Raw genomic sequence first — 216,128 nt, forward strand, 5'->3', positions numbered from 1 at the left:
CGCGCCCCAATGTCCGACAAAACACCCTCCACAACCCCCCGAACCGCACGGTCCGCGTCCAACCGCACATCAACCCCAGATCCTCGCTTCAGCCATTCGGGCATGTCGTTCGTTCCTTAGTTTCGTTATTGAAGTTAATTTGGGGATAGAGGGGGATTCGCAATTTTCAAGGCCAAAATTCCTCACTCACAGGCGAAAGTCCGGTCGCGACCTTTCGGCACATGGGCTTCATGGCTCGCTATTTTATTCACACACTCGATAGTGAATATTGACTCCAGTGAGAACATGACGGATAACCGGCTTCGGATCGGCGGCATACGACCGCCGACGGGAGGGAGAGTTTGTATGAAGGCTCAGCTTTTCGCGTCCGCCTCCGCGGCCGCCCTGTTCGCATTGCCCGCCACCGCCATGGCCCAGTCGAGCGAGACCGCCGCGCCGGCCGACGCGACCGCGCAGGGCAGTGCCCGCGATGGCGCGCGCGACGACCATGACATCATCGTGACCGCGACGCGCCGTACCGCGCGACTGCAGGATGTGCCGCTCAGCGTCACCGCCTTCGGGCAGGAACAGCTCGATGACCTCGGCATCGTCGGCTATGAGGGCATCGCGCAGAACACGCCGGGTATCGTCGTCAACCGGCCGACGCAGAATTTCAACAATTTCACGGCGCGCGGCATCAACACCAACGGCTATAGTGCCGGCCTCCAGAGCGCGGTCGCCATCTATGTCGACGAGCTGCCGATCTCCGCCAACGGCAATTCGACGATTCTCGATCCCAACCTCTACGACGTCGAGCGCGTCGAATTCCTGCGCGGTCCGCAGGGCACGCTGTTCGGGTCGAATTCGCTCGCCGGCGCGATGCGGATCATCACCAAAAGTCCCGACCTCGACGATTTCGAGGCGTCGGCCAGCGCCGACCTCGGCCTGACCGGCTCGCATGCACTACGCCAGCGTTACAATGCGATGCTCAACGTGCCGATCATGACCGACGAGATGGGGCTGCGCGTCACCGGCTATTACCGCAACGAGGATGGCTGGGTCGACAATATCGGCACGGGCATCAAGGATTCGAACAGCATGGAGGCCTATGGCGGCCGCGCGATCCTGCTGATGCAGCCCACCGACCGCATGAAGGTGAAGCTGCTCGCCTCCTATGAAAACAGCAAGCCCGCCGATTCGGCGCTGACCAACCCCGCGCTCGGCAAATTCGTGCGCAATTCGGATCGCCCCGACCTGTTCCAGGGCAAGCTCACCAATTACAATGTGACGATCAATTACGAGTTCGACTTCGCCGAGCTCATCAGCTCGACGACGCTGTCGGACTATGACGCGTCCTTCTATGTCGACCTTGCGGGAACCTTCGCGCAGACCATTCCCTTCGCACTGGACGCCTATGGCTATGACGACCTGTTCGTTCAGGAGACGCGCCTCGTCTCGCGCACCTCGGGCCCGATCGACTGGGTCGCGGGCTTCTTTTACTACGACAAGCGGCGCACGGTCGATTTCGCCTATCGCTCCACACAGGAATTTCTCGACGCGCGCGGGCTGACAGGGTTGCCCGACGAATATTATCAGCGCTTCAACAGCTATACCGACCAGACGGAGATCGCCGGCTTCGGTGAAGTGACCGCGCATCTCAGCGACAATTTCTGGATCACCGGCGGGCTGCGCTATGGCAGCACCCAGGTGCAGAGCTTCACGCGCGGCGGCGGCTATAACAGCAATTATCTGGCGCTCGCGCTCTCGGGCTTTCGGAATTTCCCGCTCACCGTGGCCGAGATTCCCTATGCCGAGGGGCTGAAGGTCAAGGACGACCGCCTGTCGTGGAAGACCAGCGTGTCGTGGAAGCCGGTGCCCGAGCTCACCACCTATGCAACGGTGTCGACGGGGTTCCGCACCCCGGTCGTCAATGCGCGCGCCGGGCTGGTCAGCGCGATCGACGAGAATGACATCGTCATTCCCGACGGCGCCAAGTCCGACAGTGTGACCAATTACGAGCTGGGCCTGAAGGGCCGCTGGCTGAACGGCGACCTGACCGCCAATCTCGCCGCCTATTATATCGACTGGAAGAATATCCAGGTGCAGGCGAACCGGGTGTCGGATTCGATCCAGTTCGCGACCAATATCGGCGCGGCGGAAAGCTATGGCCTCGAATTCGAGTTCGTCGCGCGGCCGGTCGCCGGGCTCAGCCTGTCGCTCAACGGGTCGTTCAACCGCGCCAAGGTGACCGATCTGACCGACAGCGAGGCGGCGATTTCCGGCGCCGAGCTCGGCACGCGGCTCGCCTCGCCGCATTTCCAGGGGTCGGGGACGTTGCGCTATGATTTCCCGATCGGCGACGGCAAGACCGCTTTCGCTTCGGTCAACGTCTCGCACGCCGGTTCTTTCCCGAACCAGTTCCCGAACGTGCCGGGCGATCCCGATACGATCAGCCCGACCTATGATTATACGCAGGCCTGGACCAACACGAACCTCTATGCCGGGACGAAACTGGGGGCGCTGAACCTCACCGCCTATGTCGAAAATCTGTTCGATTCCAGCAAGATCACCTATGTCCATCCCGAAGCCTTCCTCGACGGTCGCTATGCGCGGATGCGGCCGCGGACGATCGGCCTGCGCGCCGACTATCGTTTCTGATGGATCGCAGGGCCCGATGATCGCTCGCTCCTCGCTCTTCGCCCTCCTGCTCGCGGCGTTGCTCCCGGCGTCCGCCGCCGCCGAGCCGGTGGTCGCGGCGCCGGCGGGCGCGGTGCGCGGCGAGGCGGCGGACGGCATCCGCATCTTCAAGGGCATTCCCTATGCCGCCCCGCCGGTCGGCGCCGCGCGCTGGACCCCGCCGCGGCCGGCGCCCGACTGGCAGGGCGTGCGCGACGCGAGCGAATTCGGCCCGGCGTGCATGCAGCCGAAACCGCGCGCGGCGAGCATCTATAGCTGGGACCTGCCGGCGATGAGCGAGGATTGCCTGTCGCTCAACATCTGGGCGCCCGAAGGGGCGAAGGATGCGCCGGTCTTCGTCTGGATTCATGGCGGCTCGCTGGTCACGGGGTCAGGCGGCGATCCGCTCTACGACGGCAGCGCGCTGGCGAAGCGCGGGATGATCGTCGTGTCGATCAACTACCGGCTCGGCATGTTCGGCTGGTTCGCGCATCCGGCGCTCAGCGCGGAATCGCCGGACCATCTGTCGGGCAATTACGGGCTGCTCGACCAGATCGCGGCGCTCGAATGGGTGAAGCGCAACATCGGCGCTTTCGGCGGCGATGCGACGAATGTGACGATTGCGGGCGAGTCCGCGGGCGCGCTCAGCGTGATGTATCTGATGGCGGCGCCGCAGGCGCGCGGGCTGTTCGCCAAGGCGATTGCCGAGAGCGCCTATATGGTCTCCGCCCCCGGCCTTCGCGAACCGCTCAACGGCATGGTGCCCGCCGAGCAGCAGGGGGTGGCGCTCGCCGAAAAGCTCGGCGCGACCGATCTCGCGGCGCTGCGCGCGCTGTCGGCCGAGGATATCGCGAGCAAGCCGCCGACCTTCGGTTATTTCCCGTTCCCGGCGGTCGACGGCACGGTCGTGCCGCGCCAACTCGTCGAGACGTTCGACCGCGGCGAGCAGGCGCCGGTGCCGATCCTCGCCGGCTTCAACAGCGGCGAGATCCGTTCGCTGCGCTTCCTGCTGCCCAAGCCGCCCGCCGACGCGGCTGCCTATGAAACGGCGATCCGCGCCGGTTACGGCGAATTCGCCGATGCCTTTCTCGCGCGCTATCCGGCGAAGACGATCGAGGATTCGATGCTCGCGGCGACCCGCGACGCGATGTACGGCTGGACCGCCGAGCGGCTGGTGTCGAACCAGGCGGCGCTCGGCCAGCCCGCCTATTTCTATATCTTCGATCACGGCTATCCGGCGATGGAGCAATGGGGGCTGCATGCCTTCCATGCGTCCGAGCTGCCCTATGTGTTCGGCACCGCGGGCAAGACGCCGAAGCTGTGGCCGAAGATCCCCGACACGCTGGCCGAGCGCAAGCTGACCCGCGCGATGGGCGATTATTGGGCGAGCTTTGCGCGCAGCGCGAAGCCGCGGGCGGCGGGTGCCCCCGACTGGCCCGACTATGCCGATGATCGCGGTTTCGTCCATTTCGCGGACGAGCCGCGCGTCGCGCACAATCTCTTCCCAGGCACCGCCGCGCTCCACGAAGCGGTCGTGTGCCGCCGTCGCGCCGCGGGGAACATTCCGTGGAACTGGAACGTCGGCCTCGCCTCGCCGCCGCTGCCGCCCAAGGCCGAGGGGTGCCAATGATCGACGGATCGATGCAATCCTACGGACTGACGCTCGACAAATTCCTCTCCCACGCCGCCAAATGGCACCCCGACGCCGAAGTGGTGTCGGGCGCGGCGGACGGAGGCATCCGGCGCATCTCCTATGCGGCACTCCACGATCGGGCGCGCGGCGTCTCGGGCGCGCTCGCCGCGCTCGGCATCGGGCCGGGCGACCGCGTTGCGACGCTCGCCTGGAACACGCAGGGGCATGTGGAGGCATGGTACGGCATCATGGGGATGGGCGCGGTGTGCCACACCCTCAACCCGCGCCTGACTCCCGCGCAGCTCGCCTCGATGCTGGCGCAGTCGGAGGCGCGGGTGTTGCTCGTCAGCCCCGACCTGCTGCCGCTCGCGCGCGACGCTGGGGCGAACCTGCCCGCGTTGCGGCATATCCTGCTGCTCGACAGCGAAGCGGGGCAGGGGGATGCCGAGGCGTTCGACCCGCTGATCGCCGCCGCGCCGCGCGATAGCCGGTGGGGCGATTTCGACGAGATCACGCCCTCGGGCCTCTGTTTCACCTCGGGCAGCACCGGGGCGCCGAAGGGCGTCACCTACACCCATCGCGGTTGCTATCTGCATACCATGCGCCAGCTTCAGGCCGACGTGCTCGGGCCGACGGCGCGCGACGCGATCCTCGCGGTCGTGCCGATGTTCCACGCCAACGCCTGGGGCCTGCCCTTCGCGGCGCCGGCGGTGGGCGCGAAGCTGGTGCTGCCCGGCCGCCACAGCGACGGCGCGCATCTCGCGCGGCTGATCCGGTCGGAGGGCGTGACCGCGGCGGCAGGCGTGCCGACGGTATGGCTCGGCCTCGTCGAGCATCTGGAGGCCGAAGGCGGCGAGGTACCGACGCTCGAACGCATCCTCGTCGGCGGATCGGCGATGCCGCCGGCGCTGATGGAGCGGATCGAGCGACGGCTGGGCGCCGAGGTGCAGACGAGCTGGGGCATGACCGAGCTGTCGCCGCTGGGTACTGCGGCGCTGCCGGGTGACCCGGCGCGCCGGGCATCGCTGTCGGGCCGGCCGGCGGTCGGTATCGACCTGCTCATCACCGATGCCGACGGGGTGCCGCTGCTCGAACAGCGCGAGGCCGAGGGCCATCTGCGAGTGCGCGGCGGCACCGTCGTCGAGCGTTATTTCGGCCAACGCGAGCCCGCGACCGACGCCGCGGGCTGGTTCGACACCGGCGACCTCGCGCGCATCGACCGGGCGGGCAATCTGACGATCACCGGCCGCGCCAAGGATCTGATCAAGTCGGGCGGCGAATGGATCAATCCTGCCGAGATCGAAGCGCTGGTCGCGGCGCTGCCTCAGGTGTCGCTCGCCGCCGTCATCGGCCGCGCCGACCCGAAATGGGGCGAGCGGCCGATCCTGCTGATCGCGTGCGACCCGTCGGTCAGCGACGACGACCTGCTCGCGCCGCTGAAGGGCCGCGTCGCGCCCTGGTGGATTCCCGACGCGATCGTCCGCGTCGATCCGATGCCGCTCGCCCCGACCGGCAAGATCGACAAAATGCAATTGCGGGCGGAATATGGTCAGGTGTAGGCGCGAAGATGCTGCCGCGCCCGTCCCAAGGGCCTCGAAAGGGAAAGTGAATTTGGCGTCCAAGGCAAAACCCCAGACGAAACGGCCGTCCAAGGCCGAGCAGCGCGCCGAAACGATGGAGCAGATACTCGATACCGCCGAACATCTGTTTTCGAAGCACGGATTCTACGGCGTCACGCTGAAGGACGTCGCCAAGCGCGTCGGCGTCCATCACACGCTGGTCAATTATTATTTCGACGACAAGCAGACGCTGTTCGACGCCGTCTTCGCACGGCGCGCGGTCGTCACCATCGAAAAGCGGATGAAGGCGCTCGACGATTATGACCGCGCCGCAAAGGGGAAGCCCACCGTCGAGGGCGCGCTCCACGCCTTCCTCGACACCGACCTCGACCTCTATATTCAGGGCGGCGAGGGGTGGAAGAATTACGGGGCCTTCGGCGCGCAGGCGTCGAACAGCCCCGAGGGCGCCGAGTTCATGGACAAATATTTCGATCCCGTCGTCTTGCGCCTGATCGACATCCTCAAGAAGGCGCTGCCCGACGCGGCGGAAGAGGATATCTTCTGGGGCTATCATTTCGTGACCGGCGCGCTGATGCTCACCCTCGCGCGGACGGGGCGCATCGACAAATTGTCGCAGGGGCTGTGCCACTCGGACGATTATGCCGCGGTCAAGGCGCGCATGGCGCGCTTCATGGCGGCAGGCTTCCGGGAAATCTGCGAGCAGCGGAAACAGGACAGGGGCTGACGCGGAACGCGGGCGGCGCGGCATCCCCGCATGTCGCACGCCGCATCTTTCATTCACTCACAAGTGAGTTATAATCATTTCGGGAGAGGGCAGCGATGACAGGCGAATTGCAGGACCGGGTGGCGATCGTGACCGGCGCGGGCGGGGGACTCGGCCGCTCGCACGCGCTGCTGCTGGCGCGGCACGGCGCGCGGGTCGTGGTCAACGATGCCGATGCCGCCGCGGCCGAGCGCGTCGCGGCCGAGATCGAGGCGGACGGCGGCCGCGCGCTGGCCGCGCCGGCGTCGGTCACCGACGAGGCACAGGTCGCCGCGATGGTCCATTCGGCGACGCTCGCCTGGGGCGGCGTCGACATATTGGTCAACAATGCGGGCATTCTGCGCGATCGCAGTTTCGCCAAGATGGACCTCGCCGACTTCCGCCTCGTCGTCGAGGTGCATCTGATGGGCGCCGTCCTTTGCGCGAAGGCGGTGTGGGACCAGATGCGCGAGCGCTGTTTCGGCCGCATCGTGATGACGACCTCCTCGTCGGGACTCTACGGCAATTTCGGCCAGGCCAATTACGGCGCCGCCAAGATGGCGCTCGTCGGGTTGATGCAGACGCTCGCGCTCGAGGGCGAGAAATACAATGTCCGCGTCAACTGCCTCGCCCCCACCGCGGCGACGGGAATGACCGAGGGCGTGCTGGCGCCCGACGCGCTGGCCCGGCTGGCGCCCGAGGCCGTCAGCCCCGGTCTGCTCGCGCTGGTCGGCGAGGACGCGCCGACCCGCGCGATCCTCTGCGCGGGCGCCGGCCATTTCGCGAGCGCGCATGTCACGCTGACCGATGGAGCCTTCATCGGCAACGGTGGCGATGCCGGCGAGCGGCTGGTCGCCGCCTGGGACCGCGTCGTGGACCGCGAAGGGGAGGTGGTTCCCGCCTATGGCTTCACGCAGGCCGAACGCGAACTGGCGAGCGCCGGTTTCGACGCGCCGACCATGGCGGTCGCGCGCTGACGATTTTTTCGGGGTGAGACGGGCCGCCAACAGAGCCCACCACCGCCGGATCGAACGGGAGAGAGACTGATGGCTACCGAGAGCGAAGCGCCGCCGGCCGGCGCCCCGAAGGCGCGCAGCGAGACGCTGGTGATCGCCGCGTCGTCGCTGGGCACGGTGTTCGAATGGTATGATTTCTACCTCTACGGCTTGCTCGCCAGCGCGATCTCGGTCCACTTCTTCGCCGGGGTCAACGAGACGACGGGCTTCATCCTCGCGCTGATGGCCTTTGCCGCGGGTTTCGCCATCCGTCCCTTCGGCGCGCTGGTGTTCGGCCGCGTCGGCGATATCGTCGGGCGCAAGAACACCTTTCTCGTCACCATGGCGATCATGGGGCTGTCGACCTTCGCGGTCGGCTTCCTGCCCGGCTACGACAGCATCGGCATCGCGGCCCCGATCATCCTGATGCTGCTGCGGCTGCTTCAGGGGCTTGCGATCGGCGGCGAATATGGCGGTGCGGCGGTCTATATCGCCGAACATGCGCCGCCCGGAAAGCGCGGCTTCTATACCAGCTTCATCCAGACCACCGCGATGATCGGGCTGATCCTCGCCTCGACCTTCGTCGTGTCGCTGCGCCTGTTCATGGATGCCGAGACCTTCAATGCGTGGGGCTGGCGACTTCCCTTCATCTTCTCGATCCTATTGCTCTCTGTCGCGCTCTGGATCCGGCTGCAGCTGGAGGAAAGCCCGGTGTTCCAGCGGATGAAGCAGGCGGGCGCAACGTCGAATGCGCCGCTCAAGGAAGCGTTCGGCGAATGGCGCAACCTGAAGCTTGTCCTGCTCGCGCTGTTCGGCGCGGTCGCGGGGCAGGCGGTGATCGGTTTCGCCGCGCATCTCTATCCGCTCTTCTATCTCGAACGCATCGCGCGGGTCGACGGCGCCACCGCCAATTTCCTCGTCGCCACCGCGCTGACCATCATCATCCCCAGCTTCGTCTTCTTCGGCTGGCTCAGCGACAAGATCGGGCGCAAGCCGATCATGATGACCGCCTGCGTCATCGCGGTCTTCACCTATTTCCCGCTCTACAAGGCGCTGGTGGTGGCGGCCAATCCGGCGATGGCGGCGGCGGTCGATCAGGCGCCGGTCGCGGTCGTCGCCGACGCGGGCGAATGCTCGTTCCAGTTCGACCCGATCGGCCGCAACAGGTTCGACGGCACGAGCTGCGATATCGTCAAGGCCTATCTGGCGCGCAGCGGGGTCAATTACACGAACGTCGAAGCCGCCCCCGGCACGGTCGCGGTCGCGCGCATCGGCGACGAGGTCCACCGGGCACCCGACCCCCGCGCGCTGACCGGCGCGGCGCGGGAGAGCGCCATCGCCGCCTTTCAGCAGGATCTCCACGCCGGGCTGACCCGCGCCGGCTATCCCGCCGCCGCCGACCCGGCCCAGGTCGACAAGGTGAAGGTGATCGGCATCCTCTGCATCTTCGGCCTGCTCGCGACGATGGTCTATGGACCGCTCGCCGCGCTGCTCGTCGAGCTGTTCCCGGCGCGTATCCGCTACAGCTCGCTGTCGCTGCCCTATCATATCGGCAACGGCTGGATCGGGGGTTTCATGCCGACGATCGGCTTCGCGATGGTCGCCGCGACGGGCAATATCTATCAGGGACTCTGGTATGCGGTCGTCTTCGCCGCGATCACCGCGGTCGTCGGCATCCTCTTCCTGCCCGAAACCTACAAGCGCGACATCGAGGCATAGGAGGCGCTCAGGCTCGCGCCGCCTCCGCCAGCAGCGTCGCGAACGCCGCCGTGGTCGCCGCGACGCTCGCCGCGTCGATGCAGCGGGCGTCGTCGCCCGCGACATGGTGAAAGCGGTGCAGCCCGAACACGCCGGCGACAGAGGCATAGCCCGCGGCGATGATCGCGCTTAGTTCGCCCGCCGACAAAGCGTCGCTCGAATAGGGACTCTCGAGCCCCGCCAGCCCCGCGAACAGCCGCCGCGCGGTGGGCAGCAGTGGCGGGCTGACGACCAGATAGCGCTGCGAATCGGTCCCGGCGAGCGGGGAAAGCCCGAACAGCCCTTCGTGCCAGTCGCGGGCGGCGAGATTGGCGCCCAGGTGGAGCCAGAAATGCGTCTCCGCCGGTTTCGGCGCCGCGGCTTTCAGGGCTTCCTCGGCGCCCAGATTCTCATATTCATGGCCGCTGTTGCACAGGAAGGCGAGGTCGTGATCGGGCAGCATCGCCGGCGCGCGCCGCGCGAGGTCGAGCCACGCCGCGATGCCGCCGCCCCGCTCGCCCGCGCAGCCGTACCAGCCCGATCGCGGGGTCGATACCACGACCCAGCGTCCCTTGCCGCGATCGAGCCGCCCGATGACGTTGAACGCGGGTCGCCGCCCGCCGCGCCCGGTCAGCGTCATCGTCACCCGCTCGTGCCGCATCGCCGCGGCGAGGAACGGCGCGGCATCGGCGGGGGCGAGCAGGCCGACCGGCCCCGCGAACATCGGCGCGCGGCCGTCGGCGTTGAGCGCGATGACCTGCCCGGTCGGCCCGTTGGTGACGACGGCCGCCGCCCGCGCGCCGCCCGCGAACGCGGCTTCGATGGGTGCGCGGACCGGCTTGGCGAGCGCCGACGACCAGCGGCCATAGGGCAGGTCGACCAGCGCCACCGCGCCGGACAGCGGCGCGTCGGCCTGCCCATGCGGATCGACGCGCACCAGCGGCCCCGTCACGCCGCCCGCGGAGGTCGGCACGACGATCGGCTGCGGCTCCAGCGCCGCCCGCGCGCCGCCGACCGTGACCTCGCATCGTCCAGCCTCGAACCAGGGCACGTCGATCGGCGGCGTCTCGACCGCGAAGCCCGCACGGCTCAGTTCGCCCGCGAGCCAATGCCCGCAGGCGGTATCGCCGCCGCCGCCCGACCGCTTGCTGCCGAAGCCGATATAGGCCGACAGGTCGGCGGCGATGCGATCCTGCGTCCCTGCCGCCGGGCCCGTCGTCGCGGCGAGGGGCACCGTCGTCGCTCCGGCCAGAAAGCTGCGCCTTGTCGGTCCCCACATATCCTCGTCTCCCTTTTGAGCATTGTCGGAACTCGGTCCGGAGTCCCTCTTCATCGAAGCCGGCGGTGATGCAGTCTGGCTTTGGAAGGCGCCGTTCCCTGTCTCGTCACCCCGGACTTGATCCGGGGTGACGAAGAAGGTGAAATCACGCGCCCGCTTTCAAACCGAGTCACCACCCCAAAGCCGGACCACTTGATATTCACTCACGAGTGAGCGTAAATCGCGGGATGGACGATGGCAAGCATCGCCGCCGGGAAGGGGAATGCCGATGAAGCGTCTGTTATCGCTCTTTACCTTGGCGCTTGCGGGGCTCGGCGTCCCGGCAATCGCCGCGGACCCGCCGACCGCGACGACCGCGCAGGGCCGCGTCGCAGGGCTGTGGGACGAGGGACTGCACGTCTTCAAGGGCATCCCCTATGCGCAGCCGCCGGTCGGCGAACGGCGCTGGCGTCCGCCCGCACCGGCCGTGTCCTGGCCGGGCGTGCGCGCGGCGCACGCCTTCGGCCCCGATTGCGTCCAGCCGCCCTATCCCGCCGACAGCGTCTATTTCGAGCCGGCGCGGCCGATGAGCGAGGATTGCCTGACCCTCAATATCTGGGCGCCGAAGGCGGCGAAGGACGCACCGGTCATCGTCTGGATTCACGGCGGCGCCCTGCAATATGGCGGCAGCGCGGGCCCGATGTACGACGGCCGCGAATATGCGAAGCGCGGCATCGTCTTCGTGTCGATCAACTATCGCCTCGGCGTTCTCGGCTGGCTCGCGCACCCGGCGCTCAGCGCCGAATCGCCGGACGGCGTTTCGGGCAATTACGGCCTGCTCGACCAGATCGCGGCGCTGCAATGGGTGCGGGGCAATATCGCGGCCTTCGGCGGCGATCCGGCCCGCGTCACCGCGATGGGGGAATCGGCGGGCGCGCTCAGCATCGCCTATCTGCTCGCCAGCCCGCGCGCCCGCGGCCTGTTCGGCCGGGCGATCGTCCAGAGCGCCAATATGCGCGCCGTGCCCGCGTTGCGCGTCGCCGCTTACGGCATGCTTTCCGCCGAGGCGACCGGAACCGCGCTGGCCGACAGCGTCGGCGCAGAAGACCTCGCGGCGCTGCGCCGCATCGACGCGAAGGCGCTGGTTGCGGCCGGCCTGCGCGCCCGCTTCGTCGCCCAGCCGACCGTCGACGGCGCGATCCTGCCCGACCAGCTCGTCGCCGTTTTCGACCGCGGCGAGCAGATGAAGATCCCGGTGCTCGCGGGCTTCAACAGCGGTGAGGTCCGCAGCCAGCGCCGGCTCGTGCCTCCCGTTCCCGTGGATGCCGCGGCCTATGAGGCCGGCATCCGGCGGCGCTACGGCGACCTCGCGCCCGCCTTCCTGCGCCTCTATCCCGCCTCGGCGATGGAGGAGGGCCTGATCGCGGCGACGCGCGACGCGATCTATGGTTGGGCGGTCGAGCGACTGGTGCGGCAACAGAGCGCGGCCGGGCAGCCCTCCTACCTCTATGTCTTCGATCATTGCTACGACGCGGCGCGGGTGCGAAAGCTGTGCGCCTTCCATGCCAGCGAACTGCCTTTCGTCTTCGGCATGGCGGGGCGAGTGATGGACGGCGCTCCCAACTGGCCCGCGGCGCTGGGGGCGGAGGATCGCCGGCTGGCGTATCAGATGACCGACTATTGGACGAGCTTTGCGGCGCAGGGAATCCCGTCGGCCGCCGGAGCGCCGGCGTGGGCACCTTATGGCGCGGCGGAAAATTTCATGCGCTTCGGCGCCGTTCCGGCCCTTCGGCAGGACGCCTTTCCCGGCATGTTCGAATTTCGCGAAGAGGTGGTGAAGCGTCGTCGCGCGAAGGGCCGGCAATGGTTCGGCGATATCGGCCCGGTGCCCGCCGACGCCCGATAATCCGCATAAGCGCAAACCCTCTTGCCAGCCATACATCTTCGCATATGATAGCGCTATCAAAATCGGAGGGAGAGGCGATATGCGCGCGGTGGTGGGGGCTGCCCTTTTGGGGCTCGCAAGCGGCGCTGGTGCGCCTGCGTCCGCGACGGTGCAGCCGGACGCTACCGCGCAGCCCGCGCAGGCGCATCCCGATATCTGGCCGCGCTACCGCTATCCCGCGACGCTGACCGACGCACAGGACGCGCGCGTCGCCGAACTGCTCGCGCGCATGACGGTGGAGGAAAAGATCGGCCAGCTCGTCCAGGGCGACCTCTGTTGCGTGACCCCGGCCGACGTGCGCCGCTATCATCTCGGCTCGATCCTCGTCGGCGGCAACAGCGGGCCGCACGGCGACGACCTCGCGCCGCCCGCCGACTGGCTGAAGGCCGCGGACGATTTTTACGCGGCGTCGGTCGACAAGAGCGGCGGCGGCGGCGTCGCGATCCCCGTCATCTGGGGCATCGACGCGGTCCACGGCCATTCGAACATCGTCGGCGCGACGCTCTTTCCACACAATATCGGCCTCGGCGCCGCGAACGATCCGGCGCTGATCGAGCGGATCGGCGCCGCGACCGCGACCGAGATCCGCGCGACGGGGCAGGAATGGACCTTCGCGCCGACTGTCGCGGTGCCGCAGGATTTCCGCTGGGGCCGCGCCTATGAAGGCTATTCGTCCGACCCGCACCGCGTTGCCGCGGCGGCCGGGGCGATGATCCGCGGGCTGCAGGGACCGCCGGGCGGCACGAACCTGCTTGCCGCGGGCAAGGTAATCGCCTCGGCCAAGCATTTCCTTGCCGACGGCGGGACGAAGGACGGCGTCGACCAGGGCAATGCCGACATCGGCGAGCAGGAACTGCGCGACATCCACGGCTTGCCCTATGGCGCGGTGCTCGAAAACGGCGTCGCGACGGTGATGCTCAGCTTCTCGAGCTGGCAGAGACGCAAGATCACTGGCAACCGCAGCCTCGTCACCGATGTGCTCAAGGATCGCATGGGCTTCGGCGGTTTCACCGTTTCCGACTGGAACGCGCACGGGCAGGTCGAAGGCTGCACCAACGCAAGCTGCCCGCAGGCGCTTCTCGCCGGGCTCGACATGTACATGGCGCCCGATAGCTGGAAGCCGATCTACGAAGACCTGCTGGCACGCGCGAAGGCTGGCACCGTCCCGATGGCACGGATCGACGATGCGGTGCGGCGTATCCTGCGCGTCAAGTTGCGCCTCGGCCTGTTCGAGGCGGGCAAGCCGTCGAGCCGTCCGCTTTCGGGCCGTTTCGACCTGCTCGGGTCGCCCGATCACCGCGCGATCGCGCGCGAGGCGGTGCGCAAGTCGCTCGTGCTGCTCAAGAATCGGGACGTGCTGCCCCTGAAGCCCGGCGGACGCCTGCTCGTCGCGGGTGAGGGCGCCGACGATATCGCCCGCCAGTCGGGCGGCTGGACGCTGAGCTGGCAGGGCACCGGCCTGACCAACGCCAATTTCCCCGGCGCGACCAGCCTGTGGGGCGGCCTCAAGCAGGCGGTCGAGGCGGCGGGTGGCCGCGCCGAACTTGTCCCCGACGGCGGCTGGACGCAGCGGCCCGACGCGGCGATCGTCGTCTTCGGCGAAAAGCCTTATGCCGAATTTCAGGGCGACCGCGCGACCCTCGCGCTCGATGCCGAGCTGACCGGACCCTATGCGACGATGCGCAAGCTGAAGGCGCAGGGCATTCCCGTCGTCGCGGTGATGCTCAGCGGCCGGCCGCTCTATGTGAACCCGGCGCTCAACACCGCCGACGCCTTCGTCGCCGCCTGGCTGCCGGGATCGGAGGGGGAGGGGGTCGCCGACGTGCTGATCGGCGATGCGGCGGGACGGCCGCGCTTCGACTTCGCCGGCACGCTCCCCGCCGCCTGGCCGCGCACCCCCGACATGGCCGACGGCGCGCTCTTCCCGCTCGGCTACGGCCTGACCTACGCCTCGCCCGCAACGCCGTGGGCTCCCTTGCCGGAAGTCGCCGTCGACGCCGCGGCCGACCGACATAGCTGGTTCGCGAAAGGCGTACCGGCCGCAAGCTGGTCGCTCGTCGTCGCGGGGCCGGGCGGCGATCGGCAGACGCGCGTCACCGCCGTTCCCGCGCAGGCGCTTGGCGGGCGTGTCATCGTCACCGCGACCGACCATCGGGTCCAGGAAGGCGCGCGGCGCTTCGCGATTGCGGGCGGCGATGCCGCGATCCGCCTCCAGCGCTTCGAGCCGCTCGACCTGTCGCGCGAGGCCAATGGCGACGTGCTGCTGCTCGCGACGCTCAAGGTCGCGAAGGCGCCCGCGCGCGCCGAGATCGCGGTGGCCGCGGGCGAGCGCATCGCCGCCGTGCCGGTGTCGCTGCCCGCCGGCGGCGCCTATGTCCGCTACGGCCTGCCGCTCAAATGCCTGCAGGCGAAGGGTGCCGACGTCGCGCATCTGACCGCGCCCTTCATCCTGCGCACGTCGGGCGCCGCCGATATTTCGCTCGCCGAGGTCCGCATCGGCACCGACGCGGAGCAGGTGCTGCGCTGCCCGTGACCGAGCTCGACAGCCTCGACGCCGCCGAGCGCGACTGCTTCGAGCGCGACTATCGCGCTGCGGGGCGCCCGGCGGTGATCCGGGGCCTTGTCCGCGACTGGCCGATCGTCGAGCTGGGCCGGCGCGACTGGCGCGCCGCGCTCGCCGCCATCGCGGCGCGCGACAGCGGCGCCCCCGCCGACATCATGATCGCGCCGGCCAGCGCAAAGGGCCGCTTCTTCTATGGCCCCGATCTGCGCGGCTTCAATTTCCAGCGCGACCGCGGCCCCCTCGCGCGTCTCGCGCAGCATCTCGTCGAGATCGCGGATCGGGCCGAGCCGGTCGCCATCTATGCCGGCGCGGCCGCTCTCGACGTCCACCTGCCCGGCTTCGCCGCCGAGCACCCCTTTTCGCTGGTGGAAAGCGCGACCGCGCGCGTCTGGCTCGGCAACGCGACCGAGGTCGCGACCCATTTCGACCTGTCGGACAATTTCGCCGTCGTAGCGCTCGGCCGCCGTCGCTTTACCCTGTTTCCGCCCGGCGCGACCGCCGACCTCTATGTCGGCCCGCTCAACCATACGCTTGCCGGCCAGCCGGTGAGCATGGTCGACCCGCTCGCGCCCGATCGCCAGCGTTACCCGCGCTACGCGAGGGCCGAGGCGCAGGCGCAGACCGCCGACCTCGAACCCGGCGACGCCATCTATATCCCCGCGCTCTGGTGGCACCATGTCCAGGCGACCGGGCCCGCGAACATGCTGGTCAATTACTGGCACAACGACGCCGCGCACGGCGGCGGCTTCACCGCGCTCGTCCACGCATTGCTCGCGATCCGCGACCTGCCGCCCGCGCAGCGTGAGGGCTGGCGCGCGTGGTTCGACCATTTCGTTTTCGGCGCCGAGGCGGCGGATGCCGCCGCGCACCTGCCGCCGCCCGCGCGCGGCGTCGCCGGCCCGGCTGGCCCCGAACGCGACGAGATGATCCGCCGCTATCTGCTCACCGTCCTGTCCAGTTGAAAGGGTCCCTCATGCTTCGTATCCCGTTCCTGCTCTCCGCGGCGCTCCTCCTCGCCGTCCCGGCCGCGGCCGAAGAGGCGAAGGGACTCCCCGTCGGTGCTTGCATCAACATGGGCAACAGCCTGGAAACGATGGTCGAAAGCCAGGACGGCAAGCGCATCGACGCCGCCGATTTCGCGCGCATCCGCGCCGCGGGCTTCACCACCGTCCGCATCCCGGTGCGCTGGATGCACCGCAGTCGCGAGACGGCACCCCACACGATCGACCCTGCCTTCCTGGACCGGGTCGAGGCGGTGGTCGACCAGGCGCTCGCCGCCGACCTCAACGTCATCCTCAACAGCCATCATTTCGACGCGCTCGACAAGGACCCCGCCGCGACCGCGCCCTGGCTCGCCGCCGTGTGGAAACAGGTCGCGGCACGCTTCGCCGCCAGGCCCGAGGCCAGACTGTGGTTCGAGATCAGCAACGAACCGCACGACAAGCTGACCAACGCCAATCTGCTCGCCACGCTCGCCCCCGCGCTTGCGGCGATCCGCGCGACCAACCCCACGCGCGCGGTGGTGATCGGCGGCGAGAATTGGAGCGGCATCGACTCGCTCGTGACGCTCGACCTTCCCGACGATCCGAACGTCTATCCCACCTTCCATTATTACGAGCCGTTCGACTTCACCCATCAGGGCGCGACCTGGGTCGATCCGTCGCCGCCGCTCGGCCGCCTCTACGGGACGCAGGCCGATGCCGACCGGCTCGCCGCCGACGTCGAAAAGATCCGCCGCTATATCGCGCGCACGGGCAGGAAGCCCTTCATCGGCGAAACCGGCGCCTATGAGGCGATCCCGCTCGCCGGTCGCGTGCAATATCACCGCGCGGTCCACGATGCCTTCGCACCGCTCGATCTCGGCATCTGCGCCTGGGCCTATACCAATACCTTCCCCTTCTGGGACCGGAAGGCACGGCAGTGGCTGCCGGGCTTGCGCGCGGCCTTCGGCTTGCCCGAAAATGAGGGGGCGAGCGAATGACGAGCTTCTCGAAGCATCGTCCTTTCCTTCGCGAGCACGAAGGACGGCCCTTCGACAAGCTCCGGGCGAGCGGGTTCGAGAAAGAAGAGGCTAATCCCCCGCGACCGCATAAGGTCCGACCACCAGCCCGGTGAACAGCCCGGCGTGGACCGACGCCAGCGGCTCGACATTCACGGCCGGCGCCAGCGTCCGCCATGCCTCGCTGGTGCGCCACGCGAGCGCCGCCTTGCCGCCGTTGATCGTCAGCCGCAACGAAACCGCGCCTTCGCCCAGCGGCTGCGACGCCAGCATCTCGCCGCGCTCGCTCTCCGCAGCGACCACCCGCCGCCGCGCGACGATCCGCCGTTCGCCCGCCACGCGCTCGACCCCAAAGGCCAGGAAATGCGCCTCGTCCATATAGGCGAGCAGCCCCGCAAAATCGCCGTCGCGCGCGGGCGCGAAGCGCAACCGGGTTTCGTAAACGGCGTCATGGTGCCGCAGCCGCCGCCCGACGAACGCCGGTTGGCCCAGGCGCCCCGCGGGGTCGGGCCGCGCGCGCAGCACCAGTTCGCCCGAGTTCAGCGCCGACCAGCCGTGGCGGTTGCTCCCGCGCAGCCATATCCACTCGGGGGACAGCGCGGGCGCGTCGAAATCGTCGCTCCAGGCGCTGCGGTCGATCGCCGTATCGGTGGGCAGGTCGGGCCGCCGCACCAGCGGCGGCATCGCCTCGCCGGGGTCCAGGAAGCGCGGCCAGCCCGCCTCCCATCGCACCGGCAACAGAAAGGTCTCGCGCCCCATCAGCGTCGATTGCCCGGCGAACGGCCGCGTCGCGAGGAACACGCCCCACCAGCGCCCATCGGAAAGCGCGACCAGATCGGCGTGTCCCGCCGCCTCGATCCGGTCGGCGCGGCCGGGCGGCAGGTCGCGCTGGGTCAGGATCGGATTGGTCGGCCCGGGCACATAGGGGCCGTCGGGGCGCGCGGCGCGATAGATGGTCTGCGAATGGCGCTCCGCGGTGCCGCCCTCGGCCGCGGTCAGATAATAGGCGCCGTCGACCTTGTAGATATGCGGCCCTTCAGCCCACACCGGCTTGTCCTGCGGGCGGACGCCGCCGTCGACGATGACCTTGCGCGGCCCGACGAGCGCACCGGCCTTCAGGTCGAAGCGCTGAATCCAGATCGCGCGATGCCCCTCATAGCGCGGCGCGCCTTCGGGCGGCCCGTTGTTGACCAGCCACGCGCTGCCGTCCGCATCGACGAACAGCGACGGGTCGATCCCGTCGAAATCGAGCCAGTGCGGCGCGGACCACGGCCCGGCCGGGTCGCGCGCGGTGACATAGAAATTGCCGCCGCACGCGATGCAGGTGGTGAAGATGTAAAAGCGCCCGTCATGATATTGGATCGCCGGCGCAAAGATGCCGCGATCGGTGCCGATCCCGGTGAAGTCGACCAGGCCGGGGCGGTCGATCGCATGGCCGATCAGCCGCCAGTTCACCAGGTCGCGGCTGTGAAAGATCGGGATGCCGGGAAACCAGGCGAAGGTCGAATTGACCAGATAGAAATCCGCGCCGACGCGGACGATCGACGGGTCGGGGTGAAAGCCCGGCAATACCGGGTTGCGCATCATGTCCCGTGGCGCGGGGGCGGGCGGGGCCGTCGCGCGATAGCTGACCTCCTCGAAATGGGCGACCGGCTGCGCCGCGGCGGGTGCTGCGATCAGAGCTGCCGCGAGCAGCGTTTCGCGAATCGATGCCACCTTCATTTGTCCCTCCCGCTTGCTTTCGACCTTGCCTCGTTCGGAACAGCTTACTATGGTAGCGCTATCAAGAGAAGGGCTTCGGGAACCGGAATGCAGCAGAGCTTGACGGAGAGTTTGCCGGCCGACCAGCAAGGGGGGCAATTCCTCGGGCGCGCGCTCGCGCCCGAAGGGCCCGTGGTCTTGCGGATCGCGGACGACACGCTCTTCGACCTCACCGACGAGGTCGCCACTGTCGCCGGCGCGGTCGCGCGGCGCCATTTCTCGGGCGGCCGGGTCATCGGCCCCGTTTCCGCGGGCCTGCCCGCCGGCTGGACCCTGCTGTCGCCGATCGACCTGCAATGCGTGAAGGCCTGCGGCGTCACCTTCGCCCTCTCGGCGATCGAGCGGGTGATCGAGGAGCGCGCGCGCGGCGATGCGGCGCGCGCGGGCGCGATCCGCGCGACGCTGGAGGAAAAGGTCGGCTCGGCGATCCGCGCCGTCGTTCCGGGCAGCGAGGCGGCGGCGGCGCTCAAGCAGGCGCTGATCGCCGAAGGCATGTGGTCGCAATATCTGGAGGTCGCCATCGGCCCCGATGCCGAGGTCTTCTCCAAATCCCCCGTGCTCTCGACCGTCGGCACCGGCGCGCCGATCGGCGTGCGGTCGGATTCGACCTGGAACAATCCCGAGCCGGAGGTGGTGCTGATCGTCGATCCGCGGGGCGAAATCGCCGGCGCGACCCTCGGCAATGACGTCAATCTGCGCGATTTCGAGGGGCGCTCGGCGCTGCTGCTGTCGAAGGCGAAGGACAATAACGCCTCCTGCGCGATCGGCCCCTTCATCCGCCTGTTCGACGACGGCTTCACCCTCGACGACATACGGAAAACCACCGTCGAACTGTTGGTCGAAGGGCCCGAGGGCTATCGCCTCGAAGGCACCAACGCGATGGCGGAAATCAGCCGCGACCCCGCCGACCTCGTCCGCCAGACGATGAGCGAGCATCATTTCCCCGATGGCTTCGCGCTGTTCTGCGGCACGCTGTTCGCGCCGACGCAGGATCGCGATCAGCCCGGCAAGGGCTTCACCCACAAGGTCGGCGACCGCGTGAGCATCAGCGCCCCGCGCCTCGGCCGCCTGACCAACGGCGTGACCACCTCGCGCGACGCCCCGCCGTGGGAAATAGGCATCGCCGCCTTCATTCGCAATCTCGCCTCGCGCGGACTGATCGACAGGATTTGAACAGCTTATGACTCGGACTTTAGGACATTATATCGGCGGCGAATGGGTGATGGCCGACACCCCGCTCGACAGCCTCAACCCTTCGGACACCGGTGACATCGTCGCCCGTTTCCCCGACGGCGGCGCGGCCGAGGTCGACCGGGCCGTTGCGGCGGCCTCGGACGCCTTCGCGGGCTGGGCCGCCGCCTCGCCCGAGGTGCGCGCCGACCTCCTGCATCGCATCGGCGAGGCGCTGTTCGCCCGGTCGGCCGAGATCGGCGAACTTCTGGCCCGCGAGGAGGGCAAGACCCGCGTCGAAGGCGTCGGCGAAACCCTGCGCGCCGCGCGCATCTTCCGCTATTTCGCGGGCGAGGCGCTGCGCCGCCACGGGATGACGCTCGAATCGACGCGGCCCGGGCTCGACGTGGCGACGTATCGCGAGCCGCTCGGCGTCGTCGGGCTTATCACTCCGTGGAATTTTCCCATCGCGATCCCGGCGTGGAAGGCGGCGCCCGCGCTCGCCTTCGGCAATACGGTGGTGCTCAAGCCCGCGAACATCACTCCGGCCATCGCGACCGCGTTCGCCGAAATCGTCGCAGAGGCCGGCGCGCCGGCGGGCGTGTTCAACCTCGTGCTCGGGCGCGGCGACGTCGGCCGCGCGCTCGTCGACCATGACGATGTCGCCGCGATCAGCTTCACCGGCTCGCAGGCGGTCGGCGCGCAGGTCGGCATGGCGGCGATGGCGAAGCAAAAGCGCGTGCAGATGGAGATGGGGGGCAAGAACCCGCTCGTCGTCCTCGCCGACGCCGATCTCGACAAGGCGGTGGCGATCGCCGCCGACGGCGGATTCTTCCAGACCGGCCAGCGCTGCACCGCGTCGAGCCGCGTGATCGTCGAGGATGCGATCCACGACCGCTTCGTTGCCGCGCTCGCCGAACGTGCCGGGGCGCTCAGGGTCGGCCCGGCGCTCGCCGACGACACGCAGGTCGGCCCCGCGAGCAGCGAGGCGCAACTCGAACAGAATCTTCGCTATGTCGGCATTGCGCGCGACGAGGGCGGCCGCCTCGCGGTCGGCGGTGACCGCGCGTCTGCCTCGACCCCCGGCTATTACATGCAGCCCACCGTCGTCGCCGACACCGCGCCCGACATGCGGATCAACAATGAGGAAGTGTTCGGTCCCGTCGTCTCGACGATCCGCGTCAAGGGTTATGACGAGGCACTCGCCGTCGCCAATCGCGGCGATTTCGGCCTGTCCGCCGGCATCGTCAGCAACAGCGCCAAGCATATCCGCGATTTCCGCAAAAGGGTGCGCGCCGGCATGGTGATGGTCAATCTGCCGACCGCAGGGGTCGATTATCACGTCCCCTTCGGCGGCACCCGTTCGTCGAGCTACGGCCCGCGCGAACAGGGGTTCGCGGCGGTCGAATATTACACCCAGATCAAAACCGTCTATCAGGGGGATTGAGCGGCATGACGGATTTGATGGTCGATGCGCCGCCGTCCGGCGCCCGCTACCCCAGCCTTGCGGGCAAGCGCGTCATCGTCAGCGGCGGCGGCTCCGGGATCGGCGAAGGGATCGTCGAGGGCTTCGCACGGCAGGGCGCCGCGGTCGCTTTCGTCGACATCCAGACCGCGCCGAGCGAGGCGCTCGTCGCGCGGCTCGCCGATGCGTCCATCCCGCCGCGTTTCGCGCCGTGCGACATCACCGACCTGGGCGCCTATGCCGCCTGCCTCGACGCGTTGATCGCGCAGCTCGGCGGCTGCGACATACTCGTCAACAACGCCGGCAACGACGACCGCCACGCCTTCGATGCGGTCACGCCCGCCTATTGGGACGATCGGATGGCGGTCAATCTGCGCCATCAATTCTTCGCGGCGCGGGCGGTGGTGCCGCACATGAAAGCGGCGGGCGGCGGCTCGATCCTCAATCTGGGCTCGATAAGCTGGCACCTCGGGCTCGGCGACCTGATCGTCTATCAGACCGCCAAGGCCGCGATCGAGGGGCTGACGCGCAGCCTCGCGCGCGAGCTGGGGCGCGACAATATCCGCGTCAACGCGATCGTGCCCGGCAATGTCCAGACCGAGCGGCAGCAGCAATGGTATTCGCCGGAGGGCGAGGCGGAAATCGTCGCCGCCCAATGCCTGAACGGCCGCATCCAGCCCGCCGACATCGCCGCGATGGCGCTGTTCCTCGCCTCCGACGAGGGACGCTTCTGCACCGCGCACAATTATTGGGTCGACGCGGGATGGCGGTGATCGAGCCCCCGGTCCGCCGGCTCCTCGACGCCGAATGCCTGCTCGGCGAAGGCCCATGCTGGGATGCGGCGCGCGGCGTCCTCTGGTTCGTGGACATCAAACGCCACCGTCTCTGGCACTACGACCCCGCCACGGGCAGCAACGCCGCGGTGGAGGCGCCCGACCAGATCGGCTGGGCGCTTCCCGCCGAGGACGGGCGCCTGCTCTGCGGCTTGAAGGACGGCCTCCATCTCTTTGATCCCGAAGCGCGAAGCTTCGAAAAGCTCGCGGCCGTCCCCGGCGAGCCAGCCCACAACCGGCTCAACGACGGCTGCACCGACCCCTGGGGTCGCGTCTGGTTCGGTTCGATGGACGACGCGGAAAGCGCGGCGAGCGGGCGTTTTTATCTTTTCGACCGCGGCCGCATCGCGCCCGCCGGTCCCGCAGAGATCGCGATCACCAACGGTCCCGCGGTGAACGGCGACGGCACGAAAATCTATTTCACCGACACGCTCGGCCAGCGGATCATGGTTGCCGATCTCGGCCCCGAAGGCGTCGGTGCGGCGCGACCCTTCGCCGATGTGAAGGCGCATTTCCCGGACGCCTGGCCCGACGGCCCTGTCGTCGACGCCGAAGGCCATGTCTGGACCGGCCTCTACAACGGATGGCATCTCGCGCGCTTCTCGCCCGACGGTGCGCTCGTCCTGACCGTCAGGCTGCCGACACAGAATCTCACAAAGCCCTGTTTCGGCGGGCCGGACCTGCGTACCCTTTTCGTGACGACCGCGCAAAAGGGGCTGACCCCCGATCGGCTTGCCGCCCAGCCCTGGGCGGGCAGCCTGCTCGCCTTCGACGCGCCCGTCGCCGGCGTCGCGACCACCGCGGTGAAGCTTGCATGAGCCGCGCGCTGCTTCTCGCCGTCGCGCTCGTCTCCACCCCGGCCTTTGCCATCCCGGCGCTCGCGCCGATCTGGACCGACCATGCCGTGATCCAGCGCGACCGGCCGATCGTGATCGAGGGCAGCGCGGCGCCGAACGAAACGCTCGCCGTCACCCTCGGCACCGCCAGGCAGACGATCCGCGCCGACGCCGACGGCCGCTTCCGCGCGACCTTTCCGGCCCGCAAGGCAAGCGCCGATCCGGTCGCGCTCCGCGTCGCCGATGACGCGGGCGCGGGCGCGGCGGCGTCCGACCTTCTCGTCGGCGACGTCTGGCTCTGCTCGGGCCAGTCGAACATGGAATTCAGCGTCGACCGCGGTCTCGACGCCTGGAATCGCATCCAGTCGTCGGCCGACCCGCAGCTCCGCCTCGTCACCATCCCCAAATCGACCGCGGCGATCCCGGCGGCCGATTTCGCCGAGCCTGTCGCCTGGGCAGCCGCGGGGCCAAAGACGGTCGGCGCCTTCTCGGCCGCCTGCTTCTATATGGCGCAGGGCCTGCGCCGCGACCTCGGCATTCCGATCGGCGCTATCGCCTCGGACTGGGGCGGGTCGCAGGCGCGTGCCTGGCTTGCGCCCGGTCCGGCGCGGCGGCTCTACGGCGATGCGGACATGGATCTGCTCGCCCTTCATGGCCGCGATCCGGTCGCCGCGGTGACGCGCTTCGCGCCGACGTGGCAGGACTGGTGGCGAAAGGGCAGCGGCGGCCAGGAACCCTGGCGCGACCCCGATGCGCTCGACTGGCACGACGTTCCGCGGATTTCGCCCTGGACCGAATGGACCGGTACCCCGCTTGCCGCCGACGGCATCGGCAATATCTGGCTCCGCCGCACCATCGACCTGACCGCCGAACAGGCGGCAAAGGGCGGCACGCTTTCCATCGGTGTCATCGACGACCTCGACATGAGCTTCGTCAACGGCCACCCGGTCGGCAACAGCTTCGGATGGAGCGAGGAACGCCATTATGGGGTCCCCGCCGCCCTTCTGCGCGCCGGTCGCAACGAAATCCTCGTCGTCGCCAGCAACAGTTGGGGCGCCGGCGGCTTTTCGAGCCCCGCCGACCGCCTGTCCTTCGCGGTGACCGGCGGCGAGACCATTCCGCTCGCGACGGGCTGGCGCTATGCGATCGGCGGCATCCGCGCGATGCCGCCGCGCGCCCCGTGGGACGCCAATGCCGGCATCGGCGTGATGCACAACCGCATGATCGCGCCGATCGGTCCCTTCGCGCTCGCCGGCGCCGCCTGGTATCAGGGTGAGAGCGACGTCGGCATCCCCGGCTATCGCGATCGCCTCGCCGCGCTGTTCGCCGGCTGGCGCGCGCAGTTCGGCGCCGACATGCGGATGCTGATCGTCCAGCTCGCCAATTTCGGCGCTCCCGCCGACAAGCCCGTGGCCTCGGGCTGGGCCGAACTGCGCGAGGATCAGCGGCAGGCCGCGCTTGCCGACCGCGCCGCGGCGCTCGTCACCGCGATCGACCTCGGCGAGCGGATCGACGTCCATCCCGCGAACAAGATCGAGCTCGGCGCGCGCCTCGCGCTCGCCGCCCAGGGCAAGGCGCTGCCGATGCCCGCCGCGGCGCGGCGCGAGGGCGGGGCGGTACGCGTGACCTTCACCGGCATCGAGGGCGGCCTCCACGCATGGAGCGGTGCGCCGCTCGCGCTCGAACTCTGCGCGGAACCGCAGGAAAGCTGCCGCTATGCCGCCGCGACGATCGACGGCGACAGCCTGCTGCTCGCCGGCGACGGCCGCCCGGCGACGCGGGTGCGCTACGCCTGGGCCGACAGCCCGGTCGTCAACCTCTACGATGCGCGGTCGCAGGCGCTGCCCGGCTTCGAACTGGCGATCGCCCCGTGACGCCCGACCGGCGCCACACGCTGGCGCTGCTCGGCGCTGCCGCCGCCGGCCTGATGCTTGGCGGAGCAGGGGAACCGCCCGCTCCCTTCGTCCGCCGCGACGGCCTGGCGCTGCGGCGCGGCGACGCGCCCTACCGCATCGTTGGCGCGAATCTATGGTATGCCGCCTGGCTTGGCGCCGACGCCGACTATGGCGACCGCGCGCGCCTCGGCCGTGAGCTCGACCGGCTACGGGCGCTCGGCGTCGGCAATCTGCGCATCATGGCCTCGGCCGAGGAAGGCCCGCTGAAGCATTCGATCAGGCCCGGCTTCTCGCGCGCCGACGGCAGCGCGAACGAGACCCTGCTCGCCGGGCTTGATTTCGCCATGGCCGAGATCGCGAAGCGCGGCATGACCGCCGTGCTCGTCCTCGGCAATTTCTGGGAATGGTCGGGCGGCTTCTCGACCTGGCTTTACCGTGCCACCGGCCGCTATGTCGACGCGAACGACCCGGCGCACCCCTGGCCCGCCTTCGCCGATTCCTCGGCGGGCTTCTATGCGAATGCTGGCGCGGTGGCGCTCTATCATGCCCATGTCCGGCGCGTCGTCGCACGCCGGAACGGCGTCACCGGCCGCCTTTATGCCGACGACCCCGCGATCCTGAGCTGGCAGCTCGCCAACGAGCCGCGTCCCGGCGGCAGCGACGCGATGATCGCGCGCACCGCCGATGCCTATTACGACTGGATCGAAGCCACCGCGAAGCTGATCCGCGGCCTCGATCCGGGCCATCTCGTCTCGCTGGGGCAGGAGGGGACACAGGCGACGAACGGTGGCGAGGCGATGGTGCTGCGCGCCCACCGCGACGTCGATTATCTGACCGCACACGTCTGGCCGCTCAACTGGGGCTGGGTCGACGGCGGGGATCTCGCCGGAACATGGGATCGCGGCAGCGCGCTGTCCGCGGCCTATGTCGACGCCCACGCTCGCCTCGCCGAAACGCTTGGCAAGCCGCTGGTGATCGAGGAGTTCGGCTTCCCCCGCGACGGCGAGACCTATGCCCCCGGCACGTCGACGACCTGGCGCGACCGCTTCTACGCGATGATCCAGAACCGGGTCGAGGCGTCGTGGCGGGCCGGCGGACCGATCGCGGGCAGCAATTTCTGGGCCTGGAACGGCGAGGCGCGCGCGGCGCATGGCGACCATCGCTTCCGGGATGGCGATCGCGCCTATATGGGCGATCCGCCGCACGAGCCGCAGGGCTGGTACGGATTGTTCGACAGCGACGCGAGCAGTCTCGCCCAGCTCCGCCGCCACGCCGCGCGCGCTGGCGCACGCCATCCGCCTCAATGATTGTGCCGCGGCAGCTTCCTTGACGTCCCGCGATATTTGAGCGCGAAATCCATCACGGCGCCGTCGCCGAGCTGGCCGGTCTTTTCGCGGAACAACTCCTCCCACGGCGTCGCGCTTTCGGGGATCGGCGGCGTGGGTGTCTCGGCCAGCCGCCGTGCGATCTCGCCGGGCTCGACCAGCGCGTCGCACGTCCCGGCGTTCAGGTCGACGCGAATGATATCGCCGGTGCGCAGCCAGGCGAGCCCGCCGCCCGCCGCGCTCTCGGGCGAGACGTTCAGGATCGAGGGGCTGTCCGACGTTCCCGACTGGCGCCCGTCGCCCAGCGTCGGCAGCCACATCTGTCCCTTGCGGATCATCGCGTCGGGCGGCTGCATATTGACGACCTCGGCCGATCCGGGCCAGCCGATCACCCCGGCACCACGGATGACGAGGATGCAGTCGTCGTCGATGGCGAGCGACGGGTCGTTGATCCGGTGGTGATAATCGTCCGATCCGTCGAAGACGATCGCGCGCGCCTCGAACATGCCTTCCTGTCCCGGCCGCGACAGATAGCGCGCGCGAAAGGCGTCGGAGATGACCGAGGTCTTGAGGATCGCGAAATCGAACAGATTGCCCTTCAGCACCAGAAACCCCGCGCGCTCCATCAGCGGGTCGGCGAAGCGGCGGATCATCTCGCGGTCGTGGCTTTCGCACTCCGCCAGATTTTCGGCCATGCTGCGCCCGGTGCAGGTCGGCGCGCCGCCTTCCAGCTTGCCCGCCTGCATCAGCTCCCACATCGCCGCGGGCACGCCGCCGGCGCGGTGGAAGCGCTCGCCCAGATATTTCCCCGCCGGCTGCATGTTGACGAGCAGGGGCAGGTCGTACCCATGCTCTTGCCAGACGTCAGGCTCCAGCTCGACCCCCGCGTGCCGCGCCATGGCGACGATATGCGGCTGCGCGTTCGACGAGCCGCCGATCACGCTGACCGTCGCGATCGCGTTCAGGAACGCCGCGCGGGTCAATATGTGCGACGGGCGCAGATCCTCATGCACCATCTCGACGATCCGGCGCCCGGTGCGATAGGCATATTGGCCGCGTTCGCGATAGGGCGCCGGGATCGCCGCGCAGCCGGTCAGCGACATCCCCAGCGCTTCGGCGACCGCGTTCATCGTCGACGCTGTGCCCATCGAATTGCAATGCCCCGCCGACGGCGCGCTGCTGCACGCGCGGTCGAGGAATTCCTCCTCGTCGATCTCTCCCGCCGCGAGCAGCCGGCGGCTGCGCCAGATCACCGTGCCCGACCCGACCAGTTCGCCCTCGTGCCAGCCGTCGAGCATCGGCCCGCCCGACAGAACGATCGCCGGGATATCGACCGTGCTCGCCGCCATGATCTGGCTCGGCGTCGTCTTGTCGCAACCGGTGGTCAGCACCACGCCGTCGATCGGATAGCCGTTGAGCAGTTCGACGAGCCCCAGATAGAGCAGGTTGCGGTCGATCGCCGCGGTCGGGCGGCGGCAATTTTCGAAGATCGGGTGGACCGGAAATTCGATCGGAATGCCGCCCGCGTCGCGGATGCCGTCGCGCGTGCGCTTCGCCAGGTCAAGGTGGATGCGGTTGCAGGGCGACAGGTCGCTGCCCGACTGTGCGATGCCGATGATCGGCTTGCCCGACCGCAGCTCCTCGGGCGTGATGCCGTAATTCATGAAGCGCTCGAGGTAGAGCGCGGTCATGTCCATCCGCTCCGCATTGTCGAACCAGTCGCGCGATCGCAGCCGGCGCGGCGGTGGAGCTTCGTCGGTCATGCCTCGTCCCGGCCCTCGCGCGTCACCAGGCTCGGCGCCGAATCGGATTCGCGGCGCACCAGCGTGTAGGGCAGGGTCTTCTGCTCATATTTGAAGCGCTCGCCCGCGCGCTTCTTGCGGATGATCGTCGCGATCGTCGACACCGCCCAGGCGGTCATCTCGCGGATCGGCTGGCGCACCGTCGTCAGCTCGGGCCAGATGGTGCTCGCCATCGCCGTATCGTCGAAGCCGCATACGGTGATGTCGTTTGGCACGTCGAGGTGGCGGCGGTGCGCGACCGCGACGGTCGCCGCCGCCATATCGTCGTTCGACGCGAAGATCGCGGTCGGCCGCGGCTTCACGGACAATAGTTTCTCGGCGCCGTCGAGCCCGGAGCGATAGGTGAAGCGCCCCTGCACGATCAGCGCGTCGGGCACCTCGAGCCCGGCATCCTCCATCGCGGCGCGATAGCCGTTCAGGCGGCGCAGGCTCGCGACCTGCTCGGGATTGCCGATGATGAAACCGATGCGCTTGTGTCCCAGGTCGACGATATGCTTCGTCATGTCATAGGCGGCCTGGAAATCGTCGATTGTGACCGACGCCTGCGTTCCCGTCGCCTTGCCGGGACCGACCGCGATCGCGACCGCGCCCAGTTCCGCCACCAGGTCGAGGATGCTCTGGTCGTCGCACAGCGGCGGCGGCAGGATGAAACCCTTGATCCCGCCCTCGGCCAGGTTGCGCATGATCGGCGGCGCGTCGGCCAGGGTCGGACAGCTCTGCACGACCAGATGCACGTCGCCGCGCGTTGCCTCAGTCAGCGCACCCATCAGGAATTCGCTGAGGTAAGAGGCGGACGGGTTGTCGAACAGCAGCGCGACGCGCAACTGCTCGCCGCCCGCCAAGCTCCGCGCGGCGCGGTTCGGCGTATAGTTCAGTTCGGCGATCGCCGCGAGCACCTGCCGCCGCGTTTCCTCGCGCACGCTTTCCTTGTTGTTGATGACCCGGCTCACCGTCATCGGCGAGCAATTGGCGAGCCGTGCGACATCGTTGATCGTCGGCTGGCCCTGATGACGCACGCGGGTCCGGCGCCCGCTGTCCTTGGCATCGCTGTTCATGCCCGGCTCCTAGGCCACGGGCGAAGGTCCCGCAAGCGCCGGGTTATCGCTCCCATCGTTCAGATTCCGGGCGCTTCGGGAAAGGCGAGGGCGCGATAATGGGCGAGGTTGTGCGCGGGCGGCGCCGCGCCTTCGGGCAGCGGCAGGCCGTTCACCGACTGCCAATAGGCGACCGACGCATCGCGCCACCAGCGCGCCTCGCGCTGCTGCACGCGCAGGTCACCGGCGACATCGGCGAAGCGCTCGGCATCGACATGGGCGCGCTGCGCGTCCCACGTCGCCGCCATCGTGTCGACCGCCGCGACCCCGCGGTCGTAGCGGTGGACCAGCTCGGCCCACAGGCTGCGCCCCGATCGCGTCCGCCAGTCCCAGGGCAGATGGTGGAACCACAGCAGAACATCCTCGTCCATCGTCTTGGGATCGCGCCATTTCGCGGCGACCGACGGCACATATTGGGCGAGCGCGTCGCTGCCGCTCGCCGTCCGGTCGAAGCCGATGCCGCCCGCGTCGGCGCGGTGATAATAGCAGGGGTTCCATTCGGGCCGCGGCAAGTCGCACACCCATGGCGCCGGGCCATAATGATGGTTCGTCCCCATCAGATGCGCCAGGCCGAGCGGGGTCATATAGTCGACCACCGCCTGCCGGCTTCCCAGCATCATCGGCACGACGGCTTTCAGGAAAGCGGCATCGCGGCCGAACGTCTGCGCCGCCCATTCGCGCGCGATGTCCGCACTCGTCAGCCCCGGATTCCACGCGAGCCGGCCAAAGGCGTACCAGTTGGCCTGGTCGAAATGCCCGCCGGTCCAGTTGCGGTCCGATCCGATATTGGCGACCCCCGCCATGCCGCCGCCGCGCACCGCATCGGCGACCGTCCCGCCGCGCCCGGTGCCGGCATCGAGCGCCTCCTTCCACAGCGGCGCAAGGAAGGCGAGATGGGTCGAAAAGCCCAGATACTCCTTGGTGATCTGCCCTTCGAACATCAGCCGCGTCTTCGGCATCGCTCCGAACATCGGATGGAAGGGCTCGCGCGGCTGGAAATCCACCGGGCCGTTCTTGACCTGGACGATCACCGTGTCGGCGAAGCGCCCGTCGAGCGGAACGAATTCGGCATAGGCCTGTTTCGCGCGGTCGCTGTCGTCGTCGGCCGAATAGACGAAGGCGCGCCAGATCACGGTACCGCGCGGCCCGAGCGCCGCCGCGAGCATGTTCGCCCCGTCGGCGTGGCTGCGTCCATAGTCCTGCGGCCCCGGTTGGCCTTCCGAATTGGCCTTGACCAGAAAGCCGCCGAAATCGGGGATCGCGGCGTAAATCTCGTCGGCCTTCGCCTTCCACCAGCGCCGCACCCCTGGATCGAGCGGGTCGGCGGTGGCGAGCCCGCCGATGTCGCGCGGCGCGCTGAACCGCGCCGACAGGAAGACGCGGATGCCATAGGGCCGCCACGCGTCGGCGATGCGCTTCAGTCTGGCGATGAAACGCGGCTCCAGGAAGATCGCGGGCGCGTTGACATTGTTCACCGCCACCGCGTCGATCCCGATCGCGGCGTTGGCGCGCGCATAGTCGATCAGCCGCCGGTCGAGATGGTCGGGCAGGCGCCACCAGTCGAAGATCGAGCGCCCGGCATAGCCGCGCTCGACGCTGCCGTCGGCATTGTCCCAATGATCCAGCATCCGCAGCGGCATCGCCGGATGCTCGTCGAGCGCCACCGCCAGCGGATCGCGCCCGAGCGCCAACTCGCGCAGCAGCGCGAAGGCGCCGTAAAGGCAGGCGCGATGGTCGGCGCCCGCGATCACCAGCCTGCGCTTGCCATCGGCATGGATGCGAAACGCCCCGTCACCCCCGCCCCCGGCGCGCGGGCAGTCGAGCCGGATCGCGCCTTTGGTCTGCGCGGGAGCCCCGAGCGACGCCAGCCCGCGCTTGAGTTCCGCCTCGGCCACGGCCAGCATCGGTCCTTCGACCGTGCCCGGCGCTGCCTCGACGCGCGGCGCAAAGGTGCGCAGCCGGGCCAGCGCCTCGCCTTTCAGCGGCGCATAGCGCAGCCACAGCGCATAGCCGTCCTCGGCGCGCGCTGCCTGCACCGGCGACAGCGCCAGCAGCAACAGCATCGCCGCGAGGCGATTGACAACCTCTCTCCCACGCATCATGGTAGCGCTATCAAAAACAGCGGCGCAGTCAAGTCCGCATACATTGGGGAGAGGCGATGACGGGGCGTTTCAAGGCCGTTCTGCTGGCGGCAGCCATGGGTTCGATGCTCGCGGCCGGCGTGTTTGCCGCGCCCGGATTCGCGCAGGACGAAGCGGTCGCGCGTCCGATGGCCGACGCACCCTATTGGGACGCGGCGCTGCCCGTCGAGCAACGCGTCGCCGACCTGCTCGCGCGCATGACGCTCGAAGAAAAGGTCGCGCAGATCGTCACCATCTGGGACGGCAAGAAAAAGGTCCAGGCGGCCGATTTCACCTTCGATCCCGTAAAGGCGTCGGCGGCGTTCCCGAACGGCATCGGCCAGATCGCGCGGCCCTCCGACACCAGCGGCCCGGTCAGCCCGCGGGTCGTCCCCCGCCGCTCGATCGCGGCCAGCGTCGCCTATGTGAACGCCGCGCAGAAATGGGCGCGCGAGCACACCCGCCTCGGCATCCCCATCCTCTTTCACGAGGAATCGCTCCACGGTTTCGCCGCGAAGAACGCGACCGCCTTCCCGCAGGCCATCGGGCTCGCCTCGACCTGGGACCCCGATCTCGTCCGCGACGTCAACGCGCTGATCGCGGGCGAGGTGCGCGCACGCGGCGTGCACCTCACTCTCTCGCCCGTCGTCGACGTCGCGCGCGACCCGCGCTGGGGCCGCATCGAGGAGACGTTCGGCGAGGACCCCTTCCTCGTCGGCGAACTCGGCGTTGCGGCGGTGGAGGGGCTGCAGGGGAAGGGGAGGTCGGCAAAGATCGGCCCCGGCCATGTTCTCGCGACGCTCAAGCACATGACCGGTCACGGTCAGCCCGAAAGCGGCACCAATGTCGGCCCCGCGCCGATCGCCGAGCGCACGCTGCGCGAAATCTTCTTCCCGCCCTTCGAACAGGTGGTGAAGCGCACCGGCATCGACGCGGTGATGGCGAGCTATAACGAGATCGACGGGGTGCCGAGCCACGCGAACCACTGGCTGCTCACCGACGTGCTGCGCGGCGAATGGGGGTATCGGGGCGCGGTGGTCAGCGATTATTATGCGATCGAGGACCTCGCCCGCCTCCACCATATCGCCGCCGACAATGCCAGCGCGGCGCGGATCGCGCTCGAAGCGGGCGTCGACGTCGATCTGCCCGAGGGCGGCGGCTTCGACCATCTGCTCGCGCTGGCGAAGGGCGGCCGGGTGCCGGTGGAGGCGGTCGACGCCGCCGTCGCGCGCCTGCTGACGATGAAGTTCAACGCCGGCCTGTTTGAAAATCCGTGGGCCGACCTTGCCGAGGCGCAGAAATCGAACGGGGCCGAGGGTGTCGCGCTCGCGCGCAAGGCCGCCGAAAAATCGCTCGTCCTGCTCCAGAACGACGGCGTTCTCCCGCTCGCGCTGCCCACGTCGGGAAAGAAGCCGACCATCGCGGTGATCGGCCCTAACGCGGACGTCGCCCGCCTCGGCGGCTATTATGGCGAACCGCGCGCCAGCGTCAGCCCGCTCGCCGGCATCCGCGCGCTCGTCGGCGACCGGGCGACGGTCGTCCACTCGCAGGGCGTCGTCATCACCGAGGATGACGACTGGTGGGCGGACGAGGTGAAGCTCGCCGACCCGGCTGGGAACCGCCGCCGCATCGCCGCCGCGGTCGAGGCCGCGAAAGGCGCCGACACCATCCTCCTCTTCATCGGCGATACCGAACAGACGAGCCGCGAGGGCTGGGCCGACATCCACCTCGGCGATCGTACCGCGCTCGACCTCGTCGGACAGCAGCTCGACCTGTTCCAGGCGCTGAAGGCGCTCGGCAAGCCGGTCGTCGCGGTGCTGGTGAACGGCCGCCCGCCGAGCTATCCGGCGATCGCCGCACAGGCCGACGCGATCCTCGAAACATGGTACGCCGGCGAGCAGCAGGGCAATGCCATCGCCGACGCGCTGTTCGGGCGCATCAATCCCGGCGGCAAGCTGCCCGTCACCGTCGCGCGCAACGTCGGCCAGCTCCCGATCTTCTACAATTACAAGCCGAGCGCGCATCGCGGCTATCTGTTCGACGAAGCGACCCCGCTCTGGCCCTTCGGCTTCGGGCTCAGCTACACGCAGTTCGACCTCGGCGCGCCGGTCCTGTCGCAATCGACGATCCGGCCGGGGGAGGGCGTCACCGTCACCGTCCCGGTCACCAATCGCGGCGGCATGGCCGGCGACGAGGTGGTGCAAATCTATCTGCGCGACGACGTCAGCTCGGTCACCCGCCCGGTCAAGGAGCTCGTCGGCTTCCGGCGCGTGACGCTGAAACCCGGCGAGACGCGGCAGGTCGCGATCCTCATCCGCCCCGACGCCTTCGCGCTGTGGAACGCGGACATGAAGCGCGTCGTCGAACCCGGCAGCTTCACGATCATGGCGGGCGCCAGTTCGGCCGAGGTCAAGGACGCGAAGCTGACGGTGGCGCCGTGAGGCGCCGCGCCGCCCTGCGTCTGCTCGCGGGCGGCAGCCTCGCCGCGCTCGCCCTCGCGCGCGCGCCGGTCGCCGCCGCGCTCGCCCCGCCGCGCTATCGGGATGCCGCCGCGCCCATACCCGCGCGTGTCGCCGACCTGATGGCGCGGATGACCCTGCCCGAAAAGATCGCGCAGATCCGCACCGCCTGGGCCGCGAAGGGCGACATGATCGACGGCCTCGCCTTCGATCGGGCGAAAGCCAGCGCGGCCTTTCCCGACGGCATCGGCCATGTCACCCGCCCGTCGGACAAGCGCGGCGTGCCCGGCATCACCGGCGCCGCGGGCGGCACCGCGGCGCGCTGGCGCACGCCAGACCAGACGATCGATTTCATCAACGCGCTTCAGCGCTGGGCGGTGGAGGACACGCGGCTCGGCATCCCGGTGCTGCTCCACGAGGAATCGCTCCACGGCTATATGGCGACCGAGGCGACGATGTTTCCGCAGGCGATCGCGCTCGCCGGGACGTTCGACACCGACCTGATGCGCCGCGTCCAGTCGGTGATCGCGCGCGAGGTGCGCGCACGCGGCGTCCCGCTCGTCCTCTCGCCCGTCGTCGACATCGTCCGCGACCCGCGCTGGGGCCGGATCGAGGAGTGCTGGGGCGAGGATACGTTCCTCTGCGCCGAAATGGGTGTCGCCGCGGTCGAGGGACTGCAGGGACCGGGCAGGCTCGAGCGGCTCGCCGAGGGCAAGGTTTTCGCGACGCTCAAGCATATGACCGGCCACGGCCAGCCGCAGGGCGGCAACAATGTCGCCCCCGCGCCGATCTCGGAGCGCGAGCTGCGCGAGAATTTCTTCCCGCCCTTCCGCGAGGTCGTCCGCCGCACCTCGGTCGGCGCGGTGATGCCGAGCTATAACGAGATCGACGGGGTGCCGAGCCACGCGAACCGCTGGTTGCTCGGCGACGTGCTGCGCGGCGAATGGGGCTTCGACGGGCTGGTCGTCAGCGACTATGGCGGCGTCCACGAACTCGCGACCCTGCACCATGTCGCCGCCGACGAGGCCGAGGCGGCGCGCCTCGCGCTCGAAGCCGGCGTCGACAGCGAACTGCCCGAGGGCCGCGCCTTCGCGACGCTGGCGGACAGCGTCGCCGCGGGCCGCGTGCCCATCGTGCTGATCGACCGCGCCTGCGCGCGCATCCTGACCTTCAAGTTCCGTGCAGGGCTGTTCGAAAATCCCTATGGCGACAAGGCGAAGGCGCGTGCGATCACCGGCAATGCCGAAGCGCGCGCGCTCGCGCTGGAGGCGGCGCGCAAGTCGCTGTGCCTGCTCGTCAACAGGGACGGCGCGCTGCCGCTCGACCGCCGCACCATGGGCCGCGTCGCGGTCATCGGCCCCAACCACGCCATCGCGCGTCTCGGTGGCTATTCGAGCGTGCCGAAGCAGGCGGTCAGCCTGATCGGGGGCCTGCGCGCCATCGCGCCCGATGCCGATTTCGTCACCGCGCAGGGCGTCTTCATCACCACCAGCGAGGATCGCGCGGCCGATGCGGTCGAACTCGCGCCGCGCGCCCGCAACCTCGAACTGATCGCCGAAGCGGTCGAGGTCGCGCGCGGCGCCGACCGCATCATCCTCGCCATCGGCGACACCGAGCAGACGAGCCGCGAAGGCTTCGCCGCCGATCATCTCGGCGACCGCACCGACATCGACATCGTCGGCGATCAGAACGATCTCGTCGACGCGCTCGCCGCGCTCGGCAAGCCGCTGATCGTCTGCGCGATCAACGGCCGCCCGCCGAGCTGGCCGAACGTCGTCGCGAAAGCCGACGCGCTTCTCGAATGCTGGTATCCGGGGCAGGAGGGCGGCACCGCGATCGCTGAGGCGCTGCTCGGCGACATCAACCCCGGCGCGAGGCTGCCGGTCAGCGTCGTGCGCGATGCCGGCCAGATCCCGCTTTTCTACAACCGCAAGCCAAGCGCGCGCCGCGGCTATCTGTTCGACGACACCGCGCCGCTCTTCCCTTTCGGTCACGGCCTCAGCTACACCCGCTTCTCCATCTCCCAGCCGCATCTGTCGGCCGGCCGCATCGCTCCCGACGGCCAGGTGACCGTCACCGTCGACGTCGCCAATATCGGCGACCGCGCGGGCGACGAGGTCGTCCAGCTCTATGTCGGCCGCACCCAGGCGTCGGTCACCCAGCCGCTGCTCGCGCTCAAGGGTTTCCGCCGCGTGGCGCTCCGCCCCGGTGAGCGGCGGCGCCTGACTTTCACCCTCGGCCCGCGCGAGCTCGCGATCCGGGACGCCGCGATGCGCGAGACGGTCGTGCCCGGCCCGATCGCGGTCGGCGTTGGCGCCAGTTCGGCCGATCTTCGCCGCGCCGGCTTCACCATCGGATAGCGCGATGCCCGCGCCCGCCGCCTCCGATCCCGCGATTCCGGCTCCGCCGCCCGGCCGCTTCCGCTGGGCGATCTGCGCGCTGCTCTTCTTCGTCATCACGATCAACTATGTCGACCGTCAGGTGATCGGCGTGCTCAAGCCGGTGATCGAAACCGACATGGGGTGGAGCGAGGTAGATTACGGCAATATCGTCACCGCCTTTCAGGCGAGCTACGGCATCGGACTCTTCCTCGTCGGGCGCTGGCTCGACCGCGTCGGGACGCGGCGCGGGCTGGCGATCGCCATCGCCCTGTGGAGCCTCGCCGCTGCCTTTCACGCCGGCGCGCGCAGCGTGCTCCAATTCGTCCTCGCGCGCGCCGCGCTCGGCTTCGCCGAAAGCGCCGCCTATCCGGGCGCGGTCAAGTCGGTCGCCGAATGGTTCCCGCGCCGCGAGCGCGCGCTCGGGGTCGGCATCCTCAACGCCGGCGCCAATGTCGGGGTGCTGCTCACCCCTCTGGTCGGCATCGCGGTTGCGGGCGCCTTCGGCTGGCGCGCCGCCTTTCTCGTCACCGGGCTGCTCGGCCTCGTCCTGCTCGCCGCCTGGCTCCGCCTCTATCGCGCGCCCGCCGACCATCCGCGCCTGACCGCGGCCGAGCGCGTCTATATCGAACAGGATGGCGAGGACCCCGCGGGGCCGCCGCTCGGCTGGGGGCAGGCGCTGCGCCAGCGCCAGGCCTGGTATTTCGTCGCCGCCAAATTCTTCACCGACCCCGTCTGGTATCTTTTCCTGTTCTGGCTCCCCGATTTCTTCGCGCGGACGCAGGGGCTCGAACTCTTCCCGACGGGCGACACCGGTCTCCTCGCGACGATCGGTCCGGCGCTGATCGCCGTCTACCTGCTCGCCGACATCGGCTCGGTTGCGGGCGGCTGGCTGTCGTCGCACCTGATCCGGCGCGGCTGGAGCGTCAACCGTGCGCGCAAGACGACCCTGCTTGTCGCGGCGCTCTGCGCGCTGCCGCTTGTCGGGGTGGTCCATGCCCCGAACGCCGCCGTCGCGGTCGCGCTGATCGGCCTCGGCACCGCGGGGCATCAGGCCTTCTCGTCCAACATCTTCGCGATGATCGGCGATCTCTATCCACGCCGCGCCGTCGCCACGGTCGCCGGCATGGGCGGCATGGCGGGCGCGCTCGGCGGCATAGCGATCGCGCAGGCGACCGGCTGGACGCTTCAGCTCACCGGTTCCTATCTGCCGATCCTGCTCTACGCCGGACTTGCCTATCTCATCGCCCTCGGCGCGATCCAGCTCCTCGTTCCACACATGGAGCCCATATTCGCGCCCAGTCCGGAGCCGACCGTATGACGCGTTTCACCCGCCGCCAGGCGCTCGCCGGCCTTGCCGCGCTCCCCGTCGCTGCCCGCGCCGGAACGGCCGCCGATCCGTCGCTCGACGCGCTGGCAAGGGCAGGGGGACGCCGCTTCGGCAGCGCGATCGCCTGGAATCCGCGCAGCCGGGACTCGGGCTCGGTCCAGAATCCCGCCTATGCGGCGCTGGTCCGGCGCGAATGCGGCATCGTCGTTCCGGAAAATGAGATGAAGTGGCAGTGGCTGCGCAAATCGCCCGACGCCTTCGACTTTCGCGGCATGGACGGCATCGTCCGCTGGGCGAGGCAGGGCGGCCTCGCGGTGCGCGGCCACACCCTGCTCTGGCACCGTCCGAAATGGTTTCCAGACTGGCTCAATACTTATGATTTCGGTGCGAATCCCGCCGCCGAGGCCGAACGGCTGCTCACCACGCATATCCGCACCGTCGTCGCGCGCTACGGCGGCACGATCGCAAGCTGGGACGTCGTCAACGAGGCGATCGACCACGACCGCAATGCACCGATCGAAACCAGCCTGTCGCGCGCGATGGGCAACGCGGAGGCAGTGCTCGATCTCGCCTTTCACACCGCGCGCGATGCCGCGCCGCATGCCGAGCTCGTCTATAACGACTATATGAGCTGGGAGCCGCAGCATGCGAAACATTGCGCCGACGTGCTGCGCCTGCTCGAAGGTTTCCGCAAACGCGGCGTTCCGGTCGACGCGCTCGGCGTCCAGTCGCATATCGAGATGTTCGCGCTCGACCCTGCGACCGGCGTCGGCCCCTATCGCGAGCGCGAATGGCGCGCCTTCCTCGATGAGGTCGTCGGCATGGGGTATCGGCTGCTCGTCACCGAATCCGACGTCAAGGACAGGGCGCTTCCCGGCGATATCGCGCTACGCGACGCGAAGATCGCCGATTACACGCGCCGTTATTTCGACCTGATGCTCGATTATCGCCAGCTCGGCGACATTCTCGCCTGGGGGATGGTCGACCGCTATAGCTGGCTCCAGGGCTTCGCCCCGCGCGACGACGGGCTTGCGGTGCGTGCCTGTCCCTATGACGATGGCTATCGCGCCAAGCCGATGCGCGCCGCGCTCGCGCAAAGCCTCGCCGCGGCGGGCTGATTCTCCATTCGAAGGCGGCATTTGCCCGACTGGCGGTAATCGATGTCATGCCCGCCCTTGCGCGACTGGCGGCCGCTCGTTACGGGATTCGGCGTTACCGGGAGCGAGTGGGCTCTGGCGCGCTCCTCCTGTGGACCAAAGGAGAAAATTGATGCGATCCCCTCTTGTGGCGCCGCTCGGCGTCCTGTTCCTGCTCGCGGCCTGTTCGGGCCAGGCCCAGACCGAAGACAAGCCGGCCCAGGCCGAAACCACCACCGAAACCGCCAAGGATGACAGCAAGCTCCCCGACACCGGCGGCGACGCGCCGATCGAGCTGACCGCGATCGAAAAGAGCGAATTGCTGCGCCTCGACGGCGATCATGAATGCCGTTTCATCATCAAGGGCCAGCCTGGTCCCGCGCTTGTCGCCAAGGCCAGCATCGGCGACGACGAACTCGCCTCCGGCGCCTACAAGATCAGCGGCAAGGTGCTGCGCGTCGCGGGCTCGGGCGGCTTCAAGGCGCTCGACAAGGGCATGACCCTGTCCGGCCCCGGCATGAAGCTGGAGGTCGCGCGCGTCGCCGATGGGGCAAAGAATGCCGCGACGCTGACCGCCGCGCGCACCTATGGCGGCGAGCGCAGCTTCGACGGCCAATGGAGCTGCGACGCCTGACGCGGCACTCGCGTCCGCGCTACGCTGCTTGCTGCGGATCGCGGACGCGGATCAGGCCCGTCGAGCGCATCGTCATCACCCGCTCGTCATGCTGGTTGAGGACGGTGAGTTTCGATTCGAACAGACCCATCTCGGGCCGGCTCGCCGAGCGCCGCTTGCTCAGCACCTCGCTCTCGCAGCGCAGCGTGTCGCCGGGATAGACGGGCTTCAGCCAGCGTAGCTCGTCGATCCCCGGCGAACCGAGCCCTGCCTGCTCGTGCGCCTTCATGTCGTCGACGATCATCCGCATCGCCATCGCCGCGGTGTGCCATCCGCTCGCCGACAATCGCCCGAAATAGGTTGCCGCCGCCGCCGCATCGTCGAGGTGGAAGGGTTGGGGGTCGTATTTGCCGGCGAAGTCGATCGCTTCCTCGCGCGTCACCAGCTTGTCCCCGAAACGCTGAACCGCGCCGACCTCGATATCTTCATAGTATAGCATGGCGCCAGCCTATGGCTTGGCCGATGCGCCGAAGGCAAGCCGTCTATTTCGCCAGACGCTGCAACAGCACCCCCGCCGCGTCGCTTGGCAGCGGCGCGACGCCGATCAGCGTCATCAGCAGCGGATAGACCTCGATATTGTCGACCGTGCCGACATCGCCCGTCAGGCCGGCATTCGACGCCACGAACAGCGCCAGCATCTCGGGGTCATGGTTGTCGTATCCGTGCGCCCCGCCCGCGACCGGCCATTGCGGCTCGCCCGCGATGATCGACCAGCCCGGCTCGGCGATGCAGATGATCGCCGCGACGCGCGGGTTGTGCCCATAATGAAGCCGCGCGGGCAACGCCTCGCGCCGGTGGCAGTCCATATGCTCATGCGGTTTCAGCAGCGCCTCGAACACGCGCTCGTCGGTCGCGGCGGCGGGTTCGATCGCGGCATAGGGGCCGGTTTCGACCGCGATGATGCTGGGAAGGTCGATCAGGTCGGCAAGCTGGATCACCCGCGACGCATCGACCGCGCGCATCCCGTGATCGGCGACGATCAGCAGGTGCGCGGGCTGCCGCATCGCCGCGAGTCCCGCGACGAGGTCGCCGATCCGCGCGTCGACCTCGCCGATCGCTGTATTCACCTCGGCGCTGTCGGGGCCGAAGCGGTGCCCGGCGGTATCGACGATGTCGAAATAGAGGGTGACGAATGCGGGCCGGATATCGGCCGGGCGCCGCAGCCAGTCGAGCACGGCGTTGACGCGCTGCGCGCCCGACACATGCTGGTCGAAGCGCTGCCAGTCCATCGGCCGCGCGTCGTGGATCGCGACCTCGCTGCCCGGCCAGAACATCGTCGCGCTGCGCACCCCGGCCTTGTCCGCCGTCACCCACGCCGGCTCGGCCTCGTCCCACCAGAAGGGATCGAGCGACTGTTTCGCGTCGCCCAGGCTGAAGATCTGGCCGGGGCGGCGCGGGTCGATCATCCGGTTGCCGACGATGCCGTTGCTGTCGGGGCGCTTGCCGGTGACGATCGCATAATGATTGGGAAAGGTCTTGGTCGGAAAGGACGGGCGCAGCCTGCCGTGCGCACCCTCGGCCGCGAGCCGCGCGATATGCGGCGTCAGGCCGCGGTCCAGATAATCGGCGCGAAAGCCGTCGATCGAGACCAGGATGGTGACCGGCTTGCGCGCGTCCGCCTCTTCGGCGCGGAGCGGCTGGGCGGCGATGCAGAAAAGCGCGAGGATCAGCGAGACGATTCGGGTCATGGTCATCGCGCTACGATGGGCGGATGACGGCAAGGCGACAAGTCGTGCGTCGTTGCCCATGGGATGTCGGTCGGAAATTTCCTTGCATTTCTTCGGCCTGGATGGTGCATCCGGTTTCGATCGCAACAAGGGGAAGCCGAAAATGAAAAAGACTTTGGTCGCCATGATGATGGCGGGGGCGGCGCTTGTCGCCGTGCCGGCTGCGGGGCAGAAGGCCGACGACACCAACCGCCTGATCGACCAGGGCATGAACCACAGCCAGGTCATGACGATCGCGCAGGAGATGACCGACGGGCTCGGTCCGCGCCTCACCAACTCGCCGGGCATGCGCCGCGCCGAGCAATGGGCGATCGACAAGTTCAACGGCTGGGGTCTGGCCGACGTCCACCGCGACGGCTTCGAATTCGGCCGCGGGTGGGAGATCGTTTCGGTCTCCGCGCGCATGATGAGCCCGCGCCCGCTCGCGCTCACCGCGATTCCGGTCGCCTGGACGCCGCCGACGAACGGCGCGGTCTCCGCTCCGGTCATCGTCGCGCCGATGACCAAGGAAGAGCATTTCGCCGAATGGAAGGGCAAGCTCGCGGGCAAGATCGTGCTCGTCACGCTTCCCGGCGACGGCAGCGAAGCCGACAAACCCGGCTTTCACCGTCTCGACAGCAGCGATTTCGAAAAGCTCGATTCGTTCCGTCAGCCCAAATACGATCCCGATTCGCTCAATCGCCGCCTCGAGCGCGTCGCTTTCCCCGAAAAGCTCGACGCCTTCCTGAAGGCCGAGGGCGCGGTCGCCTGGGTCCGCGAATCGAAACGCGATGGCAAGCTCGTGCACGGAGAAGGCTATAATTACCGCGCCGGCCACACGCTGACGCTGCCCGGCATCGAGCTCGCGGCCGAGGATTATCGCCGCCTTGCGCGCCTCGCCAAGTCGGGCCCGGCGCCCGAGCTCGAAATCGACAGCAACGTCCGCTTCGACGACAGCGACACCAAAGCCTACAACATCATCGCCGACATTCCCGGCAGCGATCCCAAGGCGGGCTATGTGATGGCCGGCGCGCATTTCGACAGTTGGGTCGCCGCCGACGGAGCGACCGACAATGCCGCGGGCAGCGCTGTGGTGATGGAGGCGGCGCGGATCATCAAGGCGCTCGGCGTCCGCCCGAAACGCACGATCCGCTTCGTGTTGTGGAGCGGGGAAGAGCAGGGGCTGCTCGGCTCGCTGTCCTATATCGACAAATATCTCGCCTCGCGGCCCGGCCCGGCGGAGGGCGAGGACGGCAACCTCCTCTATTACGGCTGGCCGAACCGCTATCCGATCACGCCGAAGCCCGGCTATTACGACCTCAAGGCCTATTTCAACATGGACAATGGCTCGGGCAAGCTGCGCGGCATCTATGCCGAGGGCAATGTCGCCGCGGTGCCGCTGCTCAAGGAATGGCTGACCCCCTACGCCAGCCTCGGCGCGGGCCGCGTCGTCGCCGCGACCACCGGCGGCACCGATCATGTCTTCATGCAGTCGGTCGGCGTCCCCGGCTATCAGTTCATCCAGGACCCGCTCGACTACGGCTCGCGCACCCACCACAGCAGCGCCGACACCTACGACCATCTGAAGGCAGAGGATCTGCGCCAGGCTTCGGTGGTGATGGCGGGCATGCTGCTCGCCTCGGCGAACAGCGACAAGACCCTGCCGCGCTTCCCGGTGCCGAGCCAGCCCTCGGCCTATGATCCGTTCAAATACAAGGATCCGAACGAGTGAGAGCGATAGCGTTGATTTGAATCGTCATTGCGAGCGAAGCGAAGCAATCCAGAGCGGTGACAAGCTGTCCTGGATTGCTTCGTCGCTACGCTCCTCGCAATGACGATTGTCGTTAGACTCGGAGATATCTACGCCGACATCCTGATCCCCGCGACGCCATTCTCCACAACCCCCGTCGCGCGCTTCGACAGGCTGTTCACCGGCGTCGTCACCTTGTCGACGACCATGAAATGCGTCTGCCACGCCTCGCGGTTCACGTCGCAGACCAGATAGCCGCGCTGGTCGTTCGCGAATTTCAGCTCGGGGTTGCGCGCCAGCCATTCGTCGGTGCCCTTGCGCTTGTCGCTGCCGTCGCCGCCGCTCGAAATCGAGGTGCCGACGAACTCGCCGGCGACCACCTTGTCTTGCCGGATCAGGTCGCCGCAGAAATTCTGATGCTCGTCGCCGGTCAGCACGACGGCGTTCTTCACCCCGCCCAGCCGCGCCAGCATCCGCTCGCGCGCCACCTCATAGCCCGCCCAGCTATCGAGGTTCAGGATCTTCTGCGTCTCGTCGGGATAGCGCCGCCGGTCGAGCGACATCATCGTCACCTGCTGCGCGATCGCGTTCCACGCCGCGCCGCCTTCGCCCAGAGTCTTCGCGAGCCACTCCTCCTGCGCCTTGCCCAGCACCTGCGCATTTTTGTCGAACACCCCAGGGCAGGCGGGCTTGAAACCGTCGCCGCACGGCTGGTCGCTGCGATACTGCCGCGTGTCGAGCAATTGCATCGACATCAGATCGCCATATCGCAGCTCGCGGTTCAGCGCGACCATGCCCCCGCGCGGCAGCAGCGCGCGGCGCACCGGCATATGCTCGTACCATGCCTGCATCGCCGCCTGTTTCTTCAGCATGAAGACTTCGGGCGGCGGCGCGTCGGGGTCCTCGGCGTCGAGCCCCAGCTTCCAATTGTCGCGGTCCGACACCCAGTCGTTGCGGATTTCGTGATCGTCGAAACTCGACAGGAAGGCGTGGCTGCAGCGCGCCGCCTGCAAATCCACATCGCCCAGTTGCTGGCTGTATGCGGTGCGGAAATCGGACAGGTCGATCAGGTTGCGGAACGCATTCCGGCGCACCGGCCGGCTCGGCAGTCCGTCGCTGAACAGATAATCCTGGCTATATTCATAGATGAAGTCGCCATAGTGATAGACGAATGCCAGCTCCTCGCGCGCCAGATGCCGATAGGCGCCGAAATAGCCCGATTCGAAATGCTGGCAGCCGCAGACGCCGAACTTCAGCGCGTCGATGCTGGCGCCGACCACGGGCAAGGTGCGCGCGCGGCCGCGCAGGCTGCGTTCGCCGGCGGCGGTGAAGCGGTAATAATAGGGCCGGTCGGCTTTGAGGCCCGCGACCTCGACATGGACGCTGTGGCCCAGTTCGGGATGCGCGAGTTCGGTGCCCTTGGCCACGACGTCGCGAAAGCCCCCGTCGCTCGCGACCTCCCAGTCGACCGGCACCGGCGCCAGCGGCATGCCGCCGTGCGGCGCCATCGGCTCGGGCGCCAGCCGCGTCCAGATGACGAAGCCGTCGCTCGACGGGTCGCCCGCCGCGACGCCGAGGCTGAACGGGAAATCGCGGAACAGTCCGCCCTCGGCGCGCAGGATCGCGGGGGCGGCGACCCCGGCCAGCGTGGCGGAGGCGATGAAGTGGCGGCGGTTCAGCATGGGCGCTCCGAAGGCAGGACGACTCGACGGCAGCGGCATAGCCCAGCCCCTATCCGCTCGCTACAGGGCCGTCGCCGCCATCCACACCGCCATCGCGATCATCATCAGATTCTCGGTCAGCGAGACGAAGCCCAGCGGCACCCTGCTGCTGCCGCCGACGCAGGCGCATTTGATGTCGCGCTTGTCGATATAGACCGCCTTGAACACCGACACCGCGCCGATTCCGCCGATGAACAGCGCGACCGGGATCGACAGCCACGGCAGCGCGTGCGCGGTCATCAGCACGCCCGCGAATCCCTCGGCAAAGGGGTAGATGCTCGCATAGGGCACCCAGCGCCGCGCGAGCAGGTCGTAATTCAGGAACATCGTCGCGAACTTGTCGACGTCCTGCAATTTCAGCAGCGCCAGCACGATCATGCTGAACGAGATGAACCATTCGGCGGCGCGCAGGGTGAAGGCGTCGCCGTCGACGGCAAAGCCCGCGGCGAGCGCCGTCAGCGCGGTCATCGCGAACAGCGCGATCACCGGCGTATAGCTGGTCGCATCGGGGTCGGCGACCTTCAGCCCGAAATGGCGGCGCAGATCGTCATAACCGCCGATGCGAACCCCGTCGATGAAGGTCTGCGGCGTCGTCTTGACGCCATGCTCGGCCTTGAACGCATCGGTTTCCGCGCGCGTCGTCAGCCAGCGGTCGTCGACCGCGAAGCCCCGGCTTTTCAGCAGATGCTTCGCCTTCAGCCCATAGGGGCAGATATGGTCCTTCATGACCATGCGATGGAGGATTGCCTGTTTCGTCATGCCGTCCCATATAGCATCCGTACCATGGTACGGAGTCAAGCGATGCAATTCACCATCGGCAAATTGGCCGCCGCGGGCGGGGTCGGGGTCGAGACGATCCGCTATTACCAGCGCCGCGGCCTGCTCGGCACGCCGGTGCGCAGCGGCGGTGACGGCTGGGGCGGCGGCATCCGCCGCTATGGCGACAAGGATCTCAGGCGCCTGACGTTCATCCGTGCGGCGCAGGCGGCGGGCTTCACGCTCGACGAGATATCGGAACTGCTCGCGCTCGAGGAAAGCGACGACCGTGTCCGCGTCCGCAATCTCGCGCGGCAGCGAATCGCGGCGCTCGACGAAAAGATCGCCCAGATGACCGAAGCCCGCGCCGCGCTCGCGCGCCTGGCAGATCAATGCGCGGCGAGCGACAAGGGGCCGTGCCCGATCTTGGCGGCGTTCGAGCCTTGAGATTTCGACAGCCGGCTTTTCGACCGGTTACGGACAGTGCCGAACCTGGTCCCCGGCGGCTATCATCCACCGACGTGCGCTTCTCTTTCATCGTCACCCCGGACTTGATCCGGGGTCCCGCTGGATACCGAAACCAGTCGAAGCCTTGAAAAAGCGGGATCCCGGATCAAGTCCGGGGTGACGAAAGAGAGGAGCCTCCGCTCCCCACCTCAAAGCCTCCCACCGGCTTTACGAAATCGGCTCAGCTATGCAGAAAGTGCATGACATCCCCGTCCTGCACGACATAGCCCTTGCCCTCGGCGCGCAGCTTGCCCGCCTCGCGTGCCTTGGCCTCGCCGCCCAGCGCGACATAATCGGCAAAAGCGATGGTTTCGGCGCGGATGAAGCCCTTCTGGAAATCGCTGTGGATCTCGCCCGCCGCCTCGGGCGCGGTCGCGCCGGTGTGGACGGTCCACGCGCGCGCCTCCTTCGGCCCGACGGTAAAGAAGGTCAGCAGGTGGAGCAGCTCGTATCCGGCGCGGATCACGCGCGCCAGCCCGGTTTCGTGCAGCCCCATCTCCTCCAGGAACAGCATCCGCTCGTCGGGCTCCATGGCCACCAGCTCGCTCTCGATCGCGGCCGAAACGATGACCGCCTGCGCGCCCTCGGCCTCGGCCCGTGCGAACACCGCCGCGCTGTGGGCGTTGCCCGTCGCGGCATGGGCTTCCTCGACGTTGCAGACATAGAGGACCGGCTTGACGGTCAGCAGTTGCGCCTGTTTCAGGATGCGCTCTTCCTCGATATCCTTGGGTTCGGTCAGCCGCGCGGGCTTGCCGGCGCGCAGCAGGTCGAGCGCCTGGCCGAGCACCGAGGCCGCGGCCTTGGCCTCCTTGTCGCCGCCGGTCGCCTTCTTCTGAAAGGCGGGGACGCGCTTTTCCAGGCTTTCGAGGTCGGCGAGCAGCAATTCGGTCTCGACCGTCTCCGCATCGGCGACGGGGTCGACCTTGTTCTCGACATGCTGGATGTCGTCGTCCTCGAAACAGCGCAGGACGTGGACGATCGCGTCGACCTCGCGGATATTGCCGAGGAACTGGTTGCCCAGTCCTTCGCCCTTCGACGCGCCGCGCACCAGTCCCGCGATATCGACGAAGGCGAGCTGGGTCGGGATGATCTTCTGGCTGCCCGCGATCGCGGCGAGCTTGTCGAGCCGGTCGTCGGGGACCGCGACATTGCCGATGTTCGGCTCGATCGTGCAGAAGGGATAATTGGCCGCCTGCGCCGCCTGCGTCTCGGTCAGCGCGTTGAACAGGGTGGACTTGCCCACATTGGGCAGCCCGACGATCCCGCATTTGAAACCCATGAAAACATCCGATCGATCTGGAAACAGGCCAGCCCCTTAGCGAGCGGGGCTGGCCTTTTCCAGTGCGATGGATCAGTTGCCGATCGGCGCCTTGTCGCTGCGCTGGACGACGACGGTCGAGGAGCGCGGCGCCTCGCCCGCCACCGGCCAGTCGCCGGTCGGATGCTGGATGTTCACGAAGAAGGTCGTGAGGTCCGGCGTATAGGCCAGCCCGGTGATCTCGCAGCCGGTCGGGCCGACCAGGAAGCGCTTCGATTCCTTCGTGACCTGATCGATATAGAACATCGCATTGTGGCCGAAGGCATCCTCGATCGTCGTGCCGGCCACCCCCGAATTGCCCGGAATGCTGTGGTCGGTCTGCACCCACAGCCGGCCCTGCGGGTCGATGCGGATGCCGTCGGGGCTGGAGAAGGTGTCGCCGTCGATATTGCCGACGACATGGCTGCCGCCCGCCGCGAGCGACGGGTCGCCGGCGAGCAGGAAGATATCCCATGCAAAGCCCGTCGCCAGCGGATCGTCGCCCGTTTCGCTGAACCTGATGATGTGGCCGTGCAGGTTGGTGACGCGCGGGTTGGCGGCGTCGGTGACCTTGCGGCCGCTGTTGTTGGTCAGCGTGACGAAGATCGCGCTGTTGTCGGGCGCCACCGTGATCCATTCGGGACGGTCCATCACCGTGCCGCCCGCGACGCGCGCCGCCGACTGGCATTCGATCAGCACATCGGCCTGATTGTTGAAATCGACCGTCGCCGGCGTCGGGGGCGTCGTGCTCTGGCTGACGTTGCCGGGGTCCTGCGCGCCGGCGGTCAGACCGTTCTGCCCGACGACCAGCGCGCGCCATTCGCCGGTGCCGTCGCCGTTGAAGCGCGCGACATACAGGGTGCCGTAATCGAGCAGGTCGGTGTTCGCGGCGCGGTTCGACGGGTTGAAGGCGCGGTCGGGAACGAACTTGTAGATGCACCCCGGTGTCGAATCGTCGCCCATGTAAAAGGCGACGCGGTTGTCGTCGTTCGCCATGAAAGCCACATTCTCGTGGTTGAAACGCCCCATCGCGGTGCGCTTCGTCGGCGTCGCCAGCTCGCGCAGCGGGTCGATCTCGACGACCCAGCCGTAATGGCGCTCGGGCTGCGTCGGGTCGAGATAATTGTCGGTCGTCTCCTCGCAGGTCAGATAGGTGTCCCACGGCGTCCGCCCGCTCGAGCAATTGTTGAGCATGCCCTTGATCGTGCCCGACAGCACGCCCGCCGCGGGGCCGCCGGCGCGATAGCTGCTGTTGCCGGTATAGCGCCTGTTGTACGTCGATCCGCTCTTGACCGCCCAGGCGCCGTCCTCGCCCTTGGCGACCTCGACCACCCCGATGCCGACCGCCGACAGCGCGAGCGCCTTCTGGTCGGCCGACGCGGTCGCGGCGTCATAGCTGCCCGGCATCAGGATGTGGAAGTCCGGCAGCTCGTAATTCATCGCCAGCAGACCGCCGGTGTTGGGATCGACCTCGGGCAGGGCGAAATACTCCATGCCGTCATGATTGCCGCCGGCCCACTTCTCGGCGTCGGCGGGGGTCGGATAGCTGCCCGACCAGGGCGCGCCCGCCTCGACGGAATCGCCGGCCTTCAGCAGCACCGCGACCGAATAGCCCTCGGGCACGGTGACCTTGTCCTCCTCGTTCGCCGCGACCGGCGTGAAATTCACGTCATAGCTGACCGGGGTCGGCGTCGGCGTCGGGGTGGGGGAGGGCGTCGGGGTGGGCGGCAGCGTGACGACCGGATTGTCGTCGTCGCACCCGGCCAGCACCACGGCGGGAATCACCGACAGGCCGAGCAGTCCCTTGCCCAAGATCGAGCGGCGCGACGGATTGTCGGCAACGATGGCTTCCAGGCTGTCCGGCCCGTTCAAATCGTCGGTCGCGCGGCGATACGGCGCGCGCGCCTCGTCGGTCAGATATGACATGCAGTGCCCCTTTTGGCTGTGGGTTTCGCCGCGATGGGCAGAACGCCCCCGCAGTCGCGAAGCCTGTTCGCAGAGGCAGGTTGCACGTCGATTGCGCGATTGCGTCGGGACGATGAAGGGAGCGAGTGGCTTTTGTGACGGCCGCGCTCGGTTCAGCCGTTCAGGCGCAGCGCCAGGTCGCTGACGAAGCGCGCATCGTCGCCCTCGGCCAGCCATGGCACCTCGGCGGCGATCGCGCCGAGCAGGTCGGTCAGCGGTTCGATCTCGCTCTTGTGATAGGAACCCAGCACATGCCCCGTCACCCGGTCCTTGTGCCCCGGATGGCCGATGCCGATCCGCACGCGGCGGAAATCGTCGCCGATATGGGCGATCATGCTGCGGATGCCGTTATGCCCCGCCGCGCCGCCGCCGCGCTTCACCTTGACCTTCATCGGCGCCAGGTCGAGTTCGTCGTAAAAGGCGGTGACGTCCTGCGGCGCCAGCTTGTAGAAATCCATTGCCGCGCGCACGCTGCGGCCGCTTTCGTTCATATAGGTCGCGGGCTTGAGCAGCAGCACGCGCTCGCGGCCGATGCGGCCATCCTGTATCCAGCCCTGGAATTTCTTCGCGGGCGCCGAAAAGCCATGCGTGTCGGCGATGACGTCGGCGGCCATGAAGCCGACATTGTGCCGGTGCATCGCATATTGGGGTCCGGGATTGCCGAGACCGACCCAGAGCTGCATGTCGAAAACCCCTCTATATTCAGGGGATCAAGCCGCTTTCGACGACTACCCTTTCTGTCTCGTCACCCTGAACTGGTTTCGGGGTCCATGGCCAGCCCTCGAATGCAGCGCAACGTAGAATGAGAAGCGGGGCCATGGATGCTGAAACAAGTTCAGCATGACGAAGCGGGAGGAGGCGGCGTTTCGTCCGAAGCGCCGCCTCTTCGCCTATAATCCCTGTCCCTCGACGGGCCAGAGGGCTTCGAATCAGGCTTCGGCTTCGCCGCCCTCGGCTTCGCCTTCATCCTTGGTCGTGTCGCCGTCGCTCGACTTGAGCGCCGACGGTGCGACGATCGTTGCGATGGTGAAATCGCGGTCGGTGATCGCGCTTTCCACGCCCTTCGGCAGGGTGACGTGGCTGATGTGGATCGAATCGCCGACGTCGAAACCGGTGACGTCGATCGTGATGTCGTCGGGAATCTTGTCCGCTTCGCAGACCAGTTCCAGCTCGTGGCGCACGACGTTCAGCACGCCGCCGCGCTTCAGGCCGGGCGCCAGTTCCTCGTTCACGAACAGGACGGGGACGCCGACCTGGACCTTGGTATCCTTCGACACGCGCAGGAAGTCGGCGTGGATCGGGCGATCCTTGACCGGGTGGAAAGCGACGTCCTTGGGCAGGGTGCGGATGGTCTTGCCGCCGACTTCGATCATCACGACCGAGTTCATGAAAATGCCGGTCATCAACTGCTTCATCAGCAGCTTTTCTTCGACGTGGATCATCAGGGGGTCTTCCTTGCCGCCATAGACGACGGCGGGGACGCGGCCATTGCGACGCAGCTCGCGCGAGGCTCCCTTGCCTCCGCGTTCGCGCGTCTCGGCCGTCAGCGTCAACTGATCGCTCATATCATTTCTCCGAGAAACGGTTGCACAGTCCGCCACGCCTCCAGGGATGACCATGACGGAAGCGCGGGCGCATAGCGGGAAGACGGCGGAATTGCAAGGGGCGGGACAGCAGGGTGGGACTTCATCCCGCCTCCTCCGTCACCCCGGGCCTGACCCGGGGTCCCGCTTCGACCCAGGCGCCGCTCTATCGCTACCCGGCGTTGCCGGGTCAAGCTTGACCAAAAGTCCGCCATTGCGAATGGAAAAAAAGCGTCCCTATTGCACCCGCCGCACCGTCACGCCCTGCGCTTCCAGCAACGCCGGCACCCCGTCCGCGCCGACCAGATGCCCGGCGCCGACCGCGACCAGCAGCGTCCCCGGCCGCTCCATCCGTTTTGCGATCCATGCCGCCCAGGCGCGGTTGCGGCCGGTGATGATCGCCGCGCGCGCCGCGGGAACGGCGTCGACATCCTCGTTGATCTCGCGCTCCAGCGCCGCGACGTCGCCGCGCGACCAGGCGTCGGCCAGCACATGCACCTCGGCGACCGCGTCGCCCGCGCGCTCGGCGGCGCGGGTCAGCAGCGCGCGCTGGGTCCTGGGGTCGAGCGTTTCGAACAGCATCAACTGGCTGCGCGCGGTCTCCAGCCCCGCGATCGGCTTGCCCGCCTCGGCGAAGCGCTGCATCAGCACCGCCTCGACGCCATTGTCGGGCGACAGCGCCGCGTTGCGGGCGACGCGCTGGCCTATCAGCACCATCACCGCCCAGTCGTCGAGCGCGTCGGCGGGAAAGGCCGACCCGCTCGCCTCCAGCGCGCGATAGCCGGCCAGCGCGGCGGGCGGCAGGCGCCGGTCGATCGCCAACGGCGCCTCGCGCGGGGCGAGGCGCTGGAACTCCTCGCTCGCCGCCGACAATTCGGCGGGCGACAATTCCATCACCAGCTCGTCCGACGCCGCGGCGGCGGCCGCGATCCTGCCCCGGTTCCAGTCGGTGTTTTCGGGCAGCGCGTGCATGGTGCCCAGCAGATAGATGCGCGTATCGCCATCCTCGGCCAGCCACATCGCCGGGGTGGCGTCGAACGTGACCGCAGGCGGGGAACAGGCGGCGAGCAGGCACGCAAGCAGGGCCGCCGCGACGCGGCGACCCCGGTTGCGCAAGGGGGACGCCCCCGCGATCAATACGCGACCCGCGTCACGGTCAGCCCGCGCTCCTTCAGATAATCCTGCACGCTGTGGGCGCCCGCGAGATGGCCCGCGCCGACCGCGACGAACACGGTGCCGGGTTCGTCCATCCGCGCCTTGAGCTGGTCGGCCCAGTTGGCGTTGCGGTCGAACAGCAGCCGCTTGGCCAGGTCGGGCGTCGACTCCAGGCTTTCGTTCATCGTCTGCGCGAGCGCGTCGGGATCGCCCTTGCTCCACTGGTCGACCAGCGTGTCGAGCGTCGACCCCAGCGTGTCGATGTCCTTGACCACCGCGTTCAGGAAGGCGATCTGCGAAAATTCGGGCAGCGTATCGAAATAGCCGATCTGCTGGTCGATCGTCTCCAGGCCGGAAATCGGCTTGCCTTCCGCCTTGGCGGCGTTCGTGAGCTGCTTTTCGGCACCCTGCTCGGGATCATAGCCGAACTTGATCAGCGGCGCGACCGACAGCGTCATCGCGGCGAACCAGGGTTCGAACATGTCGAACTGCGCGGCCGGCAGGTCGAGTTTCGCCATCGCGGCCTGATAGGCCTTCAGGTCGTCGGGCGCCAGCTTCGACGATAGCGTCTTGCCGCTCTGGTCGATCGCGAGCGGCAGCATCGCCTTCGCCATCGCGGCCTGGTCCTCGGGCAGCACGATCTCGAGCATCAGCTCGTCGGACTTGTCGAACGCATCCTTCACCGCCTCGTCGAACCAGCTCAGGCCGGGCTTCAGCACATGGACGCTGCCGAACAGATAGATGGTCGTGTCGTCGTCCTTCATCATCCACAGCGCCGGATCGGCGTCGACGGTCGCCACGACGGCCGGCGCCGGAGCGGGCGGAGCGACCGGCGCGGTCTGCGCCGCCGGCTCGGCCGCCGCGGCGCTGTTATAGCCTGGCAGGACCGTGCATTGGGCAAAGGGGATGACCGCGCAGGTGATGATCAGGGTACGAAGCATTTTTTTCATGGGAGAGGTCTTTCTGGTAAGCCGTCCGGCGGTTGGAAAAGGAGAGGGAAGGGGGCTGGTCATCGACGGAACTTCATCCACAGATATATGACGGCATTCACGACGAGCGACAGCAGAAAGAGCGCCATCGCATCGACCGGCGGAGCGAGGTCCGCGCGATGGAGCATCCACCAGACCGGCGCCGGAAAGACGAAACTGTACCAGCCCGCCAGGCTCGCCCATAGCCAGGCGCGTTCTTCATGGTCGTCGATGGCGCGATGATAAAGGATCATGGAAACCGCCAGGCCCAGCAGCCACAGCAGCGACGCGCCGATGGCAAAGCCGGGGCTGACCGGGCCGTCCGCGATCATGGCGACTTCGGCGACGGGCGTGTCGCTATCGGCCATCGACCAGACGCCGATCAGGGCGCCCACCAGGGCGGCGACTCCCAGCGCCAGCCAATAGCGGCGCTTGCGCGGCGACCTTTGCCGCCACACGGCGCCATAGGCGCGCAGATAGAAGGCGCCGGCGATGGCGCAGAAGCCGATCCCGACAAGCGGGCCCAGCCACGCGGGCAGCGGCTCGCCGCCATTTTCGACGGCCGCCTGATTATAACCGGCAAAGATGCCGGCCAGCATTGCGGCGGCGAGGGCGATGGCGATCGGCCATCCCACCGCTCCGCCGATTCCCTTCGGGGACGGATCACGCGTCATCGGCCGGTCCTTCGAAACCATCATCGAAAATCTCCTCGATCGGCATGGCGAACAGGCGGGCGAGCTTGAAGGCGAGCGGCAGCGACGGGTCGTATTTCCCCGTCTCGATCGCGTTCACCGCCTGCCGCGACACGTCGAGCCGGTCGGCCAGTTCCGCCTGGCTCCAGCTTCGCATCGCACGCAACACTTTCAGCTTGTTGTTCACCCGCCGAATCCGTCATGCTCGCCTGACCTTATGTCAGGTGTTATTGACTAAATGACAGGATCGCCTGACCATGTCAAGGCGCCGTGTCGTCACGATGCGCGGCACTTTCGGCAACTTCCACGCTTTGCCCTCCCTTGACCGCTGCGCCCCGCTGCGCCAAGGGCAGCGCGATTGTTGCACCTGCGAAAGACGGGATCAGGGACCGACGTGGCGGAGACGAAACCCCTCAGCTTTCAGGACATGATCCTGACCCTCCACGCCTATTGGGGCGCGCGCGGCTGCGCGATCCTCCAGCCCTATGACATGCGCGTCGGGGCGGGGACCTTTCATCCCGCGACCACCCTGCGCAGCCTCGGGCCCGAGCCGTGGAACGTCGCCTATGTCCAGCCCAGCCGCCGCCCGACCGATGGCCGCTATGGCGAGAACCCCAACCGGCTCCAGCATTATTACCAGTATCAGGTGATCCTGAAACCGTCGCCCGCCGACATTCAGGACCAGTATCTCGGCAGCCTCGCCGCGATCGGCATCGACCCGCTGCTCCACGACATCCGCTTCGTCGAGGACGATTGGGAATCGCCGACGCTCGGCGCCTGGGGGCTGGGCTGGGAGGTGTGGTGCGACGGGATGGAGGTGACGCAGTTCACCTATTTCCAGCAGATGGGCGGCTATGACTGCAAGCCCGTCGCGGGCGAACTGACCTACGGGCTCGAACGCCTCGCCATGTATATCCAGAATGTTGACAATGTGTACGACCTGCGCTTCTCCGACCCGGTCGGCGACGTGCCGGGGGTCTGTTACGGCGACGTCTTCCTCGAGAATGAGCGCCAATTCTCGAAATGGAATTTCGAGGTCGCCGACACCGACAGCCTGTTCGCGGGCTTCAAGGCGGCCGAGGCCGAATGCCGGCGCGCCATCGCGGCGAACGTCCCGCTCGCCGCCTATGACCAGGCGATCGAGGCGAGCCACCTCTTCAACCTACTCCAGGCGCGCGGCGTCATCAGCGTCCAGGAACGCGCCAATTACATGGCCCGCGTCCGCGACCTCGCCAAGGGAAGCTGCAAGGCGTGGATAGACAGCCAGTCGGATCGCTGGATCGCGCAATATCCCGGGTGGACGCTGTGATGGCGGTCGCAAATCCTGCCGCGACCTCCCTTTCCGTTCGTGTCGAGCATCGTCGAGACACCCATCGGAATGGCGCTGTCCTTCGCGGCATCTCGACTTCGCTCGATGCGAACGAGGTTCGGGGTTCGGAGGATTTGCAATGACCGATTTCCTTCTCGAACTCCGCAGCGAGGAAATCCCGGCGCGGATGCAGGCCGGCGCGCGCGCCGAGCTCGACAAGCTGTTTCGCGCGCAGCTCGCGGCTGCGGGCCTCGAAGCGGGCGACCTCACCATCTGGTCGACCCCGCGCCGCCTCGCGCTGATCGCCAAGGAGCTTCCCGACGCGACCGCCGCGATCAGCGAAGAGCTCAAGGGCCCGCGCACCAGCGCGCCGCCGCAGGCGCTCGAAGGCTTCCTGCGCAAGACAGGTCTGACCCAGGACCGGCTCGAAGACCGCGACGGCGTGTATTTCGCGGTGATCGAGCGTGCCGGCCGCGCGACCCGCGATGTGCTGGCCGAAGCGATCCCCGCGATCGTCCGCGCCTTCGCTTGGCCCAAGTCGATGCGCTGGGGCCGCGAAAGCACGAGCAGCGAAAGCCTGCGCTGGGTGCGCCCGTTGTCGGGCATCGTCGCGATCCTCGGCGATGAACTGATCGCCTGTGAAGTCGGCGGGATTTCTACGGGGTTCGCGACGCGCGGCCACCGCTTCCACTGCCCCGGCGAGATCACCATCGGCTCGGCGGCGGACTATGCCGACAAGCTGCGCGCCTGCCACGTCATCGTCGACCATGCGGAGCGCGCCGCGATCGTTCGCGACGGCGCCGCGAAGGCCGCGGCCGACGCCGGGCTGACTCTGGTCGAGGACGAAGGGCTGGTGATCGAGAATGCCGGCCTCACCGAATGGCCGGTGCCCTTGCTCGGTCGCTTCGACGAAGCGTTCCTCGCGGTGCCGCCCGAGGTCATCCAGCTCACCGCGCGGGTGAACCAGAAATATTTCGTCGTGAACGGCGCCGACGGCAAGCTCGCCAACGGTTTCGTTTGCACCGCGAATATCGTCGCGAGCGACAGCGGTGCAGAGATCGTCGCCGGCAACCGCAAGGTCCTCGCCGCGCGCCTGTCCGACGCGCGCTTCTTCTGGGAACAGGATCAGAAGAAGACGCTGGCCGAGCACGCCGAAAAACTCGCGAACATCACATTCCACGAAAAGCTCGGCACCGTCGCCGACAAGGTCGAGCGCGTCGCGAAGCTCGCCGAATGGCTGGCAAGCGAAGGCATCGTCCCCAACTGCGACCCCGCGCTCGCGCGGCAGGCGGCGGAACTGGCGAAGGCCGACCTCGTCACCGAAATGGTCGGCGAATTCCCCGAACTGCAGGGTCTGATGGGTGGCTATTACGCCCGCGCCGAAGGCCTGCCCGACGCCGTCGCCGACGCGATCCGCGACCATTACAAGCCGGTCGGGCAGGGCGATGATGTGCCGACCGCACCGGTGACGGTGACCGTGGCGTTGGCGGACAAGCTGGATACGCTTGTTGGCTTCTTCGTCATCAAGGAGCGACCCACTGGTTCGCGAGACCCCTTTGCATTGCGTCGCGCAGCGCTCGGCATTATCGAACTTGTTCTTCGCAATGGTTTGCGACTTGAGTTGGACTATGCGGCTTCCCGGGTCGGGCATCTCATAGGCTTGCAGCAGGAAAAGAGCACGAGCACTGCTGTTCACGAAATCTGGCTGGCCGAGTTTATGGGAGCGGAGTTGTTTCGCGCCGTCCCTGACTTTTTCGTCGACCGGCTCAAGGTGCAGCAGCGCGAAGCTGGTGTTCGACACGACCTGATCGATGCGGTTTTCGGCCTCGAAAAGCGCAAAGATGAGATCGTCGGAAATTTGGCCCGCGTGAAGGCGCTCCAAGCCTTCATGGCGACCGACGACGGCGCGAACCTGCTCGCGGGCTACAAGCGCGCGGCGAATATCCTGAAGCAGGCGGGGGATATGTCCGCTTCCCGCTTGCGGGAGGGGCTAGGGGAGGGCAGGTCATCCGCCACCCCTTCGCCCGAAACAGCCCCTCCCCCGACCCCTCCCGCAAGCGGGAGGGGAGAATTGGAGCCAGCGGAAACAGCCTTGCTCGCCGCGCTCGACACCGCCGAACCCGCGGCAGCGGCCGCCGTCGCCGACGAACGCTTCACCGACGCCATGTCCGCGCTTGCGTCACTGCGAGTGCCCATCGACGCCTTTTTCGAGGACGTGATGGTCAACGATCCCGATCCTGCGGTGCGCGCCTTCCGGCTCGGGCTGCTCGCGCGTTTCCGTGATGCCGTTCACAGCGTCGCCGATTTTTCGAAGATAGAGGGTTAGGTCTGCCAATCGTCAAGGAAGGGGGAATGGCACCATGAACGATACCCATCTGATCTGGATCTTCGCGCTCGGTTTCCCGCTGCTTTTCATTCTCATGTGGCTGGGCATCATCCGTCTTTTGTCGTGGTTCGGCTGGTCGCGCTATCTGCCCGAATTCGCGTGCGACCGGCCGGTCCCGCCCGATGCGCAGCGCTATTCGATGGCGTCGATGGTCATCGGCCGCTTTCCCGGCGGAATCAGCTATCGCAGCGCGATGAATATATGGATCGACACCGGCGGCCTCTATCTGCGGCCGCTTGCGATCTTCCGCCTCTTTCACCCGCTGCTGCATATTCGCTGGGACGCGATCGCGTCGATCGAACCGCGCAAGACGCTGTGGGTCAAGGCGCACCAGCTCACATTCCGCCGCGACGTGCCGATGATGACCTTCGGCCAGCCGGCGGGGCAGGCGATCTTCGACCGATGGCAGGCGCATCATGGCGGCAGACCCGCCTGATGCCGCTGAAAGCAAAACTGAGTCGACCTCGACCGGGGCCGGCTCTATTCCCCCGCCACCTTCTCCCCAGGGGCAGCAGGAGTAAGACATGACGACGATGGTGCATTTGTTCGGCGCAGCGGCGACAACGGCCGAGCGATCGAAGGAATTGCTGGGCGGCAAGGGGGCGAACCTGGCCGAAATGGCTTCGATCGGCCTTCCGGTGCCGCCGGGCTTTACGATCACCACCGACGTCTGCACCGCCTATTATGCGAACGACGAGCAATTTCCCGCCGGCCTGACCGAAGAGGTCGAAGGCGGCATCGCGCATATCGAGGGCATCACCGGGCGGAGCTTCGGCGACCCCGCGAACCCGCTGCTCGTTTCGGTCCGCTCGGGCGCGCGCGTGTCGATGCCGGGCATGATGGACACCGTCCTCAACCTCGGCCTCAACGACGCGACCGTGGTCGGCTTGGCCCAGGCCTCGGGCGACCCCCGCTTCGCCTGGGACAGCTATCGCCGCTTCATCCAGATGTATGCCGACGTCGTCATGGGGCTCGACCATGCGGCGTTCGAGGAGGCGCTCGAAATCGCCAAGGAGGACAAGGGCTTCTATCTCGACACCGAGATGGCGGCCGAGGACTGGCAGGCGCTCGTCGCCGAATATCAGGCGATCGTTCAGCGCGAAACCGGCGCGCCTTTCCCGCAGGAGCCGAAGGATCAGCTCTGGGGCGCGATCGGTGCTGTCTTCGCGAGTTGGGAAAGCGACCGCGCGAAAGTCTATCGCCGCCTGAATACCATCCCCGGCGAATGGGGCACCGCTGTCAATGTCCAGGCGATGGTGTTCGGCAATATGGGCGACACTTCGGCCACCGGCGTCGCCTTTACCCGCGACCCCGCGACCGGCGCGCGCGCCTGGTATGGCGAATGGCTGATCAATGCCCAGGGCGAGGATGTCGTCGCCGGCATCCGCACCCCGCAATATCTGACCAAAGCCGCGCGCGAGACGGCGTGCGCCAAGCCGCTGTCGATGGAAGAGGCGATGCCAGAAACCTTCGGCGAACTGGGCCGCGTCTTCGACACGCTCGAAACCCATTATCGCGACATGCAGGACATCGAATTCACCGTCGAGCGCGGCAAGCTGTGGATGCTCCAGACGCGTTCGGGCAAGCGCACCGCGAAGGCGGCGCTGAAGATCGCGGTCGACATGGCCGCCGAAGGCCTGATTTCCGAAGAGGAAGCCGTTCAGCGCGTCGACCCGGGCGCGCTCGACCAGCTTCTCCACCCGACGCTCGACCCCGATGCGCCGCGCGACGTGCTGACCAAGGGGCTTCCGGCAAGCCCCGGCGCCGCGTCGGGCAAGATCATGTTCGACGCCGACAGCGCCGAAAAGGCGGCGGGCCGGGGCGAAGCGGTGATCCTCGTCCGCGTCGAGACGAGCCCCGAGGATATCCACGGCATGCACGCCGCCAGGGGTATCCTCACGGCGCGCGGCGGCATGACCAGCCACGCGGCGGTCGTCGCGCGCGGCATGGGGCGCCCCTGCGTCTCGGGCGCCGGCGGGCTGGCCATCGACGGCGCGGCGCGGGTGCTGCGCGTTGCCGGCCGCGAACTGCACGAAGGCGATATCCTCACGCTCGATGGCTCGACCGGCGAGGTGATGGCGGGCGAGGTTCCGACGCTGCAACCCGAATTGGTCGGCGATTTCGGCACGCTGATGGGCTGGGCCGACAAGGTGCGCCGGATGAAGGTGCGCACCAACGCCGAAACCCCCGCCGATGCGCAGGTCGCGCGCGATTTCGGTGCCGAGGGCATCGGGCTGTGCCGTACCGAGCATATGTTCTTCGACGCCGCGCGCATCGCCGCGGTGCGCGAGATGATCCTCGCCGACAGCGAGGACGGGCGCCGCGCCGCGCTTGCGAAACTGCTCCCCGAGCAGCGCCGCGATTTCGCCGAGATTTTCCGCGTGATGGCGGGCCTGCCGGTCACCATCCGCCTGCTCGACCCGCCGCTGCATGAATTCCTGCCGACGCGCGAGGAGGATTTCGCCGAGGTCGCGGCCGCGGCCGGCGTCGGTATCGAGACGCTGAAGGCGCGTGCGAACGAATTGCATGAATTCAATCCGATGCTCGGCCATCGCGGTTGCCGCCTCGGCGTCACTTATCCCGAAATCTACGAGATGCAGGCGCGGGCGATCTTCGAGGCGGCGTGCGACGTCGCCGCCGAAACCGGAGCGGCGCCGATTCCCGAGGTGATGATCCCGCTGGTGGCGACGCGCCGCGAGTTCGACCTGATGAAGGCGGTGGTCGACACGGCGGCGAAGGCGGTGTTCGCCGAAAAGGGGCGCGAGATCGCCTATCTGGTCGGCACGATGATCGAACTGCCGCGCGCCGCGTTGATGGCGGGCGAGATCGCGCGGTCGGCTGAATTCTTCAGCTTCGGCACCAACGACCTGACCCAGACGACGATCGGCGTCAGTCGCGACGATGCGGGCCGTTTCCTGACCCAATATGTCGACAAGGGCATCTTCGTCACCGATCCCTTCGTCAGCCTCGACGTCGAGGGTGTCGGCCAGCTCATCGAAATCGCCGCCGAGCGCGGTCGCGGGACGCGCGCGGGCATCAAGCTCGGCATCTGCGGCGAGCATGGCGGCGACGCCCCAAGCATCCATTTCTGCGAGAAAACCGGGCTCGATTACGTCAGCGCCTCGCCCTACCGCGTCCCCATCGCACGCCTCGCGGCGGCGCAGGCGGCGCTGAGGGCGAAATAGGGGAGGGCGCAACGGGATGGGACGTGCCGAATGGGGCCGCAGAACGAGTAATCTGCTGAACCGAAAGAGCCTGTTCGGGGTTCAATAGACACGTCGGGGGCCGCTGAGGCCAGTCGGGTAGGTGGAACTCAATATCGTCGGGTTCGTTGACGGTGACATCATGAAATATCGCAACGTCAAGATTAAACGACGCGACCTGCTGGCCTCCGCTGGCGCGTTGGCTGTATCAGACTCGGTAAGCCATCTTGCGACCGATGGGTGCGGCAATGCGCCTCAGGTTGACAACCTGCCTGCCTTCGACACCTTCGATAATGCGTCGTCGGCGACAATCCCGACAGAGATCGCTGCGGTGCAGACGAAGGGCTATTCGATCGCGGGGGTTGGCGCGGCGGAATATCGTTACGACGCGTCAGTTGACGAGGCCTATGTCAATGAGAATCCGCGTTCAGCTTTTATCTCATCCAATGGCCGCGGGTTCAAGCTGGGCGAGCGCGAGCCGGACGCGGCGATGTTCGGCGCGCTGGCCGATGACGGCAGCAGTAGCCCCCCAGATGCAACGGCCGCATTGAATGCGCTCGCTCGATATTATCGGGACCATGGGCTGGACGGTGAGGCGAACAGCTTTGGAAGCGGTCTGTTCAAATTGCCTCCGGGCCTGGCCTTTCGGATTTCGGGCAGCCTGCACCTTCCTTGGTTCATGTGGGGCGCGCTGAATGGCGCCCGGCTTATCCCCATGGCCGGAACGCCGCTCCGCGCTTTCGACAACCAAGCCATGATCTGCCTGAACGTCGACGCCTCGGATCGGCAGATCAAATATGGTGGCGCCACCACGGTCATGCCGCGCCTGGAGAACTTCACCCTCTGGAACAATGACAATCCGCTCGGCATCATCAACGGCAATACCCTCGTCGAGGGGCTGCGGGGCATCTATTCCAAGAGCCGGCATGGCCTTCGTAACGTTACAACCAACAGATTGTGGGGGAGCTACGTCAAGTCGGGGACGGGTGGAAGCGGCGGAGGCCAGTATACCGATGGCATCCTGCTGGAGGATATCATTGTTTACGCGCATCAAGACCCCGACAATTATGCCATCCAGATCAACGCGTTCGGCGACAATCTGACGATTCGGAATGTACATTTTTCGGTCGAGCCGATCGGTCAGAAGGGCCTCCATGTAAAGAATTGCAATGGCGGCACTATCAGCGCCGTCATCAACGGCGCGCATCTGTTCGAGCGGTGCATCGGTCTCGATCTGACGGGGTTCCACTGCGAGAATGGCGGGCCGGTGAAATTCAGGGGTGTGGGCGGCTCGTTGCGCAATAGCCTGATTTACAATCGCTCCAATGTCCCGATGGTCGAGGTCGGCGCTTATGGGGATTATTACGTTCCGCCGCCGCTCACGATCGAAGAATGTCACTTCGGCTATAATGTCCCGGTCCCGCATACCTTTGTTCCCGCGGGTTACGAGCCTGACAATTCCGACATAAACATCACGACGAAGGCGGGGACCATCAACATACGGAATTGCTCGCGGACTCTCGTTTCCCGGGGGGAAGCGGCGCAGACGACTTATACGGCGGCCAAGGTTGCCCGAGACGGCGAATTGCTTGGTGCCTGGGAGAATAATGCGGCTTGGAATGCGCGCAATGCTTCTATCGTCGGTTACACGGTTCACTCCCAGATGCGGGCGCAACCGGGCCCTTTGGCGCTCAACGCCGCAATTTTGGGCGCCACCGCCAACGTGCGGTGGAACGCGCCGAACGGCACCTATTATTGGCGCCTTTTTGGGTTGGTCGGGCCTATAGATCGAATGTGCGGTCGAATCTTTCCGGGCGGGGAGTTGAGTGCCGCTAAGATCCGGGGCGGCAATGCCGCCAATTTCGACGCGCCCATAGGATCGCCCGAAACCACCAATCCGGCCATGTCGGCAATGACCATGTATCTGATTCGCGGCGAACGTCCCGGGTCCTATAGCCATCAGGTGTTTGCCGGATTGATGGGGATAAAGCAGTTCTACGATGCCGGCTATTGTCTTGGTAACGGCGAACAGTGGCAGGCGATTCCAGGCGGGCCGATTTCAGTCCCAAGCGTCAACAACGTCTCCGAAATCCGGTTGATCGGCAATGACAATGTTGAAATCGTCGCTCCTGCGCCGCCTGCCTATGGGACATGGAAGGTTGGCGACCGCGTAGAGAACAGCGCGTTGGGTCAGGCGAGTGATCAGAAGGACAAGCATATCGTCGCGAGCTGGCGCTGTGCTACCGCCGGGACGCCGGGGACGTGGCTGCCCGAGCGCGTGCTAGAGGTATAGCCTCGCGCGCGCGACCTGTCCGGCTGGGGATGCTCTGTTGCGATGCTGCTGAACGCGGCCGATCTGCGGCGAGTTCATCGTCGCCCTGACGAGACGCCGCCCGATAGGCGATGAATGATTTTCTCTCGGGACGCTTGCAATCGATCGAACCTGTCTCTAGAGCGCCCTGCGTCGAGTCGTTGGAATTTCAACGGAATGGTTGGCTCATTCAACGAAGCGACAATATAAGTTGCTGAAAAGCAACACCGCACCCGTAGCTCAGCTGGATAGAGCACCAGACTACGAATCTGGGGGTCGGACGTTCGAATCGTTCCGGGTGCGCCATTCTCCCTCAGGACCCGAATAATCCCCCGGTGCCGACCGGCTGGAGAGCCGCAACGCGCGCGCTCAGGCAGGGCGGTAGGTAAGCCTGACGACATCCTCGCCGATCCGGTCATGGGTCATGAGGTGAAGCCGGGGCCGTGGGCCCGCGAAATAGGGCGTGCCGCGGCCGAGCGCGACGGGATGCAGATAGATACGATACTCATCGATCAGACCAAGCTCGGTGAGGCTGTGGGCCAAATCGGGGCCGGCAACCTCGATCTCTCCCTCGCGCTCGGCCTTCAACGCACGAACCGCGCGCTCGAGATCGTCGCCGATCAGCGTGGCATTGGGACCGATCAACGGCTGCGATCGCGAGACGACCCATTTCGGCTGATTCCGCCATGCCGTAGCGAACGCCCGCTCATCGGCATCCCATTCGGGATGTTCGTCGTCCCAATAGCGCATGATCTCATAGATTTTGCGGCCGTAGAGGCTGCCCGCCTGCTCTTGAGCCTCCTTGATGAAGTGGCGGAAGAGCGTGGGGTCGGGCGCAAATTCCATATGGTCGACGTATCCGTCGAGGGATTGGTTCATTCCGAACACCAGCTTGGCCATGCCTGTTTCCTTTCTGCGCTCTGCCCCTTCGTTCACCCCTGCAGGGCCTCCGACCGCCGCGCGTCGGCGTCGTCGATCGCGAGCAGCGACGCGCCGCGCGTTTCGCGCATGATCAGCGCGGCGATCAGGCTGACGGCGCCGGCGAACAGGATGTAGATCGCAATCGGCGTCCAGCTATCATATTCGCGCAGCAAGGCGGTGCCGATCAGCGGCGCCCACGACCCCGCGACGATCGCGGTCGCCTGATAGCCGAGCGAGACGCCCGAATAGCGCATCCGGGTCGGGAACATCTCCGTCATGATTGCGGGCTGCGGCGCATACATGAAGGCGTGGATCGCGAGGCCGAGCATGATCGCGGCGAGGATCATCACGGTGTCCCCGGTGTCGAACATCGGAAAGGCGGCGAAGGGCCACGCCATGGTGAGCGCGGCACCTGCAATATAAACGGGCCGTCGTCCCACGCGGTCGGCGAGCGCCCCGACCAGCGGAATGGCGATCACATGCAGGATATGCGCGGCAAAGAGCAGCGTCAGGATGCGCGTCGCGTCGATGTCGCGATGGTGGAGATAGGTGATCGAGAAGGTGACGATCATGTAATAGACGATATTCTCGCCGAAGCGCAGCGCCATCGCGGTGAACACCCCGCGCGGGTAGCGTTTGAACACCTCAACGAGGCCGTAGCCGGCTTCGGCTGTGCGTTCGACCTTCGCCTTTGCCGCCTCGAAGATCGGGGAATCGCTGACCTGGGTGCGGATGTAATAGCCGATCGCGACGATGACCACCGACAGCCAGAAACCGACGCGCCAGCCCCAGGCCAGGAAGGCGTCTTCGGACAGAGTCACGGAAAGGACCAGCAGCACGACCGTCGCAAGCAGATTGCCGAGCGGCACGCCCGCCTGCGGGAAACTGCCCCAGAAGGCGCGGCTTTTGTTCGGGCTATGCTCGGTTACCAGCAGCACCGCGCCGCCCCATTCGCCGCCGAGCGCGAAGCCCTGGACGAAGCGCAGCAGCACGAGCAGCGCCGGCGCCCAATAGCCGATGCTGTGAAAGCTGGGCAGGCAGCCCATCAGGAAGGTCGATGCGCCGATCAGGACCAGGCTGAACTGAAGCAGCGACTTGCGCCCGATGCGGTCGCCGACATGCCCGAACACCACGCCGCCCAGCGGCCGCGCGATGAAGCCGACCGCATAGGTCGCGAAAGCGGCGATGATGCCGTCGAGGTCGTTGCCGGTCTCGGGAAAGAAGAGCTGGCCGAACACCAGCGTCGCGGCTGTGCCATAGAGGAAGAATTCATACCATTCGACGACCGTGCCCGCCATCGAGGCGCCCACGACCTTCTTCAGATAGGGCAGGTCGGCCTGCTGCTCATGCTCCATATGTCCCGCTCCCGCATGTCTTTTCCGGAACCTCTATGGAGCGGGCGCGTGGGGATTTGAAGAGCGCGCCTTGCCCGGGGCCGACCGGCGCGCATAGCTATGCCCTGTTGCGCCGTCGCGGCAACCGCGACAATCTGGACCGAAGGCGGCGGCCTCGCCGCACAAGGGAGAGTCATGAGCCAATCCATCGTCACGGTTGATATCGGCGGCACCCATGCGCGCTTCGCGATTGCGGAGGTCGAGGGCGGACGCTGCATCGCGCTCGGCGAGCCGACGACGCTGCACACCGAGGATCATGCGAGCTTCCAGACCGCATGGCAGGATTTCGAGCGCCGGCAGGGCAGGAGCCTGCCGCGCAGCGTCGCGATCGCCATAGCTGGGCCGACGAAGGGCGAGATCATCCGCTTCACCAACAATCCATGGATCATCCGCCCGGCGCTGATTCGCGAAAAGCTGAACGTCGACGATTATGTGCTGGTCAATGATTTCGAGGCGGTCGGCCATGCCGTCGCTCAGGCCGACGCGCGCTATTTCGAGCGGCTGTGCGGCCCCGACGAACCGCTGCCAGCGACCGGTACGATCAGCGTCCTTGGCCCCGGCACCGGGCTGGGCGTCGCGCATGTCTGGCGCGACGGTGATGCCTACCGCGTTCAGGCGACCGAGGGCGGTCATGTCGATTTCGCGCCGCTCGACAGCATCGAGGACGCGATCCTCGCGCGGTTGCGCAAGCGCCACCGCCGCGTGTCGGCCGAACGCATCGTTTCCGGTCCCGGCATCGTCGATATCTTCGAGACGCTGGCGGCGATGGAGGGACGCGCGGTGACGCCCGAAGAGGATGTGGCGATCTGGACCCGCGGCATGGAGCAGGAGGACAGTTTGGCCGCGGCTGCGGTCGACCGCTTCTGCCTGTCGCTCGGCAGCATCGCGGGCGACCTCGCACTGGCGCAGGGAGCAAGCGGCGTGGTGATCGCGGGCGGGCTCGGTCTTCGGATCCGCGACCATCTGGTGCGGTCGGGCTTTCCCGAACGCTTCGTCTCCAAGGGGCGCTTCGAGAATTTCATGGCCGCCATCCCGGTCAAGCTGATTACCCATCCGCAGCCGGGCCTGTTCGGCGCCGCCGCGGCCTTCGCGCGCCAGCATGGGTAGGATAGCGGCCCCTTCGTCATTCCGACGAAGGCCGGACCCTCGCCACTGGCAAGGCGTCCCAGTGAGATTCCGGCTTTCGCCGGAATGACGATGTGGGCAAGGTCTGCCGGCGTTCCCGGCGTGATTCTCTGACTCCAGATCGAAAGCCCAAACCCATATGCCTTCCGGCCTTTTCGCCCTCCTCGACGATGTTGCGACCATCGCCAAGGTCGCTGCCGCGAGCATCGACGACGTTGGCGCGGCTGCCTCGAGGGCCGGGGTGAAGGCGGCGGGCGTGGTCGTCGATGATACGGCGGTCACACCGCGCTATGTCACCGGCTTCACCCCGGATCGCGAACTGCCGATCATCTGGCGCATCACCAAGGGATCGCTGTTCAACAAGCTGATCCTGATCCTGCCGGCGCTGCTGCTGCTCTCGGCGCTTGCGCAGTGGGCAATCACGCCGCTGCTGATGGTCGGCGGCGCCTATCTCTGCTTCGAAGGGGCGGAAAAGGCGCTGCACGCGCTCCGCAAGGACACCACCAGCCTCGCGGAGGAGGCCGAGATCGTCGCCGACAAGACGCATGAGGAGGCGATGGTGACGGGCGCGGTGCGCACCGACTTCATTCTTTCGGCCGAAATCATGGTCATCGCGCTCAACGAGGTGCTGGACGAGCATCTCCTGCTGCGCGGCGCGACGCTTGCGGTCGTGGCGGTCGCGATCACGATTGCGGTCTATGGTGTCGTCGGGCTGATCGTGAAGATGGATGATATCGGCCTTCACATGGCGAAGCGCGGGTCGCGCGCGCGGCAGGCGGTCGGGCGGGGGCTCGTTGCCCTCATGCCCAGGTTGCTTGGCGCGCTCGCGACGATCGGCACCGCGGCGATGCTGTGGGTCGGCGGGCAGATTTTCCTCCATGGCCTCGACGAATTCCATATCGGCGGGATTGGCCACGCTCTCCACGATTTCGCCCATCGCGTCGCGGGCGGCTTGCCCGGTGCTGGCGCATGGGAATGGCTGATAAACGCCGCGGGAGCGGGCGTGTTCGGGCTGGCGCTCGGCGCTGTGATCGTCGGCGTGCTGCACCTGCTGCCAGGCCGGAAGACGGCGCATTGATCGGGGGGGGGGCGAATGAAGGGCGAAAATGATCCGCTGGCGTCCTTCTGGATGCCCTTCACCGCCAACCGCGCCTACAAGGCGCACCCGCGCCAGCTCGTGTCGGCGAGCGGCATGCACTACCGCAGTGCCGACGGCCGCGAGATTCTGGACGGCACCGCCGGGCTCTGGTGCTGCAATGCCGGCCATTGCCGGCCCGAGATCACCGAGGCCATCGCGAAGACCGCCGCGACGCTCGATTTCGCGCCGACCTTCCAGCTCGGCCACCCGCTCGCCTTTGAACTGGCGCAGCGCGTTGCGGCGCTGATGCCCGAGGGGCTCGACCGCGTCTTCTTCACGAACAGCGGGTCCGAATCGGTCGATACCGCGCTCAAGATCGCGCTCGCGGTTCAGCGGGCGCGGGCGCAGGGCGCGCGCACCCGATTGATCGGGCGCGAGCGCGGCTATCATGGCGTCGGTTTCGGCGGGATCAGCGTCGGTGGCATCGTCGGCAATCGCCGTACCTTCGGCATCGGCCTGCCTGGCACCGATCATCTGCGCCACACGCACGATCTGACGCGCAACGCCTTTTCGCGCGGATTTCCGCAGCATGGCGCCGAACTCGCCGACGATCTCCAGCGGCTCGTCGATCTGCATGGGGCAGAGACGATCGCGGCGGTGATCGTCGAGCCGATGGCGGGATCGACCGGCGTGCTGCTGCCGCCGGTCGGCTATCTTCAGCGGCTGCGCGACATCTGCGACCGGCATGGCATCTTGCTGATCTTCGACGAGGTCATCACCGCCTTCGGCCGCGTCGGCGGCGCGACGGCCGCCGAAAGCTGGGGCGTGACCCCCGACATCCTAACCATGGCGAAAGGATTGACCAACGCGGCGGTGCCGATGGGCGCGGTGGCGGTGAAGCGCGAACTGCACGATGCGGTGGTCGACCATGCGCCGGCCGGAATCGAGTTCTTCCACGGCTACACCTACTCAGGACATCCGTTGGCGAGCGCGGCAGGGCTGGCGGCGCTCGATATTTATTCCGCGGAAGGCTTGTTCGACCGGGCGAAGCAACTGGGCGGTTATTGGGAGGATGCGGCGCACGACCTGAAGGGGCGTCGCTCCGTCATCGACATCCGCACCACCGGGCTTGTCGCCGGGATCGAACTCGAACCGCGCCCGGATGCCCCCGGAGCGCGAGCGACCGAGCTGTTCCATGCCTGCTTCGATAATGGCCTGCTGATCCGCGCGACGGGCGATATCATCGCGCTGTCGCCGCCGCTGATCGTCGGGAAAGCCGAGATCGACGAGATGTTCAGCCTGCTTGGCGACTTGCTCGACGTGATCGACTGAGCGTACCGCCGTTCAGGTGCCGTCTGGCCCTGCCAGCGGAAAGGTGACCGATACCCGCGTGCCTTTGCCGGGCTCGCTGGCGATATCGAGCTGGCCCTGGTGGCGCTCGCTGATGTGCTTGACGATCGCAAGGCCGAGGCCGGTGCCGCCGACTGATCGGCTGCGTGCTTCGTCGACGCGGTAGAAGCGTTCCGTCAGGCGCGGAATATGCTCGGCCGGGATGCCGTCGCCCTGGTCGCTGACCGACAGCCGGACGCGGTCGCCCTCGCGGGTCAGTTCGACGGTTACCGGCGTGCCCGCGCGCCCGTATTTCATCGCGTTCGAGACGATATTGTGCGCCAGTTGGCCGAGCTGCGCCGCGTCACCCAGCATCGGCTGCACGCCATCGTCCAGCTTCGCCATGATATCTTTGGCCCGCGCCTGTTCGCTGTCGCGAAGCTGCGCGATGGTAGTGCGGACGATCGCCGCCAGGTCGGCTGGAGCGGTCGGGCGCCGGAAACGGTCGGCCTCGACCCGGGAGATCGAGAGGAGGTCGATGACGAGCTGCTGCATCCGCCGCGCCTCGCGCTCGATGATCGACAGGAAGCGATGGCGCGTTTCGGCGTCGGCCTCGTCGTTCATGTCCTGAAGCGTCTCGACATAGCCGAGGATGGCGGCGAGCGGCGTGCGCAGCTCGTGGCTCGCATTGGCGACGAAGTCCGACCGCATGCGGTCGGCAGCGTCGATCGCCGACCGGTCGGACAGGATGATGATCCGGTCGCTGCCCGAAAGCGCCGCGATCCGCATCGTCCAGCGTTGGCCGGGTCGCGGAAAGTCGACGAGGCTGATTTCCTGCGGTATCTCGGCGCCTGCCGCCTGGGCGAGCCATTCGGTCGCCGCCGGATGACGGATTGCGGTGCGGATGTCGGCGCCGACGATGTGGCGGCCGAGCAGCCGGACCGCGGCGTCGTTGGCAACCGTGACGATATTGTCGGTGGTACCGAGCAGCGGGTCGGTTTCCTGGTCGGCCCGGCGCGCGAAATCGGGATGGCGGAGCAGCGAAGGGATCGGGGCGGGCGGCGGCGGCGCTGCTTCCGCGTGCGCTTCGGTCACGGGGGCCGGCGCGGCGGCGTGGACGATGGCGGTGGCGGCGAAGCCGGCGACGACGAGGATCGCGATCGTCAGCGGGTCGCCCCCCGCCAGCGCGGCAAGGATCGCCGCAATGACGATCAATGTCAGCGCGATGACCAGACTGGACAGGCGATCGAACATGCGCCTTCGCGCCTCGCACGCCGCACGATCCCGCGCAAGGCCTGTTGCACCGTTCAGACAAGGCACTGCGCTTGTCCCAAAGCGGGAAAGCGGCGGGTGCCGGGCGGCTTTTCCTTTCCCCCCGCGCGCCAATTGGCTATGCGCCGGTCATGGAAAACAGCGAAAATCCGGCGACAGGCGAGGGCGTGGCTGCGGACGAGACGGTTCCGTCGCGGCGCCGGATGCTCGCGCTCGGCGCGGTCGGTGTCTCGGCGGCGCTGACGATTCGTCCGGCCTTCGCGCAAACCGCGGTTTCGGTGATGAATTGCGAGATTCCGGTCCCCGACGTCACCGCTGCCGGTCAGTATATCGACGCCAGCGGCAAGATCGTCCCGCCAGGAACGAAGGGCGCCTTTCCCGGCGCCCCGCGGCCCTTCACCGGCGAGGAAGTGAAACGTGCCTTTCGCGGCCGTTCGCTGCCAGGCACGACCTACGATCAGTCGCAGGCCTATCTGCAATATATCCGGCGCTTGCAGGCGGGGCAGAGCGGCTTTACCTGTTTCGCCTCCATCCAGATGCCGCGCTGACTCATCGCTTCATTCCTTTCGCGATGACGCCTCGGCGGCGTCGCAGACAAAGGAAGTTTCGTGAAGCTAGCCTCGCTCAAAGCCGGCCGCGACGGCCGCCTGGTCGTCGTTTCGGACGATCTTGCCTGGTATGCCGACGCGGCCGCGATCGCGCCGACGCTGCAGGCGGCGCTCGACGACTGGGCCGAGGTCGCGCCGCGGCTGGCGGCGTTGTCCGAAGATCTGAATCACGAAGTCATCCCACGCGAACGATTTCACGAGCGCGATACTGCCTCGCCTTTGCCGCGCGCCTTTCAGTGGGCCGACGGGAGCGCCTATGTGAATCATGTCGCGCTCGTCCGGCAGGCGCGCGGCGCCGAGATGCCCGAGAGTTTCTGGCGCGATCCGTTGATGTACCAGGGCGGCAGCGATTCCTTTCTTGGCCCGCGCGACCCGATTCCGCTCGCTGATCCCGCCTGGGGCTGCGACATGGAGGCCGAGATCGTCGTCGTGACCGGCGACGTGCCCGCGGGCATCGACCCGGTGGCGGCGCGCGAGACGATCCTGCTCGTCGGACTGACCAACGACGTGTCGCTGCGCGGGCTGATCCCCGGCGAACTGGCCAAGGGATTCGGCTTTTTTCAGTCGAAGCCAGCGAGCGCGATGTCGCCCGTTTTCGTGGCCCCGGAATCGCTAGGCGAGCGCTGGCGCGACGGGAAGTTGCATGGCACGCTTTGCGTCGACCTCAACGGCCAGCCGCTCGGCCGCGCCGATGCCGGTGTCGACATGACCTTCGACTTCGGCCAGCTCATCGCCCATGCGGCGAAGACACGGAATCTGTGTGCGGGAACGATCATCGGATCGGGCACCGTGTCGAACCGCGATGCGGACGGCGGCCCGGGCAAGCCGATCGCCGAGGGCGGGCTCGGCTACAGTTGCCTTGCCGAGGTGCGCACGGTCGAGACGATCCTGCAGGGCGAGGCGAAAACGCCGTTCATGAAAAAGGGCGATTCGGTTCGCATCTGGATGGACGATGAACGCCATCACAGCATCTTTGGCGCGATCGAGCAGCAGGTCGCCTGAGGGAGATCGTCGGCCCTAAAGCGACGAAGGCGATCGCCGTGCGGCGGCAAACTGCCTCCTTTGTCGCTTTAGCGCGCTTCTCCGAGCCGTTCTTCCGCGATGAACATCGACGCGATGCAAAGAGCCGAGGCGGGGAGGCTTGTACTGCGGGACAGTCCAGGAAAGATTTGTCATCCCCGTCCGTCTATCCGGCGAAACAGTTTCAAAATGGGAAGCAAGGACGAGCCTTGGGCGCTACCCACGCCTAATGGCACATGATAGCCCGTGCCGATGAACGGGATTGCCAGCAAGCTCAATCGGTTGTGGAAAGAGCGCATGCACCGGGTGGCTGCGCGCGCGGTACTGGATACCCCGCCCATAGCGCCGGCCGATGATGGGCTGATCCTGTTCTCGATGATCGGAACGCGTGTGCTGCTGCCCTATCTGGTCGCGGTCAAGTCGCTTTTCGGGCGACTGGGGCGCGGACGGATCGCGATCCTTGACGACGGTACATTGACCGCCGCCGATCGGGCCGTGCTCGCGGCACATCTCGGTCATCCGGTGATTGTTTCGATCGATGATGTCGATACCGGCCCGTGTCCGCGTGGGGGATGCTGGGAACGGCTGCTGACGCTTCTCGACATGCGCGCCGATGCCTATGTCATCCAGCTCGATTCCGACACGATAACCTTGGGCGACATTCCCGAAGTCGTGGAGGCGATTGCGTCGAACCGCAGCTTCACTCTGCTGGGCGACCCCGATTCCGAATTTCTGTCATTTTCCGAAATGGCCAGCCTGCTGGACGACGACGGTTATCTCCATAATCCGGCCGCGCATGTGCAGGGCGCGATCGAATCCGGTCTCGATCGGGTCTCGTTGCCGATGTTGACGAACCCGCGCTATGTGCGCGGCTGTGCCGGCTTCGCGGGATTTGCGCGGGGCGGCGATGCGCGGATGCTGGCGGAAACCTTCTCGCAAGAGGCGACGCGCTTGCTGGGGGCAGAGCGGTGGGCGCGGTGGGGAAGTGAGCAGGTGGCGTCCAATATGATTGTCGCCAACGACCCCAATGCCTTGCTGCTGCCCTATGACCACTATTTCAACTTCTGGGATGAGGGGATGCCGGAGGATGCCCGCTTCGTCCATTTCATCGGAAGCTGCCGCCATAGCGGGAGCGCTTATATCGATGCGACACGTGCGGCGATTTCCGCGCTACGCGCGGCTGGGTAGGGGATTCGGGGCCGCCCCGAACCCGCTCAACCTTCAACAGGTGAGCGGTGCCAGCGTCCTGATTGCGCCTAGCTGTTGCCGCCCAGCGCGCCACTGAGTGCATCGCTGAGCGAGCAGGCGGCGGGGCCGAGGATGACGACGAACAGGGTCGGCAGAATGAAGAGGATCAGCGGTACCGTCATGATCGCGGGCAGGCGCGCCGCTTTTTCCTCGGCACGCATCATGCGTTCGTTGCGGAATTCGGCCGAAAGCACGCGCAGTGCGCTGGCCAGCGGCGTGCCGTATTTCTCGGTCTGGATCATCGTCGTGACGACGCCCTTCACCGAATCGAGATTGACGCGATAGGACAGATTCTCGAACGCTTGGCGGCGTTCGGTCAGAAAGCCGAGCTCGATCGAGGTCAGCGCGAATTCCTCGCCCAGTTCGGGATAGGCGCGGCCAAGCTCCTTGGAAACACGGGAGAAGGCCGAGTCCACCGTCAAGCCGGCTTCGGCGCAGATGACCAGCAGGTCGAGCGCGTCGGGCAGCCCCTTGCGGATCGCGTCGGTGCGCTTTTGCCGCTTGTTCTGCACGAACAGGTCGGGAGCCTTGTAGCCGAGGATCAGCGCAATCATCGTGCCGGCGGCCCGCTTGAACGGTGTCAGACTGGGCCACATGTCGACGCCATAGATCAGGAAGACGGCGAGGCCGCCGAGCAGGATCGGCAGGATGAGGCGGCCGAAGATGACCGCGACCGCCAGATCCTTCGACCGGATGCCAGCCTGGGCCAGCTTCTGCTGCACATCCTTGATCTGTTCTTCCTGCAGAACCTGCAGCTTGCCCAGGACGGTGCGCATCCGGTCGGCGGTTTCATTCTTGCGGACCAGCCTCGCGCGGCGCTTCGCGGTCGAGGCGGTGATGCCGGCCTTGAGCTGTTCGCGGCGGTCGTTGAGCGCTTTGACGCGCTTCGCCATCGGATCGCGCACCGTCAGTGCGCCATAGACGGCGATCAGCACCGCGACGACGCCCACGGCCGCGAGCATCGTTGCCACCCAGACGATATCGATGCCGAGCAGCTTCGGACCCGAGGTGGCGCCGCTGAAGGCCGTGAGGAGGAGATTGCTGGTCATCGTTGCTCCGCCCCCATCAGATTTCGAACGAGATCATGCGCGACATGATGAAGGCGCCGATGCTCATCCAGATCAGCCCGCCGACGCCGGCGATCATCAGGCGGGGCTCGCTGAAAAAGCCCGCCAGATATTCGGGGTTCATCATCCACACGATGGTGAAGACGAAGAAGGGCAAGGACCCGACGATATAGGCCGACGCTTTCGCCTCCGACGACATGGCGCGGATCTTGAGCTTCATCTGCGCGCGCTTGCGCAGCACATCCGACAGGTTCGCAAGTGTTTCGGCCAGGTTGCCGCCGGTTTCGCGCTGAATCGCGATCGAGATGCAAAAGAACTGGAATTCGGAGGTTCCCAGCGTCTCGGCCGATTCCTGAAGCGCGGCTTCCATCGTGTTGCCGATGCGGATGCGCTCGACCACTGCCTTGAACTCCTCGCCCACCGGGCCGGGCAGCTCCTGGCTCACTACCTGGAAGGTTTCGGTCACCGGAAGACCCGATTTCAGGCCGCGCACGAGCAGATCGATCGCGTCAGGAAAGCGGGTGTTGAACTTTGCAACGCGCCTTTTGATCAGTCGGCCGACGACCAGATAAGGCAGCCCGATCATTGCGAACAGGCCGACCAGCGTCGCGAGCAGGAACGGCGTGCGCAGTACGAGCAGCGCACCGGTGAAGATGACGAACACCCCCATCGAGGCCAGCATATACTGGGTGACGGTCCAGCCCTTGCCGGTCCGCAGCAGACGCTTTTCCATTTCCTCGCGGCGCGGCATCAGGCTCGATAGTTTCGAATCGCGGCCGCTGGCCGCCTGAATCGTCTTGCGCATCTGCGCCGCCACCACCGCTTCGGTCGAAGCGGCGTGCCGGTCCTTGACCGTCGACAAGCGGCGCGACTTGGCCTTGCCCACCGACGGGCCACCGAACAGGACGACCGTCACGGCAAAGATCAGGAAGCAGGCGGTGATGATCAGGGTCGGCAAGGTCATGGTCGGGTCGTCCGATTGGGTTGAGATTGGGAGAGGGAGGCCGCGGATCGCCGCGACCGCCTTCACGCCTGTTTCGCGGTTTTCTTCGTTACCAGATTGCCGATGCCGCCCAGCTTGCCGAGCAGCGAGCCGCCGTTCTTGGCCTTGGCGGTCGCAGCGGCGTCTTCGGCATCGTCGGCACCGTCGAGAACCAGCCGCATCAACTGCGACCAGACTTGGCCCGCCTTGGCGCCCTTGCCTATCTCGGCATAGGATTTGCCGAGTTTGGCTGCCTGGCTGACCAGCTTGGGATCGAAATTTATGGTCACGTCGATCGCGCGTTCGACCGACGATTCGAACTCCTTGCGTGACAGTTCGCCAATGCCGTTCTGCAGCTTGTTCGCAACCAGAACGACGCGCGCGCCGGGCACATTCTGTTTGAACCACGACAGCAGGCGGATCGTATCCCGCGCGGAGGCGAGCGTCACATCGCTGACCAGCAGGATCGTTCCGGCCTCCGACACCAGATGCGGGAAGGGGATCAGCACATGCCGCGGGATGTCGACGATCGTCATCTCGAAGGCGTTGCGCATCTCTTCCTCGAGCTGGAAGAAGGCCGAGCCGTCGGTCATCACCGGCTGATGGATCGGCGCCTCGGCCGACAGCAGGCTGAGCTTGTCCGACGCGCGCACCATCGCCCGTTCGATGAAGAGGCCGTCGATACGGCTGGGATTGTCGATCGCGTCGATCAGCCCGCGGCCGGGCTCGAGGTCGAGCGTCAGCGCGCCGGTGCCGAAATGGACGTCGAGGTCGAGCAGTCCCGTCTGGCGGCCGGCCTGCTCGCTGATCGTCCAGGCGAGCGAGGTCGAGACGAGCGACGCCCCGACGCCGCCACGGACGCCGACGACGGCGGTCAAGTGATGCGGCTTGTCGTCGAGCATGTCGGCATGTTTCGGCGCCGAAAGCATCGCCTGGGCCATCGTCAACGATTCGCGCACCTGATCGAGCGACAAGGGCTTGAGCAGATAGTCCTGGATGCCGCTCGACAAGAGGTCGCGATAAAGACGGACGTCGTTCACCTGCCCGGCCGCGATGACGACCGTGCCGGGTTCGCAAACCTCGGCCAGCGCGTTGATGTCGTTGATCGGGTCACCCGATTCCGACATGTCGACGAACAGGATGTTGGGGCTTGCCGAAACCGACAGCGACTGCACGGCATTGCGTAGGCCGCCCTTGTTGCACTTCTCGATCGGCCAGCCCATCTCGCCCGCGGCGACACGGATCAGCTCCAGCGTGTCGTCGTCGCACACGAAGGCGTTGAAGGGTTCACGCAGCCCGGCTGCTTTGAAAGGAGCGTTCATTGGCCGCCTCCGCTGGTTGTATCCGCCGCCTTGAGCGTGCCGGACGCGCCGGTTTGCGTCTTTTCGCGATAGGTGCGGACGGGACGGGTCGCGGCGGCAGTGTCGTTGCGGGTGTCGGTCGCGCCCTTGATGAGATCATTGGGATCGGCGACCATGGCGGCGAGATTGCTGTTCGTCGCGCAGCCATAGTTGGACGAGGTGGCATTATTGAAATTGATCGATGATTTGGTCGACCAATCGGGGCAGCCCGGCACGGACGCTGAAGCGCGGGTCACGACGATGCGCAGGCTGTCGGCAGGCACTTCGCCGGTGGTGACCGGAGCGGTGTCGCTCAACAGAAGTCCGCGGCGCTCGACCATCGCGCGGATGGTCGCCTGCGCCTCCGCATGGCCATAAACCGAGGGATCCTCGATGGCGATCCGATCACCATAGCCAACTCCGATCGCGTCAAGCCATCCTTGCAGGCGGCCCTGCTCGCTCGGCGGCAACCCGCCGTTCGCGGCGGCGACGTCGAACTGATAGATGGCGTTGCGCACGACCGGCTGATGCACCGATTCAAGACTGCGGTTGCTGGTGCCGGCGCCGGTACATCCCGCGAGCGACGTCGCCAGCGCCAGAGCCGTCCAAGTTGCGATCTTCTTCATCACTTTGCTCCTGAAAACCAGCGCGTCACTTGAGGCTGAAGCCCGGCGAAACCTCGTCGCTGCTGCGCAGACGGTCGGCTTCGCCCGGCGAGGAACCGAGGCGTGGCTTCGGCCGTTCGCCGCCGGTCACGCCGTCGGCGCTTTGGCCGCCGAACAGGCGTGCGGCGTCGTTCGGATTCAGAAAGGCATCGGTCGGCAGCTTGATCTCATTCGCCGATACCGGTTTGACCAGATAAGGCGTCACGACGATCACCAGTTCGGTCTCGCCGCGACGGAAACTGTCCGACTTGAACAATGTCCCGAGGATCGGAATGTCACCGACTCCGGGCAGCTTGTCGATCGCGCCGACCGAGCGGTTGTTCATCAGACCGGCGATCATGAAACTTTCGCCCGACCCCAGCTCGACCGTCGTTTCGGCGCGGCGGACGGTCAGCGCGGGAACCTGGAACCCGTCGAGCTGGATCGCGCCGTCGGTGGTCAGTTCGGACACTTCCGGTCGCACCCGCAGGCTGATCCGGCCGTTCGACAGGACGGTCGGCGTATAGGAAAGGCTGACGCCATATTTGCGATATTCGATCGTCGTCCCGGCGAAATTGCCGGGGATCGGAACCGGATATTCGCCGCCGGCCAGAAACTCCGCGGTTTCGCCAGAAATCGCCGTCAGATTGGGCTGGGCGAGGGTTGCCACCATGCCCGATCGTTCGCCAAGGTCGAGCGAGGCCATGACGTCCAGACCAAAGAGCTTGCCGGCGCCGCCGAGGCTGTTCGTGCCGTCGGCGCCGAGGAACTTGTAGGTCGTCGATCCGTCGGCGCCATAGGTGATGGTTCCCGGCGTCCGGCCGCGGATGACGCTGCCGAGGAAGCCGTTGCCCAGTGCGGGATTGCGGCTGGTGAGCAGGCTGCCGCTGATTTCCTTGAGCAGTGAGCGGTTCACCTCGGCAATACGGACTTGCAGGTTGACCTGCAGCGGCGTCGCGGTGCGGAGGCGCGAGAGCACCTTCATATTGTCGCCGACGAAGGCCTGCACCAGTTGTTCGGCCTCCGCCGCGTCGTCGGGCGACTGCACCGTACCGGTGAGCAGCACGAAGCCGTTCATCGTGTTGGCGGCGATCTTCGCCTCGGGCATGGCGAGCGACAGCATCTGGTCGATCGTCTCGATATTGTTGCCGACGCGGGCGACGGTCGAATAGACGACCCGACCGCTCGCATCGGTCGCATAGATGCTCGTCTCGCCGGGCGTCTTGCCGAAGACATAGAGCTGGCGGCTCGACCGCACCTGGACGTCGGCGACCTTGTCATCGGCGACGAACAGGTCGGTCATCGGTGCGGGCAGGCTGATCAGGCGGCCCCGACCGACCGACAGGTCGATGCTCGAGGTGGCGTTCTGCGTGGCCTGTGCGACCGCTGGCTGCGACGGTGCGGCGATGAGCGCGGCGGCGACCAGGCCGACGGCCAGGGTGCGGGCCAGCGCGGCTGCCCTGAAATTGGCTTTGCTGTTCATCTTACTTACCCCCAACCGGAACCACGGTGGTCGAACCGCCGCGGTTGACGCGGACGACCGGCCCCTGGGCGCCCAGCGGTACGGCACGCCCTCCACCCGACGCCATCGGAGCGTCGGCATAATTCGCCGGCGGGCGCGGCGCGGAGACCCGGCCGCTCACCGGCACCCAGAAGCGCGAGACGTCGCCGCCGGTCGTCGCCGAGGTACGGCTCGCCACCGGCCGAGCGGCGACCTGCGCCAGCATCTTTTTCTCCGCGGCGGTGCCGCCGCCCGCCGGCACGTCGATCTCGCCCGACGCGATGGCGGCTTCGAGGTCACCGCTCGTTTCGGCGAGCGGGCGCAGCGCGAGCGACAGCGTTCCCATATTCTGGGCCACCGCGATCTTCTCCGCGATGTCGGGCGTCGCTTCGAGCGTCACCGAGCCGAAGGTGCGAACCGGGGTCTTGCCGTTCTCATCCAGCGCGTTGTAGCGTTGGTCGGTAGCAAGGACGCGGACGTTGCGGACGATCGTTTCGGCGGTGAAGAGTTCGTCGTCGGGATAGGCAGTGCCGCCATCGACCTTGAGTTTCTGCGAGAGGAGCACGTCGACGCGGTCGCCGGGGAAGACGAAGCCGGCGACCCCCTCTTCCTTTGAGACCTTCACCGTCACCGCGCGCATGCCGGGGCCGAGCGCGGCGGCCAGAAAACCGCGGTCGTCGGGATGGACGAGCGCCCCCTGGGTCAGCGGCTCGCCGGCCGTAATCGGGAAACGGACCACCGTGCCCACCAGCGTGTTCACGTCGGTCTTGTCCTTCAGGAAATAGGCCTGCTCGACTAAATCCTTGGGCCAGGGCTGATAGCGGAAGCTGTCCGGCCCGATGATGGTGCCGGTCGGCAACTGGCGCGTCGCGACGAGGATCATCGGGCCATTGATCTCCGGTGCCGCGGCGGCGCGGGCCTGCGGAGCCGATGCCCCGCGCATCATCTGGTTGACCCCGAAGGCCGCGCCGATGGCAACCACCAGCGCGCCGACGATCAGCATTATCTTTCGCGTATCCATGACGATTTTTCGCCTCCTGCACCCACCAGAAGCAGCGGTGCTTTCCCTCAGGTCGATCCGATAGACTGAAACTGGTTAAGATAATGTTGGTGAACCGCCCAAAGACCCGCAGCCGCGATCGCAACCCCATAGGGGACTTCCGGCGGCTGCTCCCGACGGCGGAACTTCATATCGATCAGCATCGCGCCCGACAGCAATCCGCCGGCGATCGCCATCACCATCAATGTCGAAAGGAACAGCGGCAGCGGAATCCACAGCATCACCGCGCCGATCATCTTGACGTCGCCGCCGCCCATGGCGCCGAGTGCGAACAGCCCGGCAAAGGCCAGAAAGACGGCGAAGGCGGCGCCGATCTGGATCGGCATATCGGGCCAGAATGCAAGGCCGTTCGCGATCCAAAAGGGGATGGCGAACATCGCGATCAACCCGTTGAGCCCGTTCGGGATCGAGCGGTTGCGCAGATCGCAGATCGCGGCGGCGATCATGAATGCCGCAAGAAGGGCCATCAGGCCAAGCGCGATCGAACTGGTTCCCATCGCGATTCCTCTACGCATTATGGCTTACCAAAGAGTAACCATGCGGGATCGGGCGGGTGGCGCGACTTGCATTCCCGGCGTCAGCCGATATGCGGCTCGCATGACCTCCGCGCCGCCCTCCGCCACCGATGTGCTGATCGTCGGCGCGGGCATAGCGGGGGCGGGCCTTGCGGCGATGCTCGCACCCCACCGCCGGGTGACGATCATCGAGGCCGAGGAGGCGCCGGGCGTTCATGCGACGGGGCGCTCGGCCGCCTTCTGGCACGAAACCTATGGCGGGGCCGGGGTGCAGCCGCTGTCGACCGCCTCGTTCGAGCCTCTCGCGCATCCCGACGCCGCCTTTTCGGAGCGGCCTTTCCTGTCGCCGCGGGTCGCACTGACCATCGGGCGGCGCGAGGAAAGTGCGGCAGTCGAGGCCTATGCGCGCGAATTTGCAGCGCGCGGCGTCGAGGTCGAGCGCCTGTCGGGCGATGCGCTCGCGGCGCGCATTCCCGGGCTGCGGCCCGGGTGGCAGGAGGGCGCGCGCGAGCCGACGTGCAGCGACATCGACGTCGCCGCCCTTCATGCCGCCTATCTGCGCGCGGCGAAGCGCGCCGGGGCCGATCTGGTCCTCTGCGCGCCGCTGCAACGGGCGCGGCGTAGCGGTGAGCGTTGGATTGTCGAGACCGGGCGCGGCGAGATCGCGGCGTCGCTGATCGTCAACGCGGCCGGCGCCTGGGCCGACGGCATCGCGGCTTCATGTGGCGTGCGGCCGGTAGGCATCCAGCCGCTACGCCGCACCGTCCTTCAGGTCCGGCTCGGCGTGCCGGTGCCGGCGGCGCTGCCGTTGATCCTGCATGTAGGCGGCGATTTCTATTTCAAGGGCGAGAGTGAAGGGCGAGTCTGGCTGAGCCCGCACGACGAAACGCCGTCGGCTCCCTGCGATGCGATACCCGAAGAGATCGATGTCGCGGTCGCGATCGAGCGGTTGCAGTCGGTGGTCGACTGGCCAGTGGCCGCGATTGAGAAGAAATGGGCGGGCCTGCGAAGTTTCGCGCCCGACCGCCTTCCCGTTTTCGGCCCCGATCGGGACGAGTCCGCGTTTGTTTGGTGCGCGGGGCAGGGGGGCTTCGGAATCCAGACCTCGCCGGCGATCTCTGCGCTGCTGGCGGCGGAACTGGGCGCCCCCTTGCCCTTGGGGGCGATTGCGGGAGTCGATCCCGCACCCTACGCTCCGTCCCGTTTCACCTGATGGCCGAATGGCTTGCGTCGCGAGGATGGCGGCTTAACATGGGTTAGCCGCGCCTCTCGCGGTGTGATTCCAGGAGGACCCGATGGCCCATTATTTCGAGATCAAGAAGAACAAGAAGGGCGAGTTCGTCGCCTATTTCAAATATAACAGCGAGCCCATCTTCTGGACCGAAGGCTATTCCAGCAAGGCGTCGGCCAAGAATGCGATCGAGTCGATCCTGAAGAACGGCCCCGGCGCGGAAGTCCGCGAAGCCGAGTGATCGCGTCCGGACATTGGACTGATCGAAGCTGAGCCGCGGCCCTGAGCTTGTCGAAGGGCGTCTATTCGCGAGAAGCGCCCTTCGACAGGCTCAGGGCTACCGCGATGGGAATTCCGGGATTATTCAGCGCGGCCGCGCTGCCGCAAGCGCGGCGTCGCTCGCCAGCTTGTCGGCCATCTCATTGTCGCCATGCCCCGCATGGCCCTTGACCCACAGCCATTCGATGTCGTGCCGCGCGGCTTCGGCAATCAGCCGTTGCCATAAGTCGGCGTTGGCGACGGGTTTCTTCGCGGCGGTCTTCCAGCCGTTGCGCTGCCAGCCGTGGACCCATTTGGTGATGCCGTCGCGGACATAGACGCTATCGGTCGACAGCTCGACGCGGCAGTGCCGCTTGAGTGCGGCGAGCGCCTCGATCGCGCCCATCAGTTCCATGCGGTTGTTCGTCGTCTGCGCTTCGCCGCCCGAGAGGGTCTTCACGACGTCGCCCCAGCGTAGCACGGCGCCCCAGCCGCCGGGCCCGGGGTTGCCCTTGCACGCGCCGTCTGTGGCGACGATGACCGTTCGTTCCTCGCTCATGCAGCGAACAGCCCGGCCGCATCGGGCGCGCGATAGCGCAGCAGGCGCGCGAGGAAGGGGGCGGGATTCTTGCGCGTCACCAGCGCATCGGCGGGCGTATGCACCCAGTCGTGTGCCCGCGTCAGGAGGAAGCGTAGCGCCGCCCCGCGCGCGAGCAGCGGCAGCGCCGCGACCTCGGCCTCCGACAGCACCACGACGCTGCGATAGCCGTGCATCAGCGCTGCCGCGCGCGTCGGGTCGCAGTGCCGGCCGTCGTCCGAAAAGCACCAGGCGGCATGGGTGATCGCGACGTCATAGGCGCGCACGTCGGTTGCGGCGAAATAGAAGTCGATCAGCCCGGTCACGCGATCACCGAGCATCAGCACATTGTCGGGGAACAGATCGGCGTGGATCACATGCGCCGGGAGGTCGTTCGGCCAGCGGGCATCGAGCCACGCCAGCTCCTCCTCGACCATGGCCTGCAGTCCTTCCTGCACCGCGTCGAGATCGCCGGTCGCGTCGGCGATGTCCCGCCAATGCCGATGGCCCATGCTGTTGTCGCGCGCACCGGGATAATGTTCGAGTGCGCGGTGCATTTCGCCCAGAGCCGCACCCGCCGCCTCGCATTGGCGCGGGGTTGGGTGGGTCAGCGAAATGCCGGGCAGGAACTGGATGATGCAGGCGGCGCGTTCGGCGATGCGCTGGATCGCCGCGCCTTCGCGGTCGTGGATCATCGCCGGCACGGCGCAGCCCGACCGTGCGAGATGGTCGAGCAGATCGACGAAAAAGGGCAGGTCGTCCGCCTTCACGCGCTTTTCATAGAGGGTCAAAATGAAGCGGCCGCCGGTGGTTTCCAGAAGGAAATTGCTGTTCTCGACGCCCTCGGCGATGCCCTTGCACGATACGACCGTGCCGATATCGTAGCGGGCGACGAGCGCGGCGAGCTCGTCGGGATCGACGTTCGTGTAGACGGCCATCAGACGGCTGCTGGCTCGAACCCGCGCGGCAGCTTGAACACCATATTCTCCTCGGTGATGACGGCCACTTCCTCGACGATCGCACGGTGGGCTGCGACCGCGTCGATCACTTCGCGGACCAGCGCCTCGGGCGCGCTGGCGCCGGCGGTGATGCCCAGCGCGGCGATACCGCCCAGCCAGGTCGGGTCGATATCGCTCCCGCGCTGAACCAGATGGGCGGGGGTTCCGAGCCGTTCGGCGACCTCGACGAGGCGCAGGCTGTTCGAACTGTTCGGCGCGCCAATCACGATCATGCGGTCGCAGCGCGGGGCGATCGCCTTTACCGCCTGCTGCCGGTTCGAGGTGGCATAGCAGATATCCTCGCCGCGCGGCCCTTGGATCGTCGGAAAGCGATGCTCGAGCGCCGCAACGATGTCGCGCGTGTCGTCGACTGACAGCGTCGTCTGGGTCAGGAAGGCCAGCTTTTCGGGATCGGGCGGCGTCAGCGCGGCGACGTCGTCGACCGATTCGACCAGCGTCATCGCGCCGTCGGGAAGCTGACCCAGCGTGCCGATGACCTCGGGATGGCCGGCGTGGCCGATGAAGATGATGTGTCGACCCGCCTCGTGCGCGCGCTCGGCCTGGCGATGGACCTTCGACACCAGCGGGCAGGTCGCGTCGATATAGTCGAGTCCGCGCGCGGCCGCCTTTGCCGGCACCGCCTTCGGCACGCCATGGGCGCTGAACACCACCGGCACGTCGTCGGGAACCTGCGAAAGCGATTCGACAAAGATCGCACCCTTCGCTTTCAGCGAATCCACGACATATCGGTTATGGACGATCTCGTGCCGGACATAGACGGGCGCGCCGAAGCGTTCGATCGCCAGCTCGACGATGCGGATCGCGCGGTCGACGCCGGCGCAGAACCCGCGCGGCGCGGCGATCAGCACGCGAAGGTCTGCCTGGCCGTCGCGCGTGGCGGGCTCCATCTTGCGGGGGGCATTCATAACGCGGCGGCTCTAGCCCAGCAGGCCGCATCCGGTAAAGCTTCCCGTTGCGCCGCGTTCATCGCACCGATAAGAAGCGGCGCGCATGAAGTGGGACGCCCCGCCGCCGTCGCGCCTGAATGGAAAGCCAGATCATCATGACCCTCAGCCTGCCCTCGACCCGTAAATCGCTCGTCCTGCTATGCGGAACGGCGGTTCTGGCGACGGTTTCCGGCTGTGGGCGCAACAATGAGATCGACGTGTCGGCGGGTGTCGGCATCACCGCGACGCGCAGTAAATGCCCGGCAGTGGCGGTGCCGCTGCACACGGGCGATATCACGCTGTTCGACCCCGCGACGAGCCGCGATGCGAGCGCGATCGACGTCGTCGCGACGATCACCAACCTCGTGCCCCAATGCAACGACACGGGCGAAAAAATCTATCAGCAGGCGGGTTTCGACGTTATCGCGACGCGCCGCGCTGCCGGCCCGGCGCGCACCGTGACCTTGCCCTATTTCGCGACCGTCATGCAGGGCGGCAGCGCGGTTGTCGCCAAGCGGCTCGGGCAGGTTCAGGTCACCTTCGCCGAGGGGCAGGTCCGCGGCACCGGTCACGGCGAGGCGTCGGCCTATGTCGATGCCACCGCGGCGACGCTGCCGGCCGACATCCAGGACCGCATCATGCGCAAGCGCAAGCCGGGGGACGCCGATGCGGCGATCGACCCACTCAGCCTGCCCGAGGTCAAGGCGGCGGTGCAGCGCGCGAGCTTCGAACTGCTGGTCGGCTTTCAGCTCACGCAGGAACAGCTCGAATATAACGTCCGACGATAGGGCAAGGCGGCGGCGCGCCGGCGCCCGCCATATCGTTCGACCCTGCGGCGCGAAGGCGGTGCAGGGCTTTTCGCGCTGCCCAAGCTGCGATAGGGCGCGCGTCGATGCTTTCGATCCAAGATAGGCCAGATACGTGACCCTGTTCAGCCGCTTTTCCGACCATATCGCCGCTGCGCTCGACCGCCTCGTCGCCAGCGGCAGCCTGCCCGACGGGCTCGACCGCCGCGCCATCAGCGTTGAGCCGCCGCGCGACCCCGCGCATGGCGACGTCGCAACCAACGCCGCGATGGTACTCGCCAAGCCCGCCGGCACCAATCCGCGCTCGCTCGCCGAATTGCTCGTTGCCGAACTGGGCGCGCTGCCCGAAGTGATCGAGGCGAGCATCGCCGGCCCCGGCTTCATCAACCTGCGTGTCGCCGACGACAGTTGGCGCGACGAACTGGCGCTGATTCATGGCGAAGGCGGCGATTATGGCCGCTCGACCATGGGGGAAGGGCGCCGGGTCAATGTCGAATATGTCTCGGCGAACCCGACCGGCCCCATGCACGTCGGTCATTGCCGCGGTGCGGTGGTCGGGGATGCGCTTGCGGCGCTGCTCGAATATGCCGGGCATCAGGTCATCCGCGAATATTATGTCAACGACGCCGGCGCGCAGGTCGACGTGCTCGCGCGGTCGGTCCACATGCGCTACCGCGAGGCGCTGGGGGAGGATATCGGCGCGATCCCCGAGGGGCTCTATCCCGGCGACTATCTGAAACCCGTCGGTGAGCGGCTGGCTACGGACCATGGCGACCGCTTCGTCGGGGCGTCCGAAAGCGAATGGTTGGCCCTGTTCCGCACCGTGGCGGTCGCGGCGATGATGGACATGATCCGCGCCGACCTCGCCAAGCTGGGCATCCATCACGACCTGTTCGCGTCGGAAGCGGAACTGCAGGCCGAGGGGAAGCCGGCGGCGGCGGAAAAATGGCTGCGCGAGCACGGTCTCGTCTATGATGGCATGCTCGAGGCACCGAAGGGCGAAACGCCCGAGGATTGGGAGCCGGTCGAACTGCCGCTGTTCCGTTCGACGCAGTTCGGCGACGATCAGGATCGTCCGATCAAGAAGTCCGACGGAAGCTGGACCTACTTCGGCGCCGACCTCGCCTATCATTTCCAGAAAAGCCAGAATGCCGACGAATTGATCGACATCTGGGGCGCCGACCATGCGGGGACGGTCAAGCGGATCAAGGCCGCGGTTGCGGCACTGACGGACGGAAAGACCCGTTTCGACGTCAAGCTGGTGCAGATGGTCCGGCTGCTCAAGAATGGCGAGCCGTTCAAGATGTCGAAGCGGGCAGGCAATTTCGTGACGCTGGCCGATATCGTCGACGAGGTCGGCAAGGATGCGGTGCGCTTCACCATGCTGACGCGCAAGGCCGACGCGCAGATGGATTTCGATTTCGCCAAGGTGGTCGAGGCGTCGCGCGACAATCCTGTGTGGTATCTGCAATATGCCCACGCGCGGATTTCGCGGCTGCGCCAGAAGGCAGCGGACGCCGGTATCGCGCTGCCGGACCCGGCCCCGGCGCGGCTGAACGACCACGAACTCGGCCTGGTAAAGCTGCTCGCGCAATTCCCGCGCATGGTGGAGGCGGCGGCCTCTGCCCGCGAACCGCATCGTATCGCTTTCTATCTCGCCGACGTCGCCGCGTCCTTCCACGCCTGGTACAATCTGGGTAACGACGAGCCCGAAGCGCGCATCGTTCTGGCGAACGATCCCGAACTGACGGCGACTCGGCTTTATTTGGCCGACGGAATCGGGCAGGTTATCCGAAACGGGCTACACCTGATGGGGGTCGAGGCGCTCGAGGAGATGGTCTGATGGCGGGCGAGAAGGATGCTGGGCAGGACGATGCGGGGCTGGGGCTCGACGACGAAGACCGGCTGCCGTGGCTCGAGGCGGCCGATGATTATGACGAGGACGGCGAAGTGTCGCCGACGCGCCTGCTCGCGATGGTGCTTGGCGGACTGCTGCTGATCGGTGCTGTACTCGGGGGCCTGTGGTGGCTCCAGAACGGCGGCGCGCGGGGGCAGGGCGAACTGATCGCTGCCGACAAGGGCGATTACAAGGTTCAGCCGACGGACAATGCTGCCCGGGTTTTCGAGGGCGAGGGCGACGAGAGTTTCGCCGCGAGTGAGGGCGCAGCTCCGACCGGACGGGTCGACCCGAGCCGGATGCCCGAGGAGCCCGCGGTAACGCCCGAAGCGCGCGCGGCTGCGGCAAAGGCGGCGACAGCGAAGGCGAAAGCCGCTGTGGCACCCGCCAAGGCGGCACCGGCTGCCGATGCCAAGGGCGCCGGCGGGGTGATCCAGCTTGGGGCGTTCAGCAGCGAGGCGGCGGCGAACAAGGCGTGGGCCAGCCTGTCGAAGCGTTTTGCCTATCTGTCCGACCTCAATCGTTCGGTGGCGGCAGCGGATGTCGGTGGCAGCAAGGTCTATCGGCTTCGCGTCATGACAGGCTCGGCTGCCAATGCATCGAGTTTGTGCGGGAAATTGCGGGTTGCGGGCGAAAATTGCGTCATCGTCCGCTGATTCGGCCCGTCTCGCCGCACCGCACGTTGGTCGGGCGGGAGCGATATGCCATCATGCCGTCCCTGGTTGCCGCATGAGGGGGCGCCGACCGATGGAGGTTGACGCACGATGATACCCGCGATTTTCGGCCTCTCGGGCCTGACCCTGACCGACGACGAGCGCGCTTTCTTCCGCGACAGCGACCCCGCAGGCTATATCCTCTTCGGCCGCAATATCGAGAATCGCGCCCAATTGAGGCGGCTGACGGACGATCTGCGCAGCCTCGACGGCCGTGCCAACCTGCCGATCCTGATCGATCAGGAAGGCGGGCGCGTCGCGCGCATGAAATCGCCCGAATGGCCCGATTTTCCTAGCGGTGCCGCCTTCGACGCGCTGTATGAGCGCGCGCCGGCGAGCGCGATCGAGGCGGCGCGGCTCAATGCGATGGCGCTTGCGACGATGCTGGCCGAGGTCGGCATCACCGTCGACTGTCTACCGCTGCTCGACGTGCGCCAGCCGGGCGCGAGCGACGTGATCGGCGACCGCGCGCTGGGCAGCGAACCGATGCGCGTCGCCGCGCTCGGTCGCGCGATCCTCAGCGGGCTGCAGGACGGCGGCGTCGTCGGCATCGTCAAGCATATCCCCGGCCACGGCCGCGCGCTGCTCGATTCGCACGAGGAATTGCCGGTCGTCGCGGCGTCGGACCGCGAATTACAGAGCGATCTTGCGCCCTTCGCGGCGCTGCGCGATGCGGCGATGGCGATGACCTGTCATGTCGTCTTCAACGCCTGGGACCCCGAGCGACCGGCGACGCTGTCGCCGCTGATCATCGACAGCGTCATCCGCCGGCGCATCGGATTCCACGGGCTGCTGATGACCGACGATCTCGACATGAAGGCGCTGTCGGGCGACGTGCCGGGGCGCGCCGCCGCGGCGATCGCCGCGGGCTGCGACATCGCGCTCAACTGCTGGGGCCGGATGGACGATATGATCGGCATCGCGAAGACGCTCGACCCGATCGGCGAGACGGCGCGTTCGCGCCTCGATGGAGCGATGGAACGCATCGCCGGCACCCGCGACGCGCGCGAGTTCGCGATGCTCGTCGATCAGCGCGACGCGCTGCTGGCGATGGCCTGAGGCGCCGATGGAGGATCTGCCGCCCGCCTTTGACCTTGCGCCGGCGGCCCCCTCGGAGCGCGAGGACGCGCTTCAGCTCAACCTCGAAAGCTGGGAAGGGCCGCTCGACCTGCTGCTCACGCTCGCGCGCAGTCAGAAAGTCGACCTCCGCCAGATTTCCATCCTCGCGCTCGTCGAGCAATATCTTGCCTTCATTACCGAGATGCGCGCGCTCAAGCTGGAGGTTGCGGCCGATTATCTGGTGATGGCGGCGTGGCTGGCCTATCTGAAATCGGCGCTGCTGTTGCCCAAGGACCCCGAGGAGGACCCGTCCCCCGACGAACTGGCGCTGCGGCTGCAACTGCGGCTCCAGCGCCTTGCCGCGATGCGCGAGGCGGCGGCGCGGCTGCTCGCGCGCGACCGTGTCGGCCGCGACGTCTTCCTGCGCGCGAAGCCCGAGGGGCTGCGCGACGTGCGGGTGCGTCGCTGGGACGCGAGCCTCTATGATCTGCTCGCCGCCTATGGCCAGGTGAAGCTGCGGACCGAGCCCGTCGTCCACATGGTTGCGCGGCGCCCGGTGGTGACGCTCGACGCGGCGCTTCATCATCTCGAGCGGCTGATCGGCGTTACGCTCGACTGGGCGGAGCTTTCGGCCTTTCTTCCGGCCGATTACGATGGTCCGCTGCGCCGTTCGGCGGTCGCGTCGAGCTTTCTCGCCGCGCTCGAACTCGCGCGGCAGGGCCGTGTCGACCTGAAGCAGGACGGCGCGTTCGAACCCCTCTATCTGAAGGCAGTCGGCACATGAGCGCCATCGACGATCTGGAACGCGCGATCGAGGCGATGCTGTTCGCCAGCGACGAAGCGCTCGACGCGCGGCAGGTTGCGGCGCGGCTCGGCGACGAGATGACGCCCGGGGCGGTGCGCGCGATCATCGTGGCGATCGCAGAGCGCCATGCGGGCAGCGGCGTCGAACTGGTCGAGCGCGGCGGACACTGGCATTTCCAGACCCCCGCCGATCTCGCCCATCTGCTACGCCGCGAACGCGACGATCCGCGCAAGCTGTCGCGCGCGGCAGCGGAAGTGCTGGCGATCGTCGCCTATCACGAGCCGGTCAGCCGCGCCGAGATCGAGGCGATTCGCGGGGTCCAGACTTCGAAGGGCACGCTCGACGTGCTGATGGAGGCTGAATGGATCGCGCCCGCGGGACGGCGCGAGGTGCCGGGGCGCCCGCTGATCTACAAGACCACCGACGCATTCCTGCAACATTTCGGCCTCACGAGCCGCAAGGACCTGCCGGGGATCGAGGATCTGCGCGCGGCGGGGCTGCTCGATCCGGTCGACCTCGCCTTCGAGACGGCGATGGGCGAGCTTGATCTGGTAAAGGATGGCGAAGACGCATAGGGCGGGCCTTGAGGCCGTTTTCGGCGAAGCGCGCGTGCAATTGGAAACGGCCGCACCTATATGGGCGGCGCAAGGAGATTTTCGATGGGTGGTTTGAGCATCTGGCACTGGCTCGTTTTCGGCGTGATCGTCCTGTTGCTGTTCGGCAAGGGACGCTTTTCCGATATGATGGGCGACGTCGCCAAGGGCATCAAGAGCTTCAAGAAGGGCATGGCGGAAGACGATGCGTCGCCGCCCGCGCCGCGGCATATCGAGGGACAGCGCACGCCCGATGCTGCGCCGTCGCCGACGCCGACCGCCGAGACGGATCGCCGCTGACCGATATCCGTCCGCGGGGGACTGGCTGAAGCATGTTCGACGTCGCGCCCACCGAGCTGCTGCTCGTCATCGTGGTGGCCTTGGTCGTCATCGGTCCCAAGGACCTGCCCAAGGCGATGCGCTTCGTTGGCAAATGGGTCGGCAAGGCGCGCGGCATGGCGCGGCATTTTCGATCCGGGCTCGATACGATGATGCGCGAAGCCGAGCTGGAAGAGCTCGAAAAGCAGTGGCGTGAGCAGAATGAAGCGATCATGCGCGAATTTCCGCGCCTCGAGTCCGACGACAATCCGCCGATGATCCCCGCGACCGCGCCGCCGCCCGACGGGGCGGATGGAGAGAGCGAGAGCGAGGCCGGGGCCGCCGCGACGCCGGAGACGCACTCGGTGCCGCCGAAGGACGAACCGTTGCCATGACCGCGGAAACGCCCGTGACGGCCGAGGACGACGACGGCTCCGGCGGCAAGATGCCGCTGCTCGACCATCTGATCGAATTGCGCTCACGCCTGCTGAAATCGCTGGTCGCGGTCGCGATTGCTTTTAGTGTCTGCCTCTATTTCGCTCGACCGATCTTCGGGATTCTGGTCCGGCCGCTGCTCGCGGCCGGGCAGGGCAAGCTCATTTATACCCAGCTTTTCGAGGCCTTTTTCGTCGAGATAAAGGTCGCGCTGTTCGCGGCGATGATGATCGCCTTTCCGGTGATCGCTAACCAACTCTGGAAATTCGTCGCGCCCGGTCTGTACCGCAAGGAAAAGCGCGCGCTGCTGCCCTTCCTGTTCGCGACCCCGGTGCTGTTCACGATCGGCGCCTGCTTCGCCTATTTTGTGACCGTACCCCTGGCGTTGAAATTCCTGCTCGGTTACCAGGGCAATATCGGCGGGGTGACGCAGGAGGCGCTGCCGTCCGTCGGCAATTACCTCAGCTTCATCATGCAGTTCATCATGGCGTTCGGCATCGCCTTTCTGCTGCCGATTCTGCTGATGCTGATCGAGCGGTCGGGGCTGGTGACGCGCGAGCAACTCGTGTCGGCGCGCCGCTATATGATCGTCGCCGCCTTCGGCATCGCCGCTGTCGCGACGCCGCCCGACGTGCTCAGTCAGTTCCTGCTCGCGGTGCCGCTGATCCTGCTCTACGAGCTGTCGCTCTTCGCGATCTGGTTCACCCAGCGCCGCCGCAACAAAACAGGCGCCGAAACGGCGCCTGTCGAGCCTCTCGAAGAGGCCTAGGGTAAGCGATCAGAACCGGGTCAATGGATGGCGTCGCTGCCAGCCTGACCGACCGACTCGATGTCGCGGCCTGCTCCCTTAACGGTATTGCAGGCAGCGACCAGAAAGCTTGCCATCAATGCCAGGATGATTGCGCGAAAACTCGTCATGGTTCTTCACCTTGTTATCATACCAGAGTGCAAAATGGCCCGGACCGCGTTCGAGGGGGGGGAGGGAAAGCGGCCCGGGCCAATGTTGCTGAGCAGCGCTGCGGGGGGGCGATGACCGCTGCTCGAAAGGGAAACGACCGAGTACGGCGATTGGTTCCCGAAAAAATCGCGTTGCTGAACTTTTTTTCGCGATTTTTTTGAATCCCATGGAATCCAGGGGCTTGGTGTCAGAGGCTGGTGAGCCCGCTGGCCACCGCGAGGCCGAGGAAGGCGAGGAACCCCATGGAATCGGTCGTCATCGTCACGAAGATCGAACTGGCGACCGCGGGGTCCTGATCGAGCCGGTCGAGAAACAGCGGGATCGCGACTCCGGCAACCCCGGCGACGAAGATATTGACGATCATCGCCGCCGCAATGACGCCGCCGAGCCCCGGATTGGCGAACCACAGCGCGGTCGCGGTGCCGGCGATCAGTGCAATGGTGCCGCCGTTGAGCAGCGCGATCTTCATCTCGCGCCACACTGCGCGCCAACTGTTCGAATCGGTGAGCTGGTTCATCGCGAGCGCGCGGACGGTGACCGCAAGCGTCTGCGTCCCCGCATTGCCACCGACCCCGGCGACGATCGGCATCAGCGCGGCGAGCGCAACCATATGCTCGATCGCGCCGCCGAAGATCGCCACGATGGTCGAGGCGACGAGCGCGGTGCCGAGATTGGCGATCAGCCAGCGCACCCGCGCACTGTAGGTTTCGCGGATCGGCTCGTTGATGTCACCGTCGCCGGCGCCCGACAGGCGCAGGATATCCTCGCCCGCCTCTTCCTGGATGACGTGAACGACATCGTCGACCGTAATCATGCCGACCAACCGCCCGGCCTTGTCGACCACCGCCGCCGAGATCAGCGCATATTTCTGAAAGCGCAGCGCGACCTCTTCCTGATCCATGTCGACCGGGATCAGCGTCTGTTCGCGCTTCATCACATCGCCGATCGCGATGTCGCGCGGGGTGCGCAATATCCAGCTGAGCTGACAGGTGCCGACCGGACGATGCATCGGATCGACGATGAAGATTTCCCAGAAATCGGAGGTCAGGTCCTGATCTTCGCGCAGCCGGTCGATCACGTCGCCGACCGTGACATGCTCTGGCACCGCGACGAATTCGCGCTGCATCAGGCGACCGGCGCTCTCTTCGGGGAAGGAGAGGGCGTCCTCGATCGCGGCGCGATCCTCGGGCTCCATCGCCTGGAGGACGGCCTGCTGCTCGTCCGCCTCCATATCCTCGATGATCGCCACCGCGTCGTCGGTGTCGAGTTCGGACGCGATCTCGGCGACCTGCTCGGGCGCGAGCAGGTCGATGAGCTGCTCGCGCACATGCTCGTTCATCTCGGCGAGCACATCGGGCGACAGGAGATCGCCGAGCACCGAGGCGAAGAGCGGGCGGTCCTCGTCGGACAGAAGTTCGAACAGGTCGGCGATGTCGGCGGGGTGCAGGCGGCCGACCCGCTCGCGCGCCGCTTCATGCTCGCCCGCTTCGGCGAGCGCGAGGACGTCGCTGACGAACTCGGGCCGTAGCCGGTCGTCCTCGTCGAGTTCGGTTTCGGATTCGCGAATGTCGCGATCGTCGAGGACGATTTCGTCGTCGGGAGGCAGGAAGTCTTCGCGTTTGTCCATCGCGCGGCCCTCCCTGACTTGCGGCCGGACGGCCTCGTGAACCGACCTTTCCCCTAGTCCCGGAGCCGCGCCTTGGCAACGCCGCCAGCGGCGGCGCGGGCAATTAATGCGTGGCTTTGCCGCCCGCGCCCGCTATGGCACCGCCAACCCAATGCTGAGGAGCCTTCCATGTCCGAACAGACCCTTACCCTGTCGCTGTCGACCGGCGACGTCGTCATCCGTCTGCGCCCCGATCTGGCGCCCAAACATGTCGAGCGAATCACCCAGCTCGCCAGCGAGGGCTTCTATGACGGCGTCGTCTTTCACCGCGTGATCCCCGGCTTCATGGCGCAGGGCGGCGACCCGACGGGCACCGGCATGGGCGGCAGCAAGCTTCCCGACCTGCCGGCTGAGTTTAACAGCGAACCGCACGTCCGCGGCGTCTGCTCGATGGCGCGCGCGCAGAACCCGAACAGCGCGAACAGTCAGTTCTTCATCTGCTTCGAGGACGCGCGCTTCCTCGACAATCAGTACACCGTCTGGGGCGAGGTGATCGAAGGCATGGACAATGTCGACGCGCTGCCCAAGGGCGAGCCGCCGCGCGAGCCGGGCAAGATCGTGAAAGCGACGGTCGGCTGAGCCGGCAAGGCCTTCCCCCTTGATGGGGGAAGGATACGAAGCCTTGTCGCGAAGCGATTAGGCGCAGTTGGATGGGGGTGACGGTGCATCCTTCGGCCGTCGTTTCAGGCCGAGACTGCACCCCCACCGCTGCGACTAGGGCGCAAGCGTCCAAGTTTCGCTGCCTCCCCCATCAAGGGGGAGGTTCAGCATCTCAATCCCCCACAAACCCGTTCAGCCGTTCGCAGGCGGCGATCCAGTCTTCCTTGAACGCCTGCACGACCTGGCCGGCGCCTATCGCCTCGTTCATCAGCCCAACGCCCTGGCCGACCCAATAGGTCGCGAGGGCCTTGGCGCCTTCGTGGCCGCCTTCGGACAATTTATCGACCTTGCGCAGCGCGGGTTCGCTGACCAGCGACTGGAGCGGCATCGGCAGGGGCCTGGGGGCGCCTTCGGCTTCCCACGCGTCGGTCCAGGGCGAGCGGAGTTGGCGCGAGGGCTTGCCGGTGCGGCTTTTCGAGCGCACCGTATCGCGCGCGCTGGCGGCGAGCATCTTGTCCTTGACCACCGGGTTGGTCTCGGCCTCGGCGGTGGTCAGCCAGACCGATCCGCACCAGGCGCCGTGCGCGCCCATCGCCATCGCGGCGGCCATCTGGCGCCCGGTGACGATTCCGCCCGCCGCGAGGATCGGCGTCGTGTCGCCGATCGCATCGAGCGCCGCTGCGACCTCTGGCACCAGCACCATGGTCGCGACCTCGCCGCAATGGCCGCCCGCTTCGCCGCCCGCGACGACGAGGATGTCGACCCCGGCGCGCACCTGCGCCAGCGCATGATCGCGCGTGCCGACCAGCGCCGCGACCGGCACATTGTGCCGTTTGCCGAGGTCGAGCATCAGTTGCGGCGGCACGCCGAGCGCGTTGGCGATCAGCCGGATCGGATGGCGGAAGGCGACCTCGAGCAGCTTCGCGGCGCCGTCCTCGCGCATATTCTCGCCAAAGCTCTGGCGCGCCGCCATCCCTTCGTCGAGGCCGGCGGCGTCGACGCCGTGCCGGGCCAGCACGTCGGCGGCAAAGGCGCGGTGCGTCTCGGGGATTTCGGGCGTTCCGGCCGCCGGCGCCTCGCCCTTGCCAGCGAAGCTGTTGGGGACGATCAGGTCGACGCCATAGGGCTTGCCGCCGATATGCTCGTCGATCCACGCCAGTTCCTCCTCCAGCCGCTCGGGGGGCAGGGCGGCGGCGCCGAAGACGCCCATGCCGCCCGCCTTCGACACCGCGACCACGACGTCGCGGCAGTGCGAGAAGGCGAGCAGCGGGAATTCGATGTCGAGCAGGGTGCAGATGGGCGATTGCATGACTGTCTCCGGAAGTTGGCGAAAGTGCCGCGGTGCGTGTATGTCGGCGACAGTTGACGTAAACGTCAAGTTGATTTGCCGCGGCCAGCCCTTATCGCGGGACTCATGACCGATTTCGCGCTGCCCGGCTTCGACCTCGACGCCTTCGTCCGCGCCACGTTGGCCGAGGATCTCGGCCGCGGTGGCGATATCACCTCGCTGGCGGTGATTCCCGCCGACGCTCGTTTCGAGGGCGTCATGGACAGCCGCGACGCGATCACCGTCGCCGGCCTTCCGATCGCCGAGCGCTTCTTTCGCGCACTCGATCCGGCGATGGAGATCGAAATACTGGTCGAGGAGGGCGCCGAAGTTGCCGCCGGGACCGACCTGATGCGCCTATCGGGCCATGCGCGCGCGATGCTGACCGCCGAGCGGTCGGCGCTGAACACGGTGCAGCACCTGTCGGGCATCGCGACGATGACGCGGCGCTATGTCGATGCACTCGCGGGCACTGGCGCGATCCTGCTCGACACGCGCAAGACGATTCCGGGCCTGCGGGTGCTGGAGAAATATGCGACGCGGATGGGCGGCGCGACCAATCACCGCATGGGGCTGTGGGACGCGGCGATGATCAAGGACAATCATGTCGCGGTCGCCGGATCGGTCGAAGAAGCGGTGCGGCGCGCGGTCGCGGCGGGGATCGCGGACATCATCGTCGAGGTCGACCGGGTCGATCAGGTCGCGCCCGCGCTCGGCTCCGGGGCGACGCACCTGCTGCTCGACAATATGGGGCCGGAGGAGCTGCGCGAATGCGTCGCCATCGTCGGGGGCAAGGTGCCGACCGAAGCCTCGGGCGGTGTGACGCTGGAGACGATCGGCGCAATCGGCGCGTCGGGAGTCACCTATGTTTCGGTCGGGCGGCTGACCCAATCGGCGCCGGCGGCCGATATCGGACTCGATTTTGCGCTGGCCTGACAGGAATCGCGCCGTCGCCCCTGCGAAGGCAGGGGCCGCTATCGGTGCAGCGCAAGGCCGACAGCGGCCCCTGCCTTCGCAGGGGCGACGATGGGCAGGGATGGGCGCCGTCCTGTTGATGCTCGCACCCGTCGCTGCCCAGGCGCAGGCACCCGCGTGCGAGGCGCCCGATCGCGTGCCGGTGCCGCGGGTCGAGAAGCCGCCCCGCGGCGAGCCGGCGCGCAGCCCGAAGATCGGCGGCTATCTGTTGGCCATGAGCTGGTCGCCGCAGCATTGCTCGCGCGTCCGCAATCCGAAGGCGGCGCGCGACCGATTCCAATGTTCGGGCGAGGCTGGTCGTTTCGGCTGGGTGCTGCACGGGCTGTGGCCCGAGGCGGACGGTCCGGCCTATCCGCAATGGTGTCGCCCGGCGAAGATCGTGCCCGCGCCGGTGCTGCGGCGCCATATGTGCATGACGCCGTCGGCGCAGCTTCTGCAGCATGAATGGGCGAAGCACGGCACCTGCATGAGCCCGCATCCCGCCGCCTATTTCCGCGCGGCGGAGATATTGTTCGGCGCGGTGCGCTTTCCCGACATGACGGCGCTGGTGGCGAAGCGGCAGACGGCGGGATCGGTGCGCCGCGCCTTCGCCAGCGTGAACGAGGGCATCGCGCCCGAGATGATCGCGGTCGCGACCGACCGGCAGGGCTGGCTCGACGAGGTGCGGCTGTGCCTGGGGCCGCGGATGCGGCCGCAGCGCTGCAAGCCGTTCCAGGCGGGAATCGCCGACCGGCGCGCCGTGAAGATTCGGCCGCCGGTGGGCTGACGATAGCCCGTGGGTTCGTCCCGATCTCCCCTCTCGCAAGCGGGAGGGGAACCGGGGCTATAACCGTCCCGCGCGGGGACAGTCTGCGCGTTAAGGATCTTTTAACCTTACCGTGCCGTTAAGAAGTTCCTAGCTTCGGCGGCATGACTGGATTCGACTCCGACGAGCGCGTCGACATTCGCGGCCGGATACGCGCGCATGGCGCCCGCCAACTCGTGATCGCGCGGATGAGCGTGCCGGCCGACTGGCAGGGCGCGCTGCGCAGCGCGATCGCCGAACAGCGTCGCCCGCCGCAGCCCTTGTTGGCGAGCGGCAGCGACGTGCGGCTGTTCCTGGAGAGTTTCGCGATCTTCTTTACCGCGACGATGATGTTCCTGCTTTGAGGTCTGCGGAGCCGGGGCCGCACATTCCCTCCCCCTTGATGGGGAGGCAGCGAGACTTGCGGATTTATTCGCTAGGGGGTGTGGGGATTCCTCTTGAGGAATCCCGACCGGTGCTGAAAAAACCGTATAGGGCCGCCGAAACCTGAATCCCCACAACCCTTAGAGAGAGCGGCGTGCGTTAAATCGGCATCGCCCATCCCCGTTCGCCCCCCCCCCCCCCCGCCTTTGGGGGGGGGACAGGCTCTGTGCTTGTCGAAGGGCTGTTCTTTCCTTGCGAGGCCGAAAAGAAAAAACGGTGCTTCGACAAGCTCAGCACGAACGGTAGAAAGGGTGATGCCGATTTAGGGCTCGCTGCTCTAGTCGCAGCATCACCCCATCCAACTGCGTCTGGAGCATAGTCATCTCTACTTGAAAAGCATGTGCTCCGGCGAAGGCGGGGATGCACGGGTTGTTCATGGCGCTTCAGCCTAACCCGATCACGCTCGGCAAGGCCTCATATCCTTCCCCCATCGAGGGGGAAGGCGAAACGGCCTCAGTCGCAGGCCTTGTGGAGTTTCCACGCGAGCCAGGCGGACAGCAGGCACATGGCGGCGACCATCAGCAGCGTGTCGTCGATCGTCAGGCCGAGACCGATGAGCAGGCTGAGGACCAGCGTCGCGGCGACCATGAAGCCCGAATTGACGATATTGTTCGCGGCGACGGTGCGCGCCGTCTGCGACTTGGCGACGGTCGTGGTCAGGAAGGCGTAGAGCGGCACGACGAACATGCCGCCGGCGATGGCGATGCCGAGCAGGTCGAGGATGACGCGGTCGCCGGCGGTCAGCGACAGGAATTCGCGCCAGTTCATCAGCGTGCCGTCGCGGTGCGGCCAGCCCTTCACCGACCACCAGAGGTCGAGCACGAACAATCCCATCACGATCACCGATCCCGGCGAATAGCGCGCCGACACCCGCCCCTTGAGCAGGCGGTTGACGACGATCGAGCCGATGGCGACGCCGACCGAGAAGATGGCGGTGAACAGCGTCGCGACGGTGTTGTCGGCGGCGAGCGCATTTTTGACCAGCGGCGGGAACTGCGCGGCGAGGATCGCACCGATCGCCCAGAAGAAGCTGATCGAGACGATGGCGAGGAACAGCCGCGGGATGTGCATCGTCGAACTGACGATCTGCCACGAGGAGCGGAAGACATTATGGTCGATGACCAGGTCGCGCGCCTCCGCCTCGGGCGGAGCGGGCGGCACGAGGCTGGCGGTCAGGCGGCCGACGACGGCGACCGCGACGATGCCGACGATCGCATGATGCGGCGCGATCAGCCCGCCGGCGATGGTGCCGCCGAGGATCGCGATATAGGTCCCCGCCTCGACCCAGCCGGTGCCCGAGAGCACCTCGTCGTCCTGTAGATGCTGGGGCAGGATCGCATATTTGATCGGCCCGAAGAAGGTCGAGTGCATCCCCATCGAAAAGAGCGCGAGCAGCATGAGCGGGACATTGTGCAGCCAGATGCCCGCGCCGCCGACGATCATGATCCCGATTTCGGCGGTCTTGATGAGCCGGATTATCCACGTCTTGTCGCGGCTGTCGGCGAGTTGCCCGGCGAGCGCGGAGAAGAGGAAGAAGGGCAGGATGAAGAGCCCGCCCGCCAGTGCGTTGAACCACGCCTCGGTCTCCGGATCCTTGTAGATGGTGAAGGTGACGAGGATCACCATCGCCATCTTGTAGAAATTGTCGTTGAAGGCGTTGAGGAATTGGGTCGCGAACAGGGGCAGGAACCGGCGTTGCTTCAAAAGCGCGAAGGAACCGGTCATGCGAAGCCCACTCTTGTTGCCCGAACGCGCGACCGGCGCTGCCGCTGCGGGCAATTCGGTTGTCGCTTGGGGGGCTTATCGGCTAGGGCAGATGGGGTCAAAGCCCATTTTGGAACAGTCGCACCTCCCGGGCGGGAATCAGGAACCATGCTCAGCCTTCCGAACCTGTTGACCTTGTCGCGAATCCTCGCGGTGCCGATTCTGCTGTTCCTGCTCTGGCCCGGCGCGCGCGAGGATATGCGCCACCAGCCGCTGCCACTCGACTATGCCTTTGCCTTCGCACTCTATTGTCTGATGGGCATTACCGATTATTTTGACGGTTATGTGGCGCGGGCGCGCGGCACCGTGTCGCGGCTGGGCATTTTCCTCGACCCGATCGCCGACAAGATCATGATCGCGGCGGTGATATTGCTGCTGGTCTTCACCCGCGACGTGGACGGCTGGCATGTGATCGCGGCACTCATCATCCTGCTGCGCGAGATCATCGTGTCGGGGTTGCGCGAATTTCTGGCGACGCTGCAGGTGTCGATGCCGGTGACGCGGCTCGCCAAGTGGAAGACGGCGTGCCAGCTCGTCGCCTTCGGCGCGCTGATCCTGGCCGGGGCCCTGCCGATGTGGCCGTGGGTCAAGACGGTCGGTCTCGCCTCGCTGTGGGGTGCGGCGGTGCTGACGCTGATTACCGGCTGGGATTATCTGCGCGTCGGCCTCAAGCATATGGATTGAACCGGTGACGCTCGACATCGCCTATTTCGCCTGGGTGCGCGAGCGGATGGGGATGGCGGCCGAAACGGTCGCGCTGCCCGCCGGAATCGCGACGGTCGGCGACCTCGTGCGCTGGCTGGCGGCGCGCGACGCGCGCGGGGCGCGGGCCTTTGCCGAGCCGGGGCGGATTCGCGCGGCGGTGGACGGCGCGATGGTCGGGGCGGACGCGCCGATCGGCGATGCGGGCGAGGTCGCGCTGTTTCCGCCGGTGACCGGGGGATGATCCGCGTCGCGGTCCGCGCGGAAGCGATCGACGTCGCGGCCGAACTGGCGGCGCACGACGCCGGCGGCCACGGGGCGAGCGCGAGCTTCGTCGGGCGGGTGCGCGGCGATGGCGGGCTGACCGAATTGTTCCTGGATCATCATCCGGCGATGACCGCGGCCGGGCTGACCGCGCTGGCAGAGGAAGCGGCGCGGCGCTGGACGCTGGACGCATCGACCCTGATCCACCGGGTCGGGGCGATGGCGCCCGGCGACACGATCGTGCTGGTGCTGGCGAGCAGCCGCCATCGCGCCGAAGCGCTGGCGGCGTGCGAATATCTGATCGACCGGCTGAAGACCGACGTGATGCTGTGGAAGCGCGAGAGTTTTGCCGATGGGCGCGTCGCGTGGGTCGAGGAACGCGGGGCGGACCGCGCGCGGGCGGCGCGCTGGGGGTAGGAAGTGGCTCATTGCCACTCCCTGCCTTCGTCATGCTGACCTTGTTTGGCGCTTATCGCTTTCGCATCCGTAATCCCGTCATTGCGAGCGGAGCGAAGCCAATCCAGAGTGCGCGCAAACCGCTCTGGATTGCTTCCCCCGGCTTTCGCCGGCGTCGCAATGACGAAGTAAGGAGGCCTACGGATGGCAAGGGATAAGCGCCAAACAAGTGCAGGGTGACGAGGCATAAAGAGCCTGTCGGTTGAACGTCCGGGGTTCAATCCCCCTTATGCTTGCGGAAGATATCGGCGAGCATCCGGAATTCGTCGGCGCGGGGACTGCCCTTGCGCCAGACGAGCGCGATGGTGCGCCAGTCATGATCGGAGGCGAGCGGGCGGGTGTCGATGTCGGTGTGGTCGAGGATGCCGGCCTCGATCGCCATCTGCGGTAACATGGTGATGCCGAGGCCGTTGTCGACCATCTGGACGAGCGTGTGAAGCGAGGTACCCATCATCCGGGCGCCGGCGCGCAGTTCGGGCCGGTTGCACGCGGCGAGCGCATGATCCTTCAGGCAATGCCCGTCCTCGAGCATCAGCAGTTGCGACGGGTCGAGCTGGTCGGCGGTGACCATCGCCGGCAGGTCTTCGGCCTGGTCGCCGGGAAAGGCGACGAACAGCGCGTCGTCGAACAGATTTTCGGCCTCCACGTCGCCGCAGGCATAGGGGAGGGCGAGGAGGACGCAGTCGACCATGCCGTGATGGAGCGATTCGCACGCCTGCGCGCTCGGTTCCTCGCGCAGGAAGAGCTTGAGCGACGGCCGCTCCTTGCGCAGTCGCGGCAGCAGACCGGGGAGCAGGAAGGGCGCAATGGTCGGGATGACGCTCATCCGCAGCTCGCCGACGAGCGGGGCCGCGGCGGCGGCGGCCATGTCGGCAAGTTCCTCGGCCTCGCGCAGCACGCGGTGCGCCTTTTCGACGATGGCGTTGCCCAGCTTGGTGAAGCGCACGACGCGGCGGGTGCGCTCGACGAGCGTCTGGCCGAGCAGCGTCTCGAGCTCGCGGATGCCCGCCGACAGCGTCGACTGGGTCACGTTGCAGGCGTCGGCGGCGCGGCCGAAATGGCCATGCTCGTGCAGCGCGACGAAATATTGCATCTGCTTCAGCGAAGGGAGGTAGTTCTGCATTGATCGGATATAGCAATGATGGGGTAGGATTTAAACAATCCGTTCGATAATTATTGCTGCGGAGCGGCTGGAATTGACCCGCGACCGGCGGCGCGTGTAACGCTTGCGGCGGGGAGGAGCATATGGCGGTTTCGCGATTTCTGGCCGGTGGGTTCGCGACGGCGCTGCTGCTGACCGGCGGGGTGTTCCTGTGGAAGGGGCACAGCCAGGTCGCCGAGCAGCGCGCGCTGCCGGCGCCGCCGCCGAAGCTGCCCGCGATCCCGGTCGCCGGTCCGAACGCCCCGAAGCGCGGCGCTGCGCCGCCCGAACTGCCCGCCGCGAAACAGGAAACGCGCGAGGAGCGGCGTTTCAACCGCTACGACCGCGACCGCAACGAACGGATCAGCCGGGTCGAGATGATGGCGACGCGCAGCGCCGCATTCCGCAAGCTCGACGCCAATGGCGACAATCTGCTGAGCTTCGAGGAATGGGCAGTGGCGACGAGCGACCGCTTCGCGGGGGCCGATGCCGACAAGTCGGGCGACCTGACTCGCACCGAATTCGCGACGACGGCGCCGAAGCGGAAGCCGAAGCCGACGTGTAGTTGTTGAGCGACTGCGAACGGCCCCTAGGCGGCCACGCCGTCGGCCAGCTTCATCCATTCAGCCAGCGCCCCGCCCGCGCGCCGGGTGTAGCCGAGCTTGCGATCCTTTTTGCGGACGTCGTCGGGGAGCGGGGGGAAGAGGCCGAAATTGACGTTCATCGGCTGATAGCTCGCGGCGTCGGCGCCGCCGGTGATATGGCCGAGCAGCGCGCCGAGCGCGGTTTCGGACGGCGGCGGGGGCAGGGAGCGGCCGGCCAGTTCGGCGGCGGCGAAGCGCGCGGCGATCAGGCCGATGGCGGCGCTTTCGACATAGCCTTCGCAGCCGGTGATCTGCCCCGCGAAGCGGATGTGCGGTGCGGTTTTCAGGCGGAGCTGGCCGTCGAGCAGTTCGGGCGAGCGGATGAAGCTGTTGCGGTGGAGCCCGCCCAGCCGCGCGAATTCGGCCTTTTCGAGACCGGGAATGGTGCGGAACAGCCGCACCTGTTCGGCGTGCTTCAACTTGGTCTGGAAGCCGACCATGTTCCACAGCGTGCCGAGCGCATTGTCCTGGCGGAGCTGGACGACCGCCCAGGGCCAGCGGCCGGTGCGCGGATTGTCGAGCCCGACGCCCTTCATCGGGCCGAAGCGCAGCGTGTCGGGGCCGCGTTCGGCCATGACCTCGATCGGCATGCAGCCTTCGAAATAGGGGGTGTCGGTCTCCCATTCCTTGAAGCCGGTCTTCTCGCCGTCGACCAGCCCCTGGACGAAGGCATAATATTGGTCCTTGTCCAGCGGGCAGTTGATATAGTCCTTGCCGTCGCCGATCGGCCCGACCTTGTCCCAGCGGCTCGCCATCCAGGCGACGTCCATGTCGATCGTGTCGCGATAGACGATCGGCGCGATGGCGTCGAAGAAGGCGAGCGAATCCTTGCCCGTCGCGGCGCCGATGCTGGCGGCGAGGCCTTCGGCGGTCAGCGGGCCGGTGGCGACGATGACCGGCCCGGCGGAGGGCAGCGCGTCGATGCGCTCGCGGACGACGGAGACGTTCGGATGTTCCGACAGCGCGCGGGTGACGCCGCCCGCGAAGAGGTCGCGGTCGACCGCGAGGGCCGAGCCGGCGGGGAGCTTCGTCGCGTCGGCCTGCCGCATGATAAGCGAGCCGAGCGCGCGCATCTCGCGGTGGAGCAGGCCGACGGCGTTGCTGTCGCCGTCGTCGCTGCGAAAGCTGTTCGAGCAGACCATTTCGGCGAGCGCATCGCCCTGATGCGCGGGGGTCGTGCCCGCGCCGCCGCGCATTTCGGACAGTCGGACGCGGAAGCCCGCCTCGGCGAGCTGCCAGGCGGCTTCGGAGCCCGCGAGTCCGCCGCCGATGATATGGATGTCGTGGTCCGCCATTTACCCTATCCGTTGACTTGCGCCCAATCGCCCGCGCACTAGGCGGGTTGACGGCAAGATGCAAAGGGGCGGACGATGAACACAGCGGTCGGGAGCGGAACGGCGGACTGGGATCGGGCGCGGGGACTGTGGATATTGGCGCTGGTCGGCGGGATCAGCTTTTTCGCGGCGGTGCTGATGCGCTGGGACGGGCCGGCGATCTGGGCGTGGAAGACGAGCGGGGTCGGCCTGCTCGCGCTGTGGGCCGCGGCCAATGCGCGAAGCCGTGACGGCTGGATGATCGCCGCGGCGCTGGGCTTCGGGGCACTCGGCGACTGGCTGCTCGACGCGGTCGGCATGATGCCGGGCGCGGCCGCCTTTGCCGTGGGACACCTGATCGCCATCGCGCTTTACCTGCGCAACCGGCGACCGAAGCCGACCGGGTCGCAGCAACTGCTCGTCGCGCTGACCGTGCCGCTGGCGCTGGTCATCGCCTGGGCGCTGACGAAGAGCGCGCCGGCCGACCAGATGGGCGCAGCGGTCGGCTATACCGCGATCGTCGCGGCGATGGCGGCTTGCGCCTGGGCCAGCGGCTTTCCGCGCTATCGCACCGGGATTGGCGCGATGCTGTTCCTCGGCAGCGACCTGTTCATCTTCGCGGGCGAGGGCGGTGCCCTGTCCAAAAGCGTGACGATGTGGCTGGTCTGGCCGCTCTATTTCGGCGGGCAGGCGCTGATCGCCCGGGGTGTGGTCGGGACGCTGCGCCGCGGAAGCGCCTGACGTTCAGGCGGGGGCGGGGCGGGTTCGCCCGCGAGCAGCGCCTCGATATCGGGGATCGGGCGGCCGGGTTTCCCTATCCGTCCCATGCCGCGATCGTCGTGCGGTGGAGCAGACGGTCATGGCCGTCGTAGCCGCCGGTCGCGCGATGGAGGACCGAACGGTTGTCCCACATGACGAGCGTGTTCGCCTCCCATTGGTGGCTATAGCGGAATGGCTCGCTGCCCTGCCATTGCACCAGTTCGTAGAGGAGGGGCAGCGCCTCCGCATCGTCCATGTCTTCGATGCCGATGATGTAGCCGGCGCAGCCGAACAGTCCCTCGCGGCCGGTTTCCGGGTGCTTGCGGATGATCGGGTGCGTCTGCGTTGCCAGCGCTTCCTCGCCCGAACGGATGTCCATGCTGCGGCCCGCATCCCGCGTACCGTACATGCCCGATGGAGCATAGCCGCCGCGCGCGCTGTGGATTGCCATTTTTCCTTCGATCCGGGCACGCAGCGTATCGGGCATTGCGTCGAGCGCGGCGTGCTGATTCGCGAAGTCGGTATTGCCGCCGACCGGAGGAATGGTGAGGCCGAACAGGCAGGTGCCTGCTGGCGGACGCGCCTGAAAGCTCCAGTCGCTGTGCCAGTTTTCGGCGAACAGCGGCGCGGTCTCGTCGGCGCGGCGTTTGACCGCGATGATATGCTTTCGGCCGGGAATGGGCTTGATGAAAGGATCGTCGCCGAAACCGCCGAAATAGCCGGTGAAGCGTTCGAGATCGTCGTCGCTCATCCTCTGATCGGGGAAAGCGAGGACGTGATGGTCGAGCCAGGCGGCGCGGATGTCGGCGATGGTCTCGGGGGCGAGCGGGCGGGTGAGGTCGACGCCGGTCACGCGCGCGCCGCACGCCTGGCCGCTGGGGGTGATGGCGATCGTCATGGAAGGAAGGTGCGCCGATTGGTGGGGGGCGTCAATCGGGGGATATGGCGGATGATGGAACCACCGTCCTTCCCCTTTATGGGGGGCAGCGAGACTTGCCAGCTTGCTGGCTAGTATAGTGGAAACGAAGCTCGCGTCATTGGTAATCGTCACCCTGAACTTGTTTCAGGGTCCATGGCCTGCCCTCGAAACAAACGCAGCGTAAAAGGAAAGAGCCGGCCATGGATGCTGAAACAAGTTCAGCATGACGATCTTTATGGGATGAACGTCAGGTCCACGTGACTAGGGTCAGGACCTATAAACGCCGTCCCGGTCCGAGGCCGATGATGCCATGACGAACCGTCACCCCCATCCAACTCCGCCTAATCGCTTCGCGATAAGGCTTCGTATCCTTCCCCCATCAAGGGGGAAGGGCGCGCGCATTATCAATCCCGCTTGCTGAGGCCCACGACCGCGTGCATCGGCAATTCGCCATAGAGGTGGGGAAAGAGGGCGCCGCCGCGCGATTCTTCCCAGCGGACGGCATCGCCGAGCGGGCCGAGGTCGACCTCGGCGATGCGCAGGTCGCGTTCGTCGGCGAAATGCTTTGCCAGCGTGCCTTCGAGCTGGTCGGCGGTCGACAGGTGGATATAGCCGTCGGCGACGTCGACCGGCGCGCCGCGAAATACGCGCTCGCGCTCGAAATCGGCCCATTGCTGGGCGGTCAGTATCTTGAAGGCGGTGGCGGCGGTCATTCGCCGCCCGTCTCGCCGGTCGCCGTTTCGGCTTCCGTCACCGCAGTCTCGTCCGCCGCCTCCTCGCTTTCCTCGATCAGCGCGGCCGAGACGACATGCTCGCCGTCGGCGACGTCGAACAGGCGCACACCGGCCGAGCCGCGGCCGATGACGCGCAGCGAATCGAGGCCCATGCGGATCAGCTTCGCCTGGTCGGTGACGAGCATCAACTGATGCGCCTGCGTCGCCGGGAAGCTGGCGACGACCGGGCCGTTGCGGCGGATATTGTCGATATTGGTGATGCCCTGGCCGCCGCGGCCGGTACGGCGATATTCATAGGCCGACGACAGCTTGCCATAGCCATTGGCGCAGACGGTGAGGATGAACTGTTCGCGCCCCGCCAGCTCTGCGAAACGCTCGTCGGTCATCGTGTGGGTGCCGTCCTTCTCCGCCTTCCACGGGGCGAAGCGCAGATAATCCTCGCGCTCGTCCTGATCGCGCATGCCGCCGCGGTGGAGGATCGACAGCGAGATGACCTCGTCGTCCTCCTTCGCCAGCCTCATGCCGCGCACGCCGGTCGAATTGCGGCTCTGGAAGGCGCGCACTTCGTCGCCGGCGAAGCGGATTGCCTTGCCCTGCCGCGTCGCGAGCAGCACGTCGTCATTCTCGTCCAGGAGCGCGACGCCGATCAGCCTGTCGTCCTCGTCCTCGCCTTCGAACTTCATCGCGATCTTGCCGTTCGAGGGCACGTTGGTGAAGGCGTCCATGCTGTTACGACGCACGCTGCCCTTCGCGGTTGCGAACATGACGTGCAGCTTGCCCCATTCGGCCTCATCCTCGGGGAGCGGCAGGACGGTCGAGATCGTCTCCCCCTGCGCCAGCGGCAGCAGGTTGATCATCGGGCGTCCGCGCGTCGCCGGCCCACCCTCGGGCAGACGCCACACCTTCATCCGATAGACCTTGCCGAGCGTCGAGAAGAACAGAACCGGCGTGTGGGTCGAGGTGACGAAGAGTTCGGTGACGACATCTTCGTCCTTCGTCGCCATGCCGGCGCGACCCTTGCCGCCGCGGCGCTGGGCGCGGAAGGTGTCGAGCGGAGTGCGCTTGATATAGCCGTCGAGCGTGACGGTGACGACCATCTCCTCGCGCTCGATCAGATCCTCGTCATCGATGCCGTCGGCGGCAGGGGCCATGATCGTCCGGCGCGGCGTGGCGAATTCGGCGCGCACCGCGACCAGTTCCTCGCGCATCACACCATAGAGCTTGACGCGATCGGCGAGGATCGAAAGCAGTTCCTCAATTTCAGTCGCCAGAACCTTGAGTTCGTTGCCGATATCGTCACGACCGAGCGCGGTCAGCCGATGCAGGCGGAGGTCGAGGATCGCCTTCACCTGCGTCTCCGACAGGCGGTAGGTCGCGGCCTCCTCCATCTCGCCCTCGATCGCCTCGACGAGGCGGATATAGGGGGCGATCTCGCCCATCGGCCATTCGCGCGCGAGCAGCGCCTCGCGCGCCGCCGCCGGATTGGGCGCGCCGCGGATGATTCGCACCACTTCGTCGAGGTTCGACACCGCGACGACGAGCCCGAGCAAGATGTGCGCGCGCTCGCGCGCCTTCGCCAGCTCATATTTGCAGCGGCGGGTGATGACCTCTTCACGGAAGGCGATGAAGGCGGACAATATGTCCGCCAGTCCCAGCATTTCGGGGCGGCCGCCGCGGATCGCGAGCATGTTGGCGGGGAAGCTCGACTGCGCCGGGGTGTGACGCCAGAGCTGGTTGAGCACGACGTCGGCGGTCGCATCGCGCTTCAGGTCGATGACGATGCGGACACCCTCGCGGTTCGATTCGTCGCGGATGTCGGAGACGCCCTCGATCCGCTTGTCGCGCGCCGCCTCGGCGATCTTTTCGACGAGGCCCGACTTGCCGACCTGGAACGGGATGGAAGTGAGGACGATCGAGCGGCGGTCGCCGCGGCCATCCTCGATCGCGTGCGTCGCGCGCATCATGATCGAGCCGCGCCCCGTGGTATAGGCGTTGCGCGCGCCGCCCTGCCCGAGGATCTTCGCCCCGGTCGGGAAATCGGGGGCGGGGACGATCTGCATCAGTTCTTCGATGCTCAGCGGCGTGCCGCCTTCGAGCTGGCGGTCGATCATCGCGAGGCAGGCGTCGACCACCTCGCCCAGATTGTGCGGGGGGATGTTGGTCGCCATGCCGACCGCGATGCCGCCGGCACCGTTGACGAGCAGGTTGGGGAAGCGCGCGGGCAGGACTGTCGGCTCTTCGCGGCTGGCGTCGTAGTTGGGCTGGAAGTCGACCGTGTCCTTGTCGAGGTCGTTCAGCAGCACCATCGCGGTCCGGGCGAGCCGCGCCTCGGTATAACGCATCGAGGCCGGCGGGTCGGGGTCCATCGATCCGAAATTGCCCTGACCGTCGATCAGCGGCACGCGCAGCGACCAGTCCTGCGTCATGCGTGCGAGCGCGTCGTAGATCGCGCTGTCGCCGTGCGGGTGATAATTGCCCATCACGTCGCCGACGATCTTCGCCGATTTCTTGTAAGGACGGCCGGGAATGAAGCCGCCCTCCTGCGCCGCATAAAGGATGCGGCGATGCACCGGCTTCAGCCCGTCGCGCACGTCGGGGAGCGCGCGGCTGACGATCACGCTCATCGCATAATCGAGGTAGCTGGTCTTCATCTCGTCGACGATGTTGATCGGCGACACACCGTCGTCGGACGGCGGAACAGGCGTATTTTCTTCGGTCAAGACCCGGCCTTTTTTCTTCTTTCGGGAGGTGGCACCGGACTAGCCGATGGCGGCGGAAAAGGCCAGCGATTCGGCCTCTTTCGGGCCAAATTTTTCCGGCGCGCGGCGGCCGGGGAATTGGCGTCCTTTTGTGCCTTTTCGTGCCGTCATGGCGGCCGACAAGCGGCTTGCCAATCGCTCCGCTCGCCGTAAAGCTCTCGCGCGATGACAGCTTTTCCGCACGGTGCCGCCCGATGGCCCTGATCGCGCTGGTCGGCGCCAGCGAAATCCTGCCCGACGGGGGGCTGCGCGCGCTCGTCGCCATCGCGGGCGAGACGCTGCTCGAGCGGCAGGCGGCCCGGCTCGCCGATGTCGGCGTCACGCATATGGCGGTGGCGGTCGGCGCGGTGCCGGGCGAACTGCTCGCCACCTGCGACCGCATCCGCCGCCGCGGCATGACGGTGACGCCGGTGCGCGCGGCGGGCGACCTGATGCCGCTGGTCCAGGCCGACGATCATATCCTGCTCGTCGCCGACGGGCTGCGCGCCGGCGGCACCCATTATGCCGCGATCGCGAAGCCCGGATCGGCGGCGATCCTGGTCACCGGCGACACGATGCTGACGCAGGGGTTCGAGCGGATCGACGCGACGCGGCGCTGGGGCGGGCTCGCCAACATCACGCAGCCGATGGTCGCCGATCTTGCCGCCATGCCCGGCGAATGGGACATGATGCTGACGCTGCTGCGCATCGCGGTGCAGGCGGGCGCGCGGCGACTCTATTGCGAGCCGGCGTTGTTCGAACAGGGTGAGATCGCGATCGTCGCCGACCGTCCGACCGCGGCGCTGATCGAGCAATCGAGCCTGCAGCGGGTCGAATATGGCGGCATGGGGCTCGGCCGCTCGGCGATCATGATGCCGCTGGTGCGGCTCGCCGGACCGCTGCTCGTGCGTTCGCCGGCGACCGCGCGCTATCTGCCTTATATCACGGCGCTTTTATGGGCGATCGTGGCGCTGCTGGCGGCGAGCGGGCTGGCGGCGGCGGGAGCGCTGGTCGCGGTGTTCGGCGGGCTGGGGCTCGCCGCGATGCGCTTCCTGGCGGCGTTCCGCGCCGAAAGCGCGGCGCAGGACCGCTGGCGGGCGGCCATCCGCAGCTTCGCCTGGCTGCTGCTCGCCCTGTTCCCATGGCTGCTCTCGCTGGGGGGAAGCGCGCACGAGGTGCCGAAATTCTCGGAGGCCGCGCTGGCGCCCTGTCTGGCCGCGACGATCCTGCTCGCGCGCTGGCTTTACGAGGATGCGGGCGAGAAACGGCGCTTCCACTGGCTGCTACCCGATGCCGATGAGGCGTGGATATTGCTCGCGCCGTCGTTGCTTTTCGGCTTTGCGCCGCTGATGTTCGCGATATTGCCGCTGCTCGCGCTGCTCCAGATCATGCTCTGGCTCCGCCTCGCGCGGCGACCGGGGGCGCGGTAAGGGCGCGTTAAGAGCGGGGGAAAACAATGCGCTTCAAGGTTTAGAGCGCATTAACGCGATGCTGCTATGGCGGGCACGCATGCGTGACTCCATCGCCCCTTCCGGCATCGATCCGGCGTCGCCGTCGCTTTCGGCGCGCCTGCGCGAGCTGGCCGATTATCTGGCTGCGCCAACGGCCGGGCGGCTGACCGAGGAGCAGCGCGCGCTGTCGCTGGGCATCGCGCGGCGGCTGACGGTGGAGCTTGCGGCGCGGCTCGACCCCGCGATCGACGGCGCGGCGCTGTGGCACGACTGGCTGCGCGGCGGACTGCCGGCCGCGGACCGGCTCGCCGCCCCCTGTTTCGCGCGCGCCGAGGAGCATCGCTGGCGCGCGCAATCGGCGCTGCGCGAGAGCCCGCCGCCTGTCGAAGCCGATGGCGTCGACGCGGTGCCCGCGGGTGCGCCGCTGTCGCCCGCCGACCGCGCGCGGCTGACACTTCACATCGCCGATCGGCGGCGCGGCGACGCGCTCGGCAATCCGTGCCTCGCCTCCGCCGACCTCGACCCCGAAGTGTTCCGTGCGCTGCTGCTCGATATCGCCGCGTGGCGGCTCGGCGCGCTTGCCGATGACGGCGCACAGGCGGCCGATCTGGGCGAAACGGTCCGCGCATTGATCGCGGCGCAGGCGGGCGAGCGCGGAATCGACGCGGCGGCGCGCGACTATCACGACGCGCTGGCGGACGAGGGCGGCGTTGCAGAGGCCGCCGCCGCGGCGATCGCGGGGCACGACTGGCCGGCGCTGATCGCGCTGGCGGCCGCCGCGCATCGCCGCCGCTATGGCGACATGGCGCTCGCGCTGCTGACCGCCGAGGCGGCCGCGCTGCCCTCGCTGCTCGCGCCGCTGCGCCTCGACCGCGCCGCGCTGGCTCCGCTCGAAGCGTCGCTGGCGCGGCTTTCGGGCCGCGCGCTCGCCGGATGCTGGCTCGACGACGCGGTGCCGGAGGGCGGGGCATGAGCGAGCGCATCATCCACGGCCGCATCGACCGATCGGGGGCGCTGGTCAGCGCCGACGACCCACTGCTGCGGCTTCAGCAGCGCGCGGGGGCGGGGCTGGAAAAGCCGCTGGCGCTGCCGCAGCTCGCGCGGCTGGTCGCGCTGGCGCAGCGATTGCAGCGCGACATTTCGCGCCCGCTCTATGCCGCCGACGATCATAGCGACATCCACGCGCTGGTCCGTGTCCTGCCCGATGCCGAGGGCGCGAGCCTGGAAATCAGCGACTGGCGCGCGAGGCCGACCCGGCAACCGCTGGCGCCTGCGTTGCCCGAGGCGGCGGCGAGCCCGCGCGGCTGGACGTGGGAATGCGACGCCCAGCTTCGCCTTGTCGCACTGCGCGCCGGGACCGAGGCCGTGCCGACCCCCACGGATTGGGAGGCGCGGTCGCTGTCCGAACTGTTTGAGCTGCTGCCCGACGACGATGGGCGCTTTGCGGTGTTGCGCGCGCTGGCGCGGCAGGCCGGCTTCGAGGGGCAGCGCGCGCGCGCCGAAGGGCCGGCGGGACCGCGGGCGATGGAGCTGGCGGGCGAGCCGCTGTTCGATGCGGCGGCGCGCTTCACCGGCTTTCGCGGCACCGCGCTTCCCACGGGGAAGGCGGAAGCGGCCGAAACCGCGCCGACGCTATCCGATCCGGCTTTCGGGTCGCTGCCGCTGTCCGATCCCGCCTTCGGGCGACGGATCGACGGCGCGCTGCGCGGGCCGCTGAGCCGGATCATCGCGACCGCCGAGACGATCTCGGGCCAGTTCGACGGGCCGATCCGCGCCGATTATGCGCGCTATGCCGGGGATATCGCGCACGCGGGGCGGCACCTGCTGGGGCTGGTCGACGATCTGGCCGATCTTCAGAATATCGAGCGGCCGGGATTCCGCGCGGCGCGCGACGAAATCGACCTTGGCGATCTGGCGCGACGCGCGGTCGGGCTGCTCGGCATGAAAGCCGAGGAAAAGGGGATTCGCATCGACGCGCCGCGCACCGACGACCGGGCGCCGGCGTGGGGCGAGTTCCGGCGGGTGTTGCAGGTGCTGCTCAACCTGCTCGGAAATGCGATTCGCTATTCGCCGGAGCATTCGCAGATCTGGATTCGCATCGACCGCGACGGCGACCGTGCGACGGTGACCGTGGCCGACCAGGGACAGGGGCTGTCGGCGGAGCAACAGGGGGTCATCTTCGAGAAATTCGAGCGGCTCGGCCGCACCGACAGCGGCGGCTCCGGGCTGGGCCTTTATATCGCGCGGCGATTGGCGCGGGCGATGGACGGCGACCTGGTCATCGACAGCGCGCCGGGGCAGGGGGCACGGTTCACGCTGAGCCTGCCGGCGCGGGACGAGGAGTAGCGACGAAAGCCCTCTCCCCTTCAGAGGAGAGGGTTGGGAGAGGGGGAGTCACGCACACCGGCCCCTCTCAATTTCGGCTAGCGAGCAAGCTCGCAAGCCTTCGTATCTCTCCCCTGAAGGGGAGAGAGCCAATCCTTCTTTATGTCGCTCAGCGCTTCTCCACCGGCACATAGGGCCGCTGCGTCGGGCCGGTGTAGAGCTGGCGCGGGCGGCCGATCTTCTGGGCGGGATCGGAGATCATCTCGTTCCACTGCGCGACCCAGCCGACGGTGCGGGCGAGGGCGAAGAGGACGGTGAACATCGTGGTCGGGAAGCCGATCGCCGACAAGATCACGCCCGAATAGAAATCGACGTTCGGGAACAGCTTCTTCTCGATGAAATAATCGTCGTTGAGCGCCATGTCCTCGAGTTGCAGCGCGACCTCGAACATCGGGTCGTCGACCTTGAGCGCGTCGAACACCTCGCGCACCGTCTTCTGCATCACGGTCGCGCGCGGATCGTAATTCTTGTAGACGCGGTGCCCGAAGCCCATCAGGCGGAACGGGTCGTCCTTGTCCTTGGCGCGGGCAATATATTCGGGGATGCGCTCGGGCCGGCCGATTTCGCGTAGCATGTTGAGCGCCGCTTCGTTCGCGCCGCCATGCGCGGGGCCCCACAGGCAGGCGATACCCGCCGCGATGCAGGCGAAGGGGTTGGCACCCGACGAGCCGGCGAGGCGAACGGTCGAGGTCGACGCATTCTGTTCGTGATCGGCGTGGAGGATGAAGATGCGGTCGAGGGCGCGCTCGACGGCCGGCACGATTTCATATTCCTCCGCCGGAACGCCGAAGGTCATGCGCAGGAAATTGCCCGTGTAGCTGAGGTCGTTGCGCGGATAGACGAAGGGCTGGCCGAGCGAATATTTATACGCCATCGCCGCGATCGTCGGCATCTTCGCGATCAGCCGGTGGCTGGCGACCATGCGCTGGTGCGGGTCATGGATCTCGGTCGAATCATGATAGAAGGCGCTGAGCGCGCCGACGACGCCGCACAGGATCGCCATCGGATGCGCGTCGCGACGGAAGCCGCGATAGAAGGTCGCGAGTTGTTCGTGCACCATCGTGTGGCGGGTGATGGTATAGGTGAACTTGTCCAGTTCGTCGGCGGTCGGCAGTTCGCCGTTGAGCAGCAGATAGCTGACTTCCATGAAGTTCGAATGTTCAGCAAGCTCGCCGATCGGATAGCCGCGGTGGAGCAGCACGCCCTCGTCGCCGTCGATATAGGTCAGCTTCGATTCGCAGCTCGCGGTCGAAGTGAAGCCGGGATCGTAGGTGAAAGCGCCGGTCTGGCCGTAGAATTTGCGGATGTCGACGACGTCGGGTCCGACGCTGCCCGACAGGACGGGGCTTTCCGTGCTCTTGCCCCCCAGGGTGATGGTGGCGGTCTTGTCGGTCATATCTCTTCCCCTGATCTGTAGGGCCAAAATCGTTGCGGCTACGCCCCTGCCGGAAAATTGTGCGCTGCGTCAAGTCGCGCCAGGCTGGCATCGCGCCCGAGCAGCAGCAGCACGTCGAAAATCCCCGGCGACACGCTGCGTCCGGTGAGCGCAGCGCGCAGCGGCTGGGCGAGCTTGCCAAGGCCGAGTCCGGCGGCGTCGGCGGTTTCGCGCACCGCGGCTTCGACGGATTCGCCGGTCCAGTCGTTCAATCCCCGCAGCCGCGCGGTGACGTCCGCGATCAGTCCCGCGGGCGCGTCGCGCAGCAGTGTCGCAGCTTTCTCCTCCATCGGCAATGCGTCCGGCAGGAAAAGGAAAACCGCGCCGTCGGCGATCTCGTCCAGCGTCTTCGCGCGCGGTTTCAGCGACTCCATCGCGCGCGTCAGCCGTGCGCGGTCGGCGGCGTCCAGCGGGCGATCGACCAGCGTCTCGACGCGCGGCGCGACGAGTCCGGCGAGCCGTGCGTCGTCGGCCTCGCGCAGATAATGGCCGTTCAGATTCTCGAGCTTCTTGAAATCGAAGCGCGAGGGCGAGCGGCCGACATTCGCGAGATCGAACCAGTCCACCGCCTGCTCGCGACTGATGATCTCGGCATCGCCGTGGCCCCAACCGAGACGCAGGAGATAATTGTTCACCGCTTCGGGCAGATAGCCAAGCTCGTCGCGATAGGCGTCGACGCCCAGCGCGCCGTGGCGCTTCGACAGTTTGGCGCCGTCGGCGCCGTGGATCAGCGGAACATGGGCATAGACGGGCTCGCGCCACTCCATCGCCCGGATCAGGCCAAGCTGGCGGAAGGCGTTGTTCAGATGGTCGTCGCCGCGGATCACATGGGTCACGCCCATGTCGTTGTCGTCGACGACGACGCTGAGCATATAGGTCGGCGTGCCGTCCGAGCGCAGCAGGATGAAATCGTCGAGTTCGGCATTCTGGACCGTGACTTCGCCCTGCACGCGGTCGTCGATCGTCGTCGCCCCCTCCTGCGGCGCACGCAGGCGAATCACGTGCGGCGCGGCGGGATCGCCGTCGCTACGCTCGCGCCACGGGCTGCGGACGCGGAAGGGGATGCGCTTTTCCTGCGCCTCGGTGCGCATCGCGGCGAGTTCGTCCTGCGTCAGATAGCAGCGATAGGCCTCACCCCTGGCGAGCAGCTCCTGCGCGACCTCGGCATGGCGGGCGGCGCGCGCGAACTGATAGACGGCGTCGCCGTCCCAATGGAGGTCGAGCCAGCGCATGCCGTCGAGAATCGCGTCGATCGCCGCCTCGGTCGAACGGGCGCGATCGGTATCCTCGATACGGAGCAGGAACCGGCCGCCATGGTGGCGCGCGAACAGCCAGTTGAACAGCGCGGTACGCGCGCCGCCGATATGGAGGAAGCCGGTCGGCGAGGGGGCGAAGCGCGTCACGACGGCGGCACCGGTCGCGTCGGCCGGTCGGGGCGGGTTTTCGGTTGCCACTCGGGTCTCTTTCCATCACCTTGGCGTCCCCTGCGATCGTTGGGGCGATCGTTCGGGGGACGGGTTTCGGGGGAGCCCCTAGCATGGCGACAAGGTCGCTTCAAACGCCCATTCACCCGCGTGTGAAGGCGGTGCTGGCGCGGGCCGGCGCGGCCGCTGAGGCGCGGCTGGACGCCGAGCGTGAGCGGATCGGGCTGTGGCTGCCGGTGGCGTTCGGCGCCGGGATCGCGGGCTGGTTTGCGCTGCCGGCGGCGGCGCAATGGGCCGGCCTCGCGCTGCTGCTGGCCGGCGGGGCGCTGATCGGCGCGGTGATCGGGTGGCAGCGGCGGGCCGGGCGTGTCGTCGCCATCGGCTGCGCGGCGGCAGCGGCGGGGCTGCTGCTGATATGGGCGCGTGCGGCGTGGGTCGCGGCGCCGGTGCTCGCCTATCCGGTGACGACCGATTTTTCGGCGCTGGTCGAAAGCGTCGAGCCGCTTCCGGCGCGCGACCAGGTCCGCCTGATCGTGCGGCCGCAGGCGCGCGCCGACCTGCCGCCGCGGCTGCGCGTGACGCTGCGCGGCGAGCAGGATGGCGGTATTGCGCCCGGCGAGGCGATCGGGCTGCGGGCGCGGCTGATGCCGCCGCCGTCGGCGAGCCTGCCGGGCGGCTATAATTTCGCCGAGCGCGCGTGGTTCGACCGCATCGGCGCGGTCGGCACCGCGCTCGGTCGCATCGCGCGCGCGCCGGGCGCCGGAACGGGCGAGCAGCCGCTGCGGGCGCGGCTGAGCGCGCATATCCACGCGGCGGTGCCGGGGTCGCCCGGCGGAGTCGCGGCGGCGCTGGTCACCGGCGACCGCGGCGCGATCAGCGATGCGGATGCCGAAGCGATGCGGCGCAGTGGGCTCGCGCATCTGCTGTCGATCAGCGGGCTGCACGTCACCGCGGTGATCGGTTTCGCGATGCTGCTGGCGATGCGGTTGCTCGGGCTCAGTCGGCGACTCGCGCTCGCGGGACATGTGCTGCCGCTCGCGGCGGCGGCGGGGGCGCTGGCCGGCGCGGGCTATACATGGCTGGCGGGGGCCGAGGTGCCGACGCTGCGCTCGCTGATCGCGTCGCTGCTGGTGCTCGCGGCCTTCCTGCTCGGGCGCGAGGCGATCACGCTGCGGCTCGTCGCGGCGGGCGCGCTGCTCGTGCTCGTCTGGCGGCCCGAATCGCTGGCGGGGCCGAGCTTTCAATTGAGCTTCGCGGCGGTGACGGCGATTATCGCGCTGCACGAAAGCCGCTGGATGCGCGCCTTTCTGGCGCGCCGCGACGAGGGGTGGGCAATGCGCTGGGGGCGCGGACTCGCCGGGCTGCTCATCACCGGCTTCGTGGTCGAGGCGGCGCTGGCGCCGATCGCGCTGTTTCATTTCCACAAGGCGGGTCTCTATGGCGCGCTCGCCAATGTCGTCGCGATCCCGTTGACGACTTTCGTCATCATGCCGGCCGAGGCGCTGGCGCTGCTGTTCGATCCTGTCGGCATCGGCGCGCCTTTCTGGTGGGTCGCCGAACAGGCATTGCGCGGTCTGATCGCGCTCGCGCATCATGTCGCGGCGGCGCCGGGGGCGATCGCGGCGCTGCCGATCTTCCCGCGCTGGGCCTTTGGGCTTGCGATATTCGGCGGGCTGTGGCTGCTCTTGTGGCAGACGCGCTGGCGGTGGTGCGGCGCGTTGCCGCTCGCGATGGGCGCCGCCGTGCTGCTGACGCAGCCGCGCCCCGACCTGCTGGTGAGCGGCGACGGGCGCCATATCGCCGCAGCGCTGCCCGATGGCCGCTACGCGCTGCTGCGCGAGCGTGCGGGCGACTATGTGCGCGATTCGATGGCCGAAGCCGCCGGCACCGATGTTCCTTTCGTGGCGCTCGCCGACCTCGATCGGGTCGCCTGCAATCGCGATTTCTGTCGCTGGCAGCAGAAGGGGCTAATGATTCTGGCCCAACGCGGACGCGACCGGATCGAAGGCGCGGCGATGGCCCCCGCCTGCGCGGCGGCCGATGTGGTTATCAGCGAGCGCTGGCTACCGCGCGAATGCGTCGCGCGCTGGCTGACGATCGACCGCGACACGCTTGCCGAAAGCGGCGGGCTGGCGCTCTATCTGGGCGCGCCGCCCCATGCCGTCGCAGCGCGCCGTCCGGGCGACGAGCATCCGTGGCGCCGACCGCCGCAGGTCAGTGGTAACGACGAAGCAGTCCCGACAGCCGCCCTTGAACGATGACGCGCCCGGCCTCGTAGCGTTGCGGCTCATAGGCGCTGTTGGCGGGATCGAGGCGGATCATCGGCCCTTCACGGCGGAAATATTTGAGCGTCGCATCCTGCCCGTCGACCAGCGCGACGACGATATCGCCCTCGCGCGCGGTGTCGGCCTTCTGGATCAGGGCATAATCGCCATCGAGGATGCCCGCCTCGACCATCGAGTCGCCCGACACCTCGAGCGCATAATGCTCGCCCGTGCCGAGCAGCGCGGCGGGAACCGAAAGCTGGTTGTGATCCTCGAACGCCTCGATCGGCACGCCCGCGGCGATGCGGCCGTGGAGCGGCACCTCGATGATGTCGTTGGCGGCGATCGGGCGCAGCGCGGGCGCAGGCTTGCGCAGCGGAACGACCGCGTCGCGATGGCCCCTTGTGTCGGCCCTGGCGGCTTCGGGGAGCTTGAGCACCTCCAGCGCGCGGGCCCGATTGGGTAAACGGCGAAGGAAACCCCTTTCTTCCAAGGCGCTTATCAGCCGGTGTATGCCTGATTTCGATTTGAGTCCGAGCGCTTCCTTCATCTCCTCGAACGAGGGCGAGATGCCGCTCGCCTCGAGCCGCTGCTGGATGAAGTGGAGCAGTTCATGCTGCTTCGCGGTCAACATCTTGGGGTCTCCATGCTGCTTATGCCGGACATATGGAGAACGATAGTGGAACAGAGCGGAACTTGTCAAGCGATCGCGATATAGTCGACAAGTGCACCGGCATCGCGGGCCGAGGCGTCGCGATCGCGGACGATCAGCGCGTTGGCGGCGATGAGAGGGCGGGTCTGGCCGCTGTCGCGGCTGTCGAGCGGGGTGAGGGCGCCGCCGTCGAGGCGCGCGCGCAGATAGTCGCGGCGGTCGCCGCCGGCGGCGAGGGGGACGGCGAGCGGGGCCTGCCCGCGCGGCTGGAACGGGTCGCGCGCGCCGGCCAGGTGGCGGACGAGCGGCAGCAGGAAAAGCGTCGCGGTGACGAAGGCGGAGGCGGGATTGCCGGGAAGGCCGAGCAGCACCGCCTCGCCGAGCGTGCCGGCGATCAGCGGCTTGCCCGGGCGCATCGCGACACGCCAGAAATCGACCGCCCCGCCTGCATCGGCCAGCGCGCCGCGGACATGGTCGTGGTCGCCGACCGACGCGCCGCCGATGGTGACGATGACGTCATGATGGCGCGCCAACTCCCTCAATATATTGGAGATCGTCCCGCGCTCGTCGCGGGCGTGCAGGGGCAGGGCGACGGCGGCGGGTTCGGCCGCGAGCATCGCTGCGAGCATGGCGCCGTTGCTGTCGGGGATATGCCCGGGCGCGAGCGGACGGCCCGGCTCGACCAGTTCGTCGCCGGTGGACAGAATCGCGACGCGCGGGCGGCGATGGACCGGGGCGGCGGGGGCGCCGGCCATGATCGCCGCGGCGATCGCCCCGGGGGTCAGGCGGGCGCCGGCATCGAGCAAAGGCGCGCCCGCGGCGAAGTCGCCCGCGCGAGGGCGGATATGTCGGCCACGCGCGGCGGGGCCGTCGCCGGTCAGGGTCAGCGTCGCGCCCTTCGCGGCGACATCCTCCTGTACGACTACCGTATCGGCACCCTCCGGAAGCATTGCGCCGGTGAAGATGCGGATCGCTTCGCCCGGCCCAAGGGCACGCGACGGCACGGCGCCCGCGGCGACTTCGCCGGCAATCGTCCAGGGGCCGGGCAGGTCGGCGAAGCGGATCGCATAGCCGTCCATCGCCGACAGCGCCGCCGCAGGCTGATCGCGCAGGGCGGTGACAGGTTGCGAGAGATAACGCCCAAAGCATTCGGAAAAGGCGATAGTTTCTGGCGAAAGCGGCGTGCGAAGGGTGAGAGTTCGCGCCTGCGCCTCTTCGACCGGAAGCAGGCCGCTCATTCCGCGCGCCAGTCGCCCGAACGGCCGCCGCTCTTTTCGAGCAGGCGGATGCCCTCCAGCACCATCGCGCGGTCGAGCGCCTTCGCCATGTCGTAGAGGGTGAGCAGCGCGACCGAGGCGGCGGTCAGCGCCTCCATCTCGACCCCCGTCGGGCCGGTGGTCGCGGCGGTCGCACGCACTGCAATCCCGTTTGTCTCCCAGTCGAAATCGACGCTGACCCTGGTCAACGCGAGCGGGTGGCAGAGCGGGATGAGGTCGGCGGTGCGTTTAGCCGCCATGATCCCGGCGATGCGCGCGGTCGAAAGGACGTCGCCCTTGGAGGCGTTGCCGCTGCGGATCGCTTCGAGCGCGTCGGCAGTCATCGTGATGCGGCCCCCGGCGACGGCACGGCGTTCGGTGGCGGGCTTGGCGCCGACGTCGACCATATGCGCGGCGCCGCTTTCGTCGAGGTGAGTCGGTCGGTTCGTCATCGCGGATGAGCGAAGCAATGCGGGGCGGAAAAGGCAAGGGGGGGCGTCGTCGGCCGGTAGCGACCGAAAGGCGACGATCGGCGCTTTATAACCTGTCATTCCCGCGAAGGCGGGAATCCAGTGTGGGGTCAGCCGACGCACGCTCTGGATTCCCGCCTTCGCGGGAATGACGAAGCTGGGGTATGGCCGCTCCCCACCCTAAAGCCGACATCTCGCGTCAGCCCTCCAGCAGCGCCTTCGTTGCCGCCGTGACGTCGTCCCGCCGCATGAGGCTTTCGCCGACGAGGAAGGCGTGGACGCCGCTCGCCGCCAGCCGCCGGCAGTCGGCGTGGGTGGCGATGCCGCTTTCGCCGACGAGCAGGGTGCCGGGCGGCACCAGCTTCGCGAGGCGTTCGGTGACCGCGAGGTCCGTTTCGAAGGTGCGCAGGTCGCGGTTGTTGACGCCGATCAGGCGCGAATCGAGCCGCGTCAGCGCGCGGTCGAGTTCGGTCTCGTCATGAACCTCGACGAGCACGTCCATGCCGCGCTCGACGGCCGCGGCCTCGATCTCGCGCATCGCGCCGTCGTCGAGCGCCGCGACGATGATCAGGACCGCGTCGGCGCCGATCGAGCGCGCTTCGGCGACCTGCCACGGGTCGATCATGAAATCCTTGCGCAGCACGGGCAGGCTGCACGCGGTGCGCGCGGCGATCAGATATTCCTCATGACCCTGAAACCAGGGGGCGTCGGTGAGCACCGAGAGGCAGGCCGCACCGCCAGCGGCATAGGCGCGGGCGTGGTTTGTGGGGTTGAAATCCTGTCGAATCAGTCCCTTGGATGGTGATGCTTTCTTGATTTCGGCGATCAGCCCGAAGCCGCCCGCGGCGATCTTCGCTTCGAGCGCGGCGGCGAAGCCGCGCACCGGGCCGCCGTCGACGGCGTCGAGCGCGGCGACAGAGCGCGACTTGCGCCGTTCGGCGACTTCCTGCGCCTTGGTGGCCAGGATTTCGGTAAGCTTGTTCATGGCAGGCGGTCCATAGGTTCGTCATTGCAAGCACGGCGACGCAATCTCCGGCTATCGCTGTCGACGGACGGTGGCTGGAGGTTGCCGCTTCGCCTGCGGCTCCTCGCAATGACGGTGGTGCGGGTCACGTATAGGCGATCCAGCAGTCGAGCAGCGCGTTGGCGAGGCCCTTGTCGATCGCTTCGGCCGCTTCCTCGACGCCGTCGACCAGATTGTCGACCGCGCCGGCGACGACGAGGGCCTCGGCGGCGTTGTAGAGGACGGCGTCGCGATAGGGACCGGGCTGGCCCATCAGCAGCGCGCGCAGCGCCTTTGCATTATAGGCCGCGTCGCCGCCGCGGATTTCCGAAATCGGGCGCGTCGGCAGGCCTGCGTCGGCGGCCTCGCTACGCTGCATCCGGACCCCCTCGGGCGTGACCACCGCGACCTCGTTGCCGCCCGCGAGCGACAATTCGTCGATGCCTTCGTCGCCCGAAATGACGCGCGAATGATCTGTGCCGAGCCGGTGGATCGCCTCGGCATAGACGGGGACATAGGCGGGGCGGGCGATGCCGATGAGCTGGCGCCGGACGCGCGCCGGATTGGCGAGCGGCCCCATCAGGTTGAAGATGGTGCGGCGGGCGAGCGCCTTGCGGATCGGCATGATGCGCTTCATCGCGGGATGATGGTGCGCCGCGAAGAGGAAGCAGATGCCGAGGTCGGCGAGCTGCGCGGCCGCCATTTCGCTTGCGCGCGTCATGTCGAGGCCGAGCGCTTCCAGCGTGTCGGCGGCACCCGATTTCGAGGAAGCGGCGCGATTTCCATGCTTTGCGACCGGGACCTCACATGCTGCAACGACGATCGACACCGCGGTCGAGACGTTGAGCGTGTGGTGCCCGTCGCCGCCGGTGCCGCAGACGTCGATCGCCCCTTCGGGCGCCTCGATCGGGATCAGCCGGTCGCGCATCGCCTGCGCCGCGGCGGCGATCTCGACCATCGTCTCGCCGCGGTCGGAGAGAGTGGAGAGGAAAGCGGCGACCTGTTCGTCGCTGCCGCCGCCGTCGAGCATCGTCGCGAACGCCGCCTCCGCCTCGTCATGGTCGAGGAGGAGGGTGGGATCGGGAAAGGGGCCGAAGCGGCTCATGCCGCTTGTCGCTCCGTCACTGGCAGACCCGCGATGCGAAGGAAATTGGCGAGCATCGCATGGCCATGCTCGGTGGCGATGCTTTCGGGATGGAACTGGACGCCGTGGATCGGCAGCTCGACATGGCGGACGCCCATGACCGCGCCATCGTCGCTAGTCGCGTTGATCGCGAGGACGGGCGGAATATCGACGACCTCGAGGCTGTGGTAGCGCGTCGCGGTGAGCGGCGAGGGCAGGTTTGCGAACAGGCCGCTGCCGTCGTGGCAGACGGGCGAGGTCTTGCCGTGCATCAGGTGGCCGCGCTGCACCGTGCCGCCGAAATGCTGGCCGATCGCCTGATGGCCGAGGCAGACGCCGAGCAGCGGCCGCTTCGCGTCGGCGCAGGCGGCGACGAGGTCGAGGCTGATCCCGGCCTCGTTGGGCGTGCAGGGGCCGGGCGAGATGAGAATCGCCTCGGCGCCGCTAGCCAGCGCCTCGGCCGCGGTCAGCGCATCGTTGCGCTCGACGCGCACTTCGGCCCCCAACTCGACCAGATAATGGACGAGGTTGAAGGTGAAGCTGTCGTAATTGTCGATGACGAGGATCATGGCGCCCTACTGCCCGTAACCCGGCATGCCCGCAAGCCGAACCGCTTCGCGCGCGGCGGCGAAGAGGGCGCCGGCCTTGGCTTCGCATTCGCGCTGTTCGTATGCGGGGTCGCTGTCGGCGACGATGCCGGCGCCGGCCTGGACGTGCATTTCGCCGTCCTTGACGATCGCGGTGCGTAGCACGATGCAACTGTCCATATTGCCGTCGGGGGCGAAATAGCCGACGCCGCCCGCATAGGGGCCGCGCGCGTCGACTTCCAACTCGGCGATGATCTGGCAGGCGCGGACCTTGGGCGCGCCGCTGACCGTGCCGGCGGGGAAGCCCGCGAACAGCGCGTCGATCGCGTCCTTCCCCGGCGACAGGCGGCCGATGACGTTCGACACGATGTGCATGACGTGGCTGTAATATTCGACCGTATAGCTGTCGGTGACGGTGACGCTGCCGCCTTCGGCGGCGCGCCCGACGTCGTTGCGGCCGAGGTCGAGCAGCATCAGATGCTCGGCGCGCTCCTTGGGATCGGCGAGCAGCGATTCGCGGTTCTCGACATCCTCGGCACTGGTGCGGCCGCGCGGGCGGGTGCCGGCGATCGGACGGATCGTGATCTCTTCGTCGCGGACGCGGACCAGAATTTCGGGCGACGATCCGATCAGCGCGAAGCCGGGCAGGTCGAGGAAATAGAGGAAGGGCGATGGGTTGATGCGCCGCAGCGCGCGGTAGAGGTCGAAGGGCGGCAGGTCGAAGGGGGTCGAGAAACGCTGCGACAGGACGACCTGAAAGATATCGCCCGCCGCAATATAATCCTTCGCGGTGCGGACCATGTCGGCGAAACGCTCCGGCGTCGTCGCGGCGTTGCGGACGATGGCGTCGGGCTGCGCCTCGGTCGTGGCGCGATCGGTGTGGGCGCTGACGGTTTCGAGGCGCGCGGCGATGCTGTCGAGGCGGTCCTGCGCCGCGTCGATCATCCGGTCGATCGCTCCGTCCGCCTCGGGCCAGATCGGCGCGATCAGGAAGAGTTCGTCGGCGAGGCGGTCGAAGACGAGGATCGTCGTCGGGCGCACGAAGATCATGTCGGGCAGGCCGAGCCCGGCGCCGGGCGCGCGCGGGACGCGTTCGACGAGGCCGATCGTTTCGTAGGCGAAGAAGCCGACGAGTGTCGCGAGGGCCTTGGGCAGCCCTTCGGGCACGTCGAAGCGGCATTCGGCGACGAGGTCGCGCAGCGCCTGCAAGGCAGGGGCGGCGACTGGGGAAAAGGCCGCGCGGTCGTGGCGCCAGTCGCGGTTGATACGCGCAGCATCGCCCGTCACCTCGAACATCAGGTCGGGATCGAGGCCGAGCAGGCTGTAGCGCCCGCGCGTCTCGCCGCTTTCGACCGATTCGAGCACCCAGTCGCCGCGTCCCGGCTCGATCAGTTTGAGCGCCGCCGACACAGGAGTCTCGACGTCGGCGATCAGCCGCTGCCAGACGACCGCGCCGCGCCCCTGCGCCAGCGCCTCGAGCGCGGCGGCTCTGCCTTCGAGCGTCACCGGCCTATTGGACCGGCGCCGTGCCGGTCAGCTCCTTGCGAAGCTGTTCGAGCAGGTCCTTGTCGATCTGGACCTTGGCGCGCCGTTTGGCCTCGGCGGCGAGCTCGGACACCAGCTCGTTGCCGAAGGCCGGCCCAAGCGGCTGCGCGATCGCAGCGACGCGTGCCGGCTCGATATCCTTGGGGCTGGGGCGGTCGACCTCGCCGAGCGAGATCACCATCCAGCCGCGATTGCCGGGGATTTCGAGCGTCTTGACGCTGTTCTTCGCCATCGAGAAGAGCAATGCGAGTTCGGGCGGGACCGGCTGGCCGTTCTGGCCCAGCTCGGCACGGCTGCCGCCGATCGCCTGGACGTTGCCGATGTTCGGCCCGGCCTCGCGCGCCGCGGCGGTCAGATCCTTGCCGCCCTCGACCGCCTTGACGATCGCGCGTGCCTTGTCGCGCGCGACCTTCTGCCCCTCGGCAAGGCGCCAGTCGGCGAGCAGTTCGTCGCGGATCTTCGCGAAGGGCGGCGGCGCGGCGGCGACGGTCGACTTGACCGCGAAGACGGCGAATTTCTGGTTCTCGACCAGCGTCGCGAGCTGGCCTTCGCCCTCGGCCGCCTGGAAAGCCTGCGCGATCAGCGGTGCGAACTCGGCAGGCAGGGCGTAGTCGGGCTTGTCGGGCGCGCGGCCGTTCGGGAGGATGGCCGGGGTTTCGACGAGCGTCAGCTTGCGGTCGTTCGCGACCTCCTCGATCGCGGCGCCGCCGTTTACGGCGTCCTGGATGCCGTTGTAATAGTCGACGACCGCCTCTTCGGCCTTGTTCTTGGCAAGCTGATCGCGGATTTCGGGGGTCGCGTCGGCGAGGTTGCGGGCGGGCGCGTCGGTCACCTTCTCGACCCGCGCGACCGCCCAGCCGAGGTCGGTCTGGGTCGGGCCGAGCACGTCGCCCTGACCCGCGGCAAAGGCGGCCTTGGCGGCGTCGGCGGTGGTGGTCGCGGCATAGGCGGTCTGGGTCAGGTCGCTGGTGGTCGAGGCCGACAGGCCCACCGACTGCGCGGCGACCGCAAGCGTCGAGCCGCCGCGGACCTTGGCGGCGATGGCGTCGGCGGTCTTGCGGTCGGGCGCGATCACCTGCGCGAAGCGGCGCGTCTGGCTCGCGGCATAGCGCGCGGCGTTGGCCTTGAAATAGTCGGCAACCTCGGCATCGGTCACCGCCGGCGCCTCGATCGCGTCGCGGTCGAACAGCGCATATTGGATCACGCGGCGTTCCGGGATGCTGTAGCGCGTCCGGTTCTGCGTCAGATAGGTCTGGAGCGCCTTGTCGCCGGGATCGGTCTTGGGCGCGAAGGGGCTCGACGGGATGAAGGTGGCGAGACCACGCCGCTTTTCGAGCAACAGCGCCGCATAAGGCTGCGCCATCGCCTGCGAAACGCGCGGCATGCGGCCGACCGGCTCGGCGAACTGCTCGACGAGCAGTTGCTGGCGGATGTCGCGGCGAAGCTGCGCCTCGGTCATATTGTTCTGGCGCAGGAAGCTTTCGAACCGGGCCTGATCGAAACGGCCCGACACGCCGGCGAAGACAGGCAGGTCGGCGATGCGGCCGTCGACGAGCCGCTTGCTGACCCCGAAGCCGAGTTCGTTCGCATATTGCTCAAACGCTTCGCCCTCGATGAGCTGGTTCAGCACCTGGTCGAGCCCGCCCGATTCGACGAAGGCGGCCATGGTCAGCGTCGGCTGGTCCTGACGCGCCTGGTCATAGGCGAGGCGGACGCGGTCGCGCAGTTCGCCGAGGCCGATCTCGCTGCTGCCGACACGCGCGACATTGGCGCCGCCGACCCCGCCGAAGCTGCCGCTGCCGGTCACGTCGCCAAGCGCGAAGGCGAGGCCGACGAGAAGCACGAATGCGAGCGCGAAGAACTTGCCGAGGGTGGATCCGAAAAGACGGCGAAGGGCGGTAATCATCGACGGGCAATCTTTCGAGACGAGAGCGCGGGTTCGCGCGGTCGGGCGCTGCTTTAGGCGGGCAGGACGGCCGCATCAAGGCGGGAAGGCCTTTAGTTGGTGACTCAGTCAGAAAGCAGGAGCGTGATTTTGCTTTCTTCGTCACCCCGGATCAAGTCCTGGGTGACGAGACAGGGAATTGCGCCTTCCAAATCCAAGCTTCCTCACCACCAGGCCTTTCGCCGGCTTGCTGGTCGGGGTGGGCGCGGCTAGGGGCCTTCCCCAACAGGGCCATGATCGACGAGGAGAGCATGATGGCGCGGCGCAAATATGTGGTCGGCAACTGGAAGATGAACGGGCTGACGGAGGCGCTGGGCGAGGCCGGGGCGATCTTTGCTGCGGCGCGCGGCCATGCCGCCGTCGACGTCGCGTTGTGCCCGCCCTTCACGCTGATCGGCGCGATGGCGGCGCTGCCGGAGGGCGGCACGGTCGGCGGGCAGGATTGCCATGTGCAAGCGTCGGGCGCTTTCACCGGATCGGTCTCGGCCCCGATGCTGGCCGATGCGGGCGCGCGGCTGGTCATCGTGGGCCACAGCGAGCGGCGCGAGGGATATGGCGAGAGCGACGGCGATGTGAAGGCGAAGGCCGAAGCGGCGCTGGCCGCGGGCCTGTCGGTGATCCTGTGCGTCGGCGAGCCGCGCAAGGTGCGCGAATCGGGCGATGCGATCGATTATGTGCTGGCGCAGGTGCGCCAGTCGCTGCCCGACGGGTTCGACCGCTCGCGGCTGGCGATCGCCTATGAACCGATCTGGGCGATCGGCACCGGACTGGTCCCGACGATCGAGGATGTGGCGGCGATGCACGGGTCGATCCGCGCCGCGCTCACCGAACGCATCGGCGCCGGCGCGGCGGACCTGCGCCTGCTCTATGGCGGCTCGGTCAATGGCGAGAACGCTGCCGAACTGCTCGGGGCGGGCGACGTCGATGGCGCGCTGGTCGGCGGCGCGAGCCTGACCGCGGCGAAATTCCTGCCGATCGTCGAGGCGGCGGCGGGGTTGGAGTAGAAAGCCGTCCGTCCGTAGCCCACCGTCCATTCTGCTTCGTCATGCTGAACTTGTTTCAGCATCCATGGCCAGGCCTCTCTATCCCACGCGGCGCCAATTTCGAGGGCCGGCCATGGATGCTGAAACAAGTTCAGGGTGACGCCATGTGGCGAGTTCGGCGCGCATCGAAGGAAGGGAAGGGGTTCTGCACTCGCGGCTTGAAGCCGCGTCGCTTCGCCTCTATGTGCGCGGGCAACCATGGCCCGCGCGGGGTCAGCCAGCTTTTCGGGAAATTTCGATGTCCAGTCTCTTCACCTTCCTGCTCGTCGTCCAGGCCGTGATCGCGGCCGTGATGATCGGCGTCATCCTGATGCAGAAGTCGGAAGGTGGCGGGCTGGGGGTCGGCGGCAGCCCGGCGGGCCTGCTTTCGGCGCGCGGCGCCGCGGATTTTCTAACCCGTGCGACGACGGTTCTCGCGACCCTGTTCGTCGGCCTGTCGATCGTCCTCGCCGCGATGGCGTCGGTCGGGCGCGGCGGCTCGACGATCGATACCTCGCTGTCGAAGACCGCGCAGCAGTCGAGCGGCGCGCCCGCCTCGTCGCTGACCGGCCCGGCGCAGCAGCCGGCGACCGCGCCGGCGAGCAACGACCCGCTGGCGGCCGCAGCCGCCGCGGCGAACCAGCCGGCGCAGGCGCCTGCGCAGGATGCTCCCGCCAAGAAATAGGCTGCACGGCCCCTCGCGGCGGCGCACCTCCCTCGCGCGGCGGAATTTTTTCCGCCGCATGTGATTCGACGGCTTGCGCCGTCACCCCTCCTTTGAGTAAGTCTTTCCTCCCATGGCGCGGTTCATTTTCATCACCGGCGGCGTGGTCTCCTCCCTTGGCAAAGGTCTGATGGCGGCAAGCCTCGCGGCCCTGTTGCAGGCGCGGGGATTTCGCGTGCGCATTCGCAAGTTCGATCCCTATCTGAACGTTGATCCGGGCACGATGTCGCCCTACCAGCACGGCGAGGTCTATGTGACCGACGACGGGGCGGAGACCGACCTCGACCTGGGGCATTACGAACGCTTCACCGGCGTCGCGGCGCGGCAGAGCGACAATGTCACCTCGGGCCGCATCTATCAGGGCATCATCGCCAAGGAACGGCGCGGCGATTATCTGGGCGCGACGGTGCAGGTCATCCCGCACGTCACCGACGCGATCAAGGCTTTCGCGCAGGCCGATACCGACGATCTCGATTTCGTGCTGTGCGAGATTGGCGGCACGGTCGGCGACATCGAATCGCTGCCCTTCATCGAGGCGATCCGCCAGCTTCGCAACGAGGTGGGACGTGTCAACTCGATCTCGGTCCATGTCACGCTGGTGCCCTATATCGCCGCGGCGGGCGAGCTGAAGACCAAGCCGACGCAGCATAGCGTGCGCGAACTCGCGTCGCTGGGAGTGCAGCCTGACATATTGCTGTGCCGCTGCGAAAAGCCGCTGCCCGACGGCGAGCGCGCCAAGATCGCGCAATTCTGCAATGTGCGCAAGGAAGCGGTGATCCCCGCGCTTGACGCCGATTCCATCTATTCGGTGCCGGTCCAATATCATGGCGAAGGGCTCGACAGCGAGGTCCTGCGCGCCTTCGGCATTCACGATGCGCCCGAGCCCGACCTGTCGCGCTGGTACGACATCATGGACCGCAAGCAGCATCCCGAGGGCGAGGTCACGATCGGCGTCGTCGGCAAATATGTCTCGCTGCCCGATGCGTACAAGAGCCTCAACGAGGCGCTGATCCACGGCGGCATGGCGAACCGGGTCAAGGTCAATATCCGCTGGCTGGACGCCGAGATGTTCGAGACCGACGACGACCTCGCCGCCAATCTGGAGCCGATGCACGGCATCCTCGTGCCCGGCGGTTTCGGCGAGCGCGGGTCGGAGGGCAAGATCGCCAGCGTCCGCTTCGCGCGCGAACGGAACGTGCCTTTCTTCGGCATCTGCCTGGGCATGCAGATGGCGTGCATCGAGGCGGCGCGGAACACGAGCGGCATCGAAAAGGCGTCGAGCACCGAATTCGGCCCCACCGACGAGCCGGTTGTCGGCCTGATTACCGAATGGATGAGCGCCGAGGGGTTGCAGAAACGAGGCGCCGATACCGACATGGGCGGGACGATGCGGCTGGGCGCCTATGAGGCGAAGCTGTCGCCCAACAGCCATGTCGCAAGCATTTATGGAGCGAACGACATCAGCGAACGCCACCGTCACCGCTACGAGGTGAATGGCGCCTATCGCGAGAGCCTCGAAAAGGGCGGTCTGGTCTTTTCAGGCCTGTCGCCCGATGGCATGCTGCCCGAAATCGTCGAGCGGCCGGATCATAGCTGGTTCATCGGGGTGCAGTTCCACCCCGAGCTGAAATCCAAGCCCTTCGACCCGCATCCGCTGTTCAAGGGATTCATCGAGGCGGCGGTGAAGCAGAGCCGGCTGGTCTGACCGGCAAAGGGAGACGGGGCCGATGGATCATGCGAAACTCGCCGGACTGCAGGACCCCGACAGCATCTTTTCCGGCCTGACCGTCGAGGATTGGGCCGACATCGCGGGCCGCGCGGTGGAGGTCCGCTTCGCGCGCGGCAAGGAACTGCTGAGCCAGGGCGAGGCGGGCGACAGCCTGCTGATCCTGACCGAGGGCAGCGCGCGCGTGTCGATGCTGACCGCGAACGGACGCGAGATCGTGCTTGCCTATGCCGAGCCCGGTGCGGTGCTGGGAGAAATCGCGCTGCTCGACGGCGGCGAGCGCACCGCGTCGGTGGCCGCGACGAGCGCGGGGACCGCGCTTCAGCTCGGGCGCAACGCGATGCGCGATTTCGTGACCAGTCATCCCGATTTCGCCTGGTCGCTGATGCAGCAACTCGCGCGGCGGCTCCGCACCGCCGACCAGACGATCGAGAGCGACCGCGCCTATGCCTCCGGCCCCCGGCTTGCGCGCTATCTGAAGCGGCTGATCCGCAAGGATGTCGAGGCGTCGCACCGCGTCGAGCTGAGCCAGACCGAGCTGGGCAATTTCGCCGGGATGAGCCGCGAGCATATCAACCGCCAATTGCGCGCGTGGGAGGAATCGGGGGTCATCGCGCTCGAACAGGGCCGGGTGCGCGTGCTTGACCCCGAGATGCTGGAGGATATCAGCGAGGTTGAGGGGTAAGGGGCGGCCGGGGCCGCAAACGACGAAGTCATTTATCGTCACCCCGGACTCGATCCGGGGTCCCGCTCAGCAACGTCCGAAAAGCGGGACCCCGGATCGAGTCCGGGGTGACGGATGAAGGGATTGCTCCCCGCCTTCGCAGGGCGACGCTCCACGCCGGAATCACAACGCCCGGGCCTCCTTCGAGACCCGGGCGCCTGTGACGAACGTCGCCATCCCCCTTGATGCAGGCCAGGCGAATGGCCTGCACTCCCTGGAGCCGGGCCTTTGGGCCGCGTTGAACCAGAACCCCGTCGCTAGGAGCAAGGATACGCTTTGTCACGCTTCGGGACGGGTTTGGCGATGCTTTTGCCACCTCCTGTGGCGGATCGGCAACATATTTTGCGAATCGTTCGCAAATATGACTCGTGCCCCGCGCCCATTGCCAGCCGCGTGACACGCCCCTAAAGCGGCCGCATGTGTGTCGCCAAGCACATGTTCTGAAGGACCGAAAAAGCCGATGCTCCTGCGTCCTTACGAACGCGCCATCTTCAAACGCTATATGCTGCCGCAGCGGGGCGAGGGGTTCATCTTCGTCGCCGCGGCGTTCAGTTTCGTCGCGGTGATGCTGGGCGTCGCGGCGCTCGTTGTCGTGATGAGCATAATGAACGGCGTGCGCGCCGATCTGTTCGAGAAGAGTGTCGGCCTCAATGGCCATGCGGTGGTGCAGGGTTTCGGCGGGCGGCTCGACAATTGGCAGGAGGTGCTGAAACAGGCGCGTGCGACGCCGGGCGTGACCTCCGCGACGCCGCTGATCGAGCAGCCTTTGCTCGGCACCTCGAACGGCCGCGTCGAGGGCATATTGGTGCGCGGCATGCTGGTGTCCGACATCAAGCGGAACGAAGTCCTGAACGGCAAGGTGTTGCAGGGCAGCCTCGACACGCTGACGCCCGGATCGGGCAATGTCGCGATCGGCAGCGAACTGGCGCGCAACCTGGGCGCGCAGGTCGGATCGACGATCACGATCATCAACCCCGCCGGACGCTCGACCCCCTTCGGCACCGTGCCGCGCGAGATCGGTTATCGCGTGTCGGCGATCTTCGAGATCGGCATCTATGATTTCGACAAGTTGTTCGTCGTCATGCCGATGGAGGATGCGCAATTGCTGCTGCTGACCGGCAACCAGATCGGGATGATCGAGGTCAAGACGACCAACCCCGACAAGGTCGGCGAGATATTGGAACCGCTGCGCGAGAAGGTCGCGGCGCAGGCGGTCGTCACCGACTGGCGGCAGATGAACAGCAGCCTGTTCGAGGCGCTGTCGGTCGAGCGCGTCGCGATGTTCGTGATCCTGTCGCTGATCGTCCTCGTCGCCGCCTTCAACATCGTGTCGTCGCTTATCATGCTGGTGCGGGCGAAGACGCGCGACATGGCGATATTGCGCACGATGGGCGCGCCGCGCGACGCGGTGCTGCGCATCTTCATGGCGATCGGCCTGTCGATCGGCATCGCGGGCACCGCGGTCGGCATGATTATCGGTTTTTCGCTACTCTATTTCCGCCAGGGCGTGCTGCGCGGCGCCGAGTTCATCACCGGCCAGCCTTTGTGGGACCCCTCGATCCGTTTTCTGACCGAACTGCCGTCGAAGCCCGATCCGGTCGAGATCGTCGGTATCGCGGTGATGGCGATCCTGTTCAGCTTCCTCGCGACGCTCTACCCCGCGTTCAAGGCGGCGAATACCGATCCGGTGCAGGTGCTCCGCTATGACTGACGCGACGCTCGAACTGACCGGTTTGAGGCGCAGCTTCACCCAGGCGGGGGTGACGATCGACGTGCTGCGCGGCATCGACGCGGAACTGAAACGCGGCGAGATCGTCGCGCTGCTCGGCCCCTCGGGATCGGGCAAGTCGACGATGCTGCAGGCGGTCGGTCTGCTCGAAGGCGGCTTCGAGGGGACGATCCGCATCGACGGCGAGGACGTCACGCGGCTAGGGCAGGGCGAGCGGACGAAGACGCGGCGCGAGAAGATCGGCTTCGTCTATCAGTTCCACCATCTGCTTCCCGATTTCACGGGACTCGAGAATGTCGTGCTGCCGCAGCTCATCCGCGGCACGCGGCAGGCGGAGGCCGAGGAGCGCGCCGCCGACCTGCTCGGCCGGCTGGGGCTTGGCGAGCGGCTGCACCACAAGCCGAGCAAGCTGTCGGGCGGCGAGCAGCAGCGCGTCGCGGTGGCGCGCGCGCTGGCGAACCGGCCGCTGCTGGTGCTCGCCGACGAGCCGACGGGCAACCTCGACGAGGCCACCGCCGACCGCGTGTTCGACCAGTTCGTCAAGCTGGTGCGCGATCATGGCTCGGCGGCGTTGGTCGCGACGCACAACGAGCGGCTGGCGGCGAAGATGGACCGCGTGTGGCGCTTGCACGAAGGGCATATCGAGGGGTAGTTTCCAACCGTTAACCCCTCCCGCTTGCGGGAGGGGCAGCGAGAGTTACGAGCTTGCTCGTTACTCGCAGCGGGGTGGGCAGAGCCGAGGCGTTGCGGCCCACCCCGCTGCGACTAGGCAGCAAGCTGCCAAGTCTCGCTGCCCCTCCCCTGAAGGGGAGGGGATTGGAGGGGAACGCAAATGGCATTTTACGATCTTTCGGCGCCGCTGCCAGGCGGCGGGACACAGCCGATGGCGGAGTATCGCGGCAAGGTGCTGCTGATCGTCAACACCGCGTCGAAATGCGGCTTCACACCGCAATATGAAGGGCTGGAGGCGCTGTATCGCGATTACAAGGATCGCGGGTTCGAGGTGCTGGCCTTTCCGTGCAACCAGTTCGGGGCGCAGGAACCGGGCGATGCAGCGGAGATCGCGAATTTCTGTTCGCTGACCTATGACGTGTCCTTCCCGCTGATGGCGAAGATCGACGTCAACGGCGACGGAGCGGACCCGATCTTCAAGCATCTGAAGAAAGAACAGACCGGCCTGCTCGGCAGCGGGATCAAGTGGAATTTCACCAAATTCCTGGTGGATCGCGAGGGGAAGGTCGTGTCGCGGCATGCGCCGACGACGAAGCCCGAGCAGTTGAGGAAAGAGATTGAGGAATTGCTGGGATAGAATGGCGTTCGGAAGTTAAGTAAATTATCGCCGTACTCCCGCGCTGCTCACGCAGTCTTACCTACAGATTTATCTTAATCCTCTTCTGTGCTTCGGCGCGCATGTCCCAGAGCGTCCGCCATTTGTGCTCGCCCGGTAACTTTGCCGACCAATACTTCCAGCCGTTGAGGCTAGGAGAGTTCCCCTTTTTGCTGACCGCGAGCGCCTTGGCAGCCTCCGACAGACTTTCGAAGCTATTGCTTCCAACAACGATCCTGCCGTTTAGAAATTTGCCCTCGTAAACTTGGCGACCCCGGTCATACTCCATGCGTGCGAGCGTTCCGTGAGGAACTTCAACAAACCCTTCCCGCCATGACCGCCCCTCACCAATGGTCGAACTTTCGACAGATTCAATAGCTTCATCATCGGGCAGCTTTAGCAAACGACGTAGAGCGATATACTGCGGCTCATCAAAGCCTTTCCGCTCTCCTTCAATCAACTTGTGGATATCAAAGTCAATTTCGATTGGCACCAATTTCGTCATCTCGATTCTCCTCACTCGAAGACGGAGGGATATCGTAACAAAAAACTCCTGTAAACTGCTCTCAGCAGTTTATTGGCTTTCAGCAGTTTTTGTCGTGTTCATCGGAAGCGCGTGAGGTCGATGGCGGGAGATTCCCGCGTTGCCTTTGATTTCTCGCAGCGACGCTTTTTGTGAATCGCGAGGTAGGCGAATCAACGCTGTCGCGTTAGCGTCCCTCCATGGCCTACAGCCCGTTCGTTCCCCTGCGCGTCTTTTCCAGTTTCACCATGCTGGAGGGGGCGATCGACCCGAAAGCCATTGCGAAAGCGGCGCGCGAGCGGGGGTTTCCGGCGGTGGCGGTCGCCGACCGTAACGGGCTCTATGGCGTCATGGCGTTCGGCGAGGCGTGCAAGGCGGCGGGGGTGCAGCCGATCGTCGGTGCCTTCCTGAGCGTCGCGCGGCCGGGACAGCGGCTGGCGAACGGTGCGCCGATGATCGACTGGCTGGCGCTCTATGCGCAGGACGAGACGGGCTACAACAATCTCTGCGCGCTGGTGTCGGCGGCGCACCTCGACCGGCCGATCGAGCAGGAGCCGCATGTCGTGCTGTCGGCGCTTGCGGGCCGGACCGACGGGCTGATCTGCCTGACCGGCGGCGGCGAGGGCGCGCTGGCGCGGCTGCTGGCGGGCGAGCAGCAGAGCGCGGCGGAGGCGTATGTCGAGCAGCTCGAGGCGCTGTTCGGCGGGCGGCTTTATGTCGAACTGTCGCGGCGCGGCGACGCGACCGAGGCGGCGGCCGAAAAGGCGCTGATCGACCTCGCCTATGCCCGCGCGCTGCCGCTGGTTGCGACCAACCCCGCCAATTTCGTCGAGCCGCAGTTCCACCCTGCGCACGACGCGATGCTGTGCATCGCGCAGTCGGCCTATGTCGAGAGCGAGGACCGGCGCGCCTCGAATCCGGAGGCGTGGCTGAAATCCGCCGAGGTGATGGAAGATGCCTTTTCCGACCTGCCCGAGGCGATCCGCAACACGCTGGTCATCGCGCAGCGCTGCGCCTTCATGGCGCCCAAGCGCAAGCCGATCCTGCCGAGCCTCGCCGGCGACCGCGAGGGCGAGGCGGCACAGCTCGCACGCGACGCGCATGCGGGGCTGGCGGCGCGATTGGCGCTCTATCCTGACCTCGGCGAAGAAGAGCGGAACGCCTATGTCGCGCGGCTCGATTTCGAGGTCGGGGTCATCACCCAGATGGGTTTTCCCGGCTATTTCCTGATCGTCGCCGATTTCATCAAATGGGCGAAGGCGCACGATATTCCGGTGGGGCCGGGGCGCGGTTCGGGCGCGGGGTCGGTCGTCGCCTGGGCGCTGACGATCACCGACCTCGATCCGCTGAAACTCGGCCTTCTGTTCGAGCGCTTCCTGAACCCCGAGCGCGTGTCGATGCCCGACTTCGACATCGACTTCTGCGAAACGCGGCGCGGCGAAGTCATCCGCTATGTGCAGGAGAAATACGGCCGCGACACTGTCGCGCAGATCATCACCTTCGGAAAGCTGAAGGCGCGCGCGGTGCTCAAGGACACTGGCCGCGTCCTCCAGATGAGCTATGGTCAGGTCGACCGGCTGGCGAAGCTGGTGCCCAATCATCCGACCGACCCCTGGACGCTCGAACGCGCGCTGAACGGCGTCAGCGAGCTGATGACCGAATATAAGCAGGATGACGGGGTCCGCCGCCTGTTCGACATGGCGCGGCAACTGGAGGGCCTGCCACGGCACAGCTCTACCCACGCGGCGGGCGTGGTGATCGGCGACCGGCCGCTCGACCAGCTCGTCCCGCTCTATCGCGACCCGCGCTCGGACATGCCGGTGACGCAGTTCGACATGAAATATGTCGAGACCGCAGGGCTGGTGAAATTCGACTTCCTGGGCCTCAAGACGCTGTCGGTGCTCAAGGAGGCGCGGCGGCTTCTCGCGCTGCGCGGGGTCGACGTCGATCTCGACCAGCTCGCTTGGGACGATCCGGGCGTCTATGAACTGCTCCAGCGCGGCGACACGGTCGGGGTGTTCCAGCTCGAATCCGAGGGGATGCGGCGCACGCTGTCGGCGGTGAAGCCGACCAATTTCGGCGACATCATCGCGCTGGTCGCTCTCTATCGGCCGGGACCGATGGACAATATTCCGCTGTTCGGCGCGCGCAAGAACGGGCGCGAGGCGATCGCCTATCCGCATCCGCTGCTCGAAGGCATATTGGCCGAAACCTATGGCATCTTCGTCTATCAGGAACAGGTGATGCAGGCGGCGCAGATCCTCGCCGGCTACAGCCTCGGCGGCGCCGACCTGCTGCGCCGCGCGATGGGCAAAAAGGTCCAGGCGGAGATGGACGCGCAGCGCGACACCTTCGTCAAAGGGTGTGGCGAGCATAATGGCATCGACGCCAAGGCGGCGAACGAGCTGTTCGACTTGATCGACAAGTTCGCCGGCTATGGTTTCAACAAGAGCCACGCCGCGGCCTATGCGCTGCTCTCATACCAGACAGCATGGTTGAAGGCGCATCATCCGCACGAATTCTTTGCCGCCTCCATGTCGTTCGACAGCCACCAGACTGACAAATTGTCGATTTTCATCGACGACATGCGCCGGCTCGACATCGCGGTGGCGCCCCCGTCGGTGAACGACAGCGAGGCCGATTTCTCGGTCGGGCGCGCGGACGAGGGGCTGACGGTGCGTTACGCGCTTGGCGCGCTGAAGGGCGTGGGCGAGAAGGCGATGGAAGCGCTGGTCGCCGAGCGGCGCGCGCGCGGCGATTTCGCGAGTCTCGACGATTTCGCGGGGCGTATCGACCCCAAGCTGCTCAACCGGCGGCAGATCGAGGCGCTGGCCGGTGCAGGGGCATTCGATTGCATCGAGTCCGACCGGCCGCGCGCCTTCGCCGGCGCCGAGGCGCTTCTCGCCTGCGCCAACAGTTCGGCGCACGAGCGCTCGACCGGGCAGGGCGGACTGTTCGGCGGCGACATCGACCTGGCGCCGGTGCTCCAGCTTCCCGCCGCCGAACCCTGGACGCTCGGCGAGCGGATGACGCGCGAGAAGGAGGCGTTCGGCTTCTATTTCTCGGCGCATCCGGTCGAGCAATATCAGGCGATCGTCGCCGCGCGCGGCGCGCGCACCTATGGCGATATCTGCGAGAATGTGGTGATGACGCCGGGAACGCGGGTGCCGGCGACGATGGCGGCGATGGTCGAAAGCGCGCGTCCGCGCGTGTCGCAACGCGGCAACCGCTTCCTGAACCTGACCCTGTCTGACCGCAGCGGTCAGTTCCAGTCGAGCTGCTTCGACGAAGGGGCGGGCAAGATCCTCGAAACGCTGGCGGCCGACGGCGGCTGCGCGCTGCTGTCGGTCGAACTCGACCTGCTGGAGGGCGAGGAGACGCCGCGCGTCACGGTGCGTGGGGCGCAGCCGCTGGCCGACATCGCGGCGAGCGCGGCGCTGCAACTCGATTGCCGCGTCGATCTGGCAAGCGCGATCGAAGAGATGGCGCGAATCCTGGAACGACGCGAGGGTGCGCGGGGACGCGTGATCGTCGCGACCGACGATCCCGCGACGGGCGAGACGCTCCGCGTCACCCTGGGGCGCAATTTCGCACTCGATCCCGACGTCGTCGCGCGGCTGGAACTGGTCGCAGGGATCGTCGAGCCGGGACTGTCGCTCTATACGCCGCGCGATTTCCGGGTGCGCGGCTGATACTCCCATTTGGGCGCGCCCTTCGGGGCTTGCCCTCTTGCGTCCTACGCAATCCCGCTTATCCCTTATGCAACAGCAATAAAGGGATGCCGACAAATGGGAATGCAAGGCCAGCCGCTCCTCGTCACCAGCCTGATCGACCATGCCGCGCGCGAACATGCGGGGCGAGAGATCGTGTCGCGCTGGGCCGACGGCAGCATGACGCGATCGACGTGGGGCGAGGCGGGCGTCGATGCGCGCCGTTTCGCCGCGGCGCTGACCCGGCTGGGGATGCGCAAGGGCGACCGCATCGCGACGCTGGCGATGAACCATGGGCATCATCTGGTGAGCTGGTACGGCACCGCCGGAATGGGCGGGGTGCTGCATACCGTCAATCCGCGGCTGTTCGACGAACAGCTTGTGTATATCATCAACCATGCCGCGGACCGGATGCTGTTCTTCGACGCGGCCTTTCTGCCGATCATCGAGCGATTGCGCGATCAGCTTTCGAGCGTCGAGCATTTCGTGTTGTTCGACGCGCCGGCGCAGGAGGGCTATCTGTCCTACCGCGACCTGATCGCGGCCGCGGACGGCGGGTTCGAGTGGGTGGCGCTCGGCGAGCGCGATCCGGTCGGGCTTTGTTATACCAGCGGGACGACGGGCAATCCCAAGGGCGTGCTCTACGAGCATCGCTCGAACGTCCTGCATGCGATCACGGAGATCCAGCCCGACGCCTTCGACCTGTCGAGCCGCAGCGTGATCCTGCCGATCGTGCCGATGTTCCATGCCAATAGCTGGGGCATCCCCTATGCCGCGGCGACGGTCGGCGCGAAGCTGGTCTTTTCGGCGACCAACGACGCGCAGGTCCTGTGCGACCTGATGCAAGACGAGGGCGTGACCCACAGCGCCGGGGTCCCGACGGTGTGGATCGCGATGTTCGCGCATATGGACGCGACCGGCATGGATTATGGCGCGCTGCGCCACGTCGTCATCGGCGGCTCGGCGGCGCCGCGCGCGATGATCGAACGCTTCATGAAGGCGGGCATCTATGTCGGCCATGCATGGGGGATGACCGAGACCAGCCCGATCGGAACGATGGGCAAGCGGCCATGGAACTGGGATGCGCTGGGCTTCGACGAGCAGGTCGACATCATCTGCCGCCAGGGCTGTCCTCCGTTCGGCGTCGAACTGCGGATCGTCGATGATGAGGACCGGGTGCTGCCGCGCGACGGGGCGACGAGCGGGCGGCTGCAATGCCGCGGGCCGTGGATCATCCAGCGCTATTACCGCGCCGACGAGGATGCCGCCGACGCCGACGGCTGGTTCGACACCGGCGACGTGTCGGTGCTCCACCCCGATGGCGTCATGCAGATCACCGATCGCGCGAAGGACGTCATCAAGTCGGGCGGCGAATGGATCAGTTCGATCGAGCTGGAAAATGCCGCGGTCGGCGCGCCGGGCGTGCAGGAAGCGGCGGCGGTCGGCGTCTATCACCCCAAATGGGACGAACGGCCGATCCTGCTGATCGTCAAAAAGCCCGGCGCCGACGTGAGCGAGGCCGGCATCGTGGACTATCTGAAGGACAAGGTCGCCAAATGGTGGCTGCCCGACGAGATCGTCTTCGTCGACGAACTGCCGCACACCGCGACGGGGAAGATATTGAAGCGCCAGTTGCGCGACGAATATAAGGATTACCGGCTGAAATCGCTGGTGGGGGTTTGAGGGAGGCAATGAAGAGAGCGTTGCCCCCGCGGAGGCGGGGGCCGCCGTCAGCCTGATTCAGCGATTGATGAGACCGAACAAATCCGTCCATTCGGGGTTGGCTTCTGAAATCAAACGCAGCTTCCACACCCGTTGCCATTTCTTCAGAGCTTTTTCCCGGACAATGGCTTCGTCGATCCGGTCGAACGGCTCGGCATGAACGAGCCGTGTCAAATGCCATTTCCTGCAAAACTCGGAGCCCGTTCCGGATCGATGCGCCAAAATTCGAGCCGGCAAATTGTTGGTGACGCCGATATACAGGACACCCATCGGCTTGTTGGTCATGATGTAGACATGGGCGCGTTTCATCGATTGCGGTTCCATGATATGCCAGCGGCCCCCGCCTTTGCGGGGGCGACGTCCTAAAACAACCCTAAAACAACTCCATCTGTCCGTCCCTTTCCGGCGGCCGAAACAAATCGCTGCGTAGAGGAGGAAAGCTGCGGTCCATGCCATGTTGGCGGGCGGCGCGCCGGACGCGCTGGCGGATCAGTTGCGGCCATAGGCCGCGGCCTTTCATGCGGCTGAAGAAATCAGGGTCGTTATCGCGGCCGCCGCGGATGTCCCGGACCATGTGCATCACCTTGTCGGCGCGGTCGGGATAATGGGCGGCGAGCCAGGCGCGGAACAGCGGCGCGACCTCGAACGGCAGGCGCATCAGGATATAGGAAGCGCGGATCGCTCCCGCATCGGCGGCGGCGGCCATGATCGCCTCTATCTCGTGATCGGTGATCGCGGGGATGATCGGCGAGATATTGACCTGGGTCGGGACGCCGGCATCGATCAGGGCGCGGATCGCGGCGAGGCGGCGGCGCGGGTGCGGGGCGCGCGGTTCGAGGGTGCGCGCGACTTTCGTGTCCAGGGTCGTTACCGAAATCGCGACGCCGACGAGATTGTCCTTCGCCATCCGTGCCAGCAGGTCGATATCGCGCAGCAGTCGGTCGGATTTTGTGGTGATGAGCAGGGGGTGCTTCGTTTCGGCGAGCACTTCCACCACCGAGCGGGTGACGCGCCATTCGCGCTCGATCGGCTGATAGCCGTCGGTGTTGGTGCCGATCGCCAGCGGCGCGACCCTGTAATTGCGTTTCGCCAGTTCCTGTCGCAGCAGCTTCGCCGCGTCGGGTTTGGCGAAGAGGCGGCTTTCGAAATCGAGGCCGGGCGACAGGTCGTGATAGGCGTGGGTCGGACGCGCGAAGCAATAGATGCAGCCGTGCTCGCAGCCGCGATAGGGATTGATCGAGCGATCGAAACCGATGTCGGGCGACATATTGCGCGCGATGATCGTCTTTGGATGCTCGGCGGTTACCGTGGTGCGCAGCGGCGGAGCATCGCCGTCGATGGCCTCGGCCGCGTCGAGCCAGTCGCCGTCGGCCTCGCGGTCCAGCGAGCCGGTGCGGACGGGACGCGGATTCGCCGGCGCGCCGCGGCCGGCGATCGGGGGTAGGGGCTTGACGGGCACGTGGCGAGCGTATCGCGATTTTGAGAACAAATAAAGAACATTTGCTCTTTTCGTCACGCCCGGGGAGGCGAGAATCCCATTCGCCGACGATTGGTCCGTATCTCCCTGGATCCCCACTTTTGCGAGGATGACATGTTTCGGATATGGGGCGGGCTATTCTATCAGCCGCGGCATCAGGTCGACGAAATTGGAGGGACGATGTCGGCTGTCGAGCTGGGTCGACAATATGCCCTCCCACGCGTCCTTCACCGCGCCCGTCGAGCCGGGGAGCGCGAAGATATAGGTGCCGCGCGCGACCACGGCGCAGGCGCGCGACTGGATCGTCGAGGTGCCGATACTCTGGTAGCTGAGCCAGCGAAACAGCTCCCCGAAGCCGGGGATGTCCTTGCCGTCGAGGCGGCGCAGCGCCTCGGGCGTCACGTCGCGGCCGGTGAGGCCGGTGCCGCCGGTGGTGATGACGACATCGACCTCCGGGTCGTCGATCCAATTGTGGAGGCGCGAGACGATCAGGTCGGCCTCGTCGCGGATGATCGCGCGCGCGGCGAGAATATGGCCCGCGCCGGTCAGCAAGTCTTCCAATTTGTCGCCCGATCGGTCCTCCGCCGCGCTGCGACTGTCCGAAATCGTCAGGATCGCGATGCGAACGGGCTTGAACGGCAGGCTTTCGTCAATCGGCATGGCCGAGGCCGCCCGCGTAGGTCAGCCGGATGCGATCCTTGCCGTCGGGAAAGCGCGGCCATTCGCCCTGCGCGAGCGCGGCGCGGCTGACCGATGGCTTACCCTGCTGCGCCTCGTACATCCAGTAGTTGCGGAGCACCGTGCCGACATAGCCGCGGGTTTCCCAATAGGGGATGGATTCCATGTAGAGCAAAGGATCGCCCTGGTCGCGCACCTCTGTCTCCCAGCGCGCGACGGGGGCGGGGCCGGCGTTGTAGGCTGCGATGACCTTTGGCAGCAGGCCGCCGGTTGCCGATTCGCGGCTGAGATATTGCAGGTAGCGCTGGCCGAGGTCCATGTTGACCGCGGGGGTCTTGAGGTCGCTGAGCGCGGCCTTGATCTTGTCGCCGTCCCAGCGCGCGATATCGCGCGCGGTGCCGGGGCGTACCTGCATCAGGCCATAGGCGCCCGCCGAGCTGACGACAGTGCGGCGGAAGCGCGATTCTTGCAGCGTGTGTGCGAAGACAAGCGCGGGATCGACCTTCCAGCCGCCGTCGGGCTGCCATTTGGGCTGGGGATAGCGCGTCGCGGGGGCGAGCTTGCGGCCCTGCGGCGTGTTGTGCGCGAGCCAGAGCTGGGTTTCGGGCAGGCTGAGCGCCTCCGCCATGCCGATGAGCTGTTCGTGCTGGCGCGGGTTGCCGACCCGTGCCTGATGGCGCAGCGCCTCGCCGGCATAGACGTCTTCGTCGATCTCGGCGAGCGCCATCGCGGCGCGGACGTTCGGCTGCGCCTCGAGCGCGCGCCAGGCGCTGCGGTCGGGGCGGACGTTCTCGCGCTGGGTGCTCGGCTGCTCGCCAAGCGCCTCGGCGGCGAGGAGGCCGTAGAAGGTTTCCTGATTGGAGGCGGCGGCGCGCAGCCGCCCCTCGACGAGTTCGGGCTGGCCGGCGGCGATCGCGGCGCGCGACGACCAGTAATAGCCCGCGGCGCGCAACTCGCTGTCGGGCGCCTCGCGAGCGACGCGGTCGAAGGCGGCCAGCGCGGTGCGATAATCGTGCCGGCGCCACGAGGCGAGGCCGCGCACCCACGCACCCTGCGTCGACCAGGCGCCCTGGCCGTCGGTACAGTCGGTCGCGAGGCGCAGCGCGTTGGCGTCGTCATTCTCGATATAATAGGACCAGGCGACCTTTTGCGTCCATTCGGCGCGCGCCGCGGGGCTGAGCTTGTCGATCACTACGTTGAGCAGCGCTTCGGCGCCGGCAGGGTCGTCGTTCTTGATGCGGTCGGGAATGCTGGCGGCGAGGCCGGCGGCGAAGGGGTCGCTGACCGAATCGGCGCCGATGCGGCGCGGCGCGCTTCCGGCCCAGGACAGGCCGACTTCGGGCGGCAGCGTTGGAAGATCGGTGGCGCCGCGCCGGGTCGCGAGACGGCCGAGCTGCGCCGCCTGCGGCAGCCAGGGCGAGCGCGCGAGGATTGGCATCAGGTCGGACAGCTCGGCGCGCGGACTGTTCGCGGCAAGCCAATATTCGGCGCGCAGGAAATCGTCGAGCGGACCGCCCTTCGCGTCCGCAAGCAGCGCCTTGGCCTCGGCCCAGCGCTGGCCGCGGATCGCGGCGAGAACCTGTGTGTAGAGCTGCTTTTCCTTGCCCGAAAGAATGTCGGGCACCGTCTGCGGCGCGACGACGGTGCCGGGGTTTCCGGCATCGACCGCGTGCGCTGGCGTCGCGGCGGCGGCGGTGAAAAGGAGAGGGGCGGCGAGCGCCGCGGTCACGATCTTCATCTGTCAACGTCCCCGGTTGAACAGTTTGAGACTATCCCAGGCAGCGGCCTTCTGCGCCGGGCGGGCGAGCAGCATCGCGGGGCTCGCGACTGCCACGGCCGCCACCTTGCCGCCGTCATGGTTAACATCGAGTAACCTTCCGCGCGCATCGGGAAGCGCGATATCGGCGGCCATACGGAGGATGTCGCCGCCGATCAGCAGTAGTCTTTCCGGTCGCGCGAGTTTCAGATGGTGGCGGAGCAGCCGCGCCAGTTCTTCGGCGGCATTCGGCTCGCAACGGCCGCCGGGCGGGCGCGTGACGGCAAGGCTGGCGCGGTAGCAATCGTCCTGCGTCGTTCCGATCGCACGCAGCATCGCGTCGAGCAGCGTCCCGGCGGAGCCGGCGAACAACAGGCCATCGCGCTGATCGTCGATCTCGGGCCAGGCGGTCAGGATCATCAGCGGCGCACCCGGCGCCCCGGCGGGCAGCACGCGGCGCGCGTCCCACTGGCTGCCCGGAACGTCGGGATGTTCCGCGAGCCACGTCCGGAAGGCGTTCCATTCGTCGGGAAAGGTCACCGGGCCCTTGGGTGTGGGCGCCTCGACCGGCGCCTGACGCTGAAGCGCGGCGGGGAGCGGGGGCGGTTCGTTTTCGGTGACGATCTTGGGCTTCGGCTTGGGATCGTTGGCGACGGGCAGCTTCAGCCAGCCGGCCGGCTCCTCGCCGACCAGTGCATCGACGCCCGCCAGCGACCACCAGTCGCAATAGCTTTCCGCCCGCAAGGCTGAATTTCGCCCACCCATCAATTTGTTTCAAACAGGCAGTTGACGGATACGTCAATTGGCGGGCATCGCAATTCGTGACAGAATGAGCGCCGGTTGCGGTGAACGATCGGTGCGGGGACGGCAGAAAGGGTTAAAGCGGTGAGCGAACGGGAATCCATGCCTTATGACGTGGTCATCGTCGGCGCCGGGCCGGCGGGGCTTTCGGCGGCGATCCGCCTGAAACAGCTCGCGAACGAGGCAGGCAGCGACGTGTCGGTGTGCATCCTCGAAAAGGGGTCCGAAGTCGGCGCGCATATTCTGTCGGGGGCGGTCATCGATCCGCGTTCGCTCGACGAGCTGCTGCCGGAATGGCGCGAGCAGGGCTGCCCGCTCGCCGAGGTGCCGGTCAACGACAACCAGCACTGGATCTTGACCAGGAAAAAGAAATTCGGCCTGCCCGAGTTCATCTCGCCCGGCTTCATGCACAATAAGGGCACCTACACCGGTAGCCTCGGCAATCTCTGTCGCTGGCTCGCCGAGCAGGCCGAGGGGCTGGGAGTCGAGATATTCCCCGGATTCCCGGCTGCCGAAATCCTCTACAACGACGATGGGTCGGTGAAGGGCGTCGCGACCGGCGACATGGGCGTCGCGCGCGACGGCAGCCACAAGCCCGATTATGCGCCGGGGCTGGAACTCCACGCGAAATACACTTTCTTTGCCGAGGGCGTGCGCGGCCATCTGACCAAGATGCTGAAGCCGCAATTCGCGCTCGACGCCGATTGCGAGCCGCAGGTCTATGGCCTTGGGGTCAAGGAATTGTGGGACATCGACCCCGCCAGCCACGCGCCGGGGCGGGTGATCCACACGCAGGGCTGGCCGCTCGACGCGAACACCAACGGCGGCGGCTTCTTCTATCATCAGGCGAATGGGCAGGTCGCGCTCGGTTTCGTGACCTGGCTCAACTATCGCAACCCGCACACCTCGCCCTTCCAGGAAATGCAGAAGTGGAAGACGCACCCGGAGATCGCGAAGATATTGAAGGGCGGCAAGCGCGTCTCCTATGGCGCGCGCGCGATCAGCGACGGTGGCTATCAGTCGGTGCCGAAGCTCGCCTTTCCGGGCGGCGCGCTGATCGGCGATACCGCGGGATTCCTGAACGTTCCGCGGATCAAGGGAACGCATACCGCGATGAAATCGGGTATGATGGCGGCCGAGGCGGCGTTTGCGGCGGTGGCCGCTGGTCGCGCCGGTGATACGCTCGACGCCTATCAGGCGGCTTATGACGAAAGCTGGGTCAAGAAGGAACTGAGCGTCGTCCGCAACGTGCTGCCGCTGGTCGAGAAATATGGGGATCTGGCGGGTACGATCCTGTCGGGCATCACCATGTGGCTCGAGACGCTGAAGATCAAAGTGCCGTTCACGATGAAGCATCATCCGGACAATACAACGCTCTATCGCGCCGACATGATGCCCAAGCCCGATTATCCGAAGCCCGACGGGGTGCTGACCTTTGACCGGCTGTCCTCGGTGTTCCTGTCGAACACCAATCATGAGGAGGATCAGCCGGTCCATCTGCAATTGAAGGACCCGTCGATTCCGGTCGAATACAACCTGCCGCTCTATGACGAACCCGCGCAGCGCTATTGCCCGGCGGGGGTATATGAAATCGTCGGGGCGGAGGAGGGCGATCCCAAATTCGTCATCAACGCGCAGAATTGCGTCCATTGCAAGACGTGCGATATCAAGGACCCGACCCAGAATATCAACTGGGTGACTCCCGAAGGCGGCGGAGGCCCCAATTATCCCAATATGTAAGCTCAGGCGGCCGGTTTCCCTTTTTCTCGCGGTGGTAGCGCTGGCGGCGCCCCCCGGGATGGCCGCTACCGACGGCAGCGCGGAGGCGCTCGATGCCTTCGTCCGCGCGCGGCTGGCCGAGGAGGCGGGCAATCCCGCGGCGTCGCTGTCGGCGCTGCGGACGGTATCGAGCCTGGCGCCGGGATTGCCGGGTGTGCGCGGGCGGATGCTCGAACAGGCGATCCAGGCGGGCGACTTCGATGCGGCGCGCAGCGCGGCGGCGGCGCTGTGGGACAGCGGCGACCGGCGCTTCGACGCGCAGCTCGTCCTCACCGTCGATGCGCTGCGGCGCTCGGACTGGAAGGCGGCACGGACCTATCTGGCGGGGCAGCAGGACAAGGCGGGCGTCGATGTCATCGCGCGGCTTATCGCCCCGACCATCAATGCCTGGATCGACGTTGGCGCGCGCGCGAAGCGGCCCGAGCGCCACCTGATCGCCGCCAGCCCGGCGGCGCGGCCCGAGCCGGCGCTGCTTCTCGAAGCGACGCTGGTCGAACTTGCCGCGCGGCGCGGAGACGATGCCGTCGCATTGCTCGACACGATCAAACCGACCGACCGATCGAGCCAGCTCGTTGCGCTGCGGGTCGTTTCGGCTCTTCGCGCCGCGGGCCGGGATGATGCGGCCGATGGGCTGGAGCGCCGGATCGCGCTGGCGCGGAGCGAAGGCGATGACCCGCTGACGTTGCTGTCGGGTCAGCCGGTCGCGACGCCGCGTGCCGGCGCCGCGCACTGGCTGGCGCTGCTTGCCGATGGATTGGGCCGGACGCCGCATGGCAGCCCGGCGGTGCCGCTGCTGTTCGCGCGCGCCGCGGGGTGGCTGAACGAAGAGGACTGGCAGGTGCGCGCGGTTCTGACCGACGCGCTGGTCCGCAACGGGCAGGCGGCGGATGCGCTGGCGCTGCTCGGTGACGAAGCACTGCCGCCGGTGCTGACGATGCGCCGCGCCGAACTGGTTGCCGACGCGGGCGATCCGGCGGCCGCCATCGTGCTTGCCGAGCGGGCGGCCGCGGCGGAGGACACGCCGCGCAGCCTGTTGTTGCGCTACGCCGATATCGCGCGAGAGGCCGCGGATGATGCCGCAGCGGAGCGCGCCTATCGGCGTCTCGAAGCGAGCCTGGGCGTGGGCGACGCCCCCTTGCGTGCGGCAGTGCTGGTCGCGCGCGCCGACCTGGTGCTGCGGACGCAGGGCTGGGATGCGGCCGAGCCGCTGATCGACCGGGCGCTGAAACTGGGGCCGGACGATCCGATGGTGCTGAATTTCGCCGGCTATTCGGCGATCGAGCGCCGCCGCGATGTCGATGCGTCGCTGAAGATGATCGAAGCCGCCTGGGCAAAGGAACCGCAGAATCCGAGCATCACCGATTCGCTCGGCTGGGCCTATGTGCTGACCGGGCGGCTCGACGAGGCGGTGCCGCTGCTCGAAAAGGCGCAGCGCGGCGAGCCCGAGAATGCCGTGATCGTCGAGCATCTGGGCGATGCCTATTGGAAGGCGGGGCACCGGTTTTCGGCGCGCTATGTCTGGCGCGCCGCGGCGCTGGTCGCCGATGCCGACATGGCGACGCGGATCGAGACCAAGCTGCGCGACGGACTGACCGCCGCGACGCTTGCGCCCTGAGGCGGGCGGCGATGCGCGAGATCGGCTGGGCGAAGATCAACCTTGCGCTCCATGTGCGGGCGCGGCGGCCCGACGGCTATCACGAGATCGAGACCCTGTTCGCCTTCGTCGACGGTGGCGACACAATCGCGGCCGAAATCGCCGAGGCCGACACGCTGACCATCGACGGCGAATTCGCCGCGGGGCTGAGCGCCGGGGCGGACAATCTGGTGCTGCGCGTGCTCGCGCTGCTGCGCGAACGCCACGGTGCGGACCGGGTGCCGCCGCTTGCCGTCCGGCTTACCAAGGCGCTGCCGGTCGCGGCGGGGATCGGCGGCGGGTCGGCCGATGCGGCGGCGATGGCGCGACTGGTGCGGCGGCATTTCCTGCCCGAACTGGGCGATGCGGCGCTGGCACGGCTGGCGGGCTCGCTCGGCGCCGATATCGCCGCCTGCGTCGCGAGCGCAACCTGCCTCGGCACCGGCACCGGCGCCGACCTGAGCCCGGTGCCCGAACTGGCGCTGGGCGGCACGCCGGTGCTGCTGGTCAACCCGCGGGCGCCGGTCGCGACGGGGCCGGTGTTCGCGGCATGGGACGGCGTCGACCGCGGGCCGCTGTTCACCGGTGCCGATCTGCGCGCGCAGCTTTTCGCGGCGCGCAACGACCTGCAGCGCCCGGCGATCGCCGGCTGCCCGGCGATCGCCGACGTGCTGACCGAATTGGGCGGGCTGAGCCCATGGCTTGCGCGCATGTCGGGGTCGGGCGCGACCTGTTTCGCGCTGTTCGACGCGGCGGGCGAGTGCGATGCGGCGGCGCGCTATCTGGCGGATCGGCGGCCCGAATGGTGGCGGATGACGGGGGCGCTGCGATGAACGAAGCCTGGCGCGACCTTGGCACGCCGAAGGCGGGCGGGGTGCTGCTCATCGGCGACCATGCCTCGGCCATCGTGCCGGCGGATATCGACCTTGGCATTGACCCAGTGCTGCTGACCCAGCATATCGCGATCGACATCGGGGTCGCCGAGGTCGCGGCGCTGCTCGTCGAGAGCGGGGCGGTCGACGCAGCGATCCTCGGCGGCGTGTCGCGGCTCGTCGTCGACTGCAACCGCGACGAAGAGGCGCCGGGCGCCATCCCGATTGCCAGCGATGGCCACGCGATCCCGGGCAATGCGCTCGACCATGCCGGGCGCGAGGCGCGGGTGGCGCGCATCTTCCGGCCCTATCACGACCGTATCGCGGCGGTGATTGCGGTAGCGCGGCCTGCCATGATCCTGTCGCTGCACAGCTTCACGCCGCAACTCGCAAGCGATCCCGATCAGCAGCGCCCGTGGGAGGTCGGGGTGCTCTATAATGAAGACGACCGGCTGGCGGGCCCCGCAATCGCAGCGCTCAAGGCCGAGGGGCTGATCGTCGGCGACCAGCAACCCTATTCGGGCAGGCTGCTCAACGCGACGATGAACCGCCACGCCGAGGCGAATGGCATTCCCTATGTCGGGATTGAGATGCGGCAGGATCTGGTCGGCGATGCGGCGGGGCAGGCGCGCTTTGCCGAACGGTTGGCGCGCATGCTGGGGAATGCGGCGTTGAAACCGGCTGCATAGGCGTGTAGAGGCGCTTCTAACTCTTATTTCATGAAATAATATTATCAGGAACTCTTAAAATGCCTTCTTATCGTTCACGCACCACCACCCACGGCCGCAACATGGCGGGCGCGCGCGGACTGTGGCGCGCGACGGGGATGAAGGACGAGGATTTCGGCAAGCCCATCGTCGCGGTGGTCAACAGCTTCACCCAGTTCGTCCCCGGCCACGTCCATCTGAAGGACCTGGGCCAGATGGTCGCGCGCGAGATCGAAGCGGCGGGAGGAGTCGCCAAGGAATTCAACACGATCGCGGTCGACGACGGTATCGCGATGGGCCACGACGGTATGCTCTATTCGCTACCGAGCCGCGACCTGATCGCCGACAGCGTCGAATATATGGTCAACGCGCATTGCGCCGATGCGATGATCTGCATCTCCAATTGCGACAAGATCACGCCGGGAATGCTGATGGCGGCGCTGCGCATCAACATCCCGACCATCTTCGTGTCCGGCGGCCCGATGGAGGCGGGCAAGGTCGTGCTCAAGGGCAAGGAGGTCGCCCTCGACCTTGTCGATGCGATGGTCGCCGCCGCCGACGAACATTATAGCGACGAAGAGGTCGCGGCGGTCGAGCGGTCGGCCTGCCCGACCTGCGGCTCCTGTTCGGGCATGTTCACCGCCAATTCGATGAACTGCCTGACCGAGGCGCTGGGCTTGTCGCTGCCCGGCAACGGATCGACGCTGGCGACCCACGCCGACCGCAAGGCGCTGTTCCTGCGCGCAGGCAGCATGATCGTCGAGATGTGCCGCCGCCATTATGAGGAAGGCGACGAGCGCGTGCTGCCGCGCACGATCGCGAGCTTCGAGGCATTCGAGAATGCGATGAGCCTCGATATCGCGATGGGCGGATCGACCAACACCGTGCTCCACCTGCTCGCCGCGGCGCATGAGGCGGGGGTCGATTTTACCATGGAAGACATCGACCGGCTGTCGCGCCGCGTCCCCTGCCTGTCGAAGGTCGCGCCGGCGAAAAGCGACGTCCATATGGAAGATGTCCACCGCGCCGGCGGCATCATGGCGATCCTTGGCGAACTCGAACGCGCGGGGCTGATCCACGCGCACCTGCCGACGGTGCACAGCGCGACGCTGGGCGACGCGCTCAACAAATGGGATATCGGACGCACTAACGACCCGGCGGTGCAACAATTCTTCATGGCGGCGCCGGGCGGGGTGCCGACGCAGACCGCGTTCAGCCAGGACCGGCGCTGGGATAGCCTCGACCTCGACCGCGAGGCTGGGGTCATCCGCTCGGCGGATCATGCGTTCAGCCAGGATGGCGGGCTTGCGGTGCTGGCGGGCAATATCGCGCGCGACGGCTGCATCGTGAAGACGGCGGGGGTCGATGACTCGATCCTCGAATTCACCGGGCCGGCGAAGGTCTATGAAAGCCAGGACGCGGCGGTCGCCGGTATCTTGACCGGGCAGGTCGAGGCGGGCGACGTGGTCGTGATCCGCTACGAAGGGCCGAAGGGCGGGCCGGGGATGCAGGAAATGCTCTATCCGACCAGCTATCTCAAGTCGAAGGGGCTGGGTGCCGCGTGCGCGCTGATCACCGACGGACGCTTTTCGGGGGGAACCTCGGGCCTGTCGATCGGCCATGTCTCTCCCGAGGCGGCCGAGGGCGGGGCGATCGGGCTGGTAGAGGACGGCGACCTGATCAAGATCGACATTCCCAGGCGCACGATCGACCTGATCCTCTCCGACGAGGAATTTGCGGCGCGGCGCGCGGCGATGGACGTGAAGGGCGAGGCGGCGTGGCAGCCGGCAAAGCCACGCCCGCGCAAGGTTTCGGTAGCACTTCAGGCCTATGCTGCGATGACGACGAGCGCCGCGCGCGGTGCGGTGCGTGACCTGTCGCAGTTGAGGAAGGCCGGGGGATGACGAAAAATTCGGGTGGTGCGCTGGCGCTGTTGCTGCTCGCGGCCTGCAATGCCTCACCCGACAATGGCGCGCTGTCCGATGCCGAATCGCGGCGGGCAGGGGAAGCGGCGATCAACGGCCGCATCGACTGCGCGCTCGAAGGCGCGAAGCGGTTCGACCGCGATTGCACGATCGACGAGATGCGCGGAGCCGACGATACGATCCTCGTCGTCGGTCGCGCCGACAAGGGCTATCGGCGGCTGCAGATCGCGACCGACGGGCGCGGCGTGGTGTCGGCGGATGGGGCCGAGCCCGCGAAGGTAACCATCGTCGACGATGGGATGATCGAGGTGGCGATCGGCAATGACCGCTATCGCCTCCCGGCGAATACCGGCGGCGGGAAATAGAGCCGTACTTCGTTTCCGTTCGATACGAACGGGCATAGGCGTCCGCTCTGGATGTGATAGGGCAATCCCATGTCCGTCCCCACCGACGCTCCGATCCTGACCAGCAATGCGATGCGCGCGGCAGAGGCGGCGTGCGCGACGGGCGGCACCCCGCTTGCGGACCTGATGGAGCGCGCGGGCGCGGCGGTGGCCGATCTCGCGTGGCGGATGGCGGCGGGGGCGCCGGTGCTGATCCTCTGCGGACCCGGCAACAATGGCGGTGACGGCTATGTCGCGGCGCGGCGGCTCGTCGAGCGCGGGGTGCGCGTGCGGGTGGCGGCGCTCGCCGAGCCGGCGACCGACCTGGCGCGCGCGGCGCGGGATCGATGGACAGGGCCGGTCGAGGCGCTGGGCGACGATCCGGCGCCCGCGCCGTTGATCGTCGACGCGTTGTTCGGCGTTGGGCTGTCGCGGCCGCTGGCGGCTGATCTTGCGGCACGGCTGCATCGCTTTGCAGGACGGCGCGTGATTGCGGTCGATGTGCCGAGCGGGGTCGATGCCGATGGCGTGCAGGACTGGGCTCCGCCGCTTGCGGCCGATGTCACGCTGGCGCTCGGCGCCCTGAAGCCCGCGCATGTGCTGCTGCCGGCGGCGGTTTGTTGCGGGCGGACGCTGCTCGCGAGTATCGGGATCGACGCCGGCCGGGCGATGCGGACCTTGCCGCGCTGGCAGGGCGCTGCCCCCGACGCGTCGGCGCATAAATTCAGGCGCGGCATGCTGCTGGTGCGCGCCGGGCCGATGCCGGGCGCAGCGGCGCTGTCGGCGGGCGCAGCGTTGCGCGCGGGGGCGGGCTATGTCGTGGCGAGCGGTGCACGGGATGTGCCCTTTGCGGCGATCATTGCCGAGGAGGGTGAAAGCTATTCGAGGCGGCTTGCCGATCCGCGCTTGGGCGCCGCGGTCGTCGGCCCGGGCTATCCGGCAAGCGCGGCGCTCGACCGCGATGTCGCGGCGGCGCTCGAAAGCGGCAAGCCGCTGGTGCTCGATGCGGCGGCGATTGCGGCGGCCTTGCCGGGACTCGGGGAGACGTCGGCGATTTTGACACCGCATGAGGGCGAGTTCGCGCGCGCCTTTCCCGGCCTGACCGGGAGCAAGGTCGACCGCACCCGCGCGGCCGCGAAGCGGGCCGGTGCGGTGGTGATCCACAAGGGCGCCGATACGGTCATCGCGGCGCCCGACGGCCGCATCATGGCGGCGTGGCCGGGTAGCCCTTGGCTCGCCACCGCAGGGACCGGCGACGTGCTGGCGGGCGCGTGCGGGGCGATGCTGGCGCGCGGCGACGATGCTTTCGACGCCGCCGTGGCGGCAGTGGGCTGGCATATATTGCGTGCGCGGGCTATCGGCCCCGGCCTTGTAGCGGATGATCTGGTAAAAGCATGACCGATGGAGATTTGATCGAACGCATCGCTGCGCGCGGCGACGGCGTAACGGCGGACGGGCGCCATGTCGCGGGCGGCGTGCCCGGTGACCGGGTCGCGGCCGACGGGGCGCTGATTCCGGGCCCGAACCGCGCCGAGCCCATCTGCCGCCATTTCGGCAAATGCGGCGGCTGCCAATTGCAGCATGTGGCAGAGGTCGCACTCGCCGATTTCGTGCGCGACCGCGTGGCGGGTGCGCTGGCGGGGCAGGAGGTCGCTTGCGGCGAGGTGCGGCCCGCGCTGCTGTCGCCGCCGCAAAGCCGACGCCGCGCGGCGCTGAGCGCGCTTAGGGCTGGCAAGCAGATCACCGTCGGCTTCAACGCCGCGCAGAGCAACCAGATCGTCGACATGCGCGAATGCCCGCTGCTGGCGCCCGACCTGTTCGCACTGATCGGCCCCATCCGCGACCTGCTGGGCACCATCGCGCCGCAGCGCCGCCCGGTGAAGGTCAAGCTGCAGATGCTCGATCAGGGCGCCGAGGTGGTGCTGGAGGGCGTGCGCGCCGAGGGGCTCGACGCGGTGATGGCGCTGCAGGATTTCGCGGGCGCTCACAGCCTCGCGCGGCTGGCGATCGACCAGGGCGACGGGCTGGAGACGATCTGGCAGCCCGAGCCGCCGACGGTGCGCTTCGGCGACATTGCGGTCGAGGTGCCTCCCTTCGCCTTTCTGCAGGCGACCGCGGCAGGGCAGGCGGCGCTGGTCGATGCGGCGCGCGAGGCGATCGGCGATGCCCCGGCGGTCGCCGACCTGTTCGCCGGCGTCGGGACCTTTGCGCTGTCGGTGCAGGCGGGACGCAAAGTCTATGCGGCCGAAGGCGCGCGCGATGCGATTGCGGCGCTGACCGGTGCAGCCAACCGCGCGCGGACGCTGGTCGCGACCGAGCATCGCGACCTGTTCCGCCGCCCGCTCGTTCCCGCCGAACTCGGTCGTTTCGGCGCGGTGATCCTCGATCCGCCGCGGGCAGGCGCCGAGGAACAGGTCAAGCAGCTCACGGCCTCGGCGGTGCCGGCGATCGCCTATGTAAGCTGCAACCCCGCGAGCTTCGCGCGCGATGCGAAGCTGCTGGTCGCGGGCGGCTATCGCCTCGACTGGGTGCGGCCGGTCGGGCAGTTCCGCTGGTCGACCCATGTCGAGCTGGCGGGGCGGTTTTCGAGGTAATCAACGCCCTTCCCCTTCAGGGGAGGGGTTGGGGTGGGGGCCATCGACTTTACACAAGGCATCAAGCCCCACCCGCTGCGACTAAGCCAGCAAGCTGGCAAGCCTCGCTGCCCTCCCCTGAAGGGGAGGGCGAATTTGGTCAGTGCAGCACGAATCCCATGAACGCGTGCAGGCACAGCGCGATCAGCGCGAGGCTGGCGAGCGAGAAAATGCCGAAGCGCCACATCACCCGGTTCATCGTCGCCTGGATCAGGCTATGGAGGATGCGCAGACCCACATAGGCCCAGGCGATCTGCGCGTTGAGTCCGCCGCCTATGCCGCCGACCGCGAGCGCGATGGCGACTGCGTAGAAGACCGTCGGCTGCTCCATCAGATGATTATAGTTGTGCGCCTTCCATTGCACCTCGGCGGGCAGCACGTCGTCGAGATTCTTGCCGGTGCCGCCGACCATCTTCGCCGCGTCGATCTTCGCGCGGCTCATCGCGGGGATGCGCGTTGCATACATCCACACCCACATGATCATCGACCAGAGCGCGAGCGTCGCGACCGGACCCAATATCGCATTCGTATCGGTCATCATCCCCTCCTCAACCCAGCGTCGCGATCACGGCGAGCACCGACAATGCGAGCAGGCACAGCGTGTAGAGCGAGAAGATGGCGAAGCGCACCGGGACGCGGTTCACCGTCGCCTGCCACAGGCTGTGGACGATACGCAGCACGACATAGGCCCAGGCGATCCAGCGCGTGTAGCCGACATCGCCGCCCGACAGGTGCAGGAAGACGATCACCGCATAGAAGAGGGTCGGCTGTTCGAGCAGGTGGGTGTAATTGTGCGACTTCCAGTTGACGTTGGGCGGCAGCACGGTTTCGAGGTCGGCGCCGCGTCCGCCCGGCGGAGCGGCCTTCACGTCGATGCCGGCTTTCGCCATCGCCGGGAAGCGCGTCGCGGCGACCCAGACGAGCATGATGAGCGTCCACAAGGCGAGTACCGCGCCCGGTGCGAGAATGCTTTCGGACATATTTCCCCCTTTCGGCTGCGGCGCGTTGACGATCCGGCCGCGTGAGGGGGATGCTAGGGCCGAACGATCACAATGCAAGAAGGCGATTTCAGCCCTTCAGCGCCGCGATGAAATCCTCCGCCCAGCCGATGACGTCGCGATCGCGGACGACGGCGTTGAGCGTGTCCCAGCGCGCCTTGCGCTCATCGAGCGGCATGTGGAGCGCGGTCCACAATGCGCGGGTGACCTCTTCGTGATTGAGCGGGTTCACGAGCAGCGCGTCGGTCAGTTGCTCGGCGGCGCCGGCAAAGCGCGAGAGGATGAGAACGCCGGGATCGTCGGGGGCCTGCGCGGCGACATATTCCTTGGCGACTAGGTTCATGCCGTCCCGGATCGGCGTCACCAGCCCAATCTTCGCGGCGCGATAAAAGCCGAACAGCTCGGCGCGGTCGAAGCCGCGATTGACGTAGCGGATGGGCACGAGGTCGACATCCGAATGGGCGCCGTTGAACTGCCCCGTCTTCTGTTCCAGCGTTGCGCGAATTTCCTGATAGGAGCGGACATCCTCGCGCGATGGGGGTGCGATCTGGACGTAGAGCAGCCGGTTGACCATGTCGTCCTGCGTCGCGAACAGCCGCTCCATCGCGTCGATCCGCTCGGGCAGGCCCTTGCTGTAGTCGAGCCGGTCGACGCCGATCACGACCGTGCGGTTGCGCGCGCTGCCGGCGAGGCGGTCGTGCGCACGTTGCGCGGTCGCGGTTCCGCCCAGCGCCATGAATTCGCCATGGTCGATGCCGATCGGAAAGGCGTGCGCGGTGGCGGTGCGGCCGCCGATCCGAACGGTGCCGCTGTCCTCGTCGACCTCGGCGTCCAGTTCCTTGCGGCAATAATGGAGGAAGCTTTCGAGCCATTCGACCGACTGGAAGCCGATGACGTCATAATGGAGCATCGCCTCGACCAGCCGCTCGTGAAAGGGGAGCGAGACGAGCAGGCGGGTCGGCGGCCAGGGGATGTGGAGGAAGAGGCCGATCCGGTTGCGAAGGCCGTGCGCGCGCAGTCGCTCGCCCAGCGGCAGGAAATGATAATCCTGTACCCAAACCAGATCGTCCGCCTCGACCAACGGGATCAGGCTGTTCGCGAACTGCTCGTTGACGCGTTCATAGCCGCGGCCGAACTCATTCTCATACTCGGCAAGGTCGATGCGATAATGGAAGAGCGGCCAGAGCGTGCGGTTGGCATAGCCGTTGTAATATTCCTCGACGTCCTGCGGCTCGAGGTCGATCGTCGCGGTGGTGAAGCCATCGGCGCGCGCCATGGTCAACTGGCCGGTGAAATGCTCGACCTCCTCGCCCGACCAGCCGAACCAGATGCCGCCATGCTGGCGCAGCGCGCCGTTCATCGCGACCGCGAGCCCGCCCTGCGCGCCGGTCGCGCCGCGGCCCTTGTCGACCGATACGCGGTTCGAGACGACGATCAGCCGGCTCATCGCACCGTATCCCAGCCGCGCGACAGCATGCCGGCGCAGTGAATGATGCCGACCAGCGAATAGGTCTGCGGGAAATTGCCCCACAGCTCGCCATTGTCGAAATCCATGTCCTCGGACAGCAGGCCGGAGGGGGTACGGTGCGCGAGCATCGTTTCGAACAGCTCGCGCGCCTCATCCGTCCGTCCGCACAGGTGCAGAGCCTCGATCAGCCAGAAGGTGCAGATGTTGAAGGCGGTTTCGGGCTGGCCGAAATCGTCCTCGCTGTCATATCGCAGCATGTTGCGGCCGCGGCGCAGTGCCTTTTCGACCGCGGCGAAGGTGGCCTGAAAACGCGGGTCGTCGGCGCGGATGAAGCGCAGTTCGACCATCTGGAGCAGGCTGGCGTCCATATGCGCGTGGCCGAAAGCGGCGCCGTAATGACCCTCGGCCTCGCTCCACGCCTCGCGCTCGATCGTCGCGCGGATCGTTGCGGCGCGCTCGTTCCAGAAGGCTTCGCGCTCGGGCCGGCCGATGCGCGCGGCGACATTGGCGAGCCGGTCGCACGCCGCCCAGCTCATCACTGCCGAATAGGTGTGGACGAGCTGGCGGGTCCGGAATTCCCATAGGCCCGCGTCGGGCTGGTCGTGCGTCTTCCACGCGACCTCGCCGACGCTCTCCAGGCTTTCGAAGTCGCGTGCGTCGGCAACGCGGAACAGGCGCTGGTCGAAAAAGCCCTGCACGGTCGGCAGCACGATCTGGCCATAGGCGTCGTGCTGAACCTGCGTCCAGGCGGCGTTGCCGACGCGCACCGGGCCCATGCCGCGATAGCCGGAGAGGTCCGACGCGACCTGCTCGTCAAGCTCGGTCACCCCCATCACCGAATAGAGCGGCTGGATATGTCCGCCCGCGGCGCGGTCGACGATATTGCGCAGATAGGCGAGATATTTTTCGAGCACGTCGAGCGCGCCGAGGCGGTTGAGCGCCTGCACCGTATAATAAGCGTCGCGAATCCAGCAGAAGCGATAGTCCCAGTTGCGCCCGCTGTTCGGCGCTTCGGGGATCGAAGTGGTGAGCGCGGCGACGATCGCGCCGGTTTCTTCATGCTGGCAGAGCTTGAGGGTGATCGCGGCGCGGATCACGGCGTCCTGCCAGTCCATCGGGGTCGCGAGCCCGCGCACCCAGCTTCGCCAGTAGAGGTCGGTCGCCTCCTCCATCCCGCGCAGCGCCTGCGAAACGTTGCCGGTGAAGGGTTCGTCGGGGCCGAGGAAGAAATGCAGGTCCTGCTCGACACGAAACGAGCGGCTTTCCATGACATAGCCGACCGGCGCGTCGGTGGTCAGGCGTAGCGGCTGCGGGCCGATCAGATAGCGGATATGGTTGGTGCCGCGCGTCGTCGCCGCGATCTCCGCGCCATAGTCGCGCATCGGCACCAATTCCATCGCGACCCGCGGACTGCCCGCGACGGGGCGGACGATGCGGACGAAGGCAACCGGGCGGAACATGCGCCCCGACCGCTCGAAGCGCGGACAGAAGTCGATGACATCGACCGCGCTGCCGTCCTCGGCCTCCAGCCGGGTGACGAGGATCGGGGTATTGCGGCGATAGCGGGGCGTCGCCTTGACCTGTCCCGCGAGGCGAAAGCGCCAGATGCCCTGATGCTGCCGCTCGCCGCCCAGCAGCGCGCAGAACACGGGGTCGCCGTCGACGCGCGGGACGCAGCCCCAGATCAGTCCCGCCTCGCCGTCGATCAGCGCGCTGACCTGGCAATTGCCGATTGGCCAGAGCGCGAGCGAGCTTGGCATCGGATTTAGAGCATCAGCCATCGATGCACCGCTTCGGGATCGGCAAGGCGATAATCGGCGGCGGTCGGGTGCGGGGCGCCGACGAGGATGCCGTGCCCGCCCGCCGTAGCGACGGCGACGAAACCGTCCTCGTCGGTTCGATCGTCGCCGATGAAAATCGGCTGCGCGTCGGCAAAGGGCGGCGCGGCCATCAGCCGGGCCACCGCGGCGCCCTTGTTCGCGCTCTTCGGGCCCAGTTCGACCACCATCTTGCCGCGCCGGGCGGCAAGGCCTTCGCGGGCTGCCATGTCATCCATGACGGTAAAGACGGCTGGGGCGGCTTCGGGTTCCGGTCGATAATGCACCGCGATGCCGTGCGGCTTGGTTTCGACGAGCAGGCGGGGCCAGGCGGCGGTCAGAGCGGCGAGTGCGGCGCGGCTGGCGTCGGACAGGATTGCGGCGCCCGTGGCGGGCTCGCCAATCTCGGCGCCATGCGAGCCGACCATCAGCAGATCGATCGGGCCGAGCCAGGATTGGATGTCCGCGATGGCACGGCCGCTGACGATCGCGATGCGGCCATCAAGCGCCCGGCGGAGGGCGACGAGCTGCGCCGGCAGGCCATCGGGCACATGGATGCCGTCGGGGGTATCGGCGATCTCGACCAGCGTGCCGTCGAAGTCGAGGAACAGCGCGAGCGGATTCCGTGCCGCCAGCTCGGCGAGCGGCGGGGGCGGCGGAAGGTCGATGCTTTTGTGCATTGCGGCAAAGGCTAGGGGCGGCAACCCGATGGGTCAACCGCCCCCATTTTGCCGGTGCGGAGCGTCAGATCACCCCGAGCGAGCGCATGGCCTCGGCGACGCGGACGAAGCCGGCGATATTAGCGCCCAGGACATAGTTGCCGGGGGCGCTATATTCGTCGGCGGTCGCGGCGCAATTGTCGTGGATGCTGCGCATGATCTGCGCCAGCCGCTGTTCGGTCTGGTCGAAGGTCCAACTGTCGCGCGAGGCGTTCTGCTGCATTTCGAGCGCCGAGGTCGCGACGCCGCCGGCGTTGGCGGCCTTGCCCGGCGCGAACATCACGCCGTTCTGATGGAACAGATCGACCGCATCGGGGGTCGAAGGCATGTTGGCGCCTTCGCCGACGAGCTGGACACCATTCTTGATCAGAGTCGTCGCATCCTTGCCGGTCAGCTCGTTCTGGGTGGCACAGGGAAGCGCGATGTCGCACGCCACGTCCCAGATCGAGCCACCCTCGATATAATGGGCGCCCGCGCCTTTGGTCCGCGCATATTCGGACAGGCGCTCGCGGCGCACCTCCTTGATTTCCTTCAAGAGGTCGAGATCGATGCCGGCTTGGTCGAGGACATAGCCGTTGGAATCCGAGCAGGCCAAAACCTTGCCGCCGAACTGCTGGACCTTTTCGATCGCATAGATGGCGACGTTGCCCGATCCTGACACGACGACGCGCTTGCCGTCGAGCGATTGCCCCTTGGTCGCCAGCATCTGCTGGACGAAATAGACGAGGCCGAAGCCGGTCGCTTCGGTGCGCGCGCGCGAGCCGCCGTAGACGAGCCCCTTGCCGGTGAGCACGCCCGCCTCATAGCGGTTGGTAAGGCGCTTGTACTGGCCGAACATATAACCGATCTCGCGCCCGCCGACGCCGATATCGCCCGCGGGCACATCGGTATATTCGCCGAGGTGGCGCTGAAGCTCGGTCATGAAGGCCTGGCAGAAGCGCATGATCTCGCCGTCCGAGCGACCGCGCGGGTTGAAGTCCGACCCGCCCTTGCCGCCGCCGATCGGCATGCCGGTCAGCGCATTCTTGAAAATCTGCTCGAAGCCCAGGAATTTGATGATGCCGAGATTGACCGACGGGTGGAAACGGATGCCGCCCTTATAGGGGCCGAGCGCCGAGTTGAATTGGACGCGGAAGCCGCGGTTGATCTGGACCTGACCGGCGTCGTCGACCCAGGGAACGCGAAAGATGATCTGTCGCTCCGGTTCGCAAATTCGCTCGATCAGCGCGTGGCTGGTATAGTCGGGGTGTTTCGCGACGACGCGCCCGAGGCTTTCCAGCACTTCGTGAACCGCCTGGTGGAATTCGGCTTCCCCGGCGTTACGACGCAACACTTCATCAAGAACCGGCTGCAACTTTTCATCAATCTTGCTCAAAAGGACCTCCTGGCTGCATCAATCGAACGCGCCTGTGGACCATGCGGCGCGATGCCGCAAGGCGCCCGGCACAGGAAATCGAATGCGACAGGAAAAAAGGCCGGCCCACGGGGTGCGGACCGGCCTTCGAAGAATCTGCGGTCCGAAAGGCTCAGAAGAGCTTGATCACCGTCGCCGTGCGGCGCTCGGGTTCGACCTCGCCGGTGTAGAGGCTCGCCATCGGCTCGTCGCTGACGACATGGGTCTCGTCGGCGCCGAAGCCGTTGAATTTCGTCCGCATCGCACAGCCATAAGCGCCGAGCATGCCGATCTCAATGAAATCGCCGGCCTTGACGTCGGCGGGCAGGAAGAAGGGGCCGGCCATATGATCGAGGTCGTCGCAGGTCGGGCCATAGAAGCTGAAAGCCGTCATCTCGGCTTCGCTCTCGGGCTCACGCAACAGCGTGACCGGGAAGCGCCAGCCGACATGCGCGGCGTCGAACAGCGCCCCGTAAGCGCCGTCGTTGATATAGAGTTCCTCGCCGCGGCGCTTTTCGACGCGGACGATCAGCGAGCTGTATTCGGCGGACAGCGCGCGACCGGGCTCGCACCACAGTTCGGCCGAATAGCTGATCGGCAGGCTTTCGAAGCTGCGGTGGATCGTGTCGAAATAGGCGTCGAGCGGCGGGGGCTCCATGCCGGGATAGGACGACGGAAAGCCGCCGCCGACATCGATGATGTCGACCGTCACCGACGCCGCGACGATCGCGGCGCGGACGCGCTCCATCGCCTGGGCATAGGCGTGCGGGGTCATCGCCTGGCTGCCGACGTGGAAGCAGATGCCGAGCGCATCGGCCGCCTGGCGAGTCGCCATCAGCAGTTCGGCGACCTCGTCGGGCTCGGCACCGAACTTGGCGGCGAGGCTGAGCTTCGAATGGTCGGACGAGACGCGCAGGCGCACGAGCAGGTTCAGATCCTGCGCGCCCTCGGTCGCGCGGACGATCTTCTGAAGCTCGTCCATCGTGTCGAGCGAGAAGGTGCGGACCCCATGCTTCCAATAGGCTTCGGAAATCGCTTCCTCGGCCTTCACCGGATGCATGAAGCAGAGCGTCGTCCCCGGCAGGGTGCGCGCCACCAGCCGCACCTCGGCGATCGAGGCGACGTCATAATGGGTGACACCCGAATCCCACAGCACGCGCAGCAGGTCGGGCGACGGATTCGCCTTGACCGCATACATGGTCGTGCCGGGAAATCGCTCGATGAAGAAACGCGCTGCGCGCCGCGCGGCGTGCGGGCGGACAAGCGTAACAGGTTCGATCGGCGAAAGTGCCTGAATCAGCCCGTGGGCGCTATGATGCTGGTGCAACTCAAGGGACCCCCAAAAATATAAGTTAAACGACAAGGGCTGCCTTGCGGTTATTGGAAGTCCCCATGGGGCAGCGAGGGGCGCATATATGGTCGGGGAGACCCCCTGTAAAGACCCTTTGCGGCACAAAAATCGCCGGCCGGGACTCGTCGCATCAACTCAGCCGCGACTTGAAATCCTCATAGCCGAAGCGGCGGATTTCCTTCAATCCGTCGCTGTCGCTGTCCCACAGCCAGATCGACGGCAATGGGACGCCGTTGAAGCTATTGGTCTTGACCATCGAATAATGCGCCTGGTCGAGGAAGGCGAAACGCTGGCCGACGCGGGCGTCGCCGGGCAGGCGATAATCGCCGATGACGTCGCCGGCGAGGCAGGAAGGGCCGCCGAGGCGGGTGATCGGGCCGCTCGCTTCTTCGCCCAGCATCGCGGGGCGATAGGGCGCCTCGATCACGTCGGGCATATGGCAGGTCGCGGAGATGTCGGTGATGCCGATCGCCATACCATTGTCGAACAGGTCGAGGATCTCGCCGACGAGGATGCCGGCGTCGAGCGCGACCGCCTCGCCAGGTTCGATCATCACGTCGCAGTCGGTCTCCGCGCGCACCCGCTTCAGGAAGGCGATGAGGTCGTCGGTCTGATAGTCGGCGCGGGTGACGTGATGGCCGCCGCCGAAATTGATCCATTTGAGGCTGCGGACATGCGGGCGGATGAGCGGCTGCACCGCCGCCCAGGTGCGTTCGAGCGGTGGGAAATCCTGCTCGCACAGCGTGTGCATGTGGATGCCGTCGACGCCCTCCAGATGTTCGGGGAGAATCTGCGTCACTGGAAAGCCGAGGCGGCTGCACGGCGCGGCGGGATCGTATTTCGCGACCTCGCCCTCGCTGTGCAGCGGATTGATGCGAAGGCCGATGTCGAAACTCTCGCCCTCGGCGCGGAGCCGGTCGAGCAGCGGACGAAAGCGCGCGATCTGGCCCGGCGAGTTGAAGATCAGATGATCGGAGAGCGCCGCGATCTCGGGCAGATCGGCTTCCTTGTAGCCCGCGCAATAGGTTGCGACCTCACCCCCATATTCCTCGCGCCCCAGCTTCGCCTCGTACAGGCCCGACGCGCAGACGCCGTCGAGATATTCGGCGATGGTAGGCCCGAGCGACCACATCGAAAAGGCCTTGAGCGCGGCGAGAACGCGCGCGCCCGACGCGTCGCCGATCGCACGCAGCACCGCGAGATTGGCACGCACCTTCGCCGCATCGACGACGAAGGCGGGGGAGGGCACACGGGTAAGGTCGAAACGGGTAAAAGCTCCGGGATCACCGGCTCTGGTTTCCATGGGACTTATATTCCTGTCAGGCCGCAATCGGCCCCTTGAAGATGAAGAAGGCGCCCCCCGCAATCAAGGCGAAGCCGATAAGATGGTTCACCGTCATCCGTTCGCCGAGCCAGAAGGTCGCAAAACCCGCGAAGACGATCAACGTGATGACCTCCTGCATCGTCTTGAGTTCGGCGGTGGAATAGACAGCGTGGCCGATGCGGTTCGCGGGCACGGCCAGGCAATATTCGAAGAAGGCGATCCCCCAGGCGAGCAGCACCGCGAGCCAGACCGGCCGCGAGAGATCTCCCAGATGGCCGTACCAGGCGAAGGTCATGAAGATGTTGGAGACGAAGAGCAGGCCGATAGGCAGGAGATAGGCGGTCATAATGAAGCTCCAACGCCATTTGCCGTTCGCCCCCGCCTTCGCGGGGGCGGGCTCTGCGCTCGTCGAATGGCCGTTCTTCACTTTAGGTGTTGAAGGAAGAACAGTGCTTCGACAAGCTCGGCACGAACGGAATACAGGTTGGCGCGTCGGTTAAAAGTCAAGCGGCGCGTCCAGTTCCTTCACCTGCCACGGCAGGCCGTGCCGGTTCAGCATGTCCATGAAGGGGTCGGGGTCCATCTGTTCCATGTTGAACACGCCGTCGCCGTTCCACGTCCCCGTGACCATCATCGCCGCGCCGATCATCGCGGGCACGCCGGTGGTGTAGCTAACCGCCTGATTGCCGGTTTCGGCATAAGCCTCCTCATGGTCGCAGATATTGTATAGGTAGAGCGTCTTTTCCTTGCCGTCCTTGCCGAGGCCGGTCGCGATCACGCCGATGTTGGTCTTGCCCTTCGTCGTCTCGCCCAGGCTCGACGGCTCGGGAAGCACGGCCTTCAGGAACTGGAGCGGGACGATCTCGCGGCCTTCGTAGATCACGGGGTCGATGCGCGTCATGCCGACGTTCTGGAGCACTGTCAGGTGCTGGATATAGGCATCGCCGAAGGTCATCCAGAAGCGGATGCGCTTGATCTCGGGCAGGTGCGTCTTCAGGCTTTCGATCTCCTCATGATACATGAGGTACATGGTCTTTGGCCCAACCTCCTCGAAATCGAATTGCTGCTTCACCGACATCGGCGGGGTCTCGACCCAGTCTCCATTTTCCCAGTGGCGCGCGACCGCGGTCACCTCGCGGATATTGATCTCCGGATTGAAATTGGTCGCGAAATGCTGGCCATGATCGCCGCCGTTGCAGTCGAGAATGTCGAGCGTGTCGATGCGTTCGAAATGATGCTTCTTCAGCCAGGTCGTGAAGACGCTGGTCACGCCGGGGTCGAAGCCCGAACCGAGTAGTGCCATCAGTCCCGCATCCCTGAAGCGGTCGTGATAGGCCCATTGCCAGTGATATTCGAACTTCGCCTCGTCGCGCGGCTCGTAGTTCGCGGTGTCGAGATAATGCGCGCCGGTCGACAGGCACGCCTCCATGATCGTCAGGTCCTGATAGGGAAGGGCGAGGTTGACGACATGCGTCGCGCCGGTCTCGCGGATGAGCGCCGCAGTGGCGTCGATATGGTCGGCGTCAACTTCGGCGGTCCTGATCGTGATACCGGTGCGCGCCTTCACCGATTCGGCGATCGCGTCGCATTTGAACTTGCGACGGCTGGCCAGCGTGATGTCGGGGAAGATATCGGCGTTCGCCTTATGAACTTGGGCCATCTTGTGCACCGCGACCGAGCCGACGCCGCCCGCGCCGATCACCAGAACCTTGCTCATTCGAAAAATCTCCATTGGCGGGCGATGCCGCTTGTCTTGTATGCGGCGCCCTATAGGACGAAGCCATGACACAGCAAAGCCCCGATCCCCTGCGCGATCTGGTGCGGGCGCCCACCCTCGCCGGGGTTGAACGCGCGGCGGCGAAAGTCGCTGCATTGCTCCCGCCGACGCCGCTACTGCCGATCGAGATCGACGGTGCGACCATCTGGTGCAAGGCCGAGTGCTTACAGCCGGTCGGCGCGTTCAAGATCCGCGGCGCGTGGCACCGGCTGACCGACCTGACGCCCGAACAGGCCGCCGTCGGGGTCGTCGGCGTGTCGAGCGGCAATCATGCGCAGGGGGTCGCCTGGGCGGCAAAGCGGCTGGGGATCAGGGCGACGATCGTGATGCCGAGCAACGCGCCGGAGATGAAGCTCGACGCGACGCGCGCGCTGGGGGCCGAGGTCGTGCTCTACGACCGCGTCACCGAATCGCGCGACGCGGTGGCGGCGAAGCTGCTGGACGAGCGCGGCGGCACGCTCGTCCATGCCTATGGCGATCCCTGGATCATCGAGGGGCAGGGCACGGCCGGGATCGAGGCGCACGCGCAGATGCAGGCGCGCGGGATCGACGGGCCCGACACGGTGATCGCCTGTTGCGGGGGTGGCGGATTGTCGGCGGGGCTCGCGCTCGCATGTCCGGATGCCGAGGTGATCGCGGTCGAGCCCGAAGGCTGGGACGATGTGACCCGCAGCCTGGAGGCCGGGACGATCCTGTCGGTCGAGGACCTCAGCTATCCGACCGAATGCGACGCGCTGCAGACGCCGCAGACCTGGCCGATCAATTTCGCGGTGCTGCAGGCGCGTGGGGTGCGCGGCGTGGCCGTGACGCGCGACGAGGTGCGCCACGCGATGCGGGTGGCGTTCGAGAAGCTGCATCTGGTCGTCGAGCCGGGCGGCGCGGCGGCGCTCGCTGCCTTGCTCGCGGGCAAGGTCGCGCCGGGGCGGGCGACGCTCGTCACCCTGTCGGGCGGCAATGTCGACCCGCGGCGCTATGCGGAGATACTCGCGGGATAGGGGAAACTTATCCTGTGCAATGCGTTGGGCGATGGAAGGAGACGGACGATGAAGATGCACATGACCCTCGCGGCCTCGACGGCCCTGGTGCTGCTCGCCGGCTGCGAAAAGGCCGAGGCGCCCGCACCCGGCGACACGGCCACGAAGACCGAGATATCGGCCGAAACGGTGCCGCCGGTCGATGCGACCACCGCGCCGCCGGTCGATCCCGAAGCCGATCCGGCTACCGCGCCGCATCGCTTCGCGAGTTGGGCCGGGAAATGGACGGGGGTCGAGGGCATGTACGTCACCATCACCCCGACCGAGCCCGAGCATTACAAGCTGGACATGCAGTCGGACCTCGACACCAAGGGCACCTATGAAGGCCATGACAGCGAGCACGGCATCCAGTTCGAGCGCGGCGGCAAGCCCTTCACCCTCTATCGGACCAATGGCGACGACATCGGCCTCAAATATCTGACCGGCAAGACGGAGTGCCTGAAGGTGCAGGACGGCGAGGGCTATTGCCGCGATTGAGGAAGCGATGAAGGGGGGACGGAATGGATGAGATCGCGACGGCGGTTCCGTCAGACTATCCGGCGCTGATCGAGACGCTGGCGCAGGCGTTTCAGAGCGATCCGGCGCTGTCGTGGATTCTTCCCGACCCCCAACACCGTGCTCATGCGCTGCGCGGCCTGTTCCGCACCCTCGTTCCCGCCGACATGCGCGCGGGCGTGGCGCTGCGCGCCATGAACGATGAAGCGGCAGCATTGTGGCGCGCGCCGGGGCGGGCGCACAGCGGCGGGATGGAATTCCTGCGCACCGTGTTGCCCCTGGTCGCGACCTTCGGCACAGCGCTGCCGCGCGGACTGCGCGTCCAGAGCAGTATCGACGCGCACCGGCCCCAAGGGCGTTTCTGGTATCTCCATTATGTTGGCGTGCGGCCCGAACAGCAGGGCAAGGGGCACGGCGGCCGGATCATCCGGGCGCAGACCGCCGTTGCCGATACCGAAGGGTTGCCCTGCTGGCTCGAAACCGCGACGTCGGCGAATGTGCCGATCTATGAACGGTTGGGATTCGTCACGCAGGCGGAATGGGACATTGCGGGCTGCGGTCCGCATTTCTGGGGGATGATGCGCGCGCCACGGGATTAGGCGCCCAATGCCGCGCTTCGGGGTGGCAATCCATGGAGTGGCTGTTAGGATCGGTTCGTCGAATATCCGGGGGGAATCATGGCTCTGTTTCGAACGATACCTTGGCTGCTTGCGGCCCTGCTGGTCCTGTCCGCGGTGCCCGCCCGCGCCGAATGGCGCGAGGCAAGCAGCGCGCATTTTCTCGTCTATGGCGATATCAGCGCCAGCAAGCTTCGCGAATATTCGGAGCGGCTCGAGCGCTATGACAGCGCGTTGCGGCTGATCACCAACCATGCGGAAACGGGTGCGTCGAGTCGAAACCGCGTCACCGTCTATCTGATGCCGAGTATGAGCGACCTGCGAAAACTCTATACGGGCGGCGGAGGCAGCACGTCGGTTGCCGGTTTCTATATTTCCTCGTTCGAGGGTTCGCGCGCTTTCATGCCCGCAGACTTGTCCGGCGACGGTCCATCGGCGCAAACGATCATGTTCCATGAATACGCCCACCACATGTTACTCAGCAGCGCGACCGAATATTATCCGCGCTGGCTGACCGAAGGCATGGCCGAATTTTTCATGGTCAGCCGTCTCAATCGCGACGGCAGCATCATGATCGGCCTGCCGAACGATGACCGGGCCTATTCGCTGACCGCCTTCCGCCGCATGCGCGCGTCCGAACTGCTGGCGTCGGATACCAAGAAGCTGTCGGCCTTCGACGAGGCGCAGCTTTATGCGTCGGGTTGGCTTTTGACCCATTATCTGCTGCTTGGTGGCAAGCGCGATGGCCAGCTCGTCAAATATATCGCCCTGATCAACAAGGGTGATACATGGGAACAGGCGGCGAAGGCGGCGTTCGGTGATCTTGGCAAACTCGACCAGGATCTGGAGGCCTATCGCCGCACGCGCGGAATGAAGGTTTTCACCATCCCCGCCGACAAGCTGAGCACCGGCAAGATCGAGATCAGCGAACTGACGCCAGGTGCGGCGGCGATCATGCCCTATCGTATCCGCTCCGCGCGCGGCGTCGATAAGAAAATGGCGGCCGAACTGGTCGGCGAAGCGCGACCGGTAGCGGCTCGCTATGCTGGCGACGCGTTCGTTCAGCGTGCGATGGCCGAAATCGAATATGACGCGGAAAATGACGCTGAAGCGGAAGCGGCCGCGGACCGCGCGCTCGCGCTGGATCCCGGGTTGGTCCCGGCGATGCTTTATAAGGGGCGCGTCCTCGCGCGCCGCGCAGCCAAAAATGATAGGGCCGACGATTGGAAGGCCGCACGGTCGTGGTTCATCAAGGCGAACCATGCCGACCCCGATTTCGCACTGCCGCTCGTCCTCTATTATGACAGCTATGCGCGTGCGGGTGAGAAACCCAGCAAAGGCGCGGTCACTGCGATCATGCGCGCGATTCAGCTCGTCCCGCAATCGACCCATGTGCGCTTCAACGTCGGTCGCCAACTCGTGATCGAAAAGGATCTGACGTTGGCGCGTAAGGTGCTGGCTCCCGTGCTGTTCAGCCCGCACAATGCGCAAAATGAATCACTGGCCAAGGTTGCCGGGCTGTTCGACGAAAAGGCTTCGCCCGAAGCGATATTGAAGGCGATGGATGAAGCGCAATGGGGTGAGGCTGGCGAATGAGAGCCGAAATCCGGACTTTCTGCGGGACGTGAGCGGCGGTCAGGCCGCTTTCTGCAGCTCCAGGTCGAGTCGGCTCCAGATCTCGACCAGCGCCGCGGTCAGGTTGCGCATCATCGCTTCGTCGTGCGTCGGTCCCGGCGTGAAGCGCAGGCGCTCGGTGCCGCGGGGGACGGTCGGGAAATTGATCGGCTGCACATAGACGCCATATTCGGCGAGGAGGATGTCGCTGATCTTCTTTGCACGCACCGGGTCGCCGACCATCAGGGGTACGATGTGCGTCGTCGAATTCATGACCGGCAGCCCGGCGTCGCGGAAGCTCTGCTTGAGGAAGGCCGCGGCGGCCTGCTGCGCTTCGCGCTCGACGCTCGACTGCTTGAGGTGCCGTACGCTGGCGAGCACGCCCGCGACGAGTACCGGCGACAGGCTGGTCGTGAAGATGAAGCCCGGCGCATAGCTGCGGATCACGTCGATGATGTTCCGGTCGGCGGCGATATAGCCGCCCATCACGCCGAACGCCTTGCCCAGCGTGCCCTCGATGATGTCGACGCGGTGCGCCGCCTCGTCGCGGTCGGTGATGCCGCCGCCGCGCGGGCCGTACATGCCGACGGCATGGACCTCGTCGCAATAGGTGAGGGCGTTGTATTTCTCGGCGAGGTCGCAGATCGCGTGGATCGGCGCGATGTCGCCATCCATCGAATAGACGCTTTCGAACGCGATCAGCTTCGCGGTCGCGGGATCGTCGGCGGCGAGCAGTTCCTCGAGATGCTCGAGGTCGTTGTGGCGCCACACGCGCTTTTCACAGCCCGAATTGCGGATACCCGCGATCATCGACGCGTGGTTGAGCTCGTCCGAATAGATGATGCAATGCGGCAGCAGCTTGCCGAGCGTGCCGAGCGTCGCCTCGTTCGAGATATAGCCCGAGGTGAAGAGCAGTGCGCCTTCCTTGCCGTGCAGGTCGGCAAGCTCGGCCTCGAGGTCGATGTGATAATGGGTATTGCCCGCGATGTTGCGCGTGCCGCCGGCGCCCGCGCCGACGTCGTGCAGTGCCTCTTCCATCGCCGCGACGACCTTGGGATGCTGGCCCATCGACAGATAGTCGTTCGAGCACCAGACGGTGATCGGCTTCGGTCCGTTGTGACCCGCGAAGCAGCGTGCGTTGGGGAAGGCGCCCTTGTTGCGCAGGATGTCGATGAAGACGCGGTAGCGACCTTCCTCATGGAGGCGGTCGATGGCCCGGGCGAAAATATCGTTGTAGTTCACTATGCAGCCCCGCGGGTTGTTCCAGCGTGCGCCGCTCCCTCCGGCGGCGGTGTTGGGCGGGGCAATAGCTTCGAAAGCCGCAGAAATCCAGTGCGAACGATTCGCAGCAGATAGGTCAAATTGTCTCAACCCGGCCGATGCCCCAGGGGGTGAGCGCGGCGAGCGGCGGGGGCGGATGGTCGGGACTGCGCGTAAAGACGGCGATGCCGGGCGCGGCTTCGGCGGGCCAGTCCTGCCCCTCGGTCAGGTGGGCTATGCGGCGCGCGATGCCCGCGGCGCCGTCGATCAGGCGCACGCCGGGGCCGGCCTCCGCCTGCAATTCGGCCTCCAGCAGCGGGAAATGGGTGCAGGCGAGGACGATGACGTCCATTGCCGCACCGCCTGGCTGGTCGCGCAGCCCGGCGATGGCGCGGGCGATGACCGTGGGGTCGACTGCTTCCCCGCGCAGCTTCGCCTCGGCGGCGGTCACAAGGCCGGGGCTGCCGTGGCGCAGCACCGTCCTGCCGGTGGCGAAACGGGCGCTCAGATCGTCGACATAGGGCTGGCGCACCGTCGCTTCGGTGCCGAGCACGCCGATGAAGCCGCTCTTCGTCATCTCGGCGGCGGGCTTGATCGCAGGCACCGTGCCGACGATCGGCAGGTCGAGCGCCGCGCGAACATGGGCGAGCGCGATCGTCGAGGCGGTGTTGCAGGCGATCACCGCGAGGCGCGGCTGATAGCGCTCGACAAGCCGCCCGAGCAGCGCGGGAACCCGCGCGGCAAGTTCCTCGTCACTCTTCTTGCCATAGGGCAGGCCGGCATAATCGGCGGCATAGACGATCGGCGCGGTCGGCAGCAGCGCGCGCGTCGGCCCAAGCACGGTGAGACCGCCGAGACCGCTGTCGAAAAAAAGGAGGGGGGCTTGCGCGGCGGGCGATGACATGCATGTCCGCCTAGCAGGCGGGCGGGCCGCGCTCAATCGCTCCGGCGTGTTGGTCCATTTCGGTGGCCACCCGATCCGAATCCGTTGATCGGGGCGCGCAATGCCGCCAATATGCGGACGAACGAGCCGGGGGAATGCCATGACGATATATCTGCTGATCGCCGCGAGCTATCTGCTCGGCTCGATTCCCTTCGGCGTGCTGCTGACCCGCGCCTTCGGGGCCGGCGACCTGCGGCAGATCGGATCGGGCAGCATCGGGGCGACGAACGTACTGCGTACCGGGCGCAAGGGGCTGGCGGCGGCGACCGTGTTGCTGGACGGCGCCAAGGGCGCGGTGGCTGTCCTTCTCGCGCGCCATTTTCTGCCCGAACTGGGGGCCGAAGGTGCGATGATTGCGGGGGCGGCGGCGGTGATCGGCCATTGTTACCCCGTCTGGCTCAAATTCCGGGGCGGCAAGGGCGTGGCGACGCTGCTCGGGCTTTATATCGCGCTGGCCTGGCCGATTGCTTTGGTGTTCGCGGCGGTCTGGCTGGCGGTTGTCGGCGTGTCGCGCATCTCGTCGCTCGGCGGCATGATCGGGGCGGTATCGGCACCGGCCGCCGCACTTTTCTTCGGCTATCCGGTCTATGCCGTCGGGCTGGCCGGTCTTGCCCTGATCGTCCTGTGGCGGCACCGCGCGAATATCGCACGGCTGCGTGCCGGTACCGAACCGCGCATCGGCGGCACGAAGGACGCCGCATGACGCCTGCCGAGCGGCTGGCGCGGCTGCGCCTGATCCGCACCCCTCACGTCGGGCCGGTGAGCTGGCACCAGTTGATGCAGCGCTTCGGATCGGGCGAGGCGGCGCTTGCCGCGCTGCCCGGCCTCGCGCTGCGCGGCGGCGCGGGCAAGGCCCGGATCGCGCCCGCCGAAACCGCCGAACGCGAGATCGCGCGCGTCGCCGAACTCGGCGCCCGCCATGTCTTCAGCGACGAGCCCGATTATCCGGCCCTGCTGCGCGAGATCGACAGCGCGCCACCGATACTGATCGTGCGCGGCGACATGCCGATGCTGGCGCGGCCCTGCGTCGCGATCGTCGGCGCGCGCAATGCCTCTGCGGCGGCGTGCCGCTTTGCGCGCCAGATCGCCGCCGACCTGGCGGGGCAGGGAATCACGATCGTCAGCGGGCTGGCGCGCGGCGTCGATACGGCGGCGCATGTCGGCGCGCTCGGCGGCGCGACGGCGGCGGTGATCGCCAGCGGGATCGACATCGCTTTCCCGACCGAAAATGCTGCGCTGCAGGACAAGATCGCGGCCGACCAGTTGCTGATCGCCGAGCAGCCGCCCGGCACCGAGCCGCTCGCGCGTCACTTTCCGGTGCGCAACCGTATCATCGCCGGACTTGCGGTCGGCACGGTGGTGATCGAGGCGGCGCCGCGTTCGGGCTCGCTGATCACCGCGCGGCGGGCGGGCGATTATGGGCGCGAAGTGATGGCGGTGCCCGGCTCGCCGCTCGACCCCCGCGCGCAGGGATGCAATCTGCTGATCCGCGAAGGCGCGACGCTGATCCAGACGGCGGCGGATGTGCTCGAAGCGGTCGGGCCGATCGACCGGCGCATGGTTCGCGAACCGGCGCGCGTTCCAACACCGCATCCAGCCGATGCCGAGGCGGCGGATGGCGACCGCGACGGCATCGCGGGCTTGCTCGGTCCGACGCCGGTTCCGGTCGATGAGCTGGTGCGCCAGTCCGGGCGGCCGTCGTCGGTCGTGCAACTGGTGCTGCTCGAACTCGAACTGGCCGGGCGTGTCGAGCGTCATGCGGGTGGGAAGATATCCGCGCGATGATTTCCGCAATAGCGGAACGCGCCGATTGACAGAGGCGCGGCCCGCTCCCAAATCCCCCTTGACGGACGCGCGGGGGGGCAGCCACTCTCGCGCGTATATGCGTAACGGTTCCCGGGGAACGGATTTTTCATGCAATTGGTCATTGTCGAATCGCCCGCCAAGGCGAAAACGATCGAGAAGTATCTCGGCCGCGATTTCAAGGTGCTGGCGTCCTATGGCCACGTCCGGGATCTGCCGCCCAAGGATGGGTCGGTCGATCCCGACGACGGCTTCGCGATGCAGTGGCAGCTCTATCCCGACAAGGCGAAGCGACTGAAGGAGATTTCGGACGCCGCGAAGCAGGCCGACCGTCTGATCCTCGCGACCGACCCCGACCGCGAGGGTGAGGCGATAAGCTGGCATGTGCAGGAATTGCTGCGCAGCAAGAAGGCGCTGCCGGCCTCGGTCGACCGCGTCACCTTTAACGCGATCACCAAGCAGGCGGTGACCGATGCGATGGCACATCCGCGCGGACTCGACGACGATCTGATCGACGCCTATCGCGCCCGCCGCGCGCTCGACTATCTGGTTGGATTCACCCTGTCGCCGGTGCTGTGGCGCAAGCTGCCAGGCGCCAAGTCGGCGGGCCGCGTCCAATCGGTCGCGCTGCGCCTGGTGGTCGAGCGCGAGCGCGAGATCGACGCCTTTGTTGCGCAGCAATATTGGTCGGTGACCGGCCTGTTCGAAATGGACGGCACGCCTTTCAAGGCGCGCTTAGCGCGCTGGCGCGGCGACAAGATCGAGCGGCTGTCGATCGGCACAGAGGCCGACGCGCGCGCCGCCGAGGCCGATGTGAAGGCGGGACATTTTACGGTCGATGCGGTCGAGACCAAACCGCTCACCCGCAACCCGCCGCCGCCCTTCACGACCTCGACCCTGCAGCAGGAGGCGGCGCGTAAATTGGGCTTCTCGGCAAGCCACACGATGCGGATCGCGCAGAATCTCTACGAGGAGGGTGCGATCACCTATATGCGAACCGATGGCGTCCAGATGGACGGCAGCGCGATCAGCGACGCGCGCCGCGCGATCGCCGACCGCTACGATGGCGGCTATGTCCCCGACAAGCCGCGGCAATATCAGACCAAGGCGAAGAATGCGCAGGAAGCGCACGAGGCGATCCGCCCGACCGACTTCGCCAAGGACAAGGCCGGCAGCGGCGACCATGCGCGCCTCTACGATCTGATCTGGAAGCGCGCGCTCGCGAGCCAGATGGCCTCGGCGCGGCTTGAACGCACCAGCGTCGACCTTTCGGACGGCACCGGCAAGACGATGCTGCGCGCGACCGGGCAGGTGGTCAGATTCCCCGGCTTCCTAGCGCTCTACGACGAAGGCCGCGACGACAGCAGCGACGATGACGATGCGCGCCTGCTGCCCGCGATGGCGAAAGGCGACGCGCCCGCAAAAACCGGGGTCGAGGTCGAAAGCCATGAAACGCAGCCGCCGCCGCGCTATTCGGAGGCGAGCCTCGTCAAGAAGATGGAGGAACTCGGCATCGGGCGCCCGTCGACCTATGCCTCGATCCTTCAGGTGCTCAAGGACCGCGCCTATGTGACGGTCGAAAAGAACCGCTTCATCCCCGAGGAGAGCGGGCGGCTGCTCACCGCCTTCCTCGAACGATTCTTCACCCGCTATGTCGGTTATGACTTCACCGCCGAGCTCGAGGAGGAACTCGACGACGTGTCGGGCGGCCGCGCGCAATGGCAGGCGGTGCTCGACCGCTTCTGGCGCGATTTCAAGCCGCGCACCGGCGAGGTGATGGAACAGAAGCCGTCGGAGATTACCGCCGCGCTCGACGAATTCCTCGGCCCCTATCTCTTCCCCGACAAGGGCGACGGCAGCGATCCCAGGCTCTGCCCCAATTGCGGAACCGGACGGCTCGCGCTGCGCGGCGGACGCTTCGGGCCGTTCATCGCGTGCAGCAATTATCCCGACTGCAAATATACGCGCAAGTTCGCTCAGCCGGGCGGAGCGGAGAATGGCGCCGACAGCGGGCCCGAGGCGATCGGCGTCGACCCCGACAGCGGGCTTGAAGTGACGAAGCGCAGCGGGCGCTTCGGCCCCTATATCCAACTCGGCGAGGGCAAGGAGGCGAAGCGCTCGTCAATCCCCAAGGACATCCCGACCGAGGATTTCGATCTCGATTATGCGCTGCGGCTGCTCAGTCTGCCGCGCGAGGTCGGGGTGCATCCCGAAAGCGGCAAGCTGATCGTCGCGGGGCTGGGGCGCTATGGCCCCTATCTGCTCCACGACGGCAAATATGCGAAGCTGACCGGCACCGCCGAAATCTTCGAGATCGGCATGAACGCGGCGGTCGCGCGCATCGCCGACGCCGCCAATGGCGGGGGCCGCGGCGCGCGCGCCAAGGTCGAGCCGCTCAAGACCTTCGGCCCGCACCCGACCAGCGGCGGCGAGATGAAGCTGATGGCGGGACGCTATGGTCCCTATGTCACCGACGGCACGACCAACGCGACCTTGCCCAAGGCGGTCGAACCCGACGCGCTGACGGCCGAGGAAGCCGTCGCGCTGATCGATGCGCGCGCCGCGAAGGGGCCGGCCAAGGGCAAGAAGAAAGCGGCGCCAAAGAAAAAGCCCGCTGCGAAGAAGGCGCCGGCCAAAAAGAAGACGGCGAAGGAATAGCGTTAACGCCCGACATTTTCGTCGCGGCCGGGACATGTTAGCAGGACGCATCGGGAGGAATTTCGATGCGCCATCTGCTTGCCCTGTTGCTCGCCCTTTCGTCGGTCTCGGCGGCCGCGCAGCAGGTCGGAACGCTCGTGTCCGCCGATCCCGTTGCCGAGACGCCGCCCGGCGTGCAGGCCTGGCGCGTGCGATACTGGACCAGCAGTCAGGACAGCCAGCGGCAGGAGGTGACGGGGATGGTCGTCGCGCCGCGCGAGGCGATGCCGGCACAGCCGCGCCACGTCATCGCCTGGACGCACGGCACGTGGGGCGTCGCCGAGAAATGCGCGCCGTCGATCAGTCCCGATTTCTTTACCGCGACGCCGATGGTCGAGGCAATGATCGCCCGCGGTTATGTGGTGGTCGCGCCCGACTATCCCGGGCTCGGCGGCGCAATGCCTCACCCCTATCTGGTGGGCGGGGATACCGCCCATTCCGTACTCGACGCGGTGCGCGCTGCGAGAGGGATATCGGCTGCGGCCGCCGGTACCAGTTTTGCAGTCTGGGGCGAATCGCAGGGTGGACATGCAGCGCTGTGGACCGCCAGCTCGACGCACCGCTACGCGCCCGATCTGAGGCTCGTCGGGACTGCCGCCGCGGTGCCGCCGACGGACCTTGCCGCCAACATGCGGCAGGCGAGCGACGCCAACGCCCGTGCGCTGCTCCTCGCTTTTACGCTGCATAGCTGGTCCGAACGCTTCGGCTATTCGCTCGACGGGTTCACGAACAAGGCGACGCAGGGCGTCATCCACCGCCTCGCCGAAAACAATTGCATCGCGCTCGATCAGAAGCCGAAACTCGGGACGATCCTCGGTATTCTCGCGGTACGGCAGGCGATCGAGAAGAAGGACGTGACGCGGATGGAGCCGTTCGCCGCGACGATGCGTGCCAACAGCGTCGAACCCGCGAGCATTCCGGGACCGCTGCTGATCGCGGTTGGCACCAAGGACACGCTGGTCGCGCCGGCGGTGACGCGGCGCTTCGCGAGGGCGGTTTGCAAGCATCGCACCCCGGTGCGCTGGATCGAGATTCCAGGCGGTGGCCACATCGACGGCGCGCGCGGCGCGCGGATCGGCGAGACTCTGGACTGGATCGATGCGCGTTTTGCCGGGCAGGCGGCGCCCGACGATTGCGGGCGGTTCTAGCGGAAAGCGTCGGGATCGACCCGGTCGTTGCCGAACCAGGCGGCGGTGTCGGGGCGGAACAGCATGTAGGTCGCCGCGCCGTACAGCGCATAGATGACGAGATTTGCGGCCAGAGCGAGCCCCTTGGGCGACAGGGGGTTGTTGAGGCTGGTCAGGAAGAACACCAGACCCAGCACGTAAAGAACGACTTGAATCCATTTGGCGATCTTGCTTCGCCGACGGGAAATAAAATACCAGATGATCAGGTTGATCGCCATGCCGACCGCGAATGTCCCGATCAGGAAACCCGGCCCCATACCGAGAGCCGATGCCTCAGGCGTGCTGGCGAAGAGGGCCGATGTTTCACTCCATCGATAGGCAAAGGCGGCAATGCCCAGGACGATCGCCGCCAGAAACAGGCGATCGAACAACAGGATGGATTTCGGTTTCGTCATCGTCTCCCCCTCTTCCTTCATTCGCGTCCGTCAATCCACCCAGTCGAGCCCCATGTCGCGGTAAACACCGCGATCCTCGTCCCAGTTTTCCTTGACCTTGACGTGCAGGAACAGGTGGACCTTGCGCCCCATCAGTTCGGCGAGTTCGGCGCGGGCGCGGGCGCCGATTTCCTTGATCCGGCTGCCGCCCTTGCCGAGCACGATCGCACGCTGGTTGTCGCGCGCGACGAAGATCTGCTGGTGGATTTCGGCGCTGCCGTCGGGGCGCGTCTTGAACAGCTCGGTCTCGACGGTCGATTGATAGGGCAATTCCTCGTGGAGTTGGCGATAGAGCTGCTCGCGGGTGATCTCGGCTGCGAGCATGCGCTCGGGGGCGTCGCTGACCTCGTCCTCTGGGAAATGCCACGGCCCCTCGGGCATCAGCGCGGCGAGATGCGCCTTGAGTTCGGGCACGCCGTCGCCGTTGCTCGCGGCGATGAAGAAAGTCTCGTCGAACGCGACCCTGGCGTTGATCTCGGTCGCGATGGTGAGGAGCTTGTCCTTGCGGGTCAGGTCGACCTTGTTGAGCACCAGATATTTCTTCTCGGGCCGGTTCGCGATGCCTTCGAGGACGCGCTCGACGCGCCCCGTCAGCTTCGCGGCAGCGTCGACCATGACGAGGATCGCCTCGGCCTCCTCAAGGCTGCTCCAGGCGGCGGCGACCATCGCGCGATCGAGCCGGCGGGTCGGCGCGAAGATGCCCGGCGTGTCGATCAGGATGATCTGCGCCTCGCCCGCCATCGCGACGCCCATCAGCCGGGTGCGCGTCGTCTGCGCCTTGGGGCTGACGATCGCGACCTTCTGGCCGACGAGCGCGTTGACGAGGGTCGATTTGCCCGCATTGGGGGCGCCGACGACGGCGACGAAGCCGCACCGCTGGGTCATGTCCGGTCTTCCTCCGCGAGCCGCGCGAGCAGCGCCGCCGCCGCGACCTTTTCGGCCGCTTGTTTCGATGCGCCTTCGCCCTCGGCTTCGGCGAGCTTGCCGATACTCACCGCGACGCGAAAGCGCGGTGCATGGTCGGGACCTTCGCGGCGGACGAGGCGATATTCGGGGGGGCGGCGCTTGCGCGCGAGCGCCCATTCCTGGAGCGCCGCCTTCGGATGCTTGGGCGCCGCGAGTTGCCCTTCGATCATGTCGCCCCAGTTGCGGGTGATGAAGGCGCGTGCGGCCTCTTCGCCCCGGTCGAGCCACAGCGCGCCGATCAGCGCCTCGACCACGTCGGCGGCGATATTGTCGCTCTGTCGCCCACCGTCGCCGATCGCCTGCGCGCCGAACCGGACATGGGCGCTGAGGTCGAGGTTCCGCGCGATCCGCGCGCAGGTCTCGCCAGAGGCGAGCGCGTGAAGGCGCGACGACAGCTCACCCTCCGCCGCCTTGGGAAAGCGGCGGAAGAGTTCGGAAGCGATGACCAGCCCCAGCACGCGGTCGCCGAGGAATTCGAGCCGCTGATAATCGCCCGCGCCGCTGCTGCCATGGGTCAGGGCTTCGCGATAGAGGGCCAGGTTGCGGGGACTTTCGCCGGTCAGGGCAGCGATCGTCTCCGCCGAGACGCCGTCGTTCAAAAGCCGTCCCCGATACGTTCCCAGCGCGCCGCGGTGAACCAGCTTATCGGGTTGAACCAGCTCGCCGAACCATCGGTCGAGAACATGCCGACGAGCGCATGGCCGACGAGATTCTTCTGCGGAACCGCGCCGCCCAGCCCGCCTTCCTCCATCGGCACGCGGCTGTCGGCGCTGCGGTCGCGATTGTCGCCCATCAGGAAGACGCTGCCTTCGGGGACCGTATAGGGTGCGGTGTTGTCGACCGGCAGGTCCTTGATGTCGAGCACGGCATAGCTCTTGCCGTTCGGCATGGTTTCCTTGAATTGCTTGTAGCGGCACTGGCGCTGGCCGTTGGCGCCGATCTCCTCGAACTGGATCTCATAGCAGGGCAGCGAATTGTTGGCGCGCGCCGCGTCAATCATGTTCGGGGTCACGGGGATGACGAAATCGGCCATCGGCTCGCGCTTCAGCGGCTTGCCGTTGATCCACACGATGCCGCCGCGCACCTGAATCGTGTCGCCGGGCAGGCCGATCACGCGCTTGATCCAGTCGTCCTTGTTCTGCGGCGGTGCCTTGAAGACGACGACGTCGCCGCGCTCGGGCGTGCGCGCGAAGATGTGGCCGGGGATCAGCGGGATGCTGAACGGCAGGCTGTATTTCGAATAGCCATAGGCCATCTTGTTGACGAGCAGATAGTCGCCGATCAGCAGCCGCGGCTGCATCGATTCCGAGGGAATGTTGAACGGCGACAGAAAGAAGCTGCGAAAGATCAGCACCGCGACCGCGAGCAGCGCGAGAAAGCGGATCGTGTCGACCGCTTCTTCCTTGGCGGAGACAGGGGCCGGGGTGGGTGAGGTATCGGCGGTTGCGCTGGCGTCGGTCATGCGCGGCATTGGCGACGAATAGGTCTGCACGTCAAGCAAATATCGGCGGACGACGCTGGCATGGGCGCGGCGGCTGGCTTATGGAAGAACCCGCATTTCAACCCCGTTCGTGTCGAGCGAAGTCGAGATGCCCATCGGCCTCGCGCCATTCTGATGGGCATCCCGACTTCGCTCGATGCGAACGGAAATCAGAGGAAATCCGATGACCATCGCCGCTGAAGCCTGGCAGGCGCTCGCCGACTGGCAGCCGCAAAAGCTGACCGATCTGGTCGTCGCCGATCCCGATGCGCGGCTGCAGGCGCTGGTGCGCCGCGTCGCCGACATCCGTTTCGATTTCGCCAAGACACATCTCGACGCGCGCGCGGTCGCGATCCTGTCGGATATCGCTGCGGCGCAGGATTTCGCGGGACGGCGCAAGACGCTCTTTTCGGGTGGCCTTGCCAATCCGACCGAAGGGCGCGCCGCCGAACACAGCGCCGAGCGCGGCGAGGGCGCGCCCGAGTCGGTCCACCGCGCGCAGGCGCTGCACCAGAGAATGCGGATGCTGGTCGATGCGATCGAGGCGGGGGCGTTCGGTGAGATCCGCCACCTGCTCCATATCGGCATCGGCGGCTCGGCGCTTGGCCCCGACCTGCTCGTCGATGCGCTCGGGCGGCACGATCGCCGTTATGACGTCGCGGTGGTCTCCAACGTCGACGGCGCGGCGCTCAGCGAAGCGATTGCCAAATTCAGCCCGGAGCACACACTTGTCGCGGTGGCGTCGAAGACCTTCACGACCACCGAGACGCTGCTCAACGCGGCCTCGGCGCTGCAATGGCTCGAGGAGGCGGGGGTCGAGGACCCGACCGGGCGCTTCATCGCGCTGACCGCCAACCCCGACAAGGCGATGGAGTGGGGAGTCGACGAGACGCGCATCCTGCCGTTCAACGAGACGGTCGGCGGACGCTATTCGCTGTGGTCGTCGATCGGCTTTCCCGCGGCACTCGCGCTCGGCTGGGACGCCTTCGCCGACCTGCTGGAGGGCGCGGCCGAGATGGACCGGCATTTCCGCCTCGCCGAGGGTGCCGACAATATCTGCCTGCTCGCGGCCTTTGCCGACCAGCTCTACGCGAACCGGCTCGATTGCCAGACGCGCGCGGTGTTCGCCTATGACGAGCGGCTGCGGCTGCTCCCCGCCTATCTTCAGCAGCTCGAAATGGAATCGAACGGCAAGGGGGTGACGCTGGACGGTGCGCCGCTGGATTGCGCCAGCGCCGCGATCACCTGGGGCGGCGTCGGCACCGACGCGCAGCACGCGGTGTTCCAGCTCCTCCATCAGGGCACGCACCTGACGCCGGTCGAATTCGTGGTTGCGCGCGAGCCCGATCATCTGCTCGATGACGCGCATCATGAAACGCTGGTCGCCAACTGCATCGCGCAGGGCGCGGCGCTGATGGCAGGCCGGGCGAGTGAGGACGGCGCGCGCCATTACCCCGGCGACCGGCCGTCGACGACCATCCTGCTCGACCAGGTCAGCCCGCGCAGCCTCGGCGCGCTGATCGCTTTCTACGAGCATCGCGTCTTCGCCAATGCCGTGCTGCTCGGCATCAATCCCTTCGACCAGTTCGGGGTCGAGCTGGGCAAGGAAATGGCAAAGGGTCTCGCTGAAGGAACGGTGGCGTTCGATCCCGCGACGCAGGCGTTGATGCACGCGGCGCTCGGCGAATAGCCTATCGTGTCATTGCGAGGAGCATAGCGACGAAGCAATCTCCAGCTACCGGCCTGCGCAGGCCGTAGCTGGAGATTGCTTCGCTTCGCTCGCAACGGCGTGATGTTTTATGCTGATCGCAAAATTCGATTGGCAAGCCGGCGCCGTCCACCCACATAGGCGCCAGCCAATCATTCCAGCGCGGGGGCTCTTCCATGTCCGAATTCGACTATGATCTGTTCGTCATCGGCGCCGGGTCGGGCGGGGTGCGCGCCAGCCGTGTCGCGGCCTCGCACGGCGCGCGCGTCGCGGTGGCGGAGGAACATCGGGTCGGCGGCACCTGCGTCATCCGCGGCTGCGTGCCCAAGAAGCTGCTCGTCTATGGCGCCCATTTCGCGGAGGATATTCACGACGCCCGCCAGTTCGGCTGGGACGTGCCCGACTGCCGCTTCGACTGGACGCGGCTGCGCGACAATGTGCTCGCGGAGGTCGCGCGGCTCGAGGGCCTCTACGGCCAGACGCTCGACAATCACAAGGTCACCGTGTTCAAGACGCGCGCGACCGTGATCGGCCCGCAGGCGGTCCGCCTCGCCGACGGGCAGGAATTGACCGCCGAGCGCATATTGATCGCGACCGGCGGCTGGCCCTTCGTGCCGGACTTTCCGGGCAGCGAACATGCGATCACCTCGAATGAGGTCTTTCACCTCGACGCCCTGCCGAAGCGGATCGTGATCGCGGGCGGCGGCTATATCGCCAACGAGTTCGCCGGCATCTTCAACGAGTTCGGCAGCAAGGTGACGATCGTCAACCGCGGTGACGCGATATTGCGCGGCTATGACGAGCAGATTCGCGACCGGCTGCTGCAGATTTCGATGACCAAGGGCATCGAATTCCGCTTCAACGCGCCTTTTCAGTCGATCGAGAAACAGGAGGACGGCTCGCTGCTCGTCCACCTCGACAATTGCGAGCCGATCCCCGCCGACGCAGTGCTGGTGGCGACCGGCCGCGTACCGAACACCAAGGGGCTAGGGCTCGAGGAGATCGGGATCGAACTCGACAAGCATGGCGCGGTCAAGGTCGACGAGACCAACCAGTCATCGGTGCCGAGCATCTACGCGGTCGGCGACGTCACCAATCGCATCCAGCTTACCCCCGTCGCGATCCGCGAAGGGCAGGCCTTTGCCGACAGCGTCTTCGGCGGCAGGCCGACTGTCGTCGATTATGTCAACGTGCCGAGCGCGGTGTTCAGCCATCCGCCGATCGGTGCGGTCGGGATGACCGAGGCAGAGGCGCGCAACAAGCTCGGCTCTATCCGCGTCTATACGAGCGATTTCCGCGCGATGAAGAATGTCCTCGCGGGGCGCAACGAGCGCGCGCTCTACAAGATGGTGGTCAACGAGGCGACCGACCAGGTCGTCGGTCTCCACCTGATCGGGCCGGACGCGCCCGAAATCTTGCAGGCGGCGGCGGTGGCGGTGAAGGCGGGATTGAGCAAGGCCGATTTCGACGCGACGGTCGCGCTGCACCCGAGCATGGCCGAAGAGCTGGTGTTGCTGAAATAGCCGTTCGTCGCCCCCGCGAAGGCGGGGGCCGCTGGAGGTTTACGCTTTCATCGCGGGGCAAGGCCGACAGCGGCCCCCGTCTTCGCGGGGGCGACGGTTTTTTACCCGATCCGATACGGCACCACGTCCCGGCGATCGGGGTCCACCAAAATCGGCCGGTCGCTCGGCGGAAAGGCGCGCTGGTCGCAATCGTCGCGCGGGCAGATGCGGCACGACGGGCCGATGCGTGCCGCCGCCTGTGGGGCGTCGACATCTACGCCATCGGCATAGACGAAATCGCCCGCATATTGCGCCTCGCACCCCAGCGCGACGGCGTAGCGGCGCGGAGCGCGGGCGTAGCTGCCCGATGGTTTCACCAGCCCCTTCGCCATCGAGACGTAGCGCAGGCCGTCGGGCGTCTCGGCGAGCTGGAACAGGATGCGGTCGGGGATCGCCGCGGCCTCGTGGACGATCCACAAGGGGCAGGCGCCGCCGAAGCGGGCGAATTGCAGCCGCGTCGCGCTGTGCCGCTTGGTGATGTTGCCCGCCATGTCGACGCGGCAGAAGAACATCGGGATGCCGCGCGCGCCGGGACGCTGGAGCGTCGAGAGGCGATGGCACGCCTGTTCGAAGCTGACCCCATAGTCGAGACGCAGCCGGTCGATGTCGTGGCGCACCGCGCGCGCGCTGGCGCGGAAGGGCGCGTAAGGCATCAGCACCGCGCCAGCGGCATAGTTGGCGAGCCCTACGTGGAGAAGCTGGCGCGCCGCGGCGGTGCGCAGCGGCGAGGCCTCGACCACCGCCGCGATCTCGTTTGCCAATGCCAGCGCGGCAAGCTGGTGCGCGAGCTGGAATCGGCGGCTTTCGGGCGGCTGCGACGGATCGATCACCAGATGGCGCATCGTCGCGTCGAAGTCGCGCAAGGTCTGCGACTGCTGATAGACGATCGAGATGCCCAGCGCCTCGCGCAGCCGCCGCTCGATCGCCTCGATGGCGGGCGAAGGGGCGCCGCCGCGCAGGCCGTTCGCCAGTTCCTCGGCGGCGCGGTCGATGCTGTCGACGTAATTGCCCGCATCGTGGAACCAGTCGCGGACCTCCTCCCACGGCAGGCGGCTGCCCTCGGCGGTACCGCCGGTCAGCGCCTCGTCGATGATCTGGAGCCGCTGTCCGGCGCGGCGATAGGCGGCGTGGAGCGCGACGAACTGGTCGGCGAGCTGCGGCTGCTGGAGCGCGGCGCGTTCGAGCTGGTCTGGCGCGATGGGCGCGGCGGCGAACAGCGGATCGGCGGCGGCCTCGCGCAGCGCGCCGGCGCGCCGGGCGCCCGCATCGGCGGCGACCTCTTCCCATTCGAGCGGGAACAGCCGTTGCAGTCGGCCGAGCAGCGCCGGGGTCAGCGGGCGGTCGTCATGCTCGATCTGGCTGAGATAGGAGGCCGAGATGCCGAGCTGCGTGGCGAAGTCGGCCTGGCGGAGGGCGCGGGCGGCCCGAAGTTGGCGAAGTTGCCGCCCAGCGTAGAGTCGGGTCTGGACCATCGGCGGCAGCCTAATTTGCAAAAATGGACTTTGCAACTTTGCAAATTCACATTTGAACTGGCGCGCGCGAACGGGCAGGGCGATGTCTTCGAACTTCGTGGAGAGCCGCATGTCCGCCAATATCACCGAAATGGAACGCCGCCGCGCCGCCGCCGCGCTGGGGGGCGGGCAGAAGCGCATCGACGCGCAGCACGCCAAGGGCAAGCTGACCGCGCGCGAGCGGCTCGACGTGCTGCTCGACGAGGGCTCGTTCGAGGAGCTCGATACCTATGTCGAGCATGACTGCGTCGATTTCGGCATGCAGGACCAACGGATTCCCGGGGATGGCGTCGTCACCGGGTCGGGCACGATCAACGGCCGCCTCGTCTATGTCTTCAGCCAGGATTTCACCGTCTTCGGCGGCTCGCTGTCGAAGCGCCATGCCGAAAAGATCTGCAAGGTCATGGACAAGGCGCTGCTGGTCGGCGCGCCGGTCATCGGCCTGAACGACAGCGGCGGCGCGCGCATCCAGGAAGGCGTCGCCTCGCTCGGCGGCTATGCCGACGTGTTTCAGCGCAACGTGCTGGCGTCGGGCGTGGTGCCGCAGATCAGCCTGATCATGGGCCCCTGCGCGGGCGGCGCAGTTTACAGCCCGGCGATGACCGACTTCATCTTCATGGTGAAGGACAGCAGTTATATGTTCGTCACCGGCCCCGATGTTGTCAAAACCGTCACCAACGAGGTCGTGACGCAGGAGGAACTGGGCGGCGCGATCACCCACACGACCAAAAGCTCGGTGGCCGACCTGGCGTTCGAGAACGACATCGAGGCGCTGCTCAGCGTCCGCGATTTCTTCGACTATCTGCCCGAGAACAACCGCAGCGGTGTTCCCGTGCGCCCGACGAGCGACCCCTATGACCGCGCCGAGGAAAGCCTCGACACGCTGATCCCGCCCAATGCGAACCAGCCCTATGACATGCACGAGTTGATCCGCAAGACGGTCGACGAGGGCGATTTCTTCGAGGTGCAGCCGGCGCACGCGGGCAATATCATCTGCGGTTTCGGCCGCATCGAGGGGCGCACGATCGGCATCGTCGCGAACCAGCCACTCGTGCTCGCGGGGGTGCTCGACATCAATTCGTCGAAGAAGGCGGCGCGCTTCGTCCGCTTCTGCGACGCGTTCGAGATTCCGATCGTCACCTTCGTCGACGTCCCCGGCTTTCTGCCCGGCACCGCGCAGGAATATAATGGCATCATCAAGCATGGCGCAAAGCTGCTCTTCGCCTATGCCGAGGCGACGGTGCCCAAGATCACGGTCATCACGCGCAAGGCCTATGGCGGCGCCTATGACGTGATGGCGTCGAAGCATCTGCGCGGCGATCTGAACTATGCCTGGCCGACCGCCGAGATCGCGGTGATGGGCGCGAAGGGCGCGGTCGAGATCATCTTCCGCGCCGACATCGGCGACCCCGAAAAGATCGCGCAGCGCACGAAGGAATATGAGGACCGCTTCGCCAACCCCTTCGTCGCGGCGTCGCGGGGCTATATCGACGAGGTCATCCACCCGCATAACACGCGCAAGCGGATCGCGCTGGGGCTACGGAAGCTGCGGAACAAGCAGCTCGAAAATCCGTGGAAGAAGCATGACAATATTCCGCTTTAGCTTTCGTCATCCCGGAGTCGATCCGGGGTCCAGCTATGCGAGCTTGCAAAGCGGGGTGCCGGATCAAGTCCGGCATGACGAAGTTGGTGAGTTCGATTTCCGGACAGGGCCGGAGGTTAGGGCGGCACGCGGTCAGGCTACTGCGATGGTCTTGATTTTCCAATGAGGTTTGAAAATGCGTAAGTCCCTTTTCACTCTCCTGACAGTTTCCGCGTTGCTGGCTTCGTCCGTGGCGTCGGCGTTCGACCCCGACACGCCGGTCGGCGATTCCGAGCCCGCTTTCCCGATCACGCTCGGGAGCGACGAGGACACGACGATCGACCTCGCGTTCCGCGCCGCCTTCGGCCTCGCCAGGGACGCGGAGGTCGAGGCGGTGCGGGAGATCGACGGGCGCAGCTATCATTTCCGTCCTGCCACGATCCATCTGCTGCCGAACAATGTCGGCGTGCTGCTGAGCCTCGGCGGGTTCGACGAAGCAGGGCATGGCGACGGCGGGATCAACGCGATCCACTATCTGCAGGCGGGGCCGACCGGCTGGACGCTGAAGGGCGAGTGGCTGAAGCTCGGTTCGGTCGGCACTGTCGGCAATGCCGCGACGGCGTGGGGCTTCAGCGACGCGCTGGGCAAGAACCCCTATCTCGTCACCTCGGGCGGTGGCGTGTGGCAGGGCTGCGCGATCGGTTTCGCGACGGTGACCGAACTGACCCCCGACGGGCCGGTCGACCGCGGCAGCTTCACCGACGGCATGAGCTCGGGCGCGGGCCTGGGTCAGAGCGAGCAGGATTATGAGGGACGGATCGTCGCGGCGGTCCCCGACAAGAGCTTTACCGTCGCCTACACCGGCACGCGGTCGTTCAAGCAGCAATATGTGCTGAAGGACGGCAAATATGCGCTGATCGGCAAGGATCAGGTTCCGGGTTGCTGAGGAGAGAGAGATGAAACTAGGCCGCCTCAACCATATCGGCGTCGCAACACCGTCGATCGCCGACAGCATCGTCTTTTACCGCGACGTGATGGGCGCGACGACGATTCATGAGCCGTTCGACCTGCCCGATCAGGGGGTGAAAGTGTGCTTCGTCGACACGCCGGGCGAAGGCGGGACGAACGGGACGCAGATCGAGCTGATCGAGCCGCTTCCCGGCAACACCTCCATCGCGGGTTTTCTGGAGAAGAACCCGGCGGGCGGGCAGCATCATATGTGCTACGAAGTTCCCGACATCCACGCCGCCAAGGCCGCGTTCGAGGCGCTGGGCAAGCGGGTGCTGGGGGAACCCAGGATCGGGGCGCATGGGACGCTGATCTTCTTCGTCCATCCGCGCGACATGGGCGGGGTGCTGACCGAGATCATGGAGACGCCGAAGGGGGCGCACTGACTTTTCCGCCCTCGCCCCTTCAGGGGAGAGGCGCGAGACCTGGGTCCGCGCAGCGGGCCCTAGTCGCAGCGGAGAGGGGAGGCCCCCTCTCCAACTTCGGCTAGCCGGCAGGCCGGCAAGCCTTCGTATCCTCTCCCCTGAAGGGGAGAGGGCATGGGAATAGAGACTGTTATGACCGACAAACCCACCCTCGACCAATGGGCCGCCGCCGCCGACAAGGAGGTGAAGGGCAAGGACCTGAGCTGGCACACGCCCGAGGGGATCGACGTCAAGCCGCTCTACACGGCGGAAGACGTCCGGACCGACCCCGGCCTCCCCGGCTTCGCCCCCTTCACGCGCGGGGTGCGCGCGTCGATGTACACCGGGCGGCCGTGGACGATCCGGCAATATGCGGGCTTTTCGACCGCCGAGGAATCGAACGCCTTTTATCGCCGCAACCTCGCCGCCGGGCAGAAGGGCCTGAGCGTCGCCTTCGATCTCGCGACCCACCGCGGCTATGACAGCGACCACCCGCGCGTCGTCGGCGACGTGGGGAAGGCGGGGGTCGCGATCGACAGCGTCGAGGATATGAAGATATTGTTCGACGGCATCCCGCTCGACCAGATGTCGGTGTCGATGACCATGAACGGCGCGGTGATCCCGATCCTCGCTTTCTTCATCGTCGCGGGCGAGGAGCAGGGGGTCGAGCGCAAATTGCTCGACGGGACCATCCAGAACGACATCCTCAAGGAGTTCATGGTTCGCAACACCTATATCTACCCGCCCGAGCCCTCGATGCGGATCATCAGCGACATTTTCGGCTATACGTCGCGCGAGATGCCCAAGTTCAACAGCATCTCGATCTCCGGCTATCATATGCAGGAGGCGGGGGCGACGCAGGTGCAGGAGCTGGCCTTCACCATCGCCGACGGCATCGAATATGTGAAATATGGCGTCGCCAGCGGCCTCGACATCGACAAGTTCGCCGGGCGCCTGTCCTTCTTTTTCGCGATCGGCATGAATTTTTTCATGGAGGCGGCGAAGCTGCGCGCGGCGCGGGTGCTGTGGCACCGCGCGATGACGAAGCTGGGGGCGCAGTCCGAACGCTCGAAGATGCTGCGCACCCATTGCCAGACCAGCGGCGTGTCGCTGACCGAGCAGGACCCCTATAACAATGTCGTCCGCACGACGATCGAGGCGATGGCGGCGATGCTCGGCGGAACGCAGAGCCTGCATACCAACGCGCTCGACGAGGCGATCGCGCTGCCGACCGATTTCTCGGCGCGTATCGCCCGCAACACGCAGATCATCATCCAGGAAGAGACCGGCATGACCAATGTCGTCGATCCGCTGGGTGGGTCTTATTATGTCGAGGCGCTGACGCAGGAACTGGTCGACGCGGCGCAGGCGATCATCGACCGCGTCGAGGCCGAAGGCGGCATGGCGAAGGCGGTCGCGGCGGGCTGGCCGAAGGCGATGATCGAGGAAGCCGCCGCGGCGCGGCAGGCGCGCGTCGACCGCGGCGACGACGTGATCGTCGGGGTGAACAAATATCGCCTGAAGGACGAGGACCTGCTCGAAACGCTGGAGGTCGACAATACGAAGGTCCGCGAGGCGCAGGTCGCGCGCTTGGGCAAGGTGAAGGCGGCCCGCGACGAGGCGGCGTGCCGCGCGGCGCTCGATGCGTTGCGGGCGGCGGCGGCGGCGCCGCAGTCGATCGAGACCAATTTGCTTGCCCACGCGGTCGAAGCGGCGCGCGCGCGCGCGACGCTGGGCGAGATTTCGTCGGCGATGGAAGAGGCCTTCGACCGCTATGCGACGGTGCCAACGCCGGTGAAGGGCGTCTATGCCGCGCCCTATCAGGACGACAGCCGCTGGGCGCAGGTCGTCGACGGGGTCAAGGCGGTCGAGCGCCGGCTGGGCCGCGCGCCCAAGCTGCTGATCGCCAAGATGGGGCAGGACGGGCACGACCGCGGCGCCAACGTCATCGCCTCGGCCTTCAGCGACATGGGTTTCGACGTGGTGTCGGGGCCGCTGTTCCAGACGCCGGAGGAGACGGTGGTGCTCGCGCTCGACAGCGGGGTCGACGCGGTCGGCGCGTCGAGCCTCGCCGCCGGGCACAAGACGCTGATCCCCGAACTCATCAAGGGACTGAAGGAAGCCGGGCGCGGCGACATCAAGGTCATCGCGGGGGGCGTCATCCCGCCGCAGGACTATGATTATCTGCGCGACGCCGGAGTGCAGGGCATCTATGGCCCCGGATCGAACGTGGTCGAATGCGCCGCCGACGTGCTGCGCCTGCTCGGCCACAATATGCCGCCACTGGAGGATGCCGCATGACTGAGATGAAGCCCGAAACGCTGACCGTTCACGCCGGGACCGCGCCCGACCCGACGACCAAGGCACGGATCACGCCGATCTATCAGACCTCGTCCTATGTCTTCGACAGCGTCGAACATGCCTCGCGGCTGTTCAACCTGGAAGAATTCGGGAATATCTACACCCGGATCATGAACCCGACCAACGGCGCGCTCGAGGGCAAGATCGCGGCGCTCGAAGGCGGGCAGGCCGCGCTGGCGGTGGCATCGGGCCACGCGGCGCAGTTCCTGTCGTTCCACACGCTGATGGAGCCGGGCTGCGAGATCGTCGCGGCGCGCAAGCTTTATGGCGGGTCGCAGAACCAGCTCGGCCAGAGCTTTCGCAAGATGGCGTGGACGACGCATTTCGTCGACGCCGACGATGCCGGCAACGTCGCCGCCGCGATCAGCGACAAGACGCGCGCGGTCTTCATCGAAAGCCTCGCCAACCCCGGCGGGGTCGTGCAGGATATCGAGGCGATCGCCAAGGTCGCGCACGATGCCGGCGTACCGTTGATCGTCGACAACACGATGGCGACGCCGATGCTGTGCCGCCCGATCGAGCATGGCGCCGACATCGTCGTTCATTCGACGACCAAATTTTTGAACGGCCATGGCAATGCGATCGGCGGGGTGATCGTCGATGCGGGGAGCTTCGACTGGGCGAAGGGCGGGCGCTATCCGACGCTCAGCGAGCCCAACGCCTCCTATCACGGGATCAAGTTCACCGAGGCCTTCGGGCCGCTCGCCTTCATCCTCGCCGCGCGGACGCTGGGGCTGCGCGACCTGGGGCCGGCGCTCGCGCCGATGAACGCCTTCCTCGCGCTCACCGGCATGGAAACGCTGGCGCTGCGGATGGAGCGGCATTGCAGCAACGCGCTGGCGCTCGCCAAGTGGCTGAAGGCGCATCCCAAGATCGATTGGGTGTCCTATGCGGGGCTGGAGGACGACCCCTATCATCCGCTCGCGCAGCGCTATCTCGGCGGCAAGGGTGGGGCGGTGTTCACCTTCGGGCTCAAGGGCGGCTATGACGCTGGCGTCGCGCTGGTGTCGTCGGTCAAGATGTTCAGTCACCTTGCGAACCTCGGCGACACCCGTTCGCTCATCATCCATCCCGCCTCGACCACGCACAGCCAGTTGTCCGAGGCCGAGCTGGTCGAAACCGGCGCCGGCCCCGACGTGGTGCGGGTGTCGGTGGGGATCGAACATATCGACGACATCATCGCCGACCTGGCGCAGGCATTGGAGGCCATCGCATGACCGAGACCCGCAACGACTGGACGCGCGACGAGATCGCCGAACTGTTCGACCTGCCGTTCGACGAGCTGATGTGGGAGGCGCAGGGCGTCCACCGCCGCCATCATGCGCGCGGCGAGGTGCAGCTTTGCACCTTGCTCAGCATCAAGACCGGCGGCTGCGCCGAGGACTGCGGCTATTGCTCGCAGTCGGCGCACGCCGACACGGGGCTGAAAGCGACCAAGCTGATGGACGTGCGCGCGGTGCTGCAAGCGGCGGCCGAGGCGAAGGATGCGGGCTCGCAGCGCTTCTGCATGGGCGCGGCGTGGCGCAACCCCAAGGACCGCGACATGCCCGTGATCGTCGAGATGATCGAGGGCGTGCGCCAGATGGGCATGGAAACCTGCATGACGCTGGGGATGCTCACGAAGGAGCAGGCGCAGACGCTCGCCGTCGCGGGGCTCGACTATTACAACCACAATATCGACACGAGCCCGGAGAATTACGCGAATATCATCTCGACGCGGACGTTTCAGGACCGGCTCGACACGCTGGAGGAAGTGCGCGCGGCGGGGATCAACGTCTGTTCGGGCGGGATCGTCGGCATGGGCGAGACGCGCGCCGACCGCGTGGGCTTCATCCACGCGCTCGCAACCTTGCCCGAGCATCCGGGCAGCGTGCCGGTCAACGCGCTGATCCCGATCAAGGGCACCGTGCTCGGCGATATGCTGGCGGACACCCCGCTCGCCGAGATCGACGACATCGAATTCGTCCGCACCGTCGCGGTCGCGCGCATCACCATGCCCAAGAGCATGGTCCGCCTGTCGGCGGGGCGCGAGAGCATGTCGGAAGCGACGCAGGCGCTCTGCTTCATGGCGGGCGCGAACAGCATCTTCACCGGCGACAAGCTGCTCACCACCGGCAACCGCGGCGACAGCGCCGACGCGGCGCTGTTCGCGAAGCTGGGGTTGCGACCGATGGTGAGCGAAGAGCCGATGCGGATGGAGGCGGCGGAGTGAAAGTTTCCCCTCCTGCTCGCGGGAGGGGTTAGGGGAGGGCCTGTTCCCTCTGAAACCATATCGAATTTCGCAAACGGGACAGGCCCTCCCCCGGCCCCTCCCGCAAGCGGGAGGGGAGTGAAGCGTGTTCAAGAAAATTCTGATCGCCAACCGCGGCGAAATCGCCTGTCGCGTCATCAAGACCGCGCGCCGCATGGGCATCGCGACCGTCGCCGTCTATTCGGACGCCGACGCGCGCGCGCCCTTCGTGCGGATGGCCGACGAGGCGGTGCATATCGGGCCGTCGCCGGCGTCGGAATCCTATCTGATCGCCGACAGGATCATCGAGGCGTGCAAGGCGACGGGGGCCGAGGCGGTGCATCCGGGCTATGGTTTCCTGTCGGAGCGCACCAGCTTCGCCGAGGCGCTGGCGAAGGAGAATATCGCCTTCATCGGCCCGCCGGTGAACGCGATCGCCGCGATGGGCGACAAGATCGAGTCGAAGAAGCTCGCCAAGGAAGCGGGCGTCAACGTCGTCCCCGGCTTCGTCGGCGAAATTCGCGACACCGACCATGCGGTCGAGATTTCGAACGAAATCGGCTATCCGGTGATGATGAAGGCCAGCGCCGGCGGCGGCGGCAAGGGCATGCGCCTCGCCTATGACGAGAAGGACGTCCGCGAGGGCTTCGAGAGCGTCAAGCGCGAGGGGCTGAACAGCTTCGGCGACGACCGGGTGTTCATCGAGAAATTCATCCTCAATCCGCGCCATATCGAGATCCAGATCCTCGGCGACCAGCACGGCAACATCCTCTATCTCAACGAACGCGAATGCAGCATCCAGCGCCGCCACCAGAAGGTGGTCGAGGAAGCGCCGTCGCCCTTCGTGACCGAAAAGATGCGGAAAGCGATGGGCGAGCAGTGCGTCGCGCTGTCGAAGGCGGTCGGCTATTACAGCGCGGGCACGGTCGAACTGATCGTCTCGGGCGCCGACCCGACGGGCGAGAGCTTCTATTTCCTCGAAATGAACACGCGGCTTCAGGTCGAGCATCCGGTGACCGAGGCGATCACCGGCGTCGACCTGGTCGAACAGATGATCCGCGTCGCGGCGGGCGAGAAGCTCACCATGACGCAGGACGATGTGAAGATAGACGGCTGGGCGATCGAGAACCGCGTCTATGCCGAGGATCCCTATCGCGGCTTCCTGCCCTCGACCGGGCGCCTGACGCGCTACCAGCCGCCGGTGCCGGGCTGGACCGACGACGGCGAGGAGAATGGCCGTCGCGGCGTCGACGGCGTGCGCGTCGACGACGGCGTCTATGACGGCGGCGAGGTGTCGATCTTCTACGACCCGATGATCGCGAAGCTCATCACCTGGGGCAAAACGCGCGACGATGCGGCCGACCTGCAGGTCGCGGCGCTCGACCGCTTCGAACTGGAAGGGCTCGGCCACAATATCGACTTCCTGTCGGCGATCATGCAGCATCCGCGCTTCCGCTCGGGCGAACTGACGACCGGCTTTATCGCAGAGGAATATCCCGAAGGCTTCACGGGCGCCGACACCGGCGCGGACGTCGAGCGCGCGCTCGCCGCGATCGCGGGCTTCATGGCGAGCGCCGAGGCCGACCGCGCGCGCCGCGTCGACGGCCAGCTCGGCGACAGGCTGGGGCCGCCCGCGAAATGGCAGGTCGCGCTCGGCGATGCCGCGCACAAGGTGAAGGTGGGCGCGAAGCACATCAAGGTCGACGGCGAAAAGGTCGATATCGCGCTCGAATATACGCCGGGCGACAGGCTGATCGTCGCCGAGATCGACGGCAGCGAGCTGGCGGTGAAGGTCGCGAAGACGCGCACCGGCTGGCGCATGACGACGCGCGGGCGCATCCACGACGTGCGCGTGCTGCCCCGGCATGTCGCGCCGCTGCAGGCGCACATGATCGAGAAGATTCCGCCCGACCTGTCGAAATTCCTCATCTGCCCGATGCCGGGCCTGCTCGTCGCGCTGCACGTTGGCGAGGGCGACGCGGTCGAGGCGGGCCAGCCGCTCGCGACGGTCGAGGCGATGAAGATGGAGAATATCCTGCGCGCCGAAAAGGCGGGCACGGTGAAGAGCGTCAATGCGGCGCAGGGCAACAGTCTGGCGGTCGATGCGGTGATATTGGAGCTGGAGTAAGTCCTATAGGGTCAGGACCCATTAATTCCACGTTCGAGGCGTCGAAATGGCGAAGATATCGTGTTCGGGCGGGGGCAGCGGGTAGCATCGCTACCCGCAAGGTCGCGCGGGCCCGAGATCGAAGCTATTTCGGCGTCGTTTCGCGATTTGACCGATTTTGCCCATGGCTTCGTCGAAAAGCCTTGAAATATATTCATATTCCTACGCCTTTCCTCCTCGCCCTGTGCAAAATCGCTTCAAACCTCAAGCGCGGAATTAATGGGTCCTGACCCTAAACCCGTTCGCCCTGAGCTTGTCGAAGCACCGTCCTTTTCTTCTCGCAAGGAGAAGGAAAAGAACGGTGCTTCGACAAGCTCAGCACGAACGGAGTTTGGTCAGGCACTGACAGGCTCACCGCCCATCAACCGCTTCGCCAAAAACAGCTTGAACAGCAGAAAGGCGACCAGCCCGACCGCGGCGGTGGCGACGTGGAACAGCCAGAAGCTGGTCGTCGGCATCGACGAATACCAGCCGCCGACCGTGCCGACGATATAATTGGCCGCGAAGAAGGCGAGATAATAGATGCCGATGATCGTCGCGTTGAGCCGCGCGGGGGCAAGGCGGCTGAACAGCGCGAGGCTGACCGGCAGGATGTGCGCGAAGCCGATGCTGTTGAAGAGATGGAAGAGGATCGGCCACATCAGCCCGATCTTCCCATCACCTTGCGTCGCCGCGGCCATGACGAGGCACAGCCCGCCGCCGATGGTGAAAAAGCTGCCGATGATCATCTTGCCGAGCTCGTCGGGTTCGCGCCGCTTGCGGCCGTACCAGGCGTAGAAGGCGGTGACCGCGACGAGCATCGAGAAGCTCATCCCCGCGTCGATCGAGATCATCCAGCTTGTCGGGATCGTCGTGCCGAAGAAGGTGAGCTGGAAATGCTGGTCGGCCCAGACGAGATAGGCGTTGAAGATTTCCTGGTTGGTGAGCAGCGAAATCGCGAGCACGGGCACGAGGATGACCACCGCGGCGATGCGCAGCCAGTCCTGCCGGCTGAGCGGCTCGCTCGGCTTCGTCGCGCCGGCGGCTTTCGACGGCCGATTGTCCTTCGGCAGCCACGGCCCGGCCATGATGTAGAGGACCAGCCCCAGCACCATCACGATCCCGGCGGTCCCGAAACCCCAGTGCCAGCTCACCTTCTCGCCGAGCGTGCCGGCGATCAGCGGCGCGACGATCACGCTGACGTTGATCGCGATGTAGAAGATCTGGAACGCCATCGCGCGGCGGATATCGTCGGGCTTGTAGAGCTCGCCGACCTGGCTCGCGATATTGCCCTTGAACAGCCCGACCCCGACGATCAGCGCGAGCAGCGCGAAGAGGAAGCTGCCTTCGAACGCCATCAGGAAATGGCCGAGCGCCATGATGAGACCGCCCGCGATCAGCGTCGCGCGGCGCCCGAGCCAGCGGTCGGCGATCAGCCCGCCCGCGATCGGGGTCAGATAGACGAGCGCGGTATAATCGCCGAAGATGCGCGACGCGAGCGGCTGGCCGTCGAGGCCGTAGACGCTCTTGACCCAATCGAGCCCGATCACGCCGCCTGCATGCTGGGGCAGCAGCAGATAATTGACCATGTAGAGCACGAGCAGAGTCTGCATCGAATAATAGGAGAAACGCTCGCACCCCTCGACGAAGGCGAGATAGCCGAGCCCCTTGGGGTGGCCGAGGAAGGCGCGGTCGGATGGATGCTCGATGGCGTCGATATCGATTTCGGGCGTCGCCTCGGCCACGGTCATCGTCTGTTCCTCCCCCGCTGTTCTGCGTTGGGGGGACGCTAATGTTTCAGATGAAACTTTCCAGCGGCAATCGACGAACGGCGGGGGAGACGAAACAATCGCATTCGGTGGCTTGTTGTCATGTCCTGCGTGATCCCCGGCGAACTTGATCCGGGGTTCCGCTGGATGCCGAAACCGGTCGATGCCTTGAAAAAGCGGGATCCCGGATCAAGCCCGGGATGACGAAGGGAAAAAAGCGATGGCCGTTCCCCGCTCCGGTGCCGGCTCCACCCTGCCGATCACTCCACCAGCGCCACCGCCCGTATCCACCCCGCGCTCGCGCGCTCGATCTTCACCGGGAAGCAGCTCAGCGTCCAGCCGGTGGCGGGGAGGGCGGCGAGATTGGTCAGCTTCTCGATCTGGTAATAGGGCCGGATGCGTCCCGCCTTGTGCCCTTCCCAGATGATCGAGGGATCGCGCGTCTCTGCCCAGCGCCGCGCGGTATGGCTGAACGGCGCGTCCCAGCTCCACGCATCGGTGCCGACGACCTGCACGCCGCGTTCGGTCAGGTAGAGCGTCGCCTCGGCGCCCATGCCGCAGCCCTGGTCGGTGAAATGATCGGTGCCATAGACCGCACCCGACTGGACGAGCACGATGTCGAAGGGCTGGAGCGCATGGCCGATGCGCGCCAGCTCCGCCTCGACCTCGGCCGCGCTCACGACGTGGCCCGCGGGGCGGTCCGAGAAATCGAGCTTCACTCCAGGGCGGAAGAACAGGTCGAGCGGCGCCTCGTCGATGCTCGGCGCGGGGCTGGCGCCGCTGTCGGTCGTCGAATGGAAATGCCACGGCGCGTCCATATGGGTGCCGTTGTGGGTGGACAGGGTGACGCTCTCCACCGCCCAGCCTTCGCCGTCGGGCAGGTCGTCCCGGGTCAGGCCGGGAAAGAACATCGCGATCTGTTCCCACGTATTTTCGTGGGTCATGTAGGTGACCTGCGGGCGCATCACCGGCGGGTCGGAGACGACATGGTTGGTGATCGGGATCGAGAGGTCGATGAAGCGGGTCATGGCGGCGATGCTGCCCCCACGCGCCCGCTTGTGCAAGGCGGAACAGCGGTTATGACGGAGGGCGATAACAGAATATGCCGTTTGCCCTGAGCTTGTCGAAGGGCGGCCCTTTTTCTTTCCGCCCAAAGGAAGAACGGTCCTTCGACAAGCTCAGGACGAACGGCCTTGGGGGAACATCGGATTTATGAGCGAAGTCGCCGCCTATCAGCCGAGCGCGAAGGATATTCGCATGGTCATCGCCGCTTCCTCGGCGGGGACGATCTTCGAATGGTATGATTTCTTCATCTATGGCACGCTCGCCGCGATCATCGGCCAGGCCTTTTTCCCCAGCGACAATGCGACGCTCGAAATCCTGCTGGTGTGGGCGGGCTTCGCGGTCGGCTTCGGGTTCCGGCCCTTGGGCGCGGTGCTGTTCGGCTTTCTCGGCGACCGGTTGGGGCGCAAATACACCTTCCTGATCACCGTCACGCTGATGGGCATCGCGACCGCGGGGGTCGGCATGATCCCCTCGGCCGACACGATCGGCATCGCGGCGCCGATCATCGTCATCGGCCTGCGCATCCTGCAGGGACTTGCGCTCGGCGGCGAATATGGCGGCGCGGCGATCTATGTCGCCGAACATTCGCCGGTGGAGAAGCGCGGCTTCTATACCAGTTTCATCCAGGCGAGCGTCGTCGGCGGCTTCGTGCTCAGCCTGATCGTCGTGCTGTCGTGCAAGGCGTTCCTGTCCGACGAGCTGTGGAATGCCTGGGGCTGGCGTCTGCCCTTCCTGCTGTCGCTGCTGCTGCTTGCCATTTCGCTGTGGATGCGGCTCAAGCTGTCCGAAAGCCCGGTGTTCCGCGCGATGAAGGCGGAGGGAGAGATCGCGCGCAATCCGCTGAAGGAGAGTTTCACCTATCCCGGCAACCCCCGGCGCATCTTCATCGCCCTGTTCGGGATTTCCGCCGGCCTGACCGTGATCTGGTATACCGCCATGTTTTCCGGCCTGTCCTTTCTGAAAGGACCGATGAAGGTCGACGATACCGCGGCCGAGATCATCGTCGGCAGCGCGGCGGCGCTCGGCATGGTCTTCTTCATCATCGCGGGCCGCCTCTCCGACCGGATCGGGCGCAAGAAACCGATCGTCTGGGGCTATGTCGTGACCCTGCTGCTGCTCTTCCCCTGCTTCTGGTGGATGGGCAGCGTCGCCAATCCCGCGCTCGAAGCGGCGGCGGAGCGGGCGCCGGTCGTGGTCACCGGATCGAAATGCAGCTTCGACCCCTTCGCCAAGGCGCAGGCGACCGCCTGCGGCCGAACGCTCGGCGAACTGACGAAACTGGGCGTGCCCTACAAGGTGGTGGCGAGCGGCGGGACGTTCGACAGCGTGACGATCCATATCGGCGGCCGCGAGGTCGCGAGCGAGGACCCCGCGCTGCTTCGGCCCGCGCTCGAAGCGATGGGCTACAGCTTCGAAAAGCAGATTCCCGGCCCGGCGGGCATTGCCGCGATTCTGATCGCGCTGCTCGTGCTCAGCGCGCTGTCGGGCTTCACATACGGACCCGTCGCCGCGCTGCTCGCCGAAATGTTTCCGCCGCACGTCCGCTATTCGTCGCTGTCGATCCCCTATCATATCGGGACCGGCTATTTCGGTGGCTTCCTGCCGCTGATCGCCAGCTATATCGTCGCGCGGACCGGCAATGCCTACGCCGGGTTGTGGTACACGTGGGGCGTGGTATTCGTCGCCTTCCTGATCGCGGCCTTCATGCTCAAAGATCCGGTCGAGGGGCAATGGGAGAAGGCACCAAAGGCCTGAACGAAGCCGTTGGCGCTGCGGTCGATCGCGGTTAGGGGCGAGGTCATGATCGACATTGCCTCGCCGCTCCGCCTTCGCCTCGATTCCGCCGCGCTCGTCGACAACTGGCGCTGGCTCGGCACGGCGGGCGGTGCCGAGGCGGGGGCGGCGATCAAGGCCGACGGCTATGGGCTGGGCGCGCGGGCGGTGATGCGGCATCTGGCGGCCGCGGGCTGCCGCCATTTCTTCGTCGCGACCTGGGCCGAGGCGGCGGCGTTGATGCCGCTGCCGGCGGGCGTGTCGCTGTCGGTGCTGCACGGCGTCGGAACGGAGGACCTGATCGCGGCGCGGACGCTGCCGGCACGCCCGGTGCTGAACAGCGTCGAGCAGGTCCGGCGCTGGCGCGACGGCGGCGAGGGGCGGCCGTGCGACGTCATGGTCGACACCGGCATGAACCGGCTTGGGCTGCGGGTCGAGGAGGCGCGTGGCGGGGCGCTCGACGGCCTCGCGATCGAGACGTTGCTCAGCCATCTCGCGTCGGCCGACGAGGACAGCGCGCAGAACGAGCGGCAACTTGCAGCCTTTGCGGCCGTCCGCGACGCCATTCCCGCGCGGCGCACCAGCCTCGCGAACAGCGCCGGCATTTGCCTCGGCACCGATTACGGCTTCGACCTCACGCGCCCCGGCCTCGCGCTCTATGGCGGCGTTCCGCGCCGCGAAGCCGAGGGGGCTATTCGACAGGTGGTCTTTCCCGAGACGCGGGTGCTGCAGGTCCGCGACGTCCCCGCCGGCGAGGCGGTCGGCTATGGCGCGACCTGGACCGCGCGGTGCGACAGCCGGATCGCGGTCGCCAACATCGGCTATGCCGACGGCTATCTGCGCTGCCACGTGGGGACCGGCGGCGCGCGCTTCGCGGGGCAGGCGCTGCCGCTCGTCGGGCGCGTGTCGATGGATCTCGTCGCCTTCGACGCGAGCGGCGTGGATGGGCTGGCCGAAGGCGACTGGCTGGCGCTCGACTATGACCTCGTGGCCACGTCCGCGCGCTGCGGTCTGTCCCAATATGAACTGCTGACCGGGCTGGGAAACAGGTTCGCGCGGCACTGGTCCTGAGCGCATGTTGCGACGCATCATAATTTGATGCTAATGCCGCTTGAGCCCGCCAGCGCGGCGCGGCGGAATCGTCCGGAGGAGCAGGAAGCAGCATGGCTAAGTCGAAGGCGACCGCCGAGGACGATGTCGTCGTCATCAAGAAATATGCGAACCGTCGTCTCTACGACACCGAACGCAGCTGCTACATCACGCTCGAGGATCTGGGCGCGATGGTGCGCGAGGGCCGCGATTTCCGCGTCGTCGATGCCAAGAGCGGCGAGGACATCACCCATAATGTCCTGACCCAGATCATCATGGACACCGAAACGCGCGGCGAGACGATGCTGCCGGTGAATTTTCTGCGCCACCTGATCGGCCTGTACGGCGACAAGATGCAGGGACTGGTGCCCGACTATCTCGAAGCGTCGATGGCGGCGTTCCGCAAGAACCAGCAGGACGTCCGTTCGGCGTTCGAGGGGGCGCTCGGATCGAACAATCCGCTCGCCGAGCTGACGCGCCGCAACATGGAGATGTTCAGCCAGGCGGCGGGCGCCTTCATGCCAGGCGCTGCCACGGGCAAGGCCAAGGATGCCGAGATCGCGGCGCTCAAGGCCGAAATCGCAGAACTCAAGGCCGAGCTTGCCAAAAAGAAATAACGGCAGACATAATCAGGGCCTCTCCCGCCCCCAGCACAGAAACAGGACAGATGACCAAGCATGCGCTCAGCGTAACCCGTCAGGCCGACTTCGCGGCCTGGTATCAGGACGTCATTGCCGAGGCCGACCTCGCCGAGGAATCGGGGGTGCGCGGCTGCATGGTCATCAAGCCGTGGGGCTATGGAATCTGGGAGCGCATCCAGACGGTGATGGACGCCGCGATCAAGGATGCAGGGGTCCAGAACGCCTATTTCCCGCTGTTCATCCCCTTGGGCTTCTTTGAAAAGGAAGCCGACCATGTCGATGGTTTCGCGAAGGAAATGGCGGTCGTCACGCACCACCGGCTGATTGCCGACGGCAGGGGCAAGCTCGTGCCCGACCCCGAAGCGAAGCTGGAGGAGCCGCTGATCGTCCGCCCGACCTCGGAAACGGTGATCGGTTCGGCGATGAGCCGCTGGGTGCAGAGCTGGCGCGACCTGCCGCTGAAGGTCAACCAGTGGGCCAATGTCGTGCGCTGGGAAATGCGCACGCGCATGTTCCTGCGGACCAGCGAATTCCTGTGGCAGGAAGGCCATACCGCGCACGCCGACAAGGACGACGCGATGGCGGAGACGCTGCGCGCGCTCGAAATGTATCGCGCCTTCGCCGAGGACGTGCTCGCCATGCCGGTGATCGCGGGAGAGAAGCCCGAGCATGAACGCTTCCCGGGTGCCGTCGCCACCTATTCGATCGAGGCGATGATGCAGGACGGCAAGGCGCTGCAGGCCGGCACCTCGCACTATCTGGGCACCGGCTTCGCCGAGGCGGCGGGCATCCGCTATCAGGACAGGGAAGGCGGTCACAGCCTCTGCCACACGACGAGCTGGGGCACCTCGACCCGGATGATCGGCGGCGTCATCATGACGCATGGCGACGACGATGGGCTGCGCTGCCCGCCGCGCATCGCGCCGCACCAGATCGTCATCGTGCCGATGCTGCGCGACAATGAGGAAGACGCCGCGATCCTCGACTATTGTCGCGCCCTCGAAACCGAACTGAAGGCGCTCGATGCATTCCGCGAGCCGGTGCGCGTGCTTCTCGACGCGGGCGCCAACAAGGCGTCGACCAAGCGCTGGGGCTGGGTCAAGAAAGGCGCGCCGATCATCCTCGAGATCGGCCCGCGCGACGTGGCCGGCGGCAATGTCGCGGTGATCCGCCGCGACCGGCTCTACAAGGCCGACGGCAAGCTCGATACGGCGTTCGTCGTGAAGGGCGATTTCGTCGCGGGCGCGGTGGCGATGCTGGCCGATATCCAGACGAATCTTCACGCCGAGGCCAAGGCGAGGCTCGATGGCAATATTCGCCGCGATGTCACGGATCTGGCGGCGCATTTCTCGGGCGACGACAAATTCGTCGGCTGGGTCGAAGTGCAATGGTCGCGGCCGACGGGGGCGGTGCTGGGCGGGATCGTCGAGCAATTGAAGGCGCTGAAGCTGACGATGCGCAACACCCCTCTCGATGCGACACCGACCGACGGCGCCTGCTTCTTCACCGGCGAGCCCGCGGTCGAGCGCGTCCTGATAGGACGGACCTATTGATTTTGCTCACGCGGAGACGCGGAGACGCGGAGAGATCGCGCTGGCCGCGAAGCGGCTTTCGCCTTCCGACGCTGCGCCATGCCGCATCGGGCGCTATGGAGAGTGGCCTGTCGGCCCAAGTGAACGCCTCCGCGTCTCCGGGGCTCCGCGCGAACCATCTGGACGACGCCCGATGAAAAAGCCCAAGTCGCAACCCGGACTTCCCTCGCGCGACCAGATTCTCCGCTTTATCGAGGACAGCTCGTCGGCGGTCGGCAAGCGCGAGATTGCCAAGCATTTCGCGCTGCGCGGCGCCGACAAGATCGCGCTCAAGGCGCTGCTCAGGGACATGACCGACGAGGGGCTGGTCGACATGGCGCCGGGGCGGGCGTTCCACAAGCATGGCGGGCTGCCGCGCGTGACCGTGTTCCGCGTCGCGGCGGTCGAGGGTGATGCCGTCTGGGCAGTGCCCGAGCGCTGGGAGGCGAGCACCCCGCCGCCGCGTGTACGGGTGATGGAGAAGGGGCGAAGGAATGCGCTCGGCGTGGGCGACCGCATCCTCGCGCGCACCGAAGAGCGCGGCAGCGGCCATGTCGCCTATCCGATGAAGCGGCTTCAGGCTGGCGGGGAGATGGTCGTCGGGGTGCTCGTCGCCGATACCGGTCCCGGCGGCAAGCCGATCACCTGGCTACGCCCGGCGGACAAGCGCGCGCGCTTCGATTTCGCCGTATCCGATATCGGCGACGCGGGCGTAGGCGATCTGGTGCGCGCCGAGCTTTCGGGCCGCGGCCCGGCAACGCGCGCGAAGGTGATCGAGCGAATCGGCGATCCTTTCGCGCCCCGCTCGCTCAGCATGATCGCGATCGCGAAGCACGAAATCCCGCATGTTTTCGGCGAGGAGACGCTGGCGGAGGCCGAGCGCGCGGCAACGCTGCCGCTCACCCAGGACGGACGCGAGGATCTGCGCGATCTGCCGATCCTCGCGATCGACCCCGTCGATGCGCGCGACCATGACGACGCCGTCTGGGCCGTGCCCGACGAGGATGCCAAGAACAAGGGCGGCTGGCGCGCGATCGTCGCGATCGCCGATGTCAGCTTCTATGTCCGGCCCGACGGCGCGCTCGACCGCGAGGCGCGGCGGCGCGGCAATAGCGTCTATTTCCCCGACCGCGTCGTTCCGATGCTGCCCGAAACCCTGTCCGCGGGCGTCTGCTCGCTGAAAGCGGGCGAGGATCGTGCCGTCATGGCGTGCCACCTGACCATCGACCGGCATGGCAAGGTGGCGGCATGGCGCTTCACGCGGGCGCTGGTGCGGCTGCGGGCGAATATCGCCTATGAGCGGGCGCAGGCCGCTTATGATGCCGGTCAGGCCGATGAGGGCTGGGACGCCGGCGTGCTGCCGGCGCTGCGGAATCTGTGGGGCTGCTGGGACTTGCTCGCCAAGGCGCGCGCGGCGCGGGCGCCGCTCGACCTCGACCTGCCCGAGCGACAGGTCATCCTCGACGACAAGGGCGGCATCGCGGAGATTCGCGTACGCGAACGGCTCGACGCGCACCGGCTGATCGAGGATTATATGATCGCGGCCAACGTCGCGGCAGCGAAGGCGCTCGAGGCGAAGAAGTCGCCGGTCATGTACCGCATCCATGAGCCGCCGAGCCGCGAAAAGCTCGTCAGCCTGAAGGATTATCTCGACACGTTCGACCAGAGCTTCGCGCTGGGGCAGGTCATCACGCCGGCGGTCTTCAACCGGTTGATCGACGGCTTTTCGGGCGACGACCGGCTGCCGGAGATCATGGAAGCGATATTGCGCAGCCAGACGCAGGCCTATTACGGCCCGGCCAACGCGGGGCATTTCGGCCTCGCGCTCGGTAGTTACGCGCATTTCACCTCGCCGATCCGCCGCTATGCCGACCTGATCGTTCATCGCGCACTCGTCGACAGCTATCGCCTCGAAGTCCCTGGAAAGGCGAAAAACCTTCCCGAGCGTACCGGTCTGGGCGAGGCCGACCGCAAGGGGCTGTCGCGCATCGGCGAGGCGATCAGCGCCCTCGAACGCCGCGCGATGGAGGCCGAGCGCGAGACGGTCGACCGCTATGTCGCGGCCTGGCTCGCGACCAAGGTGGGCGAGATCGTCCCGGCGCGGATCACCGGGGTGCAGCCCTTCGGCTTTTTCGCGACCGTCGACGGGCTCGGCGGCGATGGGCTGGTGCCGGTGTCGACGCTGGGCCGCGAACGCTTTTTCTATGACGAGGCGGCGCGCACGCTCGACAGCGAGCATGGACGGGTCAGCTACAGCGTCGGTCAGCGGCTCGACCTGCGGTTGATGGAGGCCAATCCGATCAGCGGCGCGCTGCGCTTCGAACTGCCCGAGGCCGACGGCAGCGAGCCGGTGAAACGCCCGCCGCGCCGCGACGGCAAGGGCCGGCATCCGGTCGGCCGCCGCGGTCGCCCGGCCAATATCCGCCATCAGGGGCGGCGCCGCTGATTACTCCGCGCCGGTGCTGAGCCCCAGCGCCGGAATGCCGACCGAGCGGCGGCCGCCGAAGTCCGAGCGGACGACGATGGCGCCCTGCCGCTCCATATAGTCGATCAGGCGACGGATGCGCCCCGGCGAGCGGGTGCCGTAGGCGGCGCCCAGCGCGTCGTCGTCGGGGCAAGGCAGGCCTTCGATCGCGGCGCGCGCGATCAGGACGAAGGGCGCGAGCATGTCGTCGGACAGCGTCGCGGCCGCCGCGATCAACTCGGCCCAGCGCGGCTCGGCGGGGTCGAACACCCCACCCTTGGCGAGCGCGAAGCGGCGGCGGAAGGCGGTCAGGTCGAGCGGCGCGCGCGCAAGGCGCTGCATCCGGCAGCGGACCGAAAAATCCTGATAGACGACCGATTCGGCCTGAAACGCCGCTTCGGGGTCGGCGAGCATGTCGCGCAGCGCCGCGACCACGATCGCCTCGCTGTCGACGGCTTCGGCCGCGTCGGCTGTTTCGCTTTCTTCGGTCGCCGTGTCGCTGCCGGCGATCCGCTCCAGCAACTCGCCGGCGGCGACCGGCGCCGGCTCGGGCGTGACCGGGCGCGGCGGCGGCGCGGTTTCGAGCGCGGCGAAGAGCATCGACTGCATGTCCTGCGGCTCGGCTTCGGGCAGCGGCAGCAGGCTGTGGACGCCGCCGCGCACGCTCGTCTCGGTCGCGCCGATGCGGATCGCGACGGGACGCCGTGAAATGGCGGGGCCAAGGCCGAGGAAGCAGCCGCGCTCCAGATCGCGAATCTGCTCGGCCTGCCGCCGCTCCATGCCGAGCAGGTCGGCGGCGCGCGCCATGTCGATATCGAGAAAGGTGCGGCCCATCAGGAAATTGCTCGCCTCCGCCGCGACATTCTTGGCCAGCTTGGCGAGACGCTGGGTTGCGATCGCGCCGGCGAGGCCGCGCTTGCGGCCGCGGCACATCAGGTTCGTCATCGCGGCCAGGCTGGCGCGGCGCACCGCGTCGGTCACCTCGCCCGAGGCGCTTGGCGCGAACATCTGCGCCTCGTCGACGACGACCAGCGCCGGAAACCAATGCTCGCGCGGCGCGTCGAACAGCGCGTTCAGGAAGGTGGCGGCGCAGCTCATCTGCGCCTCGATCTCGAGCGTGTCGAGCGCCAGCACGACCGAGGCGCGATGCTCGCGGATGCGCGCGCCCATCGCCGCGATCTCGCGCTCATTATAGTCGCCGGCGTGGATGACGACATGATGATAGGCATCGGCCAGCGTGACGAAATCGCCCTCGGGGTCGACCACCACCTGCTGGACGAGGCCGGCGCTCTGTTCGAGAAGGCGGCGCAGCAGGTGCGACTTGCCCGACCCCGAATTGCCCTGGACGAGCAGGCGGGTGGCGAGCAGTTCCTGAATGTCGATGGGAACGGCGCGGCTGGCACCGTCGGTCCCGATGTCGATATTGTGTGTCACGCGGTCCGCCCTATCGGGGCCGGTCGGCGCTGACAACCGGCGGGCGGGGCGGGGTAGGGATTTTGCACCCGGCATGCGGTTCGGCTAGCATCGCGGGATGGATTTCGACGATCAGCTCTTCCGCTATTTCGGCACGGCCGACCTGTCGGCACTGACTCCCGCCGCGGTCGAGGCGGGGACCGAACGGATGCGGGTCGATTTCGGGCTGGAGACGAATCGCGGGCGGCGTTTCGCGCTATGGGCGCTGATGCACATGCTGGGCGTCGCGCCCGATCTCGATGTCGCGTTCGCGGACGAGGCGGAGCGCGATGCGGCGCGCGACTTCATGGACCTGGCGGAGCGCGGTGCCGGCGAGTGAGCCGGGTCAGTGCGTGGCGTGCGGGTCGAGCGCCTCTTCGAGATCGTGGATTTCGCCCACCGGCTCCTTGTCGCCGCCGCAATGCGGGAAGATCGCATCGAGCCGCCGCCGCAGCGTTTCGTCGAAGATGGTATGATTCGAAATCCGCGCCTGCGAGAGCGTCAATTCCATGCGGATCGCGTCCTTGATCCGTTCCAGCGCCGGCGCGTCGAGGATGCCGAGCCGCATCAGTTCCTCGCACAACTGGATCAGGCCCACCGTCGTCGCATGGGCGCGCAGGCCCAGAAAGTCGATCGTCCGATGCAATTCGCGCGCACCCGAGGCGCGCTGTTCCATATCGCTCATCCCACTCTCCCTCACCGGATCGGCGCGCCGCCCTGTGGCGGTCGTTTCGACACCGATCCTTCGTAAGGTAAGGGTATCGCGGCGCTGCTGTCAAACGCCCGTTGCGGGGGCCTTCGCCTTGCGGGCGATTTTTGCCCAGGGGTTGAGGTCGGGTTCGCCGACCTTGGTCAGCCGATTATGGTCGCGGTGGAGGAAGGGTTCGCTCTGCCCCTTGACCATCAGGGTCGTGTCAGAGACATAGCTCCAGCCGCCATCCTCATGAAAATCGACCGTAATCTGATATTTGTCGGTACGGAACGCCAGTTCGAGGAAGGTGGTCGAGCAGATGCCATATTCGCTCGTGCCGCGCTCGGCGGTCAGCACCAGCCGCTTCGCATCGGGTTCGGTGTGCCCCGCGGCAATCGCGATCTGGCCGCGCGGAATCGCCAGCGTCTGCAGGATCAGCCCGGTCGCCGGCTCGTAGAGCCAATAGCCGACCTGGTCGTGAAAGGCGATGTCTTCCTCGGGCGTGTTGATGTGGACATGATAGCGCAGGCCATAGAAGAGTTGCGGTCCGTTCGCCTGCGCATCGATCGGCTGCATTTCGATCCGCTCGTAATAATCGCGCGTTTCGGGACCGTCGGCCTTGGGGTTGACGTCGACCCCGCGCCGCCCCTCCCAGATGCCGGCAAGGCGACGCAGCGGCCCGAGGCGGGCCAGCGTGTCGGGATCGACGTCGTCGGGCTCGGTGAAGATGTCGTCGGGAACCTGCATCGTCCTGCCCCTGTCCATGCGTCAGATATCCTCGACCAGCCGGCCGTAGAGCTGCGGCCGCCGGTCGCGGAAAAAGCCCATGCCGGCGCGGTGCTTCGCGGCGCGACCCAAGTCGATCGTCTCGACCAGCACGCCGTGTTCGTCGCGCCCGAACTCTTGCGTCAGATCGCCCCATTCGTCGGTGATGAAGCTGTGGCCGTAGAAATCTGCCTCACCCTCGCGTCCGATGCGGTTGGCGGCGATCACCGGCATGCAGTTCGACACGGCATGGCCCTGCATCGCGCGGCGCCACATGCGGCTGGTGTCGAGATCGGCGTCATAGGGCTCGGACCCGATCGCGGTCGGGTAGAAAAGCAGTTCGGCGCCCATCAGCGCCATCGCGCGCGCGGTTTCGGGATACCATTGATCCCAGCATACCCCGACGCCGATCCGCGTTCCGAAGACGTCCCATACCTTGAAGCCGGTGTTGCCGGGCCGGAAATAATATTTCTCTTCATAGCCCGGCCCGTCGGGAATGTGGCTCTTGCGATACGTCCCCATGATGTCGCCGTCGGGGCCGATCATCGCGAGACTGTTGTAATAATGCGGCCCGTCCTTCTCGAAGAAGCTGGTCGGGATCGCGACCTTGTGCCTCGCGGCGAGCGCCTGCATCGCCACGACACTCGGATGCTCGGCGGTCGGGCGCGCGCTGGCGAACAGCTCCTCTTCCTCGACCTGGCAGAAATAGGGGCCCTCGAAGAGTTCGGGGGGCAGGATGACCTGCGCGCCCTTCGCGACCGCCTCCTCGACGAGCGCCGACACGGCGTCGATGTTCGGCCGGACGGGGCCGGGCAGGGGAAGCTGCAATGCGGCGACGGTGAGGCTGCGGGTCATGGCCGCCCTATGCCGGAAGCTGCTGGCTCGAGCAATGGAAGCTGCCGCCGCCGACGATGATTCCGCGCGCGTCGATGCCGACCGCGCGGCGGTCGGGAAAGAGCGCGGCGAGCGCGTCCACGGCCGCGGCATCGTTCGCCGAACCATAGGTCGGGACGACCACGACGCTGTTGCCGATATAGAAGTTCATATAGCTCGCCGCCGCGATCTCGCCGTCCAGTTCGACGCGGCCGGGCGAGGGAAGGTCGACGATCTCGATGCCCCCGAACGCTTCGGTGCGGGCGCGGGCGTCGGCATAGACAGCGGCATTGGGATCGTCACCGCCCGCCGCGACCGGGATTGCGAGCCGGCCTTCGCCGACGAAGCGCGCGAGATTGTCGACATGGCCGTCGGTATGGTCGCCGAACAGCCCCTTGCCGAGCCACAGCAGCCGCTCGACGCCGAGCGATTGGTGCAGCCGCACGGCGATATCCTCGCGGGTCAGCGACGGGTTTCGGTTCGGGTGGAGCAGGCATTCCTCGGTGGTGACAGCGAGTCCGGTGCCGTCGACATCGATGCCGCCGCCCTCGAGCACCCAATCCTGCTCGTCGACCGGCAGGCCGCTCGCCGCGCCGAGCGCCGCGCCGATTTCCAGATCGCCCGGCATGACGAACTTTTCGCCCCACCAGTTGAAGCGGAAATTCCGCGCGCGCCTTATTGTGCCCGCGCCGGCGACGATCGGCCCGGTGTCGCGCAGCCAGATGTCGCCGAGCGGTTGGACGACGATGCGCACGCCGGACTCGACGAGGCTCGCGGCGATCTCCGCCTGCTGCTCGTCGTTGACGACCAGCCGGACCTCCTCGCCGCGGCCGCCGTCATGAACGGCGTTGGCGAAGGCGGCGATGTCGCGGCGCGCGGTGTCGATCCGGCCCGCCCACTCCTCGGCAAGGTGCGGGAAGCCGATCCATACCGCCTCGTGCGGCGCCCATTCGGCGGGCATTGTCAGCGACATGCGGTTGCGGTCCTTTTTCTCACTTCGTCATTGCGAGCCCTTCGACTGCCTTGCAGGCACTCAGGATACGCCAGGCGAAGCAATCCAGGGCAGCTTACGCTACGCTGGATTGCCGCGTCGCTTCGCTCCTCGCAATGATGAAAGAGCAGGGCGGGTTATTGTTTTGCCGCAGCGCGCGACTTGTCGCGGGCGGCGCGGAATTCATCGCCCTCGACCCAGTTCGGCCAGGCGTCGGTCATCGCCAGCATCCGCCCCGCGGCATAATAGAGCTGAAGGTCGGCAAGCATTCCGTCCCAGTTGGCGATTGCCTCATATTCGTCGCCGGGGGCGTGATAGCGATGCTCTTCATAATCCTCGGACGCCTTCTTGCCCGCTTCCTTGCCGCCCTCGACCAGATCCTCGCCGCTGCCGAAGTTGAACATCGGCACGCCGAGCTTGGCGAAGCTGAAATGGTCGGACCGGTAATAAAAGCCCTTTTCGGGGGTCGGTTCGTCGACCACCGTGCGCTTCGCCGCCGCCGCGATCTTTTCCAGATAGGCGTCGAGTTCGGATTTGCCGCGGCCGACGACGACGATGTCCTTGGCGGGCCCCGCGGGATTCAGTGCGTCCATGTTCACGCCGCCGACGGTCTGCGCGAGCGGAAACACCGGATTCTCGGCATAATATTTCGAGCCGAGCAGCCCCGATTCCTCGGCGGTCACCGCCAGGAAGACGACACTGCGGTCGGGGGCGCCGGCCTTTTTATAGGCCTCCGCCATCGTCACCAGCCCCGCGACGCCGGTCGCATTGTCGACGGCGCCGTTGCAGATGTCGTCGCCGTCGACCGGCGCGCAGCGGCCGAGATGGTCCCAGTGCGCGGTGTAGAGGACATATTCGTCGGGCCGCTTCGCCCCCGGCAGCACGCCGATGACGTTGCGCGACATCTTCTTGGCAATCTGGTTGTCGAAGCTCAGCGACGCCTTGACGCCGGTCAGCGGCACCGCCTTGAAACCTTTCTGCTTCGCCGCCTCGCGCAGCGCGTCGAAATCCTGGCCCGCGCCGGCGAAAAGCTGCTTCGCCTTGTCGAGCTGGATCCAGCCGTTCGCGGCAGTCTGGTCGGCGCCGCCATTCTTGCTGTCGGCCAGATATTGCGTGCCGGTCCAGCTCGATTCGACGACGTTCCAGCCATAGGCGGCGGGTTCGGTGTCGTGGACGATCAGCGCGGCGGCGGCGCCCTGGCGGGCCGCCTCCTCATATTTGTATGTCCAGCGGCCGTAATAGGTCATCGCGCGGCCGTTGAACTCGCCCTTGGCCTCCTTGGCCTGCCAGTCGGGATCGTTGACGAGGATGACGACCGTCTTCCCCTTCACATCGACCCCGGCATAGTCGTTCCAGCCCTTTTCGGGCGCGTTGATGCCGTATCCGACGAAGACGACGTCGCTGTCCTTGACCGAGATTTGCGGCTGGACGCGATAGGTGGCGGCGACGAAGTCGGTGCCGTATTTCAGCGACATCGGCGCCTTGCCGCCGGTGAAGCTCAGCGGGCTGACATTCTTCGCGGTGATCTCGACCAGCGGCACATCCTGCGTCCAGTTGCCGTTGTTGCCCGGCTGAAGCCCCGCCTCGGTGAATTTCCTGATGAGGTAGGAAACCGTCTTTTCCTCGCCCGGCGTCCCCGGCGCGCGGCCCTCGTAACTGTCCTGCGACAGCTCTTTCGTCACCGCCTGCAGGGTTGCCAGCGACAGTTCGGGAAGCTGGACGTCGGGCAGATTCGCGGCCGTATCGGCGCTCTTGTCGGGCGATGCGTTGCACGCCGCGAGGGAAAGAAGGATCGCCGCCGGTGCGGCTTTCAGAAAGCGGGACATAGAAGGGTTTTTCCGGATCTGTGGTGGATGCGGCTTTGTGCCAGCGGCCTGCCGCAGATGCAAGAAGGGCGGCCGTTGCGGGCCGCCCTTCGGAAAATCGCCGTGGAGGAACCGGATCAGCGCGAATAGAATTCGACGACCAGATTCGGTTCCATCTTCACCGGATAGGGTACCTCGTCGAGCGAGGGGACGCGGACGAAGGTCGCCTTCGTGCCGTCGACCGCGACATATTCGGGCAGGTCGCGCTCGGGCAGGCTCTGCGCCTCGGCGACCAGCGCCATTTCCTGCGCCTTCTTGCCCAGCGTGACTTCGTCGCCCGGCTTCACGAGGCGGCTCGCGATGTTGCACTTCACGCCGTTGACATAGACGTGGCCGTGGCTGACGAGCTGGCGCGCCGAGAAGATGGTCGGCGCGAACTTCGAGCGATAGACCACCGCGTCGAGACGGCGTTCGAGCAGGCCGATCAGGTTCTGGCTCGTGTCGCCCTTCATGCGCGCCGCTTCGATATAGTTCTTCTTGAACTGCTTTTCGGTGATGTCGCCGTAATAGCCCTTCAGCTTCTGCTTGGCGCGAAGCTGGATGCCATAGTCGGACATCTTGCCCTTGCGGCGCTGGCCGTGCTGGCCGGGGCCGTATTCGCGGCGGTTGACCGGGCTCTTCGGACGGCCCCAGATGTTTTCGCCCATCCGGCGGTCGAGTTTATACTTGGCGCTCTGGCGCTTCGACATATCAGTCTCCAATCTGCTGTGTGCCGAAGGATTTCGGCGTGTCCCGGGTCGCACCGCAGGGAATATTCCATGCGCGACCGCCGCTTCACCGGGGTGCGGGGTCCATTGCGAAGGCGCGCGGTTAGACGGGAAGGGCGCGCTAGTCAAGCCGCGGCGCCCTTTGGCGGTGACGCAGTTTGAAAGCAGGAGCGTGGTTTTGCTTTATTTCGTCACCCCGGAGAAGGGGAATCGAACCTGCCAGGCCAGACTGCGACACTACTCGCCGCCTCGACAGTGCCGAAAAAGCCGCTAAAGGCAGCGCGCATGACATCCGCCAAAATGCCCGAGCAGTGCAACACGATGATCGAGGTGCGCGAAGGGGTCGATCAGGTCGACCGCGAACTGGTCGCGCTGCTCGTCCGCCGCTTCGGCTATATGGACGCTGCGGCGCGCATCAAGGCCGAGCGCGGCGCGGTTCGCGACGAGGCGCGCAAGGCCCAGGTGCTCGACAATGTCGCGCGCGAGGCCGAGGCGGCCGGGCTCGACGGACAGCGCATCCGCGCGGTGTGGAACGAACTGGTCGAACAGTCGATCGCCCACGAATTCGACCGCTGGGACGGAATGCGCGCCTAATATGGTGGAATCAAAGTTCCTGTCATCACCGTCACCCCGGGCTTGACCCGGGGTCCCGCTTCCTTTCGCGCACGGACCGAAGAAAAGCGGGATCCCGGGTCAAGCCCGGGATGACGAAATCAATACCGCGAACTTCAGCTTCAGGGGACTAGCTTACGGCAGCCTCAATGCCGGTGGATGGCGCGGACGCGGTAGCGCCCGCGGTCGAGGCCGTCGAACAATGCGTCGATCTGCGGATGGTCGACCGGGCCGTGTTCGGCGTCGGACACGAGATTCTGCTGGCTGACATAGGCGATGTAGGACGAATCCTCATTCTCGGCGAGGAGGTGGTAATAGGGCTGCTCCTTCGCCGGGCGGATCGCTTCGGGAATCGCTTCATACCATTCGTCGCTGTTCGCGAAGACGGGGTCGACGTCGAACACGACGCCGCGGAAATCGAACATGCGGTGGCGCACGATATCGCCCGGCGCGAAGCGCGCGCGCTCGATCAGCGGCGCCATCACGCGCCCATCGACTCCACTCTGACAATCGGACGAATTTTTTGCTATCATGCCATCAATCTATGGCGATGCGCCGATCTTTCAAGCGCCAAGTCGGGCGCGGACGATCGGCGCGACGACGGTAGCGGAGGGGCGTGTGACATCGATCACCGAAATATCCCGGATTGCGGATAGGTCTCCTCGCCGCCTGCATTTCATTCGGCAGCATCAGCAACAAGGGAAAGACGCCATATGACCGATCCAGTTCCCGGCAACCCCATCCCGTCGGGTTCGCCTGCGCAAGGGGTGATCCAGCGCGCCAAGGATATCCTCCTCAAACCCAAGCAGACATGGGACGTCATCGCCGGCGAGACGGAAAGCGTGCAGTCGCTCTATGTCCCCTATGTCCTCATTCTCGCGGCGATCGGGCCGGTCGCCGGCCTGATCGGGGGCCAGGTCTTCGGATACCGGTTCCTGAGCGTCAGTTTTCACCCGCCGCTGGGCGGCGCGATCGTGTCGGCACTGCTTTCCTATGCGCTGACGCTCGCCGCCGTCTATGTGGTCGCGCTCGTCATCGACGCGCTCGCGACGACCTTCGGCGGCCAGAAGAACAGCATCCAGGCGCTGAAGGTCGCGGTCTATTCGGCGACCGCTGGCTGGGTCGCGGGCATCTTTTCGCTGCTGCCGACGCTGGCGATGCTGGGCGCGGTGGTGGGCGGCCTTTACGGCCTCTATCTCCTCTACCTCGGCCTGCCGCGGCTGATGAAGGCGCCGGAGGACAAGGCGGTCGTCTATACCGCGGTCGTCGTGGTCGTGACGATCCTGTGCGTATTTCTTGTCAGCGCGATCGTCGGCGCCTTTGCGATGCAGGGAACGCCCGCCCTCTCGGTCGGGCTGTAGCGCGCATCGGACGAGCCTTAGCGGCCACCATCGGCATCGGCATCGGGGACTTCCTCTTCGGCTGCCGGTGCGGTGGAGGCCGCAGGCTTCGCCTTCCTTGCCGGCAGGGTCGGTGGCGGAAGCGGCGCTTCCGTCGCCAGCGCGGCGAGAAGGGCCTTGGACTCCAGACTCCCTCCGCCGTCGCCCGTCACCAACACGGTGTGGCCGCCATGGGTCGCGGCGTCGCGGAGCGCCTCGAGGCGGTTGATCTCCATCATGAAGGCCATGGCGTCGGCATCGGTCAGCGTGGTGTCGGCCCGAAAGGCCGCGAGCGCCTTGGCATTGCCTTCGGCGATGATGCCGCGGCTCTCCGCGATCCCGCCCGCGGTGATCGTCATCGCCGCCGCCGACGCCTCGGCGCTCTTGGTGCGCTTGATCTTCTCGGCCTCGCCGTCGTTCTGGGCGGCTTCGAGGCGGCGCTGCGACGCCAGCACTTCGTTGAAGGCGGATATCATCTCGGGCGTCGGGCGCGGATCGTCGATCAGAACCGCGCGGATTTCATAGCCATAATCGTTCATCGCCTCATCGAGCGATTCGCGGACGGTCTGGGTGAACTCGTCGCGGTCGGTATAGAGCTGGTCGAACGTCTTGGCCGCCGCGACGGCGCGGGCCTCGGTCGCGACATAGGATTCGATCTGCTCCTCGGGATTGTGAAGTTCGTAAAAGGCCGCCTTCACCGCGCCGGGGATCACGCGATATTGCAGGCTGATCGGCATGGTGACGAACGCATTGTCCTTGGACTTGACCCCTAGCTGAAGCGCGATCTGCTTGGTCTGGAGCGAGAAGGGCCGGCGGGCGGTCTGAAACGGCCAGGGCTATTTCAGGCTGAGGCCGGCCGAACGATAGCCAGTGTAGCGGCCGAAGGTTTCGAGGAGCCGGACATGCTGCTGCGGCGTGACGACGAGCATCGACTTGAGCCACAGCGCGAGGATCAGGAAGAGGAGGAGGGTAAAGCCACCCGGGATGATGCTGCTCAGGAATTCGATCATTCTTTCTCCGAAAACTGCCGACAGGGTTCGTTGGAACATGCCGCGATGTACTTGATCGGCCTAGCTTTTTCGGAAGTGGCGCGCGGTGTATCGCCCGAGACGCACGACGAACCGCATCCTGCCGGCAGCGATGCCGGGCCAGGCATTGCCCGATGGACGCCTGCGCCCCGCCTTCGGTGGCTTGGGTTCGATCGCAATTGCGGTAAATCGTTGCAAACATGGGATAAGCCATGCTGCGACGCAGCATGATGGCGTCGGCTTCTGTTACGGTCGCATGCCAAGAAAAACCGGTCGCCGATGAATCGACATAAGGAGACAGATTATGAAGCTGCCTGCGAAACTGCTATACGCCTTTGCCATGGCGTCGATGGTCGCGGCGCCCGTTGCCGCTTCCGCCGCTCCCCTCGACGGCGCCCGCGCGACCTCGACCGCGAAGGACCGGAACGGCCTGCTCGGCACCGATTGGCTGATCGGCTTTGTGGCCCTGGCGGTCGCGATCGGCGCGATCATCGTCATCTCCAGCGACGGCAACGACACCCCCGTCAGTCCCTGATCCGGGCCATTGTCATCCACGGAAAGCCCCGCCCTCGCCGGCGGGGTTTTCTTTTGGGGAAGGCAAGCCTTTCTGAACGCGGCCAAAGCAACCCTTGTTTGGCTTGCCCCGGTGGCGGGAGCACTATGCGGCCGAAAGGAGATGGCACATGACCATACAACTCGGCCAGATCGCGCCCGATTTCGAACAGGACAGCACGCAGGGGCCCATCCGCTTCCACGAATGGCTTGGGTCGTCCTGGGGACTCTTCTTCAGCCACCCGAAGGATTTCACCCCGGTCTGCACGACCGAACTGGGTGAGGTCGCCCGGCTGCGCCCCGAATGGGACAAGCGCGGCGTCAAGACGATCGGCCTGTCGGTCGATCCGGTCGACTCGCACCGCGGCTGGGAACAGGATATCGAATCGACCCAGGGGCAAAAGCTCGACTATCCGATGATTGCCGACAGCGACCGGAAGGTGGCCACCCTCTATGGCATGATCCATCCGGATTCGGACCCGACGGTGACCGTGCGCGCCGTCTATGTCATCGACCCGAACAAGAAGGTCCGCCTGGTCCTGACCTATCCGCCCAGCACCGGGCGCAATTTCGCCGAGATCATCCGCGCGATCGACAGCCTGCAACTGACCGACGCCCAGTCGGTCGCGACCCCGGTGAATTGGAATCCGGGCGAAGAGGTCATCGTCTCGCCGAAACTGTCCGACGAGGAGGCGAAGAGCCGCTTCCCGCAGGGCTTCCGCACCCTCAAGCCCTATCTGCGCTACGTCGATCTGGAAAAGACGGCCTGAGCGGGCGGAAAAGCGACCGATTGCAACCATAAGACCCTCTCCGCGGCGCAGCCGTGGGGAGGGGGGCCGCCGAAGTGTCAAACGGCGTTCAAAAGGGACCCCCGATCGGCGTCGAAGAGGGACCCCCTTTTCGGATAATATGATGCTGGTTTGTTGAAGATGGCCTTGC

At 66.9% G+C, this 216,128-nt stretch carries 185 protein-coding genes, 1 tRNA gene and 1 pseudogene; 103 read left to right on the top strand and 84 right to left on the bottom strand.

Going from position 1 to position 216,128, the window contains the following annotated elements; genetic code table 11:
• The first annotated feature begins 345 nt into the window (after window positions 1-345).
• From FHR21_RS10510 to FHR21_RS10535, 6 genes are all read left to right on the top strand, one after another.
• Window positions 346-2,637: a TonB-dependent receptor gene (locus FHR21_RS10510; protein WP_184097985.1), complete on the top strand. Its 2,292-nt coding sequence runs from the start codon at window positions 346-348 to the stop codon at window positions 2,635-2,637.
• A gap of 16 nt (window positions 2,638-2,653) precedes the next feature.
• Window positions 2,654-4,285 carry a carboxylesterase/lipase family protein gene (locus tag FHR21_RS10515; RefSeq protein ID WP_184097987.1) on the top strand — a complete coding sequence of 544 codons (1,632 nt, stop codon included), beginning with the start codon at window positions 2,654-2,656 and terminating at the stop codon, window positions 4,283-4,285.
• A complete protein-coding gene (locus FHR21_RS10520) occupies window positions 4,282-5,847 on the top strand; it encodes an AMP-binding protein (RefSeq protein ID WP_184097989.1) in 1,566 nt (521 codons plus the stop codon). Before FHR21_RS10515 ends, FHR21_RS10520 begins: the two co-directional genes overlap by 4 nt.
• Before the next feature lie 46 nt (window positions 5,848-5,893).
• A complete protein-coding gene (locus FHR21_RS10525) occupies window positions 5,894-6,592 on the top strand; it encodes a TetR/AcrR family transcriptional regulator (protein ID WP_338113128.1) in 699 nt (232 codons plus the stop codon).
• A 95-nt stretch (window positions 6,593-6,687) separates the two neighbouring features.
• Entirely contained in the window at window positions 6,688-7,587 is a 900-nt protein-coding gene (locus FHR21_RS10530) for an SDR family NAD(P)-dependent oxidoreductase (RefSeq protein ID WP_184097993.1), read from the top strand.
• A 69-nt stretch (window positions 7,588-7,656) separates the two neighbouring features.
• The gene (locus tag FHR21_RS10535) at window positions 7,657-9,324 is read left to right on the top strand and encodes an MFS transporter (RefSeq protein ID WP_184097995.1); all 1,668 of its coding nucleotides are present in this window, start codon (window positions 7,657-7,659) and stop codon (window positions 9,322-9,324) included.
• Between the two features lie 7 nt (window positions 9,325-9,331).
• On the opposite strand, the gene FHR21_RS10540 is transcribed toward FHR21_RS10535, so the two are convergent.
• Window positions 9,332-10,621: a hypothetical protein gene (locus FHR21_RS10540; protein ID WP_184097997.1), complete on the bottom strand. Its 1,290-nt coding sequence runs from the start codon at window positions 10,619-10,621 to the stop codon at window positions 9,332-9,334.
• 268 nt (window positions 10,622-10,889) lie between these two features.
• Between FHR21_RS10540 and FHR21_RS10545 the strand changes: the two genes are divergently transcribed.
• The 4 genes from FHR21_RS10545 (at window position 10,890) to FHR21_RS10560 (ending at window position 17,089) form a co-directional block, all read left to right on the top strand.
• Window positions 10,890-12,506 carry a carboxylesterase/lipase family protein gene (locus FHR21_RS10545; protein WP_221235126.1) on the top strand — a complete coding sequence of 539 codons (1,617 nt, stop codon included), beginning with the start codon at window positions 10,890-10,892 and terminating at the stop codon, window positions 12,504-12,506.
• Between the two features lie 148 nt (window positions 12,507-12,654).
• Entirely contained in the window at window positions 12,655-15,078 is a 2,424-nt protein-coding gene (locus FHR21_RS10550; protein WP_338113129.1) for a glycoside hydrolase family 3 protein, read from the top strand.
• Window positions 15,075-16,070, top strand: coding sequence for a cupin-like domain-containing protein (locus FHR21_RS10555; RefSeq protein WP_184098003.1), 996 nt, complete (start codon window positions 15,075-15,077; stop codon window positions 16,068-16,070). Before FHR21_RS10550 ends, FHR21_RS10555 begins: the two co-directional genes overlap by 4 nt.
• 11 nt (window positions 16,071-16,081) lie before the next feature.
• Window positions 16,082-17,089 carry a glycoside hydrolase family 5 protein gene (locus FHR21_RS10560; protein ID WP_184098005.1) on the top strand — a complete coding sequence of 336 codons (1,008 nt, stop codon included), beginning with the start codon at window positions 16,082-16,084 and terminating at the stop codon, window positions 17,087-17,089.
• A 90-nt stretch (window positions 17,090-17,179) separates the two neighbouring features.
• Here FHR21_RS10560 and FHR21_RS10565 read toward each other — a convergent pair whose 3' ends face one another.
• The gene (locus FHR21_RS10565; protein WP_184098007.1) at window positions 17,180-18,829 is read right to left on the bottom strand and encodes a glycoside hydrolase family 43 protein; all 1,650 of its coding nucleotides are present in this window, start codon (window positions 18,827-18,829) and stop codon (window positions 17,180-17,182) included.
• A gap of 87 nt (window positions 18,830-18,916) precedes the next feature.
• On the opposite strand from FHR21_RS10565, the gene FHR21_RS10570 reads away from it, so the two are divergent.
• From FHR21_RS10570 to FHR21_RS10595, 6 genes are read left to right on the top strand one after another with little or no spacing between them, the layout of a single operon-like run.
• Window positions 18,917-20,041 carry a fumarylacetoacetate hydrolase family protein gene (locus tag FHR21_RS10570; protein WP_184098009.1) on the top strand — a complete coding sequence of 375 codons (1,125 nt, stop codon included), beginning with the start codon at window positions 18,917-18,919 and terminating at the stop codon, window positions 20,039-20,041.
• Between the two features lie 7 nt (window positions 20,042-20,048).
• Window positions 20,049-21,485, top strand: a complete 1,437-nt coding sequence (locus FHR21_RS10575; RefSeq protein WP_184098011.1) for an aldehyde dehydrogenase family protein — start codon at window positions 20,049-20,051, stop codon at window positions 21,483-21,485.
• A 5-nt stretch (window positions 21,486-21,490) separates the two neighbouring features.
• On the top strand, window positions 21,491-22,276 hold the full coding sequence (xylB, locus tag FHR21_RS10580; protein ID WP_184098013.1) for a D-xylose 1-dehydrogenase: 786 nt from the start codon (window positions 21,491-21,493) through the stop codon (window positions 22,274-22,276).
• Window positions 22,273-23,154: an SMP-30/gluconolactonase/LRE family protein gene (locus tag FHR21_RS10585; RefSeq protein ID WP_338113131.1), complete on the top strand. Its 882-nt coding sequence runs from the start codon at window positions 22,273-22,275 to the stop codon at window positions 23,152-23,154. Before xylB ends, FHR21_RS10585 begins: the two co-directional genes overlap by 4 nt.
• Window positions 23,151-25,046: a sialate O-acetylesterase gene (locus FHR21_RS10590; RefSeq protein ID WP_184098017.1), complete on the top strand. Its 1,896-nt coding sequence runs from the start codon at window positions 23,151-23,153 to the stop codon at window positions 25,044-25,046. Before FHR21_RS10585 ends, FHR21_RS10590 begins: the two co-directional genes overlap by 4 nt.
• Window positions 25,043-26,374 carry a glycoside hydrolase 5 family protein gene (locus tag FHR21_RS10595; protein ID WP_221235127.1) on the top strand — a complete coding sequence of 444 codons (1,332 nt, stop codon included), beginning with the start codon at window positions 25,043-25,045 and terminating at the stop codon, window positions 26,372-26,374. The genes FHR21_RS10590 and FHR21_RS10595 overlap by 4 nt, the downstream gene beginning before the upstream one ends.
• Here the strand turns inward: FHR21_RS10595 and FHR21_RS10600 are convergent.
• From FHR21_RS10600 to FHR21_RS10610, 3 genes are read right to left on the bottom strand one after another with little or no spacing between them, the layout of a single operon-like run.
• Complete coding sequence (locus FHR21_RS10600) at window positions 26,368-28,155, bottom strand: IlvD/Edd family dehydratase (protein WP_184098019.1); 1,788 nt, start codon at window positions 28,153-28,155, stop codon at window positions 26,368-26,370. The genes FHR21_RS10595 and FHR21_RS10600 overlap by 7 nt on opposite strands.
• The gene (locus tag FHR21_RS10605; RefSeq protein ID WP_184098021.1) at window positions 28,152-29,249 is read right to left on the bottom strand and encodes a LacI family DNA-binding transcriptional regulator; all 1,098 of its coding nucleotides are present in this window, start codon (window positions 29,247-29,249) and stop codon (window positions 28,152-28,154) included. The genes FHR21_RS10600 and FHR21_RS10605 overlap by 4 nt, the downstream gene beginning before the upstream one ends.
• Before the next feature lie 59 nt (window positions 29,250-29,308).
• Window positions 29,309-31,390, bottom strand: coding sequence for an alpha-glucuronidase (locus FHR21_RS10610; RefSeq protein WP_420825277.1), 2,082 nt, complete (start codon window positions 31,388-31,390; stop codon window positions 29,309-29,311).
• A 56-nt stretch (window positions 31,391-31,446) separates the two neighbouring features.
• On the opposite strand from FHR21_RS10610, the gene FHR21_RS10615 reads away from it, so the two are divergent.
• The 5 genes from FHR21_RS10615 (at window position 31,447) to FHR21_RS10635 (ending at window position 39,345) form a co-directional block, all read left to right on the top strand.
• The gene (locus FHR21_RS10615) at window positions 31,447-33,849 is read left to right on the top strand and encodes a glycoside hydrolase family 3 N-terminal domain-containing protein (RefSeq protein ID WP_420825278.1); all 2,403 of its coding nucleotides are present in this window, start codon (window positions 31,447-31,449) and stop codon (window positions 33,847-33,849) included.
• Window positions 33,846-36,227, top strand: coding sequence for a glycoside hydrolase family 3 N-terminal domain-containing protein (locus tag FHR21_RS10620; protein ID WP_184098023.1), 2,382 nt, complete (start codon window positions 33,846-33,848; stop codon window positions 36,225-36,227). Before FHR21_RS10615 ends, FHR21_RS10620 begins: the two co-directional genes overlap by 4 nt.
• 4 nt (window positions 36,228-36,231) lie before the next feature.
• Window positions 36,232-37,566 carry an MFS transporter gene (locus FHR21_RS10625; RefSeq protein WP_184098025.1) on the top strand — a complete coding sequence of 445 codons (1,335 nt, stop codon included), beginning with the start codon at window positions 36,232-36,234 and terminating at the stop codon, window positions 37,564-37,566.
• The gene (locus FHR21_RS10630; RefSeq protein WP_184098027.1) at window positions 37,563-38,693 is read left to right on the top strand and encodes an endo-1,4-beta-xylanase; all 1,131 of its coding nucleotides are present in this window, start codon (window positions 37,563-37,565) and stop codon (window positions 38,691-38,693) included. The genes FHR21_RS10625 and FHR21_RS10630 overlap by 4 nt, the downstream gene beginning before the upstream one ends.
• Window positions 38,694-38,844: 151 nt before the next feature.
• A complete protein-coding gene (locus tag FHR21_RS10635) occupies window positions 38,845-39,345 on the top strand; it encodes a hypothetical protein (RefSeq protein ID WP_184098029.1) in 501 nt (166 codons plus the stop codon).
• 19 nt (window positions 39,346-39,364) lie between these two features.
• Here FHR21_RS10635 and FHR21_RS10640 read toward each other — a convergent pair whose 3' ends face one another.
• Both FHR21_RS10640 and FHR21_RS10645 read right to left on the bottom strand, forming a co-directional pair.
• Window positions 39,365-39,823: a MaoC family dehydratase gene (locus FHR21_RS10640; protein WP_184098031.1), complete on the bottom strand. Its 459-nt coding sequence runs from the start codon at window positions 39,821-39,823 to the stop codon at window positions 39,365-39,367.
• Between the two features lie 43 nt (window positions 39,824-39,866).
• Entirely contained in the window at window positions 39,867-41,072 is a 1,206-nt protein-coding gene (locus FHR21_RS10645; protein ID WP_246427177.1) for an alkaline phosphatase family protein, read from the bottom strand.
• A gap of 142 nt (window positions 41,073-41,214) precedes the next feature.
• Here FHR21_RS10645 and FHR21_RS10650 point away from each other — a divergent pair, with 142 nt between their 5' ends.
• Entirely contained in the window at window positions 41,215-42,822 is a 1,608-nt protein-coding gene (locus FHR21_RS10650) for a M20/M25/M40 family metallo-hydrolase (RefSeq protein ID WP_184098035.1), read from the top strand.
• Between the two features lie 128 nt (window positions 42,823-42,950).
• Here FHR21_RS10650 and FHR21_RS10655 read toward each other — a convergent pair whose 3' ends face one another.
• Together FHR21_RS10655 and FHR21_RS10660 are read right to left on the bottom strand one after the other, a co-directional pair.
• Entirely contained in the window at window positions 42,951-44,522 is a 1,572-nt protein-coding gene (locus tag FHR21_RS10655; protein WP_184098037.1) for an alkaline phosphatase D family protein, read from the bottom strand.
• Between the two features lie 60 nt (window positions 44,523-44,582).
• Complete coding sequence (locus FHR21_RS10660) at window positions 44,583-45,320, bottom strand: glutaredoxin family protein (RefSeq protein ID WP_184098039.1); 738 nt, start codon at window positions 45,318-45,320, stop codon at window positions 44,583-44,585.
• A gap of 42 nt (window positions 45,321-45,362) precedes the next feature.
• Between FHR21_RS10660 and FHR21_RS10665 the strand changes: the two genes are divergently transcribed.
• Window positions 45,363-45,764 carry a MerR family DNA-binding protein gene (locus tag FHR21_RS10665; RefSeq protein ID WP_184098041.1) on the top strand — a complete coding sequence of 134 codons (402 nt, stop codon included), beginning with the start codon at window positions 45,363-45,365 and terminating at the stop codon, window positions 45,762-45,764.
• 241 nt (window positions 45,765-46,005) lie between these two features.
• Here FHR21_RS10665 and ychF read toward each other — a convergent pair whose 3' ends face one another.
• The 8 genes from ychF to FHR21_RS10705 form a co-directional block, all read right to left on the bottom strand.
• Window positions 46,006-47,103, bottom strand: coding sequence for a redox-regulated ATPase YchF (gene ychF / locus FHR21_RS10670; protein ID WP_184098043.1), 1,098 nt, complete (start codon window positions 47,101-47,103; stop codon window positions 46,006-46,008).
• A gap of 72 nt (window positions 47,104-47,175) precedes the next feature.
• Entirely contained in the window at window positions 47,176-49,047 is a 1,872-nt protein-coding gene (locus FHR21_RS10675; RefSeq protein WP_184098045.1) for a PhoX family protein, read from the bottom strand.
• A gap of 152 nt (window positions 49,048-49,199) precedes the next feature.
• Entirely contained in the window at window positions 49,200-49,769 is a 570-nt protein-coding gene (gene pth / locus FHR21_RS10680; protein WP_184098047.1) for an aminoacyl-tRNA hydrolase, read from the bottom strand.
• A 246-nt stretch (window positions 49,770-50,015) separates the two neighbouring features.
• Window positions 50,016-50,651, bottom strand: coding sequence for a 50S ribosomal protein L25/general stress protein Ctc (locus tag FHR21_RS10685; protein ID WP_184098049.1), 636 nt, complete (start codon window positions 50,649-50,651; stop codon window positions 50,016-50,018).
• A gap of 255 nt (window positions 50,652-50,906) precedes the next feature.
• Window positions 50,907-51,785 carry a TraB/GumN family protein gene (locus FHR21_RS10690; RefSeq protein WP_246427168.1) on the bottom strand — a complete coding sequence of 293 codons (879 nt, stop codon included), beginning with the start codon at window positions 51,783-51,785 and terminating at the stop codon, window positions 50,907-50,909.
• Between the two features lie 17 nt (window positions 51,786-51,802).
• Window positions 51,803-52,774, bottom strand: coding sequence for a TraB/GumN family protein (locus FHR21_RS10695; protein ID WP_184098053.1), 972 nt, complete (start codon window positions 52,772-52,774; stop codon window positions 51,803-51,805).
• Between the two features lie 59 nt (window positions 52,775-52,833).
• Window positions 52,834-53,466 (bottom strand): hypothetical protein, encoded by a 633-nt coding sequence (locus FHR21_RS10700; RefSeq protein WP_184098055.1) that lies wholly within the window; start codon window positions 53,464-53,466, stop codon window positions 52,834-52,836.
• Complete coding sequence (locus FHR21_RS10705) at window positions 53,456-53,671, bottom strand: helix-turn-helix domain-containing protein (protein WP_184098057.1); 216 nt, start codon at window positions 53,669-53,671, stop codon at window positions 53,456-53,458. The genes FHR21_RS10700 and FHR21_RS10705 overlap by 11 nt, the downstream gene beginning before the upstream one ends.
• A gap of 207 nt (window positions 53,672-53,878) precedes the next feature.
• On the opposite strand from FHR21_RS10705, the gene FHR21_RS10710 reads away from it, so the two are divergent.
• From FHR21_RS10710 to FHR21_RS10735, 6 genes are all read left to right on the top strand, one after another.
• On the top strand, window positions 53,879-54,793 hold the full coding sequence (locus FHR21_RS10710) for a glycine--tRNA ligase subunit alpha (RefSeq protein WP_184098059.1): 915 nt from the start codon (window positions 53,879-53,881) through the stop codon (window positions 54,791-54,793).
• A gap of 139 nt (window positions 54,794-54,932) precedes the next feature.
• A complete protein-coding gene (glyS, locus tag FHR21_RS10715) occupies window positions 54,933-57,119 on the top strand; it encodes a glycine--tRNA ligase subunit beta (protein ID WP_184098061.1) in 2,187 nt (728 codons plus the stop codon).
• 34 nt (window positions 57,120-57,153) lie between these two features.
• Window positions 57,154-57,615, top strand: a complete 462-nt coding sequence (locus FHR21_RS10720; RefSeq protein WP_184098063.1) for a hypothetical protein — start codon at window positions 57,154-57,156, stop codon at window positions 57,613-57,615.
• Window positions 57,616-57,703: 88 nt separating this feature from the next.
• Window positions 57,704-60,364, top strand: coding sequence for a pyruvate, phosphate dikinase (gene ppdK / locus FHR21_RS10725; protein ID WP_184098065.1), 2,661 nt, complete (start codon window positions 57,704-57,706; stop codon window positions 60,362-60,364).
• A 121-nt stretch (window positions 60,365-60,485) separates the two neighbouring features.
• Window positions 60,486-62,675, top strand: a complete 2,190-nt coding sequence (locus FHR21_RS10730; RefSeq protein ID WP_184098067.1) for a hypothetical protein — start codon at window positions 60,486-60,488, stop codon at window positions 62,673-62,675.
• Window positions 62,676-62,922: 247 nt separating this feature from the next.
• Window positions 62,923-62,999 (top strand) — tRNA-Arg (locus FHR21_RS10735).
• Between the two features lie 63 nt (window positions 63,000-63,062).
• Here the strand turns inward: FHR21_RS10735 and FHR21_RS10740 are convergent.
• Both FHR21_RS10740 and FHR21_RS10745 read right to left on the bottom strand, forming a co-directional pair.
• A complete protein-coding gene (locus tag FHR21_RS10740; RefSeq protein WP_184098069.1) occupies window positions 63,063-63,593 on the bottom strand; it encodes a dihydrofolate reductase family protein in 531 nt (176 codons plus the stop codon).
• 32 nt (window positions 63,594-63,625) lie between these two features.
• Window positions 63,626-64,969 carry an MFS transporter gene (locus FHR21_RS10745; RefSeq protein ID WP_184098071.1) on the bottom strand — a complete coding sequence of 448 codons (1,344 nt, stop codon included), beginning with the start codon at window positions 64,967-64,969 and terminating at the stop codon, window positions 63,626-63,628.
• A gap of 174 nt (window positions 64,970-65,143) precedes the next feature.
• Here FHR21_RS10745 and FHR21_RS10750 point away from each other — a divergent pair, with 174 nt between their 5' ends.
• From FHR21_RS10750 to aptA, 3 genes are all read left to right on the top strand, one after another.
• Entirely contained in the window at window positions 65,144-66,115 is a 972-nt protein-coding gene (locus FHR21_RS10750; RefSeq protein ID WP_184098073.1) for a glucokinase, read from the top strand.
• Window positions 66,116-66,272: 157 nt separating this feature from the next.
• Window positions 66,273-67,211, top strand: a complete 939-nt coding sequence (locus FHR21_RS10755) for a DUF808 domain-containing protein (RefSeq protein ID WP_184098075.1) — start codon at window positions 66,273-66,275, stop codon at window positions 67,209-67,211.
• A 15-nt stretch (window positions 67,212-67,226) separates the two neighbouring features.
• On the top strand, window positions 67,227-68,543 hold the full coding sequence (gene aptA, locus FHR21_RS10760) for an omega-aminotransferase AptA (RefSeq protein WP_184098077.1): 1,317 nt from the start codon (window positions 67,227-67,229) through the stop codon (window positions 68,541-68,543).
• A 12-nt stretch (window positions 68,544-68,555) separates the two neighbouring features.
• Here aptA and FHR21_RS10765 read toward each other — a convergent pair whose 3' ends face one another.
• Window positions 68,556-69,794, bottom strand: a complete 1,239-nt coding sequence (locus FHR21_RS10765) for an ATP-binding protein (protein ID WP_184098079.1) — start codon at window positions 69,792-69,794, stop codon at window positions 68,556-68,558.
• 149 nt (window positions 69,795-69,943) lie between these two features.
• Here FHR21_RS10765 and FHR21_RS10770 point away from each other — a divergent pair, with 149 nt between their 5' ends.
• The 3 genes from FHR21_RS10770 (at window position 69,944) to FHR21_RS10780 (ending at window position 72,628) form a co-directional block, all read left to right on the top strand.
• Window positions 69,944-70,360: a hypothetical protein gene (locus FHR21_RS10770; RefSeq protein WP_184098081.1), complete on the top strand. Its 417-nt coding sequence runs from the start codon at window positions 69,944-69,946 to the stop codon at window positions 70,358-70,360.
• 60 nt (window positions 70,361-70,420) lie between these two features.
• Window positions 70,421-71,422, top strand: coding sequence for a fumarylacetoacetate hydrolase family protein (locus FHR21_RS10775; protein ID WP_184098083.1), 1,002 nt, complete (start codon window positions 70,421-70,423; stop codon window positions 71,420-71,422).
• 270 nt (window positions 71,423-71,692) lie between these two features.
• Window positions 71,693-72,628, top strand: coding sequence for a hypothetical protein (locus FHR21_RS10780; protein ID WP_184098085.1), 936 nt, complete (start codon window positions 71,693-71,695; stop codon window positions 72,626-72,628).
• A 68-nt stretch (window positions 72,629-72,696) separates the two neighbouring features.
• Here the strand turns inward: FHR21_RS10780 and FHR21_RS10785 are convergent, their stop codons facing one another.
• The 7 genes from FHR21_RS10785 to FHR21_RS10815 form a co-directional block, all read right to left on the bottom strand.
• Window positions 72,697-73,737 carry a type II secretion system F family protein gene (locus tag FHR21_RS10785; protein ID WP_184098087.1) on the bottom strand — a complete coding sequence of 347 codons (1,041 nt, stop codon included), beginning with the start codon at window positions 73,735-73,737 and terminating at the stop codon, window positions 72,697-72,699.
• A 16-nt stretch (window positions 73,738-73,753) separates the two neighbouring features.
• The gene (locus FHR21_RS10790; protein ID WP_184098089.1) at window positions 73,754-74,719 is read right to left on the bottom strand and encodes a type II secretion system F family protein; all 966 of its coding nucleotides are present in this window, start codon (window positions 74,717-74,719) and stop codon (window positions 73,754-73,756) included.
• A gap of 62 nt (window positions 74,720-74,781) precedes the next feature.
• Window positions 74,782-76,059 carry a pilus assembly protein CpaE gene (locus FHR21_RS10795; RefSeq protein WP_184098091.1) on the bottom strand — a complete coding sequence of 426 codons (1,278 nt, stop codon included), beginning with the start codon at window positions 76,057-76,059 and terminating at the stop codon, window positions 74,782-74,784.
• Window positions 76,056-76,703 carry a CpaD family pilus assembly protein gene (locus FHR21_RS10800; protein WP_184098093.1) on the bottom strand — a complete coding sequence of 216 codons (648 nt, stop codon included), beginning with the start codon at window positions 76,701-76,703 and terminating at the stop codon, window positions 76,056-76,058. Before FHR21_RS10800 ends, FHR21_RS10795 begins: the two co-directional genes overlap by 4 nt.
• A gap of 25 nt (window positions 76,704-76,728) precedes the next feature.
• Window positions 76,729-78,204 carry a type II and III secretion system protein family protein gene (locus FHR21_RS10805; RefSeq protein WP_184098095.1) on the bottom strand — a complete coding sequence of 492 codons (1,476 nt, stop codon included), beginning with the start codon at window positions 78,202-78,204 and terminating at the stop codon, window positions 76,729-76,731.
• Between the two features lies 1 nt (window position 78,205).
• Window positions 78,206-79,243 (bottom strand): Flp pilus assembly protein CpaB, encoded by a 1,038-nt coding sequence (gene cpaB / locus FHR21_RS10810; RefSeq protein ID WP_184098097.1) that lies wholly within the window; start codon window positions 79,241-79,243, stop codon window positions 78,206-78,208.
• Window positions 79,244-79,290: 47 nt separating this feature from the next.
• Window positions 79,291-79,779, bottom strand: coding sequence for an A24 family peptidase (locus FHR21_RS10815; RefSeq protein ID WP_184098099.1), 489 nt, complete (start codon window positions 79,777-79,779; stop codon window positions 79,291-79,293).
• Window positions 79,780-79,879: 100 nt separating this feature from the next.
• On the opposite strand from FHR21_RS10815, the gene FHR21_RS10820 reads away from it, so the two are divergent.
• Window positions 79,880-81,010 (top strand): NAD(P)/FAD-dependent oxidoreductase, encoded by a 1,131-nt coding sequence (locus FHR21_RS10820; RefSeq protein ID WP_184098101.1) that lies wholly within the window; start codon window positions 79,880-79,882, stop codon window positions 81,008-81,010.
• Window positions 81,011-81,092: 82 nt separating this feature from the next.
• Window positions 81,093-81,269 carry a YegP family protein gene (locus FHR21_RS10825; RefSeq protein ID WP_184098103.1) on the top strand — a complete coding sequence of 59 codons (177 nt, stop codon included), beginning with the start codon at window positions 81,093-81,095 and terminating at the stop codon, window positions 81,267-81,269.
• A 123-nt stretch (window positions 81,270-81,392) separates the two neighbouring features.
• Here FHR21_RS10825 and rnhA read toward each other — a convergent pair whose 3' ends face one another.
• Genes rnhA through ispH form a run of 3 tightly spaced genes read right to left on the bottom strand, consistent with a single transcriptional unit; the run spans window position 81,393 to window position 83,769 of the window.
• Complete coding sequence (gene rnhA, locus FHR21_RS10830; RefSeq protein WP_184098105.1) at window positions 81,393-81,845, bottom strand: ribonuclease HI; 453 nt, start codon at window positions 81,843-81,845, stop codon at window positions 81,393-81,395.
• Window positions 81,842-82,801 (bottom strand): homoserine kinase, encoded by a 960-nt coding sequence (thrB, locus tag FHR21_RS10835; RefSeq protein ID WP_184098107.1) that lies wholly within the window; start codon window positions 82,799-82,801, stop codon window positions 81,842-81,844. Before thrB ends, rnhA begins: the two co-directional genes overlap by 4 nt.
• The gene (gene ispH, locus FHR21_RS10840) at window positions 82,801-83,769 is read right to left on the bottom strand and encodes a 4-hydroxy-3-methylbut-2-enyl diphosphate reductase (RefSeq protein ID WP_184098109.1); all 969 of its coding nucleotides are present in this window, start codon (window positions 83,767-83,769) and stop codon (window positions 82,801-82,803) included. Before ispH ends, thrB begins: the two co-directional genes overlap by 1 nt.
• Before the next feature lie 137 nt (window positions 83,770-83,906).
• On the opposite strand from ispH, the gene FHR21_RS10845 reads away from it, so the two are divergent.
• From FHR21_RS10845 to tatC, 9 genes are all read left to right on the top strand, one after another.
• Entirely contained in the window at window positions 83,907-84,596 is a 690-nt protein-coding gene (locus FHR21_RS10845; protein WP_246427169.1) for a hypothetical protein, read from the top strand.
• A 133-nt stretch (window positions 84,597-84,729) separates the two neighbouring features.
• Window positions 84,730-86,457: an arginine--tRNA ligase gene (argS, locus tag FHR21_RS10850; RefSeq protein WP_184098111.1), complete on the top strand. Its 1,728-nt coding sequence runs from the start codon at window positions 84,730-84,732 to the stop codon at window positions 86,455-86,457.
• A complete protein-coding gene (locus FHR21_RS10855) occupies window positions 86,457-87,167 on the top strand; it encodes an SPOR domain-containing protein (RefSeq protein WP_184098113.1) in 711 nt (236 codons plus the stop codon). The genes argS and FHR21_RS10855 overlap by 1 nt, the downstream gene beginning before the upstream one ends.
• 108 nt (window positions 87,168-87,275) lie before the next feature.
• Entirely contained in the window at window positions 87,276-88,283 is a 1,008-nt protein-coding gene (nagZ, locus tag FHR21_RS10860; RefSeq protein WP_184098115.1) for a beta-N-acetylhexosaminidase, read from the top strand.
• A 7-nt stretch (window positions 88,284-88,290) separates the two neighbouring features.
• The gene (locus FHR21_RS10865; RefSeq protein WP_184098117.1) at window positions 88,291-89,067 is read left to right on the top strand and encodes a segregation and condensation protein A; all 777 of its coding nucleotides are present in this window, start codon (window positions 88,291-88,293) and stop codon (window positions 89,065-89,067) included.
• Window positions 89,064-89,663, top strand: a complete 600-nt coding sequence (gene scpB, locus FHR21_RS10870; protein ID WP_184098119.1) for an SMC-Scp complex subunit ScpB — start codon at window positions 89,064-89,066, stop codon at window positions 89,661-89,663. Before FHR21_RS10865 ends, scpB begins: the two co-directional genes overlap by 4 nt.
• An 84-nt stretch (window positions 89,664-89,747) precedes the next feature.
• Window positions 89,748-89,981 (top strand): twin-arginine translocase TatA/TatE family subunit, encoded by a 234-nt coding sequence (locus tag FHR21_RS10875; protein WP_184098121.1) that lies wholly within the window; start codon window positions 89,748-89,750, stop codon window positions 89,979-89,981.
• 32 nt (window positions 89,982-90,013) lie between these two features.
• Entirely contained in the window at window positions 90,014-90,394 is a 381-nt protein-coding gene (gene tatB / locus FHR21_RS10880) for a Sec-independent protein translocase protein TatB (protein WP_184098123.1), read from the top strand.
• Window positions 90,391-91,203 (top strand): twin-arginine translocase subunit TatC, encoded by an 813-nt coding sequence (gene tatC, locus FHR21_RS10885; RefSeq protein ID WP_184098125.1) that lies wholly within the window; start codon window positions 90,391-90,393, stop codon window positions 91,201-91,203. Before tatB ends, tatC begins: the two co-directional genes overlap by 4 nt.
• A gap of 20 nt (window positions 91,204-91,223) precedes the next feature.
• On the opposite strand, the gene FHR21_RS10890 is transcribed toward tatC, so the two are convergent.
• Window positions 91,224-91,319, bottom strand: coding sequence for an entericidin A/B family lipoprotein (locus FHR21_RS10890; RefSeq protein WP_420825281.1), 96 nt, complete (start codon window positions 91,317-91,319; stop codon window positions 91,224-91,226).
• Between the two features lie 260 nt (window positions 91,320-91,579).
• Window positions 91,580-93,019, bottom strand: a complete 1,440-nt coding sequence (mgtE, locus tag FHR21_RS10895) for a magnesium transporter (RefSeq protein ID WP_184098128.1) — start codon at window positions 93,017-93,019, stop codon at window positions 91,580-91,582.
• Window positions 93,020-93,187: 168 nt separating this feature from the next.
• Between mgtE and FHR21_RS10900 the strand changes: the two genes are divergently transcribed.
• Window positions 93,188-93,637: a peptidylprolyl isomerase gene (locus FHR21_RS10900; RefSeq protein ID WP_184098130.1), complete on the top strand. Its 450-nt coding sequence runs from the start codon at window positions 93,188-93,190 to the stop codon at window positions 93,635-93,637.
• 193 nt (window positions 93,638-93,830) lie between these two features.
• On the opposite strand, the gene FHR21_RS10905 is transcribed toward FHR21_RS10900, so the two are convergent.
• On the bottom strand, window positions 93,831-94,967 hold the full coding sequence (locus tag FHR21_RS10905; RefSeq protein WP_184098132.1) for an NAD(P)H-dependent flavin oxidoreductase: 1,137 nt from the start codon (window positions 94,965-94,967) through the stop codon (window positions 93,831-93,833).
• Between the two features lie 105 nt (window positions 94,968-95,072).
• Here FHR21_RS10905 and nadC point away from each other — a divergent pair, with 105 nt between their 5' ends.
• From nadC to FHR21_RS10920, 3 genes are all read left to right on the top strand, one after another.
• A complete protein-coding gene (nadC, locus tag FHR21_RS10910) occupies window positions 95,073-95,921 on the top strand; it encodes a carboxylating nicotinate-nucleotide diphosphorylase (protein WP_184098134.1) in 849 nt (282 codons plus the stop codon).
• A 100-nt stretch (window positions 95,922-96,021) separates the two neighbouring features.
• Window positions 96,022-96,726 (top strand): ribonuclease T2 family protein, encoded by a 705-nt coding sequence (locus tag FHR21_RS10915; protein ID WP_184098136.1) that lies wholly within the window; start codon window positions 96,022-96,024, stop codon window positions 96,724-96,726.
• A gap of 143 nt (window positions 96,727-96,869) precedes the next feature.
• Complete coding sequence (locus FHR21_RS10920; protein WP_184098138.1) at window positions 96,870-97,109, top strand: hypothetical protein; 240 nt, start codon at window positions 96,870-96,872, stop codon at window positions 97,107-97,109.
• 532 nt (window positions 97,110-97,641) lie between these two features.
• On the opposite strand, the gene FHR21_RS10925 is transcribed toward FHR21_RS10920, so the two are convergent.
• A complete protein-coding gene (locus FHR21_RS10925; protein ID WP_184098140.1) occupies window positions 97,642-98,913 on the bottom strand; it encodes an MFS transporter in 1,272 nt (423 codons plus the stop codon).
• A gap of 147 nt (window positions 98,914-99,060) precedes the next feature.
• On the opposite strand from FHR21_RS10925, the gene pgsA reads away from it, so the two are divergent.
• Genes pgsA through FHR21_RS10940 form a run of 3 tightly spaced genes read left to right on the top strand, consistent with a single transcriptional unit; the run spans window position 99,061 to window position 100,335 of the window.
• Window positions 99,061-99,636 carry a CDP-diacylglycerol--glycerol-3-phosphate 3-phosphatidyltransferase gene (gene pgsA / locus FHR21_RS10930; RefSeq protein WP_184098142.1) on the top strand — a complete coding sequence of 192 codons (576 nt, stop codon included), beginning with the start codon at window positions 99,061-99,063 and terminating at the stop codon, window positions 99,634-99,636.
• A 4-nt stretch (window positions 99,637-99,640) separates the two neighbouring features.
• The gene (gene moaD, locus FHR21_RS10935; protein ID WP_184098144.1) at window positions 99,641-99,898 is read left to right on the top strand and encodes a molybdopterin converting factor subunit 1; all 258 of its coding nucleotides are present in this window, start codon (window positions 99,641-99,643) and stop codon (window positions 99,896-99,898) included.
• Window positions 99,895-100,335: a molybdenum cofactor biosynthesis protein MoaE gene (locus FHR21_RS10940; RefSeq protein WP_184098146.1), complete on the top strand. Its 441-nt coding sequence runs from the start codon at window positions 99,895-99,897 to the stop codon at window positions 100,333-100,335. The genes moaD and FHR21_RS10940 overlap by 4 nt, the downstream gene beginning before the upstream one ends.
• Window positions 100,336-100,591: 256 nt before the next feature.
• On the opposite strand, the gene FHR21_RS10945 is transcribed toward FHR21_RS10940, so the two are convergent.
• The gene (locus FHR21_RS10945; protein ID WP_184098148.1) at window positions 100,592-101,497 is read right to left on the bottom strand and encodes a hydrogen peroxide-inducible genes activator; all 906 of its coding nucleotides are present in this window, start codon (window positions 101,495-101,497) and stop codon (window positions 100,592-100,594) included.
• Window positions 101,498-101,619: 122 nt separating this feature from the next.
• On the opposite strand from FHR21_RS10945, the gene FHR21_RS10950 reads away from it, so the two are divergent.
• A complete protein-coding gene (locus FHR21_RS10950; protein WP_184098150.1) occupies window positions 101,620-102,087 on the top strand; it encodes an EF-hand domain-containing protein in 468 nt (155 codons plus the stop codon).
• 17 nt (window positions 102,088-102,104) lie between these two features.
• Here the strand turns inward: FHR21_RS10950 and trmFO are convergent, their stop codons facing one another.
• Entirely contained in the window at window positions 102,105-103,454 is a 1,350-nt protein-coding gene (trmFO, locus tag FHR21_RS10955) for a methylenetetrahydrofolate--tRNA-(uracil(54)-C(5))-methyltransferase (FADH(2)-oxidizing) TrmFO (protein ID WP_184098152.1), read from the bottom strand.
• A 75-nt stretch (window positions 103,455-103,529) separates the two neighbouring features.
• Here trmFO and FHR21_RS10960 point away from each other — a divergent pair, with 75 nt between their 5' ends.
• Window positions 103,530-104,213: a lysoplasmalogenase gene (locus tag FHR21_RS10960; protein ID WP_184098154.1), complete on the top strand. Its 684-nt coding sequence runs from the start codon at window positions 103,530-103,532 to the stop codon at window positions 104,211-104,213.
• Window positions 104,214-104,286: 73 nt separating this feature from the next.
• Here the strand turns inward: FHR21_RS10960 and FHR21_RS10965 are convergent, their stop codons facing one another.
• From FHR21_RS10965 to gyrA, 3 genes are all read right to left on the bottom strand, one after another.
• Window positions 104,287-105,129: a TauD/TfdA dioxygenase family protein gene (locus FHR21_RS10965; RefSeq protein WP_184098156.1), complete on the bottom strand. Its 843-nt coding sequence runs from the start codon at window positions 105,127-105,129 to the stop codon at window positions 104,287-104,289.
• Window positions 105,130-105,554: 425 nt separating this feature from the next.
• Window positions 105,555-105,863 carry a DUF952 domain-containing protein gene (locus tag FHR21_RS10970; RefSeq protein WP_184098158.1) on the bottom strand — a complete coding sequence of 103 codons (309 nt, stop codon included), beginning with the start codon at window positions 105,861-105,863 and terminating at the stop codon, window positions 105,555-105,557.
• Window positions 105,860-108,604, bottom strand: a complete 2,745-nt coding sequence (gene gyrA, locus FHR21_RS10975) for a DNA gyrase subunit A (RefSeq protein ID WP_184098160.1) — start codon at window positions 108,602-108,604, stop codon at window positions 105,860-105,862. The genes FHR21_RS10970 and gyrA overlap by 4 nt, the downstream gene beginning before the upstream one ends.
• Before the next feature lie 233 nt (window positions 108,605-108,837).
• Between gyrA and FHR21_RS10980 the strand changes: the two genes are divergently transcribed.
• The 3 genes from FHR21_RS10980 (at window position 108,838) to FHR21_RS10990 (ending at window position 112,419) form a co-directional block, all read left to right on the top strand.
• A complete protein-coding gene (locus FHR21_RS10980) occupies window positions 108,838-110,052 on the top strand; it encodes a hypothetical protein (RefSeq protein WP_184098162.1) in 1,215 nt (404 codons plus the stop codon).
• A 79-nt stretch (window positions 110,053-110,131) separates the two neighbouring features.
• Window positions 110,132-111,046, top strand: coding sequence for a hypothetical protein (locus FHR21_RS10985; protein WP_184098164.1), 915 nt, complete (start codon window positions 110,132-110,134; stop codon window positions 111,044-111,046).
• Complete coding sequence (locus FHR21_RS10990; RefSeq protein WP_184098166.1) at window positions 111,043-112,419, top strand: sensor histidine kinase; 1,377 nt, start codon at window positions 111,043-111,045, stop codon at window positions 112,417-112,419. The genes FHR21_RS10985 and FHR21_RS10990 overlap by 4 nt, the downstream gene beginning before the upstream one ends.
• Window positions 112,420-112,567: 148 nt before the next feature.
• Here the strand turns inward: FHR21_RS10990 and FHR21_RS10995 are convergent, their stop codons facing one another.
• Window positions 112,568-113,854 (bottom strand): citrate synthase, encoded by a 1,287-nt coding sequence (locus tag FHR21_RS10995; protein ID WP_184098168.1) that lies wholly within the window; start codon window positions 113,852-113,854, stop codon window positions 112,568-112,570.
• Between the two features lie 38 nt (window positions 113,855-113,892).
• Window positions 113,893-115,347 (bottom strand): glutamate--tRNA ligase, encoded by a 1,455-nt coding sequence (gene gltX, locus FHR21_RS11000; protein ID WP_184098170.1) that lies wholly within the window; start codon window positions 115,345-115,347, stop codon window positions 113,893-113,895.
• 83 nt (window positions 115,348-115,430) lie between these two features.
• Here gltX and FHR21_RS11005 point away from each other — a divergent pair, with 83 nt between their 5' ends.
• The gene (locus FHR21_RS11005) at window positions 115,431-117,578 is read left to right on the top strand and encodes a ComEC/Rec2 family competence protein (protein WP_184098172.1); all 2,148 of its coding nucleotides are present in this window, start codon (window positions 115,431-115,433) and stop codon (window positions 117,576-117,578) included.
• Here FHR21_RS11005 and lexA read toward each other — a convergent pair.
• From lexA to FHR21_RS11045, 8 genes are all read right to left on the bottom strand, one after another.
• The gene (gene lexA / locus FHR21_RS11010; RefSeq protein WP_184098174.1) at window positions 117,532-118,215 is read right to left on the bottom strand and encodes a transcriptional repressor LexA; all 684 of its coding nucleotides are present in this window, start codon (window positions 118,213-118,215) and stop codon (window positions 117,532-117,534) included. The genes FHR21_RS11005 and lexA overlap by 47 nt on opposite strands.
• Window positions 118,216-118,280: 65 nt before the next feature.
• The gene (locus FHR21_RS11015) at window positions 118,281-119,471 is read right to left on the bottom strand and encodes a molybdopterin molybdotransferase MoeA (protein WP_184098176.1); all 1,191 of its coding nucleotides are present in this window, start codon (window positions 119,469-119,471) and stop codon (window positions 118,281-118,283) included.
• Window positions 119,468-119,941 carry a cyclic pyranopterin monophosphate synthase MoaC gene (gene moaC / locus FHR21_RS11020; RefSeq protein WP_184098178.1) on the bottom strand — a complete coding sequence of 158 codons (474 nt, stop codon included), beginning with the start codon at window positions 119,939-119,941 and terminating at the stop codon, window positions 119,468-119,470. The genes FHR21_RS11015 and moaC overlap by 4 nt, the downstream gene beginning before the upstream one ends.
• A gap of 217 nt (window positions 119,942-120,158) precedes the next feature.
• Complete coding sequence (trpC, locus tag FHR21_RS11025) at window positions 120,159-120,944, bottom strand: indole-3-glycerol phosphate synthase TrpC (protein WP_184098180.1); 786 nt, start codon at window positions 120,942-120,944, stop codon at window positions 120,159-120,161.
• Window positions 120,945-121,068: 124 nt separating this feature from the next.
• Window positions 121,069-122,067 carry an anthranilate phosphoribosyltransferase gene (trpD, locus tag FHR21_RS11030; RefSeq protein WP_184098183.1) on the bottom strand — a complete coding sequence of 333 codons (999 nt, stop codon included), beginning with the start codon at window positions 122,065-122,067 and terminating at the stop codon, window positions 121,069-121,071.
• A complete protein-coding gene (locus tag FHR21_RS11035) occupies window positions 122,064-122,654 on the bottom strand; it encodes an anthranilate synthase component II (RefSeq protein ID WP_184098185.1) in 591 nt (196 codons plus the stop codon). Before FHR21_RS11035 ends, trpD begins: the two co-directional genes overlap by 4 nt.
• A gap of 6 nt (window positions 122,655-122,660) precedes the next feature.
• Window positions 122,661-124,178 (bottom strand): anthranilate synthase component I, encoded by a 1,518-nt coding sequence (trpE, locus tag FHR21_RS11040; RefSeq protein WP_184098187.1) that lies wholly within the window; start codon window positions 124,176-124,178, stop codon window positions 122,661-122,663.
• Between the two features lie 4 nt (window positions 124,179-124,182).
• Window positions 124,183-126,123 carry a peptidylprolyl isomerase gene (locus tag FHR21_RS11045; protein ID WP_184098189.1) on the bottom strand — a complete coding sequence of 647 codons (1,941 nt, stop codon included), beginning with the start codon at window positions 126,121-126,123 and terminating at the stop codon, window positions 124,183-124,185.
• A 293-nt stretch (window positions 126,124-126,416) separates the two neighbouring features.
• On the opposite strand from FHR21_RS11045, the gene tpiA reads away from it, so the two are divergent.
• The 7 genes from tpiA to FHR21_RS11080 all read left to right on the top strand — a co-directional run bounded on the left by tpiA (window position 126,417) and on the right by FHR21_RS11080 (window position 133,396).
• Complete coding sequence (tpiA, locus tag FHR21_RS11050) at window positions 126,417-127,166, top strand: triose-phosphate isomerase (RefSeq protein WP_184098191.1); 750 nt, start codon at window positions 126,417-126,419, stop codon at window positions 127,164-127,166.
• A gap of 277 nt (window positions 127,167-127,443) precedes the next feature.
• The gene (secG, locus tag FHR21_RS11055) at window positions 127,444-127,869 is read left to right on the top strand and encodes a preprotein translocase subunit SecG (RefSeq protein ID WP_184098193.1); all 426 of its coding nucleotides are present in this window, start codon (window positions 127,444-127,446) and stop codon (window positions 127,867-127,869) included.
• A gap of 112 nt (window positions 127,870-127,981) precedes the next feature.
• Window positions 127,982-129,613 carry a CTP synthase gene (locus FHR21_RS11060; protein ID WP_184098197.1) on the top strand — a complete coding sequence of 544 codons (1,632 nt, stop codon included), beginning with the start codon at window positions 127,982-127,984 and terminating at the stop codon, window positions 129,611-129,613.
• 22 nt (window positions 129,614-129,635) lie between these two features.
• Entirely contained in the window at window positions 129,636-130,319 is a 684-nt protein-coding gene (locus FHR21_RS11065) for a Crp/Fnr family transcriptional regulator (protein ID WP_184098199.1), read from the top strand.
• Window positions 130,320-130,818: 499 nt separating this feature from the next.
• Window positions 130,819-132,069 (top strand): lipoprotein-releasing ABC transporter permease subunit, encoded by a 1,251-nt coding sequence (locus tag FHR21_RS11070; protein ID WP_184098200.1) that lies wholly within the window; start codon window positions 130,819-130,821, stop codon window positions 132,067-132,069.
• Window positions 132,062-132,739, top strand: coding sequence for an ABC transporter ATP-binding protein (locus FHR21_RS11075; protein WP_184098203.1), 678 nt, complete (start codon window positions 132,062-132,064; stop codon window positions 132,737-132,739). Before FHR21_RS11070 ends, FHR21_RS11075 begins: the two co-directional genes overlap by 8 nt.
• Window positions 132,740-132,919: 180 nt before the next feature.
• Window positions 132,920-133,396, top strand: a complete 477-nt coding sequence (locus FHR21_RS11080) for a glutathione peroxidase (RefSeq protein ID WP_184098205.1) — start codon at window positions 132,920-132,922, stop codon at window positions 133,394-133,396.
• 61 nt (window positions 133,397-133,457) lie between these two features.
• Here FHR21_RS11080 and FHR21_RS11085 read toward each other — a convergent pair whose 3' ends face one another.
• The gene (locus FHR21_RS11085; RefSeq protein WP_184098207.1) at window positions 133,458-133,919 is read right to left on the bottom strand and encodes a hypothetical protein; all 462 of its coding nucleotides are present in this window, start codon (window positions 133,917-133,919) and stop codon (window positions 133,458-133,460) included.
• Between the two features lie 218 nt (window positions 133,920-134,137).
• Here FHR21_RS11085 and dnaE point away from each other — a divergent pair, with 218 nt between their 5' ends.
• The gene (gene dnaE / locus FHR21_RS11090; RefSeq protein WP_184098209.1) at window positions 134,138-137,629 is read left to right on the top strand and encodes a DNA polymerase III subunit alpha; all 3,492 of its coding nucleotides are present in this window, start codon (window positions 134,138-134,140) and stop codon (window positions 137,627-137,629) included.
• A 96-nt stretch (window positions 137,630-137,725) separates the two neighbouring features.
• Complete coding sequence (locus tag FHR21_RS11095; protein WP_184098211.1) at window positions 137,726-139,330, top strand: long-chain fatty acid--CoA ligase; 1,605 nt, start codon at window positions 137,726-137,728, stop codon at window positions 139,328-139,330.
• Window positions 139,331-139,387: 57 nt separating this feature from the next.
• Here the strand turns inward: FHR21_RS11095 and FHR21_RS11100 are convergent, their stop codons facing one another.
• From FHR21_RS11100 to FHR21_RS11120, 5 genes are all read right to left on the bottom strand, one after another.
• On the bottom strand, window positions 139,388-139,678 hold the full coding sequence (locus FHR21_RS11100; RefSeq protein WP_246427170.1) for a GIY-YIG nuclease family protein: 291 nt from the start codon (window positions 139,676-139,678) through the stop codon (window positions 139,388-139,390).
• A gap of 64 nt (window positions 139,679-139,742) precedes the next feature.
• Window positions 139,743-140,828 carry a PA0069 family radical SAM protein gene (locus FHR21_RS11105; RefSeq protein ID WP_420825279.1) on the bottom strand — a complete coding sequence of 362 codons (1,086 nt, stop codon included), beginning with the start codon at window positions 140,826-140,828 and terminating at the stop codon, window positions 139,743-139,745.
• Window positions 140,829-140,981: 153 nt separating this feature from the next.
• On the bottom strand, window positions 140,982-141,506 hold the full coding sequence (gene moaB, locus FHR21_RS11110) for a molybdenum cofactor biosynthesis protein B (RefSeq protein WP_184098215.1): 525 nt from the start codon (window positions 141,504-141,506) through the stop codon (window positions 140,982-140,984).
• Window positions 141,496-143,262 (bottom strand): lytic transglycosylase domain-containing protein, encoded by a 1,767-nt coding sequence (locus FHR21_RS11115; RefSeq protein WP_184098217.1) that lies wholly within the window; start codon window positions 143,260-143,262, stop codon window positions 141,496-141,498. The genes moaB and FHR21_RS11115 overlap by 11 nt, the downstream gene beginning before the upstream one ends.
• 3 nt (window positions 143,263-143,265) lie before the next feature.
• Window positions 143,266-144,024 (bottom strand): uracil-DNA glycosylase family protein, encoded by a 759-nt coding sequence (locus FHR21_RS11120; RefSeq protein WP_246427171.1) that lies wholly within the window; start codon window positions 144,022-144,024, stop codon window positions 143,266-143,268.
• 141 nt (window positions 144,025-144,165) lie between these two features.
• Here FHR21_RS11120 and FHR21_RS11125 point away from each other — a divergent pair, with 141 nt between their 5' ends.
• The 8 genes from FHR21_RS11125 to FHR21_RS11160 all read left to right on the top strand — a co-directional run bounded on the left by FHR21_RS11125 (window position 144,166) and on the right by FHR21_RS11160 (window position 153,974).
• Entirely contained in the window at window positions 144,166-145,821 is a 1,656-nt protein-coding gene (locus FHR21_RS11125) for a 4Fe-4S dicluster domain-containing protein (protein WP_184098222.1), read from the top strand.
• A gap of 58 nt (window positions 145,822-145,879) precedes the next feature.
• A complete protein-coding gene (locus FHR21_RS11130; protein ID WP_246427172.1) occupies window positions 145,880-147,475 on the top strand; it encodes a tetratricopeptide repeat protein in 1,596 nt (531 codons plus the stop codon).
• Window positions 147,476-147,486: 11 nt separating this feature from the next.
• Window positions 147,487-148,326 (top strand): 4-(cytidine 5'-diphospho)-2-C-methyl-D-erythritol kinase, encoded by an 840-nt coding sequence (locus FHR21_RS11135; RefSeq protein ID WP_184098224.1) that lies wholly within the window; start codon window positions 147,487-147,489, stop codon window positions 148,324-148,326.
• Complete coding sequence (locus FHR21_RS11140; protein ID WP_184098226.1) at window positions 148,323-149,054, top strand: N-formylglutamate amidohydrolase; 732 nt, start codon at window positions 148,323-148,325, stop codon at window positions 149,052-149,054. Before FHR21_RS11135 ends, FHR21_RS11140 begins: the two co-directional genes overlap by 4 nt.
• A gap of 59 nt (window positions 149,055-149,113) precedes the next feature.
• Complete coding sequence (ilvD, locus tag FHR21_RS11145; RefSeq protein WP_184098228.1) at window positions 149,114-150,976, top strand: dihydroxy-acid dehydratase; 1,863 nt, start codon at window positions 149,114-149,116, stop codon at window positions 150,974-150,976.
• On the top strand, window positions 150,973-151,362 hold the full coding sequence (locus FHR21_RS11150) for a hypothetical protein (protein ID WP_184098230.1): 390 nt from the start codon (window positions 150,973-150,975) through the stop codon (window positions 151,360-151,362). Before ilvD ends, FHR21_RS11150 begins: the two co-directional genes overlap by 4 nt.
• Before the next feature lie 69 nt (window positions 151,363-151,431).
• On the top strand, window positions 151,432-152,778 hold the full coding sequence (locus FHR21_RS11155; protein ID WP_184098232.1) for an NAD(P)H-hydrate epimerase: 1,347 nt from the start codon (window positions 151,432-151,434) through the stop codon (window positions 152,776-152,778).
• On the top strand, window positions 152,775-153,974 hold the full coding sequence (locus tag FHR21_RS11160; RefSeq protein WP_184098234.1) for a class I SAM-dependent RNA methyltransferase: 1,200 nt from the start codon (window positions 152,775-152,777) through the stop codon (window positions 153,972-153,974). The genes FHR21_RS11155 and FHR21_RS11160 overlap by 4 nt, the downstream gene beginning before the upstream one ends.
• 139 nt (window positions 153,975-154,113) lie before the next feature.
• Here FHR21_RS11160 and FHR21_RS11165 read toward each other — a convergent pair whose 3' ends face one another.
• From FHR21_RS11165 to FHR21_RS11210, 10 genes are all read right to left on the bottom strand, one after another.
• A complete protein-coding gene (locus FHR21_RS11165) occupies window positions 154,114-154,551 on the bottom strand; it encodes an MAPEG family protein (RefSeq protein WP_420825280.1) in 438 nt (145 codons plus the stop codon).
• A 10-nt stretch (window positions 154,552-154,561) separates the two neighbouring features.
• Window positions 154,562-154,993, bottom strand: a complete 432-nt coding sequence (locus tag FHR21_RS11170) for an MAPEG family protein (RefSeq protein WP_184098238.1) — start codon at window positions 154,991-154,993, stop codon at window positions 154,562-154,564.
• A gap of 88 nt (window positions 154,994-155,081) precedes the next feature.
• Window positions 155,082-156,458, bottom strand: coding sequence for an alpha,alpha-trehalose-phosphate synthase (UDP-forming) (locus FHR21_RS11175; protein ID WP_184098240.1), 1,377 nt, complete (start codon window positions 156,456-156,458; stop codon window positions 155,082-155,084).
• On the bottom strand, window positions 156,455-158,260 hold the full coding sequence (locus FHR21_RS11180; RefSeq protein ID WP_184098242.1) for a glycoside hydrolase family 15 protein: 1,806 nt from the start codon (window positions 158,258-158,260) through the stop codon (window positions 156,455-156,457). Before FHR21_RS11180 ends, FHR21_RS11175 begins: the two co-directional genes overlap by 4 nt.
• Window positions 158,245-158,976 (bottom strand): trehalose-phosphatase, encoded by a 732-nt coding sequence (otsB, locus tag FHR21_RS11185; RefSeq protein ID WP_184098244.1) that lies wholly within the window; start codon window positions 158,974-158,976, stop codon window positions 158,245-158,247. The genes FHR21_RS11180 and otsB overlap by 16 nt, the downstream gene beginning before the upstream one ends.
• A gap of 64 nt (window positions 158,977-159,040) precedes the next feature.
• Window positions 159,041-160,390: an NADP-specific glutamate dehydrogenase gene (gdhA, locus tag FHR21_RS11190; protein WP_184098246.1), complete on the bottom strand. Its 1,350-nt coding sequence runs from the start codon at window positions 160,388-160,390 to the stop codon at window positions 159,041-159,043.
• A gap of 151 nt (window positions 160,391-160,541) precedes the next feature.
• Window positions 160,542-161,735 carry a type III PLP-dependent enzyme gene (locus FHR21_RS11195; protein WP_184098248.1) on the bottom strand — a complete coding sequence of 398 codons (1,194 nt, stop codon included), beginning with the start codon at window positions 161,733-161,735 and terminating at the stop codon, window positions 160,542-160,544.
• Window positions 161,736-161,889: 154 nt separating this feature from the next.
• A complete protein-coding gene (locus tag FHR21_RS11200) occupies window positions 161,890-163,062 on the bottom strand; it encodes a carboxynorspermidine decarboxylase (protein ID WP_184098250.1) in 1,173 nt (390 codons plus the stop codon).
• 16 nt (window positions 163,063-163,078) lie between these two features.
• Complete coding sequence (locus FHR21_RS11205; RefSeq protein ID WP_184098252.1) at window positions 163,079-163,429, bottom strand: DMT family protein; 351 nt, start codon at window positions 163,427-163,429, stop codon at window positions 163,079-163,081.
• A gap of 150 nt (window positions 163,430-163,579) precedes the next feature.
• Window positions 163,580-164,800, bottom strand: coding sequence for a saccharopine dehydrogenase family protein (locus FHR21_RS11210; protein ID WP_184098254.1), 1,221 nt, complete (start codon window positions 164,798-164,800; stop codon window positions 163,580-163,582).
• A gap of 65 nt (window positions 164,801-164,865) precedes the next feature.
• On the opposite strand from FHR21_RS11210, the gene FHR21_RS11215 reads away from it, so the two are divergent.
• From FHR21_RS11215 to FHR21_RS11230, 4 genes are all read left to right on the top strand, one after another.
• A complete protein-coding gene (locus FHR21_RS11215; protein WP_184098256.1) occupies window positions 164,866-165,855 on the top strand; it encodes a threonine ammonia-lyase in 990 nt (329 codons plus the stop codon).
• 48 nt (window positions 165,856-165,903) lie between these two features.
• Entirely contained in the window at window positions 165,904-166,371 is a 468-nt protein-coding gene (locus FHR21_RS11220; protein ID WP_184098258.1) for a hypothetical protein, read from the top strand.
• Window positions 166,372-166,394: 23 nt separating this feature from the next.
• Window positions 166,395-166,988 (top strand): GNAT family N-acetyltransferase, encoded by a 594-nt coding sequence (locus FHR21_RS11225; protein ID WP_184098260.1) that lies wholly within the window; start codon window positions 166,395-166,397, stop codon window positions 166,986-166,988.
• A 78-nt stretch (window positions 166,989-167,066) separates the two neighbouring features.
• Window positions 167,067-168,602: a DUF1570 domain-containing protein gene (locus FHR21_RS11230; protein WP_184098262.1), complete on the top strand. Its 1,536-nt coding sequence runs from the start codon at window positions 167,067-167,069 to the stop codon at window positions 168,600-168,602.
• 39 nt (window positions 168,603-168,641) lie between these two features.
• Here the strand turns inward: FHR21_RS11230 and hemA are convergent, their stop codons facing one another.
• Both hemA and murI read right to left on the bottom strand, forming a co-directional pair.
• Window positions 168,642-169,862 (bottom strand): 5-aminolevulinate synthase, encoded by a 1,221-nt coding sequence (gene hemA / locus FHR21_RS11235; protein ID WP_184098264.1) that lies wholly within the window; start codon window positions 169,860-169,862, stop codon window positions 168,642-168,644.
• 115 nt (window positions 169,863-169,977) lie between these two features.
• Window positions 169,978-170,784, bottom strand: coding sequence for a glutamate racemase (murI, locus tag FHR21_RS11240; RefSeq protein WP_184098266.1), 807 nt, complete (start codon window positions 170,782-170,784; stop codon window positions 169,978-169,980).
• 139 nt (window positions 170,785-170,923) lie between these two features.
• Between murI and plsY the strand changes: the two genes are divergently transcribed.
• The 4 genes from plsY (at window position 170,924) to FHR21_RS11260 (ending at window position 176,471) form a co-directional block, all read left to right on the top strand.
• Entirely contained in the window at window positions 170,924-171,526 is a 603-nt protein-coding gene (gene plsY, locus FHR21_RS11245) for a glycerol-3-phosphate 1-O-acyltransferase PlsY (protein WP_184098268.1), read from the top strand.
• A complete protein-coding gene (gene dprA / locus FHR21_RS11250; RefSeq protein WP_184098271.1) occupies window positions 171,523-172,608 on the top strand; it encodes a DNA-processing protein DprA in 1,086 nt (361 codons plus the stop codon). Before plsY ends, dprA begins: the two co-directional genes overlap by 4 nt.
• A 129-nt stretch (window positions 172,609-172,737) precedes the next feature.
• Window positions 172,738-175,284 carry a type I DNA topoisomerase gene (gene topA / locus FHR21_RS11255; RefSeq protein ID WP_184098273.1) on the top strand — a complete coding sequence of 849 codons (2,547 nt, stop codon included), beginning with the start codon at window positions 172,738-172,740 and terminating at the stop codon, window positions 175,282-175,284.
• Window positions 175,285-175,349: 65 nt separating this feature from the next.
• Window positions 175,350-176,471: an alpha/beta fold hydrolase gene (locus FHR21_RS11260; RefSeq protein WP_184098275.1), complete on the top strand. Its 1,122-nt coding sequence runs from the start codon at window positions 175,350-175,352 to the stop codon at window positions 176,469-176,471.
• Here FHR21_RS11260 and FHR21_RS11265 read toward each other — a convergent pair.
• The 4 genes from FHR21_RS11265 to lepB are packed head-to-tail and all read right to left on the bottom strand — an operon-like array spanning window position 176,468 to window position 179,372.
• On the bottom strand, window positions 176,468-176,905 hold the full coding sequence (locus FHR21_RS11265; RefSeq protein WP_184098277.1) for a hypothetical protein: 438 nt from the start codon (window positions 176,903-176,905) through the stop codon (window positions 176,468-176,470). The genes FHR21_RS11260 and FHR21_RS11265 overlap by 4 nt on opposite strands.
• A gap of 30 nt (window positions 176,906-176,935) precedes the next feature.
• Window positions 176,936-177,829, bottom strand: coding sequence for a GTPase Era (era, locus tag FHR21_RS11270; RefSeq protein ID WP_184098279.1), 894 nt, complete (start codon window positions 177,827-177,829; stop codon window positions 176,936-176,938).
• A complete protein-coding gene (gene rnc / locus FHR21_RS11275; RefSeq protein WP_184098281.1) occupies window positions 177,826-178,509 on the bottom strand; it encodes a ribonuclease III in 684 nt (227 codons plus the stop codon). Before rnc ends, era begins: the two co-directional genes overlap by 4 nt.
• A complete protein-coding gene (lepB, locus tag FHR21_RS11280; protein WP_184098283.1) occupies window positions 178,506-179,372 on the bottom strand; it encodes a signal peptidase I in 867 nt (288 codons plus the stop codon). The genes rnc and lepB overlap by 4 nt, the downstream gene beginning before the upstream one ends.
• A gap of 202 nt (window positions 179,373-179,574) precedes the next feature.
• On the opposite strand from lepB, the gene pgi reads away from it, so the two are divergent.
• A complete protein-coding gene (pgi, locus tag FHR21_RS11285) occupies window positions 179,575-181,080 on the top strand; it encodes a glucose-6-phosphate isomerase (RefSeq protein ID WP_184098284.1) in 1,506 nt (501 codons plus the stop codon).
• Window positions 181,081-181,274: 194 nt separating this feature from the next.
• Window positions 181,275-182,621, top strand: coding sequence for a glutathione-disulfide reductase (gor, locus tag FHR21_RS11290; RefSeq protein WP_184098286.1), 1,347 nt, complete (start codon window positions 181,275-181,277; stop codon window positions 182,619-182,621).
• Window positions 182,622-182,722: 101 nt separating this feature from the next.
• On the opposite strand, the gene FHR21_RS11295 is transcribed toward gor, so the two are convergent.
• A complete protein-coding gene (locus FHR21_RS11295) occupies window positions 182,723-184,132 on the bottom strand; it encodes a helix-turn-helix domain-containing protein (RefSeq protein WP_184098288.1) in 1,410 nt (469 codons plus the stop codon).
• Between the two features lie 109 nt (window positions 184,133-184,241).
• On the opposite strand from FHR21_RS11295, the gene FHR21_RS11300 reads away from it, so the two are divergent.
• The 7 genes from FHR21_RS11300 to FHR21_RS11330 all read left to right on the top strand — a co-directional run bounded on the left by FHR21_RS11300 (window position 184,242) and on the right by FHR21_RS11330 (window position 193,884).
• A complete protein-coding gene (locus FHR21_RS11300) occupies window positions 184,242-185,774 on the top strand; it encodes an acyl-CoA carboxylase subunit beta (RefSeq protein ID WP_184098291.1) in 1,533 nt (510 codons plus the stop codon).
• A gap of 175 nt (window positions 185,775-185,949) precedes the next feature.
• A complete protein-coding gene (locus FHR21_RS11305; protein ID WP_184098293.1) occupies window positions 185,950-186,699 on the top strand; it encodes a hypothetical protein in 750 nt (249 codons plus the stop codon).
• Window positions 186,700-186,709: 10 nt separating this feature from the next.
• The gene (gene mce / locus FHR21_RS11310) at window positions 186,710-187,147 is read left to right on the top strand and encodes a methylmalonyl-CoA epimerase (protein ID WP_184098295.1); all 438 of its coding nucleotides are present in this window, start codon (window positions 186,710-186,712) and stop codon (window positions 187,145-187,147) included.
• 171 nt (window positions 187,148-187,318) lie between these two features.
• Window positions 187,319-189,466, top strand: a complete 2,148-nt coding sequence (gene scpA, locus FHR21_RS11315; RefSeq protein ID WP_184098297.1) for a methylmalonyl-CoA mutase — start codon at window positions 187,319-187,321, stop codon at window positions 189,464-189,466.
• Window positions 189,463-190,743 (top strand): O-acetylhomoserine aminocarboxypropyltransferase, encoded by a 1,281-nt coding sequence (locus FHR21_RS11320; RefSeq protein ID WP_184098299.1) that lies wholly within the window; start codon window positions 189,463-189,465, stop codon window positions 190,741-190,743. The genes scpA and FHR21_RS11320 overlap by 4 nt, the downstream gene beginning before the upstream one ends.
• Window positions 190,740-191,738, top strand: coding sequence for a biotin synthase BioB (bioB, locus tag FHR21_RS11325; RefSeq protein ID WP_184098301.1), 999 nt, complete (start codon window positions 190,740-190,742; stop codon window positions 191,736-191,738). Before FHR21_RS11320 ends, bioB begins: the two co-directional genes overlap by 4 nt.
• Window positions 191,739-191,862: 124 nt before the next feature.
• Window positions 191,863-193,884, top strand: coding sequence for an ATP-binding protein (locus FHR21_RS11330; RefSeq protein WP_184098303.1), 2,022 nt, complete (start codon window positions 191,863-191,865; stop codon window positions 193,882-193,884).
• Window positions 193,885-194,258: 374 nt separating this feature from the next.
• Here FHR21_RS11330 and FHR21_RS11335 read toward each other — a convergent pair whose 3' ends face one another.
• Window positions 194,259-195,653, bottom strand: a complete 1,395-nt coding sequence (locus FHR21_RS11335; RefSeq protein ID WP_184098305.1) for a peptide MFS transporter — start codon at window positions 195,651-195,653, stop codon at window positions 194,259-194,261.
• A gap of 278 nt (window positions 195,654-195,931) precedes the next feature.
• Window positions 195,932-196,699 carry a cyclase family protein gene (locus FHR21_RS11340; RefSeq protein WP_184098307.1) on the bottom strand — a complete coding sequence of 256 codons (768 nt, stop codon included), beginning with the start codon at window positions 196,697-196,699 and terminating at the stop codon, window positions 195,932-195,934.
• A 184-nt stretch (window positions 196,700-196,883) separates the two neighbouring features.
• Between FHR21_RS11340 and FHR21_RS11345 the strand changes: the two genes are divergently transcribed.
• The 5 genes from FHR21_RS11345 to FHR21_RS11365 all read left to right on the top strand — a co-directional run bounded on the left by FHR21_RS11345 (window position 196,884) and on the right by FHR21_RS11365 (window position 204,256).
• Complete coding sequence (locus tag FHR21_RS11345) at window positions 196,884-198,491, top strand: MFS transporter (protein WP_184098309.1); 1,608 nt, start codon at window positions 196,884-196,886, stop codon at window positions 198,489-198,491.
• A 45-nt stretch (window positions 198,492-198,536) separates the two neighbouring features.
• Window positions 198,537-199,580 (top strand): alanine racemase, encoded by a 1,044-nt coding sequence (locus FHR21_RS11350; RefSeq protein WP_184098311.1) that lies wholly within the window; start codon window positions 198,537-198,539, stop codon window positions 199,578-199,580.
• 92 nt (window positions 199,581-199,672) lie between these two features.
• Window positions 199,673-200,215: a polyhydroxyalkanoate synthesis repressor PhaR gene (gene phaR / locus FHR21_RS11355; protein ID WP_184098313.1), complete on the top strand. Its 543-nt coding sequence runs from the start codon at window positions 199,673-199,675 to the stop codon at window positions 200,213-200,215.
• 50 nt (window positions 200,216-200,265) lie between these two features.
• Window positions 200,266-201,792: an aminoacyl--tRNA ligase-related protein gene (locus FHR21_RS11360; protein ID WP_184098315.1), complete on the top strand. Its 1,527-nt coding sequence runs from the start codon at window positions 200,266-200,268 to the stop codon at window positions 201,790-201,792.
• A 172-nt stretch (window positions 201,793-201,964) separates the two neighbouring features.
• Complete coding sequence (locus FHR21_RS11365) at window positions 201,965-204,256, top strand: ribonuclease R family protein (protein WP_184098317.1); 2,292 nt, start codon at window positions 201,965-201,967, stop codon at window positions 204,254-204,256.
• Here FHR21_RS11365 and FHR21_RS11370 read toward each other — a convergent pair whose 3' ends face one another.
• On the bottom strand, window positions 204,257-205,708 hold the full coding sequence (locus FHR21_RS11370; protein ID WP_184098319.1) for a helicase HerA domain-containing protein: 1,452 nt from the start codon (window positions 205,706-205,708) through the stop codon (window positions 204,257-204,259).
• A gap of 97 nt (window positions 205,709-205,805) precedes the next feature.
• Between FHR21_RS11370 and FHR21_RS11375 the strand changes: the two genes are divergently transcribed.
• Window positions 205,806-206,066 (top strand): hypothetical protein, encoded by a 261-nt coding sequence (locus FHR21_RS11375; RefSeq protein ID WP_184098321.1) that lies wholly within the window; start codon window positions 205,806-205,808, stop codon window positions 206,064-206,066.
• A 6-nt stretch (window positions 206,067-206,072) separates the two neighbouring features.
• On the opposite strand, the gene FHR21_RS11380 is transcribed toward FHR21_RS11375, so the two are convergent.
• The 6 genes from FHR21_RS11380 to rpsD all read right to left on the bottom strand — a co-directional run bounded on the left by FHR21_RS11380 (window position 206,073) and on the right by rpsD (window position 211,600).
• Entirely contained in the window at window positions 206,073-206,411 is a 339-nt protein-coding gene (locus tag FHR21_RS11380; protein WP_184098323.1) for a hypothetical protein, read from the bottom strand.
• Window positions 206,412-206,501: 90 nt separating this feature from the next.
• On the bottom strand, window positions 206,502-207,182 hold the full coding sequence (locus FHR21_RS11385) for an FABP family protein (protein WP_338113138.1): 681 nt from the start codon (window positions 207,180-207,182) through the stop codon (window positions 206,502-206,504).
• Between the two features lie 3 nt (window positions 207,183-207,185).
• Window positions 207,186-208,037: an N-carbamoylputrescine amidase gene (gene aguB / locus FHR21_RS11390; RefSeq protein ID WP_184098335.1), complete on the bottom strand. Its 852-nt coding sequence runs from the start codon at window positions 208,035-208,037 to the stop codon at window positions 207,186-207,188.
• A gap of 7 nt (window positions 208,038-208,044) precedes the next feature.
• A complete protein-coding gene (locus FHR21_RS11395) occupies window positions 208,045-209,028 on the bottom strand; it encodes an agmatine deiminase family protein (RefSeq protein WP_184098337.1) in 984 nt (327 codons plus the stop codon).
• A gap of 155 nt (window positions 209,029-209,183) precedes the next feature.
• Window positions 209,184-210,872, bottom strand: a complete 1,689-nt coding sequence (locus tag FHR21_RS11400; protein ID WP_184098339.1) for a M28 family metallopeptidase — start codon at window positions 210,870-210,872, stop codon at window positions 209,184-209,186.
• 116 nt (window positions 210,873-210,988) lie between these two features.
• Window positions 210,989-211,600: a 30S ribosomal protein S4 gene (gene rpsD, locus FHR21_RS11405; protein WP_184098347.1), complete on the bottom strand. Its 612-nt coding sequence runs from the start codon at window positions 211,598-211,600 to the stop codon at window positions 210,989-210,991.
• 303 nt (window positions 211,601-211,903) lie between these two features.
• Between rpsD and FHR21_RS11410 the strand changes: the two genes are divergently transcribed.
• On the top strand, window positions 211,904-212,212 hold the full coding sequence (locus tag FHR21_RS11410) for a chorismate mutase (RefSeq protein ID WP_184098349.1): 309 nt from the start codon (window positions 211,904-211,906) through the stop codon (window positions 212,210-212,212).
• A 164-nt stretch (window positions 212,213-212,376) separates the two neighbouring features.
• Here the strand turns inward: FHR21_RS11410 and hspQ are convergent, their stop codons facing one another.
• Window positions 212,377-212,763, bottom strand: a complete 387-nt coding sequence (gene hspQ, locus FHR21_RS11415) for a heat shock protein HspQ (protein ID WP_184098351.1) — start codon at window positions 212,761-212,763, stop codon at window positions 212,377-212,379.
• 180 nt (window positions 212,764-212,943) lie between these two features.
• Here hspQ and FHR21_RS11420 point away from each other — a divergent pair, with 180 nt between their 5' ends.
• A complete protein-coding gene (locus FHR21_RS11420) occupies window positions 212,944-213,591 on the top strand; it encodes a Yip1 family protein (RefSeq protein ID WP_184098353.1) in 648 nt (215 codons plus the stop codon).
• 17 nt (window positions 213,592-213,608) lie between these two features.
• On the opposite strand, the pseudogene FHR21_RS11425 reads toward FHR21_RS11420, so the two are convergent.
• Both FHR21_RS11425 and FHR21_RS11430 read right to left on the bottom strand, forming a co-directional pair.
• Window positions 213,609-214,430 (bottom strand): annotated as a pseudogene (locus FHR21_RS11425) (SPFH domain-containing protein); the annotation flags it as partial.
• Window positions 214,431-214,445: 15 nt separating this feature from the next.
• A complete protein-coding gene (locus tag FHR21_RS11430) occupies window positions 214,446-214,619 on the bottom strand; it encodes a hypothetical protein (protein ID WP_184098355.1) in 174 nt (57 codons plus the stop codon).
• Between the two features lie 322 nt (window positions 214,620-214,941).
• On the opposite strand from FHR21_RS11430, the gene FHR21_RS11435 reads away from it, so the two are divergent.
• Both FHR21_RS11435 and FHR21_RS11440 read left to right on the top strand, forming a co-directional pair.
• Window positions 214,942-215,172 (top strand): hypothetical protein, encoded by a 231-nt coding sequence (locus FHR21_RS11435; protein ID WP_184098357.1) that lies wholly within the window; start codon window positions 214,942-214,944, stop codon window positions 215,170-215,172.
• A 148-nt stretch (window positions 215,173-215,320) separates the two neighbouring features.
• Window positions 215,321-215,959, top strand: a complete 639-nt coding sequence (locus tag FHR21_RS11440; protein ID WP_184098359.1) for a peroxiredoxin — start codon at window positions 215,321-215,323, stop codon at window positions 215,957-215,959.
• Window positions 215,960-216,128: the final 169 nt, after the last annotated feature.

The organism is Sphingopyxis panaciterrulae, assembly GCF_014199295.1.
GTDB lineage: Bacteria > Pseudomonadota > Alphaproteobacteria > Sphingomonadales > Sphingomonadaceae > Sphingopyxis > Sphingopyxis panaciterrulae.

Coding starts and splice junctions, on each gene's coding strand:
- FHR21_RS10510 (WP_184097985.1), top strand. CDS start 346: ATGAAGGCTCAGCTTTTCGCGTCCGCCTCCGCGGCCGCCCTGTTCGCA.
- FHR21_RS10515 (WP_184097987.1), top strand. CDS start 2,654: ATGATCGCTCGCTCCTCGCTCTTCGCCCTCCTGCTCGCGGCGTTGCTC.
- FHR21_RS10520 (WP_184097989.1), top strand. CDS start 4,282: ATGATCGACGGATCGATGCAATCCTACGGACTGACGCTCGACAAATTC.
- FHR21_RS10530 (WP_184097993.1), top strand. CDS start 6,688: ATGACAGGCGAATTGCAGGACCGGGTGGCGATCGTGACCGGCGCGGGC.
- FHR21_RS10535 (WP_184097995.1), top strand. CDS start 7,657: ATGGCTACCGAGAGCGAAGCGCCGCCGGCCGGCGCCCCGAAGGCGCGC.
- FHR21_RS10540 (WP_184097997.1), bottom strand. CDS start 10,621: ATGTGGGGACCGACAAGGCGCAGCTTTCTGGCCGGAGCGACGACGGTG.
- FHR21_RS10545 (WP_221235126.1), top strand. CDS start 10,890: ATGAAGCGTCTGTTATCGCTCTTTACCTTGGCGCTTGCGGGGCTCGGC.
- FHR21_RS10560 (WP_184098005.1), top strand. CDS start 16,082: ATGCTTCGTATCCCGTTCCTGCTCTCCGCGGCGCTCCTCCTCGCCGTC.
- FHR21_RS10565 (WP_184098007.1), bottom strand. CDS start 18,829: ATGAAGGTGGCATCGATTCGCGAAACGCTGCTCGCGGCAGCTCTGATC.
- FHR21_RS10570 (WP_184098009.1), top strand. CDS start 18,917: ATGCAGCAGAGCTTGACGGAGAGTTTGCCGGCCGACCAGCAAGGGGGG.
- FHR21_RS10575 (WP_184098011.1), top strand. CDS start 20,049: ATGACTCGGACTTTAGGACATTATATCGGCGGCGAATGGGTGATGGCC.
- xylB (WP_184098013.1), top strand. CDS start 21,491: ATGACGGATTTGATGGTCGATGCGCCGCCGTCCGGCGCCCGCTACCCC.
- FHR21_RS10590 (WP_184098017.1), top strand. CDS start 23,151: ATGAGCCGCGCGCTGCTTCTCGCCGTCGCGCTCGTCTCCACCCCGGCC.
- FHR21_RS10600 (WP_184098019.1), bottom strand. CDS start 28,155: ATGACCGACGAAGCTCCACCGCCGCGCCGGCTGCGATCGCGCGACTGG.
- FHR21_RS10605 (WP_184098021.1), bottom strand. CDS start 29,249: ATGAACAGCGATGCCAAGGACAGCGGGCGCCGGACCCGCGTGCGTCAT.
- FHR21_RS10610 (WP_420825277.1), bottom strand. CDS start 31,390: ATGATGCGTGGGAGAGAGGTTGTCAATCGCCTCGCGGCGATGCTGTTG.
- FHR21_RS10615 (WP_420825278.1), top strand. CDS start 31,447: ATGACGGGGCGTTTCAAGGCCGTTCTGCTGGCGGCAGCCATGGGTTCG.
- FHR21_RS10625 (WP_184098025.1), top strand. CDS start 36,232: ATGCCCGCGCCCGCCGCCTCCGATCCCGCGATTCCGGCTCCGCCGCCC.
- FHR21_RS10630 (WP_184098027.1), top strand. CDS start 37,563: ATGACGCGTTTCACCCGCCGCCAGGCGCTCGCCGGCCTTGCCGCGCTC.
- FHR21_RS10635 (WP_184098029.1), top strand. CDS start 38,845: ATGCGATCCCCTCTTGTGGCGCCGCTCGGCGTCCTGTTCCTGCTCGCG.
- FHR21_RS10640 (WP_184098031.1), bottom strand. CDS start 39,823: ATGCTATACTATGAAGATATCGAGGTCGGCGCGGTTCAGCGTTTCGGG.
- FHR21_RS10645 (WP_246427177.1), bottom strand. CDS start 41,072: ATGACCCGAATCGTCTCGCTGATCCTCGCGCTTTTCTGCATCGCCGCC.
- FHR21_RS10650 (WP_184098035.1), top strand. CDS start 41,215: ATGAAAAAGACTTTGGTCGCCATGATGATGGCGGGGGCGGCGCTTGTC.
- FHR21_RS10655 (WP_184098037.1), bottom strand. CDS start 44,522: ATGCTGAACCGCCGCCACTTCATCGCCTCCGCCACGCTGGCCGGGGTC.
- FHR21_RS10660 (WP_184098039.1), bottom strand. CDS start 45,320: ATGACGAAACAGGCAATCCTCCATCGCATGGTCATGAAGGACCATATC.
- FHR21_RS10665 (WP_184098041.1), top strand. CDS start 45,363: ATGCAATTCACCATCGGCAAATTGGCCGCCGCGGGCGGGGTCGGGGTC.
- ychF (WP_184098043.1), bottom strand. CDS start 47,103: ATGGGTTTCAAATGCGGGATCGTCGGGCTGCCCAATGTGGGCAAGTCC.
- FHR21_RS10675 (WP_184098045.1), bottom strand. CDS start 49,047: ATGTCATATCTGACCGACGAGGCGCGCGCGCCGTATCGCCGCGCGACC.
- pth (WP_184098047.1), bottom strand. CDS start 49,769: ATGCAGCTCTGGGTCGGTCTCGGCAATCCCGGACCCCAATATGCGATG.
- FHR21_RS10685 (WP_184098049.1), bottom strand. CDS start 50,651: ATGAGCGATCAGTTGACGCTGACGGCCGAGACGCGCGAACGCGGAGGC.
- FHR21_RS10695 (WP_184098053.1), bottom strand. CDS start 52,774: ATGAAAAAAATGCTTCGTACCCTGATCATCACCTGCGCGGTCATCCCC.
- FHR21_RS10700 (WP_184098055.1), bottom strand. CDS start 53,466: ATGACGCGTGATCCGTCCCCGAAGGGAATCGGCGGAGCGGTGGGATGG.
- glyS (WP_184098061.1), top strand. CDS start 54,933: ATGACCGATTTCCTTCTCGAACTCCGCAGCGAGGAAATCCCGGCGCGG.
- FHR21_RS10720 (WP_184098063.1), top strand. CDS start 57,154: ATGAACGATACCCATCTGATCTGGATCTTCGCGCTCGGTTTCCCGCTG.
- ppdK (WP_184098065.1), top strand. CDS start 57,704: ATGACGACGATGGTGCATTTGTTCGGCGCAGCGGCGACAACGGCCGAG.
- FHR21_RS10740 (WP_184098069.1), bottom strand. CDS start 63,593: ATGGCCAAGCTGGTGTTCGGAATGAACCAATCCCTCGACGGATACGTC.
- FHR21_RS10745 (WP_184098071.1), bottom strand. CDS start 64,969: ATGGAGCATGAGCAGCAGGCCGACCTGCCCTATCTGAAGAAGGTCGTG.
- FHR21_RS10750 (WP_184098073.1), top strand. CDS start 65,144: ATGAGCCAATCCATCGTCACGGTTGATATCGGCGGCACCCATGCGCGC.
- FHR21_RS10755 (WP_184098075.1), top strand. CDS start 66,273: ATGCCTTCCGGCCTTTTCGCCCTCCTCGACGATGTTGCGACCATCGCC.
- aptA (WP_184098077.1), top strand. CDS start 67,227: ATGAAGGGCGAAAATGATCCGCTGGCGTCCTTCTGGATGCCCTTCACC.
- FHR21_RS10765 (WP_184098079.1), bottom strand. CDS start 69,794: ATGTTCGATCGCCTGTCCAGTCTGGTCATCGCGCTGACATTGATCGTC.
- FHR21_RS10770 (WP_184098081.1), top strand. CDS start 69,944: ATGGAAAACAGCGAAAATCCGGCGACAGGCGAGGGCGTGGCTGCGGAC.
- FHR21_RS10780 (WP_184098085.1), top strand. CDS start 71,693: ATGAACGGGATTGCCAGCAAGCTCAATCGGTTGTGGAAAGAGCGCATG.
- FHR21_RS10785 (WP_184098087.1), bottom strand. CDS start 73,737: ATGACCAGCAATCTCCTCCTCACGGCCTTCAGCGGCGCCACCTCGGGT.
- FHR21_RS10790 (WP_184098089.1), bottom strand. CDS start 74,719: ATGACCTTGCCGACCCTGATCATCACCGCCTGCTTCCTGATCTTTGCC.
- FHR21_RS10795 (WP_184098091.1), bottom strand. CDS start 76,059: ATGAACGCTCCTTTCAAAGCAGCCGGGCTGCGTGAACCCTTCAACGCC.
- FHR21_RS10800 (WP_184098093.1), bottom strand. CDS start 76,703: ATGAAGAAGATCGCAACTTGGACGGCTCTGGCGCTGGCGACGTCGCTC.
- FHR21_RS10805 (WP_184098095.1), bottom strand. CDS start 78,204: ATGAACAGCAAAGCCAATTTCAGGGCAGCCGCGCTGGCCCGCACCCTG.
- cpaB (WP_184098097.1), bottom strand. CDS start 79,243: ATGGATACGCGAAAGATAATGCTGATCGTCGGCGCGCTGGTGGTTGCC.
- FHR21_RS10815 (WP_184098099.1), bottom strand. CDS start 79,779: ATGGGAACCAGTTCGATCGCGCTTGGCCTGATGGCCCTTCTTGCGGCA.
- FHR21_RS10820 (WP_184098101.1), top strand. CDS start 79,880: ATGACCTCCGCGCCGCCCTCCGCCACCGATGTGCTGATCGTCGGCGCG.
- FHR21_RS10825 (WP_184098103.1), top strand. CDS start 81,093: ATGGCCCATTATTTCGAGATCAAGAAGAACAAGAAGGGCGAGTTCGTC.
- rnhA (WP_184098105.1), bottom strand. CDS start 81,845: ATGAGCGAGGAACGAACGGTCATCGTCGCCACAGACGGCGCGTGCAAG.
- thrB (WP_184098107.1), bottom strand. CDS start 82,801: ATGGCCGTCTACACGAACGTCGATCCCGACGAGCTCGCCGCGCTCGTC.
- ispH (WP_184098109.1), bottom strand. CDS start 83,769: ATGGAGCCCGCCACGCGCGACGGCCAGGCAGACCTTCGCGTGCTGATC.
- FHR21_RS10845 (WP_246427169.1), top strand. CDS start 83,907: ATGGAAAGCCAGATCATCATGACCCTCAGCCTGCCCTCGACCCGTAAA.
- FHR21_RS10855 (WP_184098113.1), top strand. CDS start 86,457: ATGGCGGGCGAGAAGGATGCTGGGCAGGACGATGCGGGGCTGGGGCTC.
- nagZ (WP_184098115.1), top strand. CDS start 87,276: ATGATACCCGCGATTTTCGGCCTCTCGGGCCTGACCCTGACCGACGAC.
- FHR21_RS10865 (WP_184098117.1), top strand. CDS start 88,291: ATGGAGGATCTGCCGCCCGCCTTTGACCTTGCGCCGGCGGCCCCCTCG.
- scpB (WP_184098119.1), top strand. CDS start 89,064: ATGAGCGCCATCGACGATCTGGAACGCGCGATCGAGGCGATGCTGTTC.
- FHR21_RS10875 (WP_184098121.1), top strand. CDS start 89,748: ATGGGTGGTTTGAGCATCTGGCACTGGCTCGTTTTCGGCGTGATCGTC.
- tatB (WP_184098123.1), top strand. CDS start 90,014: ATGTTCGACGTCGCGCCCACCGAGCTGCTGCTCGTCATCGTGGTGGCC.
- tatC (WP_184098125.1), top strand. CDS start 90,391: ATGACCGCGGAAACGCCCGTGACGGCCGAGGACGACGACGGCTCCGGC.
- FHR21_RS10890 (WP_420825281.1), bottom strand. CDS start 91,319: ATGGCAAGCTTTCTGGTCGCTGCCTGCAATACCGTTAAGGGAGCAGGC.
- mgtE (WP_184098128.1), bottom strand. CDS start 93,019: ATGGACAAACGCGAAGACTTCCTGCCTCCCGACGACGAAATCGTCCTC.
- FHR21_RS10900 (WP_184098130.1), top strand. CDS start 93,188: ATGTCCGAACAGACCCTTACCCTGTCGCTGTCGACCGGCGACGTCGTC.
- FHR21_RS10905 (WP_184098132.1), bottom strand. CDS start 94,967: ATGCAATCGCCCATCTGCACCCTGCTCGACATCGAATTCCCGCTGCTC.
- nadC (WP_184098134.1), top strand. CDS start 95,073: ATGACCGATTTCGCGCTGCCCGGCTTCGACCTCGACGCCTTCGTCCGC.
- FHR21_RS10915 (WP_184098136.1), top strand. CDS start 96,022: ATGGGCGCCGTCCTGTTGATGCTCGCACCCGTCGCTGCCCAGGCGCAG.
- FHR21_RS10920 (WP_184098138.1), top strand. CDS start 96,870: ATGACTGGATTCGACTCCGACGAGCGCGTCGACATTCGCGGCCGGATA.
- FHR21_RS10925 (WP_184098140.1), bottom strand. CDS start 98,913: ATGACCGGTTCCTTCGCGCTTTTGAAGCAACGCCGGTTCCTGCCCCTG.
- pgsA (WP_184098142.1), top strand. CDS start 99,061: ATGCTCAGCCTTCCGAACCTGTTGACCTTGTCGCGAATCCTCGCGGTG.
- FHR21_RS10940 (WP_184098146.1), top strand. CDS start 99,895: ATGATCCGCGTCGCGGTCCGCGCGGAAGCGATCGACGTCGCGGCCGAA.
- FHR21_RS10945 (WP_184098148.1), bottom strand. CDS start 101,497: ATGCAGAACTACCTCCCTTCGCTGAAGCAGATGCAATATTTCGTCGCG.
- FHR21_RS10950 (WP_184098150.1), top strand. CDS start 101,620: ATGGCGGTTTCGCGATTTCTGGCCGGTGGGTTCGCGACGGCGCTGCTG.
- trmFO (WP_184098152.1), bottom strand. CDS start 103,454: ATGGCGGACCACGACATCCATATCATCGGCGGCGGACTCGCGGGCTCC.
- FHR21_RS10960 (WP_184098154.1), top strand. CDS start 103,530: ATGAACACAGCGGTCGGGAGCGGAACGGCGGACTGGGATCGGGCGCGG.
- FHR21_RS10965 (WP_184098156.1), bottom strand. CDS start 105,129: ATGACGATCGCCATCACCCCCAGCGGCCAGGCGTGCGGCGCGCGCGTG.
- FHR21_RS10970 (WP_184098158.1), bottom strand. CDS start 105,863: ATGACCGCCGCCACCGCCTTCAAGATACTGACCGCCCAGCAATGGGCC.
- FHR21_RS10980 (WP_184098162.1), top strand. CDS start 108,838: ATGGCCCTGATCGCGCTGGTCGGCGCCAGCGAAATCCTGCCCGACGGG.
- FHR21_RS10985 (WP_184098164.1), top strand. CDS start 110,132: ATGCGTGACTCCATCGCCCCTTCCGGCATCGATCCGGCGTCGCCGTCG.
- FHR21_RS10990 (WP_184098166.1), top strand. CDS start 111,043: ATGAGCGAGCGCATCATCCACGGCCGCATCGACCGATCGGGGGCGCTG.
- FHR21_RS10995 (WP_184098168.1), bottom strand. CDS start 113,854: ATGACCGACAAGACCGCCACCATCACCCTGGGGGGCAAGAGCACGGAA.
- FHR21_RS11005 (WP_184098172.1), top strand. CDS start 115,431: ATGGCGACAAGGTCGCTTCAAACGCCCATTCACCCGCGTGTGAAGGCG.
- lexA (WP_184098174.1), bottom strand. CDS start 118,215: ATGTTGACCGCGAAGCAGCATGAACTGCTCCACTTCATCCAGCAGCGG.
- FHR21_RS11015 (WP_184098176.1), bottom strand. CDS start 119,471: ATGAGCGGCCTGCTTCCGGTCGAAGAGGCGCAGGCGCGAACTCTCACC.
- moaC (WP_184098178.1), bottom strand. CDS start 119,941: ATGACGAACCGACCGACTCACCTCGACGAAAGCGGCGCCGCGCATATG.
- trpC (WP_184098180.1), bottom strand. CDS start 120,944: ATGAACAAGCTTACCGAAATCCTGGCCACCAAGGCGCAGGAAGTCGCC.
- trpD (WP_184098183.1), bottom strand. CDS start 122,067: ATGAGCCGCTTCGGCCCCTTTCCCGATCCCACCCTCCTCCTCGACCAT.
- FHR21_RS11035 (WP_184098185.1), bottom strand. CDS start 122,654: ATGATCCTCGTCATCGACAATTACGACAGCTTCACCTTCAACCTCGTC.
- FHR21_RS11045 (WP_184098189.1), bottom strand. CDS start 126,123: ATGATTACCGCCCTTCGCCGTCTTTTCGGATCCACCCTCGGCAAGTTC.
- tpiA (WP_184098191.1), top strand. CDS start 126,417: ATGGCGCGGCGCAAATATGTGGTCGGCAACTGGAAGATGAACGGGCTG.
- secG (WP_184098193.1), top strand. CDS start 127,444: ATGTCCAGTCTCTTCACCTTCCTGCTCGTCGTCCAGGCCGTGATCGCG.
- FHR21_RS11060 (WP_184098197.1), top strand. CDS start 127,982: ATGGCGCGGTTCATTTTCATCACCGGCGGCGTGGTCTCCTCCCTTGGC.
- FHR21_RS11065 (WP_184098199.1), top strand. CDS start 129,636: ATGGATCATGCGAAACTCGCCGGACTGCAGGACCCCGACAGCATCTTT.
- FHR21_RS11070 (WP_184098200.1), top strand. CDS start 130,819: ATGCTCCTGCGTCCTTACGAACGCGCCATCTTCAAACGCTATATGCTG.
- FHR21_RS11075 (WP_184098203.1), top strand. CDS start 132,062: ATGACTGACGCGACGCTCGAACTGACCGGTTTGAGGCGCAGCTTCACC.
- FHR21_RS11080 (WP_184098205.1), top strand. CDS start 132,920: ATGGCATTTTACGATCTTTCGGCGCCGCTGCCAGGCGGCGGGACACAG.
- FHR21_RS11085 (WP_184098207.1), bottom strand. CDS start 133,919: ATGACGAAATTGGTGCCAATCGAAATTGACTTTGATATCCACAAGTTG.
- dnaE (WP_184098209.1), top strand. CDS start 134,138: ATGGCCTACAGCCCGTTCGTTCCCCTGCGCGTCTTTTCCAGTTTCACC.
- FHR21_RS11095 (WP_184098211.1), top strand. CDS start 137,726: ATGGGAATGCAAGGCCAGCCGCTCCTCGTCACCAGCCTGATCGACCAT.
- FHR21_RS11100 (WP_246427170.1), bottom strand. CDS start 139,678: ATGAAACGCGCCCATGTCTACATCATGACCAACAAGCCGATGGGTGTC.
- moaB (WP_184098215.1), bottom strand. CDS start 141,506: ATGCCGATTGACGAAAGCCTGCCGTTCAAGCCCGTTCGCATCGCGATC.
- FHR21_RS11115 (WP_184098217.1), bottom strand. CDS start 143,262: ATGAAGATCGTGACCGCGGCGCTCGCCGCCCCTCTCCTTTTCACCGCC.
- FHR21_RS11130 (WP_246427172.1), top strand. CDS start 145,880: ATGGCCGCTACCGACGGCAGCGCGGAGGCGCTCGATGCCTTCGTCCGC.
- FHR21_RS11135 (WP_184098224.1), top strand. CDS start 147,487: ATGCGCGAGATCGGCTGGGCGAAGATCAACCTTGCGCTCCATGTGCGG.
- FHR21_RS11140 (WP_184098226.1), top strand. CDS start 148,323: ATGAACGAAGCCTGGCGCGACCTTGGCACGCCGAAGGCGGGCGGGGTG.
- ilvD (WP_184098228.1), top strand. CDS start 149,114: ATGCCTTCTTATCGTTCACGCACCACCACCCACGGCCGCAACATGGCG.
- FHR21_RS11150 (WP_184098230.1), top strand. CDS start 150,973: ATGACGAAAAATTCGGGTGGTGCGCTGGCGCTGTTGCTGCTCGCGGCC.
- FHR21_RS11155 (WP_184098232.1), top strand. CDS start 151,432: ATGTCCGTCCCCACCGACGCTCCGATCCTGACCAGCAATGCGATGCGC.
- FHR21_RS11160 (WP_184098234.1), top strand. CDS start 152,775: ATGACCGATGGAGATTTGATCGAACGCATCGCTGCGCGCGGCGACGGC.
- FHR21_RS11165 (WP_420825280.1), bottom strand. CDS start 154,551: ATGACCGATACGAATGCGATATTGGGTCCGGTCGCGACGCTCGCGCTC.
- FHR21_RS11170 (WP_184098238.1), bottom strand. CDS start 154,993: ATGTCCGAAAGCATTCTCGCACCGGGCGCGGTACTCGCCTTGTGGACG.
- FHR21_RS11175 (WP_184098240.1), bottom strand. CDS start 156,458: ATGAGCCGGCTGATCGTCGTCTCGAACCGCGTATCGGTCGACAAGGGC.
- FHR21_RS11180 (WP_184098242.1), bottom strand. CDS start 158,260: ATGGCTGATGCTCTAAATCCGATGCCAAGCTCGCTCGCGCTCTGGCCA.
- otsB (WP_184098244.1), bottom strand. CDS start 158,976: ATGCACAAAAGCATCGACCTTCCGCCGCCCCCGCCGCTCGCCGAGCTG.
- FHR21_RS11200 (WP_184098250.1), bottom strand. CDS start 163,062: ATGGAAACCAGAGCCGGTGATCCCGGAGCTTTTACCCGTTTCGACCTT.
- FHR21_RS11205 (WP_184098252.1), bottom strand. CDS start 163,429: ATGACCGCCTATCTCCTGCCTATCGGCCTGCTCTTCGTCTCCAACATC.
- FHR21_RS11210 (WP_184098254.1), bottom strand. CDS start 164,800: ATGAGCAAGGTTCTGGTGATCGGCGCGGGCGGCGTCGGCTCGGTCGCG.
- FHR21_RS11215 (WP_184098256.1), top strand. CDS start 164,866: ATGACACAGCAAAGCCCCGATCCCCTGCGCGATCTGGTGCGGGCGCCC.
- FHR21_RS11220 (WP_184098258.1), top strand. CDS start 165,904: ATGAAGATGCACATGACCCTCGCGGCCTCGACGGCCCTGGTGCTGCTC.
- FHR21_RS11225 (WP_184098260.1), top strand. CDS start 166,395: ATGGATGAGATCGCGACGGCGGTTCCGTCAGACTATCCGGCGCTGATC.
- FHR21_RS11230 (WP_184098262.1), top strand. CDS start 167,067: ATGGCTCTGTTTCGAACGATACCTTGGCTGCTTGCGGCCCTGCTGGTC.
- murI (WP_184098266.1), bottom strand. CDS start 170,784: ATGTCATCGCCCGCCGCGCAAGCCCCCCTCCTTTTTTTCGACAGCGGT.
- plsY (WP_184098268.1), top strand. CDS start 170,924: ATGACGATATATCTGCTGATCGCCGCGAGCTATCTGCTCGGCTCGATT.
- dprA (WP_184098271.1), top strand. CDS start 171,523: ATGACGCCTGCCGAGCGGCTGGCGCGGCTGCGCCTGATCCGCACCCCT.
- topA (WP_184098273.1), top strand. CDS start 172,738: ATGCAATTGGTCATTGTCGAATCGCCCGCCAAGGCGAAAACGATCGAG.
- FHR21_RS11260 (WP_184098275.1), top strand. CDS start 175,350: ATGCGCCATCTGCTTGCCCTGTTGCTCGCCCTTTCGTCGGTCTCGGCG.
- FHR21_RS11265 (WP_184098277.1), bottom strand. CDS start 176,905: ATGACGAAACCGAAATCCATCCTGTTGTTCGATCGCCTGTTTCTGGCG.
- era (WP_184098279.1), bottom strand. CDS start 177,829: ATGACCCAGCGGTGCGGCTTCGTCGCCGTCGTCGGCGCCCCCAATGCG.
- lepB (WP_184098283.1), bottom strand. CDS start 179,372: ATGACCGACGCCAGCGCAACCGCCGATACCTCACCCACCCCGGCCCCT.
- pgi (WP_184098284.1), top strand. CDS start 179,575: ATGACCATCGCCGCTGAAGCCTGGCAGGCGCTCGCCGACTGGCAGCCG.
- gor (WP_184098286.1), top strand. CDS start 181,275: ATGTCCGAATTCGACTATGATCTGTTCGTCATCGGCGCCGGGTCGGGC.
- FHR21_RS11295 (WP_184098288.1), bottom strand. CDS start 184,132: ATGGTCCAGACCCGACTCTACGCTGGGCGGCAACTTCGCCAACTTCGG.
- FHR21_RS11300 (WP_184098291.1), top strand. CDS start 184,242: ATGTCCGCCAATATCACCGAAATGGAACGCCGCCGCGCCGCCGCCGCG.
- FHR21_RS11305 (WP_184098293.1), top strand. CDS start 185,950: ATGCGTAAGTCCCTTTTCACTCTCCTGACAGTTTCCGCGTTGCTGGCT.
- mce (WP_184098295.1), top strand. CDS start 186,710: ATGAAACTAGGCCGCCTCAACCATATCGGCGTCGCAACACCGTCGATC.
- scpA (WP_184098297.1), top strand. CDS start 187,319: ATGACCGACAAACCCACCCTCGACCAATGGGCCGCCGCCGCCGACAAG.
- FHR21_RS11320 (WP_184098299.1), top strand. CDS start 189,463: ATGACTGAGATGAAGCCCGAAACGCTGACCGTTCACGCCGGGACCGCG.
- bioB (WP_184098301.1), top strand. CDS start 190,740: ATGACCGAGACCCGCAACGACTGGACGCGCGACGAGATCGCCGAACTG.
- FHR21_RS11335 (WP_184098305.1), bottom strand. CDS start 195,653: ATGACCGTGGCCGAGGCGACGCCCGAAATCGATATCGACGCCATCGAG.
- FHR21_RS11340 (WP_184098307.1), bottom strand. CDS start 196,699: ATGACCCGCTTCATCGACCTCTCGATCCCGATCACCAACCATGTCGTC.
- FHR21_RS11345 (WP_184098309.1), top strand. CDS start 196,884: ATGAGCGAAGTCGCCGCCTATCAGCCGAGCGCGAAGGATATTCGCATG.
- FHR21_RS11350 (WP_184098311.1), top strand. CDS start 198,537: ATGATCGACATTGCCTCGCCGCTCCGCCTTCGCCTCGATTCCGCCGCG.
- phaR (WP_184098313.1), top strand. CDS start 199,673: ATGGCTAAGTCGAAGGCGACCGCCGAGGACGATGTCGTCGTCATCAAG.
- FHR21_RS11360 (WP_184098315.1), top strand. CDS start 200,266: ATGACCAAGCATGCGCTCAGCGTAACCCGTCAGGCCGACTTCGCGGCC.
- FHR21_RS11365 (WP_184098317.1), top strand. CDS start 201,965: ATGAAAAAGCCCAAGTCGCAACCCGGACTTCCCTCGCGCGACCAGATT.
- FHR21_RS11375 (WP_184098321.1), top strand. CDS start 205,806: ATGGATTTCGACGATCAGCTCTTCCGCTATTTCGGCACGGCCGACCTG.
- FHR21_RS11380 (WP_184098323.1), bottom strand. CDS start 206,411: ATGAGCGATATGGAACAGCGCGCCTCGGGTGCGCGCGAATTGCATCGG.
- FHR21_RS11385 (WP_338113138.1), bottom strand. CDS start 207,182: ATGGACAGGGGCAGGACGATGCAGGTTCCCGACGACATCTTCACCGAG.
- aguB (WP_184098335.1), bottom strand. CDS start 208,037: ATGACCCGCAGCCTCACCGTCGCCGCATTGCAGCTTCCCCTGCCCGGC.
- FHR21_RS11395 (WP_184098337.1), bottom strand. CDS start 209,028: ATGTCGCTGACAATGCCCGCCGAATGGGCGCCGCACGAGGCGGTATGG.
- FHR21_RS11400 (WP_184098339.1), bottom strand. CDS start 210,872: ATGTCCCGCTTTCTGAAAGCCGCACCGGCGGCGATCCTTCTTTCCCTC.
- rpsD (WP_184098347.1), bottom strand. CDS start 211,600: ATGTCGAAGCGCCAGAGCGCCAAGTATAAACTCGACCGCCGGATGGGC.
- FHR21_RS11410 (WP_184098349.1), top strand. CDS start 211,904: ATGACATCCGCCAAAATGCCCGAGCAGTGCAACACGATGATCGAGGTG.
- hspQ (WP_184098351.1), bottom strand. CDS start 212,763: ATGATAGCAAAAAATTCGTCCGATTGTCAGAGTGGAGTCGATGGGCGC.
- FHR21_RS11420 (WP_184098353.1), top strand. CDS start 212,944: ATGACCGATCCAGTTCCCGGCAACCCCATCCCGTCGGGTTCGCCTGCG.
- FHR21_RS11430 (WP_184098355.1), bottom strand. CDS start 214,619: ATGATCGAATTCCTGAGCAGCATCATCCCGGGTGGCTTTACCCTCCTC.
- FHR21_RS11435 (WP_184098357.1), top strand. CDS start 214,942: ATGAAGCTGCCTGCGAAACTGCTATACGCCTTTGCCATGGCGTCGATG.
- FHR21_RS11440 (WP_184098359.1), top strand. CDS start 215,321: ATGACCATACAACTCGGCCAGATCGCGCCCGATTTCGAACAGGACAGC.